This is a genomic window from Microbispora sp. H10836 (genome assembly GCF_012999525.1).
Classification (GTDB): Bacteria; Actinomycetota; Actinomycetes; order Streptosporangiales; family Streptosporangiaceae; genus Microbispora.
In genome coordinates, this window is record NZ_JABBWU010000021.1 from 1 (window position 1) to 161992 (window position 161992).

General features: G+C 71.4%; 156 protein-coding genes, 1 rRNA gene, 3 pseudogenes and 1 riboswitch. Of the genes and pseudogenes, 74 read left to right on the forward strand and 86 right to left on the reverse strand.

Annotated elements, in window-relative coordinates:
- The first annotated feature begins 441 nt into the window (after nucleotides 1-441).
- A complete protein-coding gene (locus tag HHX30_RS31055; RefSeq protein ID WP_311922943.1) occupies nucleotides 442-1359 on the forward strand; it encodes an endonuclease/exonuclease/phosphatase family protein in 918 nt (305 codons plus the stop codon).
- Between the two features lie 141 nt (nucleotides 1360-1500).
- Here HHX30_RS31055 and HHX30_RS31060 read toward each other — a convergent pair whose 3' ends face one another.
- A complete protein-coding gene (locus tag HHX30_RS31060) occupies nucleotides 1501-2304 on the reverse strand; it encodes a helix-turn-helix domain-containing protein (protein WP_169986337.1) in 804 nt (267 codons plus the stop codon).
- 116 nt (nucleotides 2305-2420) lie between these two features.
- Here HHX30_RS31060 and HHX30_RS31065 point away from each other — a divergent pair, with 116 nt between their 5' ends.
- The 5 genes from HHX30_RS31065 (at nucleotide 2421) to HHX30_RS31080 (ending at nucleotide 6710) form a co-directional block, all read left to right on the forward strand.
- Nucleotides 2421-2843 carry a hypothetical protein gene (locus HHX30_RS31065; protein WP_169986339.1) on the forward strand — a complete coding sequence of 141 codons (423 nt, stop codon included), beginning with the start codon at nucleotides 2421-2423 and terminating at the stop codon, nucleotides 2841-2843.
- 125 nt (nucleotides 2844-2968) lie between these two features.
- On the forward strand, nucleotides 2969-3484 hold the full coding sequence (locus HHX30_RS43835) for an alcohol dehydrogenase catalytic domain-containing protein (protein ID WP_396705996.1): 516 nt from the start codon (nucleotides 2969-2971) through the stop codon (nucleotides 3482-3484).
- Nucleotides 3369-3887 (forward strand): zinc-binding dehydrogenase, encoded by a 519-nt coding sequence (locus tag HHX30_RS40920; RefSeq protein WP_311922944.1) that lies wholly within the window; start codon nucleotides 3369-3371, stop codon nucleotides 3885-3887. Before HHX30_RS43835 ends, HHX30_RS40920 begins: the two co-directional genes overlap by 116 nt.
- 236 nt (nucleotides 3888-4123) lie before the next feature.
- Nucleotides 4124-4960 (forward strand): prolipoprotein diacylglyceryl transferase, encoded by an 837-nt coding sequence (lgt, locus tag HHX30_RS31075; RefSeq protein ID WP_169986341.1) that lies wholly within the window; start codon nucleotides 4124-4126, stop codon nucleotides 4958-4960.
- Nucleotides 4961-5291: 331 nt separating this feature from the next.
- Complete coding sequence (locus tag HHX30_RS31080) at nucleotides 5292-6710, forward strand: cellulase family glycosylhydrolase (protein ID WP_169986343.1); 1419 nt, start codon at nucleotides 5292-5294, stop codon at nucleotides 6708-6710.
- A gap of 119 nt (nucleotides 6711-6829) precedes the next feature.
- Here HHX30_RS31080 and HHX30_RS42905 read toward each other — a convergent pair whose 3' ends face one another.
- Nucleotides 6830-6961 carry a hypothetical protein gene (locus HHX30_RS42905; protein ID WP_283246936.1) on the reverse strand — a complete coding sequence of 44 codons (132 nt, stop codon included), beginning with the start codon at nucleotides 6959-6961 and terminating at the stop codon, nucleotides 6830-6832.
- 783 nt (nucleotides 6962-7744) lie between these two features.
- Here HHX30_RS42905 and HHX30_RS31085 point away from each other — a divergent pair.
- From HHX30_RS31085 to HHX30_RS31110, 6 genes are all read left to right on the forward strand, one after another.
- Entirely contained in the window at nucleotides 7745-9250 is a 1506-nt protein-coding gene (locus HHX30_RS31085) for an endo-1,4-beta-xylanase (RefSeq protein ID WP_169986346.1), read from the forward strand.
- A gap of 491 nt (nucleotides 9251-9741) precedes the next feature.
- Entirely contained in the window at nucleotides 9742-11667 is a 1926-nt protein-coding gene (locus tag HHX30_RS31090) for a BTAD domain-containing putative transcriptional regulator (RefSeq protein WP_169986348.1), read from the forward strand.
- 148 nt (nucleotides 11668-11815) lie between these two features.
- Complete coding sequence (locus HHX30_RS31095; protein ID WP_169986350.1) at nucleotides 11816-13249, forward strand: aminotransferase class III-fold pyridoxal phosphate-dependent enzyme; 1434 nt, start codon at nucleotides 11816-11818, stop codon at nucleotides 13247-13249.
- Nucleotides 13231-14271, forward strand: a complete 1041-nt coding sequence (locus tag HHX30_RS31100; RefSeq protein WP_169986352.1) for an NAD-dependent epimerase/dehydratase family protein — start codon at nucleotides 13231-13233, stop codon at nucleotides 14269-14271. The genes HHX30_RS31095 and HHX30_RS31100 overlap by 19 nt, the downstream gene beginning before the upstream one ends.
- Before the next feature lie 15 nt (nucleotides 14272-14286).
- The gene (locus tag HHX30_RS31105) at nucleotides 14287-15270 is read left to right on the forward strand and encodes a UbiA prenyltransferase family protein (protein ID WP_169986354.1); all 984 of its coding nucleotides are present in this window, start codon (nucleotides 14287-14289) and stop codon (nucleotides 15268-15270) included.
- Nucleotides 15271-15291: 21 nt separating this feature from the next.
- On the forward strand, nucleotides 15292-16089 hold the full coding sequence (locus HHX30_RS31110) for a BTAD domain-containing putative transcriptional regulator (RefSeq protein ID WP_169986356.1): 798 nt from the start codon (nucleotides 15292-15294) through the stop codon (nucleotides 16087-16089).
- Here HHX30_RS31110 and HHX30_RS31115 read toward each other — a convergent pair.
- The 5 genes from HHX30_RS31115 to HHX30_RS42910 are packed head-to-tail and all read right to left on the reverse strand — an operon-like array spanning nucleotide 16070 to nucleotide 21065.
- Nucleotides 16070-17230, reverse strand: coding sequence for an endonuclease/exonuclease/phosphatase family protein (locus tag HHX30_RS31115; protein WP_169986358.1), 1161 nt, complete (start codon nucleotides 17228-17230; stop codon nucleotides 16070-16072). The two genes, HHX30_RS31110 and HHX30_RS31115, sit on opposite strands and share 20 nt — an antisense overlap.
- Nucleotides 17231-17279: 49 nt before the next feature.
- A complete protein-coding gene (locus tag HHX30_RS31120) occupies nucleotides 17280-18320 on the reverse strand; it encodes a glycosyltransferase family 2 protein (RefSeq protein WP_169986360.1) in 1041 nt (346 codons plus the stop codon).
- 1 nt (nucleotide 18321) lies between these two features.
- Nucleotides 18322-19353 carry a glycosyltransferase family 2 protein gene (locus tag HHX30_RS31125; protein ID WP_169986362.1) on the reverse strand — a complete coding sequence of 344 codons (1032 nt, stop codon included), beginning with the start codon at nucleotides 19351-19353 and terminating at the stop codon, nucleotides 18322-18324.
- On the reverse strand, nucleotides 19350-20051 hold the full coding sequence (locus HHX30_RS31130) for a sulfotransferase family protein (RefSeq protein WP_169986364.1): 702 nt from the start codon (nucleotides 20049-20051) through the stop codon (nucleotides 19350-19352). The genes HHX30_RS31125 and HHX30_RS31130 overlap by 4 nt, the downstream gene beginning before the upstream one ends.
- A gap of 6 nt (nucleotides 20052-20057) precedes the next feature.
- Nucleotides 20058-21065 (reverse strand): glycosyltransferase family 2 protein, encoded by a 1008-nt coding sequence (locus HHX30_RS42910; protein WP_169986366.1) that lies wholly within the window; start codon nucleotides 21063-21065, stop codon nucleotides 20058-20060.
- Nucleotides 21066-21273: 208 nt separating this feature from the next.
- Here HHX30_RS42910 and HHX30_RS31140 point away from each other — a divergent pair, with 208 nt between their 5' ends.
- From HHX30_RS31140 to HHX30_RS31165, 6 genes are all read left to right on the forward strand, one after another.
- Nucleotides 21274-22485, forward strand: a complete 1212-nt coding sequence (locus HHX30_RS31140) for an endonuclease/exonuclease/phosphatase family protein (protein ID WP_169986368.1) — start codon at nucleotides 21274-21276, stop codon at nucleotides 22483-22485.
- A gap of 69 nt (nucleotides 22486-22554) precedes the next feature.
- Nucleotides 22555-23637 carry a glycosyltransferase family A protein gene (locus HHX30_RS31145; RefSeq protein ID WP_169986370.1) on the forward strand — a complete coding sequence of 361 codons (1083 nt, stop codon included), beginning with the start codon at nucleotides 22555-22557 and terminating at the stop codon, nucleotides 23635-23637.
- The gene (locus HHX30_RS31150) at nucleotides 23634-24629 is read left to right on the forward strand and encodes a lysylphosphatidylglycerol synthase domain-containing protein (RefSeq protein ID WP_169986372.1); all 996 of its coding nucleotides are present in this window, start codon (nucleotides 23634-23636) and stop codon (nucleotides 24627-24629) included. The genes HHX30_RS31145 and HHX30_RS31150 overlap by 4 nt, the downstream gene beginning before the upstream one ends.
- Nucleotides 24630-24877: 248 nt before the next feature.
- Entirely contained in the window at nucleotides 24878-25813 is a 936-nt protein-coding gene (locus tag HHX30_RS43500) for a cellulase family glycosylhydrolase (RefSeq protein WP_211592813.1), read from the forward strand.
- Nucleotides 25732-26007 carry a cellulose binding domain-containing protein gene (locus HHX30_RS43505; protein ID WP_311922945.1) on the forward strand — a complete coding sequence of 92 codons (276 nt, stop codon included), beginning with the start codon at nucleotides 25732-25734 and terminating at the stop codon, nucleotides 26005-26007. The genes HHX30_RS43500 and HHX30_RS43505 overlap by 82 nt, the downstream gene beginning before the upstream one ends.
- A gap of 415 nt (nucleotides 26008-26422) precedes the next feature.
- Nucleotides 26423-27454 (forward strand): hypothetical protein, encoded by a 1032-nt coding sequence (locus HHX30_RS31165; protein ID WP_169986374.1) that lies wholly within the window; start codon nucleotides 26423-26425, stop codon nucleotides 27452-27454.
- A 227-nt stretch (nucleotides 27455-27681) separates the two neighbouring features.
- On the opposite strand, the gene HHX30_RS31170 is transcribed toward HHX30_RS31165, so the two are convergent.
- A complete protein-coding gene (locus HHX30_RS31170; protein ID WP_169986376.1) occupies nucleotides 27682-28311 on the reverse strand; it encodes a TetR/AcrR family transcriptional regulator in 630 nt (209 codons plus the stop codon).
- Nucleotides 28312-28384: 73 nt separating this feature from the next.
- Here HHX30_RS31170 and HHX30_RS31175 point away from each other — a divergent pair, with 73 nt between their 5' ends.
- From HHX30_RS31175 to HHX30_RS31195, 5 genes are read left to right on the forward strand one after another with little or no spacing between them, the layout of a single operon-like run.
- Complete coding sequence (locus HHX30_RS31175; protein ID WP_169986378.1) at nucleotides 28385-29716, forward strand: MFS transporter; 1332 nt, start codon at nucleotides 28385-28387, stop codon at nucleotides 29714-29716.
- A complete protein-coding gene (locus tag HHX30_RS31180; protein ID WP_169986380.1) occupies nucleotides 29706-31361 on the forward strand; it encodes a glycoside hydrolase family 13 protein in 1656 nt (551 codons plus the stop codon). The genes HHX30_RS31175 and HHX30_RS31180 overlap by 11 nt, the downstream gene beginning before the upstream one ends.
- Entirely contained in the window at nucleotides 31358-33382 is a 2025-nt protein-coding gene (locus HHX30_RS31185; RefSeq protein ID WP_169986382.1) for an alpha-galactosidase, read from the forward strand. Before HHX30_RS31180 ends, HHX30_RS31185 begins: the two co-directional genes overlap by 4 nt.
- Nucleotides 33372-35066 (forward strand): glycoside hydrolase family 2 protein, encoded by a 1695-nt coding sequence (locus tag HHX30_RS31190; protein ID WP_169986384.1) that lies wholly within the window; start codon nucleotides 33372-33374, stop codon nucleotides 35064-35066. The genes HHX30_RS31185 and HHX30_RS31190 overlap by 11 nt, the downstream gene beginning before the upstream one ends.
- A complete protein-coding gene (locus HHX30_RS31195) occupies nucleotides 35063-36046 on the forward strand; it encodes a DUF2804 domain-containing protein (protein ID WP_169986386.1) in 984 nt (327 codons plus the stop codon). Before HHX30_RS31190 ends, HHX30_RS31195 begins: the two co-directional genes overlap by 4 nt.
- Before the next feature lie 209 nt (nucleotides 36047-36255).
- Here the strand turns inward: HHX30_RS31195 and HHX30_RS31200 are convergent, their stop codons facing one another.
- From HHX30_RS31200 to HHX30_RS31225, 6 genes are all read right to left on the reverse strand, one after another.
- Nucleotides 36256-36579: a hypothetical protein gene (locus HHX30_RS31200; protein ID WP_169986388.1), complete on the reverse strand. Its 324-nt coding sequence runs from the start codon at nucleotides 36577-36579 to the stop codon at nucleotides 36256-36258.
- A gap of 367 nt (nucleotides 36580-36946) precedes the next feature.
- Complete coding sequence (locus tag HHX30_RS31205; protein WP_169986390.1) at nucleotides 36947-37864, reverse strand: TIGR03619 family F420-dependent LLM class oxidoreductase; 918 nt, start codon at nucleotides 37862-37864, stop codon at nucleotides 36947-36949.
- 362 nt (nucleotides 37865-38226) lie between these two features.
- The gene (locus HHX30_RS31210; RefSeq protein ID WP_169986392.1) at nucleotides 38227-38670 is read right to left on the reverse strand and encodes an Lsr2 family protein; all 444 of its coding nucleotides are present in this window, start codon (nucleotides 38668-38670) and stop codon (nucleotides 38227-38229) included.
- A gap of 28 nt (nucleotides 38671-38698) precedes the next feature.
- Complete coding sequence (locus HHX30_RS31215) at nucleotides 38699-39226, reverse strand: hypothetical protein (protein WP_169986394.1); 528 nt, start codon at nucleotides 39224-39226, stop codon at nucleotides 38699-38701.
- 128 nt (nucleotides 39227-39354) lie between these two features.
- Entirely contained in the window at nucleotides 39355-41394 is a 2040-nt protein-coding gene (locus tag HHX30_RS31220) for a hypothetical protein (RefSeq protein ID WP_169986396.1), read from the reverse strand.
- Nucleotides 41395-41464: 70 nt separating this feature from the next.
- The gene (locus HHX30_RS31225; protein ID WP_169986398.1) at nucleotides 41465-41953 is read right to left on the reverse strand and encodes a nucleoside deaminase; all 489 of its coding nucleotides are present in this window, start codon (nucleotides 41951-41953) and stop codon (nucleotides 41465-41467) included.
- Nucleotides 41954-41996: 43 nt separating this feature from the next.
- Here HHX30_RS31225 and HHX30_RS31230 point away from each other — a divergent pair, with 43 nt between their 5' ends.
- Together HHX30_RS31230 and HHX30_RS31235 are read left to right on the forward strand one after the other, a co-directional pair.
- Complete coding sequence (locus HHX30_RS31230; protein WP_169986400.1) at nucleotides 41997-42752, forward strand: DNA-formamidopyrimidine glycosylase family protein; 756 nt, start codon at nucleotides 41997-41999, stop codon at nucleotides 42750-42752.
- 38 nt (nucleotides 42753-42790) lie between these two features.
- The gene (locus tag HHX30_RS31235; RefSeq protein ID WP_169986401.1) at nucleotides 42791-43858 is read left to right on the forward strand and encodes a spore photoproduct lyase family protein; all 1068 of its coding nucleotides are present in this window, start codon (nucleotides 42791-42793) and stop codon (nucleotides 43856-43858) included.
- A 300-nt stretch (nucleotides 43859-44158) separates the two neighbouring features.
- On the opposite strand, the pseudogene HHX30_RS43510 reads toward HHX30_RS31235, so the two are convergent.
- From HHX30_RS43510 to HHX30_RS31250, 3 genes and pseudogenes are all read right to left on the reverse strand, one after another.
- Nucleotides 44159-44224 (reverse strand): annotated as a pseudogene (locus HHX30_RS43510) (hypothetical protein); the annotation flags it as partial.
- A 214-nt stretch (nucleotides 44225-44438) separates the two neighbouring features.
- Nucleotides 44439-45296 carry a glycerophosphodiester phosphodiesterase family protein gene (locus tag HHX30_RS31245; protein ID WP_169986402.1) on the reverse strand — a complete coding sequence of 286 codons (858 nt, stop codon included), beginning with the start codon at nucleotides 45294-45296 and terminating at the stop codon, nucleotides 44439-44441.
- 134 nt (nucleotides 45297-45430) lie between these two features.
- Nucleotides 45431-46231, reverse strand: coding sequence for a bifunctional 2-polyprenyl-6-hydroxyphenol methylase/3-demethylubiquinol 3-O-methyltransferase UbiG (locus HHX30_RS31250; protein ID WP_169986404.1), 801 nt, complete (start codon nucleotides 46229-46231; stop codon nucleotides 45431-45433).
- Nucleotides 46232-46306: 75 nt separating this feature from the next.
- Between HHX30_RS31250 and HHX30_RS31255 the strand changes: the two genes are divergently transcribed.
- Nucleotides 46307-46900, forward strand: a complete 594-nt coding sequence (locus HHX30_RS31255; protein ID WP_169986405.1) for a TetR/AcrR family transcriptional regulator — start codon at nucleotides 46307-46309, stop codon at nucleotides 46898-46900.
- Nucleotides 46901-46939: 39 nt separating this feature from the next.
- Here HHX30_RS31255 and HHX30_RS31260 read toward each other — a convergent pair whose 3' ends face one another.
- Nucleotides 46940-47557, reverse strand: coding sequence for an HAD family hydrolase (locus tag HHX30_RS31260; protein WP_169986407.1), 618 nt, complete (start codon nucleotides 47555-47557; stop codon nucleotides 46940-46942).
- 56 nt (nucleotides 47558-47613) lie between these two features.
- Nucleotides 47614-48567 (reverse strand): Gfo/Idh/MocA family protein, encoded by a 954-nt coding sequence (locus tag HHX30_RS31265; protein ID WP_169986409.1) that lies wholly within the window; start codon nucleotides 48565-48567, stop codon nucleotides 47614-47616.
- 194 nt (nucleotides 48568-48761) lie between these two features.
- Here HHX30_RS31265 and HHX30_RS31270 point away from each other — a divergent pair, with 194 nt between their 5' ends.
- A complete protein-coding gene (locus HHX30_RS31270; RefSeq protein WP_169986411.1) occupies nucleotides 48762-49331 on the forward strand; it encodes an Ohr family peroxiredoxin in 570 nt (189 codons plus the stop codon).
- A 95-nt stretch (nucleotides 49332-49426) separates the two neighbouring features.
- On the opposite strand, the gene HHX30_RS31275 is transcribed toward HHX30_RS31270, so the two are convergent.
- Complete coding sequence (locus HHX30_RS31275; protein WP_169986413.1) at nucleotides 49427-50185, reverse strand: lytic polysaccharide monooxygenase; 759 nt, start codon at nucleotides 50183-50185, stop codon at nucleotides 49427-49429.
- Nucleotides 50186-50345: 160 nt separating this feature from the next.
- Complete coding sequence (locus tag HHX30_RS31280) at nucleotides 50346-50786, reverse strand: hypothetical protein (RefSeq protein ID WP_169986415.1); 441 nt, start codon at nucleotides 50784-50786, stop codon at nucleotides 50346-50348.
- Nucleotides 50787-50877: 91 nt separating this feature from the next.
- Between HHX30_RS31280 and HHX30_RS31285 the strand changes: the two genes are divergently transcribed.
- The 8 genes from HHX30_RS31285 (at nucleotide 50878) to HHX30_RS31320 (ending at nucleotide 58805) form a co-directional block, all read left to right on the forward strand.
- Nucleotides 50878-51285 carry a metalloregulator ArsR/SmtB family transcription factor gene (locus tag HHX30_RS31285; protein WP_310742183.1) on the forward strand — a complete coding sequence of 136 codons (408 nt, stop codon included), beginning with the start codon at nucleotides 50878-50880 and terminating at the stop codon, nucleotides 51283-51285.
- Nucleotides 51278-52399, forward strand: a complete 1122-nt coding sequence (locus HHX30_RS31290) for a cation diffusion facilitator family transporter (RefSeq protein WP_169986417.1) — start codon at nucleotides 51278-51280, stop codon at nucleotides 52397-52399. The genes HHX30_RS31285 and HHX30_RS31290 overlap by 8 nt, the downstream gene beginning before the upstream one ends.
- 193 nt (nucleotides 52400-52592) lie before the next feature.
- A complete protein-coding gene (locus HHX30_RS31295) occupies nucleotides 52593-53426 on the forward strand; it encodes a glycosyltransferase (protein WP_169986418.1) in 834 nt (277 codons plus the stop codon).
- Nucleotides 53414-54460: a glycosyltransferase family 9 protein gene (locus tag HHX30_RS31300; RefSeq protein ID WP_169986419.1), complete on the forward strand. Its 1047-nt coding sequence runs from the start codon at nucleotides 53414-53416 to the stop codon at nucleotides 54458-54460. The genes HHX30_RS31295 and HHX30_RS31300 overlap by 13 nt, the downstream gene beginning before the upstream one ends.
- Nucleotides 54461-54523: 63 nt before the next feature.
- Nucleotides 54524-55033 (forward strand): hypothetical protein, encoded by a 510-nt coding sequence (locus tag HHX30_RS31305; protein ID WP_169986420.1) that lies wholly within the window; start codon nucleotides 54524-54526, stop codon nucleotides 55031-55033.
- A 254-nt stretch (nucleotides 55034-55287) separates the two neighbouring features.
- A complete protein-coding gene (locus HHX30_RS31310; protein WP_169986421.1) occupies nucleotides 55288-55746 on the forward strand; it encodes a DUF6220 domain-containing protein in 459 nt (152 codons plus the stop codon).
- Nucleotides 55743-57860: a multicopper oxidase family protein gene (locus HHX30_RS31315; protein ID WP_169986422.1), complete on the forward strand. Its 2118-nt coding sequence runs from the start codon at nucleotides 55743-55745 to the stop codon at nucleotides 57858-57860. The genes HHX30_RS31310 and HHX30_RS31315 overlap by 4 nt, the downstream gene beginning before the upstream one ends.
- Before the next feature lie 174 nt (nucleotides 57861-58034).
- The gene (locus tag HHX30_RS31320; protein ID WP_169986423.1) at nucleotides 58035-58805 is read left to right on the forward strand and encodes a hypothetical protein; all 771 of its coding nucleotides are present in this window, start codon (nucleotides 58035-58037) and stop codon (nucleotides 58803-58805) included.
- A 108-nt stretch (nucleotides 58806-58913) separates the two neighbouring features.
- On the opposite strand, the gene HHX30_RS31325 is transcribed toward HHX30_RS31320, so the two are convergent.
- From HHX30_RS31325 to HHX30_RS31375, 11 genes are all read right to left on the reverse strand, one after another.
- The gene (locus tag HHX30_RS31325; protein ID WP_169986424.1) at nucleotides 58914-59738 is read right to left on the reverse strand and encodes a GNAT family N-acetyltransferase; all 825 of its coding nucleotides are present in this window, start codon (nucleotides 59736-59738) and stop codon (nucleotides 58914-58916) included.
- 125 nt (nucleotides 59739-59863) lie between these two features.
- Nucleotides 59864-60721, reverse strand: a complete 858-nt coding sequence (locus tag HHX30_RS31330) for a carbohydrate ABC transporter permease (protein ID WP_169986426.1) — start codon at nucleotides 60719-60721, stop codon at nucleotides 59864-59866.
- Entirely contained in the window at nucleotides 60718-61644 is a 927-nt protein-coding gene (locus tag HHX30_RS31335; protein WP_169986428.1) for a carbohydrate ABC transporter permease, read from the reverse strand. The genes HHX30_RS31330 and HHX30_RS31335 overlap by 4 nt, the downstream gene beginning before the upstream one ends.
- A 7-nt stretch (nucleotides 61645-61651) precedes the next feature.
- Nucleotides 61652-62938, reverse strand: a complete 1287-nt coding sequence (locus HHX30_RS31340; RefSeq protein WP_169986430.1) for an extracellular solute-binding protein — start codon at nucleotides 62936-62938, stop codon at nucleotides 61652-61654.
- 360 nt (nucleotides 62939-63298) lie between these two features.
- Entirely contained in the window at nucleotides 63299-63898 is a 600-nt protein-coding gene (locus tag HHX30_RS31345) for an ATP/GTP-binding protein (protein ID WP_169986433.1), read from the reverse strand.
- Nucleotides 63879-64253, reverse strand: coding sequence for a DUF742 domain-containing protein (locus tag HHX30_RS31350; protein ID WP_169986435.1), 375 nt, complete (start codon nucleotides 64251-64253; stop codon nucleotides 63879-63881). The genes HHX30_RS31345 and HHX30_RS31350 overlap by 20 nt, the downstream gene beginning before the upstream one ends.
- The gene (locus HHX30_RS31355; RefSeq protein WP_169986437.1) at nucleotides 64250-64672 is read right to left on the reverse strand and encodes a roadblock/LC7 domain-containing protein; all 423 of its coding nucleotides are present in this window, start codon (nucleotides 64670-64672) and stop codon (nucleotides 64250-64252) included. Before HHX30_RS31355 ends, HHX30_RS31350 begins: the two co-directional genes overlap by 4 nt.
- Complete coding sequence (locus HHX30_RS31360) at nucleotides 64669-66918, reverse strand: nitrate- and nitrite sensing domain-containing protein (RefSeq protein ID WP_311922954.1); 2250 nt, start codon at nucleotides 66916-66918, stop codon at nucleotides 64669-64671. Before HHX30_RS31360 ends, HHX30_RS31355 begins: the two co-directional genes overlap by 4 nt.
- Before the next feature lie 270 nt (nucleotides 66919-67188).
- The gene (locus HHX30_RS31365; RefSeq protein WP_311922946.1) at nucleotides 67189-68775 is read right to left on the reverse strand and encodes a prenyltransferase/squalene oxidase repeat-containing protein; all 1587 of its coding nucleotides are present in this window, start codon (nucleotides 68773-68775) and stop codon (nucleotides 67189-67191) included.
- Complete coding sequence (locus tag HHX30_RS31370) at nucleotides 68772-69665, reverse strand: terpene synthase family protein (RefSeq protein ID WP_169986441.1); 894 nt, start codon at nucleotides 69663-69665, stop codon at nucleotides 68772-68774. The genes HHX30_RS31365 and HHX30_RS31370 overlap by 4 nt, the downstream gene beginning before the upstream one ends.
- A 17-nt stretch (nucleotides 69666-69682) precedes the next feature.
- Nucleotides 69683-71047: a cytochrome P450 gene (locus tag HHX30_RS31375; RefSeq protein WP_169986443.1), complete on the reverse strand. Its 1365-nt coding sequence runs from the start codon at nucleotides 71045-71047 to the stop codon at nucleotides 69683-69685.
- Nucleotides 71048-71640: 593 nt separating this feature from the next.
- Between HHX30_RS31375 and HHX30_RS31380 the strand changes: the two genes are divergently transcribed.
- The gene (locus HHX30_RS31380) at nucleotides 71641-72738 is read left to right on the forward strand and encodes a cellulose binding domain-containing protein (protein WP_169986445.1); all 1098 of its coding nucleotides are present in this window, start codon (nucleotides 71641-71643) and stop codon (nucleotides 72736-72738) included.
- 178 nt (nucleotides 72739-72916) lie between these two features.
- Here HHX30_RS31380 and HHX30_RS31385 read toward each other — a convergent pair whose 3' ends face one another.
- The gene (locus HHX30_RS31385; protein WP_169986447.1) at nucleotides 72917-73831 is read right to left on the reverse strand and encodes an SDR family oxidoreductase; all 915 of its coding nucleotides are present in this window, start codon (nucleotides 73829-73831) and stop codon (nucleotides 72917-72919) included.
- A gap of 117 nt (nucleotides 73832-73948) precedes the next feature.
- Here HHX30_RS31385 and HHX30_RS31390 point away from each other — a divergent pair, with 117 nt between their 5' ends.
- Both HHX30_RS31390 and HHX30_RS31395 read left to right on the forward strand, forming a co-directional pair.
- Nucleotides 73949-74152: an EF-hand domain-containing protein gene (locus tag HHX30_RS31390; RefSeq protein WP_169986449.1), complete on the forward strand. Its 204-nt coding sequence runs from the start codon at nucleotides 73949-73951 to the stop codon at nucleotides 74150-74152.
- 73 nt (nucleotides 74153-74225) lie between these two features.
- A complete protein-coding gene (locus HHX30_RS31395; RefSeq protein ID WP_249350646.1) occupies nucleotides 74226-75344 on the forward strand; it encodes a CdaR family transcriptional regulator in 1119 nt (372 codons plus the stop codon).
- Nucleotides 75345-75358: 14 nt separating this feature from the next.
- Here the strand turns inward: HHX30_RS31395 and HHX30_RS31400 are convergent, their stop codons facing one another.
- Nucleotides 75359-76483: an FAD-binding oxidoreductase gene (locus tag HHX30_RS31400; RefSeq protein ID WP_169986451.1), complete on the reverse strand. Its 1125-nt coding sequence runs from the start codon at nucleotides 76481-76483 to the stop codon at nucleotides 75359-75361.
- A gap of 97 nt (nucleotides 76484-76580) precedes the next feature.
- Here HHX30_RS31400 and HHX30_RS31405 point away from each other — a divergent pair, with 97 nt between their 5' ends.
- Complete coding sequence (locus tag HHX30_RS31405) at nucleotides 76581-77234, forward strand: helix-turn-helix domain-containing protein (protein ID WP_249350647.1); 654 nt, start codon at nucleotides 76581-76583, stop codon at nucleotides 77232-77234.
- A 3-nt stretch (nucleotides 77235-77237) separates the two neighbouring features.
- Here HHX30_RS31405 and HHX30_RS31410 read toward each other — a convergent pair whose 3' ends face one another.
- Nucleotides 77238-77957 (reverse strand): uridine kinase, encoded by a 720-nt coding sequence (locus HHX30_RS31410; protein ID WP_169986453.1) that lies wholly within the window; start codon nucleotides 77955-77957, stop codon nucleotides 77238-77240.
- Nucleotides 77958-78048: 91 nt separating this feature from the next.
- Between HHX30_RS31410 and HHX30_RS31415 the strand changes: the two genes are divergently transcribed.
- The 6 genes from HHX30_RS31415 (at nucleotide 78049) to HHX30_RS31440 (ending at nucleotide 83652) form a co-directional block, all read left to right on the forward strand.
- A complete protein-coding gene (locus HHX30_RS31415; RefSeq protein WP_169986455.1) occupies nucleotides 78049-79215 on the forward strand; it encodes a homogentisate 1,2-dioxygenase in 1167 nt (388 codons plus the stop codon).
- Entirely contained in the window at nucleotides 79212-80303 is a 1092-nt protein-coding gene (gene fahA, locus HHX30_RS31420; RefSeq protein ID WP_169986586.1) for a fumarylacetoacetase, read from the forward strand. The genes HHX30_RS31415 and fahA overlap by 4 nt, the downstream gene beginning before the upstream one ends.
- 38 nt (nucleotides 80304-80341) lie before the next feature.
- Nucleotides 80342-81538, forward strand: a complete 1197-nt coding sequence (locus HHX30_RS31425) for an Ig-like domain-containing protein (protein WP_311922947.1) — start codon at nucleotides 80342-80344, stop codon at nucleotides 81536-81538.
- A 46-nt stretch (nucleotides 81539-81584) separates the two neighbouring features.
- The gene (locus HHX30_RS31430; protein ID WP_169986457.1) at nucleotides 81585-82031 is read left to right on the forward strand and encodes a VOC family protein; all 447 of its coding nucleotides are present in this window, start codon (nucleotides 81585-81587) and stop codon (nucleotides 82029-82031) included.
- A 92-nt stretch (nucleotides 82032-82123) separates the two neighbouring features.
- Nucleotides 82124-82555: an NfeD family protein gene (locus HHX30_RS31435; protein ID WP_169986459.1), complete on the forward strand. Its 432-nt coding sequence runs from the start codon at nucleotides 82124-82126 to the stop codon at nucleotides 82553-82555.
- Between the two features lie 2 nt (nucleotides 82556-82557).
- Entirely contained in the window at nucleotides 82558-83652 is a 1095-nt protein-coding gene (locus HHX30_RS31440; RefSeq protein WP_169986460.1) for an SPFH domain-containing protein, read from the forward strand.
- A 1-nt stretch (nucleotide 83653) separates the two neighbouring features.
- Here the strand turns inward: HHX30_RS31440 and HHX30_RS42920 are convergent, their stop codons facing one another.
- The 12 genes and pseudogenes from HHX30_RS42920 to HHX30_RS31490 form a co-directional block, all read right to left on the reverse strand.
- Nucleotides 83654-83779 (reverse strand): hypothetical protein, encoded by a 126-nt coding sequence (locus HHX30_RS42920; RefSeq protein ID WP_283246937.1) that lies wholly within the window; start codon nucleotides 83777-83779, stop codon nucleotides 83654-83656.
- Between the two features lie 50 nt (nucleotides 83780-83829).
- Nucleotides 83830-84042, reverse strand: a pseudogene (locus tag HHX30_RS42090) (FAD-dependent monooxygenase); the annotation flags it as partial.
- 95 nt (nucleotides 84043-84137) lie between these two features.
- Nucleotides 84138-84263: pseudogene (locus HHX30_RS42095) on the reverse strand (FAD-dependent monooxygenase); the annotation flags it as partial.
- 68 nt (nucleotides 84264-84331) lie between these two features.
- Nucleotides 84332-86044 carry a YfjP family GTPase gene (locus HHX30_RS31450; RefSeq protein WP_169986461.1) on the reverse strand — a complete coding sequence of 571 codons (1713 nt, stop codon included), beginning with the start codon at nucleotides 86042-86044 and terminating at the stop codon, nucleotides 84332-84334.
- Nucleotides 86041-87768 (reverse strand): ABC transporter, encoded by a 1728-nt coding sequence (locus tag HHX30_RS31455; RefSeq protein ID WP_169986462.1) that lies wholly within the window; start codon nucleotides 87766-87768, stop codon nucleotides 86041-86043. Before HHX30_RS31455 ends, HHX30_RS31450 begins: the two co-directional genes overlap by 4 nt.
- Before the next feature lie 43 nt (nucleotides 87769-87811).
- On the reverse strand, nucleotides 87812-88321 hold the full coding sequence (locus HHX30_RS31460; RefSeq protein ID WP_169986464.1) for a hypothetical protein: 510 nt from the start codon (nucleotides 88319-88321) through the stop codon (nucleotides 87812-87814).
- Between the two features lie 6 nt (nucleotides 88322-88327).
- Nucleotides 88328-89827 (reverse strand): HAMP domain-containing sensor histidine kinase, encoded by a 1500-nt coding sequence (locus HHX30_RS31465; RefSeq protein WP_311922948.1) that lies wholly within the window; start codon nucleotides 89825-89827, stop codon nucleotides 88328-88330.
- Nucleotides 89811-90500, reverse strand: a complete 690-nt coding sequence (locus tag HHX30_RS31470) for a response regulator transcription factor (RefSeq protein WP_169986468.1) — start codon at nucleotides 90498-90500, stop codon at nucleotides 89811-89813. Before HHX30_RS31470 ends, HHX30_RS31465 begins: the two co-directional genes overlap by 17 nt.
- Nucleotides 90497-91063, reverse strand: a complete 567-nt coding sequence (locus HHX30_RS40930) for a hypothetical protein (protein ID WP_211592817.1) — start codon at nucleotides 91061-91063, stop codon at nucleotides 90497-90499. Before HHX30_RS40930 ends, HHX30_RS31470 begins: the two co-directional genes overlap by 4 nt.
- 28 nt (nucleotides 91064-91091) lie before the next feature.
- Complete coding sequence (locus HHX30_RS31480) at nucleotides 91092-92372, reverse strand: ABC transporter permease (RefSeq protein WP_169986470.1); 1281 nt, start codon at nucleotides 92370-92372, stop codon at nucleotides 91092-91094.
- Nucleotides 92369-93154, reverse strand: a complete 786-nt coding sequence (locus HHX30_RS31485; protein WP_211592819.1) for an ABC transporter ATP-binding protein — start codon at nucleotides 93152-93154, stop codon at nucleotides 92369-92371. The genes HHX30_RS31480 and HHX30_RS31485 overlap by 4 nt, the downstream gene beginning before the upstream one ends.
- Entirely contained in the window at nucleotides 93151-94320 is a 1170-nt protein-coding gene (locus HHX30_RS31490; protein WP_169986472.1) for a biotin/lipoyl-binding protein, read from the reverse strand. Before HHX30_RS31490 ends, HHX30_RS31485 begins: the two co-directional genes overlap by 4 nt.
- A 169-nt stretch (nucleotides 94321-94489) precedes the next feature.
- Between HHX30_RS31490 and HHX30_RS31495 the strand changes: the two genes are divergently transcribed.
- The 4 genes from HHX30_RS31495 to HHX30_RS31505 all read left to right on the forward strand — a co-directional run bounded on the left by HHX30_RS31495 (nucleotide 94490) and on the right by HHX30_RS31505 (nucleotide 97113).
- Nucleotides 94490-96283, forward strand: a complete 1794-nt coding sequence (locus HHX30_RS31495; protein WP_169986474.1) for an efflux RND transporter periplasmic adaptor subunit — start codon at nucleotides 94490-94492, stop codon at nucleotides 96281-96283.
- Nucleotides 96284-96458: 175 nt separating this feature from the next.
- A complete protein-coding gene (locus HHX30_RS31500; RefSeq protein WP_169986476.1) occupies nucleotides 96459-96704 on the forward strand; it encodes a hypothetical protein in 246 nt (81 codons plus the stop codon).
- Nucleotides 96701-96886 (forward strand): PIN domain-containing protein, encoded by a 186-nt coding sequence (locus tag HHX30_RS43840; RefSeq protein ID WP_396705960.1) that lies wholly within the window; start codon nucleotides 96701-96703, stop codon nucleotides 96884-96886. The genes HHX30_RS31500 and HHX30_RS43840 overlap by 4 nt, the downstream gene beginning before the upstream one ends.
- The gene (locus tag HHX30_RS31505; RefSeq protein WP_311922949.1) at nucleotides 96835-97113 is read left to right on the forward strand and encodes a PIN domain-containing protein; all 279 of its coding nucleotides are present in this window, start codon (nucleotides 96835-96837) and stop codon (nucleotides 97111-97113) included. Before HHX30_RS43840 ends, HHX30_RS31505 begins: the two co-directional genes overlap by 52 nt.
- 14 nt (nucleotides 97114-97127) lie before the next feature.
- Here the strand turns inward: HHX30_RS31505 and HHX30_RS31510 are convergent, their stop codons facing one another.
- From HHX30_RS31510 to lhgO, 3 genes are read right to left on the reverse strand one after another with little or no spacing between them, the layout of a single operon-like run.
- Nucleotides 97128-98564 (reverse strand): HAMP domain-containing sensor histidine kinase, encoded by a 1437-nt coding sequence (locus HHX30_RS31510; RefSeq protein WP_311922950.1) that lies wholly within the window; start codon nucleotides 98562-98564, stop codon nucleotides 97128-97130.
- 3 nt (nucleotides 98565-98567) lie between these two features.
- Nucleotides 98568-99290, reverse strand: coding sequence for a response regulator transcription factor (locus HHX30_RS31515; protein ID WP_169986478.1), 723 nt, complete (start codon nucleotides 99288-99290; stop codon nucleotides 98568-98570).
- 18 nt (nucleotides 99291-99308) lie between these two features.
- Complete coding sequence (gene lhgO, locus HHX30_RS31520; RefSeq protein WP_169986480.1) at nucleotides 99309-100493, reverse strand: L-2-hydroxyglutarate oxidase; 1185 nt, start codon at nucleotides 100491-100493, stop codon at nucleotides 99309-99311.
- A gap of 88 nt (nucleotides 100494-100581) precedes the next feature.
- Between lhgO and HHX30_RS31525 the strand changes: the two genes are divergently transcribed.
- Both HHX30_RS31525 and HHX30_RS31530 read left to right on the forward strand, forming a co-directional pair.
- Nucleotides 100582-100944, forward strand: a complete 363-nt coding sequence (locus HHX30_RS31525; RefSeq protein WP_169986482.1) for a hypothetical protein — start codon at nucleotides 100582-100584, stop codon at nucleotides 100942-100944.
- A gap of 63 nt (nucleotides 100945-101007) precedes the next feature.
- The gene (locus tag HHX30_RS31530) at nucleotides 101008-101442 is read left to right on the forward strand and encodes a CBS domain-containing protein (RefSeq protein ID WP_169986484.1); all 435 of its coding nucleotides are present in this window, start codon (nucleotides 101008-101010) and stop codon (nucleotides 101440-101442) included.
- A 152-nt stretch (nucleotides 101443-101594) separates the two neighbouring features.
- On the opposite strand, the gene HHX30_RS31535 is transcribed toward HHX30_RS31530, so the two are convergent.
- Nucleotides 101595-102635 carry a hypothetical protein gene (locus HHX30_RS31535; protein ID WP_249350648.1) on the reverse strand — a complete coding sequence of 347 codons (1041 nt, stop codon included), beginning with the start codon at nucleotides 102633-102635 and terminating at the stop codon, nucleotides 101595-101597.
- 93 nt (nucleotides 102636-102728) lie between these two features.
- Nucleotides 102729-103838, reverse strand: coding sequence for an epoxide hydrolase family protein (locus HHX30_RS31540; protein ID WP_169986486.1), 1110 nt, complete (start codon nucleotides 103836-103838; stop codon nucleotides 102729-102731).
- Nucleotides 103839-103901: 63 nt separating this feature from the next.
- On the opposite strand from HHX30_RS31540, the gene HHX30_RS31545 reads away from it, so the two are divergent.
- Nucleotides 103902-104876 carry a YafY family protein gene (locus HHX30_RS31545; protein ID WP_169986488.1) on the forward strand — a complete coding sequence of 325 codons (975 nt, stop codon included), beginning with the start codon at nucleotides 103902-103904 and terminating at the stop codon, nucleotides 104874-104876.
- On the opposite strand, the gene HHX30_RS31550 is transcribed toward HHX30_RS31545, so the two are convergent.
- From HHX30_RS31550 to HHX30_RS31560, 3 genes are all read right to left on the reverse strand, one after another.
- Complete coding sequence (locus tag HHX30_RS31550; protein WP_169986490.1) at nucleotides 104868-105620, reverse strand: SDR family NAD(P)-dependent oxidoreductase; 753 nt, start codon at nucleotides 105618-105620, stop codon at nucleotides 104868-104870. The genes HHX30_RS31545 and HHX30_RS31550 overlap by 9 nt on opposite strands.
- Nucleotides 105621-105728: 108 nt before the next feature.
- Complete coding sequence (locus HHX30_RS31555; protein WP_169986492.1) at nucleotides 105729-106310, reverse strand: TetR/AcrR family transcriptional regulator; 582 nt, start codon at nucleotides 106308-106310, stop codon at nucleotides 105729-105731.
- A 37-nt stretch (nucleotides 106311-106347) separates the two neighbouring features.
- Nucleotides 106348-107520 (reverse strand): NAD(P)/FAD-dependent oxidoreductase, encoded by a 1173-nt coding sequence (locus tag HHX30_RS31560; RefSeq protein ID WP_169986494.1) that lies wholly within the window; start codon nucleotides 107518-107520, stop codon nucleotides 106348-106350.
- A 55-nt stretch (nucleotides 107521-107575) separates the two neighbouring features.
- Between HHX30_RS31560 and HHX30_RS31565 the strand changes: the two genes are divergently transcribed.
- Both HHX30_RS31565 and HHX30_RS31570 read left to right on the forward strand, forming a co-directional pair.
- Nucleotides 107576-108145 carry a PadR family transcriptional regulator gene (locus tag HHX30_RS31565; RefSeq protein ID WP_249350649.1) on the forward strand — a complete coding sequence of 190 codons (570 nt, stop codon included), beginning with the start codon at nucleotides 107576-107578 and terminating at the stop codon, nucleotides 108143-108145.
- Nucleotides 108146-108195: 50 nt separating this feature from the next.
- Complete coding sequence (locus HHX30_RS31570) at nucleotides 108196-109164, forward strand: aldo/keto reductase (protein ID WP_169986496.1); 969 nt, start codon at nucleotides 108196-108198, stop codon at nucleotides 109162-109164.
- A 100-nt stretch (nucleotides 109165-109264) separates the two neighbouring features.
- Here HHX30_RS31570 and thpR read toward each other — a convergent pair whose 3' ends face one another.
- The 8 genes from thpR to HHX30_RS31610 form a co-directional block, all read right to left on the reverse strand.
- A complete protein-coding gene (gene thpR, locus HHX30_RS31575) occupies nucleotides 109265-109834 on the reverse strand; it encodes an RNA 2',3'-cyclic phosphodiesterase (protein ID WP_169986498.1) in 570 nt (189 codons plus the stop codon).
- Nucleotides 109797-111050, reverse strand: a complete 1254-nt coding sequence (locus tag HHX30_RS31580; RefSeq protein ID WP_169986500.1) for an MFS transporter — start codon at nucleotides 111048-111050, stop codon at nucleotides 109797-109799. The genes thpR and HHX30_RS31580 overlap by 38 nt, the downstream gene beginning before the upstream one ends.
- Before the next feature lie 5 nt (nucleotides 111051-111055).
- Nucleotides 111056-111499 (reverse strand): MarR family winged helix-turn-helix transcriptional regulator, encoded by a 444-nt coding sequence (locus HHX30_RS31585; RefSeq protein WP_169986502.1) that lies wholly within the window; start codon nucleotides 111497-111499, stop codon nucleotides 111056-111058.
- Nucleotides 111500-111660: 161 nt separating this feature from the next.
- A complete protein-coding gene (locus HHX30_RS31590) occupies nucleotides 111661-112089 on the reverse strand; it encodes a VOC family protein (RefSeq protein ID WP_169986504.1) in 429 nt (142 codons plus the stop codon).
- Nucleotides 112090-112099: 10 nt separating this feature from the next.
- Nucleotides 112100-112591 (reverse strand): AraC family transcriptional regulator, encoded by a 492-nt coding sequence (locus HHX30_RS31595; RefSeq protein WP_311922951.1) that lies wholly within the window; start codon nucleotides 112589-112591, stop codon nucleotides 112100-112102.
- Between the two features lie 9 nt (nucleotides 112592-112600).
- A complete protein-coding gene (locus HHX30_RS31600) occupies nucleotides 112601-113116 on the reverse strand; it encodes a DUF3995 domain-containing protein (protein ID WP_249350650.1) in 516 nt (171 codons plus the stop codon).
- Nucleotides 113103-113555 carry a hypothetical protein gene (locus HHX30_RS31605; protein WP_169986506.1) on the reverse strand — a complete coding sequence of 151 codons (453 nt, stop codon included), beginning with the start codon at nucleotides 113553-113555 and terminating at the stop codon, nucleotides 113103-113105. The genes HHX30_RS31600 and HHX30_RS31605 overlap by 14 nt, the downstream gene beginning before the upstream one ends.
- Nucleotides 113556-113710: 155 nt before the next feature.
- Entirely contained in the window at nucleotides 113711-115216 is a 1506-nt protein-coding gene (locus HHX30_RS31610) for an NCS2 family permease (RefSeq protein ID WP_169986508.1), read from the reverse strand.
- A 94-nt stretch (nucleotides 115217-115310) separates the two neighbouring features.
- Here HHX30_RS31610 and HHX30_RS31615 point away from each other — a divergent pair, with 94 nt between their 5' ends.
- Complete coding sequence (locus HHX30_RS31615; protein WP_169986510.1) at nucleotides 115311-115571, forward strand: DUF2530 domain-containing protein; 261 nt, start codon at nucleotides 115311-115313, stop codon at nucleotides 115569-115571.
- Between the two features lie 13 nt (nucleotides 115572-115584).
- Here the strand turns inward: HHX30_RS31615 and HHX30_RS43515 are convergent, their stop codons facing one another.
- On the reverse strand, nucleotides 115585-116559 hold the full coding sequence (locus tag HHX30_RS43515) for a TetR/AcrR family transcriptional regulator C-terminal domain-containing protein (protein WP_169986512.1): 975 nt from the start codon (nucleotides 116557-116559) through the stop codon (nucleotides 115585-115587).
- Nucleotides 116560-116715: 156 nt separating this feature from the next.
- On the opposite strand from HHX30_RS43515, the gene HHX30_RS31625 reads away from it, so the two are divergent.
- Nucleotides 116716-117921: an FAD-dependent monooxygenase gene (locus HHX30_RS31625; protein ID WP_169986514.1), complete on the forward strand. Its 1206-nt coding sequence runs from the start codon at nucleotides 116716-116718 to the stop codon at nucleotides 117919-117921.
- Between the two features lie 40 nt (nucleotides 117922-117961).
- Here HHX30_RS31625 and HHX30_RS31630 read toward each other — a convergent pair whose 3' ends face one another.
- A complete protein-coding gene (locus tag HHX30_RS31630; RefSeq protein ID WP_249350651.1) occupies nucleotides 117962-118363 on the reverse strand; it encodes a nuclear transport factor 2 family protein in 402 nt (133 codons plus the stop codon).
- An 89-nt stretch (nucleotides 118364-118452) separates the two neighbouring features.
- Between HHX30_RS31630 and HHX30_RS31635 the strand changes: the two genes are divergently transcribed.
- A complete protein-coding gene (locus HHX30_RS31635; RefSeq protein ID WP_169986516.1) occupies nucleotides 118453-119247 on the forward strand; it encodes a helix-turn-helix domain-containing protein in 795 nt (264 codons plus the stop codon).
- Here the strand turns inward: HHX30_RS31635 and HHX30_RS31640 are convergent.
- Both HHX30_RS31640 and HHX30_RS31645 read right to left on the reverse strand, forming a co-directional pair.
- Complete coding sequence (locus tag HHX30_RS31640; RefSeq protein WP_169986518.1) at nucleotides 119244-122174, reverse strand: sacsin N-terminal ATP-binding-like domain-containing protein; 2931 nt, start codon at nucleotides 122172-122174, stop codon at nucleotides 119244-119246. The two genes, HHX30_RS31635 and HHX30_RS31640, sit on opposite strands and share 4 nt — an antisense overlap.
- A gap of 2 nt (nucleotides 122175-122176) precedes the next feature.
- Entirely contained in the window at nucleotides 122177-122974 is a 798-nt protein-coding gene (locus HHX30_RS31645) for a DUF3027 domain-containing protein (RefSeq protein WP_169986520.1), read from the reverse strand.
- 107 nt (nucleotides 122975-123081) lie between these two features.
- Here HHX30_RS31645 and HHX30_RS31650 point away from each other — a divergent pair, with 107 nt between their 5' ends.
- Nucleotides 123082-124341 (forward strand): MFS transporter, encoded by a 1260-nt coding sequence (locus HHX30_RS31650; protein WP_310742193.1) that lies wholly within the window; start codon nucleotides 123082-123084, stop codon nucleotides 124339-124341.
- 99 nt (nucleotides 124342-124440) lie between these two features.
- Here the strand turns inward: HHX30_RS31650 and HHX30_RS31655 are convergent, their stop codons facing one another.
- Complete coding sequence (locus HHX30_RS31655; protein WP_169986524.1) at nucleotides 124441-124839, reverse strand: cold-shock protein; 399 nt, start codon at nucleotides 124837-124839, stop codon at nucleotides 124441-124443.
- 197 nt (nucleotides 124840-125036) lie between these two features.
- On the opposite strand from HHX30_RS31655, the gene HHX30_RS31660 reads away from it, so the two are divergent.
- The 3 genes from HHX30_RS31660 (at nucleotide 125037) to HHX30_RS31670 (ending at nucleotide 129729) form a co-directional block, all read left to right on the forward strand.
- Complete coding sequence (locus HHX30_RS31660) at nucleotides 125037-127412, forward strand: helicase-associated domain-containing protein (protein WP_169986526.1); 2376 nt, start codon at nucleotides 125037-125039, stop codon at nucleotides 127410-127412.
- Nucleotides 127413-127459: 47 nt separating this feature from the next.
- A complete protein-coding gene (locus HHX30_RS31665; RefSeq protein ID WP_169986528.1) occupies nucleotides 127460-127981 on the forward strand; it encodes a hypothetical protein in 522 nt (173 codons plus the stop codon).
- A 92-nt stretch (nucleotides 127982-128073) separates the two neighbouring features.
- On the forward strand, nucleotides 128074-129729 hold the full coding sequence (locus HHX30_RS31670) for a DNA repair helicase XPB (RefSeq protein WP_169986530.1): 1656 nt from the start codon (nucleotides 128074-128076) through the stop codon (nucleotides 129727-129729).
- A gap of 594 nt (nucleotides 129730-130323) precedes the next feature.
- On the opposite strand, the gene HHX30_RS31675 is transcribed toward HHX30_RS31670, so the two are convergent.
- Nucleotides 130324-130620, reverse strand: a complete 297-nt coding sequence (locus tag HHX30_RS31675; protein ID WP_169986532.1) for a hypothetical protein — start codon at nucleotides 130618-130620, stop codon at nucleotides 130324-130326.
- Nucleotides 130621-130769: 149 nt separating this feature from the next.
- Here HHX30_RS31675 and HHX30_RS31680 point away from each other — a divergent pair, with 149 nt between their 5' ends.
- Together HHX30_RS31680 and HHX30_RS31685 are read left to right on the forward strand one after the other, a co-directional pair.
- Nucleotides 130770-132755: an AAA family ATPase gene (locus HHX30_RS31680; protein ID WP_169986534.1), complete on the forward strand. Its 1986-nt coding sequence runs from the start codon at nucleotides 130770-130772 to the stop codon at nucleotides 132753-132755.
- The gene (locus tag HHX30_RS31685) at nucleotides 132752-133180 is read left to right on the forward strand and encodes a GNAT family N-acetyltransferase (protein ID WP_169986536.1); all 429 of its coding nucleotides are present in this window, start codon (nucleotides 132752-132754) and stop codon (nucleotides 133178-133180) included. Before HHX30_RS31680 ends, HHX30_RS31685 begins: the two co-directional genes overlap by 4 nt.
- Nucleotides 133181-133260: 80 nt before the next feature.
- Here HHX30_RS31685 and groL read toward each other — a convergent pair whose 3' ends face one another.
- The 5 genes from groL to HHX30_RS31710 form a co-directional block, all read right to left on the reverse strand.
- Nucleotides 133261-134883, reverse strand: a complete 1623-nt coding sequence (groL, locus tag HHX30_RS31690) for a chaperonin GroEL (protein WP_169986538.1) — start codon at nucleotides 134881-134883, stop codon at nucleotides 133261-133263.
- 463 nt (nucleotides 134884-135346) lie between these two features.
- Nucleotides 135347-135547 carry a cold-shock protein gene (locus HHX30_RS31695; protein WP_030509192.1) on the reverse strand — a complete coding sequence of 67 codons (201 nt, stop codon included), beginning with the start codon at nucleotides 135545-135547 and terminating at the stop codon, nucleotides 135347-135349.
- A gap of 252 nt (nucleotides 135548-135799) precedes the next feature.
- On the reverse strand, nucleotides 135800-136075 hold the full coding sequence (locus tag HHX30_RS31700; protein ID WP_030509193.1) for a MoaD/ThiS family protein: 276 nt from the start codon (nucleotides 136073-136075) through the stop codon (nucleotides 135800-135802).
- Between the two features lie 45 nt (nucleotides 136076-136120).
- Nucleotides 136121-137395, reverse strand: a complete 1275-nt coding sequence (gene thrC, locus HHX30_RS31705; RefSeq protein ID WP_169986540.1) for a threonine synthase — start codon at nucleotides 137393-137395, stop codon at nucleotides 136121-136123.
- Nucleotides 137396-137409: 14 nt separating this feature from the next.
- Nucleotides 137410-137549, reverse strand: a riboswitch (SAM riboswitch).
- Nucleotides 137550-137646: 97 nt separating this feature from the next.
- Nucleotides 137647-138198: an RNA polymerase sigma factor gene (locus HHX30_RS31710; protein WP_169986542.1), complete on the reverse strand. Its 552-nt coding sequence runs from the start codon at nucleotides 138196-138198 to the stop codon at nucleotides 137647-137649.
- 103 nt (nucleotides 138199-138301) lie between these two features.
- Here HHX30_RS31710 and HHX30_RS31715 point away from each other — a divergent pair, with 103 nt between their 5' ends.
- Nucleotides 138302-139726, forward strand: coding sequence for a trehalose-6-phosphate synthase (locus tag HHX30_RS31715; protein ID WP_169986544.1), 1425 nt, complete (start codon nucleotides 138302-138304; stop codon nucleotides 139724-139726).
- 40 nt (nucleotides 139727-139766) lie between these two features.
- Nucleotides 139767-140924: a sugar MFS transporter gene (locus HHX30_RS31720; RefSeq protein ID WP_169986546.1), complete on the forward strand. Its 1158-nt coding sequence runs from the start codon at nucleotides 139767-139769 to the stop codon at nucleotides 140922-140924.
- Between the two features lie 11 nt (nucleotides 140925-140935).
- Here HHX30_RS31720 and HHX30_RS31725 read toward each other — a convergent pair whose 3' ends face one another.
- The 4 genes from HHX30_RS31725 to HHX30_RS31740 all read right to left on the reverse strand — a co-directional run bounded on the left by HHX30_RS31725 (nucleotide 140936) and on the right by HHX30_RS31740 (nucleotide 143400).
- Complete coding sequence (locus tag HHX30_RS31725) at nucleotides 140936-141535, reverse strand: hypothetical protein (RefSeq protein WP_169986548.1); 600 nt, start codon at nucleotides 141533-141535, stop codon at nucleotides 140936-140938.
- Between the two features lie 68 nt (nucleotides 141536-141603).
- Nucleotides 141604-142203 (reverse strand): hypothetical protein, encoded by a 600-nt coding sequence (locus tag HHX30_RS31730; protein ID WP_169986550.1) that lies wholly within the window; start codon nucleotides 142201-142203, stop codon nucleotides 141604-141606.
- A 10-nt stretch (nucleotides 142204-142213) separates the two neighbouring features.
- Nucleotides 142214-143035: a trehalose-phosphatase gene (gene otsB, locus HHX30_RS31735; RefSeq protein WP_169986552.1), complete on the reverse strand. Its 822-nt coding sequence runs from the start codon at nucleotides 143033-143035 to the stop codon at nucleotides 142214-142216.
- Nucleotides 143036-143121: 86 nt separating this feature from the next.
- Nucleotides 143122-143400, reverse strand: coding sequence for a DUF3263 domain-containing protein (locus tag HHX30_RS31740; RefSeq protein WP_169986554.1), 279 nt, complete (start codon nucleotides 143398-143400; stop codon nucleotides 143122-143124).
- A 107-nt stretch (nucleotides 143401-143507) separates the two neighbouring features.
- Here HHX30_RS31740 and HHX30_RS31745 point away from each other — a divergent pair, with 107 nt between their 5' ends.
- The gene (locus HHX30_RS31745) at nucleotides 143508-144314 is read left to right on the forward strand and encodes an S-adenosyl-l-methionine hydroxide adenosyltransferase family protein (RefSeq protein ID WP_169986556.1); all 807 of its coding nucleotides are present in this window, start codon (nucleotides 143508-143510) and stop codon (nucleotides 144312-144314) included.
- 10 nt (nucleotides 144315-144324) lie between these two features.
- Here the strand turns inward: HHX30_RS31745 and HHX30_RS31750 are convergent, their stop codons facing one another.
- The 5 genes from HHX30_RS31750 to HHX30_RS31770 all read right to left on the reverse strand — a co-directional run bounded on the left by HHX30_RS31750 (nucleotide 144325) and on the right by HHX30_RS31770 (nucleotide 150054).
- Nucleotides 144325-145341 (reverse strand): ABC transporter ATP-binding protein, encoded by a 1017-nt coding sequence (locus HHX30_RS31750; protein WP_169986558.1) that lies wholly within the window; start codon nucleotides 145339-145341, stop codon nucleotides 144325-144327.
- Nucleotides 145325-146356 carry an ABC transporter ATP-binding protein gene (locus tag HHX30_RS31755; protein WP_311922952.1) on the reverse strand — a complete coding sequence of 344 codons (1032 nt, stop codon included), beginning with the start codon at nucleotides 146354-146356 and terminating at the stop codon, nucleotides 145325-145327. The genes HHX30_RS31750 and HHX30_RS31755 overlap by 17 nt, the downstream gene beginning before the upstream one ends.
- 13 nt (nucleotides 146357-146369) lie before the next feature.
- On the reverse strand, nucleotides 146370-147317 hold the full coding sequence (locus HHX30_RS31760; protein WP_169986560.1) for an ABC transporter permease: 948 nt from the start codon (nucleotides 147315-147317) through the stop codon (nucleotides 146370-146372).
- Complete coding sequence (locus HHX30_RS31765) at nucleotides 147310-148236, reverse strand: ABC transporter permease (RefSeq protein ID WP_169986562.1); 927 nt, start codon at nucleotides 148234-148236, stop codon at nucleotides 147310-147312. Before HHX30_RS31765 ends, HHX30_RS31760 begins: the two co-directional genes overlap by 8 nt.
- Nucleotides 148237-148368: 132 nt before the next feature.
- Nucleotides 148369-150054 (reverse strand): ABC transporter substrate-binding protein, encoded by a 1686-nt coding sequence (locus HHX30_RS31770; protein ID WP_169986564.1) that lies wholly within the window; start codon nucleotides 150052-150054, stop codon nucleotides 148369-148371.
- Nucleotides 150055-150446: 392 nt separating this feature from the next.
- Between HHX30_RS31770 and HHX30_RS31775 the strand changes: the two genes are divergently transcribed.
- From HHX30_RS31775 to HHX30_RS31790, 4 genes are all read left to right on the forward strand, one after another.
- Nucleotides 150447-151352, forward strand: a complete 906-nt coding sequence (locus HHX30_RS31775; RefSeq protein ID WP_169986566.1) for an ABC transporter permease — start codon at nucleotides 150447-150449, stop codon at nucleotides 151350-151352.
- A 106-nt stretch (nucleotides 151353-151458) separates the two neighbouring features.
- A complete protein-coding gene (locus tag HHX30_RS31780) occupies nucleotides 151459-152187 on the forward strand; it encodes an ABC transporter ATP-binding protein (protein WP_310742197.1) in 729 nt (242 codons plus the stop codon).
- A 19-nt stretch (nucleotides 152188-152206) separates the two neighbouring features.
- Nucleotides 152207-152743 carry a YbhB/YbcL family Raf kinase inhibitor-like protein gene (locus HHX30_RS31785; RefSeq protein WP_169986568.1) on the forward strand — a complete coding sequence of 179 codons (537 nt, stop codon included), beginning with the start codon at nucleotides 152207-152209 and terminating at the stop codon, nucleotides 152741-152743.
- 61 nt (nucleotides 152744-152804) lie between these two features.
- Entirely contained in the window at nucleotides 152805-152975 is a 171-nt protein-coding gene (locus HHX30_RS31790; RefSeq protein WP_169986570.1) for a hypothetical protein, read from the forward strand.
- A 165-nt stretch (nucleotides 152976-153140) separates the two neighbouring features.
- On the opposite strand, the gene HHX30_RS31795 is transcribed toward HHX30_RS31790, so the two are convergent.
- On the reverse strand, nucleotides 153141-154091 hold the full coding sequence (locus HHX30_RS31795) for a hypothetical protein (RefSeq protein WP_169986572.1): 951 nt from the start codon (nucleotides 154089-154091) through the stop codon (nucleotides 153141-153143).
- Between the two features lie 387 nt (nucleotides 154092-154478).
- On the opposite strand from HHX30_RS31795, the gene HHX30_RS31800 reads away from it, so the two are divergent.
- From HHX30_RS31800 to HHX30_RS31815, 4 genes are all read left to right on the forward strand, one after another.
- Nucleotides 154479-155048 carry a DUF1707 domain-containing protein gene (locus HHX30_RS31800; protein WP_311922953.1) on the forward strand — a complete coding sequence of 190 codons (570 nt, stop codon included), beginning with the start codon at nucleotides 154479-154481 and terminating at the stop codon, nucleotides 155046-155048.
- 17 nt (nucleotides 155049-155065) lie between these two features.
- Nucleotides 155066-156094 carry a phosphate acyltransferase PlsX gene (gene plsX / locus HHX30_RS31805; protein WP_169986574.1) on the forward strand — a complete coding sequence of 343 codons (1029 nt, stop codon included), beginning with the start codon at nucleotides 155066-155068 and terminating at the stop codon, nucleotides 156092-156094.
- Nucleotides 156095-156144: 50 nt separating this feature from the next.
- Nucleotides 156145-157866 (forward strand): arginine--tRNA ligase, encoded by a 1722-nt coding sequence (argS, locus tag HHX30_RS31810; protein WP_169986576.1) that lies wholly within the window; start codon nucleotides 156145-156147, stop codon nucleotides 157864-157866.
- Between the two features lie 379 nt (nucleotides 157867-158245).
- The gene (locus tag HHX30_RS31815; RefSeq protein WP_169986610.1) at nucleotides 158246-159559 is read left to right on the forward strand and encodes a hypothetical protein; all 1314 of its coding nucleotides are present in this window, start codon (nucleotides 158246-158248) and stop codon (nucleotides 159557-159559) included.
- A 96-nt stretch (nucleotides 159560-159655) separates the two neighbouring features.
- Here HHX30_RS31815 and HHX30_RS31820 read toward each other — a convergent pair whose 3' ends face one another.
- Together HHX30_RS31820 and rrf are read right to left on the reverse strand one after the other, a co-directional pair.
- A complete protein-coding gene (locus HHX30_RS31820) occupies nucleotides 159656-160039 on the reverse strand; it encodes a cell division protein SepF (protein ID WP_139578677.1) in 384 nt (127 codons plus the stop codon).
- A 1833-nt stretch (nucleotides 160040-161872) separates the two neighbouring features.
- A 5S ribosomal RNA gene (gene rrf, locus HHX30_RS31825) occupies nucleotides 161873-161989 on the reverse strand.
- Nucleotides 161990-161992 lie beyond the last annotated feature (3 nt).

Genomic DNA, 161992 nt, shown 5'->3' on the forward strand with positions numbered 1-161992 from the left:
CAGGCGTGGCTCCCGGCGTCCGACTAAAGCACGGCCTGAACGACCAAGGAGATACGACGTCAGCGAGCAACCACCCCGATTTTCAGGCCCGAACGGCCTGCTCCGCCAGGGGGAGATTGGAGACTAAAGCGGGTGCCGCAGGTTCGAATCCTGCCGGGGGCACTCACCAAATCTTCGGCACAGGTGCCTGTCTCCGACAGGCGCCTGTTTTCGTTTCCGGGAAGTTCCTCCGCCATCTCCGCGATTCGATCGTCTCGTAGTCCAGGGTGATTCGGATCAACGCCACCCCAAGGCGGGCGTCATAGCAAATCTCCAGGTGGAGGGCCATGAACAGCTCGCGCTGGAGCTCTTCGGGCAGCTCAGCGAGCTTCGCCTGGAGCATCGGGATCTTGCGGAGCAGATCGGATTGGTGGTCACGAGCGGGCCTGCGAAGATCGCCGCGTGCCGATCTTCCGTGTCGCCCTGGTCACCGTCGCGGTGCTGACCGCCGCCGTCCTGGCCTTCCCTCAGTTGATGCCGAACGGGATCGGTAATCTCGGCAGCCTGGTCGAGACGTTCCTGCCGTGGCTCGCGCTGGCCGTTCCCGTGCTGCTCGGCCTGGCCTGGTGGCGGCGCTCCGCGGCGGGTGCGCTGGCCGCGTTGCTGCCGGTCGCCGCCTGGTTCGCCCAGTTCGGCGGACACCTACTACCCCGAGGAGAACAGCCACATCACCTGGTCGCCGTGCAGCACAACGTCAGTGACGAAAACACCGACCCGGCCGGGACGGCGCGCACGCTGATCGCGGCCCGGCCGGATGTGATCGGCCTGGAGGAACTCCTGCCGGCAGCCCTGCCGGCCTGGGAGGCCGCGCTGCACGCCGAGTACCCGTATCGGACGGTGCACGGCACCGTCGGCCTCTGGTCCCGCTTCCCTCTCACCGAGACGGCCACGGTGGACATCCGCCCGCACGACGTCGGCCCGGACTGGAACCGCGGGCTGCGCGCCGTCGCCCGCACCCCGCACGGCGACCTCGCCGTCTACGTCGCCCACCTGCCCTCGGTACGCATCGGTGCAGGGGGATTCGACGCCGTACGCCGCGACGAAAGCGCCCACCGGCTCGGCGCGGTGCTGGCCGCCGAACCGCTCGACCGCATCCTTCTGCTGGGCGACCTCAACAGCACCGTCGACGACCGCGGGCTGCGCCCGGTCCTCTCGCTGATGGCAGCCCCACCCCGCGATTTCGCCTTCAGTTGGCCGGCCCGCGCCCCGCTGGCACGTATCGACCAGATCCTGACCCGCGCGATGGCGGTGACCGACATCCACCCGCTGCCGAGAACGGGCAGCGACCACCTGCCGATCACCGCCCACATCCGCCTGTGACCGATACGGCAGGTCGCATCTGAGCGCCGCCGACATCGCACTGGGCTACATCACGCAGCAGGAAGTCCACTTCTCGGCAGAGCCAGACGGATCCCGCACTCGGATCTCCGACGCCCGCCCAGCGGCGTCAGCGGATGGTGTTCACCACGTGACAAGCTCGGCCAGTGCGGCGCCGGTCGCTTCGTCGGCCGGTAGGAATGCTTCCAGTCGCAGTTCGGCGATGGTGACGTCGGTGGCGGTACCGAAGTGGGTGAGTGTGGTGATGAGCCGGAGTTCCCGGCTGTCCGGGTCGCTCGTGCGGAGTTGCAGCGGCACCGCGAAGCCGAGGTGATGTGGCGGCAGGTGCCGTGGACGCGGTGGCGCCAGGTCGGCGAGTTCCGCGGCGAGGCGGCGGAGCCGGTCGCTCGGGTTACGCAGGCTCTCGGCTTGGACGCGGTGGATGATGTGCCATGCCCACTCGTCGAGGTTGACGATGCGCGGCGCGAGACCTCGTGGGTGCAGCAGGACCTTGGGGACGCTCACCGGTGGGGCGAGCAGGTCCGGGTCGACCTCGCGAGTGATCACGTGGAACCCGGCGTTGGCCGAGATGAGGTCGCCGTGCCGGTCGACGATCACAGCCGGGTACGGCAGGTGGCCGTGGAGGACGCGATCAAGGGCGGTCCGGACTGGCGCCAACTGGGGGTCGTCCAGGTCGGTATGTGGGTACGCGGGCGCGAATCCCGCGGCGAGGAGCAGTTCGTTGCGTTCGCGGATCGGCACCTCCAGCGACTCGGCCAGCCGTATGATCATCGACCGGCCAGGGGTCGAGCGTCCGCTCTCGATGAAGCTGACGTGCCGTTGCGTGGTGCCGGCGCGCACCGCCAGTTCGAGTTGGCTGACGCGTCGGCGGGTGCGCCACGTGCGCAACGCGCCCGCGAGTCCGCCGCTCGCCGATTCGGTGATCATTCCTCCTGTGTACCGGGTTCAGTGCCGGCAGGCGATTCCCTGCGGGGAATTGTGGCGGCTCGCCGGGCGCAGCACAGTCGTGGTCGCAAACGACTATCCACGACCAAAGGATCATCATGGCCGACATCGACTTGAAGGACCTCACAGACCGCTACGTCGCCGTGTGGAGTGAACCCGACCCGGAACGTCGCCGCGCCGCCATCCGCGCACTGTGGTCCCCCGACGCGGTCCACGTCCTGCAGCCCCCTCAGGAGATGCGCCAGGCCGCTGAAGGGCTGGGGTTCGATCGTCTCGTCCTGGAGGCGCGCGGCCATGACGCACTGGAGGTCCGGGTGACGCGAGCCTACGAAGAATTCGTCGCCCCGGGCACCTTCGTTTTCCGGCCCTGCGGCGATGCCGAACAGCTCCACGACGTGGTCAAGTTCCACTGGGAGATGGTGGCTCGTGCCGGTGGCGATGTGGCCGGTATCGGGCTGGAGATCCTCATGCTCGGCGCGGGCGGTCGCATCGTCAGCGACTACCAGTTCATCGAGGGATGACCGCGATGACGGCGGCACTGCCATCGTCCGTCCGGAGCTACCACGTCAACAGCGGCGACGGCATCGATGGGCTGTCGCTGCGGACCCGCCGACCGCGCACGCCGGGCGTCGGCGAGGTCGCGGTCATGGTCCACGCCGTCTCGCTCAGCTTCCGCGATCTGCTGGTGCTGCGCGGGCAGTACGTGCTGCCGGTGAAGCCGGACGTCATCCCTGTTTCCGACGGTGCCGGGCAGGTCGTCGCCGTGGGCCCGGGTGTCCAGCGGGTGCGTCCGGGCGACCGGGTCACGGCTACGGTGTTCCCGCAGTGGCTGGACGGCCCCCTGCAGCCGTCATCCCTGCCACAACTGGGAGGCTCCCTCGACGGCATGCTCACCGAACTCGCCGTCATGCCGGAGCAGGCCCTCGTCCCCCATCCCCGAGCACCTTTCCTACTCCTACGCCGAGGCAGCGACGTTGCCGTGTGCCGCGGTCACGGCGTGGAACTCGCTGACCGGGGACGGTCCTGGGATCCGGCCAGGGCACACGGTGCTGACCACCGGATCGGGCGGCGTATCGCTGTTCGCGGTACAACTGGGCAAGCTGCTCGGCGCGAAGGTGATCGCCACGACCGGCCAGGCGGACAAGGAGCAGCGCCTTCGTGAGCTGGGCGCCGACGAGGTCGTCAACTACCGTGCCGTTCCCGACTGGCACACCGCGGTCCGCGACATCACCGGCGGTCGCGGCGTCGACCGGGTAGTCGACACCGCCGGGACCCTGGAACAGTCGCTGAAGTCGCTTGCCATCAACGGACACGTCGCCTTCGTGGGGTCCGTTTCCGGTAATTGGCCTCCCCTCGACCCTCGCCTGTTGTTCGGTGTCGCCGGGACGGTCCGGGCGTTGGCCGTCGGCAGCTACGCGCAGTTCACCCGGCTGAACGAGATCATCGCCGCGCACCGGCTTCGGCCCGTCATCGACCGGGTGTTCCCGTTCGAGGAAGCCGGCGCGGCGCTCCGCTACTACGAATCGACCAACCAGTTCGGAAAGGTCGTCATCGGAATCCGATAACCGGCGTGCGTGGCGGCGCAATCCGCCACGCACGCGCCGCCTGGCGCTCCGTTGCCGTCGAACAACCGGTTCGCCGACCGGTACGACGCCTCACTCAGCGCCGTGAAGCTCGCAGTCGGGATGTTGAGGACCAAGGGCCGCAACTCGCGGTTTTCTCCGAATTCTCTGAGACCTGATTTTTTGCGGTCAGGTCACGAAGGCGGCCGGCCGGCCTCGCGTTGACTAGCCTCACCGGCATGCCCCTTGCCTCGATACCCAGCCCTTCCGAAGGGGTCTGGTATCTCGGATTCATCCCGATCCGGGCCTACGCATTGTGCTTCGTCGTCGCGATCGTCTTCGGCACCTGGCTCAGCGAACGCCGCTGGCGCGCCCGCGGCGGCGAGAAGAGCGCGATCAGCGACATCGCGGTTCCCGGAGTGATTTTCGGCCTGATCGGCGCTCGTCTCTACCACGTCATCACCGACTGGCAGACCTACTTCGGCCCGCGCGCGATCAAGGAGCCGTACCGGGCGCTGTTCATCTGGGAAGGCGGGCTCAGCATCTGGGGCGCGGTCGCCCTGGGAGGCGTGGGTGTGTGGCTGGCCTGCCGCCGCCGGGGGCTGCCTCTGGGCGCCGTGGCCGACGCGATCGCGCCCGGCCTCGCGTTCGGGCAGGCCATCGCCCGGTGGGGCAACTGGTTCAACCAGGAGCTGTACGGCGGCCCGACGACGCTGCCGTGGGGCCTGGAGATCGACCAGGCGCACGGCGGCGAGCCGGGCGTGCTCTACCACCCGACGTTCCTGTACGAGTCGCTGTGGGACGCGGCTCTCGGTTTCGGACTGATCCTGGCCGGCAGGCGGTTCACGCTGCGCCACGGCCGCCTGTTCGCCCTCTACGTCGCCGGCTACACGTTCGGGCGTTTCTGGATCGAAGGGCTGCGGGTCGACCCGGTGGGCGGAGTGGATCACGCGGTGACGCTCCTGGGGCTGCGGATCAACCAGTGGACCTCGATCGCGCTGTTCGCCGGCGCGCTGGTCTACCTCTGGATGACTCGTAACAAGGAAGACGAACGGATTCCGGCACCGGCCCCCTGATCGCCGTATCCGCCCGTCCTTGCGGGAAGCAGGAGGGCTGAAACATTCATCGCCGTTGTGACGGCCGGTCTTCCCCATGCTTCCGCGAAGCGCCTGTTCGAACGGCATTCCACGCGGCGAGGCGAGAACAGGGCAAACCCTCACCTCGTTGACTCGCCCCTCCTCGCCGGGATTGGCTCACCGCGGCAGAGCACCATCCGCGGACATCGGCGTCGCGAAACGTCAGCGCCAGGACACCGCTCCGCGCCGGCGCCGGTCCTCAACTGGTGTTCCACCAGGGCGTATTCGTCGCCCCGAGGAAACGTCACATCTCGGAAAGTGGAAAACATCTATGCGACAAGTCAGCTCTTTGCGCCGCCGGTTGAGCCTGTCGGCCGCCGCCGTCGCCGCGCTGGTGGCGGCCGGTACCGGTGTGGCCGGCACGCACGCCGCGTCGGCCGCCGCGGCCGGGTGCCAGGTCGGCTACACGGTCACCAACCAATGGCAAGGAGGCTTCGGCGCGAGCGTCAGCGTCCGCAACCTCGGTGACCCGATCAACGGCTGGAAGCTGACCTGGTCGTTCCCCGCCGGGCAGACCATCACCCAGCTGTGGAACGGCACCCACACCCAGTCCGGCTCCCAGGTCACGGTGACCAACCTCTCCTACAACGGCGGCCTCCCCACCGGAGGCAGCACGGAATTCGGGTTCAACGGCAGCTGGAACGGCTCCAACCCGGTGCCGTCCGGCTTCGCCCTGAACGGCGTGACCTGCACCGGCGGCGTCACGTCCGCCAGCCCGTCTCCCTCTCCTTCGTCCTCTCCCACGCGCTCACCCTCGCCCTCGCCGAGCCCCAGCGTCACGCCGGGCACCGGCACTCCCGTCGAACGGCACGGCCAGCTGCACGTCTGCGGCACCACCATGTGCGACAAGAACAACGCGAAGGTCCAGCTTCGCGGCGTGAGCAGCATGTGGCTCAACTGGGAGACCGCGCCGTACGCCGAGAACCTGTCCGCGCTGAAGTGGATGCGGGACAACTGGAACCTGCAGGTGTTCCGGGCCGCGATGGGCGTGGAGCCGGCCGGCGCCTACCTGAGCGACCCGAACAAGGCCCGCTCGCAGGTGGAAACGATCATCAACAACGCCGTCGCCGCCGGGGTGTACGTGATCGTGGACTTCCACGCGCATGAGGCCCACAAGGAGCAGGCGCAGGCGGTGGCGTTCTTCTCCGACCTGGCCAAGCGCTACGGTCACCTGCCCAACGTCATCTGGGAGGACTGGAACGAGCCGCTGCAGCTCAGCTGGACCGGCGTGCTGAAGCCGTACCACCAGGCGGTCGTGTCCGCGATCCGCGCCGCCGACCCGGACAACATCATCGTGCTGGGCACCCCGACCTGGTCGCAGGACGTGGACACCGCGGCGACCAGCCCGGTCTCCGGCACCAACCTGATGTACACGCTGCACTTCTACTCGTGCACGCACGGCGCCTCCCTGCGCGCCAAGGGCGACGCGGCGATCAGGGCGGGACTGCCGCTGTTCGTCACCGAGTGGGGCGCGAGCAACGCGGACGGCGGCCTCGACGGCAGGGTCTGCCTCGACGAGGCGCAGACCTGGATCAACTGGATGAAGGCGAACGGCATCTCCTGGGCCGCCTGGAAGCTCGACGTCGGCACCGACTCCACCAACATCCTCTCCCCCGGCGCGCCGGTCACCGGCGGGTGGAACAACTACCTGCACGGCCACGCACCGTTCGTCGTCGCCAACATGAAGTAAGGCGACGTTCCCCCAACGCTGTCGGCCCCGCCCTCACAGGCGGGGCCGATCGGCACGTGTCACGGCTGCCCGCGGTGGACAACGGATCTCGCCCGCTTGCAACCGCGGGTGGCGTGGGCTCAGAGCAGGGTCTCCGCTATCCACCGCACGATGCCCGTGAACTCGGTGACGGCGCTCGCCAGATCGTTCTCGGCGGTCGGCCGATCGGTCTGGGGGTCGTAACCTTCCAGCCCGGTCTCCTCCTCGACCACGCGCGCGAGCCGGTACGCCTTGGTCAGTACGGCGACCGCCTCCTCGGCGGCGGTCAGCGCACACCCTCAGCGGCCGGATGCCCGGGAGCGCGAACCCTGCCGCGCAGCCCACGGCGGCGAAGACCGGTAGAGCGGGCCGGTTGGTGGCACGGCCCGGCGGACTCGCGCCGGCATCGGCAGCGGACCGAGGACATGGTGTCTGTCCGGGTCACGCGGCCTCCGGTCGCCGCAGTCCTACGTTCAATGATTGTTAACGTTCACATTTCACATGTCGTACACAGTCGCCTCTCCCTCGGATGGGTGGAGGTGGTGGTGGCCGGAGCAAATCCGAGGCCGGGATGCGCTGTCAAGTGGCCCGCCGCCCGCCGGGCCGGCCCACATGGGTGCGATGCGCCCATCTGGGCATCGAGATCACCGTCGCCGGACGCTCGTCGCATCAAGTTGAAAGTTTCATCGTTCACGACCTCGGCCGACACCGGCCCAGCCCTTGTCACGGGCCCGCGACAACGACGCCCTCGAAAAGATTTCGTGCTCTGGACATGTACGAGACCTCCTCGTGAGACGAAGATGCCGAAACTTTTCTAAATAGTCTTGACACATTTCGGCGCGATTCCCACACTGAGTCCCCAAGGCGGTCCCCCTGCCCGGTGGTGGTGCACTGCAGGGGGCCCGCGCTTACGACGCCCTCGTGGTGTGCGTTCCCGACGACGGAGCGCGGCGTCGATTCCACGGGATCCCCCCGTGTGTCCCCCTATTCGTTCGTTCAGCCATGGAGGCTCAGGCATGGGCGCAAACGCCTTACCCCCGTCTGGAAGCCCGCGATCCACCAACAGCTGGCGCCGGGCCCTGGTCGCCGGCGCGATCGGCGTGCTCGGCGCGGCCTCGGCACTGGTGACGGTGTCGGTTCCCGCCGACGCGGCGGCCAGCACGCTGGCCGCGGCGGCCCAGCAGAGCGGCCGCTACTTCGGCACCGCCATCGCCTCGGGCAAACTCGGTGACGGGACCTACACCGGCATCGCGAACCGTGAGTTCGACATGATCACGGCCGAGAACGAGATGAAGATCGACGCGACCGAGCCGAACCAGAACCAGTTCAACTTCACCAACGCCGACCGCATCTACAACTGGGCGACCCAGAACGGCAAGAAGATGCGCGGCCACACCCTGGCCTGGCACTCCCAGCAGCCCGACTGGATGCGGAACATGTCCGGCAATTCGCTGCGCCAGGCGATGATCAACCACATCAACGGCGTCCTGAACCACTACAAGGGCAAGATCCCCTACTGGGACGTGGTCAACGAGGCCTACGACGACAACAACGGCGGCCGCCGCGACTCCAACCTCCAGCGCACCGGCAACGACTGGATCGAGGTCGCCTTCCGCACCGCGCGCGCCGCCGACCCGTCCGCCAAGCTCTGCTACAACGACTACAACATCGACAACTGGACCTGGGCCAAGACGCAGGGCGTCTACAACATGGTCAAGGACTTCAAGCAGCGCGGCGTGCCGATCGACTGCGTCGGCCTGCAGTCGCACTTCAACAGCCAGAGCCCGTACAACAGCAACTACCGCACCACCATCTCCCAGTTCGCCGCCCTCGGCGTGGACGTGGCCATCACCGAGCTGGACATCCAGGGCGGGTCGGCCTCGACCTACGCCAGCGTCGTCAACGACTGTCTGGCCGTCTCCCGCTGCATCGGCATCACCGTGTGGGGCGTGCGTGACAGCGACTCCTGGCTCGGCGCGAACACCAGCCCGCTGCTGTTCGACAGCAACGGCAACAAGAAGGCCGCGTACACCTCGGTGCTGAACGCCCTCAACGCCGCCTCGCCGAACCCCCCCACCTCGCCCAGCCCCGGCACGTCGCCCAGCCCGGGCACCTCGCCCACTCCCGGTGGCGGCAACGGCAGCGGACCGATCCGCGGTGTCGCCTCCGGGCGATGCCTGGACGTGCCGAACGCGAGCACCTCGGACGGCACCGCCCTGCAGATCTGGGACTGCAACGGCCAGACCAACCAGACCTGGAGCTCCACCTCTGCCGGTGAGATCCGCGTGTACGGCAACAAGTGCCTCGACGCGGCCGGCACCGGCAACGGCGCCAAGATCCAGATCTACTCCTGCTGGGGCGGCGACAACCAGAAGTGGCGCGTCAACTCCGACGGCAGCATCCAGGGCGTCCAGTCCGGGCTGTGCCTCGACGCCGTCGGCGCCGGCACCGGCAACGGCACCCAGCTCCAGCTGTACTCCTGCCACGGCGGCAACAACCAGAAGTGGACCTGGAACCGATAACCAGGCCCTGACGGGCGAGCCGACCCGGCACGTCACCTGGTCCACGGCCCGCCACGCCGGTCCCTGCCGACGTGGCGGACGGCCCGACGATCCGGATCGATCTCACCCCTGACATCTCCCCGGCCTCCGGTGCGGCGCGATCCGCCGCACCGGAGGCCGTTTCATTGCCAGGACCCCGGCCCGCATTGCTCCACCCGGCCCGAGTCGAATTAAATACCGGCTCTTTCCCGGCACCGGCACCGCAGTCGACCCCTAGAATGCGGGCCGATCCCCGCGCCGATATAAATAAGGAAAGTCCGTAACACCACATGCCCACTCGCTGTTCATGCAATTCCGGCGGGCCCGGAATTCGTATGACGTAATAGCATTATTCCTTTTACGTGAGTACCGCCCGCAGGCCGATTCTCTCGATCATAGTTCCCAACAAATCAGCCTTTATCGGCATTTGTACGGTTCCTGTCGGTGAACGTCGGGCACTGCAGGGTGATCACATGGATTTCAAGATCCTCGGACCGATCGAAGTCCGTACCTCCCACGGGACGCCGATCCCGCTCGGGCGGCGCAAACAGCGGGTTCTGCTCGCCGCCCTGCTGCTCAACGCCGGCAGGGCGATCCCGAGCAAACGGATGCTCGACTGGCTGTGGGGCGAACGGGCTCCCGCCGCCGCCGAGTCGAACCTGTACACCTACATCTCCGCGCTGCGCAGGGTGCTCGGCACCCCGTCCCGCATCGAGGCGGGCTGTAACGGGTACGTGCTGCGGGTCACGCCCGGCGAGATCGACGTGACGTTGTTCGAGGACCTTGCCGAGCAGGGCCTGCGCGCGCTGTCCGAGGGGCGGCACGACACCGCGCTCGAACGGCTGACCCGGGCCCTCGGCCTGTGGCGCGGCGAGTCCGTCCTGGAGGGGTTGCCCCTGCCCGCACCGCTGCGCGGCGAGGCGGCGCGCCTGGAGCGGCTGAGGGCCGTCGTCGTGGACGCCTCGCTGGAGGCCCGGCTCGCGCTCGGCCGGCACGGCGAGATGCTCGCCGATCTGGAGACCCTCACCAGCAGGGACCCGTTGAACGAGCGCCTCCGGGCGCACCTCATGCTGGCTCTGTACCGCTCCGGACGCCGGGCGGACGCGCTGGCGGCGTACCAGCGCGCGCGGGGGGTGCTCGCCGCCGAGCTCGGCATCGACCCCGGCCCGGACCTGCGGCGCATGCACCAGCGCATCCTCGCGGACGACCCCGCCCTGGCGCCGCCCGAGGCGAGCGCCGCCCTCAGATCCCCCGCCCCGGCCGAGCTGCCCATCGACTGCCGGGCCTTCACCGGCAGGACCGCCGAGATCGCCCGCCTGCGGGCGGCGCTGACCTCGGCCGGCCCGGGCGCGGTCGCGGTCTCGGCGATCACGGGCGCGGCGGGAGCGGGCAAGTCGGCGCTGGCCGTACACGTCGCCCACCAGGTCGCGGACCACTTCCCGGACGGGCAGCTCTACGTGGACCTGCACGGCTGCACACCGGACGTCGCACCGCTGAACCCCGCCGACGTGCTGGCCCGCCTGCTGCGCTCCCTCGGCGACGACAGGGCCGTCCGGCCCGACGTGGACGAGGTGGCGGCGCGGTTCCGTTCGCTGACCGGCGGCAGGCACCTGCTGCTCCTGCTCGACAACGCCTGCGACGCCGCGCAGGTTCGCCCGCTGTTGCCGGCGAGTCCCACCTGCCGGGTGCTGATCACGGCCCGCAGGACGCTTACCTCGTTGGACGCCGTGTCGCATTTTCCCCTCGGCGTCATGACCGAGGACGAGACCTGCATGCTGCTCGGGCGCCTGATCGGGCCGGAACGCGTCGCCGCCGACCCGCGGGCGGCGCGCGCCATCGTGCGGCTGTGCGGAGGGCTGCCGCTGGCGGTCCGGATCGCCGCCGCCCGGCTGATCGCCCGGCCGGGCCTGTCGCTGCGCGCCCTGGCGGACCGGCTCGCGGTGGAGGACCACCGCCTGTCCGAACTCCAGACCGACGACCGGGCCGTGCGGCCGTGCTTCATGACGAGCTACCGGAGGCTCGATCCCGAGTCCTCCCGCATGTTCCGGCTGCTCAGCCTGGCCGGCGGCTCTGCCGTCAGCGTCGCGGCCGCCGCGGCCCTGGCCGACCGCACGGAGCCGCGCACCGCCGACCTGCTGGACCGCCTCGCCGACGCGCACCTTCTCGAGGCGTGTGACCAGGACTGGTACGGCATGCACGACCTGCTCCGCCTGTTCGCGCGCGAGCGGGCCCGGGAGGAGGAGACCGAGGAGGACCAGGCGCAGGCCGTGCGGCGGTTGCTGCGCAGCATCTGGTCGTCGTCCGGTCCGCCGGCCCGCGGCGACCGCGAGCGGCTGAGACCGGTGAGTCACCCGGCCCACGGGAAATCCTCCGCGGGAACCGTGAGATCCGACCGATAATTCGCGGCGGCCGATTCCGGCCGCTTTTTCTTTCCGTCGTCCCGCTCCTCAACGCCGACCTACACGCGTTCGTATGGGGCGGGGTGTGGTCGCTTTCACCACCATTGACCACGTGCAATTTCCTAGCACGTAAGGGGATGGGCGTAACGTGTCTGAACTGATCGGCCTCGACGCGTGTGAGAACCTCACCGTGAAACAGGTCCAGGACCTGTACAAGAAGTACGTCAGCCGCAGTCAGGTCAATCTCATGACCTCCTTCGGCTTCGGCCGGGAACTCGTCGAGCGCGCGGAGGGCGCCTGGATCTGGACCCGCGACGGGCGAAAGGTCCTCGACGTCACCGGCGGGGTCGGGGTGCTCAACCACGGCCACAACCACCCCCGCATCCTGGAGGTGCGGCGCCGGTTCGCCGAGCGGCGGCGCATGGAGGTGCACAAGGCGTTCTTCTCGCCGTACGTGGCCGCGCTGAGCCACAACATGGCCGAAGTGCTGCCGGGCGACCTGAACATCTCCTACTTCCCGAACTCGGGCGCGGAGGCCAACGAGGGCGCCGTCAAGTTGGCGTACAAGTACCACGAGGGGCGGCGCAACACGATCCTGCGCTCCGACATCAGCTTCCACGGCAAGACCCTCGGCGCGGGGAGCCTGACGGGCTCGGCCGAGAACTCCTTCCGCTTCCCCGGCCTTCCGGGCATCGCCGTGTACCCCTACGGCGACGTCGCGGCCGTCCGCGAGCTGATCGAGAACGCCCGAACCCCGGACGGGAAGTGCGACGTCTACGCGATCATGGCCGAGCCGTACAGCGCGTCGAGCATGCGCTGCTGGTCCGAGGCGGACCTGTACGAGTTGCGACGGCTCTGCGACGCGAACGACATCATGCTCATCTTCGATGAGGTCTACACGGGATGGGGTAAGACGGGCAGCCTCTTCTACTTCATGCGCTACCCCGACCTGCTGCCCGACATCCTCGTGTACTCCAAGTCGCTCGGCGGCGGGAAGGCGTCGATCTCCGGATACACCGCGCGTGAGCCGATCTTCCGCAAGGCGTACGACCGTCTCTCCGACGTCATCCTGCACAGCACGACCTACTACGGGTTCGGCGAGGAGACCGTCACCGCCATCGAGGCGATCAACATCGCCATCGAGGAGGACTACCCCGCCAGGGCGCGGCAGATCGAGCGTGTCCTGGGGCCCGGCCTGGAGAACATCGCCAAGCGCCATCCCGACGTGGTCGGCCGCGTGAGCGGCGTGGGCGCGCTGTGGGGGGTGTTCCTCGGCGGCGGCCCCAGGGTGCTCGACCTGGCCGGCAAGCTCGCGCCCGGCTTCTCCCACGATCCGCGGTTCCGCACCAAGTTGATCACTCTCTCGGTGATCGCGGACCTCTACCGCGAGCACGGAATCGTCTCCTACTACAGCCCGAACGCCGACAATCCCCTCGTCGTCGCGCCGACCCTCGTCATCGAACCCGAAGAGGTCGAATTCTTCCTGGAGAGCCTCGACAAGACGCTGTCCAAGGGCCTGCCGCGGCTGCTCAGCCGGTTCGTACGAGAGAAGGTGGGGTCGCGGTGGTCCAGCGGGTCGTAGTCACCGGCAGCGCCGGAATGCTCGGCGGCAACCTGGCCCGCCGGCTCGTCATGGATGGACACGACGTGCTCGGGGTGGACCTGCGCCCGCAGGCCGACCCGCTGCTCGCGGCGCGGCACCGGTGCGGCGACGTACGCGACCTGGGGCTGTTGCGCGGGGCGATGACCGGGGCGGACGTGGTCGTCCACTGCGCCGGCGCGCTGCCGAGCTACCCCGCCGAGCAGATCCACGACCTGATCGTCGGGGGCACCCACACCGTCCTGGAGGCGGCGCGCCTGGCCGGCGTGGAGCGGATGGTCCACATCTCCTCCACGGCCGTGTACGGGCTGCCGACGCTCGTGCCCACGCCCGAGGATCACCCGCGCGAGCCGGTCGACCCCTACACGAGGGCGAAGGCCGAGGCGGAGGAACTGGCCGAGAAGTACCGCGCCGGGGGGATGTGCCTGCCCATCCTGCGCCCCAAGACCTTCCTCGGCCCCGGCCGGATGGGCCTGTTCGCGATGCTCTTCGAATGGGCCGAGGAGGGGCGCAACTTCCCCGTCCTCGGCAGGGGCGACAAGCGCGTGCAGATGTTCGCCGTCGAGGACCTGGTGGACGCCATCGTCGGCGTCCTCGACGCGCCGGCCGACGTCGCCAACGACACCTACAACCTGGCGGCCGCCGAATTCGGCACGCTGCGCGAGGACTTCCAGGCGGTGCTCGACGCGGCCGGCCACGGCAGGCGGGTCGTCTCGGTGCCCGCCGGCCCGGCCCTGGCCGGGCTCCGGCTGCTGGAACGCACCCGGCTGTCCCCGGTGTACGGACGGCTGGTGCGCAAGCTGCTCGCCGACTCCTACGTCAGCATCGACAAGGCCCGTGAACGGCTCGGTTTCCGTCCGCGGCTGTCCAACCGGGACGCCATCCTCCGTACGTACGCGTGGTGGCGGGAACAGCGCGCGGCCGGGTCGGCGCGCGGCGCGGGCCAGACGAGCCGCGACGCGTGGCGGCAGGGCGCGCTGGCGCTGGCGAAAGTCTTCTTCTGAGCTGACGGGGAGAGCATGCGCGTCGTCGAATCGGCAGACCTTCCAGACAGCCCGGAGCGTCCGCAACAGGCGCAGGACCGGGTCGTGCGGACCCGGACCCGCCTGGTCGCGGACCTCGCCGGCCTGATCCGCCCGTCCCACGCGGCCAAGGCGATCCTCCTCGTCCCCGTGGCGCTCATCGGCGCACCCTCCTACGGCCTGGCCGAGGTGGCGGGCGTCGTCTCGGCCACGGTGGCCTTCATGGTCGCCTCGGCCGCCGTCTACATCGGCAACGACATCGCCGACCGGCACCGCGACCGGCACCATCCCGTCAAGCGCCACCGCCCCATCGCGGCCGGCCGGGTGGGTGTGCTGACCGCGGGCGCCTGCTGCGCCGTCCTGCTGGCGCTGCTCGCCGTGATCGTCGCCCAGGCCCCGGCGTCGTACTGGCCGGTGCTGGTGTATCTCCTGCTCAACGTCGCCTACAGCCGCTTCCTCAAGCACCTGCCGCTCATCGACGTGGGGACGGTGGCGGCCGGCTTCGTCCTGCGCGTCGTGCAGGGGTTCGAGGTGACCGGAGGCCGGGCGCCCGCCTGGCTGCTGATCACGGTGTTCTCGATGTCCCTGCTGCTGCTGCTCGGCAAGCGCCGCCAGGAGCTGCTGCACGGCGGATCCGTACACCGGCCCGCGCTGCGCGGCTACTCGATGGAGCTGACCAACTGGCTGCTCCAGATCGCCTCCGTGCTCGCCCTCGTCTCCGGCCTGATGTACCTGCGTGACGAGGGCCCGTTCGGACCCCAGCACGGTCAGACGGCGATGATGCTGTCCACGCCGTTCGCGCTGTTCGCGCTCTTCCGATACCTGCAGATCCAGCTGATGGACAAGGAGGGCGGTGACCCGGTCCGCATCCTGCTGCGCGACCGCGTCATGGTCGCGAACTCGATGGTGTGGGCCACGACCCTGGGTGTGACGCTCGTGCTCGTCCACCACCCGTCCCTGGCGGCCGCCCTCTCGTTGTGAGAGCGACATGGAAGGAAGCCGATGGACGTCCGCTTGTTGGGACCGGTCGAGGTCACCCTGGACGGCCGCCGCGTCCCGCTGGGACCACCCCAGCGGCACGCGGTGCTGGCCGCCCTGGCGGTCGACGCCGACCGCCCCGTGTCGCTCCGTACGATGATCGAGCGGGTCTGGGACGACCCGCCGGACCGGGCGACCGACTCGGTGTACGCCCACATAGCCCGGCTGCGGCAGGCGCTGACCGGGACCGGGGTCGCCATCGAGCGCCGCGGCGGCGGGTACGCGCTCGAGGTCGACCCCGAGCGGGTGGACGCCCATCGGTTCCGCCGGCTGACCAGGCAGGCGCAGAACGCCCGTGACGACGCCGTACGGGCCGCGCTGCTGGCCGAGGCCATGGAGCTGTGGCGCGGCGCGCCGCTGACCGGCGTTCCGGGCGACTGGGCCGCCCGCATGCGGTACAGCATCGAGCAGCAGTTCGTCGGCGCCCTCGCCACCTGGGCCCAGGCGCACCTGCGCCAGGGCCGCCCCGACATGGTGGTCGCCGAACTAACCCCGCTGGTGCCGCACTACCCGCTCGCGGAGCCCCTCGCGAACATGCTGATGCGCGGCCTGTGGGCCCTCGGCCGCACCGCGGAGGCGGTGGCCCTGTACGCCCGTCTTCGCGGGTATCTCGCCGACCGCCTGGGCGTCGAGCCGGGGCCCGAGCTGCGCGCGCTGCACCTGCGGATGCTGCGCGGCGACGCGGAACCGCTCGTGCGGACGGGCCTGCGGGCTCAGCCGCGCGACCTGCTGCTGGCCCAGGTCACCGAGTCAGTGAGATGACCAGACGCTGGCCGCTGTGGTCGGACTGGCCCTGCGAGGGGACCAGCCGATACTCGTGTACGGCGACCTCCGGGGTGGTGAACGCCCAGTCGATCCGCCACAGGGGCCACCGGTCGTCCCAGGTGGCGGGGTAGAGGGAGTCGATCGCGGGGGCGGCGTCGGTCAGCCGCTGCGGCAGCAGGCGCAGGATGCCCATGGCCGGGGAGGCGTTGAAGTCCCCGGCCAGGAAGGCCGGCAGCGGGTTCGCCCGGACGTCGGCCGCGAGCGCGCGGAGGTTGGCCTTGCGCGCCTCATGCTGGGTGCGGTTGAGGCGGCGGGGGTCCAGGCCCGGCGGCGACGAGTCGACGGGCGTGTTGATGTGCGTGTTGTAGAACGAGACGGTCCTGCCGCCGACGCGCAGGTCCGTGCGCAGCGTCTTCACCGTGTGGAAGCCGGGCCAGCCGGAGCCGGGCGGCACGGGCGTGTCGCGGCCGTCCTCCAGCCACGGGCGCAGGTCGAGGCCGCGCTGCGCGACGATCGGGAAGCGCGACAGCGTCACGAGCTCGCCCACGGTGGCGACGTGGTAGCCCGGGAACTCGCGGCGCAGCCTGTCGAGGTCGTTCACCCGGATCGGCCGGGAGTCGGCGCCGAAGTAGACGTACTCCTGCAGCAGGAGCACGTCGGCGCGCTGGGCCCGCAGATAGCGGTAGAAAGCCTCGACGTCCCGCCGGGGCGTGCCGGTGGGCGGGGGCTTCGGCTGTCCGCCCACCGCCGGCTGGTCCCAATACCAGGTGTTCCAGGAGAACACGCTGATCGCGTCCGGCGGAGCCGGAGTGGCGCGGTGCCACAAGGAGGCGAGGTTGAGCCCACCGGCGCCCCCGCCCAGCACCAGTGACACCAGAGCCATCGCGACGGCCGTACGGCGCGCGCGACGCGCCACCGCGACCGCCGCGAGGAGCACGACGGGAACGGCCGCGAACGCCAGCGGGGGGACGAGCTCGGGGACCTGCCACCACCAGACCCGGCCCGACAGCGCGCGGTGCAGCCCGGCGAACATCAGCCAGGCCGCCGCCGCCGGCATCACCACCGGGATCCTCCGGCGGGCCCTCGGAGTGCGCAGGGACCCGCCGGGTCGCGTCGCGACCCGCGTGCCGTCGGTCATGCGCCGCGCCCCGTCCCGGGGCGCGGCGGTGCGAGCGCGGCGAGCGCCGTCACATGGCCTCCCCGAGGGCCGAGGAGCGCATGGGCAGGTCGGGGTCGTAGAGCCGGCGGAACCTCGCCGAGCACAGCCAGCGCGCGGCCCCTGCCGCCACGCCGGCCGCGATGGTCACGTTCACCAGGAAGTGCACGGCGCCGAAGTAGAGCAGGAACAGCGGGCCGCGCCTGCGCAGCACGAAGCGGTACATGCCGAGGTCGGCCGCGACCGACACGGCCAGGGCGAGGGCCGGGAGCGCGGCGCCGGCCGCCCCGAGCGGCACCGCCACCGGTATCGCGGCCAGCGCCGCCAGCGCGGCGAGGCTGCCGCCGGCCCTGTTGGAGGTCTCGAACCCGCGGGCGAACCGCCGCCGCCGCGCGTACAGCGGCACCCGGGCACGGCCACGCCGGTACAGCTTGCGCAGCAGGCCGGGCAACTCGTGGTCGTGGTCGTGCCGCGAGCGGATCGCCGACGTGAGCACCATCCCGTATCGCTGGGTGAGGCGGTGGCCGTAGTCGACCTCCTCGGTCTCGCGCAGCCGGGTGTTGAACGGCCCGATCTCGTCGAACACGCGGCGGGGCATCGCCATCAGCGCCGAGAACAGGAACGAGATGGGCCCCTCGGAGCTCGCCGTCCAGTAGTAGTACTGCAGAGCGCGGTATTCCTCGACGAGGCTGTGACGGACCAGCGGCTCGGGGTCGTGGATGCTGCACACCGCCCCCAGCCGCGGATCGGCGGCGAGCATGCCCACGGCGACCTCGACGGCGTCGGGGTAGGCGGCCACGTCGGAGTCCACGAACACCAGGATTTCACCACGGGCGTGCGCGGCGCCCAGGTTTCGCGCCGCCGCCACCCCCATGTTGTGTTCCGTACGGACGACTCGGACGCCGAGCCGCCGCGCGACCTCGACCGAGTCGTCGGTGCTGCCGTCGTCCACCACGATCAGCTCGATCCGCCGGTAGGTCTGCGCCTGCATCGCCCGCAGGCACAGCTCCAGGGAGGCGGCGTAGTTGTAGTTGGGCACGATCACGGACACCAGGGGCGAGTGTTCGGTCATGTCACGCCTCCACCGACGCGGAGCGGGCGGGGATGTCGTAGGTACGCCGGAACCGGCTGGACAGCGCACACTGGGCGACGCCGGCGAACACCGCCACCGCGACGGTCACGTTCACCAGGAAGTGCACCGCGGCGAAATAGAGGGTGAACCGGATGCCGGCGTAGCCCAGGACGAAGCGGTACATGCCGAGGTCCGCCGCGATCGACGCGGCCAGCAGCGCGACCGGCGCCACCAGCCAGACCGGCCCGAGCAGCATCGGCAGCGGCGCGCAGAGCACGGCGAACAGGGCGGCGAGCGAGCCCCAGCCGCGGCTGCTCTGAGCCGGGCCGCCGTTGAAGTCCGGGCGGCGCAGGTACAGCGGGATGTGCAGGCGGGCGCGGTGGAAGAACTTCGACAGCACCACGCCGAGCCTGTCGTCGTGGTCGTGCCTGCCCCTGATCCGGTTGTCCAGCACGATGCGGTACCGCTGCGTGACCCGGTGGCCGTACTCCGCGTTCTCGCTGTGCCGCAGCGCGGGGTTGAGCGGGCCCACCTCGCGGAAGACCTCCGCCCGCATGGCGAACAGCGCGGAGTAGATCGTGGTGATCTCGCCCTCGTCGCCGGAGATCCAGTAGTGCAGCTGGAGGCTGCGATACCGCTCCACCCGGCTGTCCGGGATCAGCGGCTCCGGGTCGTAGGTGCCGCACACCACTCCCAGAGTGGGGTCGGAGGTGAGCAGGTCCACCGTGTGCTCGACCACGTCCTCGGCCAGGGCGAGGTCGGAGTCGAGGAAGAACAGCACGTCCCCGCGCGCGTACTGCACGCCGAGGTTGCGCGCCGCCGGAGCGCCGATGTTGGTCTCGGTCTCCACGACCCGCACCCCGTGCCGGTGCGCGATCTCCACCGAGTCGTCGGTGCTGCGGTCGTCGACGACGATCACTTCGATGTGCGGATAGGTCTGCCGCTCCAGGGCGCTCAGGCACAGGTCGAGCGTGCGGGCGTAGTTGTAGTTCGGCACGATGACCGAGACCAGCGGGCGTACCTGCGACGTCATCGATGTCCTCCTCGCCTCGTACGGCGCAGCAGCAACGGCAGGGGCCGGCTGAGGCCGCTCCTGGTGAAGTCCGTGGCGCCGTTCACCCGGGGGAACGGCTCGTCCGGAACCGGAACCCCGAGGAACTCGCACAGTGGGTTCCAGCCGTCGGCGGCGTCGAAGACGAGCAGCCGCTCGGCCGGGATGGCGGCGATCACCCTGGCCGCGTGCTCCTCGAACAGCCGGATGGCCCGTTCGGGTTCGCGGTCGGCGGGTGTCGCGAAGGTCCGCGCGTCGAGGGTCGTGTCGACCATCCTGACGAACGCGGCGAGGTCGGTGCGGAGCAGCGACGACAGCAGGACGGCGGCCCGGCCCGGCAGCGAATTTATGCGCCGCCGCTGAGCGAACAGCGTCCGCCGCATGCTCTCCAGCCAGCGGTCCGGGTCGCGTGTGGTGAGGATGACCTTGGCCTTCGGGTAGTGCTCGGCGAGCTGCCGCCAGTAGATCGAGGTCGGGCCGTCCACGCACGACTCGTAGCCGACGAGCAGATGGTCCCAGTCCACCTCGCGGGCCGTGGCGGCGGCGAGCCAGCTTCTGATCTGCCAGGGGTGGGTGAACACGTCCACCATGTGGTGGCACGGCCCGAAGCCGAGCCGTTCCAGCGCCGTCTTGAGGGAGAGCGTTCCCGTCCGGCCGAAGCCGGTTCCGATGACCTGCATCGCCGGTCAGTCCTGGGCCGCGAGCATCTGGGCGGGCTTCTCCAGGCGGGACAGCGCGAGACGCTGCAGGACGCCCACCGCTCCGCCGAGGGCGCCGGTGAAGGTGACGGCGAGGTGCACGCCGGAGAAGTAGACGCCGAACGCGGCCCCCCGCCGGGCGAAGGCGAAGCGGTGGGTGCCGGCGTCCAGGGCCGCGGCGGCGGCGACGAGCGCGGGTGACACGAGTGCCCCGGCCCGGCCCGCCACCATGGGCAGGGCGAGCGCCGGGACCGCGGCGAGCAGCAGGACGCCGCCGACCGCGCGGGGCACCGAGTCACCGGGCGTCTCGCCCTGGTGCCAGTCCAGGGCGCTCAGGCGGGCGCGGCGGAACACCTTGCGCAGGATCGTCCGTACGGTCGGGTCGTGGTCCTTCCTGCCGCGGATCGCGTCGCTCAGCTTCACCTGGTGGGACCGCGTCACCCGGATGCGGTAGTCGGAGGAGACGGTCTCGCGCAGGCGGGGGTCGAAGGGACCGACCTCGGCGAACACCTTGGCCGGGACGGCGAGCACGGACGCGTGCAGCTCCAGGGTGGGCCGGTGGGCGGGCATCCACCAGCGGTGCATCTGCACGGCGCGATACTGGGAGGCCAGGCTCTGGGACACCAGCGACTCGGGCCGCAGGACGCCGCCCAGCGCGCCGATCTCCGGGTGGGACTCCAGTATCCGCACCGCGTTCTCCACGGCGTCGGGGTCGAGCGCGATGTCGGCGTCGAGGAAGAACAGGATGTCTCCGGTGGCGTGCTCGGCGCCGAGGTTGCGCGCGGGGGTCGGGCCGCCGTTGACGTGGGTGCGCACCACCGTGGCGCCCTTCGCCTCGGCCACCCGTGCCGCGTCCTCGGTGCCGCAGTCGTCCACCACGATGACCTCGATGTGCGGATAGGTCTGCTCCTTCACCGCGTCGAGGCAGAGTCGCAGTACGTCGGACCGGTTGTAGCTGGGGATGATCACCGAGACGAGCGGGTGCTCCTGACTCATGATGTGCTCCAGAGGCCGGAGGTCGTCGGTTTCGAAACGTGCATGTCAGACCTCGTGTTCGGCCCACGCTAGGCACGGCGGCTTGTCCCAATCTTGTCGCGTACGTGCGGGCCGGCCGCGCCTCCCGCCGTCGGCGGCCGACAAGGATGCGACAAGGAGCGCTCAGTACGTTCGACGCCGGTCCACCCACCGAGGATGGTGTCGATTGATGAGCGATCGGGACGCCCTGGTCGAGGAGCAGTCCATCACCGCCCCGCCCGAGCCGGCGGCGAGCTGGGCGGCAAGCGTCCGCCGTTTCGTGCGTCCCCGGCGTCGCTGGTGCCTGGGCACCAGGCTGGTCGTGACCGCCACGGTGGCGTGGCTGCTCTTCGTGGTCTGCCACCTGCTGGCGAGCGGGCGGACGTCGCTGTGGGCGCCGCTCGAGCTGATCCCGCCGCTGCTGTTCCTGGCGGTCCCCGCGTTGCTGATGGTCGTGGCGCCACTGGCCCGGCCGGTCCGCTGGCGGATCATGTCGCTGCTGGTGGTCGCCGCGGTGCTCGGCGCCGGGCGGAGCGGAGTCAACTACGCCGCCCTCTGGTACACCCCGCCGCCCGCGCGCCCCGGAGCCATCACCGTCGTCGCCTGGAACACCGAGTTCTGGGACCAGGACCTGCGCAGCTCCGACCGCACCGGGTTCTCACCCGGGTTCTACGACTACCTCCACAAGCTGGACGCCGACGTCTACCTGCTGACGGAATACCTGCATATGGACGTGCGCCCGGCGCAGCGCTGGACGGGTGACCTGGCGCTACGCATCGACACGCTGGCGGAGCTGCGCCGCGAGTTCCCCGGCTACCACGTCGCGGTCTCCGGCGAGCAGATCACGCTCTCGCGGTTCCCCATCACCGGGCACCGCGGCCTCGACATGCGCCCGTGGTTGCCGGCCGACCAGAAGGAGATCCCCGAAGTCCTCCGGCACTGGCCGGAGGGGTACACGGTCGAGACGCTGCGCACCGACATCGACGTGAACGGCACCGTCGTCTCCTTCTACGACGCGCAGGTCTCCCAGCCCCCGCTCGAATGGCGGCTCTACAGCGCCGAGTCCCGCGACGTCAACCGGAGCAAGACTCTCCGGCGTGAGGCGAGCTACCACGCCATCAGCGCGGACATCGCGGCCAACCCCAACCCCGTGGTGCTCGCCGGCGACCTGAACACCTCCCCGGCCATGGGCATCCGCCGCCTGCTCCCCGAGGGGCTGGTCGACTGGACGCCCGCGCTCTCGTCCCTCTACCCGGCGACCTACCTGGCGGGGACCGCCGAGCTGTGGCGGATCGACTGGCTCTACACCACCCCCGACGTGACGGTGCACGACTACGAGCTGCCCGGCGCCGAGAGGCAGTCCGATCACCGGGCCCAGCGCATGCTCATGTCGGTGTCCTGACCGGCGCGGGCCCCGCAGACGACCCTGCCGACGACTCTGCCGACGACCTGACCGACGAGAGGAACGGACATGCCTGACGAGCCGATGTGGCGTGATGACGTCGCGGTCATCGTGCCGAACTACAACAAGAGGAAGACCCTGCGCGCCTGCCTGGAGTCGGTGTACGCGCAGACCTACCGCCCCGCCGAGGTCATCGTCGTCGACGACGTCAGCACCGACGGCTCGCTGGAGATAGCACGGGACTTCCCATGCACGATCGTCGAGTCGCCGTACAACGGGGGGCCCGCGGTGGCCCGCAACCTCGGGGTGGCGATGAGCTCGGCGCCGCTGCTGTTCTTCGTCGACTCCGACACGGCCCTCGCGCCGGACGCGATCCGCAACGCGGTCCAGGCGTACCGGAACACCCCGGACTGCGGCATGGTGCAGGGCATCTACGACGCCGATCCGCTGTACGACGACGGCCCGGTCGAGCGCTACCGGGTGCTGTGCGAGCACTACGAGCGCAGCCAGACCACGGCGACGTTCCTGTCCTGCACGCTGATCCCGCGCCATGTCTTCGAGGAGGCGGGACGGCTCGACGAGCGGCTGCGCGACGGCGAGGACTTCGAGTTCGGCACGCGTGTCCCGGCCCGCTACCGGCTGGTGGTGAGCACCTCGGTGGTGACGAAGGCCGACGACGAGGACCGGTTCTGGGGATGCCTCGTGGAGCGGTTCGTCCGGTCCACCACGCTACCGGTGATCATGGTGCGCGCCCGGCGGCTGCGCGACGAGGGGAAGGTGGGATTCCAGCTCAACATGATCGGAACGGGCCAGCACAAACGGCGCAAGCCCCCCAGCATCTCCTCGGCGTCCGCCACGGTCACCTTCCTCACCCTGCCGCTCGCGCTGGTCAGCCCCTGGATGCTGGCCGTGCCGGCGGCGACGCTCGGGGTGTTCCTGTGGAAGAACCGCAGATTCATCGGGTTCGCCCGCCGTCACGGGGGCGCCCGCTTCGCCTCGTGGGTCGCCTGGATGCAGCTCTGCTTCCACACCGCGTTCTTCCTCGGCGCCTGCGTGGGGCTCGTACGCGTCGCCTACGAACTGGGCCGCAGACAGGGTGAGCCGGTCAGGACGGGCCTGTCCCCGGTGCCATCGAGCGGTGCGCCCGAGTGAGGGCGACCAGGCTCCCCCGGCTGCCGCGCCCGGTCCGGCGGGCGCTGGTGGCCGCCTTCGTCCTCGTCGCCGTGGGCGCGATCGCGCTGACGCTGAGCCGGCTGGACTGGGGCGTGGTGGCCGTCCTGTTCGCCCGGCGCGACGCCGGGCAGATCGGTCTCCTGCTGAGCGGCGCGCTGCTGGCGAGCATGGCGGGACTGTCGTTCGGGTTCCTCGCCTGGCGTGTCGTTCTGCTGGAGAGCGGCCCCCCGGTCAGCGAGCCGCGGGTGGTGCGGATCTTCTTCGTCGGCTTCCTGTCCAAGTACGTCCCCGGGCGGGTGCCCGGCATGATCGCGATCACCAAGGTGGCCACGGCCAACGGCGTCGGCTTCGGCCGGCTGATGAGCACGGCCGCGCTCGTCATGAGCCTGGTGCTGCTGAGCGGGTTCACGGTCGGGCTGCTCGCGGGCGTGCAGATGCTGGGCGCCCGGGCGGCGTGGCTCGCGGGCGCCGCCGTGCTGATCGTGCTCGTCCTGGTGCGCCCGCAGATCGTCAACCGGGGCTCGGCGCTGCTGCTGCGGCTGCTGCGCCGTCCCTCGGCGGCCCAGGCCGTCTCGGTCCGGGGAGTGCGGCTCGCGGTCGCCTGGCAGAGCCTGTCCTGGGTGGTCACCGGGCTGCACCTGTGGCCCCTGGCCATCGCGGTGGGCGCGCCCCCGTCGCGCTCGCTCGCCCTGTGCGTCGGCGCGTTCACGCTCGCCACGACGGTCGGCATCGCCAGCGTGTTCATCCCCGACGGCATCGGCGTCCGCGAGGCGGTGCTGGCGGCCGCGCTGGCCCTGGTGCTCCCCGCCCCCGCCGCCGCGGTGGTGGCCCTGGCGAGCCGCCTGGTCTCCACCGTCAGCGAGGTCGTCCTCGGCGCGGCCGCCCTTGCCGCCGCCGAATATTTCATCCGCCGCAAGCCGCGGAGTTTCTCTGGGCTCCAAACTATTGACGGTGAATCCGCTGGTGTGTGAGCCTTCCCTTTCAGATTTCCATGCACGCGGGAGAAGGACGGTCAGGGTCTCCGCCTGATCGTGCATGGCCGGTCGTCCGTACTCGGAGGGAACCGTCCATGCGAAGACTCGCCCCCTTGCTCGTGGTCGTCCCGCCGGGCCCGGCTTCGTCCACCACGTGACGATCGCCCGGGCGTTCTCCGCTCCGGATCGTCGGGACCCCCACCACGAGGTAGGTACATGAAGGCCCGTCCACCGACGTCGCCAACGTGATCTCCCTGTGCAAGCAGAACCGGCTGATCTGCGTGCTGGAGGTGCACGACACCACCGGGTACGGCGAGGAGGGCGCCGCCGCCTCACTCGACGAAGCGGTCAACTACTGGATCAGCCAGAAGAGCGTCCTGGTCGGCCAGGAGAACTACGTCGTCATCAACATCGGCAACGAGCCGATCGGCAACACCAACCCCGGTCAGTGGACCGACGCCACCGCGAACGCGATCAGGAAGATGCGCGGCAACGGCTTCGAGCACCTGCTCATGGTCGACGCGCCCAACTGGGGCCAGGACTGGCAGTACGTCATGCGCGACAACGGCCAGACGATCCTGGACGCCGACAGCCGGCACAACACCGTTCTGTCGATCCACATGTACGCCGTGTTCAACACCGCCGCGAGCATCGTCGACTATCTCAACCGGTTCCAGGCCAAGGGGTGGCCACTGGTCATCGGCGAGTTCGGCTGGCGGTTCAACTCGGGCGAGGTGGACCACGAGACGATTCTGTCCGAGGCGCAGGCGCGTGGCCTCGGCTGGATCGCCTGGTCCTGGAGCGGGAACACCGACCCGATCCTGGACATGACGGTCAACTTCGACCCGAAGCAGCTCACCACCTTCGGCACGAGGATCTTCAACGGCGCCAACGGCATCAAGGCGACGGCCAAGGAGGCGTCGATCTACAGCGGCAGCAGCCCCTCGCCGTCGCCCAGCGCCTCACCGTCGAAGTCGCCTCGCCGAGCCCGTCGCCGAGCGCGTCCCCGTCGAAGTCCCCCTCGCCGTCTCCTTCGCCGTCTCCTTCGCCGTCTGCGAGCGTCTCTCCCGGGCCCGGCGGCTGCTCGGCCACCTACCAGGTGGTCGGCCAGTGGGGCGGCGGTTTCCAGGCCGAGGTCAAGGTCACCGCGGGCGGCTCGGCGATCAGGGGCTGGACCGTGACGTGGACCTTCGCCAGCGGCCAGACCGTCACCAACGCCTGGAACGCGACGGTCAACAGCAGCGGGGCGAGCGTGACCGCCCGCAACATGAGCTACAACGGCAGCCTCGGCGCCGGGGCCGGCACGACCTTCGGGTTCCTCGGGTCGTGGAACGGCGGCAACAGCGTCCCCACGCTGTCCTGCACCGCGAGCTGACCGGGTGAACAGTGCGGGCCGGGCGCGGAGTGCGCCCGGCCCGCGACCGTGAGGTGGGACATGGCCCCACTCACCGTGCTGGGCCTCGGATGGCCGGAGAATCTGAAATCAGTCGATCCCCCCACGACCTGCCGGAAGGCGACCGGGCCGTCCTCATGGCGCGGATTGCCCCGAATGGAGTCGGTGGATATGGGGAAGGTCTCCACAATCCCTCGGAAGTGACACGGTTTGGCAACGAATTCGCCGGTCACTCCCGTCGGATATCGGGGCAGGGCGCTCCGATACGGCCGCCGCCACTCGGCGGAGACCATCGGATCGACGATACGGAGGAACGGTGATGCCGACCAACCCCCACCACCCGAAGACAGGACTGTGGTCCCGATCGGGTGGGCCACGCCGGCGCATCTCCCCACCCATGATCCTCGCGACCGCGTTCGTGCTGACCGCGGCGGGCGGCGCCGGGGCGTCGGCGGCCTCCGCCGCCACGCCCGTCAATCCGCCGCCCGAGACGTCGGAGCCCGTCGTGACGGCCACCGTGACGATCACGCCGACGGCGGGCCCGGCGGAGACGGCCACCGGCTCCCCCGCGGCGACCCCCACCACCGAGGTCCCCCTGGTGGGCCCGTTCCTCGGCGCGCTGCACGGCGAGGTGGTCGTGCCCACCAAGGACGGATGCGGCACCGTCACCGTCTTCACCCAGACCGGGCAGGCCATCGCGGTGGCGGAGGACTCGATCACTGTCCGCAGCCAGGACGGCTTCGAGCGGTCGTACGCGATCGCCGACTCCACGCGGGTGTTCACCGGGCGCCGCGGCGGCGAGCTCCGGCAGGACGCCTGGATCTCGGTGGTCGCGGCCGCACAGCCCGCCCCGCAGAGCCCCGCCCCGCTTCCGACCGATACGCCGACGCCGCCCGACAGCACTCCCACCCCGCCCGAGGGCACCCCGACCCCGCCCGAGGGGACGCCGACCCCGCCCGAAAGCACCCCGACGCCGCCGTCGGAGAGCACGCCGACTCCTCCGGAGAGCACGCCGACGCCGCCCGAAGGCACTCCGGCTCCCTCCGAGGGCACGCTCACACCACCCGCGGACTCCCCCACTCCTCTTCCGGGCGGGACGGACTCCGTCCCTCCGCCGATCGAGGAGACGACGCCCGCCGCCCCGCAGGGGGAGACGGCTGCGGCGGCCGCCTACGTCTTCGACCTCTCACGGCCGAGCAAGCGGCTGTGGTACCTCGGCAAGAGCACGCCGTACTCCCCGCAGTGGCGCTCCGGGAAGCCCGTCTGGCGCACCCCCAAGCCCTGCCCGACGCCGACGCTCACCCCCACCGAGCCGCCGGCCGCCACGCCCGAGCCGACCGCGACCCCCACGGAGACCACGGCTCCCACCACGGCTCCCAGCCCTGAGCCGACGCCTTCGGACACCCCGACCCCGAGTCCCGCATCCTGATCCCGTGCCGGCCGGCCCTCGCATCACCAGCGGGGGCCGGCCTTCGTCTGCCCCGGCCGGCATGAATCGACTCGCTGCGAATCTCGTGCGGGCACCGGCGGCCGAGGGCGTGCCGCTCGCTTGCCTTCGGGCTGATCTTCGGGACCCTGCTCGGCGTGGTTTTCACGGCGCCGGCCGGTTCCCGGGCGCGAACAGCCCCCGGTCTTCCGATCGGCGTGTCAGGGTCGTCAGCCGAGCGAGGACACATCGGCGAAGTAGGCCCTCAGGAGCCTGCGCCCCTGCTCGACCATCGCGGGGTCCCCCTGCGGCGAGGCTGTGAAAGCGAGCTGGAGTGCGGCCGCGGTGGCCTGGATGGCCAGCCGCATCACGCGGTAGGGATCGGGCAGCGGCGGCAGCCCGGCCTCGTCCAGGGCGAAGTGATAGAGCCGCTCGGCCAGCACGTCTCCGCCCTCCTCCGCCTCGCCCGGGGGCAGGAAAGTCGCCCCGCCGGGCCGGGTGTCGGCGAAGTCGACCACGGTGTAACCGGGGACGGTCCTGCGCATCTCGACCGTCTCGGTCAGGACGAGCTCCGCCGCGCGCGGCCAGGTGAGCGGCCCCTCCGCGGCCACCCTGCGACGTAGCCGCACCAGGAGCAGCTCCAGGTTGCGCAGTGCCAGCTCGCGCAGCATCCCGGACTTGCCGTCGAAGAACTGGTAGATGGTGCCGCTCGGCACTTCGGCCCGTCTGGCGACGTCGACGATGGTCAGCGCGTCGAGGCCCACCTCGTCGAGGAGGCGGGCACAGGCGTCGAGGATGCGCTCGACCCTGTCGATGCTGCGCTTTTGGACCGGCCGCCGCCGGACGCCGGGATTGTTCACCGATCTGTCTTAACATAACGCCCTGTCATGTTCTAACGTGGCACCCTGTCATGTTTGAACCTCAAGGACTCAGATGGACGAGGTGCGCGTCACGCCCGTCGAACGGGTGACCACCGGCTGGATGACCCTGCTGGCGCTCGCCCAGATGGGCGTCATCATGGCGATGACCGTCGGCAACCAGATCCTGCTGCCCTCCCAAGTGGCGCACATCGACCCGGCGCACAAGGAGGCGTCGCTGGCGACAGTGTTCGCCGTCGGCGCCGTCTGCACGATCATCGCCAACCCTCTGTTCGGCGCCCTGTCCGACCGGACCCGTTCCCGGTTCGGCCGGCGCCGTCCCTGGATCGTGGGGGGAGCGCTGGTCTGCGCCGCGTCCCTGGTGTTCCTCGCCTGGCAGGAGTCGCTGGCCGGGCTGGTCGCCGGCTGGGCGGTGGCCCAGCTGGCGTTCACCGCCGCCCTGGCCGCGGCCATCGCCACCGTGCCCGACCAGGTGCCCGTCCGTCAGCGGGGCAAGGTGTCCGCGCTGGCGGGCGTGGGCCAGCTGACCGGTCCGCTGCTGGGCGGGGTCGTGGCCACCGTCCTGCTGACCGGCGCGAAGGCCGGGTTCCTCGCGATGGCGGCGCTGATCCTGCTGCTCGTGCTGCCGTTCGGCCTGTTCACCCGCGAACCCGCGGAAACCACTGCCGCCGCTGCCGCCACCGCCGCAGTCGCTGTCGGAACCACCGCCCCCGCGGCCGCAGCCGTCGCCACCGCCGCGGGCACGGCGGGGTCGCCGCCGTTCGACGTGCGGTCCTTCCTGCGCGGCCTGTGGGTGAGCCCGCGCAGGCATCCCGACTTCGCCTGGTCCTGGCTGAGCCGGCTCTTGATCACCCTCACGCTCGCGATGGCGATCGGTTATCTGCAGTACTACCTGCGGGACGCGGTCCACTACGAGCGGCTCTTCCCCGATTCGACCGTCGAGCAGGGCGTCGTGGTCCTCGTGGCGGTGTTCACGCTGAGCAGCGTCGTGCCGACCCTGCTCGCGGGCTGGCTGTCCGACCGGTACGGCAGCCGCAGGCCCGCGGTCTTCGTCGGCGGCCTAACGATGGCCGCGTCCGGACTGGTGCTGACGTTCCTGACCAGCTGGTCCGCCGCCATCGCGGCATCCGTCCTGCTCGGCGCGGGCTACGGCATGTTCGCCGCCGTCGACCAGGCGATGGTCACCCAGTTGCTGCCCGCGGACGCCGACCGGGCCAAGGACCTCGGCATCGTGAGCCTGGCCAACTCCGCGTCCAACACGCTCGGCCCGGTGATCGCCGCACCGCTGGTCACCTCGGCCGGCGGTTACCCGCTCATGTACGGCGTGGCGGCGGGCTTCGCCACGCTCGGGGCCTGTCTGATCTGGAGGATCCGCGGTGTCCGCTGACAACCACTCCGCCGAGAGCCCCGCGCAGCCGTACGACCAGGGGGCCTGGTGGCGGGACGCGGTGGTCTACCAGGTGTATCCGCGCAGTTTCGCCGACGCGAACGGCGACGGCGAAGGGGACCTGCCCGGCGTGCTCTCCCGCCTCGACCACCTGACCGACCTGGGGGTGGACGCGATCTGGCTGAGCCCGTTCTACCCCTCGCCGCTGGCCGACGGCGGCTACGACGTGGCCGACTACTGCGACGTCGATCCCCGGTATGGCGCGCTGGCCGACTTCGACGCGCTCGTGGCGGCGGCCGCGGCGAAGAACATCAAGGTGATCGTCGACATCGTCCCCAACCACTGCTCGGCGGAGCATCCGTGGTTCCGTGCGGCGCTGGCCGCCGGTCCCGGCAGCCCCGAGCGCGAGCGGTTCGTCTTCCGCGACGAGCCGAACAACTGGCAGTCCGTGTTCGGCGGCCCGGCCTGGACGCAGGTGCCCGACGGGCAGTGGTACCTCCACCTGTTCGACTCCGGGCAGCCCGACTGGAACTGGCGGCACCCCGACGTGGTCGCCATGTTCGAGCGGGTGCTGCGGTTCTGGCTGGACCGGGGCGTGGCCGGGTTCCGGATCGACGTGGCCAACATGCTGTTCAAGCAGGAGGGCCTGCCCGACGTGGTGCCGGGCAGCCAGGGCGGCCCGCTCACCCCCGGTCACGCGGCCGTGCCGTACGAACACCAGCCGGAGCTCCTGGAGCTCTACCGGTCCTGGCGCAAGATCCTCGACTCCTACCCCGGCGACCGTGGCACCGCGCCCGCCTGCACCGTGGCGGAGATGTGGTTCGGTCATCCCGACCAGGCCAGGCCTTACCTGACGGGAGACGGGCTGGCCCAGTTGTTCGGCTTCGGCCTGATGCCGACCCCGTGGTCGGCCGGGGAGTTCCGCGCGGTCATCGACGCGTCACACCGGCTCGCGCGTGAGACGGGCGGGTCGATCCCTTGGGTGCTGGGCAACCACGACGTGCCGCGCATGGTGACCAGGTTCGGCGTCGACCAGGACCTGGTCCGCGCGCCCACCCCGGAGGTGCTGCTCGGCCGGATGGACGTCGACGCCGAACTGGGCACCGGGCGCGCTCGCGCGGCGGCGCTGCTACTGCTCGCCCTGCCCGGCGGGGCCTACATCTACCAAGGAGACGAACTGGGCCTGCCGGAACATCTCGCCATTCCGGACGAGGCCCGGCAGGATCCCATGTTCGAGCGCACGCTGCGCACGTTCATCGGCAGGGACGGCTGCCGGGTGCCCCTCCCCTGGTCGGGCGTGGCCCCGCCGTACGGGTTCGGAGCCGGCGACACCTGGCTGCCACAGCCGGAGGACTGGGCGGAGCTGACCGTCGCCGCGCAGCGGGACGACCCCGGCTCGACGCTGAACCTCTACCGCGCCGCGCTCGCGATCCGGCGCGAGCACCCGGCGCTCGGCGACGGCGACCTGACCTGGCTGGACGCGCCTCCCGGGGTGCTGGCCTTCGCCCGCGACCCCGGCTTCACGCTGATGGTGAACTTCGGCACGGAGCCGGTGCCCCTCGCCTGGCACCACGACGTGCTGCTCGCCAGCGGGCCCCTCGACGGCGATCTGCTGCCGCCCGACACCGGAGTGTGGCTGTCATGATCGATTGTCCAGAGCCCGGATTGTGGCTGCTCACCACCCCGTCCAGCGCGTACGCCGTGCGGCTCGGGCCGGACGGCGCGCCGCGCAGCGCGCACTGGGGGCCGCGGCTCACGCTCGACCAGGCCCGCGTGCTGCCCGCCGGAGCCGAGGAACTGCCCGTCGAGGGCGGCGACCGGTTCGGCGTGGCCGGCCTGCAGGTCAGGTATGGCGACGGCGTACGCGGGGTCGAGTGGCGTCATCTCGGCGACGACGTCGACGGCGGCCATCTGACGATCAGGATGGCCGACCGGCACTACCCGTTGGAGATCGACCTCCATTACCTGATCAGGCCGGACAGCGACGCCGTCGACCGCTGGACGACCCTGCGCAACACGGGCGACGGGCCGATCACGGTCCTGCGCTGTGACTCGGCGGCCTGGGCGGTTCCGCGGCGCGAGGACTACCGGCTGACCCACGTCACCGGCGAGTGGGGAGCGGAGTTCCAGGTCCGGCGTACGGCACCGGCGGTGGCCGAGACCGTGCTGACCAGCAGGCGCGGGCACAGTGGCCACCACGCCAACCCGTGGGTGATGATCGACGCGGGTGATGCGACCGAGGACCGCGGCGAGGTGTGGAGCGCGGCGCTCGCCTGGAGCGGAAGCTGGCGCATCACCGTCGAACGCGACCACGACGGCCGCGTGGGCTGGAGCGGCGGGTTCGGGCACGAGGGGGTGACCTGGCGGCTCGGACCCGGCGAATCCCTGGAGACGCCCGCGTTCACCGGGGTCTATTCGGCCGAGGGGTTCGGCGGGGTCAGTCACCGGTGGCACGAGCACATCCGCCGCCACGTGCTGCCCGCGCCCGGCCGGGTCAGGCCGGTGGTCTACAACTCGTGGGAGGCGACCGAGTTCGACGTCTCCCAGGCCCAGCAGATGGAGCTGGCCGAGCTCGCCGCGGGCATCGGCGTGGAGCTGTTCGTCATGGACGACGGCTGGTTCGGCGGCCGCACGGGCGCGTTCGCCGGCCGTACGGGCGAGACGGCCGGCCTGGGCGACTGGTGGCCGAACCCCGACCGGTTCCCCCACGGCCTCACCCCACTGATCGACCACGTGAAGCGGCTCGGCATGAGGTTCGGTCTGTGGGTGGAGCCGGAGTCGGTCAATCCCGACAGCGAGCTCTACCGCACCCGCCCCGAGTGGGTGTTGGGCCAGCCGAACCGGCGCGCGACCGAGGTGCGCGACCAGCTCCTGCTCGACTTCTCCCGGGACGACGTCGCCGAATGGGCGTACGACCGGCTGGACGAGCTGGTGACCCACAACGACATCGCGTTCCTGAAGTGGGACATGAATCGGCCGATCACCGAGGCCGGCGACGAGGTGTGGGTGCCGTACATCAGGAACGTGTACGCCGTGGTGGACCGGCTGCGCGCGACCCACCCGCACCTGACGATCGAGGGCTGCGCGAGCGGCGGGGGCCGCGCCGACCTCGGGATGCTCGCCGGGACCGACCAGATCTGGACCTCGGACAACACCGACGCCACCCAGCGGATCGCGATCCAGCACGGCTACGGCCAGGTCTACCCGGCCTGCACGATGGGCGCCTGGGTGACCGACAGCCCCAACGCGCTCACCGGCAGGCCGACGCCGCTCGCCTTCCGCTTCCACGTCGCGATGTCCGGCGCGCTCGGCATCGGCGGCGACCTGGGGCGCTGGAGCCCGGCCGACCTGGAGCAGGCGAAACACCTGATCGAGCAGTACAAGCTGATCCGCCCGGTCGTCCACGAGGGCCGGATGGACCGCCTCGCCGACTGGGCCGTGCAGTACACCCTCGATCCGCACGTCGTGGTGCTCTCCTGGCGGCCGACCACGCTGGTCCGCGTGACGGCCCCCGTACGGCTGAGAGGCCTGGATCCGGACGGCGTCTATCGCGACGAGGACACCGGGGAGACGCACCACGGCGGGCTGCTGATGAGCCACGGGCTGCCCAGGCCGTGGCCGTTCGACGCCACCAGCGAACTGAAGAGGCTCACCCGTGTCGGATGATCCGCTCCCGGAGTACCCGCGGCCCCAGCTCGTCCGCGACAGCTATTTCAACCTCAACGGCCGCTGGGAGTACGCGATCAGGGACTACGCCCCGGAGACGTACGACGGCGAGATCCTCGTGCCGTACTCGCCGGAGGCGCCGCTGTCCGGGGTGAACCGGCAGCTGCTCCCCGGGGAGACCCTCTGGTATCGACGCTGGTTCGACCTGCCGGACGACTTCGCCGACGGGCGGGTGATCCTGCACTTCGGCGCGGTCGACCAGACCTGCCGGGTGTGGGTCAACGACGACGAGGTCGGCGGTCACACCGGCGGCTACCTGCCGTTCTCGTTCGACGTCACCGACGCGCTGCGCCCGTCGGAGAACATCCTGGTCGTCGCCGTGCGGGACGACACCGGGAACGGTTCGCGGGGCAAGCAGCGGCTGCGGCGCGGGGGCATCTGGTACACCGCGCAGTCGGGCATCTGGCAGACGGTCTGGGCCGAGCGCGTGCCCGAGGTCCACGTCGAACGGCTCACGCTGACCCCGCTCCTCGACGACTCATGCGTGGAGGTGACGGTCCACGCGTCCGGCGGGGAGCCTGGCGAAGCGCGCGTCGAGATCTCGGCCGGAGGCGAAACGGTCGCGCGGGTCACGGCCGCTGCCGGGCAGCCGGTGCGCGTCCCCCTGCCCGAGGTGCGCGCCTGGAGCCCCGAAGATCCTTACCTGTACGACGTCACCGTCTCGCTCGGCGCGGACCGCGTGCGGAGCTACTTCGGCATGCGCTCCTTCTCGGTCGGGCCCGACGCCGACGGCGTCCCCCGGCTGCTGCTGAACGGCCGGCCGTACTTCCACGCCGGGGTGCTCGACCAGGGCTACTGGCCGGACGGCCTCTACACGCCGCCGTCGGACGAGGCGATGATCCACGACATCGCCACCGTGAAGCGGCTCGGCTTCACCATGCTGCGCAAGCACATCAAGATCGAGCCGCTGCGCTGGTATCACCACTGCGACCGGCTCGGCATCCTCGTCTGGCAGGACATGGTGAACGGCGGGGAGCCGTACCGTCCGTGGGTCGTCACCACGCCGGCGTTCCTGCCCGCCGTCCGGTTGGACGACCGACGCCACCGCAGGTTCGGCCGGGCCGACGCGGCGGGGCGTACGGCGTTCGAGGCCGAGGCGCGCGCCACGGTCGAGCACCTGCGCAACGTGGTGAGCCTGGCGGTCTGGGTGCCGTTCAACGAGGGCTGGGGCCAGTTCGACGCCGCGCGGATCGCCGGGGAGCTCGCCCGGCTCGACCCGACGCGTACGGTCGACCACGCCAGCGGCTGGCACGACCAGCGCGCGGGCGACCTGCGCAGCCTGCACGTCTACTTCCGCCGGTTCCGCCCGCCGCGGCCCGACGGGCGGGTGCTCGTGTTGTCCGAATACGGCGGGTACGGTCTGCGGGTCGAGGGCCACGTCTGGGGCGAGAAGGAGTTCGGCTACCGGCGGTACGGCACGGCGGACGCGCTTGGCGAGGCGTTCGCCCGGGTGCACGAGGAGCAGATCATCCCGGCCGTCGCGCGCGGCCTGAGCGCGACCGTCTACACCCAGTTGTCCGACGTCGAAGACGAGATCAACGGCCTGCTCACCTACGACCGGGCGGTGCTCAAACTCCCCGAGGACCTCGTACGCTCGATCACGGAAAGGCTCAGGTTCGCATGACCACGCACGAGCGGGAGATCACCGAGCCGGTCGACCTGTGCCTGCCGGACGGGCGGCTCAACCCCGGCTCGGTCGGCTGGAGCCGCCGTCCGCTGCACCGGGGCAACCTGCGCGGCTGGGGCCGGCGCAAGCGCTGGGAATACTGGGGGATCGTCACCCCCCGCCACATCATGGGCCTGGTCGCGTCGTCGCTGGACTACGCCGCGGTGAACGGAGTGTACGTGCTCGACCGGGACACCCGTGTGGAGACCGCCAGGGACGCCGTGGTGCCGCTGGCCCGCGGCGCCGTCTTCCCCGACCGCAGCGGAACCGGGACGACGTCCGTCCGGGGCGGCGGCGTGACGATCGACATCGAGCAGGGTGTTTCCGGCACCGCGATCCGGGCCGCGGCGCCCGGCATCGAGCTCGATCTGGAGGTGCCGCTGCCGGAGGGCCACGAGTCGCTCGGCGTGGTGGTTCCGTGGGGGCAGAACCGGTTCCAGTACACGGTGAAGGACGTCGGCCGTCCGGTGCGTGGGCGGCTGCGGCTGGAGGCGGCCGAGTTCAACGTCAACGAGGCGGACTCGTTCGCCGTGCTCGACCACGGCCGTGGGAAGTGGCCGTACTCGATCACGTGGAACTGGGCGGCGGGCAGCGGCCCCGGCCGGGCGATCCAGCTCGGCGGCAAGTGGACCGACGGCACCGGTTCGACGGAGAACGCCCTGTTCCTCGGCGGCCGCCTGCACAAGATCGGCAATGAGCTGGAGTGGTCGTACGACCGCGCCGACTGGCTGCGCCCGTGGCGGATCACCGGCCCGCGGGTGGAGGTGGAGTTCCACCCGTTCCACGAGAAGGTGGCCCGCACCGAGCTCGGCCTGGTGGGCAACGAGACGCACCAATGCTTCGGCCACTTCTCGGGACGGGCCCGGGCCGACGACGGCGCCTGGGTGAACCTCGACGGCCTCACCGGCTGGGCCGAGGAGGCCCGCAACCGCTGGTGATCGGGTAGAGAAGCCTGGGCTCCGGCGGTTCCGTCGCCGGAGCCCTTGTCCTGCTCTGCGGAACGAACGCATCCGAGTTCGAAAACGCTCACCGACGAGTCCGTGCGCGAGCGCTCGCGCTCGGGGCATCTCTCATATGAGCCGACGCCACGCCGCTCATGGACATCGCCGCCCGTGTTGTTCATTCCGCAGGCCGTCAGGCCGGCCTTCTAGTTCATGCAGCCGAGCAATCCAGGGAGCAGGTCGGGGCAGTTGCCGGCGACGCAGACGTCCCAGAGGATGTCGTCGAGGTCCGAGCAGGAGTTCTGGCATCCGTTCCGGAAGCATCCGTTCTGGAAGGCTCCGTTCTGGACGCGGCTGTTTTCGAAGGTGTTGTTGAACCCGTTGTCGAACTCGTTGGTACACGGGTTGGTACAGCCCCAGCCAGTCGGGGCGGTTGACGCGCTCGCGGCGGTGGCGCCTGCGGCGAGGGCGCCACCACCAAGCGCGGCGGAAAGTGCGAGTCCGGCGATGACCTTCTTGAGCTTGGGCATTTCGTCCCCCTCTAAAGGATCAACTGCCTAATGTGTACGACATTCCCCAATGAGAAGGAATATCGCCTAATGACCGTTAAGTGGTCATTGCCCCGCGACGACATTGTTTCCGGACAGAATGAGCGATAAACGGTGATCTACGGTATTTAATGCCCTATTGTCCCAATAGGAGCCTTCACTGAGCGCTTATGTCGTCTTTATCCCGCAATGTCCGATTTCAGTCTGGGCTGCATGGGAGGACGACAGGGGGTCGTGCGACCGGCGACCTGCCGTTCAGAGCGTCCCTGAGCACGTCGGAGAAGTAGTGGAAGTCGGGAGCAGCGCCGGACCTGGTCGCCTCGGAGCGAAGGCATGCCTGCTGATGGTCTCAGCCGGCGTGCAGCGCGGTGATGAGCGCGTGCGCCACGTCGAGGAACTGGTCCCGCGAGGAGGTCGTCGTCTGCAGGTCGACGAACGCCTCGTGCGCCCCGGCCTCGGCGAGGGTCAGCAGGTAGTCGGCGACCTGCCGCACCGTTCCCGCGTGCGGCACCTGGTCGGCGGCCGCCGGTGAGTCCGTGATCGCCGGATTGACGCGCACCACCATGCGCAGGACGGACGGGTCCCGGCCCGCGCCGGACGCCGCCCGCAGCGCCATGTCCCACAGGGCGGTGAGGTACGGCATGGGCATGGCCGCGCTCAGCCAGCCGTCGGCCCGCCGGCCGACCCTCTCCAGCGCCCCGGGTGTGTAACCGGCCAGCAGGATCGGCGGGCGCGGCCGCTGGCAGGGCTTGAGGTCGATGTGCGACGGCGGCACCGTCCAGAGCGCGCCCTTGTGCTCGACCACCTCGTCCGTCCAGACGGCCTCCATCAGGTCGAGCGTCTCCTCCAGCCGCTCTCCCCTGCCCCGCCAGGGCACCCCGGTCGCGGTGTACTCGTCGCGCAGCCAGCCGAGGCCGATGCCGACGTCCAGCCGTCCGTCGCTGAGCAGGTCGAGCGAGGTCAGCGTACGGGCGAGCAGGACGGGCGGCTGCCACAGCGCATTGAGTGTGCTGGTCCCCAGCCGGATCTCGCGCGTACTGACCGCGGCCAGCGTCAGCGCGGTGAGGGGGTCGAAGAACGTCCCGAAGGCCGGTGGGACCGTCCCGTCTCCGCCCGGGTACGGGTCGCTGGGTGCCAGCGGCAGCAGGATGCGGTCGCCCGCCCACAGGCTGTTGTAGCCCATCGCCTCGAGATCCGCGCTCGCCTGCCGCATGAAGTCCGGGTCGGCGAACGCGCCGTACTGGGGAACCGTGTATCCGAGCCGCATGAGTGTCTCCTCGTACTTCGCCGTAGCGGAATCGCCCTGTTCGGGCGTCGGCGGAGACACTAGAAAGGCCCGCTTGCGGAAAACTTGGACCTCTCCAGTGCCTGTACGGAGTCGAAATCGTGCTGTCGCGCGCTCACCCGCACCGGTAGGTCATCTCGTGCGGCGTGCCCGCCGGTACCCGGCCGAAACCGACCGGGCCGGCGGCATGGGTTCTCATGGCGACCTGTTCTCGCCCGGCTTCTCGACGCCGGGTGTCCGTCCGGGAACGACCGCGGGCGAAGGCCCGGGGACGGGCGGATGCCCGGGCCCGAACGCCTGTCGCGGCGGCCGGGGCCGGGCGGAGTCCGCTCCGAGGCGTCCGTTCAGACGCCGGCCGTCGCCTCCGCGTGCGCGGTGGCCATCTCCGCGGATTCCTCCGCGGACTGTCCGGCGGGGTCCTCGGACCCGGCGTCCGGGGCGGCGTCGGGGTGCGCCGCGATGAACCGCTCGATGACCTCGTCGGCCATCTTCCCGCGCGGGGGCACGTCCAGCCCCTGCTCGCGGGCCCACTCGCGGACGTCCGTCAGCGTGTAACCCCGCAGGCGCGGGGAGGTGTCGGCGGCCTTCTTGGACCGCGACGCCTGCTTCACCTCACGGGCGTTCTCCAGCACTTCCTCGATGAACGCCAGAGCCTCGCTCAGCCGCTGCTGGTTCGCGTCGGACAGGTCGATGGCGAAGGTCCGGTTCAGCAGCGGGAACTCCCGTCGCGCCACATCGTCGCCCTCGGAGTGGTCGAGGTCGTCAACCAGAATCACCTTCTGCGCCACGTGCAGCCCTTCCAGGGTGGATCTCCGTCTATCTGGACCGTGGCATCTTACTGGTGCTCTCCTCACCGGCCCGCCTTCCCCGGTTCCTCGCCCCGAGCACGAGCGCCACCGCGGCCACGCCGTACGCGACCGTCGTGAGCAGGGCGGGCAGGAAGTCGCCCGGACCGGAGAAATCGGGCTGGCTGCCCGCGCTGATGTCCGCCACGGTCACCGCGTGCGGGAACTCGTCGATCGCCACCACCAGGTTGACGACCGTCATGACGCCGAGCAGTGCCGCGACGACCCACCTCGTCCGTCGCAGGTGCCGGTGGAGGACGGCCACCACCAGGACGAGCATCGGCAGATACCACGCGACCATCGCGTCCACGCCGTACAACGGTCGCGCGGCGACTCCGATGAAGAGTCCCAGGAAGGAGAGAATCGCCTGGTAGCCGAGATGTCCGCCCCCCGCCGAGACGGGGAGGATCACGGGCACCGCCGAGGCGGACACCGCCAGGACCAGCCACGGCCATACTTGGCGGACATTCGCCTCACGCGGCGGATGGTGCTCGGGCACCGCCGAAGTATCCCAGGACCGAGCACTCCGCGCCGTGGGCGCCCCTGCCGGAGACGATCGGACCGTCCCCGACGACCGGCACCTCGCCGAGGGCGGCCTGCGCTGAGGGAGGCCCTGACTGCTTCGCCTCAGCGTTTACGCCTGCGTCCCGCCGTACGCCCCCGGGCGCCGGGGCGCGGGCCGGGCACCAACCTCAACGGATGGGACCGCGCGCGCAAGCTGTCGAGGACCAGCCTGCGCAGTTCCTCCATGCTCTCCTCGGCGGGGTGGCCGGAGCCGGCCATCGCCTCGACGAGGGCGAGCGCGTTCGGCCCCGCCATGGCGCGCAAGTGCTCCAGCACCTTCTCCGGGCCCGCGATCTCCAGCAGGCCGAGCACACCCTCCGTCGTCACCAGCAGATGCTCGTCGGCGCCGAGTCCACCGCTATCGGAGAGCTCCAGCAGGACGAGGGGGCCCAGCACCGGGTCCGTACGCAGGCCGGGCAGCATCGGCCGCAGGTCCGGACGGATCTCGGCCAGGAAGGAGAGCATCGCGGCCGCCCGGGTGCGGAAGGAACAGGCGCGGACCGCGTCCACCAGCGGCCCGCAATCCCCGTTGTGCGCCGCGAGCCAGCCGTCCAGCTCCTGCGCGGCGGCGTCCGGCGGGTAGTGCTGCATGAGCACCCCCAGCAGCTCGGCGGCCGGAGCGTCCACCAGCTCGCCGATCAACGGGGCGTCCCTGCCCTCGGCCAGCATCCGCTCCCGCACGGCCCTCGCGCCGAGCGGCGTCAGCCGTACGAGGAGGCCCGGCTCGGCGAGCCGCCGCAGCAGCCGGGCCCGCGCCTCGGCCGGCAGCGGAAGCGGGCCACGAGCGAGATCGCCACCAGTGAGATCGTCGCCGGGGAGATCACCGTCGTCGACGAGATCACCGTCTTCGGGGAGATCGCCGGTGAGGTCGCTGGAGTACAGCTCGTCGGCCACGCCGTGGCTCAGCTCCACGGCGCCGAGCTCGGCCAGCGTCTCCAGCGCCCGCGCCAGCTCCTCCCCGACCCGATGGCGCCACGTCTCCTCCGGCACGCGGTCGGACGGGACGTAGTCCTGGCAGACCAGCCAGACCAACTCCTCCAGCCGGGCCACCGGCATCGGCCTCGCCATGCCGTACGCGCTGTTGAGCACGTCGGGCATGAGGTCGCCGAACACCGACGACAGCAGCGTCAACGACGCCGGCATGTCTCGGCCCAGCTCGAAGTACGCCTCGAACGCCCGCGTCCACAGCTTCTCCGGGTCACGCAGCAGCGGCGCGGCCTTGGCGACGCGGAGCAGGCGACCGCCGGTCACCCGGACGAGCCGAGCGCGCTTCGCCCAGGCGAGCATGAGGCCGACGCCCGGCAGTTCGGCCGCGCTGCGGACCTCGGCGTCCTGCTCGCCGGTGCCGAGCAGCCCGGCCAGCTCCCGGGCGTCGGCTCTCCGCAGATGACCGGCCTCGGTGAGCGTCCTGCCCTCGGCTCCCGCCCAGTCGGCCAGGGCCGTCAGCCGGCGTACGACCTCGCTGCGCGCCGCCGCCTCGGCGAGCTCGCGTGCGGGCGGCAGGACCAGCGGGGGCTGCGGGAAGGCCCGCTGCTCGTCCAGGTGCGGCCGGGCGAACCTGGCCTCGACCACCCTGTCGAGCGCCTCGGCGTCGTACGGCAGCCGGCCCGCCTCGACGTCGTGGGGCAATCTCTCCAGCGCCCTGCGGTCGGTCAGGTCGACACCGTTGTCGAGCGCCGTCTGCGCCCAGAACTTCGCGAGGCCCATGCGCGCGGGGTCGTCGAGCGCCGCCGGATAGTCCGCGACGGCGGCTCGCACCGCCCGCTCCAGCTCCGCCGGGGTGGCGCCACGGGGGTCGCGCAGCCCCTTCGCGGCGACGTAACGCAGCAGGGTCAGCAGGCTCTCCGGCGCCGCGTCCAGCTCGTCCCGGGTTGCGGTGACGTATCGCGGGATCCACTCCAGCAGGAACCTGCGCACCTGCGCCTCGTCCCAGTAGCCAAGCCGGCCGTCCACGCTGCGGTGGCGGGAGTCCAGGGCCGCCTCCAGCACCAGCGGGTCCGCGGCCATGCCACGCTCCCCCGCCCAGACGAGGCAGCGGCGGACCAGCAGGGCCTTGGCCGCCTCGAACTCCTCGTCCTCATGCGGCTCGAACCAGGTACGCATCAGTCCCCCTCACCCATGACCATGCAGCGGAGGGTATCCGTAGGTGCGCGGGAAGCACCGGGAAACGGCCTCAGGAGCCGGTGTGGAGGCGGCGGTGCAGCGCGCGAACCTCGTCGGCCAGCGCGGGCACGGGCCCGGCCACCCGCACACCGGGCGCGACCTCGTTGACCGGGAGTGTCCGCACCGGCGGGGGCGGCACGTCCCACTCGGCCAGCCACCGCGCGAGCTGCGCCGACGACGCGACGTAGACGATCCGCCCGAGTCCCACCCACCCGTGCGCCGCCGCGCACATCGGGCAGTGCTCGCCGGAGGTGTAGACGGTGGCCTTCGCGCGTTCCTCCGGCGTCATGTTCGCCGCGGCCCAGCGCGCCAGCTCGAACTCCGGGTGCCGCGTGTGATCGCCGCCCGCCACCCGGTTGCGGTCCTCGGCCAGCACCTCGCCGTCGCCGGAGACGAGCACCGAGCCGAACGGCTCGTCGTCCGCCTCCAGTGCTTCCTTCGCCAGCTCCACACAGCGGCGCAGGTGCCGCAGCTCCTCAGACGTCGGCTCGTAACTCATGATCCGAACGGTATCTCCGGACGGGACGGGTAGGGCGAGGGGCATGCCGGAGGGGCACCTGGTCCATCGCTACGCGGACGAGCAGCACGAGGAGCTCGCCGGCCGGGTGGTCAGGGCCACCAGCCCGCAGGGCAGGTTCGACGCCGGGCCGTACGACGGCAGGGTCGTCGAGGGCGTGGAGGCGCTCGGCAAGCACCTGCTCTACCGGCTGGAGGGCGCCCCGCCGATCCACGTGCACCTCGGCATGCAGGGCCTCTTCCTGCGGTACGACGACCCGGCGGCCCCGCCCCGCAAGGGCACCCGGCTGCGGCTGGCGACCGGCGAGGCGGCGTTCGACCTGATCGCGCCCGCCCGCTGCGAGGCGATGGACGAGCGGGCGCTGGCGGCGCTGCGGGCCGCGACCGGCCCCGACCCCCTGCGTGGTGACATCGACAGAACCGAGGCCGTACGACGCCTGCTCGCGGCCCACGTCCCGGTCGGCGCGGCCGTGCTCGACCAGGGCGTGTGGTCGGGGGTCGGCAACGCCTGGCGGGCCGAGCTGCTCTTCCTCACCGGCCTCGACCCCGGCGCCCGCGACATCGGCGCCGAGGCCGCCGGGCGGCTCTGGGACGCCGCCGTGCGCTACCTCGCGCTGGGCCGCGACGCCGGGCAGGTGGTCAGCGACCCGGACGCGCCGGACGAGCGGTGGGTCTACAAACGTGAGCGCTGCCGCCGCTGCGGGACCGCCGTGCGGACCTGGACCCTGGCCTCGAGGACGGCGTACGCGTGCCCCGCCGACCAGCACCTGAATGCCCTCTGACCTGGGAAGTCGTTCTGTTACCGAGTTGTTATATCCGGGTGAACGAAGGCCAGAGACTGCTGGACATCCGCCGCGTCTACGTCGAGCCCGCAGCCGCCGAACTGCCGCGCGGCAAGGAGATCCTGGAGCGGTTCCCCGAGGCCGAGCGCATCGAGATCGAGGCCCACCACCGCATCCCCGAGCTGTACGGGGACGAGGCGAACGTGGCCCGCTGGGTCAGGATCAAGACCGAGGCGCTGGTCCTCGGCGTCAAGAAGTCGCTCACCGCGCGGCCCAACGGCCGGTCGAGCGACTTCATCGCGCCCTCCACCGCCAACGGCTGCGCCATGGCCTGCGCGTACTGCTACGTGCCGCGCCGCAAGGGCTACAGCAACCCGATCACCGTGTTCGCCAACATCGACAAGATCACGGGATATCTCGCCAGGCACGCCGGGCGCCAGGGCGTCAAGCCCGAGCCGAACCAGGTGGACCCGCACGCCTGGGTCTACGACATCGGCGAGAACTCCGACTGCTCGGTGGACGCGACCGTCTCCGCCAACGTGCGCGATCTCGTCGGCCTCTTCCGCGACCTGCCGAACGCCAAGGCGAGCTTCGCCACCAAGTACGTCAACCGCGACCTGCTCGGCTGGGACCCGCGGGGCCGTACGCGCGTCCGCTTCAGCCTGATGCCGGCCGCCGACGCCAAGCTGCTGGACATCCGCACCTCGCCCGTCGCCGACCGGATCGCGGCGATCGACGACTTCGTCGAGGCGGGATACGAGGTGCACGTCAACTTCAGCCCGGTGGTCGTACGCGACGGCTGGCTGGAGGACTGGGCCGAGTTGCTCGGGCAGCTCGACGACGCGCTGAGCCCGGCGGCCCGCGCCCAGCTCGCCGCCGAGGTCATCTTCCTCACGCACAACGACCGGCTGCACGAGGTCAACCTCGGCTGGCATCCCAAGGCCGAGGAGGTGCTGTGGCGCCCCGACCTCCAGCAGCCGAAGCGCTCGCAGACGGGCGGCTGGAACGTCCGCTACAAGACCGGCCACAAGGGCCGCTACGTCACCGCGCTCACCGACCTGATCGCCGGCAAGCTCCCGTACTGCACCGTCCGCTACGCCTTCTGACCGCCGGCCGGCAGCGCGAGAGCGCGTACGGCGAGCTCCACCCACCGCACCCGGGCGCGCTCCGGCGTCCCGGCGCCCGGTGATGTGGTCAGGCTCACGGAGCAGACGTTCCTGCCCCATGTCCACCACAACGCGGTGCAGCAGCCCGGCGATCTCGTCCAGGGCCCCGCTCCGGCCGTCGCCGACCCTGCTCACGGCGGCGTCGAGGGTCGCGGCGATCGTCGCGCCCAGCTCGGTCACGATGGCGTCGACCAGGTCGTTCTTGGTGGGAAAGTGCCGGTAGAGCGTGCCCACGGCCACCCCGGCCGCCGCCGCGATGTCGTCCATCCCGGCCTCCGGCCCGTGCGTCGTGATGAGCTCACGCATGGCGGCCGGCGGGGATCCGCCGCGACGCGCCGCAGGCCACGGTCGACGTGGTGCGCCTGGACCTGGCCTCGCTCGCGTCGGTGCGGGCTCGGCGGCGACTACTACGGTCCGGGCGGCCTGTTCGAGATCCGCGGATATCCCGAGTGGGTCAGGGCGGCCGCCCGCGCGCACGACAGCGGCCTGGGGCAGCGCCTGTGGGAGGTCTCCCAGCGGCTCACCTCCGTGACCTACCCCGTCTGAGCGCCGCCGTCATCTCGAGAGTTTCTCGTACGGCGTCCGGTCTGTCGGTGATGACGCCGTCCACATCCGCGCCGATCAGGCGGCGTACGACGCCGGGGTCGTCCACGGTCCAGGCGAGGACCTTCATGCGCAGCCGGTGGACGCGCCGGACGTACTCCGCCGTGACGCCGGCGTACGGCGGATTGACCTGGTCGGCGAACCGGGCCAGGCCGGGCAGGTCCCGGGCGGGCGGTGTGCCGAGCAGGCCGATCGGCACACGGGGCATCAGGCGGTGGAAGCGGCGCATCGAGTCCCAGTCGAACGACTGCACGACGATCCGGCCGCGCCAGGCCGGGTCGCGCCCGATCTCCTCGGCCACCCGGGCCTCGATCCCGGGGTAGCGCCGGGGCTCCTTGATCTCCAGCAACAGGCCGAGCCCGCTGCCGCGCATCGCGCGCAGCGCCTCGCCGAGCGTGGGCACCGCCTCCCCCGCGTACCGCGGTGAGAACCACGAGCCGGCGTCCAGCCTGCGGATCTCGGTCAGCGTGAGATCGCCGACCCGCCAGGGCGACCGGCCCGGGAAGACCTTCTCCGCGTCGGTCGTACGTCCGAGCGTCGTGTCGTGCATCAGGATCAGATGGTGGTCCCTGGTCTCCTGGACGTCGAGCTCGAACATGTCCGCGCCCTGGTCTCGGGCCAGTTCGAAGGCGGCGACGGTGTTCTCCGGCGCGTACGCGGAGGCGCCGCGATGGGCCACCACCAGAGGCCCCGACGCCGCCTGGGCGGGGACGGCGAGATTCGGAGTGAGGGCGATCAAGACGATCGCGGCGATCAGGACGAGTCGCCGGCGCATGGTTCTCCTTCGAATCGAGAGCGTCTCCGATTCGAAGCTGACCGCGAGTCATTACTACAAGTTGATTCCTCGGTGGCGGCCGGGTGCCGGCTCGGTGAGCATCATCCCGTCTCCGGACATCCCGCCCGTGATGCTCACCCGCGTGCCGCGGTGACCACCACCGTGACGTAGGACACCGTGAAGCCGCCGCCCATCGCGTCGATCGCGTCCCCCACGCCCGCCAGCACCTCCGCGAGCGTGTCCTGTGGAAGCCGGGTGAGGACGCCGGACGTGGGCATCTGGTCCAGCCACTCGTCGCGGGTGTAGAACCGCTGCCAGTCGTACCGCCACTCCTCGGGATCGCCGAAGGCGCCCGCCTTCCCGATCCCGTCGGCGGCCTTGGCGAACAACGGCCGGTATCCGTCGAGGGCCGGCCCCGCCGGCCGGTCCTGCGCGGGGAAACCGGGCAGCACCCGTCGATAGACCGCGGCGGGGGCCTCCGCCACGGCCGGTGGGAGCTCGAAGACGTGCCAGAACGCCGCCAGCCGGCCGCCCGGGCGCAGCACCTCGGCCGCTTTGACCGCCCCGGCGACCGGATCGACCCAGTGCCAGGCAGTCCCGGCGACGACCGCGTCGAACGTACGGCCCGCCGGTTCCCAGGCCTCGAAGGTCGACACCTCGACCTCGATCCCGTCGCGGCGCGCGAAGTCCGCCATCCGCGCGTCGGGTTCGACGCCGAGGACCGTGCACCCGGCCTCCCGGAACTGCCGGGCTGCGATGCCGGTGCCGCAGCCGACGTCGAGGAACTCGCGTCCGGGGCTCGCGGCGATGATCTCCTCCACCATCGCGGCGGGATAGGGGGGCCGGGTCCGGTCGTAGCGTTCGGGGTCCACGCCGAACGACTCCGCCATTCCCCTGGCCTTGTGCGGTTCGTTCTCGGGAAGTGAAGTGGGCATACGCCCACTATGAGTGGGCGCATGCCCACTCGTCAAACCGGATACAGTCGACGAACGGACGAGAGGAACGGAACGGTGCCGACGGGGGTTGCCCTCCACAACGCGCGGGAGCAGTTGTTCGCGGCCGCGGAGCGCGTCCTGCTCAGGGACGGGCCGAGCGCGCTGACCAGCCGGGCGGTCACCACCGAGGCGGGCTGCGCCAAGGGCGTCCTGCACCGGCACTTCGCCGACTTCGACGCCTTCCTCGCCGAGCTCGTGCTCGACGGCATCGCCGGGGTCGACGCCCAGGCCGCCGCCCTGCGTCAGGCCGCCGGGACCGGCACCGTCGCCGGCAACCTCACCGGCGTGCTGACGGACCTGTTCGGGTCGGTCGCCGTCGCGGTCGTCGGTCTGATCATCTCCCGGGACGGGCTACGTGCCCGGCTGCGCGAGGCCAGGCCGGGCCCCGGCCTTCCGCTCCTGACGGAGGCGGCGGCCATGCTCGCCGCCTACCTGACGGCCGAGCGCGATCTGGGCCGCATCGCGGCGGACGCCGACGTCGACACGCTCGCCCCCACGCTGCTCGGCGCCTCGCACCTGCTGTTCGCCGACCGGGACGGCGGCCCGCCGCGGGCCGACGCCGTCCACAGGATGGTGACCACCGTCGTCTCCGGCGTCGTACGCGACTGATCCGCGCGCACCGGAGGCCTCCCGTCAGGGGCGGCCGGGTCAGCCGAGCAGCGGCGCGAGCGCCGTCTCCAGGCCGGGCGCGCCGGTGAAGAGGACGGCCGTCATGCCGAGTGCCCTGGCCGCCTCGACGTTCTCCGCCCGGTCGTCGACGAAGAGGCAGCGCCCGGCCGGAACGCCCGCGCGCTCGGCGGCGATCTCGTAGATGCGGGGGTCGGGCTTGGCCACCCCGGTCAGGGCGCTGCTGACCACCTCGTCGGCGAAGTGCGCCAGCCCCAGCCAGGCGAGGTCGTCCTCCAGGCTCAGTGTCGCGTTGGTCACCAGCACGACGGGCACGTGCGCCTGGGCCCGGCGCAGCAGGCCGAGCACCTCCTCGTCCGCCCGGGCCGGCGCCTTGACGAACGCCGTGACCAGCGCGCGGGCCCGCTCCGGTGGCGCCTGGAGGGCCAGTGCGGCCTCGGCCGCCTCCGTCCACTGCTCGACGGTGATCCGCCCGAGCAGCGCCGGCCGGACCGCATCGGGCGCGAAGAAGACCTTCATGGTGGTCCCCTCGCCCAGACCGGCGGCGCGCTCCAGCTCGGTCAGCTCGGTGTGGTCGAAGAAACGGATGACGCCGTCGAGGTCGCACAGCACCGCGTCGTACGGCCGGGGGTTCGCCATCGCCCATGCATACCACGGGTGGCCGCCTCCCGGATGGGGTGACATCGGCGGCGGGGTCAGCGCAGCATGTCGAGGGCGCGGGCGGTGCCGAGGGAGTCGTCGGCCGCCGTGTGCCGGGGCTCGGCCTCTCCGCGCAGCACCTCGTGGATGTGCCGGATGCCCCAGGAGAACGCGGTCCCCCCGCCCGGCTCGTGCCGTTCGACCAGGCGTCCCGCACGCCACAGTTCGAGCCCGTCGTGCGGCTCGGGGTGGAACGGGTTGGTCAGCCGGATCTCCCCGCCGGTGCCGACCAGGCGGGTGTACGTCGTGAACGGCAGGTCGAAGCCGCAGCTCATCATCAGGCGGCCGGTGCCGAACTCCAGGACCCCGGCGGTCTCGATGTCCACGCCCGCCTCGCCCTTGACGACGACGGCGTGGCCGGCGACGGCGTCACCGCCGAACAGCAGCTGCGCGAGCCGCACCGGGTAGCAGCCCACGTCGTAGAGCGCGCCGCCGCCGAGTGCCGGGTCGAGCCGGATGTTCACGGTGCCCTCCATCGTGAAATGGAAGGTCGACCAGATCTCCCGCAGGTCGCCGATCGCGCCCTCGGCGAGCAGGTCGCGCAGCCGCGCCGTCTGGGGGTGGAAGGGGAAGACGAACGCCTCCCAGAGCGGCCGGGCCGACCGGCGTGCGACCTCGATGACGTCGCCGGCCTCGGCGGGGGTGAGGCACAGCGGCTTCTCGCACAGGACCGCCTTGCCCGCCTCCAGGGCGGCGATCGTCCACGGCGCGTGCAGGGCGTTCGGCAGCGGGACGTAGACCGCGTCGATGCTCGGGTCCTCGATGACGGCCTCGTAGCCGCGTACGGCCCGGTCGACGCCGTTCCGCGCGGCGAACTCCTCGGCACGGGACAGGTCGCGGCCCGCCACAACGGCGGCCGTACCCCCGCCGGCCTCACGCAACGCGGGCAGGAACGCCCGCGCGGCGATGCCCGCCGTTCCGAGGACGCCCCATCGGACAGCCCCACTCATACCGAACCCACCCCTCGCCGCCATGACAGAGATTTCACCGTTTGCTGGGGAATGCCTGCCGGGACCGTAGCACAGGGACACTGAGCCGCCGCTGATGGGAACTTTTGCCTCCGAGGTCCGGTATCGGGCCGCTCAGGGGGTACGTGACCGCCGATCCCGACCGGGGCGCGACGTGAGCGGACGAGGGATGCGCTATGAGCGAGGAAATACGGCGATTCACCCATCTGCCGAGCGATCGGGCGCCCGGGCCCGACTACTCGGGGCCGGGAGTCGAGGCGGAGCTGACCGGGGAATTACCCGGAGACCACTCCACAGACCGGCTCGGACGGCAGGCGGCCCGCGAGGGCGGCGAATCCTACGACGACCTGTACACGGCCCGGGCCTCCTCCGCCCTCGGCAAGGTGGCGTCGGACGACGGCATGCTCGACGTCCGCATCAAGGCACCCGGGGAGCTCGGCGGGCCGGGCGGGGCGACCAACCCCGAGCAGCTGCTCGCCGCGGCCTACGCCTCCTGTTTCCACAACTCGCTCACCCTGGTGGCCGGTCGGCAGGGCGTCCGGACCGCCGACGCCACCGTGGACACGGCCGTCACGCTGCGCAAGCGGGGCACCGCCGACGACTACACGATCGCCACGGACCTGACCGTACGCCTGCCGGGGGTCGAGCCCGAGGCGGCCCGCAGGCTGGTGGAGCAGGCTCACGGCGAGTGCCCCTACTCGCGGGCCTTCATGCAGGGCGCCGAGGTGCACCTCCACGTCGCCTGACCCGCGACGCCCGCGACACCCCGGCCGAGGCGGCCGGAGCCGGGCCGTCCGGAGCGGACCCGCGGCCGCGCGCACCACGGGTCCGCCCGCTCATCTCAGATCCTCTGCCACAGCGCGGGGACGTTCGGCGGCTCCCAGCCCACGAGCGCCGTGTGGGCCTGCCTGCACTGGTACGTCGCCCCGCCGTAGGTGACCCGGTCGCCCACCTTGTACGCCGTCCCGGCGGCCCAGGTGCCGCCGGGAACGGTCGGAGTGGGCGTGGGGGTGCGCGTCGGCGTGGGAGACGGGCTCGGAGTACGCGTCGGCGTCGGGGACGGAGTGGGCGTGGGACTGGGCGTCCCGCCCCCGCCGACCTGAAGGTCGACGCAGGCGTAGAACGCGTTGGCGGTGTCGGCCACGTTCCAGATCGCGAGGACCTTCTGCCGGCCCGTCCGTCCGCTCAGGTTCACGGTGTGGCTGACGGTGGCGGGAGGCTGGCGTCCCTGGTCGTCGAAGACGGCGACCCGCGTGCCTCCGATGTAGTACTCCCACGTGCTGGTGGCGTGGCGGGCGGTCAGCGACCAGGTGAAGGTGACGGTGTTGCCGACGCTGGTGGCCGGCCATGGCCTGCTCTCGTCGTCGAGCTGGGCGAATCGGGCGTTGCCGCCGCTGCAGCTGCGCAGCCCCTTCGGCCCTTCCACGCTCTGGGGCTCGTAGACGATGTCGCCGCAGTTGGGGACGCGGCCCTGGGCGCACATCGCCTGGCGGCTCGGGGGCGACGAGATGTAGCCGTGCGCCTGAGCCGGTGAGGCGACGAACACCGTGGCGCCGATGGCGATCGTCGCCGTCGCGAGGAAGGTCAGCGTTCTTCGCATGTGTGCTCCTCACTGCTGGGGGGTGGCGCAAATATAAAAGAAAGTTTCCTAACAGTGAAGGCCCAATGACTGCCCTTGTCAGACGTCGGCGGCGGGATCGTTCCAGCCGTGAACCTCCGCTCGACCCCTGCTCCTCAGGGAGCAGGGGCCGAGCGGGACGTCACGCCGGTCGCCCGTCCGGGGTGCCGACCTGAGCGAGCGACCAGCCGCCGACGTCTTCGAGACGGATCCTCCAGGTCGCTCCGGCACCGCCCGCCGGGCGGTCGCCGGTGAAGGCGTCGACGAGGTGGAGGTAGTCCGGAAGGTCCTGCTCCGAGCCGGAGTCGAAGTCGCCGGCGAGCGCGGCGGCACGGTGGCGCTCGCGGCGCTCCTTCGCGCTCTCGGCGATGCGCATGAAGAAGCCTTCGGGGCCCTGGCCCGCGGGTATCTCCTCGGCGTGTGACCGGCGGATCTGTTCGATCACCGCGTCGGCGTACTCCTCCGGGGAGACGAGATGGCCGGTGATGACCGTGCCGTTCACGGCGAGGGCGACGCCCATTCGCTCCTTCGCCATGGACACGGCGAAGACCAGGGCCCGCAGTACTGGATCGGTGGTGCTCATGCGCCGATCTTGTCATCCGCCGGACGACGGCCGTACGGGCCACCGGGTGGGAGGCGTTGACATGCGCCGGCCGTCGCCTACACTCTCACACGTGAACGATCGTTCAAGTGTTGTGGATCTCGTGACGGCCGACTCCTGTGCGCTGCCGGTGGTGGACGCCGGCCGGGTGGAGACCGTCAGGAGGGCCATGCCGGCCGCTGAGACGGTGGAGGACCTGGCGCAGATCTTCGGGCTGCTGGCCGATCCCGGGCGGTTGCGGCTGATCGCGGCGCTGCTGGAGGGCGGCGAGATGTGCGTGTGCGATCTCGCCGCGGCGACCGGCCACAGCATGTCCGCCGCGTCCCACGCCCTGCGCCTGCTGCGGGTCCACAACGTGGTGAAGGTGCGGCGTGCGGGAAGGATGGCCTACTACCGCCTCGCGGACTCGCACGTGCGACTGCTGTTCGACCTGGCGATCACGCACATCGGACATGAGGAGAAGGACCGGGACGATGGGTGAGACCGGGAAGGACGCGAGCCGTGAGCACGCGCGCGAGCACGGTCACGGTCATGGGCATGGGCACGGGCACGCGGTGAGCGCCGAGGCCGACCGGCGTCTGCTGACCGGCGCGCTGGCGCTCATCGTCGGCTTCATGGCGGTCGAGGTCGTCATCGGCGTCATCGCGCACTCCCTGGCCCTGATCAGCGATGCCGGGCACATGCTCACCGACGCCATCGCCATCGCCTTCGCGATCGTGGCCATGCGGATCGCCGCCCGCCCGCCGCAGGGCGGCTTCACCTATGGCCTCAAACGCGCCGAGATCATCAGCGCCCAGATCAACGGGATCACGCTGCTGCTGCTCAGCGTCTACTTCGTCTACGAGGGCGTACGCAGGCTGATCGAGCCCCCCGAGGTCGAAGGCGCGTACGTCGTCGCCACCGGCATCGCCGGGATCGCGGTGAACCTGGCCGCGACCTGGCTGCTGAACAAGGCCAACCGCGCCAGCCTCAATGTCGAGGGCGCCTTCCAGCACATCCTCAACGACCTGTTCGCCTTCATCGCCACCACCGCCGCTGGCGCGGTGATCTGGGCGACCGGCTGGGGCCGGGCCGACGCCCTGGCCGCCCTCGTCGTGGCCGCCCTGATGCTCAAGGCCGGATGGGGCCTGGTGCGCGAGTCCGGCCGGGTCTTCATGGAGGCGGCTCCGGCCGGCATGAACCCCGCCGAGATCGGCCGCAAGGCCGCCGCCCTGGAACACGTCGTCGAGGTGCACGACCTGCACATCTGGGAGGTCACCAGCGGCTACCCCGCCATGTCCGCGCACATCCTGGTCGCCCCCGGCGCCGACTGCCACGCCGTACGGCAGGCGGCGCAGCGGATGGTCCACGACGAGTACGGCATCGACCACACCACCCTGCAGGTCGACCACGCCCCGCCGGAGCTCCTCGCAATCGGCGAGTCGTCCCCCGAGGCCGCCGAACCACACTGCGCGGACGCGCACGGCCCCGCGCACACGAACGGGCGGTGGCGGCCCGCGGAGGAAGCGGCGGAGGAGCGGCGCGCGGCCGGTTGCGCCGGCCGCCGGTACATCAGGTTCCCCAGCCCCGGACGCCTCTCCGACCGCCGTTCCTGACGTCGCCCCTCCCCGTCATCGGCGGGTGGCCGGACACGAACGACCACGTTGCGTCGAGCCGCCGCTCTAGCCGGGGCGGGGCGAGCTACGGCGGGGCACGGCCACCGAGGCCGCGCGCGGAGGAGAAGGACACGGCCGGGGTGGGCGGCTGACGGCGCTGTTTGCCGGATCACCCCAGGGGTATCACGCGCGCATGTTCGCCCCGTCTGACCTGGATGTACTCGTGCCCACGAAGGACCGCCCGGGCGCGCTGGGCGTGACATTGGCGGGCCTCGCGGCGCAGACCGTGGCCGGGTTCCGCGTCGTGATCTCCGATCAGTCGGACGCGCCGGTCGCCGACGACCCGCTGGTGGCGGCGCAGCTGCGCATCCTCGGCCACCGGGACAGGCCGGCGGCCGTCCACCACCACCTGCCCCCGCGGGGCATGGCGGAACAACGCGCGTTCCTGCTCGGCCGGGCCGAGCGGCGGCTGGCGCTCTACATCGACGACGACGTCTGGCTGGAGCCGGAGGCGATCGAGGTCCTGCTGTCCGCGATGAGCGATCTGCGCTGCGGCTTCGTCGGCTACGCCCTGCACGGCCTGTCCTACCGCGACGACGTACGCCCCGCCGAGCTGGCGCCGTACGAGGAGTGGACGGACGGCGTGCGGCCCGAGCGGGTGCGCCGGGAGTCGCCGGCCTGGCGGCGCCACACCCTGCACAACGCCTCGAACCCGCTGCACCTCGCGCGCGAGCACCTGGGCGTCCCGGGCCCCGGGGAGTGGCGGCCGTACAAGGTGGCCTGGATCGGCGGCTGCGTGCTGTACGACCGGGAACGGCTGCTGGAGTGCGGCGGCTTCGACTTCTGGCGGTCGGTGCCGCCCCGGCACGCGGGTGAGGACGTCGCGGCGCAGCTGCGCGTCATGGAGAGGTACGGCGGCGCGGGCCTGCTGCCGAGCCGGGCCTACCACATGGAGTTGCCCACGACGGTCACCGACCGCAGCGCCGAGTGCTACGACTACGTGTTCGAGACGGCATGGGCGCGCTGATCGAGGGGGTGCGCCGCATCGCGGTGCTGCGGGCCAACGCCCTGGGCGACCTGGTTCTCGCCATGCCCGCCCTGGAGGCGCTCCGCCGGGCCTACCCGCAGGCCCGGCTGACCCTCCTCGGCATCCCCTGGCACGCCGGGTTCCTGGACGGCAGGCCGGGTCCGGTCGACGACGTCGTCGCCCTGCCGCCGATCTCCGGGGTCTCGTCGGCGGAGAGCGGGCACGAGGCGCCGCAGAGCCTGTTCGAGGAGCTGCGCGAGCACCGGTTCGACCTCGCCGTGCAGATCCACGGCGGCGGGCGCAACTCCAACCCCTTCGTCAGGGCGATCGGCGCCCGCGTGACGGCCGGCCTGTGCGCGCCCGACGCCGTACGGCTCGACCTGTGCGTGCCGTACGTCTACTACCAGCACGAGACGTTGCGCTATCTGGAGGTCGCCGCGCTGGTCGGCGGCACGGCCGAGGTGTACGAGCCCAGGATCGCCGTGACCGGCGCCGACCGCGCCGAACTCGCCCGCGTGTACGGCGAGCCGCCCCGCGGCCTGGTCGCGCTGCATCCCGGGGCGAGCGACCCCCGGCGGCGCTGGCCGGCGCGCGCCTTCGCGGAGGCGGCCGACCGGCTCGGCCGCCCGGTCGTGATCACCGGCATCGAGAAGGAGCGGGAGGTGGTCGAGGAGGTCGCGGCGGCGATGCGGCGGCCCGCGCTCACGGCGGTCGGCACGCTGAGCGTCGGCGGCCTCGCCGCGCTGTACGAGCGGTGCGACCTGGTCATCTCCAACGACACCGGCCCCCGCCACCTCGCCGCGGCGGTCGGGACGGCCACCGTCGGCATCTACTGGTCCGGCAACCTGATCAACGCGGGGCCTCTCACCCGCGCCCTGCACCGGCCGTTGATCTCCTGGACCGCGCGCTGCCCGGTCTGCGGCGTCAGCGGGCACGATCCCCGGGCGGGGCGGTGCCCGCACGACGAGTCGTGGGTGGCCGAGGTCCCGGTCGACGACGTGGTCGAACAGGCCGGAGACCTGCTCCGGAGCTGATCGTGCGGGGAGACCAGCGGACGACAAGGATCTTCCAAGTCGGGGACCCTAGGGTCGGCGGACATGAGCAAGAACCTCGTCGTCGGCCTGCTGGCCGCCGCCTTCGCCATGGGCCTGCCGACCGCTTCCGCCCACGCCGCCACGAGTTACACCAGCACGAGCCACACCAGCACGACTCAGACCACCGCGGCCCAGACCACCGCCGCGGCGCCGCCGATCCACTGGGGTCCGGTGCAGTCCCGGTCCGGCCACCACGGCTACGCCAAGGCCGACGTGTGGACCACCCGTTTCACCGCGGAGACGTTCGTCGTCTCGGGCACGCTGTACGACCGCGACGCGCACAGCGGGCACTGCGCCTACGTCCGGGCCCGCTTCCACTACGTCGGCGGTGGCACCGGGTGGGCCCGGCCGAAGACGACCTGCGCGTCCCGCGGTTCCTTCCGGCTGTCGTCCGACGGCCAGATCAAGCGGGTGGACGTCAAGGTCTGCGTGCTCGACCGGCCGCGCCGTACGACCCTGAAGTGCTACGCCGACGCCATCACCCCGGCCATCATCGCCAACTGGCCGCAGTGACCGTACTCCCCTCGCGGTAGCGGCGTGCGGCGCTGATCCCCGGGCGGTAGGCCCGACAGCCTCCGGGCGTGGGACGACGCGGACGGGCCCCGGCGGCCACCATCGAGACACCGCCAGGGGACGGACGGCGCGCAGGCCCGCGTACTCCCCCAGCGGTAGCCGACGTGTCTCTCGGTGAGGGACGCGCCACCGGCCCGCGTGGGACACGATCCCCGTGATCCCCCGCAATCCGCTGACCGTAGGGAGCAAAGAAAGTGCGCAAGGTCTACGCCGCTCTAGCGGGACTGCTGCTCGCCGCCGCCGTCGTGCAGATGTACCTCGCGGCCGTCGGCGCGTTCGACAAGCCGCAGGACGACTCCTCGTTCGCTCTGCACACCATGAACGGCATGATGGTCATCCCGGTGCTGTCGCTGGTGGCCACCGCCGCCGCGGCGGCCGCGAGGGCGCCGGGGCGCCAGATCGGGCTGACCGTCCTGCCCCTCGGCCTGGTGATCGTGCAGTCACTGATCGTCGCGATCGGCGGGCTGTTCGACGACAGCACCGGTAACACCACGCCCCTTTCCCTGGCGATCCTCGGCCTGCACGCCGTCAACGGCATGGCGGTGATCGGCGCCTGCGAGCTCGTGTTCCGCCGGGCGCGACGGCTCGCCTGGCCCAAGCCCGAGCCACGGTCGCAGGACGCCGCGGAGGGCAGTCCGGTCCCCGCATCATGACGACCGACCGGCTCATGGCGCTCGACCTGCTCGTCTCGGTCCTGACCGCGGCGGCGTGGGTGAGCGCGGGCGTGGCCGCCGCGGCCCGCCGTACGAGGACGACCGCGGCCCTGTTCGCCGTGGCCCTGGTCGCGTCCCTGGCCCGGGTCTGGTCCGTCCTCGCGCTGGCCGGCGCCGGCTGGTGGTTCGTGCAGGAGAAGGTCACCGTCGCCCTGCCGCTTCTCTTCGCGGCGGCGGCCGTCGCCACCGCGCTCGCCGGGCCGCGCGTCCTGCGCGCCGCCCGGCGACCGGGCCCACCATCGGGCGCGGTCCCGCACGGCGTGAGGACGCCGGCGGTGGTGGTCCCGCTGCTCGGCGCCGGATACGCGGCGGCGGCCGGGCTCGTGCAGACCTTCCTGGTCGGATATCCGGCGGACCCCGGCACCGCTCTCCTCCTCCTGGCCGTCGTCGCGGGGGCCGTCCTGGTGACCTGGAGGGCGTCCGGCGCGAGCGTCCCCGGCCTGCGTACGGCGACGGCGGCGACCGCCGTGGCCGCCGTGCTCGGGGTGACGCTCACGTTCGTCCCGGCCACGGAGGGGACCGCCGCAGCCGCGGAGGGGGCGGCTTCGGCGGGAGCCGGTGCGGCGGGGGCCGCCGGCTCCGAGACGCCCTCCGCTCACGGGGGCCACCCGGCATCCGCGGACCACTCCGTCTCGGGGCCGAGCTCCGAGGGCCACTCCGTCTCGGGGGCGTCGGCCTCCGTCGCGGGAGGGCCGGTTCGCCCGGTGACGGCCCTGCGCGGCCCGGCCGTGCCACCGCCGGGCGGCGCCGTGCGCCGGTTCACGCTGACGGCCCGTACGGCGACCGTCACTCTGTCGTCGGGCCGGAAGGTGGCCGCGTGGACCTTCGACGGCCGGGTCCCCGGGCCGCCGATCACCGCCGTCCAGGGCGACCTCGTCGAGGTGCGGCTGCGGAACGCGGACATCGCGTCGGGGGTGACGCTGCACTGGCACGGCTACGACGTGCCTTCGGGCGAGGACGGCGTGCCCGGCCTCACCCAGGAGGCCGTGCCGCCCGGCGGGGAGTTCGTCTACCGCTTCGTCGCGGCCCAGGCGGGGACGTACTGGTACCACACCCACGAGGTGTCCGACCTCGGCGTACGGATGGGGCTCTACGGCACGCTCGTCGTCACGCCGAAGGGGGCCGCCGCCACCGGGGTGGACCTCACGCTGCCCGTGCACACCTTCGCCGGCACGACGGTGACGGGCGACCACGACCAGCCCCTGGTCCGGCAGGTCGCGCCCGGCACGCCCGTACGGCTGCGCCTGATCAACACCGACAACACGCCGCACCGGTTCACACTGGCGGGCACGCCCTACCGGCTGGTGGCCGTGGACGGGACGGATCTCACCGGGCCGGGCACGCTCGGCCGGGCCGGCCTGCGGCTCGCCGCGGGCGGCCGCTACGACCTCGCGTTCACGATGCCCGCAGGCCCCGCCGTCCTGCGGACCGACGACCGCTCCGACGCCGTACGGCTCACCCCCGGACCGTCCGGCACCGGCGAGGGCGCGGCGGGCACGAGCACGGACAGCGGGGGCACGGGCGACGGAACCGGCGGCGGGAGCACGGCCACGGCTCCCACCGGTGACTGGCCGGAACTCGACCTCACCCGGTACGGCACTCCCGCCCCCACGCCGTACACGCTGCGGAGCCGCTTCGACCGGGACTTCACGCTCGTCCTCGACCGGGGGCTCGCGCTCGCCGGCGGAAAGCCGGCCTACGCGCACACGGTGAACGGCCTCGCCTTCCCCGACATCCCCACGGAGGTGGTCAGGGAGGGCGACCTGGTCCGGCTCACCGTGGTCAACCGCGGCCGGGACACCCACCCCTGGCACCTCCACGGTCATCGGGTGCTCGTGCTCTCGCGTGACGGCCGCTCCCCCACCGGCAGCCCGCTGTGGCTCGACACCTTCGACGTACGGCCGGGCGAGGTGTGGGAGGTGGCCTTCCGCGCCACCAATCCCGGGCTGTGGATGAACCACTGCCACAACCTCAGCCACGCCGACCTGGGGATGATGCTGCACCTGGCGTACGAGGGGGTGACCACGCCCTTCCACGGCGCGCACGGCGGATGAAGCCGCGGCGGGAAGCGCGATCGCCCCCTTTTCCCTGGTGTGTCGGGTAAAAAATCCGGGCGTGAATTCGACCGAGGTGTAAACGCAGGGTAATCAGATCAGAACTTCGGGTGAGCACCACTGGCCCGGGTCCCCCCGGCCGGGCGTGGGCGATGCCGACCGAAGGGAGAGATCGTGAAAGTCGCCGGAAGCATCGTTACCGCGCTGGCGGCGTGGGCCGCCACGGGGTGGATCCTCGCAGGCCACCCCGCACCGGCGGTCGCGGGCCCGGCCGGTTCCGCCGTGGCGGACCGCGCCGGCACGGCCGCCGGGACCCGGGCGGCCCGGGCCGCCGCGGACGCCGGGGGCCGCCACACGCCGGGGATCGCGACCCGCCCGGCGTCGGATGTCCCGGGACGTCCCGCCCCGGGCCTCCCGGCGGTCCGGCCACCCGGTCCCGGTGAACCCACCACGTCGGGACCGTTCGGGCAGATCGTGCACGAAAGCAGGCGGGGGCCCGGTGTTGTGTGCACCTACCGGCTCCGGGGCGTGCACAGGGGAGGCTTCCTCAACGTCCGTGATGGCGCCGGAATACGCCACACCCCCGTCGCCAAACTGCGACCGGCCGACGGAGGCTTCTCGGGAGCCTGCACCGCCACCAACGGCTGGATCGCGGTGAAGACCACCGGCGGGGCGTCGGGCTTCGCCGCCGCCCGCTACCTCCACAGGCTCGACCTCGGCGGGCGGCCCTCGCTTTCGTGCATCTACCGCCTCCGGCACGTGCGCAAGGGCAGCTTCCTCAACGTCCGCGAGGGCGCCGGCGTCCACCACGCCCCCGTGGGCAGGCTGCGACCGGCCGACGGGAACATCGCCGGAGCCTGCGAGGCCACCCGCGGCTGGCTGGCCGTCGACACCGTCGCCGGCATTCCCGGATGGGCCTCCGCCCACTATCTGCGGAGGCTGTGACCCCGACCGGCGGGCTCCGTCCTGCCGCGTCCCCCCGGCCGCTGTCCTCGTCCCCGGTGTCCCCCTGGCCGGGGACGGGGGCCGTCGGCCCGCCGCCCCGGCTCCGGTCTAGCCGAGGTCGGGATGCGGGGTGTAGCAGTCGAGCCGCATGAAGTCCTCACTGGTCATCAGCGTGTCCATGTCGCCGATGCGCCAGCCCGTCTCCAGCAGCAAGGGCAGCAGCGGATGCGTGCCGGGCACCGCCAGGTGCACCCGCCCGGCCTGGGGATGCGCGTTCACCGCCTCCAGCACGATGTCGGCGCAGTCCTGGGGGGTCACACCCCCGGCAGGACCGATGACGACCCTGTCTCCGGCCACCCTGGCGAACGCGTAGCCCGCCCCGCTGACGTGCAGGGTCACGCCGGGCAGCCCGGCGTACCACGTCAGCGTCGCGGTCCGGTCCCCGCCGGAGACGTGGGCGTCCATGGCCGCCGCCGCGCGGACGTCCGCGTCCCCCGGCGCCGCCGGCCCGATCTCCCGCGACGCGGGCCGGCCGCCGAGCGGCCCCCGCTTGAGGTACAGCAGCGGGCAGCGCGGGCGCATCCCGTTCCTGACGTACAGCGCGAAGGCCCTCTTGTCGTCGGACGCGAAGGTGACCTTGGGTGTGTCGCGCGGCAGCAGGTGGGACAGGATCGCGCGGCCCAGCCCCGACGACTGGTGGTCCGGGAGGACGAACAGGTCGCCGAGGTGCGTGACCGTCCCCCGGCGCAACGTGCCGCCGAAGCCCGCGATCGTGCCGTCCACCTCGCCGACGAGCAGCGCGCCGAACTCGCGTTCGGCGTCCACGAAGTCCGGCCGCTCCGGCCACGCGCCCAGGAGGCGGTAGTGGTCGGCGACGGCCCGAAGTCCGGGCATGTCGGCGTCGGCCGCGGCACGGACGATCGGTTCCGCCATCGGTGCTCCCCCCTGCGCGTTCTCCCCTCGTCCGTTCACCTTAGGGCGCGTTCATCCCCCAGTTCCCGGCCGGGGCGGCCGAACCGGGACGTGGCCGGGCGGAGCAGGTGGAGGACGCGTGCGGATCAGCCCTTGACGGCCCCCGCGGTCAGGCCGCTGACGAGCTGACGCTCGGCCACGGCGTAGAAGCCGAGGGCGGGCAGCATCGCGACCACGATGTAGGCCATGACCCGCGCGATGTCCGTCGCGTACTGCCCCTGGAACTGCTGGACGCCCAGCGGGATGGTGAAGAGACTGTCGTCGCTGAACACCACGAGCGGCAGCATGAACTGGTTCCAGCTGTTGACGACCGCCAGCACGGAGACCGTGGCGATCGCGGGCCGGGCCATCGGCAGCAGGATCCGCCAGAAGAAGCCGAACGACGTGCACCCGTCGAGGATCGCCGCCTCCTCGATCTCCCCCGGGATGGCCCGGAAGAAGCCGCGCAGGATGATGATCGTCATCGGCATGCCGAAGGCCGCCTGCGGGAGGATCACGCCGAGCGGGTTGTCGAGCAGCCCGAACATCCGCAGCAGCACGAACAGCGGCAGGATCGCCACCGCGAACGGGAACATGAGCCCGGCGGCGAACATCGTGAACAGCGCCTCGCGCCCCCGGAAGGCGAACCGCGCGAACACGAAGGCCGCCATCGCGGACACCGCGACGACCACGAGCGTGGTCAGCACCGCGATGTACGTGCTGTTCCAGAGCATGCGCCAGAACGACGCGGAAGCCAGCACGCTCGTGTAGTTCTCCGGCATCCACGGGTCGGGCAGGCCCAGCGGGTTGCTCGACAGCTGCCGGGTGGTCTTGAAGCCGCCGAGCACGCCGTACAGCAGCGGAATGCCGACGAACAGCGCCGTGATCACGACGATCGCGTGCAGGGACAGGCTGCGCAGCGGACCGCCCGACGTCGGAGACTGCTTGTGACGGTTCGCGCTCATCGCTGGTCCCTCAGCACGGTGCTCGCTCCTTCGAGGTCGCGGCGCATGACGTATCTCTGGTAGAAGAGCGCGAACACGAGGCTGATGAAGAACATCACCACGCTGATCGCACTCGCGTAGCCGACCTGGAAGCGTTTGAAGCCGAACTGGAACATCGTGACGGCCATGGTCTCGGAGGAGTGCGACGGGCCTCCACCGGTGATGATCCAGACCAGGTCGAACAGCTGGATCGCACCGATGACCGACAGGAACACGCTGATGCGGATCGTCGGGCCGAGCAGCGGCAGCGTGACGTAGCGGAAGGTCTTCCAGCCCGTCGCGCCGTCGATCTGGGCGGCCTCGGTGAGCTCCCGCGGGATGCCCTGGCGTCCGGCGATGTACAGAATCATGTGGAAACCGAAGTATTTCCAGGTCATGACGATGAACACCGACATCATGACCGTCGACGGGTCGGCGAACCAGTCGAGCGGGTCGACTCCGAACCAGCCGAGGATGTAGTTGGCCAGGCCGTCGGTGGGCGACAGGATCATCATGAACAGAACCGCGGTGATCGCCTCGGACAGCACGTACGGGGCGAAGAACAACAGGCGGAAGAACGCCCTGCCGTGGATCTTCTGGTTGAGCAGCATGGCGATGCCCAGCGAGAGGGGAAGCTGGATCGCCACCGACAGGATGATCAGCAGCAGGCCGCGCCACAGGTCACCCAGGAAGACCTCGTCCGCCAGCACGCGGGTGAAGTTGGCCATGCCGACGAAGTCCGTCGGCAGCCCGCGCATGCCGTTCCACTTGAAGACGCTCGCGTAGAAGGCGAGCAGGATCGGCGCCACGACGAGCCCGAAGAAGAGCACGAGGGCGGGGAGCAGGAACAGGAGGATCGTGGTGAACCCCCGGAGCCTGAGGCTCCGGGGTCTCGTCGTCTTCACGCGGCAGTTACTCCGACTTCGCCGTTTCCGTGATGGCCTGCGCCACCTGCTCGGGCGTCTTGGTCCCGGCGATCAGCTGGGCCACGGAGTCGTTGACCTCCTGGCCGACGGCCGGCGGGTACGCCTGGTCGAGGTAGAGCTGGAACCCGGTGGCCCCGGCGAGGTTCTTCGCCACCACGCTCAGGTTCGGGTCCGTGACCGCGTCCTCCTCGCCCTTCAGCACCGGGAGCAGGCCGCCGGTTGCGACGGCCTTGCGGTGCTCGGTGCTCTCGGTGAGGAACTTCAGGAACTCGATCGCCTCGGGCGGAGCCTCCGACCCGATCGCGAAGCCGCCGCCGCCGCCGAAGGCGTCGGTGACCGCACCCTTGCCGCCGTCCACGGCCGGGAAGGGGAAGAAGCCGAGGTCGTCGCCCAGGCCCTTGCCGGCGTCGTTCTGGACCGCGGGCGCCCACTGGCCCATCAGCTCCATCGCGGCCTTGCCGTCACCCATGGTCGCGGCCTGACCGCCCGGGTCGCCGTACGTCGCGCCGAGGTAGCCCTTCTGGAACGGCTGGAGATCGGCCAGTTCCTTCAGCTTCTGCCCCGCCTCCACGAAGGCCGGACCGGTGAAGTCCTTGCTCTCGCCCGCCTGCTTGAGGGCGTCGAGGCCACCGATGCGCATGGAGAGGTACGCCCAGTAGTAGTGGCCGGGCCACTTGTCCTTGCCGGCGAGGGCGATCGGGGTGACTCCCGCCGCCTTCAGCTTCTTGACGTCGTCGACGAGCTCCGACCAGGTCCCCGGGGGCTCGGCGATCCCGGCCTTCTTGAACAGCGCCTTGTTGTACCAGAAGCCCACCATGCCGATGTCGTCCGGGATGGCGTACGTCTTGCCCTCGACCTGGTAGGCCGACAGTGCGGCGTCGGTGAAGGTGCCGATCCAGTCACCGGTGTCGGCGCTCAGGTCCTTGACCAGGCCCGCGTCGACCTGCTGGCCGAGCACGCCGCCGCCCCAGGTCTGGAAGATGTCCGGCGCCTTGCCGGACTGCGTGAGCGTCGTCAGCTTCGCCTTGAACGCCTCGTTCTCGTAGGGAACGCTCTTGATGGTGATGTTCGGGTGCTTGGCCTGGAAGTCCTTGATCGCCTGAGCGCCGTAGCTCTTCAGGGGGTCCGTGGTCCAGATGTTCCAGAACTCGACGGTCACCTTGCCGCCGGCTGAGCTCTTGCTCTCGCCGGCGTCGTTCCCGGTACTACCACATCCCCCGAGGACCAGTGCTGACGCCGCCAGGAGCGCCGCACCTCGCCGACTCAACTTCACGGTGGTTTCCCTTCTGGATTCCGACCGAAACTTTCGGCTTGCGCCCGATAGTTTCGCGATGTGGCGTACGTTACAGTGGGGTAAGGCTCAGATCAACGGCTGTTGTCCACCTGTTACGCATGGTCGGCGGCGATGGACAAGACGATCGGCCTATTGCGCCTAAAAGGGATGAATAGGCAGCAATCGGGCGGCATTAACGGACAGCCGAAACCAGGGCGGGGCCCGGCCGGGGAAGGGGCGACGCGCGGAGGCATGTACGAAAACACCGCTCGCCACGAAACGTAAACTCGCGCACAGCAGTCATAAGCCATGCACGCGGAGGAACCCGGACGCTGCCGGGTGAGGATGCGACGAAAAACGTCAGCGGGCGGTGGCGGTGGGACGCTTTCCGTAGGCGTGCTTGACGAGCTCGATCAGGACTTCCTTGCCCGATTCCCGCTTGCGCGCGTCGCACAGCATGATCGGCACGTCCCCGCCGAGGTTGAGGGCGAGCTTGACCTCGTCCAAATCGAAGACCGGGGCGCCCTCGAAGCAGTTGACCGCGACGACGAAGGGCGTGCCGCGCCGCTCGAAGTAGTCGACGGAGGGGAAGCAGTCGGCGAGCCTGCGGGTGTCCGCCAGCACGACCGCACCGAGCGCTCCCCGGGCGAGCTCGTCCCAGACGAACCAGAACCGCTCCTGGCCGGGGGTGCCGAAGAGATAGAGGACGAAGTCCTGCCCGATGCTGATCCGGCCGAAGTCCATGGCCACCGTGGTGGTGGACTTCGCCTCGACCCCGGACAGGTCGTCCACGCCGACGCTGCGGTCGGTCAGCGTCTCCTCCGTGCGCAGCGGCCGGATCTCCGACACCGCGCCGACCATCGTCGTCTTGCCCACCCCGAAACCCCCGGCGATCAGCAACTTGATCGCCGTGGGCATCTTCGGGGGGGCCTGCGGCGAATCAGAGCGCCCGAAGGCCATCGAGCACCGCCTTGTACATCCGCTCGTCGAGCACGTCCGTCTCCGGTTGGGGCTGCTGCACGGCCAAGAAACCCCGGTCGAACAGGTCGCCGAGGAGGACCCGGACGATCCCGGCCGGCAGGTCCAGATGGGCCGCGATCTCCGCGACCGACAGCGGCCTGCGGCACAGCCGCACGATCGCCTGGTGCTCGGGGTCCAGTCCGATCTCCGTTCCCGTGGTGGGCCGGATCGTCACCGCGAGCGAGATGAGGTCGAAGCGGTCCTGCGCCTCCGTACGGCCGCGTGCGATCACGTACGGCCGGATGGTCGGCGCGTCGAGTAAGCGCTCCTCGTCCGGGTGCCATCCGGCGTTCACAGGCGGACCTCGCTCCCCGTCGTGGTGCGGGCGGGCGAGGTGAGGTACTGCCCGACGCGCGCGACGAGCATGGCCATCTCGTAGGCCACCAGGCCGACGTCGGCGTCTCCCGTGCAGAGCACGGCCAGGCAGGCGCCCTTGCCCGCCACGGTCACGAGCAGGTAGGCCGACTTCATCTCCACGATGGTCTGCCGTACGGGCCCGCCCTGGAAGCGCTCGCCGACACCGCGCGCGAGGCTCTGCAGGCCGGAGGCGACGGCGGACAGGTGCTCGGCGTCCTCCACGCGCAGGCCCTGCGAGCCGGCCAGCAGCAGGCCGTCGTTGGACAGCACGATGCCGTGCTCCACCTCACGGATCCGTGCGACGAGGTCGTCGAGCAGCCACGCGAGGTCCGCGGAGGCCCCGGTCTTCTGCGTCACAGGTTGTCCTCCTCTTCGCCGAGCAGCTTCGCGGCCTCGGACCTGCCGCGCCTCGTCCCCGACTGGAACGAGCCCATGATCTTACGGATGTCGTCGGGCGAGCGGTCCTCGTCGTCCGCCCCGGTCTCGCGCCTCGGCTCCTCGGCGAGCGCGGGGGCGAGGTTCGCCTGCGGCACCCGGAACGGCAGCCCCGACGGGGTGAACCCGCCGGTGGACGCGAGCGAGTCCGGCTCGGCACCGCCGGAGGGTGGCCCGCTCGGCACGGGCCTGGGCGGCTCGGGAGCCCTCGGCACGGGAACCACCTCCTGCACTGGTCCGGGAACCGCGTCGGGCACGCCCACCAGGGCGATCTTCCGAACAGCGGGCTCCCGCCGTCCGAGACCGTGACCGGTCTCCTCCTCCGGCGCGTCGTTCTCGCCCTCGATGACGAGGTCGCGGGGCAGCAGCACGACCGCGGTCGTGCCGCCGTACGGCGACGCCTTGAGCGACACCCTGATGCCGTGCCGCTCGGCCAGGCGGCTGACGACGTACAGCCCGAGCCTGGCGGTGCTCGACAGGTTGAACTCGGGCGGGTCGGCGATCCGCTGGTTGGTCGCCTCCAGGTCCTCGGCGCTCATCCCGAGGCCGCGGTCCTCGATCTCGATCGCGTACCCGCTGGCCACCGCCTGGCCGCCCACCTGCACCATCGTGTACGGCGGGGAGAACGACACCGCGTTCTCGATCAGCTCGGCGAGCAGGTGGATGACGTCGCCCACCGCGCGTCCGATGAGCGCGGTCTCCCCCATCGGCATCACGGTGACGCGGGTGTAGTCCTCGACCTCCGCCAGCGCGCCGCGTACGACGTCGACCATCGGCACCGAGCGCCGCCACGCGCGGGCGGGGGACGCCCCGGACAGGACGATGAGGTTCTCCGCGTTGCGCCGCATGCGGGTGGCGAGGTGGTCGATGCGGAACAGGTCCTTCAGCTCGGCCGGGTCCGACTCGCGGCGCTCCATCACGTCGAGCAGCGTGAGCTGGCGGTGCACGAGCGACTGCGTCCGCCGGGCGAGGCTGAGCAGGATGTCGCGGATGCTCTGCCGGAGCTGGGCCTCCTCGACGGCGGTGCGGATCGCGGTCTCCTGCACGGTGTTGAACGCCGCGCCCACCTGGCCGATGACGTCGGGCCCGAAGTCGAGCGGCGGCGCCTCGGCCTTGACGTCGACCTTCTCGCCCTGGGCGAGGCGGAAGACCACCCCGGGCAGCCGCTCGTTGGCCAGCTCGAGCGCGGCCTCGCGCAGCTTCTCCAGCTGGCGCACCAGCGCCCGGGCCGTGGTCACCGACAGGACGATCGACGCGATGACCGCCACGAGGCCGAGCACACCCGCCAGCACCAGCCGGATGATGACGCCGGCGGCGACGGGGGTCGCCCGTTCGATCATCTTCTCGCCCGCGCCGCTGACCACGTCGTGCAGCTGGGTCAGGACGGCCGACGTCGCCGACTGCCACTGTTCTCCGCTGACGGGCACGCGCAGGCCGGGCCGGCCCTGCTGCGCGACCAGATCCTCCAGGCTGTGGAGCCGGGCGAGCGCGGCGCTCTTCTGCAGCCGCTGGTAGACGTCGGGAAGCGGCTCCTCCAGGTCGGCCTGCGCGAGGTCCATCACGTTGCGCTCGGCGCCGACGAGCTGGGTGAACTGGGCGACCTCCGCCTGGCCGAACCTGCCCGTCGCGATGACGCCGGCCAAAAGCGCGTCTTCACGCGAGATAAGTTCTCGTGCCCAGTTGAGGCTGATAAGTGTCCGCGTGTCTTTCGCGAGCTCGTCGTCGTCGAGCGTGGCGAGCGAATAGTAGGTCTGGAAGAGGGAGTCGATGGGGTCGTTGTAGGCGTCGATGGCCCTGTTCCGGTCCACCTGGCGCGCGTCCACCGCGTGCCGCGCGGAACCGAGCTGGTCGAGCTGCCGGAACGTGCGGTCGATCCGTCTCCGGAGCTCGTCGGTCGCCGCGAACCGCATGATGTCGGTCCTCGCGAGCCTGCGGAACTCGCCAGCGGCGGCGTCCGTACGGCCGCGCTGCACGGCGAGGTCGGCGGACGGGACCAGCGCCGGGTTCACCAGGCGGGAGACCGACAGGCGCCGCTCCTTCTGCAGCTCCAGCAGCAGGGACTCACTCGGCTGGGCGACGTTGCTGTCGTAGACCGCCACCCACGCGAGGTTGAGACCGTCCCGCACGGTCACCCACGCGGCGAAGACCCACAGGGCCGCAAGCGACACGAGCAAGGCCGTGACTTTGGTCCGCACGCGCGAGTTGCGGAAGCGCATAACACCCACCAAGGGACATATGAAGAGCCGTCATAGCGCGTTTCCCGGCGATTAACCAGAAGCTCATCGCTAGGGCGGCGGACATCGCCCAACATTTTATAGCCGCGCCACGCCCCGCCACTCTAGCAATGGACAGAAAATCGCTCAAGGCCGCATTATGTACGCCATTTGGGGCAAATGTACGAATGTATGCCTATATAGCGTGATCAAGCGACCCCATGATCATAGTTGACGATGCCTGCCGACAACAAGTCGACTGGACTGTGCGAGGTGCAGGGCGGCGAGGATCGCGGCTCTGACCACCGCGACCGGCAGGTAGAGGTCCTTGTCGTGCCACAGCGGCGGATCGTCGGCCTCGCCCGCCCGGAGCAGGTAGTCGTACCCTCTGGCGGCCGCCTCCGCGACGAGCCCGTCCTCCCCGGTAAGCAGCAGCAGTTGCATGGCGTAGGCCGTCTCCTCCCGGGTGCCGCCCCAGCGGCCCCAGGATCCGTCGGCCCGCTGGGTCTCCAGCACCCATCGCACGGCCCGCCGTACGGAGGACGCACAGCCGGCGCCGCCGAAGGCGTCCAGCGCCAGCGCGCAGGAGACGGTCGCGTAGTAGGGCGAGGCGTGCCAGCGGTCGTCCCACCAGCCCTCCGGCCGCTGGCGCTCGCGGAGCCAGGCCCCGATCGCGTCCATGTCGGACCGGTAGCGCTCGGCGGCCTCCGGCCGCACCGCCGCGTACTGCCCCAGCGCGTCGAGCACGTGGGCGTTCACGCTGACCGACGACCCCTCCTCCCCCTGCCAGGTGCAGAAGTGGGTGTCCGTGCGGAAGGCCCACAGGCTGTCCGGCTCGTACGGCATGCCGAGGAGCGCGAGGGCGTACAGGGCGACCGACGTGGTGTCGGCGTCCGGCGGCAGACCGGCACCGGCGGGCGTGCCGACCGGCTGGATCGCGGCCCGCAGGTCCGCCAGCATCTCCGGCGGCACCTCGAAGGGGATCCCCGCGCGGGCGAGCCAGCTCAGCACCCAGCCGCGCTCGAAGACCGTGATCGGAAGGCCCACCGGGACCGGCCCGCCGTACCGTCGCGCGACCGCCTCCAGGTGCTGCCTGGCCGCGGTGCCCGGATCCGGCAGCGCGCCGCCGCCGAGCCAGGCGGCGGTGGCGGCCGGGGACGCGCCGACGGTGCCGATCGAGGTCGGCTGGACGCCCGGGGCCCCGTGGGCGGCGGGACCGGCCGTCTCCAGCGCGTGCATGAGCTTCTGCGGCAGTTCCGCGCCGGAGCCGACCCTCGACCTGACCGCGGCGAGCGTGTGGTCGTCGATGCCCGGGGGCAGCCGCAGCCTCGGGCGTCCGGCGAGATGCGGCACATCCCGGTCGCCCAGCGTGTCCAGGTGCGCGTTGACCAGCTCGACCAGTGCGGGCACGATCAGCTCGATCGCCGGCATGTCGGGGAACAGCGGCGCGGCGCCCCGCGGCGGCCAGCCGAGCAGCCAGTCCAGCCCTCGGCCGGCCGCCGGAGAGAGCGTCTCCCGATCGGGCTCCCCCCGCGACAGCGCGCACAAGAGCGCCTCGGTCGCGCTCAACGTGGGGACGAGGGCGTACCCGTCCGGCCCGCCCCAGCGGCCGTCGGGCCGCTGGCCGTCCAGCAGGAACCGCACCCGTTCCGCGTGGCCCACCAGCCACGGCGCCAGGCTCACCAGCCGCCCGGTCTCGTACACGGAGGGGGATACCGTGCCCCACGGCCGGACCATGAGATCGGCGACCAGTTCGGCGGCCGCGGCCGCCACGTCGATCGCCTTGGGGAAAGTCAGGCCGCCGACGCTCACAGCCCGCCCCAGTAGTCGGTGATCCCGTAGAAGCCCATGCTGTACCCGATCTGCCTTTCCAAATAGACCACCTCGTCCGGGCAGACGTCGCGCAGCGGCTCCAGGAGCTCGCCGCACCCGTCCACCAGGACGCCGACGCGTTCGGCGATCTCCTCCCGGCCCGAGCAGAGCATCCGCGCGTTGAGATCGCCCCAGGCGAGGTCCCGCTCGTACGTGGCCAGGTCGTTGAGCAGGCGGAGGACGCGCTGCACCTGGCCGCTCGCGGTCCGCAGCTCCTCCAGCCGGCCGAGCGCGGCCGGGTCTCCGCCCCGGATCCAGTGGGACACGTTGACGAAGGACGAGCCGAAGTTGTCCGCGTTGTCGAGGTACTCGTCCAGGGTCGGCAGCGGCGTCCCCTCGCGGGCGGCCGTCTTCCAGTCCCACTCCCGCGCCATGGCCGACAGCATGCGCCGCAGTTCCTCCCGCCAGACGGTCTCCAGCCCGGTGAACGCGGGCGCCGCGGCGAGCTCGTCCCGGAGCTCGGCGAGGAACCGGCCCAGGGGGAAGTCCCGCGGCGGCGGTGCGCCGTCCGCCACGTCCAGGCAGCCGCGGACGAGGCGGTCCACCTCGTCCCGTGACTTCGCCACGTAGTCGAGCAGCCAGTCGAGCGCGAAGATCCACAGCGCCGTACGGCTCGCGACGCGCAACCGGTCCGCGCTCGCCCACGGCGCCCCGAACGCGTTCGCCTGCGCGACCGCGCTGAACAGCGCCGAGTCGAACGGCCGCGCCGGGAAGAGGCCGGGGTAGGCGTCCCGGCACTCGCGCAGATCCCGCTGGAGCTCGGCGGACACGGCGGCGGCGGCACCGCACTCCCTCGCCGCCCGGAGCTCGTCTCCTGTCGGCTTCGTCATGTGCATGGATGTCCCGGTCAGGTACGACGGATGGGGCGCAGGGTGATCTCGACCCGCTGGCGCGGCCGCAGTGAGGCCCCCATCTGGGGCGTCGCCACCTCCGGGCTGCAGGAGAGGATCTCGTAGCGGCTGAGGATGCCCGCGATGATCAGCTGGGCCTCAAGCATGAAGACGTGCATGCCGAGACACTGATGAGGGCCCCCGCCGAACGGGAAGTACGCGTACCTGTGCCGGCCCGTGGACCGGCGCCCGGAGAAGCGGCCGGGGTCGAACTCCTCCGGCCGCTCCCAGAACGCCTCCATGCGGTGGGTGATGAACGGGCTGACGACGATCGTCTCGCCCTTCTTGAGCAGCACTCCCCCGAGGGGCTCCGGCTCGACGACCATGCGGGGGAACAGCCAGCCCACGGGGAACAGCCGCAGGAGTTCCTGCACGACCTGCTTCGTGTACGGCAGGTCCGCCAGGTGGGCGGGTCGTACGGGTCCGTTCCCGACCACGAGGCCGATCTCCTGCCGCAACCTCGCGGCCACCTCGGGATGCGCCCCAAGGAGGGGCCACAGCCAGGTGAGCGCGCCCGCCGTGGTCTCGGTGGCGGTGGCCAGCATGGCGACCAGGTTGTCGCGCACCCATCGAGCGCTCGGTCCGCCGCCGGCGTCCCCGGCCCGGCACAGGACCGAGACGATGTCGTCGCCGTCATCGGGCCTGTCCCTGTGCCTGTCCACAAGCGGAACCACGACCTCGTCGATCGTCCGCAGGGCGTTCCTGAAGGCGCGGTCTCCCGGGAGCGGGACGCGGTAGGGGACGAACGGCAGCAGGTAGCGGAAGATGACGGACGTGCCGACCGCGTCGAACGCCGGGGCGAGCCGCTCGGCATCGGCCATGTCGATCTTGTCGCCGAAGAAGATCCGCATCACGACCCTGTTGACGATCCGCGCCATCGCCGCGGAGACGTCGATCGGGAGGCCTGACTCGGCGGGTGGGGCGAGCTCGTCGATCCCCTCGCCGACCGCCTCCGCCATGCGGTCCGCGAGCGTCTCCACGTTCTTGGCGGTGAACACGGGCTGCAGAACCTTTCGGCTCTGCTCCCACGCGGGGCCGTCGGACATGACGCTCTCCCCGAAGAGCCGGTGCAGCGGCTTCCAGAGGACGCCGTCACGCCGGTAGTTCACGGAGTTGCCGCGCAGGACGTGCTGCAGGTGATCGGGGTGTGTGATCAGGTACGGCCGGAAGGGACCCAGGTTCACCCTGACGACGTCGCCACCGGACTCCCGGCCGATCTCGAGGACGGCGCCGACCGGATCACGGAGGATCGCGGGAAGTACCTGCCGGAGGGGAAGAGTTCTCGCTTGTCGGATCGGGTTCGCGTCAACATCGATCGGCATTCCGGCTTGCTCCCCACCTGACGATCACGCCGTTCGCGAAGTATCACATGATCCACACCGATTGATCAATGTTGCGGCGAGTGACAATTTTGTCCTGTGAGGCGAGAGATGCTCCGATGGAGCACTTTGCCCGCATAGTGACGTGTGACACGTTTTTGGGGGCGTGAAAAAAGGGAAGGGCCGGACCTCGCGGCCCGGCCCTCCTCAGGACGTGTCGTCAGGAGTGACTGGTCACCAGCAGCGCGAGGCCTACAAGGATGACGATGGGAATCAGCCACACCACGACCTCGCCGAGGAACTCCTTGTACATGGGGACCGATCCTCCCGGTGACGTGCGAAAAGTAGACCGACGTGCAGCATATTCGGTCGTGCGGCCAGGGGGAACCCGGCGTCGCCGCGGGCGATGAACGAGGGGCGGCTGCGCCCCGGAGTATCCAGTGAGGCCGGCCGGCGACGCGACCGCCGACCGGCTGATTCATGGGATGAAACGTACATACATCCCCGCTGGTCAGGGCATTTGCGGCGTCTCGCCCCTGGGCCGGGCTGCGGACCGCTCTCTACCATCGCGCCGGACAGCACGAGGGAGAGACGCGATGTCGAAGAGAAGTGCGGTGATGGCGGCCCTGCTCCTGGTGCTCGGGCTGCTCGTCGCCCGGCCCGCCGAGGCGGCCACGGTGCGGATCATGCCCCTGGGCGACTCGATCACCGGATCGCCCGGCTGCTGGCGGGCCCTGCTGTGGAACAAGCTGCAGAACGGCGGCTTCACCAACGTCGACATGGTGGGAACGCTGCCCGCCCAGGGGTGCGGGGTGCCGTACGACGGCGACAACGAAGGCCACGGCGGCTTCCTCGTCACGAACGTCGCCGACCAGAACCAGCTCCCGGCCTGGCTCTCGGCGACCCGTCCCGACATCGTGATGATGCACTTCGGCACCAACGACGTGTGGAGCAACAGGCCCACCGCCACGATCCTCGCGGCGTACGGCAAGCTCGTGGACCAGATGCGGGCGAGCAACCCGAACACGAAGATCCTCGTCGCCCAGATCATCCCGATGAACCCGAGCACCTGCCCCGAGTGCGCCCAGCGGGCCGTCGCCCTGAACAGCGCGATTCCGGGCTGGGCCGCCTCGAAGACCACGGCGGCCTCCCCTATCGTGGTCGTCGACCAGTGGACCGGTTTCAGCACGAGCGCGGACACCTACGACGGCGTCCACCCCAACGCGAGTGGCGACCAGAAGATGGCGGACAAGTGGTATCCCGCCCTGTCGGCGCTGCTCGGCGGCGCGCAGCCGTCCCCGAGCCCCGGATCCCCCAGCCCCAGCGTGAGCCCCAGTGCCAGCCCCAGTGCCGGCCCGTCGGCGTCGCCCTCGGCACGGCCCAGTTCCTCCGGCTGCGCCGCGACCTACACGATCACCAACCAGTGGGGCGGCGGCTTCCAGGGTGAGGTCACGGTCAAGAACACGGGCACCGCTGCGATCAGCGGCTGGACCGTGACCTGGACCTTCGCCAACGGGCAGCAGGTCACCCAGGCGTGGGGCGGCAAGGCCACCCAGAGCGGGGCGAGCGTGACCGTGAAGAACGAGAGCTGGAACGGCTCCCTCGGTGCCGGCGCGAGCACGACCTTCGGCTTCATCGCCTCCTGGAACACCGCCAACGCCACACTGGTGCCGGGCTGCGTGGCATCCCTCTGACCTCGGCCGGGCGTGACCTGTGCTCGGCAGCGGGGAGAGGCCACAGACCGCACTGGGTGGCGGGCACGGCGGGCGGCACCGCGGCCGAGGTCCACGTCGAGTGGACCTCGGCACCGCCGCCCTCGGCACCCGTTGATCGGTACAGGCCACTTCGCGAAGCGCCGCGGCGGCTTCCGCGTCAGCGGTAACCGGTGACGTCGGCGGGGAGGCCGGGGTCCTGGACCTCCACCATGTATCGCCAGCAGTCCGGGCGGCTGCCGTCGACGTCGGTGAAGCCGTACACCTGCGCCAGTTGGCCGCTGGACAACGACTGCCCGTTCCAGCGGCTCACCTCCGGGTCGGCGGCCAGGGCCGCCACCGCGCGGCCCACGAAGGCCGGGGACTCGGAGATCGCGAAGTGCGGCTGCTGGGCCAGCGCGTCGCGCCAGTTGGCCTCCGTCACCCCGAAGTGCCCCAGCATGATCTCCGAACGCAGCCAGCCCGGCGTGAGCGAGACCGCGGTCGCACCGTGCGGCGCCAGCTCTTTCGCCTGGCCGAACGCCATGCGGTTCACGGACGTCTTCGCGAGGTCGTAGAAGAACGAGACGCGGTAGTTGGCGGCGTTGTACTCCGCCGTGCCGTCGGTGATCTCGACCACCAGGCCGCCCGGCTTGCGGATCAGCAGCGGCAGCGCGTAGTGGCTGGTGATGATGTGCGTGTCGATCGCCAGCCGCAGTATGCGCAGGCCGTCGTCGAGTGAGTGCTCCCAGAGCCGGTCCTTCCAGCTGAACAGCAGCTCGCCGCCCCAGATGTCGTTGACCAGCACGTCGAGCGCGCCCTGCTCGGCGTCGATCCGCTCCACGAGGGCCCGCACCTGCTCGCGCTCCAGGTGGTCGACCGGCACGGCGATGCCCCGCCCGCCGGCGGCGGTGACCAGTTCGGCCGTCTCCTCGATCGTCTCCGGCCGGTTCATCTCCGAACGCCGCTCGCGGGTGCTGCGGCCGGTCACGTAGACCGTCGCCCCCGCGGCGCCCAGCTCGACCGCGATGCCGCGGCCCGCACCCCGGGTCGCCCCGGCGACCAGTGCGACCTTCCCCTCAAGGCTGCTCGTCATGACCGTCATGCTGGCAGACGCCACCGACAGAAACGGCTTCCGCCGGTTGGCCGCGATCTCTGGGGGCAGCGCGTGCTTTCAGCTAGTGTGCTGATCGCGATCCCGGAGGAGGACGGCATGAGCGAATATGCGGCTACTTTTCAACTTATCGACGCCGATGGGGACGGGCGAATCTCCGCCGAGGAGCTCGTACGCCTGATGGAGGTGCTCGGCCGGCCGCTCGCGCCGGAGGGCGCGCAGGACGCGATCGACAAGGTCGACGCCGACCGCGACGGCCTGATCGACCTGGAGGAGTTCGGCGCCTGGCTGAGCGGGCGCTGAGCGGACGCTGAAGGGCGACGACGAGTTCTGGGACGCGGTGCCCGCGGGCGTCGCGAGGCTGCTGCGTCCCCGCATGGGCGACGTCGCGGACCGGATGATCGCGGAGATCCAGCGGCGGGTGCCCGAATACGCCCGCCCGGCGGACGAGGTCTACATCAAGGTCCTGCGGCTGTCGGTCAACCAGGCGCTGCGGGGGTTCCTCGAACGCATCGAGAACCCGCGGGCGCCGTGGGACCCCGAGGTCTTCCGGACGATCGGCAGGGGTGAGGCCGCCGAGGGGCGCGACCTGGAGCCCTTCCAGACCGCGATGCGGCTGGGCGCGCGGGTGGCGTGGCGGAGGCTCACCGAGCAGTCCGAGCAGCTGGGCCTCGACCCGCGGACGCTGTACGACCTGGGCGAGGCCATCTTCGTCTACCTCGACCAGCTCGCCGACGCCGCGGCGGAGGGCTTCGCCGCGGCGCGGGCGCACGCGGCCGGCGAGATGGAGCGCCGCCGCCGGCGGCTGCTCGACCTGCTGCTGACCCGGCCCGCGGCCCCGCCGGAGGCCGTCGCCGACCTGGCCAGGGCGGCCGGCTGGCGGCTCCCCCGCACGGTCGCGGGAGTGGCCCTGGAGGAACCCGACGACGGTTCTCCCCTGCCGGTGCTGCCGCCGGACGTGCTGGCCGGGCTCGACCGGAACTCCCCGTGTCTCGTGGTGCCGGACCCCGGCGGCCCCGGGCGGGTGCAGGCGCTGGAGCGCGCCCTGCGCGGCTGGCGGGCCGCGATAGGCCCCGCCGTGCCGCTCGCCGCGGCCGCGAACTCGCTCGGCTGGGCGAGGGAGGCCCTCGACCTCGGCACCCGGGGCGCCCTCCCCCGGCAGGGACTGCTGCGCTGCGCCGACCACATGGCGACGCTGGTCGTCTTCAAGGACGAGGACCTCGTGGCCGCGCTGGCGGAGGTGCGTCTCGCGCCCCTCGCCCACCTGCGCCAGACCCAGCAGGACCGCCTGGCCGAGACCCTGCTCGCCTGGCTGCGCCACGGCCGGGGCGTCGCCGAGGTCGCCGCGGCGCTCCACGTCCACCCGCAGACCGTGCGCTACCGGCTGCGCCAGATCGAGCAGCTGTACGGCGACGCGCTCGCCGATCCCGACGTCCGGTTCGAGCTGGAGATCGTCCTGCGCGCCCGGCAGGCCCGTCAGAACCCGCCCGGCTAGCCCTCACTACGGCTCTACGGCGTGGTGCCGCCGCTGGTGCGCAGGCCCCGGGCCGCCGGCCGCTCGTGCAGGCCGAACCGCGCGTCCGGCTCCCGCCGGCCGTCGAGGATCTCCGCGACGTAGCCGGCGAGGGCCGGGGCGTGCTTGAAGCCGTGCCCGGACTCGCCGCCGAGCAGCCAGACGCCGTCCTCGATCTCCGCGACGATCCACTCGGCGTCGCTGGTCAGCGCGTACTGGCAGACCTGGCTGAACACCACCGGCGCTCCCACCAGCGAGGGGAACCGCCTGGCCAGGTAGGAGCGCGCCTGCTCCTCGGTGTGCCGCAGCACCCGCCTGCCGCCGGTCTCCGGGTCGTACGGCTCGCCCTCGGCGTCGCCGGTGATCTTCATGCCCATGCCGTCCAGGTCGCCGTGCCCGTACGCCGCCAGGTCGTAGTCGCAGAAGGCGGGCAGCGGCGGCGTGGTCCAGTCTCTGGGCACGCCGAAGTGGAAGGTGTCCTGCCGCGTCACCTGGACGTGTCCCGCCTCGTGCGGGAACAGCCACGGCAGCCACGCGCCGCACGCCCACACCACCCGGTCCGCCGTCAGCACCTCGCCGTCCGCGACGACCCCTGTCTTCCGCGCGTACGGCACGGCCCGGGCACGGACCTGCCGGACACCGTTGGCGACGGCCAGGCGCGCGGTCACCTGTGTCGCCCGCCGGGCCCGCAGCAGTCCGGCGTTCGGCTCCCACAGCACGAAGGCGAGGTCGTCGCCCCGCAGGCCGGGGAACCGCCGTGCCGCCTCGTCAGGATCGAGCAGCTCGCGAGGGATGTCCAGCCGCTCCAGAACCCCGGCGCTGCGCATCTCCCAGCCGTCGGGGTCACGGGCGAACCACATCAGCCCCGACTCGACGTACAGGTCCTCGCCGGTCCTTTCCTCCAGTCGCCGCCAGGCGTCGCGGGCCTGCCAGGCCAGCCGGGGGTACCAGTCGTCCGAGCCGTGCGCGCAGCGCAGCAGGCGGGTCTCCCCGGCGCTGGCCTGGCGCACGTGCCCCGGCGCGTACTGCTCGACGAGCGTCACCCGCCAGCCCTCGTCGGCCAGCCGCAACGCCAGCGACGCCCCCCAGATCCCTGCCCCCACCACGATCGCCGACTTCATCCACCACTCCCTGATCGCGCCCGGAAACCCACATCGCACGTAGGCTACGTAACTCGGGTTTGGGCCACCGGTGGCCGGGGCGGCGATAATCGGTTACATGATGGCGGCCGAATCGGCGCAGACGCTCGAACGTGGCTTACGGCTGTTGCGGCTGCTCGCCGACGCGAATCGGGGCCGCACGCCGACCGAGCTCGCCCACGAGCTGGGCCTGAGCCGGCCGATCGTCTACCGGCTCCTGACGACCCTGCAGGCCGAGGGCTTCGCCCGGCGGGACGCGCAGGGCCGCGTGCATCTCGGTTTCGGGGTGCTCGTGCTGGCCCAGGCCGTGCATCCCCTGCTGCGGGCGGCGGCGCTGCCGGCGTTGCGCGCGCTCGCGGAGCAGGCGGGGGCGACCGCGCACCTGACCGTGGCCGAGGGCGACGAGGGGCTGGCCGTCGCGGTGGTGGAGCCGTCCTGGACCGACCTCCACGTCGCCTACCGCGAGGGCTCGCGTCATCCGCTGACGCGCGGCGCGGCCGGGCTGGCGCTGCTCGCGCTGCGCGACGGCCGTACGAATCCGGCGGTGCACACGAGCAGGGGGCACCTCCAGGAGGGCGCGCAGGGCATCGCCGCGCCGGTTCCGGGGCCGCCGTGGCTGGAGGCGTCCGTCGGGGTGGTCAGCTTCGCCGACCTCGACGCGGACAAGGTGGGCCCGCTGGTCCTGGAGGCCGCCGGCCGGCTCGCGACCGCCCTGTCCGAGCCCCCGGACTGACGGTCACCACTTCAGCAGCCGCGGCTCGGTGAACACCGTGTTGTCGACGACCACGTCGGCCCGCGCCAGTGGATCGGCCTCGGCGATGTAGATGCGCTCGGCGGGCAGATAACGGTGCAGGTGCAGCGCCTCGGCCTCGGACCCGGCCCAGTCCTGGTCGCGTTCCGCCCCGCGCCGCACCGAGGTCTCCGGCGTCACCTCCATCCAGACGCGCAGGTCCCAGTAGGCGTCGATCTCCGGGCGGAACGCGAACACCCCGTCCACGATCGTGATCGCGCCGGGCGCGGCGGCCGTCCGCACCGACGAGTGGTCCACCTGGGTGAGCGGGTCGATGGAGCACAGCGCGACGTCACCCGAGCCGCCCGGCCCCGCCGGTTCGAGCAGCAGGGCGATCGCCGCGTCGTAGTCGTAGGCGTTCCGGTAGTACCCCTCGCCCGACTCCCGGTCGTACAGGTGCCGGTCACGCCACGGCCGCTTGAAGTCGTCGAGGCTCGCCCGCAGCACGGGGCGCCCCGCTCGGGCGAGGTGCTCGGCGAGCTCGTGGCCGAAGCTCGTCTTCCCGGCCGCCGTGAGCCCGTCCACACCCACGCGCAGACGGCCCGTCCCGAGACCCAGCACGCGCTCCGCCACCCGCCGGACCAATGCCGTACGCGCGGGGGACCCGGGCGCCGGCGTCGGCTGCCGCCAGGTCGAGACGGACAGGTGGATCTCCGCTGCACTCATGACGCACAGCTTGACATTCCCGGCGGCATGGCGAATCGTCGTACATATATAGGACGCTGGCGTCCGCTTAACGGACAAGCAGGGAGGTGCCATGCCGCACTACCGCATGGTCGGGGAGGTGCCGCGCAAGCGCCACGTGCAGTTCCGCGCTCCCGACGGCGGGCTGTACAAGGAGGAGCTCATGGGAGAGGAGGGCTTCTCCTCCGACTCCTCGCTGCTCTACCACCGCCACGCGCCCACGGCCATCGTCAAGGCCGAGGCCGTGGACGCGGGGGCCTCCGGGCTCACGCCCAACCTGCCGCTGTCCCCGCGCCATTTCCGCACCCAGGACCTGAGGCCGGAGGGCGACCTCGTCTCCGGGCGGATGCTGCTCGCGGGCAACTCCGACGTCCGCATCTCGTACGCCGCGACGGACGCGCCCAGCGAGCTGTACCGCGACTCCATGGGCGACGAGTGCGTCTACGTCGCGAGCGGCCGGGCCCGCTTCGAGTCGGCGTACGGCGCGCTGGACGTGGCCGAGGGCGACTACGTCGTGATTCCGACCGGGACGATCCACCGATGGGTGCCCGAGGGCCCGGTGACCGCGCTGGTGGTCGAGGCGGCCGGGCACATCAGGCCGCCGAAGCGCTACCTGTCCCAGTACGGCCAGTTCCTGGAGCACGCGCCGTACAGCGAGCGGGACCTGCGCGCGCCGGCCGAGCCGCTGCTCGCGGACGGCGAGGAGGTTCCGGTCCTGGTCAGGACGCGGGGCGGGCTGACCCGGCTGACCTACGCCCACCACCCGTTCGACGTCGTGGGCTGGGACGGCTGCCTCTACCCCTACGCGTTCAACATCCAGGACTTCGAGCCGATCGTGAAGCGCACCCACGCGCCGCCGCCGGTTCACCAGACGTTCGAGGGCCCGGGCTTCGTCATCTGCTCGTTCTGCCCCCGGCCGCTGGACTTCCACCCGGAGGCCGTGCCGATCCCGTACAACCACCACAACGTGGACTCCGACGAGTTCATGTTCTACGTGGGCGGCGACTACACGGCCAGGAAGGGGTCGGGCATCGACGTCGGCTCGATCTCGCTGCACCCGGCCGGTTTCACGCACGGCCCGCAGCCGGGCGCGGTGGAGGCCGCCGTAGAGGCCGTACGGAAGGGCCACACCGAGACGACCGAGATGGCCGTCATGCTCGACACGTTCCGCCCGCTCGATCTCGGTCCGGCCGCCCTCGCGTGCGAGGACACCGACTACGCGTGGACGTGGGCGAGATGAGCTTCGGGCTCGGCAACCTGCCGTACGGCGTGTTCTCCCGGCCCGGGGAACCGCGAAGGGTCGGCGTGCGGGTCGGGGACCACGTCCTCGACCTGGCGGCCGCCCTCGGCGGGGACGTCTACGCGGCGCCCAGCCTCAACCCGCTGCTGGCCCTGGGCCGTGCGGCCTGGCAGGAGTCGCGGGCGCGGGCCCGCGAGGCGGCGGCCACGGGCGACCATATGGTCCCGCTGGCGGAGGTGACCCTGCACCTGCCGGTCGAGGTGGCCGATTATGTGGACTTCTACGCCTCGCTGGAGCACGCGTCGAACCTCGGGCGGATCTTCCGCCCGGACGACGAGCCGCTGAAGCCCAACTGGCGGCACCTGCCCGTCGGCTACCACGGGCGGGCGGGCACCGTCGTCGTCTCGGGGACGCCGGTCAGGCGGCCGTGCGGGCAGCGGCCGTCGTTCGGGCCTTCGCAGCGGCTCGACATCGAAGCGGAGGTCGGCTTCGTCGTCGGGATGCCGACGGGGCTCGGCGAACGCGCCGGCGCGTTCGAGGACCACGTCTTCGGGGTCGCGCTCGTCAACGACTGGAGCGCCCGCGACATCCAGGCGTGGGAGTACGTCCCGCTGGGGCCGTTCCTCGGCAAGTCGTTCGCCACCTCGATGTCGGCGTGGATCACACCGCTCGACGCCCTGGAGGAGGCCAGGGTCGAGGGCCGGTCACAGGAGCCCGAGCCGCTGCCGTACCTCGCCAGGCAGGCACCCTGGGGGCTCGACCTCACGCTGCGCGTCGATCTGAACGGCGAGACGGTCTCGACGCCGTCGTTCCGCGACATGTACTGGACGCCCGACCAGATGCTCGCCCACATGACCGTCAACGGCGCCCGTCTGCGCACCGGCGACCTGTTCGCCAGCGGCACGGTCTCGTCGATCGGGCAGCCGGGCTCACTCATCGAGCTGACCTGGAACGGCGCGGACCCGGTCAAACTGCCCAACGAGACCCGGACCTTCCTGGAGGACGGCGACACCGTCACGATCACCGCGTGGACCTCGCACGGGATCAGCCTCGGTGAGGTCTCGGGAAGGATCCTTCCGGCGACTTAGCGTGTTCTCATCGTCACCCCTCGCTATCTTGGGTGCCCGTGAAGCCACGCACCCCGCCTCCCGCCGCCCGCGCCCTGCTCGCGGTGCTGCTCGTGGTCGCCCCGGCGCTTGTCGCGGGCTGCGCCGTACGCGTGCCGCCCGCGCCGCGCATCGCGATCGCCCCGGCCTCCGGCGCGGCGGCGGTCCCGCCGGAGGCGGGCCTGGTCGTCAGCGCGAAGGGCGGCAGGCTGACCAGCGTGCTCGCGTTCGCGGGGCGCGACCCCGTGCCCGGCTCGTTCGACCCGGCCCGCACGGTGTGGCGGTCGTCGTGGACGTTGCGTCCCGGCACGCAGTACGTCGTCAACGCCGTCGCGACCGGGCCCCAGGGCGTCACCGCCCAGGTCGCGGGCCGGTTCCGCACGCTCACCCCGCGCCGTGAGGTCGCCGTCGCCTCGATCGTCCCCTCCGACGGCGAGACCGTCGGGATCGGCATGCCGATCATCGTGACGTTCACCAGGCCGGTCGAGGACCGCGCGGCGGTCGAGCGGGCGCTGGAGGTCCGGGGCCCCGCCGAGGGCGCCTGGCACTGGGTGAGCTCCACCCAGGTCGTCTACCGGCCCCGGAAGATGTGGCCGTCCGGCGGCCACGTGCGCCTGACCGCCCATCTCGCCGGCGTCCGCGCCGCCCCCGGCACGTACGGCACCGCCGACAGGAGCGTGGCCTTCACCGTGGGACGGGCCATGGTCAGCACGGTCGACACCCGCACCCACGAGATGGTGGTGCGGCAGGACGGCAGGGTGGCCCAGCGCATGCCGATCAGCGCCGGCATGGCGACCACGAGGGAATACACGACCACGAGCGGGATCCACCTGACGATGGACAAGGGCAACCCCGTCCGCATGGTGTCCCCGGGCCGCCGCAAGGGCGACCCCGGCTTCTACGACAAGCTCATCGACTACGCCGTACGGATCTCCAACAGCGGCGAGTACGTCCACTCGCTGGACAACGTGTGGGCGCAGGGCCGGGCCAACGTCAGCCACGGCTGTCTGAACGCCCACCCCGACCAGGCGCGGTGGTTCTACGAGCACGCGCTGCGCGGCGACCCCGTCGTCGTCACCGGCACGACCCGCGAGCTGGAGTGGAACAACGGCTGGGGCTTCTGGCAGCTCTCCTGGCCTCGGTGGCTGGCGGGCAGCGCCCTGCGGCACGACGGCGCGCGGACCCCTTCCGCCGTGACCCCTTCCGCGCTCTCCTGACAGACACCGCCGCACTCCAGTCAGCGGTCTGCATTACCGTCGAGTCATGGCAGCAGTGACGATCGACCTGACTCTCTACTGTGAGAACGCGAGGCTCCTCGCCGAGTTCTGGAAGACGGCGCTCGGCTACGTCGACGAGATCCCGGCCTCCCGGTACGGCACCGCCGAGGAGTCGTTCGCGCGGCTCGACCTGCCCGCGGGCGGCGCCGACGACGACGGGGCCCTGCTCTGCGACCCCGAGGGGATCGGCCCCCGGCTCTCCATCTTCCGGGTCCCCGAGCGCGGGACGACGGACAACCGGCTCCACATCGACGTGCGCGTGCCCGGAGAAGGCTCGGCGGCCGATCGGTGGGAACGGATCAGAGCGGAGGCCGCCCGTCTGGTGCGCGCGGGCGGCACGATCCTGGAGGCCTTCGACGACCACATCATGATGGCCGACCCGGAGGGCAACGAGTTCCGCGTCACCGCGGCCCCGGTGTCCGTCTCAGCGTGAGACCCCGCGCCCTGGGATAGCGCGGCCGTACGCGTTAGGTTTGAGGAGGAACCAGACCCGAGCGGTGTTCGTTCATTGCTATGGAGGCGGCAATGGACTCCTGGATCGTATGGCTCATCCTGGCGGCGGTGCTGGGCGTCGCGGAGATCTTCACGCTGACCGCGGCGTTGGGACTGCTGTCTATCGCGGCCCTGCTCACGACCGTGGTCGCGGTCGTCGGGCTGCCGCCGGCGATCCAGCTCGCCGTGTTCGTCATCGCCTCCGTCGCCGGCCTCGCCGGGGTGCGCCCGATCGCGCTCCGGCACATCAAGCAGCCGCCACCGAAGCGCTTCGGCGTGCCGGCGCTCATCGGCAAGTCCGCGTACGTGACCAAGGAGGTCACGGGCAGGGACGGCCGGGTGCGCATCGGCGGGGAGGAGTGGTCGGCCCGAGCGTACGACGAAACGCTCGTGATCCCGCCAGGGGCCACGGTCGACGTCATAGAGATCGAGGGCGCCACCGCCCTCGTCTATCCCCGGGAGTGATCATGGACGGAGCACTGATCGCCGGAATCGTCATCGCGTTCGTCGCGATCCTGACGGTGCTGCGGGCGGTCCGGATCGTGCCCCAGGCCAGAGCCGGCAACGTCGAGCGCCTGGGCAGGTACTACCGCACGCTGGGCCCCGGCCTGAACTTCGTCATCCCGTACATCGACCGGGTCCGCCCGCTGCTGGACCTGCGCGAGCAGGTGGTGTCGTTCAAGCCCCAGCCGGTCATCACCGAGGACAACCTCGTCGTGGACATCGACACGGTGCTGTATTTCCAGGTCACCGATCCCCGGGCGGCGGAGTACGAGATCGCCAACTTCATCCAGGGCGTCGAGCAGCTCACCGTCACGACGCTGCGCAACGTGGTCGGCGGCATGGACCTGGAGAAGACGCTCACCTCGCGCGACATGATCAACAGTCAGCTGCGCGGCGTGCTCGACGAGGCCACCGGGAAGTGGGGCATCCGGGTCAACCGGGTCGAGATCAAGGCGATCGACCCGCCGAAGACCATCAAGGACGCCATGGAGAAGCAGATGCGCGCCGAGCGGGACAAGCGCGCGGCGATCCTCACGGCCGAGGGCCAGCGGCAGTCGCAGATCCTCACGGCAGAGGGTGAGAAGCAGAGCGCGATCCTGCGCGCCGAGGGTGAGCGCACCTCGCAGATCCTCAAGGCCCAGGGTCAGTCGCAGGCGATCGACGAGGTGTTCCAGGCCGTCCACCGCAACGACCCCGACCCCAAGCTGCTCGCCTACCAGTACCTCCAGGTGCTGCCGCAGCTCGCCCAGGGCCAGGGCAACACGATGTGGGTGATCCCGAGCGAGGTCACCTCGGCGCTCAACACGTTGTCGAAGGCGTTCACCGAGTCGCTGCCCGCGAGCCGGGCCACCGTGACGGACGGCAGGGAGCACGAGCGGAGGACGGCGGGCGACGAGGCCGTCGCCGAGGCCGAGCGGGCCGCCGCGGAGGCGAGGGCGGCGGCCGAGGACAGCGAGCTGGGACCGCGCCAGATCGAGTCCCGCCGCGCCGATCTCGGCGCGGACGGCGTCCCGAGCCCCGACCCCGCCCACGCCGTACGCCCGGACGAGCGCTCGTAGTTCACACCATGGCCAGGTAGGCGGCGAGCTCCCCGGGCGAGGAGGTGGAGACCCCGGCGTACCCGTCCGGCCGGACGAGGGTGTAACGCTCGCCGCCGTAGGGCTCGGCGACCTCGTACGCGCGCACCCGCGGACCGGGTGCGACGTGCGGGACGGGACCGGCGGACAGCTGAGCCCGAGCACCCGGGCGGCGACGGGCCTGCGCTCCTCCTCGTGGGTGTCCAGCAGCGTCTCCGGCGCGCCCGCGAGCACCCGGGCGAGCTTCCAGCCCAGGTTGTAGGCGTCCTGGACACCGGTGTTGAGCCCACGGCCGCCCGCCGGCGGGTGCACGTGGACGGCGTCCCCGGCCAGGAGGACCCGGCCGGAGCGGTAGCGGTCGGCGAGGCGGATGTTGACCCGATAGAGGGAGAACCACAGATCGGGCCGATCACGCCGAGGTCGTCGAAGACCTCCAGCGTGCGCGGCTGCAGGCCCTTGCCCTTGGAGCCGGCCGCGGGCTCGGGCGCCCGCTCGACGATCCGGCAGGCGACGCCCCGCCGGGCCAGGTCCACGGCGAGGGTGAGCCCGGTCGGGCCGGCTCCGGCGATCAGTACGCCGGTGTCTTCGCGCATGCCCCGACCATGCCGGGCCGCGCTGCCAGACCGCTGTCACGCGCCTGCCGCCTCATGGCAGGCGCGAATCACGAGGCGGCGAGCGACACGCGGTCGGCGAATCTGGCGTAGCGGGCGAGTTCGTCCCTGGTGGGTGCGACGATCAGCGCCCCGGCGACCCGTTCGATGCCGGCGCGCAACGCCTTCGCGGCTCTGCGCGCCCTGCGCCGTCCGCCGATCCAGGCGAACACCCGGCACAGCAGCGCGATCAGCACTCCCGCCAGCGCGCCGCCCAGCAGGAGCACGGTCGGCCACGGTGCCCGGCCGAGCGTGGGGGTGGGGAGCTCGGGCAGCATGAGGTAGTTCAGCGCGAAGCGCACGAGCAGCCAGATCGCGCCCGCGGCCATCGCGGCGACGGTCAGCCACTGCGCCGTTCCCGCCACGCGCCACCATCGAGGGGCTTTGGAGACGCCGCCCGAGGTGGCCGCGGCGACCGTGCGGTCCAGGGCGTCGGTCAGCTCCTCCGACCGCGACCGCGCCGCGTGCCGTACGGCCGTCGCCCACGGCTCGGGCACCGCCTCCGACGCGGCGGCCCCGACGTCCCGCAGGGCGATGTCCAGGGCCGAGACCTCGACGGCGGTGGCCGCGGGCAGCGAAGAGCGGGCTCCCCCGGTCAGGTGCAGACGGCGCAGCGGATCGGGCCGCAGCCTGCGCAGCCAGCGCGTCACCGGCCAGCCCGTCGCGGCGACCGAGCGGTGCCGGTGCGACTTCGCGACCGCCTCGACCGCGACGGGCGCCCCGGCCGCCTGCGCCAGCGCCCGCGTCAGCGCCCCGCCGACGGCGACCTCCGGCACCGCCACCCGTCCCGGCGGGGGCGGGGCCTCGGCCGTCACGCGCGATGGGGCCGGAGGCGGCGACGCGGCGACGGCCGCCGCCCTCGCCTCCCGCGTGCCTGCCGGGAGCGCCACGGCGCCCGGCTCCGGTTCCCGGGCGGCCGGGGGCCGGGTGGCCGCCCAGAGCCCGGCGGCGGCCGAGGCCACGTCGGCGGCGAGCCGCGACGACCAGGCGCGGCGGCGGGAGATCTCACGGTCGAGCAGCGCCCGCAGTTCGGGGACGCCCTCGCCGGTGCGGGCGGAGACGCCCAGCACCGTAACCCCCTCGAGCCCGTCCGCCGCCAGCAGGCCGCGCAGGTCGTCGAGACAGCGCTTGACCGAGCGTTCGGGCAGCCGGTCCACCTGGTTGAGCACGACGACCATGACGTCCCGGTGCCGGGCGAGCGGGCGCAGGTAGCGCTCGTGCACGGCCGCGTCGGCGTACTTCTGCGGGTCGAGCACCCAGACCAGCAAGTCCACCACGCCGACCAGGCGGTCGACCTCCCTGCGGTGGGCCAGCTCGATGGAGTCGTGGTCGGGCAGGTCCAGCAGGATCAGCCCCGACGCGTCGCCCTCGACGGTGTGGCGCAGGGGGACGTCGAGCCAGTCGAGCAGCGGCCCCGCGCCGCCGGTGCCCCACAGGGCCGCCTGCGCCTTGGCGGTCGTCGGCCGGGTCACCCCCACCGTCGCGAGGTCGGTCCCGGACAGGGCGTTGAACAGCGACGACTTACCGCTCCCCGTCGCCCCGGCGAGGGCGACCGCGGTGTGGTCCACCGACAGGCCGCGCCGTACCCCGGCGCGGGCGACGACGGCGCGCGCGTGGTCCACGGCCTCCTGGCCGAGCCGGCCCTCCGCCAGGTCGGCGGCCTCCGCGAGCGCCTCCAGGCGGTCGTCCAGCGGCACCTCCGCCTTCCTGCGCGGGAGCTTCACAGGACGCCCCTCTCCTGTACGGCCTTGGCGGCCTCCCGCAGCCGGGCGGACGTCTCCGGCGCCGGGCCCAGCCCCTCCACCAGGGAGGTGAAGCGGGCGCGTTCCTCGTCGAGCAGCGCGCGGACGCGCCGCCGCAGGTCCTCCCGGGCCTCCTGCGTCAGCGTGCGTACGGCCTGGTCGCCGAAGACGGCTTCGAGCAGCTTCTGACTGAGCACGCCGGTGCCGCCGGCGATGCCCAGCTCGATGCCGGTGATCCCGCCGGTCGTGGAGAACACGGCCAGCATGATCAGCACGCCGAGGCTGTTCACGCCGAACGACGCCGCCCTGGCGAGCGTGCGCCGGTCGGCGCCCTCCGAGCGGACGAGGTCGAGCACGTGCCCCTGCCAGGCGCGTACGGCCTCACCGGCCCGGCGGGGCAGATCCGGCGAGGCGCGGCCGAGCCGCCCGGAGACGGTGACGCCGGACTTGTCCAGCAGGTCGCGCCCGGCGGGCAGGGCCAGCCACGCCTCGACGGCCCGCTCGGCGGCACCGTCCGCGGTGGCGCGGATCAGCGACTCCACCCCGCTCTCCAGCGCCACCCGCAGCTCCCTGTCCGGCGCCGGGCGGCCCCGGAACGCGGCGGCGAGGCGGTCGCGCAGCCAGCCGATCCGCGACTCCAGCGAGCGCATCAGGTCGCCGGTGCCGACGAAGTCCTGCCAGCGGGCCAGCACCTCGCCGCGCAGCAGCCTGCCGTCGCGCATCCCGTCGTCGAAGGCCGACATCGCCACGTCGTACGCCCTGCTCGCGATGTCGCGCAGCTCGGTGATGCCCGCCCGCTGGCGCTCCACCCGGTCGGCCAGGTCGGGCACCCGGGTGCCCAGGCTGTCCAGGGCCCCGGTCAGGGTCCGCCGTACGACCTCCGCCCGGGCCTTGGCGTCCACCGAAAGGTCGGCGAGCCAGGTCGCGATCGGCTGCACGACGTGGGCGGGCAGCCGGGCCCGCTCCGACGGCAGCTCCAGCTCCGGGACGGTGAACAACGGCGTGCCGCCCAGGCCGTTGTCCCGCAGCAGCCGGGTCAGGTCGGCGGCCACGGGTTCGCACGCCTCGGCCGGAACCCGCTGGAGGATCACCGCGAGCGCCGTGCTCCGCTCCCTGGCCAGGCGCAGGAAGCTCCACGGCACCTCGTCGGCGTACCGCGCGGCGGTCGTGACGAACAACCACAGGTCGGCCGCGGCGAGCAGTTGCGCGGCCAGCTCGCGGTTGGCCGTGACGATCGAGTCGATGTCGGGGGCGTCGAGCAGCGCCAGCCCGGGAGGCAGTCCCTTCACGGGGGCGATCCGCAGGGTGCCCGGCTCGCCGCGTCCCCCGCCGGCCACCCCTCCCGTCACCCTGGCCAGCCCGGGCAGGACCGTGGTGGAGGTGAACCAGGCGGCGTCGGCGGGGTTGCACACCAGAGTCGGGGCGAGCGTGGTGGGCCGCAGCACCCCGGGCTCGGTCACGATCACCCCGGCCAGCGAGTTGACCAGGGTGGACTTGCCCGCCCCGGTGGAGCCGCCCACCACAGCGAGCAGCGGCGCGTCGATCGCCGCAAGACGGGGCAGCAGGTAGTCGTCGAGCTGCCCGCGCAACTCCACCAGGACGCGCCGGTCGGTCGCGGCGTCCCCGATCTCCAGGGGAAACAGGTCCTGATCGAGGTGACGCCGCAGGCTCTCCAGGGTGGCCCGCAGCCTGTCGTTCCCCGCCATAACTCCCGACCTTCCCCGAGGAGGGCCCGCGAATCAGCCGCCCTCAGGCACCGGGCGTGGCAGTGGGAGTGGGCAGCAGGACCTTGCACTTGTCGTAGGCCTTGGCCACCTTCGGGTCCGAGGTGGCCAGACCGCGCACGCGCCCGCCGTCGGGCAACTCGGCGCCGTTGTCCTTCATGCAGGTGCGGAACGCCTGCAGGGCCTGCGGATCGACGCCGCGCCGGCCGCCGAACCCGCCCTGACCGCCTTGCGGCATGAGGGAGCGGCACGCCTCGAAGTCCTTGCTCGTCGCGGGATCCATCGACCGGAACCCGCCGAAGCCCCCGCTGGGTCTGCCGCTGGGCCGCACGCTCGGCATGCCCGAAGGACGCCCGCTGGGGAGTGTGACGCCGTTCTCGCGCAGGCACTCGGTGAACGCCGCCCGGGGGTCGGCGCTCGAACCGCCGCCCGCGGCCCGCGTGGTGGTCGTGGCGGCGGTGTCGTCACCGCCGCCGCAGCCGGTCACCGTGACCGCCAGAGCCGCTGCGGCGACCGCGATGGACAGGTATCGCAAGGGGGATCACCCTAGCCTTTCTTCGGGCGGGCACGCGGGGAGGCGGACGCGGAACACCGCGCCGCGGCCGGGCTCGCCGTCGGCCGTGATGGTGCCGCCGTGGGCCTGGACGAGGGCGGCGGCGATGGACAGCCCGAGTCCCGTGCCGCCGGAGTCCGACCGGCTGCGCGCGGGATCGGCGCGGTAGAACCTCTCGAAGACGCGCTCGGCGTCGCCGGAGGCCAGGCCCGGGCCGTCGTCGGCCACCTCGATCAGCGCCTGCGATCCGGGCACGAGGCCCACGCCCACGCGGAAGGCGGTGCCCGCGGGAGTGTGCCGCAGGGCGTTGCCGACGAGGTTGCCGACGACCTGGCGCAGCCGCGCCTCGTCGCCGAGCACCCGCACCGGCTCCTCCGAGTCGTCCAGCCGCAGCAGATCGATCTCCCGGTCCGGCGCGAGCGTCTGCGCGTCGAGCACCACCCCCGCCGCGAGGCTGAGCACGTCGACCGGGCGGCGTTCGAGGGGGCGCTGCTCATCGAGCCGGGCGAGCAGCAGCAGGTCGTCCACGAGCAGGCCCATGCGTACGGCCTGGTCCTCGATGCGGCGCAGCAGCACAACGGGGTCCTGCGAACTCTGCTGGCGGTACAGCTCGGCGAAGCCGCGGATCGAGGTGAGCGGGGTGCGCAGCTCGTGGGAGGCGTCGGCCATGAACCGGCGCATCCGCTCCTGCGACGCCTCCCGCTCGCGGAACGCCGTCTCGATCTGGGTGAGCATGCCGTTGATGGACCGGCCGAGACGGCCCATCTCCGTGCGCCGGTGCCGGAGCGGGACGCGCCGCGACAGGTCGCCGGCCGCGATCGCCTCCGCCGTCCTCTCGATCTCCCCCAGCGGGCGCAGGCTGCGCCGTACGAGCCAGTAACAGGCGACCCCGAGCGCGACGAGCACGGCGAGGCCGACCCCGACGACGATCGCCTCCAGCTGGGAGACCGTGCCGTCGATGTCGGCCAGGCTGATGGCGGCGACGCGGAACCGGGTGCCGTCCTGTTCGCGTACGGCGATCGCCCGCCACAGCACCCCCGAAGGGGACTCCACCGTGAACAGCCACCGTCCCCGGTCCTGGCGTGGCCTGGGCAGCGCGGGCGGCGGGTCGGCGTTCGGCGGCTCCTGGACGGTGCGGACCACGGTGCCGTACTGGTCGAGCACGACGATGTAGAACGACCCGAACTGCCTCGGCGGCCGGGACACGGCATTGGCGGCCTGGGCGGGAGGCGGCTCGGCCGGGCGCCGGCCGACGGCCGTGAGCTGCGTGTCGACCCGCTGCACCAGGTAGCCCCGCAGGAGCTGGACGGCGAAACCGCCGGTCAGCGCGATCGCGAGCGTCACCAGCAGCAGCGTCCCCGCGACGAGCCGCAGCCACAGCGGGGTCCGCGCGACCCGCCGCCGCAGCTCACCGCCGCTCAGCGGGCGCGGCACCCGGCGGACGCCGGCCGCTCCGCCGGAACGGAGCAGGTCAGTGACGCGGCGCACGGAGGACATAGCCGACGCCGCGGAGCGTGTGGATCAGCTTGGGCTCGGTGGTGTCGACCTTGCGCCGGAGATAGGAGACGTACGACTCGACCACGTTGTGGTCGCCGCCGAAGTCGTAGTGCCAGACGTGGTCGAGGATCTGTGCCTTCGACAGCACCCGGCCCTGGTTGGCCATGAAGTAGTGCAGCAGCTTGAACTCGGTGGGCGACAGCCGTACGAGGGCGCCGCCGCGCCAGACCTGGTGGGAGTCCTCGTCGAGCTCCAGGTCGGCGACGCGCAGCCGGGCGGGAGCGGCGTCCCCGCCGCGCGTGCGGCGCAGCACGGCCCGGATGCGCGCGAGCACCTCCTCCAGGCTGAACGGCTTGGTGACGTAGTCGTCGCCGCAGCCCAGCCCGGCGATCTTGTCCTCGGTCGCGTCCCTGGCGGTGAGGAACAGCACCGGGACCCGCCGCCCGGAGGCCTGCAGCCGGTCGGAGACGGCGAAGCCGTCCAGGTCCGGCAGCATGACGTCGAGCACGATCAGATCGGGGCGCACCTTGGCGGCGATCTGGACCGCCTCCCGGCCGGTGCCCGCGGTGATCACCTCGAACCCGGCGTACCGCAGGCTCGCCGACAGCAGTTCCCTGATGTCGGGCTCGTCGTCGACGACCAGCAGACGGCCCTCCGTGGTCACGATCCCGCCCTCCTGCCCATGGGCGAGCCCTGCGTGACCGCCGTCGCCGCCACCTGACCCTGGGCATCGGCGGCGCCCGCGACGGTGACGAAGCTGCCCGGCTTGAGGTCGGAGACCTTCCCCGCCCGGCTGACCTGGACCTTGGTCTCGCCCGACGTGGTCACCGTGACCACGCCGCCGTTCGGGGTCTGGACGTAGATCTTGTCGCCGTCGACGAGCTTGACCGTCCCGAAGGTCATGCCACCGGACTCTGCCCCTGCGCCCGCGCCGCCGAAGCCACCGCCCGCGCCTCCTGCGTACCCACCGCCCGCGGGGGCCTGACCTGCGCCGGCGTACGCCCCCGGGCCGGCCGCACGGGACGGCACCCGGCCCGGTGCGGAGCCGCCCAGGAGCTTCTGCACCTGGATGCCGAGGAGCAGCCCGGCCACGAGCAGGACGCCCCCGGCCAGGGCGAGCGTCAGCTTCGACCCGCCCGCCCGCGCGGGACGCGCCGTCAGCACCTCCTGGAGGTCGTCGTCGAACGGCGAGGTCTCCAGAAGCTCCTCGGTGTCGTTCCTGCTCACATCAATCTCCCTTCCACGGGTCCGGCCGTCACTCGAAGCGCAGGGCTTCGATCGGCCGCAGCCCGGCGGCGCGGTTGGCGGGATAGCTGCCGAAGAACAGGCCGATCACGACCGAGACGCCGAGCGCCAGCGCGATCGACGCCGGGACGATCACCGGCCGCACGCCCGCGATCGTGAACTGGGCGCCGATCACGGCGATCAGCACGCCCAGGAGGCCGCCGACGAGGCTGAGCATCGTCGCCTCGGCGAGGAACTGGCCGAGGATCGCGCCCTTCGGCGCGCCGATCGCCTTACGGATGCCGATCTCCCTGGTCCGCTCGGTGACCGTGACGAGCATGATGTTCGTGATGCCGATACCGCCGACGAGCAGGCTGATCGCGGCCACCGCGCCGAGCAGGACCGTGAACGTCCCGGTCGCCGCGCTGACCGTCTCCTGCAGGGCCGCCTGGTTGAGGATGCGGTAGTCGGCGCTCGCCGAGCCGGTGATGCCGTGCCGCTGGTTGAGCACCTCGGTGACCTCGCTCTGCGCGGCGTCGACCGCCTCGGCGCTCTTGGCCTGCACGAGGATCTGCCCCAGCGGCCCGAACCCGGTCAGGCTCTGCTGTACCGCGGGCAGCGGGGCGATCGCCACGTCGTCGGCGTCCTGGAACCCGGACGAGCCGGCCTCCTTCAGCACGCCGACGACGGTGAACGGCACGCCCGACACCGTGATCTGCCTGCCGAGGGGGTCGACCGTGCCGAACAGGTTCTCGGCCACCGTCTGCCCGATCACCACGACCTTGCGCGCGGCGAGCACGTCGTCGTTGTAGAAGTAGGAGCCCTTGACCACCGGCTTGTTCGACGCCTCGAAGTAGCTCGGGTAGGTGCCCACGAGCTGGCCGATCGAGTGGCTCGCCCCTTCGTACGCGGCGCTCTGGGACTGCGCCGTCACGACCGGCGAGACGCTCTTGACCGAGGGGGCGTTCGCCGGGTCGGCCAGCGCCCGTGCGTCGTCGACGGTGAGGTCCTTGGCCTGGGTGCGCGGGCCGGTGTTCTGCCGCCCGGCCTGGCCGCCGCCTCCCCCGCCGGCGTCGCGGGCGAAACCGCCGGGGCCACCCCCGCCACCCGAGGTGGAGGGCGTGACGGTCAGCGAGTTGGCCCCGAGCCGCTGGATGTTCTGCTGAATCTGCCGGGACGACCCCTCGCCGATCGCGACCAGCAGGATCACCGCGGCGACGCCGATCAGGATGCCGAGCATGGTCAGCGCGCTGCGCATCTTGTTCGCGGCCAGGCCGCGCAGCGCGAACCGCAGGACCTCCGCGGCGTTCACGAGGCCACCTCCGCGAGCCGCGGGGGCGGGTTGCCGACCGGCGTGGTGCGCACGTCCTCCACGATCCGGCCGTCCATGAGGCGGACGACCCGTTTGGCGTGCGCGGCGACCTCCTCCTCGTGCGTGATGACGACCAGGGTCCGGCCGCTCGCGCTGAGACGGTCGAAGATGTTCATGACGTCCTCGCTGGACTTGCTGTCGAGAGCGCCCGTGGGCTCGTCGGCCAGCAGCAGGGTCGGCGCGGTGACGAGCGCGCGGGCCACCGCCACCCGCTGCTGCTGGCCGCCGGACAGCTCGTTGGGCTGGTGGTGGACGCGCTCGGCGAGCCCGACCCGGTCGAGCGCGGCCAGCGCCCTGCGGCGCCGCTCCGCGGCCCTGACCCCGCCGTACGCCAGGGGAAGCTCGACGTTGGCGAGCGCGCTCATCCGGGGGATGAGGTTGAACGACTGGAACACGAAGCCGAGTTTGCGGTTGCGGACGATCGCGAGCCGCCGCTCCTCGAGCCCGCCCACGTCTGTGCCGTCGAGGTGGTAGGTCCCGCCGGAGGGGACGTCGAGGCAGCCGATGATGTTCATCAGCGTGGACTTGCCGGAGCCGGAGGCACCCATGATCGCGACGTAGTCGCCGCGCTCCACCCTGAGCGACACGCCGCGCAGCGCGCGCACCGCGGTCTCGCCCTCGCCGTACACCTTGGTGACGTGGCCCAGATCGAGCACAGGGGGGTCGAGCACAGGGGGGTCGAGCACAGGGGGGTCGAGCGCCGGCGGCGGCCCGGGCCTCATCGGTTGCCTCCGCCGCCACCGCCACCGCCACCGCCGCCGAAGCCGCGGCCGAACCCGCCTCCGCCGCCGGGGAACTGGATGCCCCCGCCTCCGCCGGTCGTCGACGCCTGGGGCCGCACCACCTGGTCGCCCTCCTGGAGCCCCGACTTGATCTCGGTGGTGGTGTCGCCCTTGAGACCGGCCTCCACCCTCTTCACGACCTGCCTGCCGTTCTCCAGCACCGTCACGGTGGTCTGGCCGCCCGCCGTGGTGACCGCCGAGGAGGCCACCGTGAGCACGTCGGCCGCCTCGCCCACGGTCACCCGTGCGGTGGCCGTCTGCCCGAGCCGTACGGTGGAGGGCACGTCGGTCAGCGAGATCGTCACGGCGTACTGGACGACGTTGTTGTTGGTCTGCGGCTGCGGATCGACCACCGTCACCTTGCCGGCGGCGGTGACCCCGGCGAGGGCGTCGAAGCTCACCGTCGCCGCCTGGCCGACCTTGATCCTGCTGACGTCGGCCTCGGTGAAGTTCCCCACGATCAGCAGGCGGGCGGGGTCGGTGATCTCGATGAAACCGCCGGAGCCGGCGGACCCGGAGGACCCCGCGGAGCCTGTGGACCCCGCGGACCCGTTCTGCGACTGCGCCTGGCCGCCCTGCGAGGACCCGCCCGACGCGCCGGACGAGCCGCCGACGGCCCCGTTGACCGCCGTGACGACCCCCGCGAACGGCGCCTTGATCACCGTGCCCGCCAGCGCCCGCTTCGCCGACCGGTAGGCGTCTCGCGCGTTGATGTACTGCGAGTAGCCCGAGGCCGTCGAGGTGTCGGCCTCCTCCGCGGCGTCCAGGCTCGCCCGGGCCGCCTCCAGGCTCTCCCGGGCAGCGGTGTCGTCGATGCGCGCGAGCACCTGTCCCTTCTTGACCCGGTCGCCGGTCTCGACCAGTACGGCCTCGACGGTGCCGTTGGTGCCGAAAGCGAGGGCGCGCGTCCGGGCGCTCTCGACGGAACCGGAGGCCGATACCGAGGCGAGCACGGTCCCACGGGTCACCCGGGTCGTCAGCGGCGCGGCGCCGTCTCCGGAGGTGTCGTCCCCCACGGATGCCCAGGCCGCCGCGATCCCGCCGAGCAGCAGTACCACCAGGACGCCGTTGATGATCAGCGTCCTGCGCTTCGTCGACAGCTTCACGACGTCGAACCATGGCAAACTCCGCTGCGGGCAACCTAGGCCGATGCTGAGGGTTTGCTGACAGTCCGCGTCCGGGTCCGCGTCCGGGTCCGCGTCCGGGTCCGCATCCACAGACAACTCTCAGGTACGGCCAAGCCACCGGTCACGTGGCGTCAGCAGGATGGCCGCCATGAGATCGAGCACTCCACTCCGCGTCGGAGGGCTCGCGCTGGCGGGGATCGTCATCGCGAGCGTCGCCGTGATCTCCGCCAGTGGCGGCGACACCTCCGTGGCCGATCGGATCGCGCTCGCGTCTGTCAGGCGGGGCACGGTCGCGTCGTACGTCTCGGCCGCCGGCAACACCGTCGACACCGGCGTGCGCGATCTCGCGTTCGGAGCGGAGGGCACGGTCGAGAAGGTCTACGTCAAGGTGGGCGAGAAGGTCCGCCGGGGCAAGGTCCTCGCCCGGGTCGACGACACCATCGCCAGGGAGAACTACGAGGCCGCCAAGGCCGCCCTCGCCGCCGCCCAGGAGACCCTCGACGACGTCAAGAACGGCACCGCCACCGGAGGCGGCGTCTCCGGCGGCGGAACGGGCACGGGAGCCGCCGCGTCCGGGGCCGGCGGCGCGGGGGCCGGGACGTCCGGCGGCGGAACCGGTGCGGGCGGCGCGGGCGGGGCCGGCACCTCCGGCGCAGCGGGCCCCGGAGCGAGGCCGGGGAACGAGGGCGGCTCAGGGAGCGGCGGCCCGGTCGTGTGTCCGACATCCTCCGCGCGTCCCACCGCACAGCCTTCAGGGCGGACTTCGGGGCAGCCGTCTCCGCGTCCCACCGCACAGCCTTCGGGGCAGCCGACCTCCCGGCCATCGAGCCGGCCGACCGGCCGTACGGGCGGCAAGATGACGACCGCGGCGAGCGTGGCCCTCGCGGCGTACCGGGGCGGTGACCACGGAGGTGACCACGGCGGCCCGAAGCCCGAGCCCAGTCCCGCCCCCGCACACACGCCGCGTCCGCGCGCGAAACCGTCCGCGACGCACCGTTCGGCCCCCGCGGACGGCGGAGCTGCCACGCCGAATCCCGGGGTGAGCGTGTCGATCCTGCCCACGGCACCGGCACAGCAGCCCTCCGCCAAGCCGATCCCCTCCCCCAGCGGTTCCTCCTCCACGTGTGCGCCCGGCCAGGGCGGCCAGGGACAGGGCTCACAGGAGCAGGGCGCACAGGGGCGGAGCCGGCAGGGGCAGGGTGGCGGCACGCAGGGTCGTGCGGGCTTTGGCGGCGGCCAGAGCGCTCCGGGCGGTCAGGCGGGCCAGGGCGGCCAGGGCGGCGGCGCCCGGCTGACCGAGGCACAGGCCGAGGCGCAGGTCAGCCAGGCGACGACCGAACTGGCCGAGGCCAAGAAGGCCCTCGCCGGCGTGCGCATCAAGGCCCCGGCGGACGGCACGATCCTGTCGATCACGGGAACCACCGGCTCCCGCTACACCTCGGGCGCCTTCATCACCCTCGGCGACCTCGACGCTCTTCAGGTGCAGGCGATGTTCACCGAGTCGGACATCCGCTTCCTGAAGGCCGGTCAGGCGGCCACGGTCACGCTGTCCACGCAGCCGGGACGGGAGTACGCCGGAACGGTCGCCCATATCGACCCGACCGCGACCACCTCCAACCGGCTGGTCCGTTACGGCGTGACGATCGACCTGGCGAACCGCCCCGCCCGGCTGCTGCTGGGGCAGAGCGCCACCGTGCGGGTGACGACCGGCGAGGCGGCCGACGCGCTCTACGTCCCCTCACAGGCCGTACGCCTCCAGGACGACGGCACGGCCGTGGTCACGGTGACCAACGACGGAACCCAGACACGGCGGACGGTCAAGGTCGGCGTACGCGGCGACACTCAGGTGGAGATCACCGACGGTCTCTCCGAAGGAGACCAGGTCGTCCTCCCCGCCGCCTCCACCGCCTTCCCCGACGAAGGCTTCCCCACCGCCCGCTGACCTCCGGCTTACTGCCCCTTTTCACCGGCGACACGCCTGTGGACGAGGGGCAGCCGATCGTCGAACGCACCGGAGGCTATCGCGTTGAAGAGCCGATGGCCCCAGAGGTGCGGGAGTCGGCCGAAGAGGTGTGCGTGAACCTGGTTCGTGGATGACGACGACGTACACTGTGCCCATGACCGCGGCGCATGATTACGAGGATCTGCACGCTCTGGTGGACAGGCTGCGGCCCGAGCAGGTCCGCGATCTGCATGCGACCGTGCTCCGACTGGTCGAGGCGAACGAAAGCCCAGACCGCTCAGATGCGGAGCAAGAGAGCCGACGACGGTTGTCGCTCATCGGCGCTATGAAGTCGGGAGTCGGCGATCTGGCGGAACGCCATGAAGAGGTGCTCCGCGAGGGGTTGAATCGTCCGATGTGACAATCCTTCTCGATACGGGCCCCCTGGTCGCGGCGCTGGACGCCGACGACAAGGACCATGCGCGGTGCGCCGATCTTCTGCAGACCGCCCCGGGGCCGCTGTTGGTTCCGGTGACCGTGGTCGTGGAAGTGTGCTGGCTCGTAGAGAAGTATCGGGCGCCCTGGCAGAGGCCGCCTTTCTGACTTCGATCGAGAGCGGCGAACTGGAGCTGGTCTCCCTTGAGCAGAAAGACGTGACGCGCATTGCGGAGCTCGTACGGCTCTACAGGAATCTCCCGCTGGGCGCGGTTGACGCGTCCGTGATCGCCATCGCCGAGCGGCTCGGCCTGCCTGCGGTCGCCACGTTGGATCGGCGTCATTTCAGCATTGTGCGGCCCCGCCACGTCGCCGCTCTGCAGTTGCTTCCCTGAGAGCCGCATGCCGGTCAGGGGCGGGCTTCGGGGGCGAGAGGGAGGGTGACGCGGAAGGCGGCGCCGGCGCCGGGGGCGGTCTCCACGCCGACGTCGCCGCCGTGAGCCTCGACGAGGGACTGCACGATCGCGAGACCCAGGCCGCTGCCCCCGGACGGCCGCGTACGGGAGGGGTCGGCGCGGTAGAACCGCTCGAAGACGCGGGCGGCCTGCTCGGGGGTGAGGCCGGGCCCCTTGTCCGCCACCTCGATGTACGCCGTGCCGTCCCGGCTTCCGACGCGTACGGTGATCGGCGTTCCCTCGGGCGTGTGGGTCCTGGCGTTGCTCATCAGGTTGCCCACGACCTGCCGCAGCCGCACCTCGTCACCCGAGACGATCAGCGCCGCGTCCCCCTCGACCACGAGCGAGACGCCGCGGTCGGGGCAGAGGGTCCTGGCGTCGTGGACCGCGTCGGCCGCCAGGGCCAGCAGGTCCACGGGCTGCATGCGCAGCGGGCGCTGCTGGTCGAGCCGGGCGAGCAGCAGCAGGTCGTCCACCAGCAGGCCCATGCGGGCGGCCTCGCTCTCGATGCGCGACATCAGCCGGGTGACGTCGGCGTCCGGCACCTGCCGGTGGAACTCGGCGAATCCCCTGATCGAGGTGAGCGGCGTGCGCAGTTCGTGCGAGGCGTCGGCCACGAAGCGGCGCATGCGCGCCTCCGACTCCCGCGCCTTGACCTCGGACTCCCGCGCCTTGGCCTCGGACTCCCTGGCCGCCGTCTCGGAGGCCGCCCGGGCCTGGAACGCCGCCTCGATCTGGGCGAGCATGCCGTTCAGGGCGCGGGCGAGCCGCCCGACCTCGGTGCGCGGGTCGCGGTCGGGGATCCGGCTGCCGAGCTTTCCCCGGGCGATGGCGTCGGCGGTCGCCTCGATCTCCGCAAGGGGCCGCAGGCTGCGCCCTACGATCACGACGCCGACGACGGCGAGCACGACCATCAGGGCGCCGCCGACCAGCGCCTCGATGAGGGTGAGCCGCCCGGTGATCTGCCCGACCGAGGCCATGTCCACCGCGACGACCACCGTGCCCAGGCCGTCGACGGGCACCACCCGGGCCCGCCACCGGCCGTCGCCCGACACCGCCGGAACCGTCACCGGGCTCTGGGAGGTCACGGCGCCGGGACCCGGCAGGTCCTCCACGCCCATGCCCGCCTGCGCGAGCACCGTCCCGCCGCCGGTGTCGCGAATCTCCACCCGTCCCTCGGGCGGCAGCCTGAGCCGTGCGAACGCGGCGGGGCCGCGGCCGAGCCGGATCTCGGTCTCGTGCGCCAGCATGCCGACCTGCATGTCGACCCGGCTGACCAGGTAGTCGCGCAGCACCGAGACGCTGCCCACACCGACGACCGCGAGGGCGACCGCGACCAGCGCGAGCATGGCGGCGCTGAGCCGGATCCGCAGCGGCGTACGCCCCGGCACGGCTCAGGCACCGGCGGGTGGTGTCCGCATGACGTAGCCGACGCCGCGCAGCGTGTGGATGAGCCGGGACTGGGCCCGGGAATGGTCGGTGTCGAGCTTGCGCCGCAGCACCGACACGTACGACTCGACGATCCCGGCGTCGCCGCGGAAGTCGTAGTCCCACACGTGATCGAGGATCTGGGCCTTGGACAGCACCCGGCCGGTGTTGCACATGAAGTAACGCAGCAGCTTGAACTCCGTCGGCGACAGGGAGACGGCCCGGCCGCCGCGCCAGACCTCGTGGGACTCCTCGTCCAGCTCGATGTCGGCGAAGGTCAGCCGCGGCGGGGCGACCAGCGGGTCCCCGGCGGTGCGGCGCAGCACGGCCCGGATGCGGGCGACGACCTCCTCCAGACTGAACGGCTTGGTCACGTAGTCGTCGCCGCCGAGTGTCAGGCCCCGGATCTTGTCCTCGGTGGCGTCCCGCGCCGTGAGGAAGACCACAGGGGTGTGGCTGCCGCCGCCGCGCAGCCTGCGCACGATGTCGAACCCGTCCATGTCGGGCAGCATGACGTCGAGGACGATCAGGTCCGGGCGGTGCCGCCGGGCCGCGGCGACCGCCTCGCCGCCGTTGGACGCGGCGTGGACCTCGAATCCGGCGTACCGGAGGCTGGCCGCGAGCAGTTCGAGGATGTTCGGCTCGTCCTCGACGATCAGCAGCCGGGCTTCGGGAGATTCAGCGACCATGGCGCCAGCACTCTAGACCTAGGTTGTTAAGGGAACCGTTAAAGCGATGTGCCTGGCGATGGCGAGGCTGCTCGTCGCCGCGGGTGAGGGCGCGTTGCGCACCAGCACGATCCGCCCGCGCACGTCGATGACGAAGTCGTCGAGCAGCCCGCCGTCCCGCGACACGGCCTGTGCCCGCACGCCGCCCCCGGTGCGTACGAGGTCGGGCGAGGACAGGGTGGGTACGTACCGCCGGGCGGCGGACACGAAGGCGCGTTTGGCCAGCGAGCCGTACACCTCGCGCAGGCCGGTCCGCCAGTGCTCGGCCGCCAGGCGCCGGGTGCCCGGCCAGGACAGGATGCCGCGCAGGTCGCGGGCCGAGGCCCGGCGCCACGAGTAGCCCTCCAGGGCGAGCGCCGGCACGGCGTTGGGCCCCACCAGGACCTCCCCGTCGATCCGGCGGGTCAGGTGGACGCCGAGGAAGGGGTAGCGGGGGTCGGGCACGGGATAGATGAGCCCCTTCACCAGGTCACGCGCCGAGCCGGCGAGCCGGTAGTACTCCCCGCGGAACGGGACGATCCGCACGTCTCCGCCCGCCCCCGCCAGGTCCGCCACACGGTCGGAGCCGAGACCGGCGCAGGAGATCAGTCGGTCGAAGGTGAGCCTCTCCGGCCCGGCCGCCACCGCGACGCCGTCCGTGGTCTGCCTGATCGCGCGTACGGGGCGCGAGAGCCGTACGGACCCGCCGGCCTCGGCCACGTCGGCGGCGAGGCGGCGCGCGACCGCGGAGAAGTCGGTGATCGCGGTGTGCGGCGAGTGGACGGCGGCGACCCCGACCGCGTACGGTTCCACCTCCCGCAGGCCGATCGCGTCGAGCTCGGCGATGCCGGGCACGCCGTTCTCCCTGGCCCGCCCGGCGATGCGGCGCAGCCCCGGCAGTTCGGCCCGGGTGGAGGCCACGACGAGCTTGCCCACCTCGTCGTACGGCAGGCCGTGCTCGGCGCAGTACTCGCGCAGCATGGCCACGCCCTCCCGGCAGAGGGTCGCCTTGAGCGAGCCGGGCTGGTAGTAGATCCCGGCGTGTACGACTCCGCTGTTGTGCCCGGTCTGGTGGGCGGCGACGCGGGGCTCCTTCTCCAGGACGGTCACCTCGGCGCCCGCCCGTGCCATCTGCCGGGCCACGGCCAGACCGAGGATCCCGGCGCCGACGATCCCGATCCTCATGTCCGTACCGTTGTCGACAGCATGCCGGCCATTGTCTCAGCCGGAGCCGCTCCGCGGTGATCGAACCTGTGTTCGGTACGATGGCGGGGTGTACGTGCCACCCGGCTGGCCGCCGGAGGTGCGCCCTCCGGGCAGCCCCGAATGGGAGGTCTCGGCCGTGTCGTGGCTGCTCGACGCGGTACCCCCGGACTACCGCGCGTACGGCGTGCTACGCCGTCACCCTCTCGCGCTCGCCCGGATGGCCCGTCAGCAGGCGGCGGCCTCGATCCAGGCGGCCAGGGAGGGGTATCGCGGAGCGGCGGTGGAGTTGAAGGAGCACCTGCCTCCGCACGCGGTCGAGGCGGTCCTGGACGCCTACCGCCAGGAGGGCCCCCGGCTCGTACGGCTGGCCGAGTCGATCGCGCTCGTGGAGCGCGCCCTGCGCGGCGAGCACTTCCTCCCCCGGCTGTGAATCCGCTCTTATTTCCGGACAGAGGGGGCATAACCGCCCAAAAGAGGGAATCGGGGGTTAGCCATGACCACAGAGGGAGTGACCAAGACCGCCGGCCAGGTCATGCACCAGGGCGCCGAGTGCATCGGCGAGCACGACAGCCTTCGCAGGGCCGCCGAGATGATGCGCGACCTGAACGTCGGCGCCCTGCCCATCTGCGGGGAGGACGACCGGCTGAAGGGCATCATCACCGACCGCGACATCGTGATCAAGTGCTGCGCCGAGGGCAAGGACCTCGACCAGACCACGGCGAGCGAGCTCGCCCGCGGCCTCGTCTGGGTCGACGCAGGCGCCAGCGTCGAGGACGCCCTGGCGAAGATGGAGGAGCATCAGATCAAGCGCATGCCGGTGATCGACAACCACCGGATCGTCGGGATGATCACCGAGGCCGACCTGGCCAAGGAGCTGCCCGACAGCAAGCTCGCGGAGTTCGTGCACCGCATCTACGCGCGGAGCTGACTCTCGCGACGCTCTCCGGGGCCGGGCACCATGGGGGCCCGGCCCTTCCGCGCGCCGCGCACAACCACTGCACCGCGCACAACCACCCGCCGGGCCGGGCCGCCCCGCCGCCGCACCACCGCGCCGCGCCGCGCGCGGCCGGTGCGCCTCGTTCAGCGGCCCGTGCGGTAGGCGACGAACGCGATGATCCCGATCGCCCCGAGGGCGACCGCCACCCATAACACCGGCATCGGCACGCCGGGCAGCCCGCCGCCTTCGGCGGCCGCCTCGCTCGACGCCGTGACCGCCCTCGGCCGGGCGGAGTTCCGGGCCGGGCGGGGAGAAGGACTCGGGCGGGCGGAGGCCGGCAGTGGCACCCGGTAGACCGGGCTGTCCTCCCCCTCGCTGCCGGTGAGCAGGGCCGTCCCGTCCCGGGTGTACGCGATCGACTCGGCCTGCTTGAGCGGCGGCATCGTGACGTGCGCGATCAGTTTGCCGGGTGATCGGTAGACGGACGCGGAGAAGTACGTGCGTATGACGAAACTCGACCCGTCGGGGGCGTACGCCGCGTCGGTCGCCATGATGGGCGCCGGCCCCACCCGCCGCAGCACGTTCACCTTGTCGGCGCGGAGCTTCGCCGGCGCGGCGTAGACGCCGCCGGAGAACTCCTTGCTGACGATGTACAGCCGGCCCGAACGGGGATCGACCATCACCCCCTCGGCGTTGCGGGGGCCGTCGGCGTACCGGAAGCGATACCGGGTCGCCCGCAGCGTCGCGTCCTCCATCGTCCGGGGCTCGACGACCTTGTAGACGGACACGTCCGGCCAGGCGCCGTCCATGTTGTCCCCGATGTCGGCGATCCACAGCACGCCGCGGCCGGTCGCGCGGTCGGTGGAGGCCGCGATGCCCTCCCAGTCCCTGGCCTCGGCGTTCCCGATCGTGAACGTCGCCCGCGTGCGGCCGTCCGGGCCGATCGCGTAGATCTGCGGTCCGTGACCGCTGTCGTTGTGGGTGTAGACGATGCCCTTGTGCGTGGGCGAGACGGCCAGTCCGCTCGACTCGCTGACGCGCTCGTCCCGGATCAGGAACTGCGGCCTGTCTCCGTCGTCGGCCCGCGCGGCCGTACCCGGAACGGCCGCTCCCGCGGCCGCGAGGAGAGCCAGGACGGCCCGCGGAATCCGTCTCGTCCGAGTCCGCCCCGTTGCGCGCCCCATGCGGCCATCATTCCCGATGTCCGCTGCACGTGCGGCGGCCGACATGCCCCCGGCCGTCCCGGATTCGGTCAGGGGCGGGCAAGTGGCGGGCGATCAGCGCAGGGCGGCGTAGAAGTCGCGCAGGTCGGCGGCGAGCACGTCCGGCCGCAGATGGGCGGCGTAGTGGCCGCCCCCACCGTAGGACCGCCAGTGGACGATGTTCTTGTGGTCGCGCTCGGCGAAGGTGCGCATCGACACGAAGTCGCCCTCGAACATCGCCAGGCCGAGCGGGACCGTCGTCGGCTCCTTGGGGTGCTCGGCGTGCGCGTCCTCGTAGTAGAACCGCGTCGCCGACGTGGCGGTGCCGGTCACCCAGTAGAGCATCGTGTTGGTCAGGATGAAGTCGTCGTCGACGTCCTCGCCGAACAACTGGGCGTTCCAGCCGAGCAGCCCGGCCGGCGAGTCGAAGATCCCGTACGACAGTGTCTGCGGCTGCTGGGAGTGGACCATGTTGAACGACATCTTGTTCTCGTAGAACCACTGCAGCACCTCAAGGCCCTTGCGCTCCTCGTCGGTGAGGTTCGCCATCTCCGCCGGGTCGCCGGAGGGGAAGGAGTAGATCTGCGTGACGTGGACGCCGACGACGTGCCCGGGGTCCACCCGGCCGACCTCGGGCGAGACGAACGAGCCGCCGTCGTTGCCCACCGCGCCGTACCGGTCGTAGCCGAGCCTGCGCATGAGCTCCGCCCAGGCCCGGGCCGTACGGAACCTGTTCCAGCCCCGCTCCCGCGTCGGGCCGGAGAAGCCGAAGCCGGGCAGCGACGGGATCACCAGATGGAATGCCTGCGCCGGGTCGCCGGGGTTCGTCAGCGACTCGACGACCTTGAGGTACTCCACCACCGAACCCGGCCAGCCGTGGGTCAGGATCAGCGGGAGCGCGTCCTCGTGCGGCGACCGTACGTGCAGGAAGTGGATGTTCTGTCCGTCGATTTCGGTCATGAACTGGGGATACCGGTTGATCTCGGCCTCGTGGGCGCGCCAGTCGTACCCGTCGCGCCAGTACGCGGCCAGCCGCTTCACGTACTCGACCGGCACGCCGTAGTCCCATCCCCCGCCCGGGATCTCGTCGGGCCAGCGGGTGCGGCCGAGGCGGTCCTTCAGGTCGTCGAGGTCGATCTGCGGGACGTCGATCCGGAACGGCGTGATCTGCGTGTTCTCGCTCATGACGCCGACACTAGAGACCCTTCCGGACAGCCTCTGTCCTGAAGTGCGGCCAGACTTGAACCCATGCTGGAAACCTCGGCGCGGCTGCTGCGCCTGCTGTCGTTGCTCCAGGCCAGACGCGACTGGCCCGGCGCGATCCTGGCCGGACGGCTCGGCGTGAGCGAGCGGACCGTCCGCCGCGACGTCGACCGGCTGCGCGAACTCGGCTATCCGGTGGAGTCCACCCGGGGCACCGACGGCGGCTACCGGCTGGTCGCCGGGACCGCGATGCCGCCCCTGCTCCTCGACGACGAGGAGGCGGTGGCCGTGGCGATCGGGCTGCGGGCCGCCGGCGGCGTGGCGGGCGTCGAGGAGGCGGCCGAGCGCGCCGCCGCCAAGCTCGAGCAGGTGCTGCCGTCGCGCCTGCGCCGCCGGGTGGGCGCCCTGCAGGCGTACACCGAGCCGGTGCCGCCCGACCGGCCGGGTCCGGCGATCGATCCGGCCGTCCTGAACGCGCTGGCCGCCGCCTGCCGCGACCGCGAACGGCTGCGGTTCGACTACCGGGGCCACGACGGCTCCTCGGGCGTACGGGTGACGGAGCCGTACCGGCTCGTGTCCTGGGGCCGCCGCTGGTATCTGGTGGCCTGGGACGTCGACCGCGACGACTGGCGCACGTTCCGGGTGGACCGGATCGCGCCGCGCACGCCCACCGGTCCGCGGTTCCCGCCCCGCGACCCGCCCGAGGGCGGGGCGGCGGCGTACGTCGCCCGGGGGGTGTCGGCGGCGGCCTGGCGGCACCACGCCCGGGTGCTCGTCCACGCCCCGGCCGAGGAGGTCGCCACGCGGATCAACCCCGCCGTCGGCGTCGTGGAGGACGTCGACGACCGCACCTGCGTGCTCGTGACCGGCGCCGACACCCTGAACGCGCTCGCCGTCCACCTCGGCCTGCTCGATCTCGACTTCGAGGTCACCGGTCCGCCGGACCTGGTGGAGCACCTGCGCGCCCTCACCGCCCGCTACGCCCGCGCGACCGCCGCCGCGCCGGAGGGGTCAGGCTGAGGCACCGCCGTCGAGCGCCAGGTCGAGCCCCACCGCGAAGCCGGCGTCGTCCGAGGCGAGCCAGAGCACGGTGCCGGTGATCTCGTCGAGGGCGCCGACGCGGCCGATCGGCAACTGGTCCCGGAGCCGGGCGGCCCGGTCGTCCTCGGTCTCACCGGGGCGCTTGGACATCTCCGTGTCCAGCGGGCCCGGGCTGACCGCGTTGATCCTGACGCCGGCCCCGATGTTCTCCAGCGCCGCCGTACGGGTTAGTGCGCTGACCGCGGCCTTGGACGCGGCGTAGGCGCCCAGCCCGGGGACCCTCTTGTGGGCCCCGATGTTCGAGGCGATGTTGACGATCACGCCGTAGCCCTGCGCACGCATCGCGGCGATCTCGTGCTTCATCGCGAGGAAGGTCCCGGTGGCGTTCACGTGCATGACCCGCGCCCAGTCGTCCTCCGGCATGTCCGCGACCGTGCCCCCGGCGAAGACCCCGGCGTTGTTGACGGCGACGTCGAGGCGGCCGAACCGGGTGAGGATCTCCTGAACGAGCCGGGCCACACCGGCCGAGTCGGTCACGTCGGCTGCGAGCGCGACGGCCCGGCCTCCCTCGGTCTCGATCAGCTTGACGGTCTGCTCCAGCGCCTCGGGACTCCGGGACGCCACCACCACGATGGCGCCCTCCCGGGCGAACCCCCGGGCGACCGCCCGGCCGACGCCGGAACCCGCTCCGGTGACCAGAACCACAGTGTCCGTGAACCTCATCGTCACTCCTCGAATCGGGGGAGCTGAGCACGGCGAACGCCGCGCATTTCTAGATCGATCAGTCCAAAATGGAGGTACGGAAAAGCGCATTCCTCTTCGAAGGGGTGATCAGCGGAGGAGCGCGAGAGCCTGGGCGGCGGCGTCGCGGATGCGGGCGGGATCGCCGCGGCCCTTCCCCATCACCCGCAGCCCCTGCAGGAAGACGAGCACGAATCGCGCCAGCGCCCGGGGGTCGGCCTCGGCCGAGATCTCCCCTTGGGCGCGGGCGCGGATGAGCGCGGAGGTGAGCGCCGTCTCCAGACCCGTCCAGCTGGTCTCGACGAACCGGGCCACCGGCTCGTCGTCCGGCAGGAGTTCGGCCGCCGCGTTCACGATCATGCACCCTCGCCGGTCACGGTCGTGGATCGAGTCCTCGGCGTACAGCTCGACCACGGCCCGTACGGCCGGCAGGGCGGGACCGGGCTGCGACAGCAGCTCCACGAGGTTCGGGTCGCGCGTCTGGACGTAGCGATCCAGCGCCTTCAGGTAGAGGTCGTGCTTGCCGCCGAAGGTGGCGTACAGGCTGGCGCGCCCGATACCGAGGTGCTCGACCAGGTCGGCCATCGACGTGGCCTCGTATCCGCGCCGCCAGAACAGGTCCAGGGCCCGCTCCAGCACGACGTCGGGGTCGAACTCCTTGGTCCTCGCCATGGCCTCGACCCTAGACCATACAAGAACGATTGGTCAATTAAGCCGCGACGTGGTCGTCCCACGTGATCCGGTGGTCGTACATCCAGGCCAGCGCGTTCCGCTTCTCCACCTGTCGCATGATCACGGGAAGGATCAGGTCGCGAACGAAGGCCCCGCCGACGCCCGGCGCCTTGCCGTCGCCGTTGCGCTTGCCCTGCGCGACGACCCGTTCGACCCGCCGGCGCCGCAGCCGCTCGAAGGCGGCGAACGCGTCCGCGGTGCCGGGCACGTCGCGCAGGCACTTCCCCAGCACCACGGCGTCCTCGATGGCCATCGACGCGCCCTGACCGGAGGACGGCGAGGTGGCGTGGGCCGCGTCTCCCACGATGACCATGCGCTCGCCGGACCACTTGGGCACGGTCGGGAAGTCGTAGGTGTTCCAGCCGGGCAGGATGTGCGGGGTCGCGGCGATGATCTCCCGCATCGGCCCCGCGTCGCCCTCGAACAGGTCCATGAGCCTGGCCCGCCACTGCTCGGGGGTGATCGCCGCGAGCTCCTCAGGGCTCATCTCCCTGCGGCTCGGCGGGTTGGCGAACCACCACACCTGCCCCTCGGGGTGGACCATGTAGCCGAAGAAGCACCGCCTGCCGAAGACGAAGTAGCAGACCCCCGGCCTGCCCGGCGACCGCACACCTTCGGCGTAGCCGCCCGTGTTCAGCAGCCCGACGTACCGGGCGCGGGGGGCGCCGGGGTCGATGAGGGTGCGGGTGCGCGAGCGCAGCCCGTCGGCGCCCACCAGCAGGTCGCCCTCGGCCTCGCTCCCGTCCGCGAAGACCGCCCGCACCCCCTGCGGGGTGGCCGAGGCGTCGACGAGCCGCCTGCCGTAGTGCATCGGCACGCCCCGCCGTACGGCCTCGTCGCGCAGCGCCTGGTAGAGGTCGGCGCGCCGGAGTGTGCGGCTCGGCTGGCTCGTGGTCGCCAGCGGCCTGCCGCGCGCGTTGCGGATCTCCATGACCGGCGTGTCCATGCCGAGGCCGCCGACGACGTCGTCCAGGCCGAGCAGCCGCAGGGCCTCCAGTCCGTTGCGCGCGACCGTGAGGAAGGCGCCGACCCCCTCGGCGCCCCGGTCGTACGCCTCGAAGACCTCGCTGTCGACTCCGGCGCGCCGCAGCGCCATGGCCGTGACGGGACCCGCGATCCCGCCGCCGATGATCAGAGCTTTCTTGGTCATGCTCTGACTATACATATTATGACTATTTGTGGACAAGGCCCCTATGATGGGCGCCATGTCGACGCGGCGCTCTCCCCTGGCCACGGCGGTGCTCGCCCTGGTCTGCGAGTCGCCGATGCACGCCTACCGCATGCAGCAGCTGATCAAGGAGCGCCATCAGGACGACGTGGTCAACGTCGCGCAGCGCAACAGCGTGTACCAGACCATCGACCGCCTGCTCCGCGACGGGCTGCTGGCGGTCCGCGAGACCACCCGCGAGGAGAACCGGCCGGAGCGCACGGTCTACGAGGCCACCCAACTGGGCCGGGAGACGCTCAAGCAGTGGATGCGCACCATGCTGTCCACCCCGGCCCGCGAGTTTCCCGAGTTCCCCGCCGCGCTCGCCTTCCTGCCCGTGCTGCCGCCGGACGAGGCGCTGGCCGCGCTGCGGCAGCGGATCGCCGCGCTGGAGACGCGACTGGCCGCGCTCGACGCCGAGCTGGCCGAGAGCCTGACCTTCGTGGCCCGCCTCTTCCTCGTGGAGTCCGAATACCAGCGGGGGCAGGTCGCCACCGAGCTGGAGTTCGTCCGCGGCCTCGCCGACGACCTCGCCGAAGGCCGCCTCACCTGGGACTTCCGCCTCTGAGGCGCGCCGGGCTCGCCTGGAGTCCACTCCAGGTACCTAGGGTGGGGGGCATGGAATACGGACACCTTGGCCGCACCGGCCTGCTGGTCAGCAAGCTCTGCCTGGGGACCATGAACTTCGGTCCGCAGACCACGGAAGAGGACTCTTTCGCGATCATGGATCGCGCCCATGAGCTCGGGATCAACTTCTTCGACACGGCCAACGTGTACGGCTGGGTCAAGGGCGAGGGGATCACCGAGAACATCATCGGCCGCTGGTTCGCGCAGGGCGGGGGCCGCCGCGAGCGTACGGTCATCGCCACCAAGCTGTACGGCTCGATGGGCGACTGGCCGAACGAGGAGAAGCTGTCGGCGCTGAACATCCGGCGGGCGGCGGAGGCCTCGCTGCGCCGCATGCAGACCGACTACATCGACGTCTACCAGGCCCACCACATCGACCGGGACACCCCGTTCGAGGAGTTCTGGGAGGCCATGGACATCCTCAAGCAGCAGGGCAAGATCCTGTACGTCGGCTCGTCGAACTTCGCCGGCTGGCACATCGCCAAGGCCCAGGAGTCGGCCCGGCGCCGGGGCACCGTCGGCCTGGTCAGCGAGCAGTCCCACTACAACCTGCTCGTCCGCGCGCCCGAGCTGGAGGTCATCCCTGCCTGTGAGGACTACGGCCTCGGCCTGATCCCGTGGAGCCCGCTCGCGGGCGGCCTGCTCGGCGGCGTCCTCCGGAAGATCGACAAGGGCCGCTCCGCGGCCGACCACATCGTCGCCCAGCTCGACAAGCACCGCGACAAGATCGAGCGCTACGAGGCGTTCTGCGACGAACTCGGCGAGGACCCGGCCAACGTCGGGCTGGCGTGGCTGCTGCACCAGCGGGCGGTCACCGCGCCGATCATCGGCCCCCGTACGGTCGAGCAGCTCGACGGTACGCTCCGGGCGCTGGAGATCGAGCTGAACGACAAGGCGCTCGCCCGGCTCGACGAGATCTTCCCCGGCTTCAAGACCGCCCCGGAGGAGTACGCCTGGTGATCAGGCGGTGTTGAGGAGCGCGCCGACGATCACGATGAGCACGAGCAGCGCGAGCACCGTGGGCAGCAGCCAGCGTCGAGGACGATCCACGTCATGGAGCCTAGTCGCGGACTGCCAATGGGTACGCCTCGACCTGCTCGTAGCGCACGCTCGCCCCGATGTGGCTGCGTACGAGGTGCACCGACGACACCTCCCAGCGCCGCCCGCCGAAGGCGCTCAGGGCGCCGACCAGGGGGCGCAGGTCGTCGCCGTCGCGTGACCGGGTCCTGGAGCGGGCCAGGGTGAGATGGGGATGGAACCGCTTGCGGTCGGTCTCCGCCGCCCCGGCCCGCCGGGCCCCGGCCGCCACCGAGCCGGCGAGCCGCGTCAGCGCCGGTCCGGCGTCCAGACCGACCCAGAAGATCCGTCCCCGGGAGGCGGAGGGGAAGGCGCCGACGCCGCCGAACGCCACCGTCTCAGGGGAATGGCGGGCGGCCGCCCGGGCCAGCCGTACGCGTAGCTCGGGCAGGACGTCGTCGGGCACCTCGCCGAGGAAGGCCACGGTGACGTGCCACAGCGCGGGATCGACCCAGCGCAGCTGGGACCACTCGGCGCGTACGGGGTCGACCGCCGTGGCGATCTCCGCCAGCGCCTCAGGCGGCGGCAGCAGCGCCACGAACAATCTGCTCACGTGCCGATTCTTCCTTGCCGGCCACGCGTGCCGCGACCATCCGGGTCACCAGCACCGCCAGGAAGACGCCGCACATGCTCAGCACGCCGGCGGCCACGACCGAGACCCGGGGGCCGGCCAGCTCGGCGAGCCAGCCCACCAGCGGCGACCCGATCGGGGCTCCCCCGGTGAAGACCAGCACGTAGATCCCCATCACCCGGCCGCGCATCTCGGGCGAGGCGCCGAGCTGCACGATCGTGTTCGCGGTCGTGTTGACCGTGATCATCGCCATGCCCGCGGGGACGAGCATCAGCAGGAAGGCCGGGTATCCGGGGGCGAGCCCGGCGACGACCTGGAACAGTCCGAAGCACAGCGCCCCGGCGATCAGGAACCGGCGGCTCGGCTTGACCCGGCGCGCGGCGAGCAGCGCCCCGCCGAACGCCCCGACGGCGAACGCGCTGGACGCGACGCCGAAGGAGGACGCGCCCGCGCCGAACGCCTGCTTGGCCATCAACGCGATGCTGGTCGAGAAGCTCTGCGCGAAGATCGCCATGAACGCCACGAGCAGTAGCGGAAGAAGCAGGTCCGGCCGGTTGCCGACGTAGCGCAGGCCCTCCCGCAGCTGGCCCTTGCCCCGCGGCACGGGCTCAGGCGAGCGCAGCTCGGACACCCGCATGAGCGCGAGACCGGTGATCACCGCGGCGAACGACGCGGCGTTCAGCACGAAGATCGGGCCGGTGCCCATCCAGGAGATCAGCAGGCCGGCCACCGCCGGGCCGACGACCCGGGCGAGGTTGAAGGTCGAGCTGTTCAGCGCGATGGCGTTCGGCAGGTCCCGCCGGCCCACCATCTCCACCACGAACGACTGCCGTGTGGGCACCTCGACGCACGACACCAGGCCGAGCGTGAACGCCATCGCGTACACGTGCCAGACCTGGGCCGTGCCGGTGAGCACCAGCACGCCCATGGTGAGCGCCAGCAGCCCCATGAGCGTCTGGGCCACCATGAGGATCCGGCGCTTGGGGTAGCGGTCCGCGATGACCCCGCCGAACATGCCGAACAGCATCGTCGGCAGGAACTGCAGCGCCACGGTGACGCCGAGCGCCGAGCCGCGGCCGTGCGAGAGGTCGAGGACCAGCCAGTCCTGGGCGGTGCGCTGCATCCAGGTGCCGACGTTGGAGACGACGCCCCCGGCGGCGAACAGACGGTAGTTGTGGTTCCGCAGCGAGCGGAACATGCCGCCTACATCGTCGACAGCTTCTCCAGGATCGGCGCCGCCGCTCGCAGTGTCGCCCTCTCCTCCGGCGTCAGATCCCTGAGCCGCTGCGCCAGCCAGGCTTCCTTGGTGCGGCGCTCCTCCTTCAGCAGCTCCGCTCCCTGCGGCGTCACGCTGACCGTCACCTGCCGCCGGTCGGTCGGATGCGGACTGCGTGCCAGCAGACCCCGCTCCTCCAGCTTGGCGATCACGCGGGTCATCGAGGGTGGCTGCACCTTCTCGTGCTCCGCGAGCTCGCCGGGAGTCATTGCGGTGTGGCGCTCGACGGCGACGAGTGTCGCGAGCTGTGTGGGCGTCAGTGAGTGGTGCGCGGCCTGCCTGCGCATCCGTCGCGTCAGCCGGGCGAGGGACACGCGCAAGGCGGACGCGAGAGCGGCGTCGCTGCGTAAGTTCTGGGCGTTCGTTAGCATAAGTCATTACCTTTGCTAACTATATGGTGCATGTCCGCATTCCTCCAAACCGTCCTGCTCTGCACGGTGATCGCGACACACCGTACCGGCGAGTCACCGGGCCCGCGGACGACGAAGGCCCGGCCCCCATGGGGACCGGGCCTTCCGGACGCGCTCCGGCGTCAGGCGAAGTCCTCCGGCGTGAACTCCCTCGGCTCGACCAGGACGAGCCAGTTGCCCTGGTTGTCGCGGACGACCGCCTCCACCCCGTACGGCCGCTCCTCGGGCTCCTGCAGGACCGTGACGCCCTTGGCGGTGAGTTCCTCGCAGGTCTTGCGGCAGTCGTCGACCCGCAGGCCGAGGCCGCCCATCTGCCCCTTCTCGAGCTGACGGCGGTAGAAGCCGGCGGTCTCGGGGTCCTGCGGCGGTCCCGGCTTCATGAGCGTGAGCTCGAGCTCCGGGTGATCGGGGTGGCAGACGGTGACCCAGCGGAAGTCCTCGCCCATGCTGATGTCGGTGCGCGGGACGAAGCCGAGCACGTCGACGTAGAAGTCCCGCGCCGCGTCCTGGTCGAGGCAGTACACGGTCGTCAGGGAGACGTTCTTAATCATGCCGAGGACGCTACTGCGACCCCTCTGACCTGGGCTTCTCCAAAATTGCACAATCCGGGGGCCCCTTCCGCGGCCCGGCCGTGCCCGTGAGGTCGAGCACCCCGCGCATGAACAGCCAGCACCCCGGGACGTGCGGCCCGCCGAGCGCCGCCCACCGGTCGCGGTAACCGCTCGGGCTCTCCCCCACGAGCTGACGGAACTTGGCCGAGAACGACCCGAGGCTGGTGAACCCCACCGCCATGCAGATCTCGGTGACCGTGAGGTTGGCCCCGCGCAGCAGGTCCTGGGCCCGCTCGATGCGGCGCCGGGTCAGGTAGCGCATCGGCGTCTCGCCGTACGCCGCCTCGAAGCAGCGGACGAAGTAGAACTTGGAGATCCCGGCCACGGCCGCGAGCGCGTCGAGATCGAGCTCGCCGCGGTAGTCGCGGTCGATGCGGTCCCTGGCCAGGCGCAGCCGCGGCAGCAACTCCACCGGCACCCGTCGCTGTCCCCTCACGGCCACGTCACGACACTAGCGCCCGGCCCCGACAGATCGTCTCGGCCGCCACGCGGCCGCCGTCCAGCACGCGCCCCAGAGCAGGAAGAACGGCGACCACAGCAGCAGGTCCCACCGCGCCAGGTCGTGGGCGAGCGCGGCGTGCTCGGCGGGCACCGAGGAGACCCCGGCCAGCACCAGCGCGTCGCCGACGAACCCGAACCCCAGCGCTCCGGCCGACCGGGCGATCATCAAGATTCCCAGTGTCCAGGCGATCGCCGGCAGCAGCCGGCGCAGAGGTGCCGCTCTCCGGGGACGGACGATGGCCAGCGCCACGACGACACCGACAGCCGCGGCGCCGGCGAGCACCCAATGACTCGTCACGAACAGCGGATCGCGCGCGAGCAGCCGCTCGCGCAGCCCCGGCGGCAGGGGGTCCTTGTCGGCCAGCGCCCCGGCTCCCAGCGCCTGAGCGAGCTTCATCGATCCGTAGGCCGCGCAGCAGACCGCCGCGCCGTAACCGCCCACCCGCGTCCAGTCAGCCCGCGACACGTCTCGTCGCTTTCGCGTATGACCGGAACATCTCTGCGAACAGTCCGATCACGACGATGCCGAGCACGCCGTGATACCACTTCCAGCCCACGCCCATGCCGACGAACCCGTCCAGGATCATGATGCCCGCGCCGCCTCCGACAGCCGCCAGCATCACGGCCAGCACGAGCAGCATCAGCGTCCTCGGCGCCGTGCGCCCGAGCGGCATGACCGTGGCGAGGGCGACACACGCGCCCACGATTCCGGAGGCGGTCGCGAGCCACTGCGCGGTGGCCGCGTCCATGAGGTACCCCTGCGTCTCGGCGGCCGACACGGGCGGGCCGCCCGGGAAGCCGAGCCGGTCCTGCAGGGCGAAGGCGGCCTTCCCCGCGGCGTAGCCGAGGAACAACACGGCCAGCGCGTACGCCGGCCAACGTCGTGGGTGAGCGGAATCGAGCATGACTCGACCGTAGAAACGACGTGCCCGGCAGCACTCCCGTGTGCGGGGGAAACGCCTCCCCCCTGTGGGGGAGCGGCTCGCGGAGGGCACCCGGCCGGCGCGCAGAAGGCCGCCGCGGCGACGATCGCCACGGCGGCCTCCCGGTGAAACGCGGATCAGCCCAGGCCGAGCAGGGTCTTGATGGGCTCGAGGGCGAAGTACACGACGAACAGCGCGCCGACCAGCCACATCAGGAAGTGCAGCTCGCGCGCCTTGCCGCGGAACACCTTGATCGCAATGTAGCTCACGAAGCCCGCGCCGATGCCGGCGGTGATCGAGTACGTGAACGGCATGAGCACGATGGTCAGGAACGCGGGGATCGCGGTCTCGAAGTCACTGAAGTCGATCTCCTTGACCTGCGTCATCATCAGGAAACCGACGACCACGAGGGCCGGGGTCGCCGCCTCGAACGGCACGATCTCCGTCAGCGGGGCGAAGAACATGGCCAGCAGGAACAGCACACCGGTGACGATGCTCGCCAGACCGGTGCGTGCGCCCTCGCCGACGCCCGCCGCCGACTCGATGTAGGTGGTGTTGGACGAGACACTGGCCGCGCCGCCGGCCGCCGCCGCGAGCGAGTCGACCAGCAGGATCTCCTTGGTGCGCTCGACGGTCCCGTCCTCCTGGACCAGGTTCGCCTGGCGGCCCACGCCGACGATGGTGCCCATCGTGTCGAAGAAGTCGGCGAGCATGAGCGTGAAGACGAACATCACGGCCGCCAGGCCGCCGATCTTGGCGAAGCTGCCGAACAGGCTGAACTGGCCGAGCAGCGACAGGTCGGGCAGCTCGATGAAGTTCTTCGGCCACTCGGGCACGTTGAGCGACCACCCGTTGGGGTTGCTGCCGTCGGGGACCTGCGCCCCGATCTTGCCGACCGCCTCGACGATCATGGCGAGCACTGTGGTGCCGACGATCCCGATCAGAATGGCGCCCTTGACCCTGCGGGCGACGAGGAAGGCCGTCACGAGCAGGCCGACGACGAAGACGAGGGTGGGCCAACCGGTCAGCGAGCCGTTGCCCAACGCGCCGAGCTTCACCGGAACCGTGGTGTTGCTCGCGTCCGGCATGCGCCGGACGAACCCGGCGTCGACGAACCCGATCAGCGCGATGAACAGGCCGATGCCGACGCTGATCGCGGTCTTGAGCTGTGCCGGGATCGCGTGGAACACCGCCACCCGGAAGCCCGTCACCACGAGGATCGCGATGACGATGCCCTCCAGCACCACCAGGCCCATCGCGTCCTCCCACGACATCTGGCTGGCGATGCCGAAGGCGAGGAAGGCGTTCAGGCCGAGACCGGTCGCCAGGGCGAACGGCACCCGGCCGAAGACGCCCATGATGATCGTGAGGATGCCCGCCACGAACGCGGTGGCCGCGGCGACCAGCGCGATGTTGGGGTTCTCCCCGTCGCCGAGGAACTGGCCCGTCTTGTCCGCGACGGTGCCGATGATGAGCGGGTTGAGCACCACGATGTAGGCCATCGTGAAGAAGGTGGCGAAACCGCCGCGGACCTCCTGTCCGACGGTGGATCCACGGGCTGAGATGGAGAAGTATCGATCGAGAAAATTAGGGGTGTTCATGGGGTTCGCATTCACGCGCGCAGAGTCGCAGGCCCTTACCATCGGCGGAAAGAGCCAGGGGAGCAGCGTTGTCCTTTCGTGACTGGTTTGTCATGAAGATACCGGCTCACCTGCGCGACCTTCTAAGCTGGCTGGCGTGAGCGAGCGCCACCCGGACCCCATGCCTCTCAGGACGAGGGACACCATCACGATCCTGACCGGAACGGTGCTGTGGGCGATCGCCCTCGCCGTCGTGCTGCTGGTGGTCAGACCGGCCGATCATCGCCCCGCCTGGGTCTGCGTCGCCGGCATCGGCCTCGGCCTGTTCGGGCTCTGGTACGTCCGCCGCCGCGACGCCCGGCTGGGTGAGGCCGCCCCCGTCGACGAGGTCACCGGATCGGAGCCCCGCCGCCCCTGACCGCGGCCCCCGCTCAGCGTGTCCCGTCGAGGAGCACCGCGATGCCGTCGAGAAGCCGCTGCAGGCCGAACTCGAACAGGGCGTCCATGTCGAGGTCGAATCCGCCGTCCGCGCTGAGCCGCTCGAACAGCGGCAGATCACCACCCGCCGTGATCGCCTCGAACGCCGATTGGTGGGCGTCCATCCACTCGTCGGCGTCCAGCCCGGTGAGCGCCTCGGCCTCCGCCTCGAACTCCAGGTTGATCGCGGTGCCGCGGATGTGGTTGAACACGGTGATGTAGGCGGTGAACATCGTCACCGGGTCGAGACCGTGACCGTCGAGAGCGCCGAGCACCCATTTCATGAACGGCAGCGCGCTGGGAATGACCTGCGGCCGTGTCACCGACATGGCCGATGCGAGCCACGGATGCCGCCGGAACGTCGCCCACAGCATCCGGGAGGCCAGCTCGATCCTGCTGCGCCAGTGCCGGGGCGGCTCTTCGGGAAACCGCATCCGCCCGAAGATCGTGTCCATCATCTGGAGCAGCAGGGCGTCCTTGTCCGCGACGTGCCGGTACAGCGACATGGTCGCCACCCCGAGCTCGGCCGCCACGCGGCGCATCGAGACCGCCGCGAGCCCTTCGGCGTCGGCGACCGCGATGGCCGTCGTGGTGATCCGCTCGGGCGTGAGCACTCCGTCCGGGATGCTCCGCCGCGTTACCCGGGCGGGCGCCCCCGCCGGGGCCGCCGCGCCGTAGCCGCCCGCGGGCGGCGGCGCCGGACGATCACCTGTGCCGACGACCGTGCCGACGCCCGGAACGGCGCGGACGAGCCCCTCGCGGCGCAGCTCGGTGAGGACCTTCGTCGCGGTCGCCATCGCGACGCCCCACTCCCGGACGATCTCCCGGGTCGACGGCACGCGGTCGCCCGCCCGGAGCTCGCCCGCCTCGATCCGCCTGCGTATCTCGGCGGCGATCTCCTGGTAACGCCCTGCTCCCGGACCGGTCACCACACCTCCCCCGCACTAGTGCACCACTGTAGCCGCGCACGCTGCGGCGACACCGCGCACCACCCGCCCACAGTTCGTCAGTGCACTAGTGCTTCATGTTCATTCCCCCAGCACAACGGCTTGTACGCCGCATGTGTACGCCGTACAGTGTGCACTATGCCGAACAACGACATCCTCGTATCCGGCGGCGGAATCGCCGGACCCGTGCTGGCGTACTGGCTGAGCAGGGCCGGCTTCGCCGTCACGATCGTCGAGCGCGCGCCCGCTCCCCGCCCGGGCGGTCAAACCGTGGACCTGCGCGGCGCGGGCCGTACGGTGGTCGCCCGGATGGGCCTGCTGGACCAGGCGCGGGCGATCGCCGTCGAGCAGCGTGGCATCGCCGCCGTCGACAAGAAGGGCCGTATCACGGCCCGCCTCCCGGCCGACAGCTTCGGCGGCGAGGGCATCGTCTCCGAGATCGAGATCCTGCGGGGTGACCTCGCGCGTCTCTTCTACGAGGCGTCGCTTCCGCACACCGAGTACGTGTTCGACGACACCGTCACCGCGCTGGAGCAGGACGACGACGGGGTGAACGTCACCTTCGAGAAGTCCGCGCCGCGCCGGTTCTCGCTGGTCGTCGGCGCGGACGGGCTGCATTCGGCCGTACGCGCGCTGGCCTTCGGCCCGCACGCGCGCCACATCCACCCGCTGGGTCTCTACATCTCGTGGTTCACGGCCCACGACGAGCTGGACCTCGGCGGCTGGTACCAGATGTACAACGCCCCGGGCGGCCTCACCGTCTCGGCGCGGCCCGGACGCCTGCCCGGCGAGGTCAAGGTCAGCTTCGGCTTCCGCTCCGGGCCGATCGCCTACGACCGCCGGGACGTCGCCGCGCAGAAAGCGATCATCGCCGGCCGCTTCGCGGGCGCCGGGTGGGAGACGCCGCGGCTGCTGTCCGCGATGGCCGGCGCGTCCGACTTCTTCCTCGAGTCCGTGGGGCAGGTGCGTCTCGACCGATGGTCGCGCGGCCGGGTGGTGCTCCTCGGCGACGCCGGTTACTGCCCGACGCCGCTGACCGGTCTGGGCACCAGCCTCGCCCTGGTCGGCGCGTACGTCCTGGCCGGCGAACTCGCCACCACCGGCGACCACCGCGTGGCGCTGCGCAACTACGACCGGATCATGCGCCCCTACGTCGGCGAGGCGCAGAAGCTGCCGCCCGGCGGCGTGAACGGCTTCGCGCCGTCCACCGCGCTCGCGATCCGGATGCGGGCCGCCTCCATGCGCGCGATGACGCGCTGGCCGATGCGGAACCTGATCGCCTCGCAGTTCGCGAAGGCCTCGAGCATCGACCTGCCCGACTACGACCTGCCGGCCCTGCGCTGAAGCCCGACAGTTGCAGCCACCGGGCGACGACCTGACCCGGTCAGTAGGCGGGTTCCCACCACGTCAGGTGGCCGGTCGCCTCGGCCACCGGCTCGATGATCTCCCATGTCTCGGCGATCAGCCCGTCGTCGAGCCGCCAGATGTCGACGACCGCGATCTCCGGCCCGGCACCGGGCAGCCTGCGCCGCGAGTGCAGCACAACGTGATCGCCGTCGGCCACCACGTGCCGGATCTCCACCTGCATGCCGGCGAGCGGCCCGAGCGCGGTGCGGACGGCGGCGAGCCATTCCGCCTTTGTCCTCGATGTCGCATCCGGCCGGTGGTGGACGAAGTCGTCGCTCAGCGACCGCGCGAGCGCGTCGACGTCACCCGTCGCGACCAGCGCCGCCAGCGCCCGTCGCACGATGCTCTTGTTGTCTGTGGTCATGTCCTTGGCAGGCATGGACGGCAGTGTTTCCGCAATCGGCGTGGATTGTCGATGAAGTGGCATTTCATCGGCGTACGGCTCGCGCGGGAGTAGCATCGGCGGCCATGCACACGGTCGGGGAACTGCTGCGGCAGTGGCGTCACCATCGGCGGATCAGCCAGCTGGATCTCGCGATCGCCGCCGACGTCTCGGCCCGTCACATCAGCCTGGTGGAAACCGGCAAGTCCAACCCGAGCGCCGACATGATCGTGCGGCTCGCCGAACGGCTCGACGTGCCCTTGCGCGAGCGCAACCGGTTGTTGCTCGCCGCCGGCTTCGCACCCCGCTACGCCGAACGGCCGCTCGACGGGGATGCGCTGTCCGCGGCCCGGGGTGCGATCGGGAGGGTCCTGCGCGCGCACGAGCCGTATCCCGCGCTGGTCGTCGATCACCGGTGGAACATCGTGATGACCAACGACGCCCTCGGCCCGTTCCTCGCACACGTCGCGCCCGATCTGCTGCGGCCGCCGATCAACATGGTGCGGCTCGGGCTGGACCCGCGCGGGCTCGCTCCGCACATCCTCAACCTGGCCGAGGTGCGTGCGCTGCTGCGGATCCGCATCCGGCGTCAGCTCGCCGTCGCCCCCGGCGACGAGCTGGCCGCGCTCTACGAGGAGCTGCTGGCACCCGGCGCGGACCCCGGCTGTGCGGACGCGAGTCATCCGATCGAGTCCGAGGTCGCAGTTCCGATGATCTTCCGCTTCGGCGGACGCGAACTACGGCTGTTCTCGACCACCACCACGTTCGGCACCCCGATGGACATCACCCTGGACGAGGTCGCGATCGAGTCGTACTACCCGGCGGACGCGGAGACCGCCGCGTACTTCACCGCGTCCGGCCGGGTCTCCTACGACGCTTAGATCGAGGCCGTGGGGTCGAGGTCGGCCTCGGCGAGCAGCAGGGGGACCCGGGCGGGGTCGCGCAGCAGCGCCGCCACGGCGAGGCGGTCGCCCCACTGGCCGGACGCCCAGGCGAGGCCCCTGGCCAGGCCGTCGACGCCGGTGGCGTGCACCACGCCCTCGAAGAACCGCCACGGCACCGGCCGGCCGTCCACGAGCAGTTCGTCGTGCTCGACGTACGTCGAGGGCGCCCCGGGCAGCAGCGAGCGCACCTCGGACGGCACGGGCTTCTCGGCGCCGGTCGAGGTGACCGCCCCGGCGACCTCCTCCCCGGCGAGCGGCAGGTCGAGCACCTCCGACAGCGCCTCGGCGAGGTCGAAGGGCGCGAGCACGAGCGGCCGGTCCTCGACCAGGGGGAGCAGGTCGGGCGCCTCCACCACGACCGGGCCGTCCTCGACGTCCGCGACCGTGACCGTGCCCTTCAGCACGGCGCGTACGGCCTCAGGCGGGCTCACCCGGGTGGGATCGACGGCCGCCAGCGCGATCCACAGGGACCGCAGCTGGGCCCGGTCGACCTCCAGGGACGAGTCGGCCAGCAGGTCGAGCAGCTCCTCCGGGCCGCCGTGCGAGTCGAGCAGCTCGGGGAGGGTGGACCGGACGCCGATCATCTTCAGGGCGTCCGCGTCGATCCCCGCCGGCGCCTCGCCGTACAGGCCGAACAGCAGCGGATCGCCCGCCGGGAGCCGCAGCTCGGTCGGCTTGCGCCCGCCGAGCACCGGGTGCCGCGACAACCACCAGGCGGTGTACGACGGCACCTCGACGGTCTCCCCCGCCGCGAGCACCCGCATGGGCCGCAGGGCGGCGCGCAGCGGGGGCCGCGACAGCAGCGCGAGCGCGCTCGGCCAGTCCGCGACGTACTCCAGGTCGCGTACGGCGGTGAACTCCCGGACCACCGGCGGCACGTCGAGGTCAGGCAGCAGGTCGAGCACGGCCTCCAGCCACTCGTCCTCGAGGTCGAGGTCGTGGTCGCACTCGGCCGGGTCGAGCAGCACGTCGGAGTCGTTGACCACGGCGAAGCCGTCGAGCACCCCGGCCGCCGCCAGCACGTGCGGCCCGAACCTCTCCACCAGGTCGGGGGCGGCGACGCCGAACGGCACCTCGGGGTCGATCAGGCCGGCCAGCGACCCCTCGGCCAGCAGCAGCTCGCCCGCCGCGTACAGCTCGCCGTCGGCGCCGCGCAGCGCCAGCTCGGCCAGCCACGGCGCCTCCCCCGCGGTCAGGCCCGCCGCGTCGACCAGCGCCAGCACGGCCTGGGCCACCGGCTCGGGCTCGGCGTTGTGCAGCGACTCGGACACGGCCGCGTGGGTGAGCGGGTCCTCCAGCACCGTACGCGGGGTCGCCTCGGCCGCGCCCAGCCGCAGCAGCAGCGGGTGAGCGGCGCCAGGGTGGACGATCCGCAGCCCGAGCGGCGCCAGCAGGGAGGGGTCCACAGAGCTTTCCCCGGTGAGCACGAGCGTGCCACGCGGGCCGCGCACCAGGCGGCCGTCGGCCAGCGGCACGGCGATCGCGCCGACCGCCTCCAGGTCGTCGGCGGGCAGCACCTCGTAGAGCGACCGCCACCAGGACGGGTCCTTGTCCTCCACGGCCTCACCGGACAGCATGTCCACGACGTCGGCCAGGTCGACCCGGCGCACGCCGAGCGTGGTCAGGGCCGGGTGCCGGGAGGCCCAGCCCGCGGGCAGCAGCCCGGGGACGATGCCGGCGATCAGCGCCAGGAACTCGGCCGACCCCTCGACCGCCCGCGCCTGGTTGCCCGGCACTACCCCGTCGGAGAGCGACGGCAGCAGCGGCGTGTCCGGCAGCGCCGTGACGATCTCCCGCCGGACCGCGGCGTCGAGCGCGCCCTTGCCCATCAGGCCGGGCACGAGGTCGAGCAGGTCCGGGGTCGCCGGGAGCTCCCGCAGCAGCCGGACGTACGCCTCGGCGGCCCGGGCGACGAGGAAGTCGGTGAGCGGCCCGGGGGCGACGTGCCGCCGGTCGGTGGTCATCGGGAAGGACGCGATCAGCAGCGCGGGCAGGTCGAGCGGCTCGTCGCTCGGCGTCGGCGCGTGCACCACCTTGGGGACGTCGCTCCGGCGGCCGGCGGGGACGGCCCAGCGGACCTCCCAGTAAGGCCGGGCCCGCTCCTCTGTCGGCCGGTCGGCGAACAGCTCGGCCACCTGCTCGGGGGTGAACGTCCCGGACTCGGCGACGACGTGCCAGCCGTCGGCCGAGATCGTGCGGGTCCGCCCGTCCAGCTCGATCTCGACGGTCTCCAGCGCCGGCATCGACAGCGGCAGCGCGGGCCCTGCCTCCTCCAGCATGCGCCGTACGGCCTGCTCGGCGGCCTGGTCGCGCAGCGGGAGCCGGACGACCGTGTCGTAGCCCTCGGGGACGCCGAGGGAGTCGTCGGAGAACGGCAGCCGCAACAGCGGCACGTGCCCCTCGCGTCCCTCCAGCTCGGCGGCGAGCTCCGGCCGGGCGGCGACCAGCGCGGCGGTCTCCTCGCGCGACCAGCGGACGCCACCGGTGGCGCGGGAGGCGATCGAGGGCGTGTCGGTCACCGACACGACGGCGGCGAAGCCGACGCCGAAGCGTCCGGCCGCTCCCGCCTCGCCCTTCTTGCCGGAGACGCGCAGGGTGCTCAGGCCCTCGACGCCCGTCTCGTCGAGCGGGGCGCCGACGTTGGCGGCCAGCAGCACGCCGTCGGCGAGCGTCAGCCGCAGCCGGCCCGGCACGCCGGCCCGCAGCGCGGCGTCGGCGGCGTTCTGGGCGAGCTCCACGACCAGCCGGTCGCGGTAACCGCCGAGGGCGAAGTCCTCTTCGGCGTTGGCGTCCTCCCGGAAGCGGGCGGGCGAGGCCGTCCAGGCCGCGAGAACGGTGTCACGCAGGCGCGCGGTGTCGAACATGATCAGGCGTGACCCAGAGGTTCGGAGTCGGCCTCGTCGACGGAGCCCGACTCGATGATGTCGTATCCCATGTCGTCCAGGATCGGGGGCGCCGGGTCCATGACCATCGAGGGCACGGTGGTCGCCTCGGAGTGCGCCCCGCAGCCGTGGTCGGCGGACACCACGCGGCCGTCGTCCGGCGCGTACTCGTTGGCGCAGACCCCGAAGCCGAGGCCCAGCGCTCCGGCGAGCTGCCAGTAGAAGCCGCAGGTGGAGCACTGCGCGGGGGCGGCGTGCGCGATCGGGGTGTGCGGACCGGCCTCACCGGCCCGCCAGCGCCGTGCGGCGAGGTCTCGGCCGATCGCCGACAGGACGCGGGCGCGCCCCAGGCCCAGCTCGAAGACCATCTGCTTGTCGATGTCCTCGTCGTCGGAGGCGAACCCCGGCACGAGCCGGTCGTCGTCGGCCTCGACCGGCAGCAGGTCGCCCACGCCGAGATCCCCCGGGCGCAGCCGCTCGTTCCACGGCACCCAGCGGGGAGCGAGCAGCGCGCCCGAGCCGGGCAGCAGCACGGTCTCGCTCACTGTCACGATGCGCGCGCGGGAGGCCCGTGTCACGGTGACCGCCCAGCGCCAGCCGCGGTAGGCGCGGTCGAGGCACTCGAAGTAGTGGGTGACGAGCCGGTCGCCTTCGCTGTCGAAGCCCAGGTGCTCTCCCACCTCTCCCGGGCGCGCGATGTCCTCCGCGGCCCGGCGGGCGAGGTCGACCGCCGCCGCACAGGCCTGGTCGACTGGAGTGCTACGGATTCGGGTACGACTCACACTCCATTTTCACCCACGCCGCGAGCGGACCGCACCGGCTGGATGGGTAAATCATGGAAGGACCCTCGGTGCCTATGGTGAAGATTTGGGCGAACGTCACGCGTGTTGTGAGATCACCGGCGCGGGCGGCGCGCCGGCTCACGCACGCGCAGGGAGCCGGGCGCACCGGTCTCGGCCGCCTGATCGAGTTGACGGCCGCGCACTCGGCCGGGGACGCGCTGGTCACGGTGGCCCTCGCCGGGGCGCTGTTGTTCGGGCTGCCGGTCGGCCAGGCCCGCGGCCAGGTCGCGGCGTACCTGCTGATCACCATGCTGCCGTTCGCGGTCGTCGCGCCCTTCGTCGGGCCGGTGCTCGACCGGCTCCGCTCGGGCCGCCGCTACATCATGGCCGGCACCCTGCTCGCGCGGGGGCTGCTGTGCTGGGGGATGGCCGGGGCCGTGCACACCTCCGACGCCGTCACACTGTTCCCTTCGGCCCTCGCCGTACTGGTCCTGTCGAAGGCGTACAACGTGTCCCGTGCGGCGATCATGCCGAGCGTGCTGCCCGCCGACATCCCGCTGGTGACCGCCAACGCCAGGGTCGCGTTGTTCGCGCTGGTCTCGGCCGGCGTGGGCGCGGGCCTGGCGACCGGCCTGTCGGCCGTCGCCGGGCCCGACTGGGTGCTGCGCGGCGCGGTGCCGCTGTTCCTGCTGTCCGGGGTGTTCGCCGTACGGCTGCCGCGGCACGTGGACGCGCCCGACCTGGAGGAGGACGAGCCGCGGCCCCGATGGCGCACCGTGCTCAACCTGGGCCCGGTGGTGGGCGAGGCCATGGGCGCCAACGCCGCGATCCGGGTCCAGTCGGGGTTCCTCGTGTTCTTCCTGCTGTTCCTCGTCCAGGACGGCCACCTGCGCGGCGTGGACCCCAAGGTCGCACTGGCGCTGCTGGCCGCCGCCGCGGGCGCGGGCGGCCTGGCCGGGGCCGCAGCCGGCTCCTGGTCCCGCTCCCGCTCCCCGCACCTGACCGTCATGGCCACGCTCGCGCTGGCCACGGTGGCCACGGTCGCGGCGGCGTTCTTCTTCACCGTGTGGACCGCGGCCGTCGTCGCCCTCGTGGGCGCGTTCGCCCAGGGCCTTGGCAAGCTCGCGTTCGACGCCATCGTGCAACGTGAGATCGGCGAGGAGGTGCGCTCCTCGGCGTTCGGCGTCGCCGAGACGCTGCTCCAGATCGCCTGGGTGCTGGGCGGCCTGCTGGGCCTGGTGATGTCGCTGTTCGTGGCCGGTCCCGCCGGGCTCGGCGTGATGTCCGCGGCTCTCGCGCTCTCCTTCGGCCGCCTCGTCGTGCTCCGCCGCCGCAGGCTCGCCGCCCGCACCGCCCCGGCGACCTGAACCCGCCGCGACGCCCGCCGCCCCGAACGCGGAAAACCCGCGTGGAGAGCCGGGGCGGCGGGCGTCGGGTTCTACGCGTCGGGTTCTACGCGTCGGGTTCTACACGTCGAGGTCGTCGGCGACGGCCCGGAGCACGGTCGCGATCTTCTTGGCGTGCGCCGCGTCCGGGTGCTTGCCCCGCTGGTAGGAGTTCGAGATGTCGTCGAGCAGCTTGATCAGATCCTCGACGATCACGACCATCTCGTCGGGCTTCTTCCGCTTCGCCTTGCCCTTGACGGTCTTGGCCAGCGTCGGGGGCTGGTCGATCACCCGCACCGAGAGCGCCTGCTGGCCGCGGCGGCTCTCGGCGACACCGAACTCGACCTTCTGCCCGGGCTTGAGCGCCTCGACGCCCTTGGGCAGGGCGGAGGAATGCACGAAGACCTCACCGCCGTCGTCGCGGGTGAGGAAGCCGAAACCCTTGTCGGCGTCGTACCACTTGACCTTGCCACTCGGCACAGGGGTGACCTCGTTCAGACTGTCGTGAAGGTGACTGTAGGTAGGTTATGCCCAGAGACAGGCCCCGCGGACCCACTCGGAGGCCAATGAAGCATCCCGTGACGACATTCTTGTGGATCTTTCCGGCGAGTGCGCGAAACCCCTGCCGTACGGGCGCTCCGGCGGCCGGATGAAGGTCGAGCCCTACCATGGAGAAGATGACGGGCACGGACTTCAGCGAGTGGCTGCGCGGCCGTTCCGACGAGCGGCTGCGGGCGCTCGTGGCGGCGCGGCCCGAACTCGTAACGCCCGTCCCGGCCCACATCGACGGTCTCGCCGCCCGGGCCTGCAGCCCCTCGGCGATCGGCCGGGCGCTCGACCGGCTCAACCGGTTCTCGCTCTCCGTGCTGGAGACGCTGGCCCTGCGGCCCGGCCCCGCCGACCGTGAGACGTTGCTGACCCTGCTCGGCCGCGCCGTGCCGGACGGGCCCGGTCAGGAGGCCCTCGGGCCCGCCCTCGACGCCGCGCTCGACCTGCTGACCACGCGCGCCCTGATCTACGGTCCCGAAGACGCGCTACTGCCCGCGCCGGGGGTGGCCGACGCGCTCGAACCCCCGGCCGCCCTGGGGCCGCCGGTCGCCGAGGTCTTCCGTCACCACCCGCCCGAACGGCTCGACGTGCTCCTGCGGGACATCGACCCGGCGTACGAGGGCGGCGGCGGGCACACCGACGGCGGACGGCCCGCCAGGGAGCGTCTCGCGGCGCTGCTCGCCGACCCCGCGACGGTCGGCCGCCTCGTCGGCGAGGTCTCCCCGCAGGCGAGGGCCGCCCTGGACGAGCTGGTGTGGGGCCCGGCGAGCGGACGGCTGCCGAACGCCCGCCGCGACGTGGACACGGCGGGGGCGCAGTCGCCCATCGAGCAGTTGCTCGCCCGCGGCCTGCTGGGCGCCACCGGAGAGGAGACGGTCGCACTCCCCCGGGAGGTCGCCCTCGTGCTGCGCGACGGCCGCGTGCACCGCGACCTGTCCCCCGGCCCGCCGGCCCTGGAGGGGCCCGTACGCGACCAGGATCTGGCCGACCGCACGGCCGCCGGGCAGGCGTTCACGTTCGTGCGCACGGTCGAGGAGCTGTGCGAGGTGTGGAGCGTGGACCCTCCGGGGGTGCTGCGCGCGGGCGGCCTCGCCGTACGGGACCTGAGGCGGACGGCGCAGCTGCTCGACCTGCCGGAATGGGCGGCGGGCCTGGTCGTCGAGGTCGCGCACGCGGCCGGGCTGGTCGCCGCGGGCGAGGGGGAGTGGCTGCCGACCGGCGGCTACGACGCCTGGCGGATCAAGGCCACCGAGGACCGGTGGGCCGTGCTCGCCGACGCGTGGGCCGCGATGGAACGCGCCCCCGGGCTGATCGGCGAGCGCGACGACCGGGACCGCCCGCTGAACGCCCTCCACCCGGACCTGCGCAGGCCGGGGGCCGCCCAGACGCGGGCACGCGCGCTCGCCGTGCTGGAGTCCGCGCCGCCCGGCCTCGCGCCGACGCCCGAGTCGGTGCTGGCCCGGCTCGCCTGGGAGCAGCCCCGCCGCCGTCCCGCACTGCGCGACCGGCTCGTGCGGTTCGCCCTGCGCGAGGCCGAGCACATCGGCGTGACCGGCCTCGGCGTGCCGTCCTCGCATGGCCGCTCGGTCGCGCGCGGAGACGGCCGTGCGGCGGGCCTGCTCGCGCCGCTGCTGCCGCGGCCGGTCGACCACGTGCTGCTGCAGGCCGACCTGACGGCCGTGGCGCCGGGCCCGCTGACCACCGACCTCGGCCGCCGGCTCGCGCTCACGGCCGACGTGGAGAGCAAGGGCGGGGCGACGGTGTACCGCTTCTCCGAGCAGTCGATCCGCCGGGCGCTCGACGCGGGGCAGTCGGCCGGCGACCTGCTCGCCATGCTGGAGCGCCACTCGGCCACCCCGGTCCCCCAGCCGCTGGCCTACCTGGTGACGGACGTCGCCCGCCGTCACGGCCGCATCCGCGTCGGCGCGGCGTCGGCCTACATCCGGTGCGACGACCCGGCCCTGCTCGACGAGGTGCTCGCCGACAAACGGGCCCACCTGCTCCGGCTGCGGCGGCTCGCGCCGACCGTGCTGGTTTCCAAGACGTCCCGGGCGGCGCTGGTCGACTCGCTGCGGGCGATGGGATACGCGCCGGTGGCCGAGTCCCTGGAGGGCGACGTGGTCGTCGCGCGGGCCGACGCCCGGCGGACCGAGGGGCAGCTCGCCGCCCGCGTGACCGCCACCGCCGCGCCCGACCCCGAGACGCTGACCGCCGCCGTACGCGCGATGCGGGCGGGAGACTCGCGCCGGCGGCCGGTCGAGGCGCCCGAGGGCCAGGTGCCCCGCTCCCCCGCGACCGCCACGATCAGCGCACTCCAGGAGGCCATCCGGCAGGGGTCGCGGGTGTGGATCGGCTACCTCGACTCGCAGGGACACGCCACCAGCCGGATCCTCGAACCGGCCCGGATGGAGGGCGGCTACCTCACGGCGTACGACGAGACCAGGGCGACGGTCCACCGCTTCGCCCTGCATCGGATCACGGGCATCGCCGACATCGGACGATGACAGATTCGTGGTAAATCTTGAGGTCCGCCGTAGTAAAGGATTTCAGGGTGACGACTCCAGAGCAGCCGGGGCAGGGACCCCAGGATTGGCAGACCCCGTCCAACCCCTACGGGCCGCCGTCCGGCTCCAGCCCCCACGGACAGCAGCCGTACGGCCAGTACGGCACGCCGCCGGGCCCCGACCCGAACCAGCAGTACGGCCAGTACGGCCAGCAAGGGCAGTACGGCCAGCAGGGACAGTACGGCCAGCCGGGGCCGAATCCGTACCAGCAGCAGCCGTACGGCTACTACCCGCCCGGCGGTTACCCCCCGCGGCAGGAGGGCCCGCGCACGCACGCGATCGTGGCCCTGGTCGTCAGCATCGTGCTGGCGTTGAGCTGCTACGTGACCCTCGGCGGCATCGCCGGCGCCATCCTGTCGGGGATCGCGCTCAGCAAGGTGGACACCGCGCCGGACCAGGCGCGCGGGCTGCTGAAGTGGACGTGGATCGCCATCGGCATCAACGTCGTCCTGCTCATCCTGGGACTCGGCGGGCTCTTCTACGCCGGGATCAACGGCTACCTCGACTGACCGCGCCCATACATACGGCATCCGCGAGACCGGGACTGATTCGGCCCGGCCTCGTGTTTGATATGCGGTAGCCGTACGAGGGGGAGCAGGCATTGAGTGACGGGCCGCTGATCGTTCAGTCGGACAAGACGCTGCTGCTGGAGGTCGACCACCCCAGGGCGGACGAGTGCCGCAAGGCCATCGCGCCGTTCGCGGAGCTCGAACGCGCGCCCGAGCACGTCCACACCTACCGGGTCACCCCGCTCGCGCTGTGGAACGCCCGCGCCGCCGGGCACGACGCCGAGCAGGTGGTCGACGCGCTGATCGGCTTCAGCCGCTACCCCGTGCCGCACGCGCTGCTCGTGGACGTCGCGGAGACCATGGCGCGGTACGGCAGGCTGCGGCTGGAGAAGCACCCCATCCACGGCCTGGTGCTCACCAGCACCGACCGCGCCGTGCTGGAGGAGGTGCTGCGCTCCAAGAAGATCCAGCCGCTGGTCGGGGACCGCTTCGGCGCCGACGTGGTGGCCGTGCACCCCTCCGAGCGCGGCAACATCAAGCAGACGCTGCTCAAGCTCGGCTGGCCGGCCGAGGACCTCGCCGGGTACGTCGACGGCGAGCGCCACCCCATCGACCTGCGCGAGGACGGCTGGACGCTGCGGCCCTACCAGAAGGAGGCGGCCGACGCCTTCTGGCACGGCGGCTCCGGCGTCGTGGTGCTGCCCTGCGGCGCGGGCAAGACGATCGTGGGCGCGGCGGCGATGGCGCACGCCCGGGCGACCACGCTGATCCTGGTCACCAACACGGTCTCGGCCCATCAGTGGAAGCAGGAGCTGCTCAGGCGCACCTCGCTGACGGAGGACGAGATCGGCGAGTACACCGGCACCAAGAAGGAGATCCGCCCGGTCACGATCGCCACCTACCAGGTCATGACCACGCGGCGGCAGGGCACGTACCGGCACCTCGAGCTGTTCGACGCCCGCGACTGGGGGCTGGTCGTCTACGACGAGGTCCACCTGCTGCCCGCGCCGATCTTCCGGATGACCGCCGACCTGCAGGCCCGGCGGCGCATCGGCCTCACCGCCACGCTCGTGCGCGAGGACGGCCGGGAGGGCGACGTCTTCTCGCTCATCGGCCCCAAGCGGTACGACGCGCCCTGGAAGGAGATGGAGAACCAGGGCTACATCGCCCCCGCCGAGTGCGTCGAGGTGCGGGTGACGCTCAGCGACGACGAGCGGCTGGCCTACGCCATGGCCGAGAGCGACGAGCGCTACCGGTTCTGCTCGACCACGCCCGCCAAGACGAGGGTGACCGAGGCGCTGGTGCGGCGGCACGCGGACGAGCAGGTGCTGGTCATCGGACAGTACATCGACCAGCTCGACGAGCTGGGCGAGCACCTGAACGCGCCGGTCATCAAGGGCGAGACCAAGATCAAGGAGCGCGAGCGGCTGTTCCAGGCGTTCCGCGACAAGGAGATCCGGGTGCTGGTGGTCTCCAAGGTCGCCAACTTCTCCATCGACCTGCCCGAGGCGGCCGTGGCGATCCAGGTCTCCGGCACGTTCGGCTCGCGCCAGGAGGAGGCCCAGCGGCTCGGCCGCGTGCTGCGTCCCAAGGCGGACGGCGGCGGCGCGCGGTTCTACTCGGTGGTCAGCCGCGACACCGTCGACCAGGAGTTCGCGGCGCACCGGCAGCGGTTCCTGGCCGAGCAGGGGTACGCCTACCACATCATCGACGCCGACGACGTGGGCGAGGAGGACCCGGCGAGGTGATCCCCTCGGGTCACGTACGGCGCCGTGCATGTACGACGCCGCGCCCATGTCGGCCGCCCGGGCGTCCACGAGCGTCGCGTCCGAGCGGTGAAAGGCCGGCCGGAGCTTCCGGGGTCGCCGTACAGCGTCGGCACGGCGCCGTGCCGCACCAGGATGTCGTTGAGCCGTGCGGCGGCCGCGGGCAGCCGGTCCCCCGCCGTCGGTGACGCCTGACCAGCCCGCATGCCGGATCGCGATCTCCAGGTGCCCCTCCCGCCGTCGCTCACTCCGAACGGCGACGGCGGCACTAGATCCAGGAAATACCCTTGGGCGTTGTCACCACGTCACCCCCTCGCGCCTTACCCTCACATGATGCAGTCGTGATGGCCGCAATACCCAGCAGACGAGACGAATCACGCAATATACGCATTTTTCGTCTTACTCCTGGTTCATCGCTGCCCCTTGTCTCGCCCTGCCGGTGAGCATCCGAGGCTCACACAACAGGCCATTTCACGACAAATCACCCCACTACTGCATAACGCCACCCCGGCGGGCCGAGGAGAGGTCGATCCCCCTCGGCCTCCGGGAAGTTCTCGACCGGTCACCGGGACGCGGTCACTGCGCGGCCAGGCCGCCGACGAACAGCACCACCAGCGCGACGACCCAGGCCACCACGGCGGCGCCGTACAGGGACTCGCGCCGGCCGAGCCAGGCGACCCCCGTGGCGCACGCCGCGACCGCCGCGACCATCACGGACACCGCGATCACCGAGGCGATCCGGTCCGCACAGCCCGGCGAGGGCCCCAGACTCGTCGCGCAGAAGGCCTGCGTGCTCCAGCCGCCGAAGACCGCGAACCCCCACAGCGTGGCGAGCAGCAGGCTCGCCGCCGCCTGGATCGCTGGAGGAACCACGGTGCGCGTCACCCGGGTACAGATACCCGCCCCGGGAAACGGCGACACGCGTGAGAAATACCGTTTCGGCATCGCGGGGTCCGTCGCTAAGCTCTTGTGTTTCCCGCTTCCACCAGTCCTGTCCTCGTCATGTCCGGAGGAGTTTTCGCATGCCCGGAAATGTGCTCGAAGACGAGCGCGCCCATCTGGCGGCCTCCCGCGCCGCGCTGCGCGCGATGCGTGAGCACGCGCAGTCGCTGTCGGCGGACGCCGCCGGCGACTGGGTGTCGCAACAGGTCCTGCAGGGCCTGCTCGACCAGAGAGTGGCCGCCCTGGCCGACCATCCCGACGCGCCGCTGTTCTTCGGCCGGTTGGACCGCGCGCCCGGCGACGACCTGCCCGGCACGGTCTACGTGGGACGCAGGCACGTCCACGACGAGAGCAGCCGGCCGCTCGTGATCGACTGGCGCGCCCCGATCTCACGCGCCTTCTACCAGGCGAGCCCCGCCGACCCCATGAGTGTCCGGCTGCGCCGCAGGTTCGGCTACCAGGGCGGCGACCTCACGGCGTACGAGGACGAGCCGCTCGACGGCAGGGCGCTCGGGCAGAGCAGGCTGCTGACTGAGGAGATCGAGCGGCCCCGCACCGGCCCGATGCGGGACATCGTCGCGACGATCCAGCCCGACCAGGACGAGATCGTCCGCGCGGACCTCGGCGTGACCGTCTGCGTGCAGGGCGCGCCGGGCACCGGCAAGACGGCCGTGGGCCTGCACCGCGCGGCCTACCTGCTGTTCACCCACCGTGAGAAGCTGTCGCGCTCGGGCGTCACGATCGTCGGGCCCAACCGCGCCTTCCTCGCCTACATCTCCTCGGTGCTGCCCGCACTGGGCGAGGTAAAGGTCGACCAGACGACGGTGGCCGGCGTCCTGGGCGACCACGCCCACCCGGAGGACCCGGCGGCGGCGGCTGTGAAGGGCGACGCACGCATGGCCGAGGTGGTGAAGCGGGCCCTGTGGCTGCACGTCACCAAGCCGGTCGAGGGGGTGCTGATCACCAAGGGCATCAACCGCTACCGGGTGCCCGACCACGAGGTCCGCGAGATCGTCGCCTCATTGCGCGGCACGACGAGGTACGGCCCGGGCCGCGCCACCCTGGCCCAGCGGCTCGCCCACGCCGTGCTCGTCCAGATGGAACGGCGCGGCGAGTCGCCCGACGACCGGGTGCAGGACGCGGTGGCCCGTTCGAAACCGGTCAAGGCCGTGCTGGACGCCGTCTGGCCGAAGCTCGCTCCCGAGCAGGTGCTGTTCCGGTTGCTGTCGGACCCGGAGTTCCTCGCCAGAGCGGCCCGGTCGGATCTCTCACCCGAGGAACAGCAGCTCATCCTGTGGCGCAAGCCGTACAAGTCGCATCGGTCGGCCAAGTGGACGGCCGCCGACGCGGCCCTGCTCGACGAGCTCGGCGACCTGATCGAGCGGACGCCGTCCCACGGGCATCTCGTGGTGGACGAGGCGCAGGACCTGTCGGCGATGCAGTTGCGCGCGCTCGGCCGCCGCTGCCGCACGGGCTCGGCGACCGTGCTCGGCGACCTCGCGCAGGGCACCACACCCTGGTCGGCACGCTCGTGGAAGACCGTGCTCGACCACCTCGGCCAGCCGTCGGGCGAGGTCACCGAGCTCACGCTCGGCTTCCGCGTGCCCCGCGAGATCCTCGACTTCGCGGCGCGGCTGCTGCCCTCCATCGCGCCGGAGCTGGCCCCGCCGCGCTCGCTGCGCCCCGGCGCGGGCTCCCTGTCCGTGCGCCGCGAGCCCGACGTCGCCGCCGCCCTACCCGGGGCCGTACGGCAGGCTCTCGCGCAGGAGGGGTCGATCGGCGTCATCGCCGCGGACGCGGACGTACCGGCCCTCACGGCGGCCCTGGAGTCCGCAGGAGTGCCGCACGCGGTGCTCGGCCCCGACTCGACGGGCGACGACCGGGTGCTGCTGGTGCCGGCGACCCTCGCCAAGGGTCTGGAGTACGACCATGTGGTCGTCACCGAGCCCGCCGCCATCGCGGAGGCCGAGAAGCGCGGTCTCGCCCGCCTCTACGTGGTCCTCACCCGGGCCGTGACGTCACTGTCCATCCTGCACAGCCGCGACCTGCCCGAGGAGCTGCGATGAGCGCGCCCGACGTACGAGTCCGCAACGGCGCCCTGGAGGACGTCGAGGCCGTCCTGCGGTTCTGGCGGGAGGCCGCGGAGAACACCGACAGGCACGACGACGCCGCCAAGGTCGTGGCCCTGATCGAGCGCGATCCCGAGGCGCTGCTGATCGCCGAGATCGGCGGCCGGATGGTCGGCACGCTCATCGCCGGCTGGGACGGCTGGCGCGCCCACCTCTACCGGCTCGCCGTCGACCCGGCCCACCGGCGCATGGGCATCGGCTCGCGGCTGATCCGGGCCGCCGAGGAGCGCTTCCGTGAGTTCGGCGCGTTCCGCGCGGACGCGATGGTCCTGCACGACAACGACCTGGCGCACCACGCCTGGACGGCGGCGGGATACGCGCCGCAGACCGACTGCGGCCGCTGGGTCAGGCGCCTGGCCTGACGCCGCGGCGGGCGGACACGGGAAAGGGCGGTTCCCCCGTGGGGAACCGCCCTTCCGTTGAGACGAAGCAGGCTGATGGATCAGAAGTCCATGTCGCCGCCGCCGGGCATGGCGGGGGCCTTCTCCTTCTCGGGCTTCTCGGCGATGACGGCCTCGGTGGTCAGGAACAGCGCCGCGATGGACGCCGCGTTCTGCAGCGCCGAGCGGGTAACCTTGGCCGGGTCGATGATGCCGGACTCGAACATGTTGACGTACTCGCCGGTCGCGGCGTTGAGGCCCTCACCAGCCGGGAGGTGCCGGACCTTCTCCACCACGACGCCGCCCTCGAGGCCGGCGTTGACGGCGATCTGCTTCAGCGGCTCCTCGAGAGCCTTGCGGACGATCGCGGCACCGGTGGCCTCGTCACCGTTGACCTCGAGCTTGTCGAACGCGTTGGCGCCGGCCTGCAGCAGGGCCACGCCACCGCCGGGGACGATGCCCTCCTCGACCGCGGCCTTGGCGTTGCGGACGGCGTCCTCGATGCGGTGCTTGCGCTCCTTGAGCTCGACCTCGGTGGCCGCGCCGGCCTTGATGACGGCCACGCCGCCGGCCAGCTTGGCGAGGCGCTCCTGGAGCTTCTCGCGGTCGTAGTCGGAGTCGGTGCGCTCGATCTCGGCGCGGATCTCGTTGACCCGGCCGGCGATCTGCTCGGCGTCACCGGCGCCGTCGACGATCGTGGTCTCGTCCTTGGTCACGACGACCTTGCGGGCGCGGCCGAGCAGGTCGAGGGTGGCGTTCTCGAGCTTGAGACCGACCTCCTCGCTGATGACCTGGCCACCGGTGAGGGTGGCGATGTCGCCCAGCATGGCCTTGCGGCGGTCGCCGAAGCCGGGGGCCTTGACGGCCACGGACTTGAACAGGCCGCGGATCTTGTTGACGACCAGGGTCGCCAGGGCCTCGCCCTCGACGTCCTCGGCGATGATGACCAGCGGCTTGCCGGACTGCACGACCTTGTCGAGCAGCGGCAGGAGGTCCTTGTTCGCCGATACCTTGGAGTTGACGATCAGGATGTACGGGTCCTCGAAGACCGCCTCCATGCGCTCGGGGTCGGTCACGAAGTAGCCGGACACGTAGCCCTTGTCGAAGCGCATACCCTCGGTGAGCTCCAGCTCCAGGCCGAAGGTGTTGCTCTCCTCGACGGTGATGACGCCTTCCTTGCCCACCTTGTCCATCGCCTCGGCGATGAGGGAGCCGATCTCGGTGTCGGCCGCAGAGATGGAGGCGGTGGAGGCGATCTGCTCCTTGGTCTCCACGTCCTTGGCGAGCTTCGACAGCTCCTCGCTGACGCGCTCGACGGCGGCCTCGATGCCCTTCTTCAGCGCCATCGGGTTGGCGCCGGCGGCCACGTTGCGCAGACCCTCGCGGACCAGCGCCTGAGCGAGCACGGTAGCCGTCGTCGTGCCGTCACCGGCGACGTCGTCGGTCTTCTTCGCGACTTCCTTGACCAGCTCGGCGCCGATCTTCTCCCACGGGTCCTCGAGCTCGATCTCCTTGGCGATGGAGACACCGTCGTTGGTGATCGTGGGGGCGCCCCACTTCTTCTCCAGCACGACGTTGCGGCCCTTCGGGCCGAGGGTCACCTTCACGGCGTCGGCGAGCTGGTTCATACCGCGCTCGAGACCGCGCCGGGCGTCCTCGTCAAACGCGATCATCTTGGCTGCCATTAGGCTAGACCTCCCAGTAGCAGGGTGTCTTCAACGGACCGAGCCGACGCCCGCGACGGCTTGAGCCCGCTATCCCTGCGCGGGCCCCATCGCCCCGATCCCGGTTGTTGTCACTCTCGACCTCAGAGTGCCAAACAAGTATTTAGCACTCTCCCCCCGAGAGTGCAAGCGGAAGCCACCCTGACCAGCTTGGACGGTATGTCCAGAACAGCGCGAAGCGGGGAACACCGAGCGAGCCGGAGGGGCGCGCCGCCGGTCTGGACTGAGGAGAGGGAGTGAGGAACGAACTCCCGAACGACGAGGGCTGTGCCCCTGGCGCGCCTCCGGCACGACCCCGGCGGAAGTGAGCGCCCCGACGGTGAAGCGGGAGACACGGATCGTCCCGACGCGCGCAGCGGGCACGCATCGGAAGGCCCGGCCCGCGGGGGTCGCGAGCCGGGCCTTCCGATGGTCGATGACGGGATCAGACGGCCCGTACGGCCTCCGCCTGGGGGCCCTTCTGACCCTGCGTGATGTCGAACTCAACCCGCTGACCCTGCTCGAGGGCCTTGTAGCCGTCCATCATGATTGCCGAGTAATGGACGAACACGTCCTTCCCACCGTCTACCGCGATGAAGCCGTAGCCCTTGTCCGCGTTAAACCATTTGACGGTGCCCTGCGCCACTTCCGACTCCTCTTGCTGGGCTGGGGACCACCAAGAAGCCCCCGGTTTTGTCGATCGTCCTCGACCATACCCGTGTCAAGGCGTAGGACAACAGAGTCAATCCGCAAACTACTACTTGGCGTTCGCTCAAAGCGGGACCGAAGAATTTTCACTTTGCTGTTGAATAGTTGAGAGCTACACCTTTTGCCATAGCACCGCCCGACTTCTTCGCGATAGAAGTGCACTTCAGGTGCTCGGCGCCGGTGCGGCGGCTCAGCCTCCGGCGACGGCGGGGATGACCGAAATCTGCACCCCGTCCGGTGTGGCGGTGTCCAGACCGTCGGCGAATCGGACATCCTCTTCCCCGACGTAGACGTTGACAAAACGCCGAATCTTACCCGTTTCGTCCAGGATGCGTCCGCCGATGCCCGGGTAGTCCGCGTCCAGCTTCTGCAGGACCTCGCGGAGCGTTCCCCCCTCCCCGCTCACCTCCGCGGCTCCGTTGGTGTACGTCCGGAGAATCGTCGGAATCCGCACGGAAACGCTCATTGTTCGCTCGCTTTCGTTGCTGCCGATGGGCCTTGTGAAACGCTTTCAGTTGGCGAATGCCGCACGGAACGCGTCGAGAGAGGGACGGATGACGGCGGTGGGGCGGGCGTGCTCGGCCACCGCGTCGAGCGTCTTGAGCCCGTCACCGGTGTTCAGCACCACGGTCTCGGCGTCGGGGTCGAGGCGCCCCTCGCGCACCAGCTTGCGCAGCACGCCGACCGTGACGCCGCCCGCCGTCTCGGCGAAGACGCCCTCGGTCCTGGCCAGCAGGCGGATCGCCTCGACGACCTCCTGGTCGTTCACGTCCTCCACCGCGCCGCCCGTCCGCCGGGCGATGTCGAGCACGTACGGCCCGTCCGCCGGGTTGCCGATCGCCAGCGACTTGGCGATGGTGTTCGGCCTGACCGGCTGCACGACGTCCTGCCCGGACTTGAAGGCCTGGGAGACCGGCGAGCAGCCCTCGGCCTGCGCACCGAAGATCCGGTACGGCCGGTCCTCTACCAGGCCCAGCTTGATCAGCTCGCGGAAGCCCTTGTCGACCTTGGTCAGCTGCGAGCCTGAGGCCACCGGGATGACGATCTGGTCGGGCAGCCGCCAGCCGAGCTGCTCGGCGATCTCGTACGCGAGCGTCTTGGAGCCCTCGGCGTAGAAGGGCCGGAGGTTGACGTTGACGAAGCCCCACTTCTCGCCCAGCTCGTCGCCGATGAGCTCGGAGCAGAAGCGGTTGACCTCGTCGTAGTTGCCGTCGATGGCGACCAGCCGGCCGCCGTACACCGCGGCCATGACGACCTTGGCCGGCTCCAGGTCGGCGGGGATGAACACGCAGGAGTCGAGGCCGGCCCGGGCGGCGGCCGCACTCACCGCGCCGGCGAGGTTGCCGGTGGAGGAGCACGACAGGGTGTGGAAGCCGAAGTTGCGCGCGGCCTCCAGCGCGATCGAGACGACCCGGTCCTTGAAGGAGTGGGTGGGGTTGCCGGAGTCGTCCTTGACGTGCAGCGACCGCAGCCCCAGCTCGGCCGCCAGCCTGTCGGCCTTCACGAGCTTGGTCCAGCCGGGCTGGAGGTTGGGCTTGGCCGCCACGTCGGCGGGGACGGGGAGCAGGGAGCGGTACCGCCAGATGTTCGCCGGGCCGGACGAGATGTCCTCCCGGCGGATCTCGCCGAATTCGTACGCCACCTCAAGGGGGCCGAAACACTCCGTACAGGCGAAAATCGGACCGAGTTCATAAAGAGCGCCGCATTCGCGACACGAAAGACCGGTGGCGGGGCCGAACTCGACGGTGTTCGCGGCGGTGTTAGCGGCAGTGCTGGTGTGCGCCATGAAGCGAGGCCTTTCCCTCATCTTCGCTCGCGACCACCCTGGCCGCGAGCCGGAATTGGCACCTGTCCCGGCCGGGCCTCGTGGACACGAGTTCGACACCGGGGAGGTTGCCGGGGCTTCGCAGGGCCGGTCCCTCCACCCCTCTGGATGAGCATGTTCAGTTGTGGAACCTTTCCGAGAAAGGTCTCTAGCACTGTACCCCGGCGTCCTCGGTGTCCGTTCCGCTGTCTCACATAACGAGACGATTCGTATCAGCCGTATGCTTCGCCGAGGGCGTTCTGCACGTACTTGCGCGCCTGGTGGATACGGGACTTGACCGTCCCGAGGGGGATCTTCAGCTGGTCGGCGACCTGCGAATAGTCGAGCTGGCAGATGTCGCGCAGCACGAGCGCCTGGGCGAGGTCGGGCCGCTCGGCCTCCAGCGCCTCCATCGCGTCGAGCAGATCGAGCCGCGACCCGGCGATGACGCTCACCCGCCGGGGATCGGGCCGCTGATCGGGCAGCTCCTCCGCCTGCTCCGACGAGCGCCGCTTCAGCGAGCGGTAGGTGGTCCTGGCACAGTTCACGGTCACGATGTGCAGCCAGGTGCTGAACTTGGCGCGCCCCTCGAACCTGCCGATGTTGCGTGCCACGGCGAGCAGCGTGTCCTGCGCGGCCTCCTCCGCGTCCTGCCGATACGGTAGAAGCCTCTCGCAGTGCCGCAGCACGTCGGGCTCGATGCGCCGCAGCAGCTCACCGAGCGCGCGATGGTCCCCCTGGGCAGCCGATCGGGCCAGGTCCTCGGTCGTGTCGTCCAGTGCCATGCCGTATCCAGCCCTTCCGCGATCGGTTGACATCCTATTGACGGAGGTCGGCTTTTATTAATCTTCCGGCATGCGCGCCCGCTCTGATCGAGGGACAACCCAGATGAGCAGCACCGTTCTTATCGCGTCCAACAGGGGCCCGGTGTCCTTCACCCTGTCGGAGGACGGCGGCCTGACCATGCGCAGGGGCGGCGGGGGCCTGGTCTCAGGTCTGTCCGAGGTGGTCAGGGACACCGGCGTCCTGTGGGTCTGCGCGGCGCTGTCGGACGGCGACCGGGGCGCGGTGCGTCAGGCGCCCGGCGGCCGGCTCGACCGGGCCTTCGAGACGGGGCCGATCCGCATGCTGGACATCCCGCCCGCAGTCTTCCACCGGGCCTACAACGCCGTGGCCAACTCGACCCTCTGGTTCGTCAACCACCTGCTGTACAACACGCCCTTCTCCCCCGAGTTCGGCACGCGGTTCCGGCGCGAGTGGGAGTCGTACCGCACCTACAACGGCGCCTTCGCGCTGGCCCTGGCCGAGGAGGCGGCGCCCCGGGCGCGCGTCATGGTGCAGGACTACCACCTGACGCTGACCCCGGCGATGCTCCGGGTCGACCGGCCCGACCTGCGCATCGGCCACTTCTCCCACACGCCCTGGGCACCGCCCGAATACTTCGCGCTGCTGCCCGAGGACGTCGCGGCGGAGGTGCTGACCGGCATCCTCGGCGCCGACCACGCGGGATTCCTCACCGCGCGCTGGGCCCGCTCCTTCATGGACTGCTGCGAAGCGCTGCTCGGGGCCCGGGTGGACCACGCCGCCCGTACGGTGACCTACGACGGGCGGATCACCAGGATCGGCGTCCACCCGCTCGGGGTGAACGGCGAGGCGCTGCGGGCCCGGGCGGCCGAGCCGGACGTCGAGTCGCACATGACCGTGATCAGGGACCTCGTGGGCGACCGCAGGCTGATCGTGCGCATCGACCGCACCGAGCTGTCCAAGAACATCGTGCGCGGCCTGCGGGCCTACCAGGAGTTCCTGGCCACCCATCCCGAGTGGCACGGCCGGGTCGTCCACCTGGCGTTCGCCTACCCCTCCCGGCACGACCTGCCCGAGTACCGCGAATACACGGCGGCCGTGCAGCGCTGCGCGAAGGAGATCGAGGACGAGTACGCCACCGAGGACTGGGACCCGCTCATCCTCAACGTCAACGACGACTACCCGCGCTCCCTGGCCGCCTACCGGCTGGCCGACGTCCTGCTCGTCAACCCGATCAGGGACGGCATGAACCTGGTGGCCAAGGAGGGCCCGATCCTGTCGCCCCGGTGCGCGCTGGTGCTGTCGCGCGAGGCGGGCGCGGCGGCCGAGCTGGGGGCCGACTCGCTGCTGGTCAACCCGTACGACGTGTCCGGCACGGCGGCGGCGCTGCATGAGGCGCTGACGCTGCCGGAGCAGGAGCGTCTCACGCGCGGCCTGCGGCTGCGGGAGGCCGCCACCGCCCTGCCGCCCCAGCGCTGGTTCGAGGACCAGCTCGCCGCGCTGCACTGAAACCACGGCTTTGTCATCGTTGCGCTAACCTTGCCTGGTTTTGGACCGGAACATAAAGGTCACCAGGGACGGCCCCACCTGGTTGATCTACCTGCAGCTCGCCACCTTCGCCACCTACCTGTACGGCCTGTCGGCCGCCGTGCCGCTCCTGCGCGCCGAACTCGGCGTGTCCCAGGCCGTCGCCGGGCTGCACGGCACCGGGATGGCGCTCGGCGGCATCGCTGGCGGGCTGGCCCTTCCCACGCTGACCAGGCGACTCGGGCGTCGTGTCGTCATCTGGGGCGGCCTGGCCGGGATGAACGCCGGGGTGCTCCTCGTCGCGTTCGGGCACTCGCTTCCGCTCACGCTCGCCGGTTTCACCCTCGCCGGCGGCTGCGGTTCGACGGCCCTGTACGTGATGATGGCGGTGCTCAGCGACCACCACGGCCCGGCCGGGGCGGCCGTCATCAGCGAGGCCAACGCGGTCGGCGTCACCGCCGGCATCGCCACCACCTACGTCTTCAGCGTGGTGGCCGAGTCGCCGATCGGCTGGCGCCCCTCGCTGTTCGTGCCGGTGGCCGCCACCCTCCTGCTGGCCCTGGTCATGGGCCGGGTATGGGTGCCGCCGGCGCCCGCCCCGCCGCCGTCGCCCGCGGTCTCTCTCCGGGTCCCGTACGGCTGGCGCTTCCACGTCGCCGGCTTCGTGCTGCTGTGCTGTGTGGCCCTGGAGTTCGCCTTCAACCTGTGGGCCGCCGCGTTGTTCGGCCAGCGGACCGGCCTGTCGCCCGGCGTGGCGGCGACCGGGCTGACCGCGATGCTGGCCGGCATGGCCGCGGGCCGGTTCGGCGGCGCCCGGCTGGCCCTGCGCTTCGCGCCGGGAGCGGTGCTGCTGGGCTCGCTCGGGGTGACCCTGGCCGGCTGGACGCTGTTCTGGACCGGGACCTCGGCGCCGGTCTGCTACGCCGGGCTCGCGCTCAGCGGGCTCGGCATCTCGGTCCAGTTCCCCATGGGCCTGACGCGCATGATCGAGGTGTCAGGAGGCCGGCCGGACCAGGCGTCCGGCACGGCCTCGATCTGGGCGGGCGTGGGCTCGGGCAGCGGGCCGTTCGTGCTCGGCGCGCTGGGGGACGGCTTCGGGACGCACACGGCGTTCCTGCTCGCGCCCGCCCTGATCGCGGTGGCCGCGGGCGGAGTCGTCGGTTCCCGGTCGCGTTCCTGACTTCCGGCCGGTCAGTTCCAGGTCGCGTTCTTGAGGATCGCGGCCAGCTGCGGGTGGTCCCACTGGTCGAGGACCAGGATCTTCGACGTGGGCAGATACCACTCACGCTGGTTGTAGTGCAGCTTCACCCGCCACTTCTTGTCGACGCAGGTCGCCGCCCACCTGTGGTAGTCCGCCTTGTGGCCGGCCCCGACCGGTCGCAGCCCCTTGTCCGCGAGCTTCCACTCGCCCTTGTACAGCTTGTAGCTCTTGGGGCAGATGCTGACGTCGGTCGCCGGGTCGAATCCGTACTTCGACTTGTAGGACTGGAACGTGTGCCCCCCGATCTTGAGCGCCTTCGGGCCGAGGATCCAGAAGCCGTGGCACCCATAGTCGCGGAAACCGTAGTCCTCGGTGCCGAAGGTGGGACACGAGCCGGTGATGACGCGCACCCAGTCCCTGTCGTCCTTGGCCACCTTCCACGACTTGGGGATCGTGAGGGTCAGGCCGCTCCGCAGATAAACCTGCTTGGTGCCGCCGCTTTCGCTCGCGGACGCCGCCGCCGGGACCGCCAGGGACGCCGCGAGCACGGCCAGGCCGGCCGCCGCGGCCGAGATCGTCTTTCTGAACATGTCCGGCAGACTAGGCGCGCTCACTTGCGGACGACTTGCGGCCCGATAGGTGGGAGATCGCCGAGCGCTCAGTTCCAGGTCGCGTTCTCGAGGATCGCGGCGAGGCCCGGGGTCCTCCACTGGTCGATCACCAGGATCCTCGACGTCGGCAGGTACCACTCGCGCTGGTTGAACCGGGCCTTCACCGTGCCCGAGGTGAGGGTCCTGCAGGTGCCCGCCCAGTCGCGGTAGTCGGCCTTGTGTCCCGGCCCGACCTGCCGCAGCCCCTTCTCGGCGAGCGTGGTCCGGCCGATGTAGAGCTTCTTCTTGACCGGGCAGGGCCCGACGTCGGTGGCCGGGTAGAACGGGCCGTCCGGCGTGTACGCCTGGAACAGCTCATGGCCGACCTTGATGGCCTTGGGGCCGAGGATCCAGAAGCTGTGGCACCCCGAGTCGCGGAAGCCGTACGTGTCCGTGCCCTTGGTGGGGCACGAGCCGGTGATGACGCGCAGCCAGTCCGCACGGTCGGCGTCGACCCGCCAGGACGAGGGGATCTTGAGGGTCAGGCCCTTGCGCAGGTGCAGCGTCTTGGTGGCCGCGGCGTCGCCCGCGTACGCCGCCGCCGGAACCGCCAGGGACACCGCGAGCACGGCCAGGCCGGCCGCCGCGGCCGAGATCGTCTTTCTCATGCCCCGGACGTTACGCCCGGCGGGTTGCAGACGGCTTGCCCATCCTTGCCGCGAGATCGCCGAGGAAGGCGACGACGCCGTCTGGCCCGTCCACCACCACGTCGGCGCGCTCCGCCAGCGCGGTCACCTCCGTGGACCCGCTGCAGACGCGTACGCCCGGGATCCCGGCCGTCTCGACCGCGCCGAAGGCGGCCAGGTCCCCCAGGTCGTCTCCGACGAACATGACCGAGCGGGCGCCGCGCTCGGCGAGGAAGGCCGACAGGGCCCGTCCCTTGTCCATCCCGGCCGGCCGGAGCTCCAGCACCATGCGGCCCGGCTCGACCGCCAGCCCGGCCTCCTCGGCCAGCGCCGCGACCGGCCCGCGCAGCGCCTCCAGCGCCCCCAGGGGGTCGGCGCACCGCCGGGTGTGCACGGCGACGGCCCGGTCCTTGTCCTCGATCCACACCCCGTCGAGGCCCGCCGTGAGCTCGGGCAGCCGGGCGCGGACCAGGTCGAGCCCCGGCGGGGGCGGCGGCGCCGTCAGGCGGCCGTCCTCCCAGCGCTCCAGGCCGTAGTGGCCGAGGATCACCAGGCCCGGCACGTCGGCGAGGGACGGCCCGCCGGAGACCTCGCCGAGGGCGAGCGCCGTACGCGGCGGGCGGCCCGTGACGATCACGACGGCGCGCACCAGCGGGGCGAGGGCGGCCAGCACGCCGGGCACGCCGGGATGCACCCGGGCGGCGGCGGGGTCGGGCACGATCGGGGAGAGCGTGCCGTCGTAGTCGAGCCCGATCACGGCGCCGGCCGGATCGGAGACGATCGCGTCGAGTCCTGCGTGCGCGGGCAGGGTCATGGCCTCACTCCGAAGGGGGGTCAGATGCGTACGCCTCGACGGCCTCATGCCCCGGTGGCGGGGCTCATGCATGCGAAGGGGAAAAGCTAGGAGAGTCCGAATCGGCGGGCCGAGCGGTCACGCCGCCTGCCGGCTCTCATCCGGCGCAGCCGCTTGACGAGCATGGGGTCGTGCTCCAGCGCCGCGGGCCGGTCGATCAGCTCCCCGAGTAACTGGTAGTACCGGGTCGCGGAGATGCCGAAGGCCTCCCTGATCGCCTGCTCCTTGGCGCCCGCGTAGCGCCACCACTGGCGCTCGAACGCGAGCATCTCGCGGTCGCGGTCCGAGAGGCCGGGCCCGTCGTCGCCGGCCGGTTCGGTGTCCATCCGCTCCTCCTCGATCGGCTCGCGGGCCCGTCCCATGGTAATGCGCGAACCAGCGAGGCGAACCCGGGGTGTTCAGGCCGGGCGGGACGGACGTAGTGTCACGTGTTGTGAGCTCTGTAATCACGCTCCTGACCGACTACGGGCTGGAGGACGGGTTCGTCGCCGCGTGCCACGGCGTGATCGCGGGCATCGCTCCGCAGGCTCGGATCATCGACGTGGGTCATCTCGTCCCCGCCGGGGACGTACGGCGCGGCGCGGCCATCCTCGCGCAGACCCTGCCCTACCTGCCGGCCGGCGTCCACCTCGCGGTCGTCGATCCCGCCGTGGGCGGCAACCGGCGCCCGGTCGCGGTGGAGGCGGGAGGCCGGGTGTTCCTCGGCCCGGACAACGGCATCCTGTCGTGGGCCGTGCGTGCCGCCGGAGGCGCCGACGCGGCCTACGAGCTGACGAACACGGACCTGTTCCTGGAGAACGTCTCTCCGACGTTCCCGGGACGGGATCTGTTCGCCCCGGTGGCCGCCCACCTGTGCACCGGGCGCGCGGTCGCCGACGTGGGGCCGCCGATGCCGGTGAACCGCCTGGTGACCCTGCCCGCGCCGACCTGCCGGTTGCGGGACGGCGCGGCGGAGGGCGAGGTGCTGTCGGTGGACAGGCACGGCAACGTCCAGTTGTCGATCACCGCCTCCGACCTGGCCGAGCTCGGCGTACGGCTCGGCGACACCCTCGCCGTGTGGCTCGGGCGCCGCCAGATCACCGTGCCGTTCCGCGAGACGTTCACCGCCGTGCCGCCCGGCGACCTGGTGGCGTTCGCCGACTCCGCCGGCCTGGTCGCGATGGCGATCAACGCCGGGGACGCCGCCGACCGCCTGGGTCTGCCCCCGGGCGCGCACGTACGGCTGTCGCCCGGGCGCTGACCGGCCGGTCCTACTGGGCGTTCACCACGTCGCGGACCTCCGCGAAGTGGCAGGCGCTGGGGTGGCCGCTGCCTGGGCGCACCTCGAGCGCCGGCGCCTGCTGGGCGCAGATGTCCTGCGCCTTCCAGCACCGGGTGCGGAAGTGGCAGCCCGAGGGCGGGTTGGCCGGCGAGGGCGGGTCGCCCTGGAGGATGATCCGCTGGCGCGTCTCCCGGCCCTCCGGATCCGGCACCGGCACGGCCGACAGCAGCGCCTGCGTGTACGGATGCGTCGGGCTGTCGTAGATCTCGGCGTCGCTGCCCAGCTCGACGAGCTTGCCGAGGTACATCACCGCGACCCGGTCGGAGATGTGGCGGACCACCGACAGGTCGTGCGCGATGAAGATGTAGGCGAGGTCGAACTCGTTCTGCAGCCGCTCCAGCAGGTTCATGACCTGGGCCTGGATGGACACGTCGAGCGCGGAGACCGGCTCGTCGCAGATGATGATCTCAGGCTGGAGCGCCAGGCCGCGGGCGATGCCGATGCGCTGGCGCTGGCCGCCGGAGAACTGGTGCGGGTAGCGGTTGATGTGGTCGGGGTTGAGGCCGACCACCTCGAGCAGCTCCTGCACCCGGCGCCGCCGCCCGCCCTTGGGCACGACATCCGAGTGGATCTCGAACGGCTCCCCCACGATGTCGCCGACGGTCATCCGCGGGTTCAGCGAGGTGTAGGGGTCCTGCATCACCATCTGGATGTTGCGGCGCATCCGCTTCAGCTCCGCGCCCCTGGCCGACGTGATGTCCCTGCCGTGGACGCGCACGGATCCCGACGTGGGCCGCTCCAGCGCCATCAGCAGCTTGGCCAGGGTGGACTTGCCGCAGCCCGACTCGCCGACGATGCCGAGCGTCTCACCCCGGTGCAGGTCGAAGGAGACCCCGTCCACGGCCTTGATCGCGCCGATCTGCCGCTTGACGACGACGCCCTGGGTGAGCGGGAAGTGCTTGACCAGGTCGCGGACTTCGAGGATCGACTCAGCGCTCGCCTTCATCGATGACCTCCCTCCAGTAGTGGCAGGCGCTGCCGCGGGTGCCACTGATCGTGTACAGCGGGGGAACGTCGGTCACGCAGTTGTCCCGCCGGTACGGGCACCGCGGATGGAAGGCGCAGCCCGTCGGCATATCCAGCAGGTTGGGCGGCAGGCCCTTGATCGCGTACAGCTCCTGGCCCTTGTGGTCCACCCGGGGGATGGATTCGAGCAGCCCCTTCGAGTAGGGGTGGGCCGGGTTCTTGTACAGCTCGTGCACCGGCGCGTTCTCGACGATGCGCCCGCCGTACATGACCGCGATCTTGTCAGCGACGTCGGCGACGACGCCGAGGTCGTGGGTGATCAGGATCAGTCCCATGTTGCTGTCGCGCTGCAGTTCCGCGAGCAGCCCCATGATCTGGGCCTGGACGGTCACGTCGAGCGCCGTGGTCGGCTCGTCGGCGATCAGGATCTCCGGGTCGAGCGCGATCGCCATGGCGATCATGATGCGCTGCCGCATACCGCCCGAGAACTGGTGCGGGAAGTCGTTGACCCGGTCCTTGGCGGCCGGGATCCTGACCCGGTCCATCAGCTCGACGGCCTTCTTCTTCGCGTCCGCCCGCGAGGTGCCGCGGTGCATGCGGAACATCTCGGCGATCTGCCAGCCGACCGGGAAGACCGGGTTCAGCGAGGACAGCGCGTCCTGGAAGACCATGGAGATGCCCTCCCCGCGGATCCTCCTGCGCTGGTCCTCGGGGAGCTTGAGCAGGTCGACGCCGCGGAAGCGGATCTCGCCTCCGGTCACCTTCCCCGGCGGGATGTCGAGGATGCCCATGATGGTCTGGGCGGTGACGCTCTTGCCCGAGCCCGACTCGCCCAGCACGGCGAGCGTCTCGCCGGCGTCCACGCTGTAGGTCACGCCGTTGACGGCCTTGGCCACGCCCGCCCGGGTGCGGAACTCGACGTGGAGGTCGTCGACCTCCAGCAGGGCGCCGCTGTGGGAGCCGCTGCCCATCTGCTCGGAAAGCACTTCCGTCACTCGCTGTGCCTCCTCATCGAAGCTTCGGGTCGAGGGCGTCGCGTACGGCTTCGCCGAGCATGACGAAGGTCAGCACGCACAGGGACAGGAACCCGGCCGGGAAGAACATGGCGTGCGGACCGGTCCTGAGATAGTCCTTGTGGTCGGCGATCGCGATGCCCCAGGAGATGACCGGCGAGCGCAGGCCGATGCCGAGCAGCGACAGCGTGGCCTCGGCGCCGATGAAGCTGCCGATCGTGATCGTGGCGTACACGAGGATCGGCGCCAGCGAGTTCGGCAGCAGGTGCCGGAAGATGATCCGCATCGGTCCCGCGCCGAGCGCCCTGGCGGCCTGCACGTAGTCCTGGTGCTTGGCCTGGATGACGGCCGAGCGGGCGATGCGCATCAGGATCGGCCAGCCCAGCAGGGCCAGCACGATGATGACGACCGCCATGATCATCGCTTTGCCGGGGTTCGACTGGGCCGGTGCGACGGTGCCGAGGATGATGATCGCGCCCAGCACGTACGGCAGGCCGAGGAACATCTCGCCGACGCGGGAGATGATCGCGTCGAGCCAGCGCCCGAAGTAGGCGGCGAGCACGCCGGTCAGGCCGCCGAGCAGGACGGTGGCCAGCGTGGCCAGCACGCCCACGATGATCGAGGTGCGGGCGCCGTAGATGGTCCTGGCCCATACGTCCCGGCCCTGCAGGTCGTAGCCGAACCAGGCCTCCGAGCTGGGCAGCTCCATGCTCTTGGCGAGCGTCGCGTACTCCGGGTCCTTGTGCGTGAACAGCGACGGGAAGGCCGCCATCACGAGGAACACGATCAGCATCACGAGCGAGACCCAGAAGATCTTGCGTCGCTTCAGGATGTCCCACGTGTCGCGCCAGAGGCTGCGCTGGCTGTCCCTGACCGTGACCGGGCTCGCGGCCGGATCGTCCGCACCCTTGATCAGGTCTTGCGTCGCGGTCGGGTCACTCATAGCGGATCCTCGGGTCGAGCACGCCGTAGAGGAGGTCGACGAGCAGGTTGGAGATCAGGTACACGAGCACGAGCAGCGTGGCCACAGGGACCACGATCGTGTAGTCCTGACCGTTGATGGCCCGCCACAACAGGCCGCCGATGCCGTGGATGTTGAAGATGCCCTCGGTGATGATCGCACCGGACATCAGCGAGCCGACCTCGGTGCCGAGGAACGTGAGCACCGGGATGAGCGAGTTGCGCAGCAGGTGGATCCCGACCACCCGCCGGTTACTCAGTCCCTTGGCCACGGCCGTGCGCACGTAGTCGGAGCGCAGGTTCTCCACGATGCTCGTACGGGTGAGCCGCGCGGTGAACGCCATGTTGAGGCTGGCCAGCACGAGCGCGGGGACGATCAGCTCGGGAACCGTCGCGGCGTCCGTCACCGTCGGCTCGATCACGTGCAGCTGCACGCCGAGCACCCACTGCAGCAGGTAGGCGGTGACGAAGATCGGCAGAGAGAGCAGGAACAGCGTGGAGAGCGTCACCACGTTGTCGATGAAGCCGCCGCGCTTGAGACCCGACAGCACGCCGGCGCCGATCCCGATGATCGCCTCGAAGGCCACCGCCATCAGCGCGAGCCTGATGGTGATCGGCCAGGCGTCGCCAAGCTGGCTGGCCACCGACACGCCGTTGAAGTCGGTGCCGAGGTTGCCGGTGAGCAGGTTCTTCAGGAAGTTCCAGTACTGCACCAGGAGCGGCTGGTCCAGGCCGAACTGCTCACGCATGGCCGTGACATAGCTGTCCGGGCACGGCCGCTGGCCGCATCTCCCCGCGAACGGGTCGCCCGGGAGCTGCCAGACCATGTAGTTGATGATGAACGTCGTGCCGAGCACGACAGGCACGAGTTGCAGCAGGCGCCGGATCGCGTATCGGCCCATGCGCACCTCCGATCTGACGCTAAAGGTCGTACATGCGCCCCCCGTGGGTCAACACGGAGTTCGCGAATGGACAGCCCACGAGGCCGGCCCCGGTGGGGGAACCGGCCTCGGGGGGTTCACGTACGAGCTGTCCTACGCTTCCTTGATCGCGATCGACAGCGGGTCGAGCACGCCGAAGGGGGTGACCTTAACGCCGGTCACCCACTTGCTGGTGCCGGCCTGCAGACCGTACGACCACAGCGGAATCGCGGGCATGTCCTGCTGCAGCATAGCCTCGGCCTCCTGGTAGAGGGCGTTGGCCTGCGCGGGGTCGGTGGCGGTGTCGGCCTCGTGGAGCTTCGCGTCGAGCTCCTTGTTGCTGTAGAGACCGTCGTTGGAGGAGGCTCCGGTCTTGTACAGCGGGTTCAGGAAGTTCTCGATGTGCGGGTAGTCCATCTGCCAGCCGGTGCGGTGCACGCCCTTGAGCTTGTGCTGCGTGACGACGTCGCGCAGCTCGGCGAAGGTGGGCATGTCCTTGTGCACGAACTTGAAGCCGGCGTCGGGGCCGAAGGCCTGGTTGATGCTGTTGACCGTGGCCTCGATCCACTCCTTGTGAGTGCCGTCGGCGTTGGACCAGATCGGGAACTCGGCCGGCGGGGTGTAGCCCTCGGACTTGGCCTTGGCGAGGAGCTCCTTGGCCTTGGCGGGGTTGTAGGTGCACAGGTCGCCGCAGGCGCCGTCCTTGAAGCCCTCGACGATCGGGGAGACCCAGCCGTTGATCGGGCTACGACCCTTGTTGAAGATCTTCTCGGTGATCGTCTTCCGGTCGATCGCGAGGGAGACCGCCTTGCGGAAGTCCGCGTTGCCGCCCCACTCCTTGCTGTACACCGGGAAGGTGATCGTCTGGATGACGCCCTGCTGACCGTCGATCGCGCGGTCGCCGAGGTCGGTCTTCCACTTGTCGCCGGCGAGGGCCGACGGCGGGATCAGCTCGGTGAAGTCGAGGTTGTTGGAGACCAGGTCCGCGTAGGCCGCGTTGTCGTCCTTGTACATCTTGTAGACGATCTTCTTGACCTTGGGCTTCTCCGGCCCGGGGTAGTCGGGGTTGGCCTCGACGATGATCTGCGAGTTGTGGTCCCACTGCACGAACTTGAAGGGGCCGTTCGTGACCGGCTTCTGCGCGAAGCCCTTCGGGTCCTTGAAGAACGCCTCCGGCAGGGCCGAGAAGGTCGAGTACCCCAGCTTGGTGCGGAACACCGAGATGGGCGCGGTCAGCGTGACCTTGAAGGTGAGGTCGTCGACGACCTCCAGGCCCTTCAGCTTGTCGGTCTCCGGCTTCGGAGCCTCCTTCGGCCCGTCGGGGCCGTCGGGGTCCTGCGTGTTGACCTTGTCGTAGCCCTCGATGTCACCGAACCAGAAGCTGCCGAGCTGGGCGTTCGGCGAGTAGGCGGTGTAGTTCCAGGCGTCGACGTAGTTCTTCGCGGTGACCGGCGTGCCGTCGGTCCACTTCAGACCGGACTTGAGCTTGATCGTCCACACCTTGTTGTCGGTGGTCTCGATCGACTCGGCCTGGTCGAGCTCGGGAGCGGCTGTGTCCGAGTTGTACTTCACGAGCTTGCTGTACACGAAGTCGTTGATCGTGCCGCCGCAGGTCTCGTTGATGTTTCCGGGCACGAAGCCGGTCTGGGGCTCACAGCCACGGATGTAGACGGTTCCCGACGCGGCCCGGGGGTTGTCCCCGCCGCCGCTACTGGAACCGCCGCCCCCGCCGCACGCGGCGACGCCGAGCGCAAGCAGCGCGGTGCCGGTGGCGATCTTCGCGCCCTTAGTCACGCGCATAGTGGATTGGTCCTCCCTCTAAGGATGGGCGTTCGCGCTGGTTAGCACCCGGTTTGCCGGGCTTCGTCAAACCAGCTGACGTCCTGCCAGTCGTCCGGAGCATCCCTTACCGGACGCACCAGAGGAGTCTCCGGCACGTTGCAGTTCGGTCACACGTGCGTCAGTCGGGCGTCACACACATTCCTGTGAGCCCAACCTTAAATGCCCAGCAAGGCATCAAACTCCCCTTTAGAGTACATATACCGACAGAGTGCCGGTCCTTTGGCCAAGGAGGGAGGCGACACCCGCCTCCCGGTCCCCGGACGAGGATGTCCTGGGCTACCTTTGACCAGTCGCAGCCACGTTCGGTGCGACAGCCGTCCCACCGACCTCCATCCAATAGAGTCCATGCCATGAGCCAGCCGGAATCCGCGCTCGCGGAGGCCCAGGGTGGCGGCCGAGCCCCGGAGTCGCTGGCCGCGCTCGCCGAGCGTCACGGACTACGACGCGCCATCGCACGCCCCAGCATGCCCGCCTACCTGCGCCAACTGTGGGACCGGCGGCACTTCATCCTCACGTACGCCACCTCGCGCAACGTCTCGAAGTATTCCGAGTCGATGCTCGGCCAGCTCTGGCAGGTGCTGACCCCGCTGCTCAACGCCGCGGTGTACTGGCTGATGTTCGGCGTCATCCTGGGGCAGAGCAAGTCGATCGAGAACTACCCGGCGTTCCTCATCACCGGCGTCATGGTGTTCACCTTCACCCAGCGCACGGTGATCAGCGGCGCCAAGTCCATCTCCTCGAACCTGTCGCTCATCCGGGCGCTCCACTTCCCGCGCGCCTCGCTCCCGCTCGCGTACACCATGCAGGAACTCCAGCAGCTCGGCTACTCCATGGCCGTGCTGGTCCTCCTGGTGCTCGTCACCGGGGAGCCGATCACCTGGCTCTGGCTGCTGATCCCCGTCACGCTGCTCATGCAGCTCGTCTTCAACATCGGCATGGCCATGTTCATGGCCCGCCTCGGCGCGTTCATGCGGGACCTGAACCAGCTCATGCCGTTCATCACCCGCACCTGGCTGTACGCCTCCGGCGTCTTCTACGCGATCGACGACAAGACCAGGGAGCTGCCGGAGCTCCTCCGCTGGGTCCTGGAGTTCAACCCCGCCGCCGCCTACATCGAGTTCATGCGCGATCTGCTGATCTACCAGCGATTCCCCGAGCGCTGGGCGTGGGTGACATGTCTATTCTGGGCAGTGTTCGCGCTGATCGTCGGCTTCTGGTACTTCTGGCGGGCCGAGGAGAGGTACGGCCGTGGCTGAGCTGACCGAGGAGCTGTCGCAGGTGGCGCCCCAGCATTCCGAGACACAGAATTCCGAGACGCAGACCCCCGAGACGCGCAATCCCAAGGTCGGGACCCCGACAGTCATCGTGGACGACCTGCACATCGTCTACAAGGTGTACGGCGCCGCGAGCGAGTCCGAGAAGGGCAACGCCGCCAACGCCCTCATGCGCATCCTGCGGCGGCAGGGCCGGCCGCAGATGAAGGAGGTCCACGCCGTCAAGGGCGTGAGCTTCGTCGCCCACCACGGCGACGCCATCGGCATCATCGGCCGCAACGGCTCGGGCAAGTCGACGCTGCTGCGCGCGATCGCCGGCCTCCTGCCCCCGCACAAGGGCGCCGTCTACACCAACGGCCAGCCGTCGCTCCTCGGCGTCAACGCGGCCCTCATGAAGGAGCTGACGGGCGAGCGCAACATCATCCTCGGCTGCTACGCGATGGGCATGAGCCCGGCCGAGGTCCGCGAGAAGTACGACGAGATCGTGGACTTCTCCGGCATCGGCGACTTCGTCCAGTTCCCCATGTCGACGTACTCGTCCGGCATGGGCGCCCGGCTGCGCTTCGCCATCTCCTCCGCCAAGACGCACGACGTGCTGCTCATCGACGAGGCCCTCGCGACCGGCGACCGCGAGTTCAAGAAGAAGAGCCAGCAGCGCATCAAGCAGATGCGCGACTCCGCCGGCACGGTCTTCCTGGTCGCCCACAACCTCGACGTGATCGAGGAGACGTGCAACCGGGTGATCTGGCTGCACAAGGGAAAGATCAGAATGGAAGGCGACCCCCAGGAGGTCCTGGAGGCGTACAACAAGGCCTGAGAGAAACGGAGGGGTGACCGTGCCGACGCCGCCACCGATCCCGTACGACCATCTGCCCGAGGTGCCCGCGCTGACCGTCGAGAGCGACGACGTACGCGACGGCGAGCGGCTCCCCGAGGCCCACGTGTTCAACGACTGGGGCATGAGCGGGCAGAACGTCTCCCCGCACCTGCGCTGGTCGGGCGCCCCCGAGGGCACCAGGAGCTACGCCGTCACCTGCTTCGACCCCGATGCGCCCACGGGCAGCGGCTTCTGGCACTGGGTGCTGTACGACATCCCGGCCGGTGTCACCGAACTGCCGGCGGGCGCGGGCAACGGCCCCGACTTCAAGGGGCTGCCCGAGGGCGCCAAGCACGCGCGCAACGACTTCAGCACCAAGGAGTACGGCGGAGCGGCGCCACCTCCCGGCTATCCGCACCGCTACCTCTTCGCCGTGCACGCCCTCGGCGTGGAGTCCCTGGGCGTCGGCACCGACACGCCGCCGGCCGTGGTCGGGTTCAACATCACGGCGAACACGCTCGCCCGCGGCTATATCGCACCTGTGTACGAAACCTGATGCGGGACGGCCGCTCGTTCCACTATGATTCGAACGGAGATTCGACATAGGGGAGGGGCGGATGAGCGACCTGGCGACGGCGATCGACAATCTGGCCGCCGAAGATCCCTCGGAGCTTCCCGTCGGGCTGATCGCCGAGCAGCTCATCGAGCTGCACTGGCAGATGGCCCGTCTGCAGGCCCAGATCGCCAGGCGCACCCACCTGCGCACGCATACCGACTCGCCGAACTAGCCCTGCGGGGCGCGGCCGGCATCGACGCCGGAACGGCCGGCGCCCCCGAGGGGCGCCGGCCGTTTTCGTCATCGACGTCTTTCCGGTGGTCCTGCCGTACGCGGGGTCTCCGGCGCCGTTCGGCATGTCGCCTCGACTGCGGCGGCGGAGGCCCTCAGGCGTGGATCACCTGCCGTACCCGCCCTGCCGCGAGGTCGCCGGCGCGACGCTGGACACCGTGCCCGGGGCGGACGAGACCGTGCTCGACGCCGCGGCGTCGGCCGTGGCCGTCGCGGAGGTGACGAGCTCGGCCGCCGCTCCCGTCGTCGCGGCGGCTCCCTGCGCCGGAGCGTCCGTGGTGCCACGGACGGTCCTGGTGACCGCGTTGGCGTTGGCGTCGGCCCGGGCGGCGGCATCGGCGGCCGTCGTCTGGGTGCTGCTCATGGCGCCGTCCGCCGGAGTGTCGCACGGCACCAGCGCCAGCAGGCCGCCCGCGCTGCCGGCGGTCGCCGCGACGGCGCCCTTGAGGCTGAGCAGCGCGTTGAGCCTGGCGGTGACGTTGAGCCCGGCGTGGACAGCGGCGCCCACGGTGGCGACGGCCGCCGCCGAAGCGTCCACGGCGGCGGCGGTCTGGCCGGTGACGGCGACGACCGGCCTGCCGACCTGGGCGGCGAGATCCGCGGCGACGTCCACCTTGGCGGCCAGCGCCGCGTTGACGTCCGCGACCGCGACCAGGGCGGCCGTCAGGTGGGCCTCCAGCCGGGCGACCACGTTGGCGGTGACGGTGACGGTCGCGTCGGCCACGATGTCGGCCGCGATGTCGGCCGCGGCGTTGATCTGGGCGTTCGCCTCGGCCGACAGGCCGGCCGTCACGGTGCCGCAGAGCTTCGCGACGGCGACGAGGTGGGCCCTGATGTCAGCGGTCAGGTTCACCGCCACCTCGGCGGCCGCGTCGGCCTGCGCGGCGACGCCGCTCGTCGCCCCGCCGACGGCCGTGCCCTGCAGATCGGCCAGAAGCCTCGCCAGCGTCTCGACCCGGTGCTCGGTGCACTTCTGCGCGCACACGTCGGCCTGCGCGGGTGCGGCGAGCATGCCGGCGATACCGATCGTGACGGCGACGACGGCTGTCCTAACCACTCGTTTCATTGACTTGCCCCCGGTTCATATTCCTTTTCACGAGAGTGGGAATGACGAACCCAAGAACCCCCGTGCGTCGGCGAGCACGCCGACAAAGACGTCGGCATTTCTATCACTCCCGATCACGGCGGAAAGCCCTGCCGACCAGGGGATCCCCGCCCCGTACCCGCCCGGAAAGTCGGCATATCAAGGCCCGGACGACCACTTCGCGGTCACCGCAATCCCGCCTCCGGAGAAAGCCACGGTAAACACGACGCCCAGGCCCGGCGACAGATCTTTCCGCTCACTTTTAGCGACGCGCCGCCGGGCCTCGCGACCCGGCCCCGCCAGGACCGATCACGACCTCGGCATATCGCGACATATCTCGATTGGAGTTACGCTGGCGGAGTGACTCTCCTCATCCCCCATGCGGGCGACGACCCCGCACAGCGCGCTTCGGACGCCGACCGCGACCGGGTCGCCGCCGTCCTCGGCGAGGCGCTGGCCACCGGCCGCCTGACGAGCGTCGAGCACGCGGACCGGCTCGACGCCGCCTACGCCGCGGTGACCGTCGGCGACCTCGTGCCCCTGATCAGGGACCTGCCCGACGCGGCCCATCCCCCGGCCACGCCCTCCACGGAGCGGCACCGTGTCTCCGCGGTGTTCAGCAAGATCATACGGCGTGGGCGCTGGGTCGCCGGGCGGCACACCGAACTCAGCTCGGTCTTCGGGGCGCTGATCGTGGACCTCAGCGACGCGGTGCTGCCCGGCCGTGAGGTGACGCTGGAGCTGAACTCCTTCTGCGGCAAGCTCATCGTCACCGTGCCGGCCGACGCCAGGGTGATCGACGAGGGCAGCGCGGTCTTCTCGAAGCGCTCGGTGACCGGTGGGAACGGCGACGGCGACGGCCCGCTGATCCGCGTCACCGGCAACGCGCGGTTCGGCAAGATCCTGGTCTACCGCAGGACACTTCGCTGACGGCCTACGATGCGGCCATGCAGCCCACCGGCCGTGCGCTGCCCGTGGCGCTCGACGCCATGGGCGGCGACAACGCGCCCGCGGAGATCGTCGCGGGAGCCGTACAGGCCGTGCGGGAGCGGGGCGTGCCCGTCGTCCTCGTCGGTCATCCCCGCCTGCTCTACCAGGAGCTGGCCGAGCACGACGCCGTCACCGAGATTCCCATCGTCCGCGCGGAGGAGGCGCTGGCGATGGACGAGGGCGCGCTGGCGAGCCTGAGACGGCCCCGGTCCAGCATCGCCGTCGCCTGCCACCTCGTCCGGCGTGGCGACGCCTGCGCGGTCGTGTCCGCGGGGTCGACGGCGGGCGTCGTCGCCACCGGCCGACTGCGGCTGCGGGCCCAGCAGGGGGTCGTACGCCCCGCGATCGCGGTCGGCCTGCCGACCCTGCCCCAGCCGACCGTGCTGCTCGACGCGGGCGCCACGGCCGACGCCAAGCCGGAGATGCTGGTGCAGTTCGCCCACCTCGGCGTGGCCTACGCCGAGACGGCGCTCGGCATGCGGCGTCCCCGCGTCGGCCTGCTCACGATCGGCGCCGAGGCGGAGAAGGGCAACAAACTCGCCAAGCGTGCTCACGAGCTGCTGGCCGCCACGCCCGGCATCGACTTCACCGGCAACATCGAGGGGCACGACCTGCTCACCCGCAAGGTCGACGTGGTCGTCGCCGACGGGTTCACCGGCAACATCGCGCTCAAGACCGTCGAGGGCACGGTGCGGTACGCCTTCGAGCAGTTCAGGGAGGCGATCGCGGACAGCCGCGTGGCCAGACTCGGCGGGATGCTGCAGCGGTCCCGGCTCCGGGAGCTGGCCGGCCGGCTCGATCCCGAGGCGCACGGCGGGGCCGTGCTGCTCGGTCTCAACGGCACCGTGGTGATCGCGCACGGCTCGTCACGGGCGCGCGGCGTCGCCGCCGCCTGCGAGCTCGCGGCCCGCCTGTCGGCCCAGGGCATCGTCGCCAGGATCGGCGAGCGGATCGCCTCAAACAACAAGCCGCACCGCCGCTGGTGACACCGGATATAGGACGGCGGGCGGGAGGCGCGCGCCGATAAGCTTGACGCATGACCGACCCGCAGCTCGTGCTCACCGAGCGGGTCCAGCAGGCGCTGGGTTCCGCCTTCGGTCCGGAGTACGCCACCGAAGATCCGCTGATCAGGCCCTCCCAGTTCGCCGACTACCAGGCGAACGTCGCGCTCAGCCTGGCCAAGCGGCTCCGACGTGCCCCGCGGGAGGTCGCCCAGGCGATCGCCGATCACCTCGACACGAACGACGTGAGCGTGGAGGTCAGCGGGCCCGGGTTCCTCAATCTGACGCTCCGCGACGGCTGGATCGCCGAGCAGGCCGGGCAGCGGCTGCTCGACGAGCGCATCGGCGTGCCGCAGCCGGCCCCGCAGACCGTGATCGTCGACTACTCGGCGCCGAACGCCGCCAAGGAGATGCACGTCGGCCACCTGCGCACCACGATCGTCGGCGACACCCTCGCGCGTACCCATGAGCACGTCGGCAACCAGGTGATCCGGCAGAACCACCTCGGCGACTGGGGCACCCAGTTCGGCATGCTCATCGAGCACCTCCTCGACATCGGCGAGGAGGAGGCCCTCGGCATGCTGGCCGCCGGCGACGGCAACGCCTTCTACCAGGCGGCGCGGCACAAGTTCGACAACGACAGCGAGTTCCAGCAGCGGTCCCGCCGCCGGGTGCCGCTGCTGCAGGGCGGCGACCCGGAGACCCTGCGGCTGTGGCGCGAGTTCATCGACTGCAGCAACCGCTACTTCACCAAGGTGTACCGGACGCTCGGCGTCACGCTGACCGACGACGACATCGCCGGCGAGAGCATGTACAACCCCATGCTCGCCGACGTCTGCGACGAGCTGGAGCGCACGGGCGTGGCCGAGATCAGCGAGGGCGCGCTGTGTGTGTTCCCGCCCGGATTCAAGGGCCGTGACGACCAGCCGCTGCCGCTCATCGTCCGCAAGAGCGACGGCGGGTACGGCTACGCCACCACCGACCTCGCCGCCATCCGCTACCGGGTGCGCGACCTGAAGGCCGACCGTGTCCTGTACGTCGTGGGCGCCACCCAGTCGCTCCACTTCCAGATGGTCTTCGCCGCGGCGCGGATGGCCGGCTGGCTGCACGACGACGTGAAGGCGGAGCACGTGCAGATCGGCAGCGTGCTCGGCAGCGACGGCAAGATGTTCAAGACCCGCAGCGGCGCCTCGATCAAGCTCACCGAGCTGCTCGACGAGGCCGTCGTCCGGGCCGAGGCGGTCATCGCCGAGCGCGGGTACGACCCGGAGGCCCGCCGGCAGATCGCGCGCCAGGTCGGCATGGGCGCCGTCAAGTACGCGGACCTGTCGGTGAGCCACGACAGCGAGTACGTGTTCGATTTCGACCGCATGCTCGCCCTCACCGGCAACACCGGGCCGTACCTCCAGTACGCCACCGCCCGCATCCGGTCGATCTTCCGCAACGGCGGGGTCGAGCCGGAGTCGGTCACCGGTCCGATCACGCTGGGTCACCCGGCCGAGCGGGCGCTCGCGCTGCAGCTGCTCGGCTTCGGCTCGGTCGTCGCCGCCGTCGCCGAACTCTCCGAGCCCCACCGGCTGTGCAACTACCTGTTCGACGTGGCCCAGGCGTTCACCTCGTTCTACGAGGGCTGCCCGGTCCTCAAGGCCGAGGAGGAGTCCGTACGGCAGTCGCGTCTGGCTCTGTCCGCGCTCACCCTGCGCGTGCTGCTGCGCGGGCTCGATCTGCTCGGCATCGAAGTCCCCGAGCGGATGTGAGCGGGGTGCCGGATCCCGCTCCGGCGGACACCGCTCCGGGGTACACCGCTCCGGGGTACACCGCTCCGGGGTACACCGCTCCGGGGTACACCGCTCCGGGGTACACCGCTCCGGGGTACACCGCTCCGGGGGACATCGGGAAGGGCGCGCCCTGCACCGGGAGCGGCCCTCTCGAGGCCACTGACGCCGTCCTCGCGTCAGGGCACGGCGTCCCCGCTCGATCATGGCCGGCCGCCCGTTCCGGGGCGGTCCGGCCTTGCCGTTTCCACGGGTCAGGGTCGTCCCCGGCGCGCCTCGTCCGTAACTGTCGCACCATGCGTCTAGTCTGGCGCGGTCAAGGGAGTGCCAGCCGACTCCTCGGGGAGCGTTCCGCGTGAGCATGGACCTGACCACGAGTCCGGACTTCGAAAACCTGGCCGAGGCCACGGAGCTGCACCACTACGCCGAGGCGCTGATCGTCAGCCTGGCGGCCGACGGGACGGCGCCCGACCTGCCGCCGGGGATCACGGACGTGCCGGGCTACTGGCTGGGGCCCGCCGTCGAGGCCCTCGTCCTCATCACGTCCGGCAAGGACGCCCTGGAGCCACTGGCCCTGGCGAACCAGCTGGACGAGCGGCGCACCGCCCTGTTCCTGTGCCTGGCCCTCGCCGTCTGCGGCCACGGCGACCGGATCCACGCCTCCTGGCTCGGCACCGCCTTCGGCGACCTGTCCGAAGACCGCCCGGTGACCCCCGGCCAGCGGGCGCTGTGGCTCGCCGCCGCACGCGGGGCGTACGGACCGGTCGGCAAGATCTTCGTACTGCGCAAGCTGGACGCGGTCGACGTGCCGGCCACCGACGACCGGTGGCTCAAGGCCCTCGTGCCCGGTCTGCCGGAGACGGCCGTGCCTGCCTCGTTGGAGGCGTTCCCCGAACTGGCCAAGGTCCCCGAGATCGAACGGTCGCTGCGGGCGTCGGCCACCCTGAACCGCCTGCGCGAGCGCTGCACCGAGATCACCTCCACCCGGCAGACCGGCGAGGTCACCAAGGTCGTACGCGGCACCGTGTGGGCCGAGGACGAGCCGCTGGCCGTGCTCCGCGCCCTGGCGGGCCAGCGCGGCCAGGAAGGACCGCTGAGCTCGCTCACCGGGCATCTGCTGGAGGACCTGCGTCCCGACGCCGACCCCCACATGGCGGCGCTCGCCCTGCACGTGGCCGCGCCTGCCGTCAGGGCGGCCGCCGAGTCCCTCGTCGAGGTCGTGCGCGAACCGCCGCCCGACACCCTGCACGTGCCGATCCTCGGCTATCCGATCACGCTCAGGCCCGAGGGTCCCGACCAGGAGTCGATGGCGGCGGCCGAGCAGCGGCTCGTCACCGACTGCGTGCCGAAGCGCACCCGGCCCTGGGCCGGCTACGTCCTCCTGGTCCTCGCCGTCGTCGTCTTCGCCGCCGGGTTCGTGGTCTCGCTGCCGCTCGCCCTCGTGGGCCTGATGATCGGCGCCGCGGGCGGGCACCTGCTGTGGCGCCATCGCATCAAGGAACACTCAGACGTGCGGTACGTCCAGACACGGGCCGGCAAGCTCGCCGACCTCGCCGACAAAGCCGTCTGGGCCCTGCACGAGTACGCCAGGGAGTCCGAGGAGCGCGCCTCCGCCGCCGCCCGGGACCTGACGGAGGTGTCCACCCTCCTGCGCCGGGGCCCGCGGGCCGCGTAGGACGCCTGCACCGCAGACGACTGTGCCCGCCGCCCAGAAGGGCGGCGGGCACAGTCTCGTACGCGGATGCGCTCCAGGCGATCACACGGATGTGCTTCAGGCGGTGGAGACCTCCACCGTCGCCGGAGTGATCAGGAAGACCTTGTCCGCGATCCGCTCGATGCGTCCCTCACAGCCGTAGGCCAAGCCTGCGGCGAAGTCGACCATTCGCGTGGCCTCCGCCGTCGACATGCTCGCCACGTCCATGACCACCGTGTGGCCCTCGCGGAAGTGCCGGCCGATCGTCAGGGCGTCGTCGTACTTCTGCGGGCGAACCATGACGATCCGGGCCGGGTCGGCGTTGGGCTGCCAACGCTTGGCGGCACGCTCGGCCGCCGGCATCCAGTCGTCCTCGTACTCGTCCTCGGCATAGGTCTCGTCGTCGTACTGCTCTGCCCCACCTAGGCCAAGGTAGCTCGCCACCTTGCGCACAGCCCCCATCGGTTCGTCCTTTTCCGGCTTGTCCTTTTCCGGGCTCGTCCCGACACACGGAACCGTAATCGACGATTCAGCGAACCCCCACCGACACGCCCGGCCGTTTAAGTGTTGTTGGCTGGATAATGTGCAGGCCGGGTACTCATGTCTTCATCGTCAATTCCGTCAGCCCTTCCAGGGTAACTCTCAAACCCGCCTACCCCATGGAACCCTTCGCAAACATTTCTCACAGTCACCCCGAACGACGGCACGCCTTCAGTAGATCACAACGGACGCCACCGATGACGGGTTCCCGAAACACGATCTTGCAGGTAGGCCCCCGTACGCCGCTCACATGAGACACGATTCACGACGAGGGCAATGAAGATCGAATTGCGCGACGAAGATGCCATAATTCTCATATCGAAAGCATTTTCGATAACGATGGCGCTGCCCTGAAGCATGTCTCTCCGGGGCCGATATCGAGCTCAATTTGAGGTGTCTCCCGCGCCTCCGACACAGTACGGGCCCGCAATCCTGCCTGCGGAAAGAGGACGGGAAAGGCGGCCGCATCCTCCCCCCGCTGGCGCTTGTCCGCCAGCAGCTTCGCCAGCGGGTTCGCCAGCGGGTTCGGCAGCGGGTTCGCCAGCGGGTTTGGCAGCGGGTTTGGCAGCGGGTTTGGCAGCGGGTTTGGCAGCGGGTTTGGCAGCGGGTTTGGCAGCGGGTTTGGCAGCGGGAGCAGCGTCCGGCTTCCATGCCATACGGCTGTCGGCCCGAGTGACTGCCCGGACCGAGACGCTGTCCGGAGCGAGGCTCTAACTGGAACGCTGACCGGGACGCTGACCGGGACGCTGTGGGGACCGGCGGCGATCGGCCCGGGTGCGGGCGACCCGGGCGGCAGACGGCGAATGCCTACGCGTCCCCGGGCCGTAAAACAGCGGGAGGACAACCGTGGCGTCTCCAGTAGCACCCGCCGATTCTCTCGCGGGTACCGCGGCCCGGTCGATGGCTCCCGCCCCTTGAAATCAGTACTCGACCCCGGCGCGGCAGGAACTGACCCCGCGGCGACTACGTGGGCGAGGGACGCGGGATGGGTGGAACAGGCGACGGGGCGGGAGGCGCGCGCCGCTGAAACGTGGCACGGCGACAGCTGAGACGTGGACGGCGTGGGGGAGACGGGGCCGCTGGGAGTTGGGCCGTGAAAGCTGGGACGGGGACTGGGTGGCTGGGACGGGGACTGGGTGGCTGGGGCGCGTGTTGGGGTGGGGGGCCTCGGGGTGTGGGTGGGGGTTGGTCACTGCGCCGGCCGGAAGGTCCGGTCCTCGCGAAGCCCGCTCCGCTGGGCCTTCGCTGCGGTCCTCCCTCCCGCCCGCTCCGCTCCCCCGACGCTCACGCGCAGCATTTTCCTGGACGCTCACGCCCAGCATCGTCGGCCTCACCTCGGCCTCAGGTCGGCCATCGGCCTGGCCCCCACCGTCCCCTGAAATTCCACCACCGCCCCTGTGACGCCGCCCCCGCCCTTGCCTCTGGATGTGCCTCCGGATATGCGAAAGCCCCGGCCGTATTCGGCCGGGGCTGGATCCCACCACTTCTATGTCGTCTTCTATGTCGTCGCCGGGTCTGTGGTCCGCCAGTCCGTCAGGACCAGGCAGGTGGCGCACCCGTCTCTCGTTGCCCGGCCTGCTGGCGGACAGCACGCAGTCGGGTTCCGGGCCTGATACAGGCGCGGGATCGGGCCGGCGGCACCACCACGGTCTCGGCACGGAACCTGGGGGACCCATCCCGAACCCCGCAGGAAATGAAAAGGTCTGGAAATGCGGAAGGGCCACCCCATACGGGGTGGCCCTTCCTACAAAGATTGTCCGGCGGTGTCCTACTCTCCCACACCGTCCCCGGTGCAGTACCATCGGCGCTGGCAGGCTTAACTTCCGGGTTCGGAAAGTAACCGGGTGTTTCCCTGCCGCTATAACCGCCGTAACC

Coding starts and splice junctions, on each gene's coding strand:
- HHX30_RS31585 (WP_169986502.1), bottom strand. CDS start 111,499: ATGCTAACGAACGCCCAGAACTTACGCAGCGACGCCGCTCTCGCGTCC.
- HHX30_RS31485 (WP_211592819.1), bottom strand. CDS start 93,154: ATGAGGCCCGGGCCGCCGCCGGCGCTCGACCCCCCTGTGCTCGACCCC.
- HHX30_RS31295 (WP_169986418.1), top strand. CDS start 52,593: ATGTTCGCCCCGTCTGACCTGGATGTACTCGTGCCCACGAAGGACCGC.
- HHX30_RS31405 (WP_249350647.1), top strand. CDS start 76,581: ATGATGGCGGCCGAATCGGCGCAGACGCTCGAACGTGGCTTACGGCTG.
- HHX30_RS31090 (WP_169986348.1), top strand. CDS start 9,742: ATGGATTTCAAGATCCTCGGACCGATCGAAGTCCGTACCTCCCACGGG.
- HHX30_RS31175 (WP_169986378.1), top strand. CDS start 28,385: ATGGACGAGGTGCGCGTCACGCCCGTCGAACGGGTGACCACCGGCTGG.
- HHX30_RS31245 (WP_169986402.1), bottom strand. CDS start 45,296: ATGCGCCGGCGACTCGTCCTGATCGCCGCGATCGTCTTGATCGCCCTC.
- HHX30_RS31750 (WP_169986558.1), bottom strand. CDS start 145,341: ATGAAGGCGAGCGCTGAGTCGATCCTCGAAGTCCGCGACCTGGTCAAG.
- HHX30_RS31500 (WP_169986476.1), top strand. CDS start 96,459: ATGACCGCGGCGCATGATTACGAGGATCTGCACGCTCTGGTGGACAGG.
- HHX30_RS31400 (WP_169986451.1), bottom strand. CDS start 76,483: ATGAAGTCGGCGATCGTGGTGGGGGCAGGGATCTGGGGGGCGTCGCTG.
- HHX30_RS31590 (WP_169986504.1), bottom strand. CDS start 112,089: ATGATTAAGAACGTCTCCCTGACGACCGTGTACTGCCTCGACCAGGAC.
- HHX30_RS42910 (WP_169986366.1), bottom strand. CDS start 21,065: ATGAGTCAGGAGCACCCGCTCGTCTCGGTGATCATCCCCAGCTACAAC.
- HHX30_RS31515 (WP_169986478.1), bottom strand. CDS start 99,290: ATGGTCGCTGAATCTCCCGAAGCCCGGCTGCTGATCGTCGAGGACGAG.
- HHX30_RS31220 (WP_169986396.1), bottom strand. CDS start 41,394: ATGCGTACCTGGTTCGAGCCGCATGAGGACGAGGAGTTCGAGGCGGCC.
- HHX30_RS31565 (WP_249350649.1), top strand. CDS start 107,576: ATGTCGACGCGGCGCTCTCCCCTGGCCACGGCGGTGCTCGCCCTGGTC.
- HHX30_RS31325 (WP_169986424.1), bottom strand. CDS start 59,738: ATGGCGGAACCGATCGTCCGTGCCGCGGCCGACGCCGACATGCCCGGA.
- HHX30_RS31570 (WP_169986496.1), top strand. CDS start 108,196: ATGGAATACGGACACCTTGGCCGCACCGGCCTGCTGGTCAGCAAGCTC.
- HHX30_RS31815 (WP_169986610.1), top strand. CDS start 158,246: ATGGACCTGACCACGAGTCCGGACTTCGAAAACCTGGCCGAGGCCACG.
- HHX30_RS31080 (WP_169986343.1), top strand. CDS start 5,292: ATGCGACAAGTCAGCTCTTTGCGCCGCCGGTTGAGCCTGTCGGCCGCC.
- HHX30_RS31260 (WP_169986407.1), bottom strand. CDS start 47,557: ATGGCGAACCCCCGGCCGTACGACGCGGTGCTGTGCGACCTCGACGGC.
- HHX30_RS31820 (WP_139578677.1), bottom strand. CDS start 160,039: ATGGGGGCTGTGCGCAAGGTGGCGAGCTACCTTGGCCTAGGTGGGGCA.
- HHX30_RS31660 (WP_169986526.1), top strand. CDS start 125,037: ATGACGGGCACGGACTTCAGCGAGTGGCTGCGCGGCCGTTCCGACGAG.
- thrC (WP_169986540.1), bottom strand. CDS start 137,395: ATGGCGCACACCAGCACTGCCGCTAACACCGCCGCGAACACCGTCGAG.
- HHX30_RS31455 (WP_169986462.1), bottom strand. CDS start 87,768: ATGGCGGGGAACGACAGGCTGCGGGCCACCCTGGAGAGCCTGCGGCGT.
- HHX30_RS31200 (WP_169986388.1), bottom strand. CDS start 36,579: ATGCCCAAGCTCAAGAAGGTCATCGCCGGACTCGCACTTTCCGCCGCG.
- HHX30_RS31225 (WP_169986398.1), bottom strand. CDS start 41,953: ATGAGTTACGAGCCGACGTCTGAGGAGCTGCGGCACCTGCGCCGCTGT.
- HHX30_RS31370 (WP_169986441.1), bottom strand. CDS start 69,665: ATGACGAAGCCGACAGGAGACGAGCTCCGGGCGGCGAGGGAGTGCGGT.
- HHX30_RS31305 (WP_169986420.1), top strand. CDS start 54,524: ATGAGCAAGAACCTCGTCGTCGGCCTGCTGGCCGCCGCCTTCGCCATG.
- HHX30_RS31685 (WP_169986536.1), top strand. CDS start 132,752: ATGAGCGCGCCCGACGTACGAGTCCGCAACGGCGCCCTGGAGGACGTC.
- HHX30_RS31715 (WP_169986544.1), top strand. CDS start 138,302: ATGAGCAGCACCGTTCTTATCGCGTCCAACAGGGGCCCGGTGTCCTTC.
- HHX30_RS31265 (WP_169986409.1), bottom strand. CDS start 48,567: ATGAGTGGGGCTGTCCGATGGGGCGTCCTCGGAACGGCGGGCATCGCC.
- HHX30_RS31415 (WP_169986455.1), top strand. CDS start 78,049: ATGCCGCACTACCGCATGGTCGGGGAGGTGCCGCGCAAGCGCCACGTG.
- HHX30_RS31105 (WP_169986354.1), top strand. CDS start 14,287: ATGCGCGTCGTCGAATCGGCAGACCTTCCAGACAGCCCGGAGCGTCCG.
- HHX30_RS31270 (WP_169986411.1), top strand. CDS start 48,762: ATGAGCGAGGAAATACGGCGATTCACCCATCTGCCGAGCGATCGGGCG.
- HHX30_RS31605 (WP_169986506.1), bottom strand. CDS start 113,555: ATGCTCGATTCCGCTCACCCACGACGTTGGCCGGCGTACGCGCTGGCC.
- HHX30_RS31085 (WP_169986346.1), top strand. CDS start 7,745: ATGGGCGCAAACGCCTTACCCCCGTCTGGAAGCCCGCGATCCACCAAC.
- HHX30_RS31495 (WP_169986474.1), top strand. CDS start 94,490: ATGAGATCGAGCACTCCACTCCGCGTCGGAGGGCTCGCGCTGGCGGGG.
- HHX30_RS31550 (WP_169986490.1), bottom strand. CDS start 105,620: ATGAGGTTCACGGACACTGTGGTTCTGGTCACCGGAGCGGGTTCCGGC.
- HHX30_RS31280 (WP_169986415.1), bottom strand. CDS start 50,786: ATGAGCACCACCGATCCAGTACTGCGGGCCCTGGTCTTCGCCGTGTCC.
- HHX30_RS31395 (WP_249350646.1), top strand. CDS start 74,226: ATGGGCGACGTCGCGGACCGGATGATCGCGGAGATCCAGCGGCGGGTG.
- HHX30_RS31545 (WP_169986488.1), top strand. CDS start 103,902: ATGCTGGAAACCTCGGCGCGGCTGCTGCGCCTGCTGTCGTTGCTCCAG.
- HHX30_RS31065 (WP_169986339.1), top strand. CDS start 2,421: ATGGCCGACATCGACTTGAAGGACCTCACAGACCGCTACGTCGCCGTG.
- HHX30_RS31145 (WP_169986370.1), top strand. CDS start 22,555: ATGCCTGACGAGCCGATGTGGCGTGATGACGTCGCGGTCATCGTGCCG.
- HHX30_RS31060 (WP_169986337.1), bottom strand. CDS start 2,304: ATGATCACCGAATCGGCGAGCGGCGGACTCGCGGGCGCGTTGCGCACG.
- HHX30_RS31630 (WP_249350651.1), bottom strand. CDS start 118,363: ATGCCTGCCAAGGACATGACCACAGACAACAAGAGCATCGTGCGACGG.
- HHX30_RS31560 (WP_169986494.1), bottom strand. CDS start 107,520: ATGACCAAGAAAGCTCTGATCATCGGCGGCGGGATCGCGGGTCCCGTC.
- HHX30_RS31555 (WP_169986492.1), bottom strand. CDS start 106,310: ATGGCGAGGACCAAGGAGTTCGACCCCGACGTCGTGCTGGAGCGGGCC.
- otsB (WP_169986552.1), bottom strand. CDS start 143,035: ATGACCCTGCCCGCGCACGCAGGACTCGACGCGATCGTCTCCGATCCG.
- HHX30_RS31635 (WP_169986516.1), top strand. CDS start 118,453: ATGCACACGGTCGGGGAACTGCTGCGGCAGTGGCGTCACCATCGGCGG.
- HHX30_RS31385 (WP_169986447.1), bottom strand. CDS start 73,831: ATGACGAGCAGCCTTGAGGGGAAGGTCGCACTGGTCGCCGGGGCGACC.
- HHX30_RS31640 (WP_169986518.1), bottom strand. CDS start 122,174: ATGTTCGACACCGCGCGCCTGCGTGACACCGTTCTCGCGGCCTGGACG.
- HHX30_RS31700 (WP_030509193.1), bottom strand. CDS start 136,075: ATGAGCGTTTCCGTGCGGATTCCGACGATTCTCCGGACGTACACCAAC.
- HHX30_RS31790 (WP_169986570.1), top strand. CDS start 152,805: ATGAGCGACCTGGCGACGGCGATCGACAATCTGGCCGCCGAAGATCCC.
- HHX30_RS31380 (WP_169986445.1), top strand. CDS start 71,641: ATGTCGAAGAGAAGTGCGGTGATGGCGGCCCTGCTCCTGGTGCTCGGG.
- HHX30_RS31610 (WP_169986508.1), bottom strand. CDS start 115,216: ATGGTAAGGGCCTGCGACTCTGCGCGCGTGAATGCGAACCCCATGAAC.
- HHX30_RS31440 (WP_169986460.1), top strand. CDS start 82,558: ATGGACGGAGCACTGATCGCCGGAATCGTCATCGCGTTCGTCGCGATC.
- fahA (WP_169986586.1), top strand. CDS start 79,212: ATGAGCTTCGGGCTCGGCAACCTGCCGTACGGCGTGTTCTCCCGGCCC.
- HHX30_RS31540 (WP_169986486.1), bottom strand. CDS start 103,838: ATGAGCGAGAACACGCAGATCACGCCGTTCCGGATCGACGTCCCGCAG.
- HHX30_RS43835 (WP_396705996.1), top strand. CDS start 2,969: ATGGTCCACGCCGTCTCGCTCAGCTTCCGCGATCTGCTGGTGCTGCGC.
- HHX30_RS31165 (WP_169986374.1), top strand. CDS start 26,423: ATGATCCTCGCGACCGCGTTCGTGCTGACCGCGGCGGGCGGCGCCGGG.
- HHX30_RS31300 (WP_169986419.1), top strand. CDS start 53,414: ATGGGCGCGCTGATCGAGGGGGTGCGCCGCATCGCGGTGCTGCGGGCC.
- HHX30_RS31115 (WP_169986358.1), bottom strand. CDS start 17,230: ATGACCGACGGCACGCGGGTCGCGACGCGACCCGGCGGGTCCCTGCGC.
- HHX30_RS31250 (WP_169986404.1), bottom strand. CDS start 46,231: ATGCCCACTTCACTTCCCGAGAACGAACCGCACAAGGCCAGGGGAATG.
- HHX30_RS31390 (WP_169986449.1), top strand. CDS start 73,949: ATGAGCGAATATGCGGCTACTTTTCAACTTATCGACGCCGATGGGGAC.
- HHX30_RS31710 (WP_169986542.1), bottom strand. CDS start 138,198: ATGGCACTGGACGACACGACCGAGGACCTGGCCCGATCGGCTGCCCAG.
- HHX30_RS31140 (WP_169986368.1), top strand. CDS start 21,274: ATGAGCGATCGGGACGCCCTGGTCGAGGAGCAGTCCATCACCGCCCCG.
- HHX30_RS31535 (WP_249350648.1), bottom strand. CDS start 102,635: ATGGGGCGCGCAACGGGGCGGACTCGGACGAGACGGATTCCGCGGGCC.
- HHX30_RS31345 (WP_169986433.1), bottom strand. CDS start 63,898: ATGGCCTTCGGGCGCTCTGATTCGCCGCAGGCCCCCCCGAAGATGCCC.
- groL (WP_169986538.1), bottom strand. CDS start 134,883: ATGGCAGCCAAGATGATCGCGTTTGACGAGGACGCCCGGCGCGGTCTC.
- HHX30_RS31740 (WP_169986554.1), bottom strand. CDS start 143,400: ATGGACACCGAACCGGCCGGCGACGACGGGCCCGGCCTCTCGGACCGC.
- HHX30_RS31315 (WP_169986422.1), top strand. CDS start 55,743: ATGACGACCGACCGGCTCATGGCGCTCGACCTGCTCGTCTCGGTCCTG.
- HHX30_RS31775 (WP_169986566.1), top strand. CDS start 150,447: ATGAGCCAGCCGGAATCCGCGCTCGCGGAGGCCCAGGGTGGCGGCCGA.
- HHX30_RS31120 (WP_169986360.1), bottom strand. CDS start 18,320: ATGACCGAACACTCGCCCCTGGTGTCCGTGATCGTGCCCAACTACAAC.
- HHX30_RS31125 (WP_169986362.1), bottom strand. CDS start 19,353: ATGACGTCGCAGGTACGCCCGCTGGTCTCGGTCATCGTGCCGAACTAC.
- HHX30_RS31410 (WP_169986453.1), bottom strand. CDS start 77,957: ATGAGTGCAGCGGAGATCCACCTGTCCGTCTCGACCTGGCGGCAGCCG.
- HHX30_RS31530 (WP_169986484.1), top strand. CDS start 101,008: ATGACCACAGAGGGAGTGACCAAGACCGCCGGCCAGGTCATGCACCAG.
- HHX30_RS31760 (WP_169986560.1), bottom strand. CDS start 147,317: ATGAGTGACCCGACCGCGACGCAAGACCTGATCAAGGGTGCGGACGAT.
- lgt (WP_169986341.1), top strand. CDS start 4,124: ATGCCCCTTGCCTCGATACCCAGCCCTTCCGAAGGGGTCTGGTATCTC.
- plsX (WP_169986574.1), top strand. CDS start 155,066: ATGCAGCCCACCGGCCGTGCGCTGCCCGTGGCGCTCGACGCCATGGGC.
- HHX30_RS31430 (WP_169986457.1), top strand. CDS start 81,585: ATGGCAGCAGTGACGATCGACCTGACTCTCTACTGTGAGAACGCGAGG.
- HHX30_RS31580 (WP_169986500.1), bottom strand. CDS start 111,050: ATGTTCCGCTCGCTGCGGAACCACAACTACCGTCTGTTCGCCGCCGGG.
- HHX30_RS31765 (WP_169986562.1), bottom strand. CDS start 148,236: ATGGGCCGATACGCGATCCGGCGCCTGCTGCAACTCGTGCCTGTCGTG.
- HHX30_RS31625 (WP_169986514.1), top strand. CDS start 116,716: ATGCCGAACAACGACATCCTCGTATCCGGCGGCGGAATCGCCGGACCC.
- HHX30_RS31110 (WP_169986356.1), top strand. CDS start 15,292: ATGGACGTCCGCTTGTTGGGACCGGTCGAGGTCACCCTGGACGGCCGC.
- HHX30_RS31375 (WP_169986443.1), bottom strand. CDS start 71,047: ATGCCGATCGATGTTGACGCGAACCCGATCCGACAAGCGAGAACTCTT.
- HHX30_RS31275 (WP_169986413.1), bottom strand. CDS start 50,185: ATGCGAAGAACGCTGACCTTCCTCGCGACGGCGACGATCGCCATCGGC.
- HHX30_RS31730 (WP_169986550.1), bottom strand. CDS start 142,203: ATGAGAAAGACGATCTCGGCCGCGGCGGCCGGCCTGGCCGTGCTCGCG.
- lhgO (WP_169986480.1), bottom strand. CDS start 100,493: ATGAGGATCGGGATCGTCGGCGCCGGGATCCTCGGTCTGGCCGTGGCC.
- HHX30_RS31725 (WP_169986548.1), bottom strand. CDS start 141,535: ATGTTCAGAAAGACGATCTCGGCCGCGGCGGCCGGCCTGGCCGTGCTC.
- HHX30_RS31680 (WP_169986534.1), top strand. CDS start 130,770: ATGCCCGGAAATGTGCTCGAAGACGAGCGCGCCCATCTGGCGGCCTCC.
- HHX30_RS31330 (WP_169986426.1), bottom strand. CDS start 60,721: ATGAGCGCGAACCGTCACAAGCAGTCTCCGACGTCGGGCGGTCCGCTG.
- HHX30_RS31195 (WP_169986386.1), top strand. CDS start 35,063: ATGACCACGCACGAGCGGGAGATCACCGAGCCGGTCGACCTGTGCCTG.
- HHX30_RS31185 (WP_169986382.1), top strand. CDS start 31,358: ATGATCGATTGTCCAGAGCCCGGATTGTGGCTGCTCACCACCCCGTCC.
- HHX30_RS31770 (WP_169986564.1), bottom strand. CDS start 150,054: ATGCGCGTGACTAAGGGCGCGAAGATCGCCACCGGCACCGCGCTGCTT.
- argS (WP_169986576.1), top strand. CDS start 156,145: ATGACCGACCCGCAGCTCGTGCTCACCGAGCGGGTCCAGCAGGCGCTG.
- HHX30_RS31230 (WP_169986400.1), top strand. CDS start 41,997: ATGCCGGAGGGGCACCTGGTCCATCGCTACGCGGACGAGCAGCACGAG.
- HHX30_RS31290 (WP_169986417.1), top strand. CDS start 51,278: ATGGGTGAGACCGGGAAGGACGCGAGCCGTGAGCACGCGCGCGAGCAC.
- HHX30_RS31435 (WP_169986459.1), top strand. CDS start 82,124: ATGGACTCCTGGATCGTATGGCTCATCCTGGCGGCGGTGCTGGGCGTC.
- HHX30_RS31205 (WP_169986390.1), bottom strand. CDS start 37,864: ATGCGGCTCGGATACACGGTTCCCCAGTACGGCGCGTTCGCCGACCCG.
- HHX30_RS31130 (WP_169986364.1), bottom strand. CDS start 20,051: ATGCAGGTCATCGGAACCGGCTTCGGCCGGACGGGAACGCTCTCCCTC.